This is a genomic window from Microbacterium sp. FW305-3-2-15-F-LB2 (genome assembly GCF_058787255.1).
Window position 1 is genome coordinate 1 of record NZ_JBYSZO010000001.1, and the last position, 223,568, is coordinate 223,568.

General features: G+C 68.9%; 215 protein-coding genes, 3 tRNA genes and 2 pseudogenes (1 of these 220 running past the window's edge). 102 read left to right on the plus strand and 118 right to left on the minus strand.

Annotated features, from left to right (window positions below; genetic code table 11):
• The 10 genes and pseudogenes from dnaA to AC3WLZ_RS00050 all read left to right on the plus strand — a co-directional run.
• On the plus strand, positions 1–1,425 hold a 1,425-nt coding region (gene dnaA / locus AC3WLZ_RS00005), incomplete at its 5' end, for a chromosomal replication initiator protein DnaA (protein ID WP_492468536.1).
• A 359-nt stretch (positions 1,426–1,784) separates the two neighbouring features.
• Positions 1,785–2,879 (plus strand): annotated as a pseudogene (gene dnaN / locus AC3WLZ_RS00010) (DNA polymerase III subunit beta); the annotation flags it as partial.
• Positions 2,880–3,074: 195 nt separating this feature from the next.
• A complete protein-coding gene (gene recF / locus AC3WLZ_RS00015; RefSeq protein ID WP_492468537.1) occupies positions 3,075–4,226 on the plus strand; it encodes a DNA replication/repair protein RecF in 1,152 nt (383 codons plus the stop codon).
• The gene (locus AC3WLZ_RS00020) at positions 4,219–4,707 is read left to right on the plus strand and encodes a DciA family protein (protein ID WP_412923104.1); all 489 of its coding nucleotides are present in this window, start codon (positions 4,219–4,221) and stop codon (positions 4,705–4,707) included. Before recF ends, AC3WLZ_RS00020 begins: the two co-directional genes overlap by 8 nt.
• Before the next feature lie 119 nt (positions 4,708–4,826).
• The gene (gyrB, locus tag AC3WLZ_RS00025) at positions 4,827–6,860 is read left to right on the plus strand and encodes a DNA topoisomerase (ATP-hydrolyzing) subunit B (RefSeq protein WP_412923105.1); all 2,034 of its coding nucleotides are present in this window, start codon (positions 4,827–4,829) and stop codon (positions 6,858–6,860) included.
• Positions 6,861–6,891: 31 nt separating this feature from the next.
• On the plus strand, positions 6,892–9,516 hold the full coding sequence (gene gyrA / locus AC3WLZ_RS00030; protein ID WP_412923106.1) for a DNA gyrase subunit A: 2,625 nt from the start codon (positions 6,892–6,894) through the stop codon (positions 9,514–9,516).
• On the plus strand, positions 9,513–9,917 hold the full coding sequence (locus tag AC3WLZ_RS00035) for a DUF3566 domain-containing protein (RefSeq protein ID WP_412923107.1): 405 nt from the start codon (positions 9,513–9,515) through the stop codon (positions 9,915–9,917). The genes gyrA and AC3WLZ_RS00035 overlap by 4 nt, the downstream gene beginning before the upstream one ends.
• Positions 9,918–9,985: 68 nt before the next feature.
• Positions 9,986–10,059 (plus strand) — tRNA-Ile (locus tag AC3WLZ_RS00040).
• Positions 10,060–10,073: 14 nt separating this feature from the next.
• Positions 10,074–10,146 (plus strand) — tRNA-Ala (locus AC3WLZ_RS00045).
• A gap of 69 nt (positions 10,147–10,215) precedes the next feature.
• Positions 10,216–10,638, plus strand: coding sequence for an NUDIX hydrolase (locus AC3WLZ_RS00050; RefSeq protein ID WP_412923108.1), 423 nt, complete (start codon positions 10,216–10,218; stop codon positions 10,636–10,638).
• 3 nt (positions 10,639–10,641) lie between these two features.
• On the opposite strand, the gene AC3WLZ_RS00055 is transcribed toward AC3WLZ_RS00050, so the two are convergent.
• A complete protein-coding gene (locus AC3WLZ_RS00055; RefSeq protein WP_492468538.1) occupies positions 10,642–11,115 on the minus strand; it encodes an aminoacyl-tRNA deacylase in 474 nt (157 codons plus the stop codon).
• Positions 11,112–11,684 carry a DNA helicase gene (locus AC3WLZ_RS00060; RefSeq protein ID WP_412923110.1) on the minus strand — a complete coding sequence of 191 codons (573 nt, stop codon included), beginning with the start codon at positions 11,682–11,684 and terminating at the stop codon, positions 11,112–11,114. The genes AC3WLZ_RS00055 and AC3WLZ_RS00060 overlap by 4 nt, the downstream gene beginning before the upstream one ends.
• A gap of 100 nt (positions 11,685–11,784) precedes the next feature.
• Between AC3WLZ_RS00060 and AC3WLZ_RS00065 the strand changes: the two genes are divergently transcribed.
• Both AC3WLZ_RS00065 and AC3WLZ_RS00070 read left to right on the plus strand, forming a co-directional pair.
• Entirely contained in the window at positions 11,785–12,342 is a 558-nt protein-coding gene (locus tag AC3WLZ_RS00065) for a peptidylprolyl isomerase (RefSeq protein ID WP_492468539.1), read from the plus strand.
• Positions 12,343–12,511: 169 nt separating this feature from the next.
• Positions 12,512–13,288: a rhomboid family intramembrane serine protease gene (locus tag AC3WLZ_RS00070; protein WP_492468540.1), complete on the plus strand. Its 777-nt coding sequence runs from the start codon at positions 12,512–12,514 to the stop codon at positions 13,286–13,288.
• 60 nt (positions 13,289–13,348) lie between these two features.
• On the opposite strand, the gene AC3WLZ_RS00075 is transcribed toward AC3WLZ_RS00070, so the two are convergent.
• The gene (locus tag AC3WLZ_RS00075) at positions 13,349–13,588 is read right to left on the minus strand and encodes a cell division protein CrgA (RefSeq protein ID WP_412923113.1); all 240 of its coding nucleotides are present in this window, start codon (positions 13,586–13,588) and stop codon (positions 13,349–13,351) included.
• 54 nt (positions 13,589–13,642) lie between these two features.
• On the opposite strand from AC3WLZ_RS00075, the gene AC3WLZ_RS00080 reads away from it, so the two are divergent.
• Genes AC3WLZ_RS00080 through AC3WLZ_RS00090 form a run of 3 tightly spaced genes read left to right on the plus strand, consistent with a single transcriptional unit; the run spans position 13,643 to position 15,209 of the window.
• Positions 13,643–14,416, plus strand: coding sequence for a class E sortase (locus AC3WLZ_RS00080; RefSeq protein WP_412923114.1), 774 nt, complete (start codon positions 13,643–13,645; stop codon positions 14,414–14,416).
• A complete protein-coding gene (locus tag AC3WLZ_RS00085; RefSeq protein WP_412923115.1) occupies positions 14,416–14,571 on the plus strand; it encodes a hypothetical protein in 156 nt (51 codons plus the stop codon). The genes AC3WLZ_RS00080 and AC3WLZ_RS00085 overlap by 1 nt, the downstream gene beginning before the upstream one ends.
• Positions 14,568–15,209, plus strand: coding sequence for an anthranilate synthase component II (locus AC3WLZ_RS00090; protein ID WP_492468542.1), 642 nt, complete (start codon positions 14,568–14,570; stop codon positions 15,207–15,209). The genes AC3WLZ_RS00085 and AC3WLZ_RS00090 overlap by 4 nt, the downstream gene beginning before the upstream one ends.
• Here the strand turns inward: AC3WLZ_RS00090 and pknB are convergent.
• The 7 genes from pknB to AC3WLZ_RS00125 are packed head-to-tail and all read right to left on the minus strand — an operon-like array spanning position 15,191 to position 24,108.
• On the minus strand, positions 15,191–16,891 hold the full coding sequence (pknB, locus tag AC3WLZ_RS00095) for a Stk1 family PASTA domain-containing Ser/Thr kinase (RefSeq protein ID WP_492468543.1): 1,701 nt from the start codon (positions 16,889–16,891) through the stop codon (positions 15,191–15,193). The two genes, AC3WLZ_RS00090 and pknB, sit on opposite strands and share 19 nt — an antisense overlap.
• A gap of 40 nt (positions 16,892–16,931) precedes the next feature.
• Positions 16,932–18,674, minus strand: coding sequence for a serine/threonine-protein kinase (locus tag AC3WLZ_RS00100; protein WP_492468544.1), 1,743 nt, complete (start codon positions 18,672–18,674; stop codon positions 16,932–16,934).
• The gene (locus AC3WLZ_RS00105) at positions 18,671–20,140 is read right to left on the minus strand and encodes a peptidoglycan D,D-transpeptidase FtsI family protein (RefSeq protein WP_412923119.1); all 1,470 of its coding nucleotides are present in this window, start codon (positions 20,138–20,140) and stop codon (positions 18,671–18,673) included. Before AC3WLZ_RS00105 ends, AC3WLZ_RS00100 begins: the two co-directional genes overlap by 4 nt.
• Positions 20,141–20,186: 46 nt before the next feature.
• Complete coding sequence (locus tag AC3WLZ_RS00110; protein ID WP_412923120.1) at positions 20,187–21,587, minus strand: FtsW/RodA/SpoVE family cell cycle protein; 1,401 nt, start codon at positions 21,585–21,587, stop codon at positions 20,187–20,189.
• Positions 21,584–22,822 carry a Stp1/IreP family PP2C-type Ser/Thr phosphatase gene (locus tag AC3WLZ_RS00115; protein ID WP_412923121.1) on the minus strand — a complete coding sequence of 413 codons (1,239 nt, stop codon included), beginning with the start codon at positions 22,820–22,822 and terminating at the stop codon, positions 21,584–21,586. The genes AC3WLZ_RS00110 and AC3WLZ_RS00115 overlap by 4 nt, the downstream gene beginning before the upstream one ends.
• A gap of 9 nt (positions 22,823–22,831) precedes the next feature.
• Entirely contained in the window at positions 22,832–23,374 is a 543-nt protein-coding gene (locus AC3WLZ_RS00120) for an FHA domain-containing protein FhaB/FipA (protein WP_492468546.1), read from the minus strand.
• Positions 23,371–24,108, minus strand: coding sequence for an FHA domain-containing protein (locus AC3WLZ_RS00125; protein WP_412923123.1), 738 nt, complete (start codon positions 24,106–24,108; stop codon positions 23,371–23,373). The genes AC3WLZ_RS00120 and AC3WLZ_RS00125 overlap by 4 nt, the downstream gene beginning before the upstream one ends.
• Positions 24,109–24,261: 153 nt before the next feature.
• On the opposite strand from AC3WLZ_RS00125, the gene AC3WLZ_RS00130 reads away from it, so the two are divergent.
• A tRNA-Leu gene (locus AC3WLZ_RS00130) sits at positions 24,262–24,345 on the plus strand.
• Positions 24,346–24,469: 124 nt separating this feature from the next.
• Here AC3WLZ_RS00130 and AC3WLZ_RS00135 read toward each other — a convergent pair.
• On the minus strand, positions 24,470–25,618 hold the full coding sequence (locus AC3WLZ_RS00135; RefSeq protein WP_492468547.1) for an MFS transporter: 1,149 nt from the start codon (positions 25,616–25,618) through the stop codon (positions 24,470–24,472).
• 22 nt (positions 25,619–25,640) lie between these two features.
• Between AC3WLZ_RS00135 and AC3WLZ_RS00140 the strand changes: the two genes are divergently transcribed.
• From AC3WLZ_RS00140 to AC3WLZ_RS00150, 3 genes are all read left to right on the plus strand, one after another.
• On the plus strand, positions 25,641–26,213 hold the full coding sequence (locus tag AC3WLZ_RS00140) for a TetR/AcrR family transcriptional regulator (RefSeq protein WP_492468548.1): 573 nt from the start codon (positions 25,641–25,643) through the stop codon (positions 26,211–26,213).
• A gap of 61 nt (positions 26,214–26,274) precedes the next feature.
• Positions 26,275–27,531 carry a sensor histidine kinase gene (locus AC3WLZ_RS00145; RefSeq protein ID WP_492468549.1) on the plus strand — a complete coding sequence of 419 codons (1,257 nt, stop codon included), beginning with the start codon at positions 26,275–26,277 and terminating at the stop codon, positions 27,529–27,531.
• Positions 27,524–28,210: a response regulator gene (locus AC3WLZ_RS00150; protein ID WP_492468550.1), complete on the plus strand. Its 687-nt coding sequence runs from the start codon at positions 27,524–27,526 to the stop codon at positions 28,208–28,210. Before AC3WLZ_RS00145 ends, AC3WLZ_RS00150 begins: the two co-directional genes overlap by 8 nt.
• A 247-nt stretch (positions 28,211–28,457) precedes the next feature.
• Here AC3WLZ_RS00150 and AC3WLZ_RS00155 read toward each other — a convergent pair whose 3' ends face one another.
• The 5 genes from AC3WLZ_RS00155 to AC3WLZ_RS00175 all read right to left on the minus strand — a co-directional run bounded on the left by AC3WLZ_RS00155 (position 28,458) and on the right by AC3WLZ_RS00175 (position 33,019).
• Complete coding sequence (locus tag AC3WLZ_RS00155) at positions 28,458–28,811, minus strand: UBP-type zinc finger domain-containing protein (RefSeq protein ID WP_492468551.1); 354 nt, start codon at positions 28,809–28,811, stop codon at positions 28,458–28,460.
• Between the two features lies 1 nt (position 28,812).
• Positions 28,813–29,088 (minus strand): hypothetical protein, encoded by a 276-nt coding sequence (locus AC3WLZ_RS00160; RefSeq protein ID WP_492468552.1) that lies wholly within the window; start codon positions 29,086–29,088, stop codon positions 28,813–28,815.
• 202 nt (positions 29,089–29,290) lie between these two features.
• Positions 29,291–30,811, minus strand: coding sequence for a sugar ABC transporter ATP-binding protein (locus AC3WLZ_RS00165; protein ID WP_492468553.1), 1,521 nt, complete (start codon positions 30,809–30,811; stop codon positions 29,291–29,293).
• The gene (locus AC3WLZ_RS00170; RefSeq protein WP_492468554.1) at positions 30,808–31,821 is read right to left on the minus strand and encodes an ABC transporter permease; all 1,014 of its coding nucleotides are present in this window, start codon (positions 31,819–31,821) and stop codon (positions 30,808–30,810) included. The genes AC3WLZ_RS00165 and AC3WLZ_RS00170 overlap by 4 nt, the downstream gene beginning before the upstream one ends.
• Before the next feature lie 70 nt (positions 31,822–31,891).
• Positions 31,892–33,019, minus strand: a complete 1,128-nt coding sequence (locus AC3WLZ_RS00175; RefSeq protein WP_492468555.1) for a sugar ABC transporter substrate-binding protein — start codon at positions 33,017–33,019, stop codon at positions 31,892–31,894.
• A 319-nt stretch (positions 33,020–33,338) separates the two neighbouring features.
• Between AC3WLZ_RS00175 and AC3WLZ_RS00180 the strand changes: the two genes are divergently transcribed.
• From AC3WLZ_RS00180 to AC3WLZ_RS00215, 8 genes are all read left to right on the plus strand, one after another.
• Entirely contained in the window at positions 33,339–35,465 is a 2,127-nt protein-coding gene (locus tag AC3WLZ_RS00180) for a hydantoinase/oxoprolinase family protein (protein ID WP_492468556.1), read from the plus strand.
• Complete coding sequence (locus tag AC3WLZ_RS00185) at positions 35,462–37,237, plus strand: hydantoinase B/oxoprolinase family protein (protein WP_492468557.1); 1,776 nt, start codon at positions 35,462–35,464, stop codon at positions 37,235–37,237. The genes AC3WLZ_RS00180 and AC3WLZ_RS00185 overlap by 4 nt, the downstream gene beginning before the upstream one ends.
• 65 nt (positions 37,238–37,302) lie before the next feature.
• Positions 37,303–39,174, plus strand: coding sequence for a hybrid sensor histidine kinase/response regulator (locus AC3WLZ_RS00190; RefSeq protein WP_492468558.1), 1,872 nt, complete (start codon positions 37,303–37,305; stop codon positions 39,172–39,174).
• On the plus strand, positions 39,171–39,809 hold the full coding sequence (locus tag AC3WLZ_RS00195) for a response regulator (RefSeq protein WP_492468559.1): 639 nt from the start codon (positions 39,171–39,173) through the stop codon (positions 39,807–39,809). The genes AC3WLZ_RS00190 and AC3WLZ_RS00195 overlap by 4 nt, the downstream gene beginning before the upstream one ends.
• Positions 39,810–39,998: 189 nt before the next feature.
• Positions 39,999–40,745 (plus strand): 3-oxoacid CoA-transferase subunit A, encoded by a 747-nt coding sequence (locus AC3WLZ_RS00200; protein WP_492468560.1) that lies wholly within the window; start codon positions 39,999–40,001, stop codon positions 40,743–40,745.
• The gene (locus AC3WLZ_RS00205; protein WP_492468561.1) at positions 40,742–41,389 is read left to right on the plus strand and encodes a 3-oxoacid CoA-transferase subunit B; all 648 of its coding nucleotides are present in this window, start codon (positions 40,742–40,744) and stop codon (positions 41,387–41,389) included. The genes AC3WLZ_RS00200 and AC3WLZ_RS00205 overlap by 4 nt, the downstream gene beginning before the upstream one ends.
• 1 nt (position 41,390) lies before the next feature.
• Complete coding sequence (locus AC3WLZ_RS00210; protein WP_492468562.1) at positions 41,391–42,566, plus strand: thiolase family protein; 1,176 nt, start codon at positions 41,391–41,393, stop codon at positions 42,564–42,566.
• 33 nt (positions 42,567–42,599) lie between these two features.
• On the plus strand, positions 42,600–43,391 hold the full coding sequence (locus AC3WLZ_RS00215) for an IclR family transcriptional regulator domain-containing protein (protein ID WP_492468563.1): 792 nt from the start codon (positions 42,600–42,602) through the stop codon (positions 43,389–43,391).
• Here AC3WLZ_RS00215 and AC3WLZ_RS00220 read toward each other — a convergent pair whose 3' ends face one another.
• Genes AC3WLZ_RS00220 through AC3WLZ_RS00235 form a run of 4 tightly spaced genes read right to left on the minus strand, consistent with a single transcriptional unit; the run spans position 43,392 to position 48,308 of the window.
• A complete protein-coding gene (locus AC3WLZ_RS00220) occupies positions 43,392–45,500 on the minus strand; it encodes a heavy metal translocating P-type ATPase (RefSeq protein WP_492468564.1) in 2,109 nt (702 codons plus the stop codon).
• Between the two features lie 20 nt (positions 45,501–45,520).
• Entirely contained in the window at positions 45,521–47,725 is a 2,205-nt protein-coding gene (locus AC3WLZ_RS00225; RefSeq protein WP_492468565.1) for a heavy metal translocating P-type ATPase, read from the minus strand.
• Positions 47,722–48,009 carry a heavy-metal-associated domain-containing protein gene (locus tag AC3WLZ_RS00230; protein WP_412923137.1) on the minus strand — a complete coding sequence of 96 codons (288 nt, stop codon included), beginning with the start codon at positions 48,007–48,009 and terminating at the stop codon, positions 47,722–47,724. The genes AC3WLZ_RS00225 and AC3WLZ_RS00230 overlap by 4 nt, the downstream gene beginning before the upstream one ends.
• Before the next feature lie 17 nt (positions 48,010–48,026).
• Positions 48,027–48,308 (minus strand): metal-sensitive transcriptional regulator, encoded by a 282-nt coding sequence (locus AC3WLZ_RS00235; protein ID WP_228162000.1) that lies wholly within the window; start codon positions 48,306–48,308, stop codon positions 48,027–48,029.
• A gap of 77 nt (positions 48,309–48,385) precedes the next feature.
• On the opposite strand from AC3WLZ_RS00235, the gene AC3WLZ_RS00240 reads away from it, so the two are divergent.
• Positions 48,386–49,390, plus strand: coding sequence for an endonuclease/exonuclease/phosphatase family protein (locus AC3WLZ_RS00240; RefSeq protein ID WP_492468566.1), 1,005 nt, complete (start codon positions 48,386–48,388; stop codon positions 49,388–49,390).
• A 10-nt stretch (positions 49,391–49,400) separates the two neighbouring features.
• Here the strand turns inward: AC3WLZ_RS00240 and AC3WLZ_RS00245 are convergent, their stop codons facing one another.
• Positions 49,401–49,829 (minus strand): hypothetical protein, encoded by a 429-nt coding sequence (locus AC3WLZ_RS00245; RefSeq protein WP_492468567.1) that lies wholly within the window; start codon positions 49,827–49,829, stop codon positions 49,401–49,403.
• A 60-nt stretch (positions 49,830–49,889) separates the two neighbouring features.
• The gene (locus AC3WLZ_RS00250) at positions 49,890–50,507 is read right to left on the minus strand and encodes a GntR family transcriptional regulator (protein WP_492468568.1); all 618 of its coding nucleotides are present in this window, start codon (positions 50,505–50,507) and stop codon (positions 49,890–49,892) included.
• 318 nt (positions 50,508–50,825) lie between these two features.
• Between AC3WLZ_RS00250 and AC3WLZ_RS00255 the strand changes: the two genes are divergently transcribed.
• Positions 50,826–51,029 carry a cold-shock protein gene (locus AC3WLZ_RS00255; RefSeq protein ID WP_412923141.1) on the plus strand — a complete coding sequence of 68 codons (204 nt, stop codon included), beginning with the start codon at positions 50,826–50,828 and terminating at the stop codon, positions 51,027–51,029.
• A gap of 9 nt (positions 51,030–51,038) precedes the next feature.
• Here AC3WLZ_RS00255 and AC3WLZ_RS00260 read toward each other — a convergent pair whose 3' ends face one another.
• Positions 51,039–53,102, minus strand: coding sequence for a bifunctional lysylphosphatidylglycerol flippase/synthetase MprF (locus tag AC3WLZ_RS00260; protein WP_412923142.1), 2,064 nt, complete (start codon positions 53,100–53,102; stop codon positions 51,039–51,041).
• 62 nt (positions 53,103–53,164) lie between these two features.
• Here AC3WLZ_RS00260 and AC3WLZ_RS00265 point away from each other — a divergent pair, with 62 nt between their 5' ends.
• A complete protein-coding gene (locus AC3WLZ_RS00265; protein WP_492468569.1) occupies positions 53,165–54,040 on the plus strand; it encodes an N-acetylglucosamine-6-phosphate deacetylase in 876 nt (291 codons plus the stop codon).
• 2 nt (positions 54,041–54,042) lie between these two features.
• Here AC3WLZ_RS00265 and AC3WLZ_RS00270 read toward each other — a convergent pair whose 3' ends face one another.
• Positions 54,043–54,306 (minus strand): hypothetical protein, encoded by a 264-nt coding sequence (locus AC3WLZ_RS00270; RefSeq protein ID WP_492468570.1) that lies wholly within the window; start codon positions 54,304–54,306, stop codon positions 54,043–54,045.
• Positions 54,307–54,332: 26 nt separating this feature from the next.
• Between AC3WLZ_RS00270 and AC3WLZ_RS00275 the strand changes: the two genes are divergently transcribed.
• On the plus strand, positions 54,333–55,058 hold the full coding sequence (locus AC3WLZ_RS00275; protein ID WP_492468571.1) for a hypothetical protein: 726 nt from the start codon (positions 54,333–54,335) through the stop codon (positions 55,056–55,058).
• A gap of 148 nt (positions 55,059–55,206) precedes the next feature.
• Here the strand turns inward: AC3WLZ_RS00275 and AC3WLZ_RS00280 are convergent, their stop codons facing one another.
• Positions 55,207–55,908 (minus strand): HAD hydrolase-like protein, encoded by a 702-nt coding sequence (locus tag AC3WLZ_RS00280; RefSeq protein WP_492468572.1) that lies wholly within the window; start codon positions 55,906–55,908, stop codon positions 55,207–55,209.
• 162 nt (positions 55,909–56,070) lie between these two features.
• Positions 56,071–56,763, minus strand: a complete 693-nt coding sequence (nucS, locus tag AC3WLZ_RS00285; protein WP_492468573.1) for an endonuclease NucS — start codon at positions 56,761–56,763, stop codon at positions 56,071–56,073.
• A 321-nt stretch (positions 56,764–57,084) separates the two neighbouring features.
• Here nucS and AC3WLZ_RS00290 point away from each other — a divergent pair, with 321 nt between their 5' ends.
• The 3 genes from AC3WLZ_RS00290 (at position 57,085) to AC3WLZ_RS00300 (ending at position 62,529) form a co-directional block, all read left to right on the plus strand.
• Positions 57,085–59,199 carry a site-specific DNA-methyltransferase gene (locus AC3WLZ_RS00290; protein WP_492468574.1) on the plus strand — a complete coding sequence of 705 codons (2,115 nt, stop codon included), beginning with the start codon at positions 57,085–57,087 and terminating at the stop codon, positions 59,197–59,199.
• Complete coding sequence (locus AC3WLZ_RS00295) at positions 59,199–61,754, plus strand: DEAD/DEAH box helicase (RefSeq protein WP_492468575.1); 2,556 nt, start codon at positions 59,199–59,201, stop codon at positions 61,752–61,754. Before AC3WLZ_RS00290 ends, AC3WLZ_RS00295 begins: the two co-directional genes overlap by 1 nt.
• A gap of 238 nt (positions 61,755–61,992) precedes the next feature.
• Positions 61,993–62,529 carry a hypothetical protein gene (locus tag AC3WLZ_RS00300; RefSeq protein ID WP_492468576.1) on the plus strand — a complete coding sequence of 179 codons (537 nt, stop codon included), beginning with the start codon at positions 61,993–61,995 and terminating at the stop codon, positions 62,527–62,529.
• Here AC3WLZ_RS00300 and istB read toward each other — a convergent pair.
• The 5 genes from istB to AC3WLZ_RS00325 form a co-directional block, all read right to left on the minus strand.
• The gene (gene istB / locus AC3WLZ_RS00305; protein ID WP_204946858.1) at positions 62,526–63,317 is read right to left on the minus strand and encodes an IS21-like element helper ATPase IstB; all 792 of its coding nucleotides are present in this window, start codon (positions 63,315–63,317) and stop codon (positions 62,526–62,528) included. The genes AC3WLZ_RS00300 and istB overlap by 4 nt on opposite strands.
• Positions 63,317–64,525 carry an IS21 family transposase gene (gene istA, locus AC3WLZ_RS00310; RefSeq protein ID WP_492468577.1) on the minus strand — a complete coding sequence of 403 codons (1,209 nt, stop codon included), beginning with the start codon at positions 64,523–64,525 and terminating at the stop codon, positions 63,317–63,319. The genes istB and istA overlap by 1 nt, the downstream gene beginning before the upstream one ends.
• Positions 64,526–64,788: 263 nt before the next feature.
• Positions 64,789–65,142, minus strand: a complete 354-nt coding sequence (locus tag AC3WLZ_RS00315) for a hypothetical protein (protein WP_492468578.1) — start codon at positions 65,140–65,142, stop codon at positions 64,789–64,791.
• Positions 65,117–65,740, minus strand: a complete 624-nt coding sequence (locus AC3WLZ_RS00320) for a hypothetical protein (RefSeq protein WP_492468579.1) — start codon at positions 65,738–65,740, stop codon at positions 65,117–65,119. The genes AC3WLZ_RS00315 and AC3WLZ_RS00320 overlap by 26 nt, the downstream gene beginning before the upstream one ends.
• A gap of 117 nt (positions 65,741–65,857) precedes the next feature.
• Positions 65,858–66,295, minus strand: a complete 438-nt coding sequence (locus AC3WLZ_RS00325; RefSeq protein ID WP_492468580.1) for a hypothetical protein — start codon at positions 66,293–66,295, stop codon at positions 65,858–65,860.
• Between the two features lie 451 nt (positions 66,296–66,746).
• On the opposite strand from AC3WLZ_RS00325, the gene AC3WLZ_RS00330 reads away from it, so the two are divergent.
• Both AC3WLZ_RS00330 and AC3WLZ_RS00335 read left to right on the plus strand, forming a co-directional pair.
• Entirely contained in the window at positions 66,747–67,100 is a 354-nt protein-coding gene (locus AC3WLZ_RS00330; RefSeq protein ID WP_492468581.1) for a histone-like nucleoid-structuring protein Lsr2, read from the plus strand.
• 18 nt (positions 67,101–67,118) lie between these two features.
• Complete coding sequence (locus tag AC3WLZ_RS00335; RefSeq protein WP_492468582.1) at positions 67,119–67,931, plus strand: GIY-YIG nuclease family protein; 813 nt, start codon at positions 67,119–67,121, stop codon at positions 67,929–67,931.
• Positions 67,932–67,997: 66 nt separating this feature from the next.
• Here AC3WLZ_RS00335 and AC3WLZ_RS00340 read toward each other — a convergent pair whose 3' ends face one another.
• Positions 67,998–68,255, minus strand: a complete 258-nt coding sequence (locus tag AC3WLZ_RS00340) for a hypothetical protein (RefSeq protein WP_492468583.1) — start codon at positions 68,253–68,255, stop codon at positions 67,998–68,000.
• Between the two features lie 273 nt (positions 68,256–68,528).
• On the opposite strand from AC3WLZ_RS00340, the gene AC3WLZ_RS00345 reads away from it, so the two are divergent.
• Entirely contained in the window at positions 68,529–68,825 is a 297-nt protein-coding gene (locus AC3WLZ_RS00345; RefSeq protein ID WP_492468584.1) for a hypothetical protein, read from the plus strand.
• 171 nt (positions 68,826–68,996) lie between these two features.
• Here the strand turns inward: AC3WLZ_RS00345 and AC3WLZ_RS00350 are convergent, their stop codons facing one another.
• The 13 genes from AC3WLZ_RS00350 to AC3WLZ_RS00410 form a co-directional block, all read right to left on the minus strand.
• On the minus strand, positions 68,997–69,608 hold the full coding sequence (locus tag AC3WLZ_RS00350) for a hypothetical protein (protein ID WP_492468585.1): 612 nt from the start codon (positions 69,606–69,608) through the stop codon (positions 68,997–68,999).
• A gap of 47 nt (positions 69,609–69,655) precedes the next feature.
• Positions 69,656–70,768, minus strand: coding sequence for a S24/S26 family peptidase (locus AC3WLZ_RS00355; protein WP_492468586.1), 1,113 nt, complete (start codon positions 70,766–70,768; stop codon positions 69,656–69,658).
• 124 nt (positions 70,769–70,892) lie between these two features.
• Complete coding sequence (locus AC3WLZ_RS00360; protein WP_492468587.1) at positions 70,893–71,489, minus strand: hypothetical protein; 597 nt, start codon at positions 71,487–71,489, stop codon at positions 70,893–70,895.
• Between the two features lie 430 nt (positions 71,490–71,919).
• Complete coding sequence (locus tag AC3WLZ_RS00365; RefSeq protein ID WP_492468588.1) at positions 71,920–72,090, minus strand: hypothetical protein; 171 nt, start codon at positions 72,088–72,090, stop codon at positions 71,920–71,922.
• Between the two features lie 77 nt (positions 72,091–72,167).
• Positions 72,168–72,866, minus strand: coding sequence for a recombinase family protein (locus AC3WLZ_RS00370; protein ID WP_492468589.1), 699 nt, complete (start codon positions 72,864–72,866; stop codon positions 72,168–72,170).
• Positions 72,867–73,074: 208 nt separating this feature from the next.
• Positions 73,075–73,287 (minus strand): hypothetical protein, encoded by a 213-nt coding sequence (locus tag AC3WLZ_RS00375; RefSeq protein ID WP_492468590.1) that lies wholly within the window; start codon positions 73,285–73,287, stop codon positions 73,075–73,077.
• A gap of 25 nt (positions 73,288–73,312) precedes the next feature.
• Positions 73,313–73,543 (minus strand): hypothetical protein, encoded by a 231-nt coding sequence (locus tag AC3WLZ_RS00380; protein WP_492468591.1) that lies wholly within the window; start codon positions 73,541–73,543, stop codon positions 73,313–73,315.
• Between the two features lie 11 nt (positions 73,544–73,554).
• The gene (locus tag AC3WLZ_RS00385) at positions 73,555–73,920 is read right to left on the minus strand and encodes a hypothetical protein (RefSeq protein ID WP_492468592.1); all 366 of its coding nucleotides are present in this window, start codon (positions 73,918–73,920) and stop codon (positions 73,555–73,557) included.
• A 256-nt stretch (positions 73,921–74,176) separates the two neighbouring features.
• Positions 74,177–74,464, minus strand: a complete 288-nt coding sequence (locus tag AC3WLZ_RS00390; protein ID WP_492468593.1) for a hypothetical protein — start codon at positions 74,462–74,464, stop codon at positions 74,177–74,179.
• Positions 74,465–74,958: 494 nt separating this feature from the next.
• Entirely contained in the window at positions 74,959–75,249 is a 291-nt protein-coding gene (locus AC3WLZ_RS00395) for a hypothetical protein (protein WP_492468594.1), read from the minus strand.
• A 402-nt stretch (positions 75,250–75,651) separates the two neighbouring features.
• Positions 75,652–75,990 carry an Lsr2 dimerization domain-containing protein gene (locus AC3WLZ_RS00400; RefSeq protein WP_492468595.1) on the minus strand — a complete coding sequence of 113 codons (339 nt, stop codon included), beginning with the start codon at positions 75,988–75,990 and terminating at the stop codon, positions 75,652–75,654.
• 100 nt (positions 75,991–76,090) lie between these two features.
• Entirely contained in the window at positions 76,091–78,142 is a 2,052-nt protein-coding gene (locus AC3WLZ_RS00405; protein WP_492468596.1) for a hypothetical protein, read from the minus strand.
• Between the two features lie 74 nt (positions 78,143–78,216).
• Positions 78,217–78,882 (minus strand): endonuclease domain-containing protein, encoded by a 666-nt coding sequence (locus AC3WLZ_RS00410; RefSeq protein WP_492468597.1) that lies wholly within the window; start codon positions 78,880–78,882, stop codon positions 78,217–78,219.
• A gap of 984 nt (positions 78,883–79,866) precedes the next feature.
• Between AC3WLZ_RS00410 and AC3WLZ_RS00415 the strand changes: the two genes are divergently transcribed.
• From AC3WLZ_RS00415 to AC3WLZ_RS00430, 4 genes are read left to right on the plus strand one after another with little or no spacing between them, the layout of a single operon-like run.
• The gene (locus AC3WLZ_RS00415) at positions 79,867–81,081 is read left to right on the plus strand and encodes a hypothetical protein (RefSeq protein WP_492468598.1); all 1,215 of its coding nucleotides are present in this window, start codon (positions 79,867–79,869) and stop codon (positions 81,079–81,081) included.
• Positions 81,074–81,343 (plus strand): hypothetical protein, encoded by a 270-nt coding sequence (locus AC3WLZ_RS00420; protein ID WP_492468599.1) that lies wholly within the window; start codon positions 81,074–81,076, stop codon positions 81,341–81,343. The genes AC3WLZ_RS00415 and AC3WLZ_RS00420 overlap by 8 nt, the downstream gene beginning before the upstream one ends.
• A complete protein-coding gene (locus AC3WLZ_RS00425) occupies positions 81,343–82,983 on the plus strand; it encodes an FtsK/SpoIIIE domain-containing protein (protein ID WP_492468601.1) in 1,641 nt (546 codons plus the stop codon). Before AC3WLZ_RS00420 ends, AC3WLZ_RS00425 begins: the two co-directional genes overlap by 1 nt.
• 11 nt (positions 82,984–82,994) lie before the next feature.
• Entirely contained in the window at positions 82,995–83,459 is a 465-nt protein-coding gene (locus AC3WLZ_RS00430) for a hypothetical protein (protein ID WP_492468602.1), read from the plus strand.
• Between the two features lie 108 nt (positions 83,460–83,567).
• Here the strand turns inward: AC3WLZ_RS00430 and AC3WLZ_RS00435 are convergent, their stop codons facing one another.
• From AC3WLZ_RS00435 to AC3WLZ_RS00455, 5 genes and pseudogenes are all read right to left on the minus strand, one after another.
• Positions 83,568–83,744, minus strand: a complete 177-nt coding sequence (locus AC3WLZ_RS00435; protein WP_492468603.1) for a hypothetical protein — start codon at positions 83,742–83,744, stop codon at positions 83,568–83,570.
• A 4-nt stretch (positions 83,745–83,748) separates the two neighbouring features.
• The gene (locus AC3WLZ_RS00440) at positions 83,749–84,084 is read right to left on the minus strand and encodes a hypothetical protein (RefSeq protein ID WP_492468604.1); all 336 of its coding nucleotides are present in this window, start codon (positions 84,082–84,084) and stop codon (positions 83,749–83,751) included.
• A gap of 124 nt (positions 84,085–84,208) precedes the next feature.
• Positions 84,209–85,882, minus strand: a complete 1,674-nt coding sequence (locus tag AC3WLZ_RS00445; RefSeq protein ID WP_492468605.1) for a recombinase family protein — start codon at positions 85,880–85,882, stop codon at positions 84,209–84,211.
• 60 nt (positions 85,883–85,942) lie between these two features.
• Positions 85,943–86,095, minus strand: a pseudogene (locus tag AC3WLZ_RS00450) (endonuclease NucS); the annotation flags it as partial.
• A 9-nt stretch (positions 86,096–86,104) separates the two neighbouring features.
• On the minus strand, positions 86,105–87,346 hold the full coding sequence (locus AC3WLZ_RS00455; protein ID WP_492468606.1) for an MFS transporter: 1,242 nt from the start codon (positions 87,344–87,346) through the stop codon (positions 86,105–86,107).
• A 78-nt stretch (positions 87,347–87,424) separates the two neighbouring features.
• Here AC3WLZ_RS00455 and AC3WLZ_RS00460 point away from each other — a divergent pair, with 78 nt between their 5' ends.
• The 7 genes from AC3WLZ_RS00460 (at position 87,425) to mnhG (ending at position 94,946) form a co-directional block, all read left to right on the plus strand.
• The gene (locus AC3WLZ_RS00460; protein WP_492468607.1) at positions 87,425–88,474 is read left to right on the plus strand and encodes a LacI family DNA-binding transcriptional regulator; all 1,050 of its coding nucleotides are present in this window, start codon (positions 87,425–87,427) and stop codon (positions 88,472–88,474) included.
• Between the two features lie 96 nt (positions 88,475–88,570).
• Entirely contained in the window at positions 88,571–91,504 is a 2,934-nt protein-coding gene (locus AC3WLZ_RS00465) for a Na+/H+ antiporter subunit A (RefSeq protein ID WP_412923149.1), read from the plus strand.
• On the plus strand, positions 91,501–92,142 hold the full coding sequence (locus AC3WLZ_RS00470) for a Na(+)/H(+) antiporter subunit C (RefSeq protein ID WP_492468608.1): 642 nt from the start codon (positions 91,501–91,503) through the stop codon (positions 92,140–92,142). Before AC3WLZ_RS00465 ends, AC3WLZ_RS00470 begins: the two co-directional genes overlap by 4 nt.
• Positions 92,139–93,695 carry a Na+/H+ antiporter subunit D gene (locus AC3WLZ_RS00475; protein WP_492468609.1) on the plus strand — a complete coding sequence of 519 codons (1,557 nt, stop codon included), beginning with the start codon at positions 92,139–92,141 and terminating at the stop codon, positions 93,693–93,695. Before AC3WLZ_RS00470 ends, AC3WLZ_RS00475 begins: the two co-directional genes overlap by 4 nt.
• Entirely contained in the window at positions 93,692–94,306 is a 615-nt protein-coding gene (locus AC3WLZ_RS00480; protein ID WP_492468610.1) for a Na+/H+ antiporter subunit E, read from the plus strand. Before AC3WLZ_RS00475 ends, AC3WLZ_RS00480 begins: the two co-directional genes overlap by 4 nt.
• On the plus strand, positions 94,303–94,569 hold the full coding sequence (locus tag AC3WLZ_RS00485; protein ID WP_412923153.1) for an MrpF/PhaF family protein: 267 nt from the start codon (positions 94,303–94,305) through the stop codon (positions 94,567–94,569). Before AC3WLZ_RS00480 ends, AC3WLZ_RS00485 begins: the two co-directional genes overlap by 4 nt.
• Before the next feature lie 2 nt (positions 94,570–94,571).
• Complete coding sequence (mnhG, locus tag AC3WLZ_RS00490; protein ID WP_412926084.1) at positions 94,572–94,946, plus strand: monovalent cation/H(+) antiporter subunit G; 375 nt, start codon at positions 94,572–94,574, stop codon at positions 94,944–94,946.
• Positions 94,947–95,118: 172 nt separating this feature from the next.
• On the opposite strand, the gene AC3WLZ_RS00495 is transcribed toward mnhG, so the two are convergent.
• From AC3WLZ_RS00495 to AC3WLZ_RS00525, 7 genes are all read right to left on the minus strand, one after another.
• On the minus strand, positions 95,119–97,083 hold the full coding sequence (locus tag AC3WLZ_RS00495) for an MDR family MFS transporter (protein WP_492470928.1): 1,965 nt from the start codon (positions 97,081–97,083) through the stop codon (positions 95,119–95,121).
• Positions 97,084–97,291: 208 nt separating this feature from the next.
• On the minus strand, positions 97,292–97,834 hold the full coding sequence (locus AC3WLZ_RS00500; RefSeq protein WP_492468611.1) for an SRPBCC family protein: 543 nt from the start codon (positions 97,832–97,834) through the stop codon (positions 97,292–97,294).
• Positions 97,835–97,916: 82 nt separating this feature from the next.
• Positions 97,917–99,812, minus strand: a complete 1,896-nt coding sequence (locus tag AC3WLZ_RS00505; protein ID WP_492468612.1) for a YhgE/Pip family protein — start codon at positions 99,810–99,812, stop codon at positions 97,917–97,919.
• Entirely contained in the window at positions 99,809–100,435 is a 627-nt protein-coding gene (locus tag AC3WLZ_RS00510) for a hypothetical protein (RefSeq protein WP_492468613.1), read from the minus strand. Before AC3WLZ_RS00510 ends, AC3WLZ_RS00505 begins: the two co-directional genes overlap by 4 nt.
• Positions 100,435–101,040: a TetR family transcriptional regulator gene (locus AC3WLZ_RS00515; protein ID WP_492468614.1), complete on the minus strand. Its 606-nt coding sequence runs from the start codon at positions 101,038–101,040 to the stop codon at positions 100,435–100,437. The genes AC3WLZ_RS00510 and AC3WLZ_RS00515 overlap by 1 nt, the downstream gene beginning before the upstream one ends.
• Before the next feature lie 54 nt (positions 101,041–101,094).
• Positions 101,095–102,537, minus strand: coding sequence for an argininosuccinate synthase (argG, locus tag AC3WLZ_RS00520; RefSeq protein WP_412923159.1), 1,443 nt, complete (start codon positions 102,535–102,537; stop codon positions 101,095–101,097).
• Between the two features lie 85 nt (positions 102,538–102,622).
• Entirely contained in the window at positions 102,623–103,315 is a 693-nt protein-coding gene (locus tag AC3WLZ_RS00525; RefSeq protein WP_412923160.1) for a Pr6Pr family membrane protein, read from the minus strand.
• Between the two features lie 119 nt (positions 103,316–103,434).
• Between AC3WLZ_RS00525 and AC3WLZ_RS00530 the strand changes: the two genes are divergently transcribed.
• Together AC3WLZ_RS00530 and AC3WLZ_RS00535 are read left to right on the plus strand one after the other, a co-directional pair.
• A complete protein-coding gene (locus tag AC3WLZ_RS00530; RefSeq protein ID WP_412923161.1) occupies positions 103,435–104,721 on the plus strand; it encodes an adenylosuccinate synthase in 1,287 nt (428 codons plus the stop codon).
• Position 104,722: 1 nt separating this feature from the next.
• A complete protein-coding gene (locus tag AC3WLZ_RS00535; protein ID WP_492468615.1) occupies positions 104,723–105,922 on the plus strand; it encodes a lactonase family protein in 1,200 nt (399 codons plus the stop codon).
• 3 nt (positions 105,923–105,925) lie between these two features.
• Here AC3WLZ_RS00535 and AC3WLZ_RS00540 read toward each other — a convergent pair whose 3' ends face one another.
• The gene (locus AC3WLZ_RS00540; protein ID WP_412923164.1) at positions 105,926–107,050 is read right to left on the minus strand and encodes an AI-2E family transporter; all 1,125 of its coding nucleotides are present in this window, start codon (positions 107,048–107,050) and stop codon (positions 105,926–105,928) included.
• A 64-nt stretch (positions 107,051–107,114) separates the two neighbouring features.
• Between AC3WLZ_RS00540 and AC3WLZ_RS00545 the strand changes: the two genes are divergently transcribed.
• The 4 genes from AC3WLZ_RS00545 to AC3WLZ_RS00560 all read left to right on the plus strand — a co-directional run bounded on the left by AC3WLZ_RS00545 (position 107,115) and on the right by AC3WLZ_RS00560 (position 111,068).
• On the plus strand, positions 107,115–107,420 hold the full coding sequence (locus AC3WLZ_RS00545; RefSeq protein WP_492468616.1) for a chorismate mutase: 306 nt from the start codon (positions 107,115–107,117) through the stop codon (positions 107,418–107,420).
• 315 nt (positions 107,421–107,735) lie between these two features.
• Positions 107,736–109,085 carry a quaternary amine ABC transporter ATP-binding protein gene (locus AC3WLZ_RS00550; RefSeq protein ID WP_492468617.1) on the plus strand — a complete coding sequence of 450 codons (1,350 nt, stop codon included), beginning with the start codon at positions 107,736–107,738 and terminating at the stop codon, positions 109,083–109,085.
• Positions 109,085–110,041, plus strand: a complete 957-nt coding sequence (locus AC3WLZ_RS00555; RefSeq protein WP_492468618.1) for an ABC transporter permease — start codon at positions 109,085–109,087, stop codon at positions 110,039–110,041. The genes AC3WLZ_RS00550 and AC3WLZ_RS00555 overlap by 1 nt, the downstream gene beginning before the upstream one ends.
• Positions 110,042–110,159: 118 nt before the next feature.
• Positions 110,160–111,068 (plus strand): glycine betaine ABC transporter substrate-binding protein, encoded by a 909-nt coding sequence (locus AC3WLZ_RS00560; protein WP_412923168.1) that lies wholly within the window; start codon positions 110,160–110,162, stop codon positions 111,066–111,068.
• A 30-nt stretch (positions 111,069–111,098) separates the two neighbouring features.
• Here AC3WLZ_RS00560 and AC3WLZ_RS00565 read toward each other — a convergent pair whose 3' ends face one another.
• Complete coding sequence (locus AC3WLZ_RS00565) at positions 111,099–111,845, minus strand: YqjF family protein (protein WP_492468619.1); 747 nt, start codon at positions 111,843–111,845, stop codon at positions 111,099–111,101.
• A 48-nt stretch (positions 111,846–111,893) separates the two neighbouring features.
• On the opposite strand from AC3WLZ_RS00565, the gene AC3WLZ_RS00570 reads away from it, so the two are divergent.
• On the plus strand, positions 111,894–112,154 hold the full coding sequence (locus tag AC3WLZ_RS00570) for a DUF3253 domain-containing protein (RefSeq protein WP_412923170.1): 261 nt from the start codon (positions 111,894–111,896) through the stop codon (positions 112,152–112,154).
• Between the two features lie 51 nt (positions 112,155–112,205).
• Here AC3WLZ_RS00570 and AC3WLZ_RS00575 read toward each other — a convergent pair whose 3' ends face one another.
• Together AC3WLZ_RS00575 and AC3WLZ_RS00580 are read right to left on the minus strand one after the other, a co-directional pair.
• On the minus strand, positions 112,206–112,925 hold the full coding sequence (locus AC3WLZ_RS00575) for a hypothetical protein (protein WP_492468620.1): 720 nt from the start codon (positions 112,923–112,925) through the stop codon (positions 112,206–112,208).
• Between the two features lie 9 nt (positions 112,926–112,934).
• Positions 112,935–113,852 carry a hypothetical protein gene (locus tag AC3WLZ_RS00580; protein ID WP_492468621.1) on the minus strand — a complete coding sequence of 306 codons (918 nt, stop codon included), beginning with the start codon at positions 113,850–113,852 and terminating at the stop codon, positions 112,935–112,937.
• Positions 113,853–114,038: 186 nt separating this feature from the next.
• On the opposite strand from AC3WLZ_RS00580, the gene AC3WLZ_RS00585 reads away from it, so the two are divergent.
• On the plus strand, positions 114,039–115,304 hold the full coding sequence (locus AC3WLZ_RS00585) for a TrkH family potassium uptake protein (RefSeq protein ID WP_492470929.1): 1,266 nt from the start codon (positions 114,039–114,041) through the stop codon (positions 115,302–115,304).
• Positions 115,297–115,992: a potassium channel family protein gene (locus tag AC3WLZ_RS00590; protein WP_412923173.1), complete on the plus strand. Its 696-nt coding sequence runs from the start codon at positions 115,297–115,299 to the stop codon at positions 115,990–115,992. Before AC3WLZ_RS00585 ends, AC3WLZ_RS00590 begins: the two co-directional genes overlap by 8 nt.
• Before the next feature lie 67 nt (positions 115,993–116,059).
• Here AC3WLZ_RS00590 and AC3WLZ_RS00595 read toward each other — a convergent pair whose 3' ends face one another.
• The 4 genes from AC3WLZ_RS00595 to AC3WLZ_RS00610 form a co-directional block, all read right to left on the minus strand.
• A complete protein-coding gene (locus AC3WLZ_RS00595; RefSeq protein ID WP_412923174.1) occupies positions 116,060–116,197 on the minus strand; it encodes a hypothetical protein in 138 nt (45 codons plus the stop codon).
• Between the two features lie 58 nt (positions 116,198–116,255).
• Positions 116,256–118,604, minus strand: coding sequence for a phosphoribosylformylglycinamidine synthase subunit PurL (purL, locus tag AC3WLZ_RS00600; protein ID WP_492468622.1), 2,349 nt, complete (start codon positions 118,602–118,604; stop codon positions 116,256–116,258).
• A 397-nt stretch (positions 118,605–119,001) separates the two neighbouring features.
• On the minus strand, positions 119,002–121,323 hold the full coding sequence (locus tag AC3WLZ_RS00605; protein ID WP_492468623.1) for an FdhF/YdeP family oxidoreductase: 2,322 nt from the start codon (positions 121,321–121,323) through the stop codon (positions 119,002–119,004).
• Positions 121,324–121,384: 61 nt separating this feature from the next.
• On the minus strand, positions 121,385–122,041 hold the full coding sequence (locus AC3WLZ_RS00610; protein WP_492468624.1) for a formate dehydrogenase accessory sulfurtransferase FdhD: 657 nt from the start codon (positions 122,039–122,041) through the stop codon (positions 121,385–121,387).
• On the opposite strand from AC3WLZ_RS00610, the gene AC3WLZ_RS00615 reads away from it, so the two are divergent.
• Positions 121,976–123,187, plus strand: a complete 1,212-nt coding sequence (locus tag AC3WLZ_RS00615; RefSeq protein ID WP_492468625.1) for an IS110 family RNA-guided transposase — start codon at positions 121,976–121,978, stop codon at positions 123,185–123,187. The two genes, AC3WLZ_RS00610 and AC3WLZ_RS00615, sit on opposite strands and share 66 nt — an antisense overlap.
• 63 nt (positions 123,188–123,250) lie before the next feature.
• Here AC3WLZ_RS00615 and AC3WLZ_RS00620 read toward each other — a convergent pair whose 3' ends face one another.
• On the minus strand, positions 123,251–123,820 hold the full coding sequence (locus AC3WLZ_RS00620; protein WP_492468626.1) for a formate dehydrogenase accessory sulfurtransferase FdhD: 570 nt from the start codon (positions 123,818–123,820) through the stop codon (positions 123,251–123,253).
• A 118-nt stretch (positions 123,821–123,938) separates the two neighbouring features.
• On the opposite strand from AC3WLZ_RS00620, the gene AC3WLZ_RS00625 reads away from it, so the two are divergent.
• The 3 genes from AC3WLZ_RS00625 (at position 123,939) to AC3WLZ_RS00635 (ending at position 125,970) form a co-directional block, all read left to right on the plus strand.
• Complete coding sequence (locus tag AC3WLZ_RS00625; RefSeq protein WP_412923179.1) at positions 123,939–124,532, plus strand: hypothetical protein; 594 nt, start codon at positions 123,939–123,941, stop codon at positions 124,530–124,532.
• Positions 124,533–124,603: 71 nt separating this feature from the next.
• Complete coding sequence (locus AC3WLZ_RS00630; RefSeq protein ID WP_412923180.1) at positions 124,604–125,356, plus strand: YcnI family copper-binding membrane protein; 753 nt, start codon at positions 124,604–124,606, stop codon at positions 125,354–125,356.
• 2 nt (positions 125,357–125,358) lie between these two features.
• The gene (locus tag AC3WLZ_RS00635; RefSeq protein ID WP_492468628.1) at positions 125,359–125,970 is read left to right on the plus strand and encodes a copper resistance CopC family protein; all 612 of its coding nucleotides are present in this window, start codon (positions 125,359–125,361) and stop codon (positions 125,968–125,970) included.
• Between the two features lie 151 nt (positions 125,971–126,121).
• Here AC3WLZ_RS00635 and AC3WLZ_RS00640 read toward each other — a convergent pair whose 3' ends face one another.
• Positions 126,122–126,610 carry a DUF1990 domain-containing protein gene (locus AC3WLZ_RS00640; protein ID WP_492468629.1) on the minus strand — a complete coding sequence of 163 codons (489 nt, stop codon included), beginning with the start codon at positions 126,608–126,610 and terminating at the stop codon, positions 126,122–126,124.
• 158 nt (positions 126,611–126,768) lie between these two features.
• On the opposite strand from AC3WLZ_RS00640, the gene AC3WLZ_RS00645 reads away from it, so the two are divergent.
• The 3 genes from AC3WLZ_RS00645 to AC3WLZ_RS00655 are packed head-to-tail and all read left to right on the plus strand — an operon-like array spanning position 126,769 to position 128,812.
• Positions 126,769–127,965 carry a molybdopterin molybdotransferase MoeA gene (locus AC3WLZ_RS00645; RefSeq protein ID WP_492468630.1) on the plus strand — a complete coding sequence of 399 codons (1,197 nt, stop codon included), beginning with the start codon at positions 126,769–126,771 and terminating at the stop codon, positions 127,963–127,965.
• Positions 127,959–128,546 carry a molybdenum cofactor guanylyltransferase gene (mobA, locus tag AC3WLZ_RS00650; protein WP_492468631.1) on the plus strand — a complete coding sequence of 196 codons (588 nt, stop codon included), beginning with the start codon at positions 127,959–127,961 and terminating at the stop codon, positions 128,544–128,546. The genes AC3WLZ_RS00645 and mobA overlap by 7 nt, the downstream gene beginning before the upstream one ends.
• Complete coding sequence (locus AC3WLZ_RS00655; protein WP_412923185.1) at positions 128,543–128,812, plus strand: DUF6457 domain-containing protein; 270 nt, start codon at positions 128,543–128,545, stop codon at positions 128,810–128,812. Before mobA ends, AC3WLZ_RS00655 begins: the two co-directional genes overlap by 4 nt.
• A gap of 115 nt (positions 128,813–128,927) precedes the next feature.
• Here AC3WLZ_RS00655 and AC3WLZ_RS00660 read toward each other — a convergent pair whose 3' ends face one another.
• Positions 128,928–130,109, minus strand: coding sequence for a citrate/2-methylcitrate synthase (locus AC3WLZ_RS00660; protein ID WP_492468632.1), 1,182 nt, complete (start codon positions 130,107–130,109; stop codon positions 128,928–128,930).
• Between the two features lie 52 nt (positions 130,110–130,161).
• Here AC3WLZ_RS00660 and AC3WLZ_RS00665 point away from each other — a divergent pair, with 52 nt between their 5' ends.
• The gene (locus tag AC3WLZ_RS00665; protein ID WP_492468633.1) at positions 130,162–131,277 is read left to right on the plus strand and encodes a citrate synthase; all 1,116 of its coding nucleotides are present in this window, start codon (positions 130,162–130,164) and stop codon (positions 131,275–131,277) included.
• A 128-nt stretch (positions 131,278–131,405) separates the two neighbouring features.
• Positions 131,406–132,602 carry an MFS transporter gene (locus AC3WLZ_RS00670; RefSeq protein ID WP_492468634.1) on the plus strand — a complete coding sequence of 399 codons (1,197 nt, stop codon included), beginning with the start codon at positions 131,406–131,408 and terminating at the stop codon, positions 132,600–132,602.
• A gap of 57 nt (positions 132,603–132,659) precedes the next feature.
• On the opposite strand, the gene AC3WLZ_RS00675 is transcribed toward AC3WLZ_RS00670, so the two are convergent.
• The gene (locus AC3WLZ_RS00675) at positions 132,660–133,535 is read right to left on the minus strand and encodes a helix-turn-helix transcriptional regulator (RefSeq protein ID WP_492468636.1); all 876 of its coding nucleotides are present in this window, start codon (positions 133,533–133,535) and stop codon (positions 132,660–132,662) included.
• Between the two features lie 72 nt (positions 133,536–133,607).
• Positions 133,608–133,982 carry a hypothetical protein gene (locus AC3WLZ_RS00680; protein ID WP_492468637.1) on the minus strand — a complete coding sequence of 125 codons (375 nt, stop codon included), beginning with the start codon at positions 133,980–133,982 and terminating at the stop codon, positions 133,608–133,610.
• 73 nt (positions 133,983–134,055) lie between these two features.
• Here AC3WLZ_RS00680 and AC3WLZ_RS00685 point away from each other — a divergent pair, with 73 nt between their 5' ends.
• Positions 134,056–134,799, plus strand: coding sequence for a DUF429 domain-containing protein (locus AC3WLZ_RS00685; protein ID WP_492468638.1), 744 nt, complete (start codon positions 134,056–134,058; stop codon positions 134,797–134,799).
• 50 nt (positions 134,800–134,849) lie between these two features.
• On the opposite strand, the gene AC3WLZ_RS00690 is transcribed toward AC3WLZ_RS00685, so the two are convergent.
• The 11 genes from AC3WLZ_RS00690 to AC3WLZ_RS00740 form a co-directional block, all read right to left on the minus strand.
• Positions 134,850–135,602, minus strand: a complete 753-nt coding sequence (locus AC3WLZ_RS00690) for an SDR family NAD(P)-dependent oxidoreductase (RefSeq protein WP_492468639.1) — start codon at positions 135,600–135,602, stop codon at positions 134,850–134,852.
• A 258-nt stretch (positions 135,603–135,860) separates the two neighbouring features.
• Positions 135,861–136,355, minus strand: a complete 495-nt coding sequence (locus tag AC3WLZ_RS00695) for a flavin reductase family protein (RefSeq protein ID WP_492468640.1) — start codon at positions 136,353–136,355, stop codon at positions 135,861–135,863.
• A gap of 25 nt (positions 136,356–136,380) precedes the next feature.
• Entirely contained in the window at positions 136,381–137,334 is a 954-nt protein-coding gene (locus AC3WLZ_RS00700; protein WP_492468641.1) for a sugar phosphate isomerase/epimerase family protein, read from the minus strand.
• The gene (locus tag AC3WLZ_RS00705; protein WP_492468642.1) at positions 137,331–137,936 is read right to left on the minus strand and encodes a nucleoside deaminase; all 606 of its coding nucleotides are present in this window, start codon (positions 137,934–137,936) and stop codon (positions 137,331–137,333) included. Before AC3WLZ_RS00705 ends, AC3WLZ_RS00700 begins: the two co-directional genes overlap by 4 nt.
• Before the next feature lie 38 nt (positions 137,937–137,974).
• Positions 137,975–139,501 (minus strand): GMC oxidoreductase, encoded by a 1,527-nt coding sequence (locus tag AC3WLZ_RS00710; protein WP_492468643.1) that lies wholly within the window; start codon positions 139,499–139,501, stop codon positions 137,975–137,977.
• A gap of 37 nt (positions 139,502–139,538) precedes the next feature.
• Positions 139,539–140,714: an ROK family protein gene (locus tag AC3WLZ_RS00715; protein WP_492468644.1), complete on the minus strand. Its 1,176-nt coding sequence runs from the start codon at positions 140,712–140,714 to the stop codon at positions 139,539–139,541.
• A 10-nt stretch (positions 140,715–140,724) separates the two neighbouring features.
• The gene (locus AC3WLZ_RS00720) at positions 140,725–141,576 is read right to left on the minus strand and encodes a carbohydrate ABC transporter permease (RefSeq protein WP_492468645.1); all 852 of its coding nucleotides are present in this window, start codon (positions 141,574–141,576) and stop codon (positions 140,725–140,727) included.
• Entirely contained in the window at positions 141,573–142,499 is a 927-nt protein-coding gene (locus AC3WLZ_RS00725) for a carbohydrate ABC transporter permease (protein ID WP_492468646.1), read from the minus strand. The genes AC3WLZ_RS00720 and AC3WLZ_RS00725 overlap by 4 nt, the downstream gene beginning before the upstream one ends.
• Before the next feature lies 1 nt (position 142,500).
• The gene (locus AC3WLZ_RS00730) at positions 142,501–143,814 is read right to left on the minus strand and encodes a sugar ABC transporter substrate-binding protein (RefSeq protein ID WP_492468647.1); all 1,314 of its coding nucleotides are present in this window, start codon (positions 143,812–143,814) and stop codon (positions 142,501–142,503) included.
• 185 nt (positions 143,815–143,999) lie between these two features.
• A complete protein-coding gene (locus AC3WLZ_RS00735; RefSeq protein WP_492468648.1) occupies positions 144,000–144,560 on the minus strand; it encodes a helix-turn-helix domain-containing protein in 561 nt (186 codons plus the stop codon).
• Entirely contained in the window at positions 144,557–145,096 is a 540-nt protein-coding gene (locus tag AC3WLZ_RS00740) for a helix-turn-helix domain-containing protein (RefSeq protein ID WP_492468649.1), read from the minus strand. The genes AC3WLZ_RS00735 and AC3WLZ_RS00740 overlap by 4 nt, the downstream gene beginning before the upstream one ends.
• Positions 145,097–145,208: 112 nt before the next feature.
• Between AC3WLZ_RS00740 and AC3WLZ_RS00745 the strand changes: the two genes are divergently transcribed.
• Complete coding sequence (locus AC3WLZ_RS00745; protein WP_492468650.1) at positions 145,209–146,576, plus strand: NtaA/DmoA family FMN-dependent monooxygenase; 1,368 nt, start codon at positions 145,209–145,211, stop codon at positions 146,574–146,576.
• 209 nt (positions 146,577–146,785) lie between these two features.
• Here AC3WLZ_RS00745 and AC3WLZ_RS00750 read toward each other — a convergent pair whose 3' ends face one another.
• Positions 146,786–147,385 carry a CGNR zinc finger domain-containing protein gene (locus AC3WLZ_RS00750; protein WP_492468651.1) on the minus strand — a complete coding sequence of 200 codons (600 nt, stop codon included), beginning with the start codon at positions 147,383–147,385 and terminating at the stop codon, positions 146,786–146,788.
• A gap of 64 nt (positions 147,386–147,449) precedes the next feature.
• Here AC3WLZ_RS00750 and AC3WLZ_RS00755 point away from each other — a divergent pair, with 64 nt between their 5' ends.
• The 3 genes from AC3WLZ_RS00755 to AC3WLZ_RS00765 are packed head-to-tail and all read left to right on the plus strand — an operon-like array spanning position 147,450 to position 150,186.
• Entirely contained in the window at positions 147,450–148,742 is a 1,293-nt protein-coding gene (locus AC3WLZ_RS00755; RefSeq protein ID WP_492468652.1) for an MFS transporter, read from the plus strand.
• A 52-nt stretch (positions 148,743–148,794) separates the two neighbouring features.
• Positions 148,795–149,190 (plus strand): ArsR/SmtB family transcription factor, encoded by a 396-nt coding sequence (locus AC3WLZ_RS00760; protein ID WP_492468653.1) that lies wholly within the window; start codon positions 148,795–148,797, stop codon positions 149,188–149,190.
• 18 nt (positions 149,191–149,208) lie between these two features.
• Positions 149,209–150,186 (plus strand): SRPBCC family protein, encoded by a 978-nt coding sequence (locus tag AC3WLZ_RS00765; protein WP_492468654.1) that lies wholly within the window; start codon positions 149,209–149,211, stop codon positions 150,184–150,186.
• A gap of 50 nt (positions 150,187–150,236) precedes the next feature.
• On the opposite strand, the gene fdhA is transcribed toward AC3WLZ_RS00765, so the two are convergent.
• The 4 genes from fdhA to AC3WLZ_RS00785 form a co-directional block, all read right to left on the minus strand.
• Complete coding sequence (gene fdhA / locus AC3WLZ_RS00770; protein WP_412923195.1) at positions 150,237–151,454, minus strand: formaldehyde dehydrogenase, glutathione-independent; 1,218 nt, start codon at positions 151,452–151,454, stop codon at positions 150,237–150,239.
• A gap of 197 nt (positions 151,455–151,651) precedes the next feature.
• Positions 151,652–152,095, minus strand: a complete 444-nt coding sequence (locus AC3WLZ_RS00775; protein WP_492468655.1) for an iron chaperone — start codon at positions 152,093–152,095, stop codon at positions 151,652–151,654.
• 138 nt (positions 152,096–152,233) lie between these two features.
• Positions 152,234–152,689, minus strand: a complete 456-nt coding sequence (gene sufU, locus AC3WLZ_RS00780) for a Fe-S cluster assembly sulfur transfer protein SufU (protein WP_412923197.1) — start codon at positions 152,687–152,689, stop codon at positions 152,234–152,236.
• The gene (locus AC3WLZ_RS00785; RefSeq protein ID WP_492468657.1) at positions 152,686–153,933 is read right to left on the minus strand and encodes an aminotransferase class V-fold PLP-dependent enzyme; all 1,248 of its coding nucleotides are present in this window, start codon (positions 153,931–153,933) and stop codon (positions 152,686–152,688) included. The genes sufU and AC3WLZ_RS00785 overlap by 4 nt, the downstream gene beginning before the upstream one ends.
• Positions 153,934–154,187: 254 nt before the next feature.
• Between AC3WLZ_RS00785 and AC3WLZ_RS00790 the strand changes: the two genes are divergently transcribed.
• Complete coding sequence (locus AC3WLZ_RS00790) at positions 154,188–154,661, plus strand: hypothetical protein (protein ID WP_412923199.1); 474 nt, start codon at positions 154,188–154,190, stop codon at positions 154,659–154,661.
• Between the two features lie 357 nt (positions 154,662–155,018).
• On the opposite strand, the gene AC3WLZ_RS00795 is transcribed toward AC3WLZ_RS00790, so the two are convergent.
• The 7 genes from AC3WLZ_RS00795 to AC3WLZ_RS00825 form a co-directional block, all read right to left on the minus strand.
• The gene (locus AC3WLZ_RS00795; RefSeq protein ID WP_492468660.1) at positions 155,019–155,690 is read right to left on the minus strand and encodes a response regulator; all 672 of its coding nucleotides are present in this window, start codon (positions 155,688–155,690) and stop codon (positions 155,019–155,021) included.
• Complete coding sequence (locus AC3WLZ_RS00800; RefSeq protein ID WP_492468661.1) at positions 155,690–158,200, minus strand: DUF4118 domain-containing protein; 2,511 nt, start codon at positions 158,198–158,200, stop codon at positions 155,690–155,692. The genes AC3WLZ_RS00795 and AC3WLZ_RS00800 overlap by 1 nt, the downstream gene beginning before the upstream one ends.
• A 452-nt stretch (positions 158,201–158,652) precedes the next feature.
• Positions 158,653–159,243: a K(+)-transporting ATPase subunit C gene (gene kdpC, locus AC3WLZ_RS00805; protein WP_492468662.1), complete on the minus strand. Its 591-nt coding sequence runs from the start codon at positions 159,241–159,243 to the stop codon at positions 158,653–158,655.
• Between the two features lie 11 nt (positions 159,244–159,254).
• Positions 159,255–161,396 (minus strand): potassium-transporting ATPase subunit KdpB, encoded by a 2,142-nt coding sequence (gene kdpB, locus AC3WLZ_RS00810; protein ID WP_492468664.1) that lies wholly within the window; start codon positions 161,394–161,396, stop codon positions 159,255–159,257.
• A 2-nt stretch (positions 161,397–161,398) separates the two neighbouring features.
• Positions 161,399–163,069: a potassium-transporting ATPase subunit KdpA gene (gene kdpA / locus AC3WLZ_RS00815; RefSeq protein ID WP_492468665.1), complete on the minus strand. Its 1,671-nt coding sequence runs from the start codon at positions 163,067–163,069 to the stop codon at positions 161,399–161,401.
• Between the two features lie 11 nt (positions 163,070–163,080).
• Positions 163,081–163,161, minus strand: a complete 81-nt coding sequence (gene kdpF, locus AC3WLZ_RS00820; RefSeq protein ID WP_412926087.1) for a K(+)-transporting ATPase subunit F — start codon at positions 163,159–163,161, stop codon at positions 163,081–163,083.
• A complete protein-coding gene (locus tag AC3WLZ_RS00825) occupies positions 163,158–163,346 on the minus strand; it encodes a hypothetical protein (protein WP_492471005.1) in 189 nt (62 codons plus the stop codon). The genes kdpF and AC3WLZ_RS00825 overlap by 4 nt, the downstream gene beginning before the upstream one ends.
• A gap of 362 nt (positions 163,347–163,708) precedes the next feature.
• Here AC3WLZ_RS00825 and AC3WLZ_RS00830 point away from each other — a divergent pair, with 362 nt between their 5' ends.
• The 4 genes from AC3WLZ_RS00830 to AC3WLZ_RS00845 all read left to right on the plus strand — a co-directional run bounded on the left by AC3WLZ_RS00830 (position 163,709) and on the right by AC3WLZ_RS00845 (position 166,038).
• Positions 163,709–164,038, plus strand: a complete 330-nt coding sequence (locus AC3WLZ_RS00830) for a PadR family transcriptional regulator (RefSeq protein ID WP_492468666.1) — start codon at positions 163,709–163,711, stop codon at positions 164,036–164,038.
• 1 nt (position 164,039) lies between these two features.
• Complete coding sequence (locus AC3WLZ_RS00835; RefSeq protein ID WP_412923207.1) at positions 164,040–164,399, plus strand: DUF1048 domain-containing protein; 360 nt, start codon at positions 164,040–164,042, stop codon at positions 164,397–164,399.
• 92 nt (positions 164,400–164,491) lie between these two features.
• Positions 164,492–165,280: an ABC transporter ATP-binding protein gene (locus tag AC3WLZ_RS00840; protein WP_492468667.1), complete on the plus strand. Its 789-nt coding sequence runs from the start codon at positions 164,492–164,494 to the stop codon at positions 165,278–165,280.
• Complete coding sequence (locus AC3WLZ_RS00845) at positions 165,277–166,038, plus strand: ABC transporter permease (protein ID WP_492468668.1); 762 nt, start codon at positions 165,277–165,279, stop codon at positions 166,036–166,038. Before AC3WLZ_RS00840 ends, AC3WLZ_RS00845 begins: the two co-directional genes overlap by 4 nt.
• Before the next feature lie 7 nt (positions 166,039–166,045).
• On the opposite strand, the gene AC3WLZ_RS00850 is transcribed toward AC3WLZ_RS00845, so the two are convergent.
• Together AC3WLZ_RS00850 and AC3WLZ_RS00855 are read right to left on the minus strand one after the other, a co-directional pair.
• Complete coding sequence (locus AC3WLZ_RS00850) at positions 166,046–166,411, minus strand: PLD nuclease N-terminal domain-containing protein (protein WP_492468669.1); 366 nt, start codon at positions 166,409–166,411, stop codon at positions 166,046–166,048.
• Between the two features lie 214 nt (positions 166,412–166,625).
• Positions 166,626–168,716, minus strand: a complete 2,091-nt coding sequence (locus tag AC3WLZ_RS00855) for an APC family permease (protein WP_492468670.1) — start codon at positions 168,714–168,716, stop codon at positions 166,626–166,628.
• A gap of 132 nt (positions 168,717–168,848) precedes the next feature.
• On the opposite strand from AC3WLZ_RS00855, the gene AC3WLZ_RS00860 reads away from it, so the two are divergent.
• From AC3WLZ_RS00860 to AC3WLZ_RS00895, 8 genes are all read left to right on the plus strand, one after another.
• Positions 168,849–169,931: a VanZ family protein gene (locus AC3WLZ_RS00860; RefSeq protein WP_492468671.1), complete on the plus strand. Its 1,083-nt coding sequence runs from the start codon at positions 168,849–168,851 to the stop codon at positions 169,929–169,931.
• 225 nt (positions 169,932–170,156) lie between these two features.
• On the plus strand, positions 170,157–171,479 hold the full coding sequence (locus AC3WLZ_RS00865; RefSeq protein ID WP_492468672.1) for an extracellular solute-binding protein: 1,323 nt from the start codon (positions 170,157–170,159) through the stop codon (positions 171,477–171,479).
• A 149-nt stretch (positions 171,480–171,628) separates the two neighbouring features.
• Positions 171,629–172,483: a carbohydrate ABC transporter permease gene (locus AC3WLZ_RS00870; RefSeq protein WP_492468673.1), complete on the plus strand. Its 855-nt coding sequence runs from the start codon at positions 171,629–171,631 to the stop codon at positions 172,481–172,483.
• The gene (locus AC3WLZ_RS00875; RefSeq protein ID WP_492468674.1) at positions 172,480–173,316 is read left to right on the plus strand and encodes a carbohydrate ABC transporter permease; all 837 of its coding nucleotides are present in this window, start codon (positions 172,480–172,482) and stop codon (positions 173,314–173,316) included. The genes AC3WLZ_RS00870 and AC3WLZ_RS00875 overlap by 4 nt, the downstream gene beginning before the upstream one ends.
• A 30-nt stretch (positions 173,317–173,346) precedes the next feature.
• On the plus strand, positions 173,347–174,729 hold the full coding sequence (locus AC3WLZ_RS00880; protein WP_492468675.1) for a NosD domain-containing protein: 1,383 nt from the start codon (positions 173,347–173,349) through the stop codon (positions 174,727–174,729).
• An 11-nt stretch (positions 174,730–174,740) separates the two neighbouring features.
• On the plus strand, positions 174,741–175,787 hold the full coding sequence (locus tag AC3WLZ_RS00885) for a LacI family DNA-binding transcriptional regulator (RefSeq protein WP_492468676.1): 1,047 nt from the start codon (positions 174,741–174,743) through the stop codon (positions 175,785–175,787).
• Positions 175,788–175,834: 47 nt separating this feature from the next.
• Positions 175,835–177,067 (plus strand): glycoside hydrolase family 32 protein, encoded by a 1,233-nt coding sequence (locus AC3WLZ_RS00890; RefSeq protein ID WP_492468678.1) that lies wholly within the window; start codon positions 175,835–175,837, stop codon positions 177,065–177,067.
• Between the two features lie 23 nt (positions 177,068–177,090).
• On the plus strand, positions 177,091–178,329 hold the full coding sequence (locus AC3WLZ_RS00895; protein WP_492468679.1) for a wax ester/triacylglycerol synthase domain-containing protein: 1,239 nt from the start codon (positions 177,091–177,093) through the stop codon (positions 178,327–178,329).
• Between the two features lie 231 nt (positions 178,330–178,560).
• Here AC3WLZ_RS00895 and ypfJ read toward each other — a convergent pair whose 3' ends face one another.
• From ypfJ to AC3WLZ_RS00910, 3 genes are read right to left on the minus strand one after another with little or no spacing between them, the layout of a single operon-like run.
• Complete coding sequence (gene ypfJ / locus AC3WLZ_RS00900; RefSeq protein WP_412923220.1) at positions 178,561–179,436, minus strand: KPN_02809 family neutral zinc metallopeptidase; 876 nt, start codon at positions 179,434–179,436, stop codon at positions 178,561–178,563.
• A gap of 55 nt (positions 179,437–179,491) precedes the next feature.
• Positions 179,492–179,995 carry a hypothetical protein gene (locus tag AC3WLZ_RS00905; RefSeq protein ID WP_492468680.1) on the minus strand — a complete coding sequence of 168 codons (504 nt, stop codon included), beginning with the start codon at positions 179,993–179,995 and terminating at the stop codon, positions 179,492–179,494.
• Between the two features lie 46 nt (positions 179,996–180,041).
• On the minus strand, positions 180,042–181,256 hold the full coding sequence (locus tag AC3WLZ_RS00910) for an amidohydrolase (protein WP_492468681.1): 1,215 nt from the start codon (positions 181,254–181,256) through the stop codon (positions 180,042–180,044).
• A gap of 178 nt (positions 181,257–181,434) precedes the next feature.
• Between AC3WLZ_RS00910 and AC3WLZ_RS00915 the strand changes: the two genes are divergently transcribed.
• Positions 181,435–182,628 (plus strand): NAD(P)/FAD-dependent oxidoreductase, encoded by a 1,194-nt coding sequence (locus tag AC3WLZ_RS00915; RefSeq protein WP_492468682.1) that lies wholly within the window; start codon positions 181,435–181,437, stop codon positions 182,626–182,628.
• A gap of 119 nt (positions 182,629–182,747) precedes the next feature.
• On the opposite strand, the gene AC3WLZ_RS00920 is transcribed toward AC3WLZ_RS00915, so the two are convergent.
• Both AC3WLZ_RS00920 and AC3WLZ_RS00925 read right to left on the minus strand, forming a co-directional pair.
• Complete coding sequence (locus AC3WLZ_RS00920) at positions 182,748–183,743, minus strand: LacI family DNA-binding transcriptional regulator (protein ID WP_492470930.1); 996 nt, start codon at positions 183,741–183,743, stop codon at positions 182,748–182,750.
• A gap of 27 nt (positions 183,744–183,770) precedes the next feature.
• Complete coding sequence (locus tag AC3WLZ_RS00925; RefSeq protein WP_492468683.1) at positions 183,771–185,450, minus strand: glycoside hydrolase family 13 protein; 1,680 nt, start codon at positions 185,448–185,450, stop codon at positions 183,771–183,773.
• 164 nt (positions 185,451–185,614) lie between these two features.
• On the opposite strand from AC3WLZ_RS00925, the gene AC3WLZ_RS00930 reads away from it, so the two are divergent.
• Positions 185,615–186,139, plus strand: coding sequence for an adenine phosphoribosyltransferase (locus tag AC3WLZ_RS00930; protein WP_412923227.1), 525 nt, complete (start codon positions 185,615–185,617; stop codon positions 186,137–186,139).
• Positions 186,140–186,708: 569 nt separating this feature from the next.
• Here the strand turns inward: AC3WLZ_RS00930 and hpxO are convergent.
• From hpxO to uraD, 3 genes are read right to left on the minus strand one after another with little or no spacing between them, the layout of a single operon-like run.
• Positions 186,709–187,893, minus strand: coding sequence for an FAD-dependent urate hydroxylase HpxO (gene hpxO / locus AC3WLZ_RS00935; RefSeq protein WP_492468684.1), 1,185 nt, complete (start codon positions 187,891–187,893; stop codon positions 186,709–186,711).
• A 9-nt stretch (positions 187,894–187,902) separates the two neighbouring features.
• The gene (uraH, locus tag AC3WLZ_RS00940) at positions 187,903–188,223 is read right to left on the minus strand and encodes a hydroxyisourate hydrolase (RefSeq protein ID WP_492468685.1); all 321 of its coding nucleotides are present in this window, start codon (positions 188,221–188,223) and stop codon (positions 187,903–187,905) included.
• On the minus strand, positions 188,220–188,747 hold the full coding sequence (gene uraD / locus AC3WLZ_RS00945) for a 2-oxo-4-hydroxy-4-carboxy-5-ureidoimidazoline decarboxylase (RefSeq protein WP_412923230.1): 528 nt from the start codon (positions 188,745–188,747) through the stop codon (positions 188,220–188,222). Before uraD ends, uraH begins: the two co-directional genes overlap by 4 nt.
• Before the next feature lie 322 nt (positions 188,748–189,069).
• Here uraD and allB point away from each other — a divergent pair, with 322 nt between their 5' ends.
• The 6 genes from allB (at position 189,070) to AC3WLZ_RS00975 (ending at position 196,254) form a co-directional block, all read left to right on the plus strand.
• A complete protein-coding gene (allB, locus tag AC3WLZ_RS00950; RefSeq protein ID WP_492468686.1) occupies positions 189,070–190,398 on the plus strand; it encodes an allantoinase AllB in 1,329 nt (442 codons plus the stop codon).
• On the plus strand, positions 190,395–191,726 hold the full coding sequence (locus tag AC3WLZ_RS00955; RefSeq protein ID WP_492468687.1) for an acetamidase/formamidase family protein: 1,332 nt from the start codon (positions 190,395–190,397) through the stop codon (positions 191,724–191,726). Before allB ends, AC3WLZ_RS00955 begins: the two co-directional genes overlap by 4 nt.
• Complete coding sequence (locus AC3WLZ_RS00960) at positions 191,723–191,911, plus strand: hypothetical protein (protein WP_492468688.1); 189 nt, start codon at positions 191,723–191,725, stop codon at positions 191,909–191,911. The genes AC3WLZ_RS00955 and AC3WLZ_RS00960 overlap by 4 nt, the downstream gene beginning before the upstream one ends.
• Positions 191,908–193,566 (plus strand): AtzH-like domain-containing protein, encoded by a 1,659-nt coding sequence (locus AC3WLZ_RS00965; protein ID WP_492468689.1) that lies wholly within the window; start codon positions 191,908–191,910, stop codon positions 193,564–193,566. Before AC3WLZ_RS00960 ends, AC3WLZ_RS00965 begins: the two co-directional genes overlap by 4 nt.
• Before the next feature lie 184 nt (positions 193,567–193,750).
• Positions 193,751–194,980, plus strand: coding sequence for a pyridoxal-phosphate-dependent aminotransferase family protein (locus AC3WLZ_RS00970; RefSeq protein ID WP_492468691.1), 1,230 nt, complete (start codon positions 193,751–193,753; stop codon positions 194,978–194,980).
• Positions 194,977–196,254, plus strand: a complete 1,278-nt coding sequence (locus AC3WLZ_RS00975) for an allantoate amidohydrolase (protein ID WP_492468692.1) — start codon at positions 194,977–194,979, stop codon at positions 196,252–196,254. Before AC3WLZ_RS00970 ends, AC3WLZ_RS00975 begins: the two co-directional genes overlap by 4 nt.
• A gap of 46 nt (positions 196,255–196,300) precedes the next feature.
• Here AC3WLZ_RS00975 and AC3WLZ_RS00980 read toward each other — a convergent pair whose 3' ends face one another.
• The gene (locus AC3WLZ_RS00980; RefSeq protein ID WP_492468693.1) at positions 196,301–197,545 is read right to left on the minus strand and encodes a hypothetical protein; all 1,245 of its coding nucleotides are present in this window, start codon (positions 197,543–197,545) and stop codon (positions 196,301–196,303) included.
• Between the two features lie 439 nt (positions 197,546–197,984).
• Here AC3WLZ_RS00980 and AC3WLZ_RS00985 point away from each other — a divergent pair, with 439 nt between their 5' ends.
• The 3 genes from AC3WLZ_RS00985 to AC3WLZ_RS00995 all read left to right on the plus strand — a co-directional run bounded on the left by AC3WLZ_RS00985 (position 197,985) and on the right by AC3WLZ_RS00995 (position 200,372).
• Positions 197,985–198,833 carry a PhzF family phenazine biosynthesis protein gene (locus AC3WLZ_RS00985; RefSeq protein ID WP_492468694.1) on the plus strand — a complete coding sequence of 283 codons (849 nt, stop codon included), beginning with the start codon at positions 197,985–197,987 and terminating at the stop codon, positions 198,831–198,833.
• A gap of 121 nt (positions 198,834–198,954) precedes the next feature.
• The gene (locus tag AC3WLZ_RS00990; RefSeq protein ID WP_492468695.1) at positions 198,955–199,545 is read left to right on the plus strand and encodes a class I SAM-dependent methyltransferase; all 591 of its coding nucleotides are present in this window, start codon (positions 198,955–198,957) and stop codon (positions 199,543–199,545) included.
• A 14-nt stretch (positions 199,546–199,559) separates the two neighbouring features.
• Positions 199,560–200,372, plus strand: a complete 813-nt coding sequence (locus AC3WLZ_RS00995; RefSeq protein WP_492468696.1) for a PIG-L family deacetylase — start codon at positions 199,560–199,562, stop codon at positions 200,370–200,372.
• Between the two features lie 29 nt (positions 200,373–200,401).
• Here AC3WLZ_RS00995 and AC3WLZ_RS01000 read toward each other — a convergent pair whose 3' ends face one another.
• Genes AC3WLZ_RS01000 through AC3WLZ_RS01010 form a run of 3 tightly spaced genes read right to left on the minus strand, consistent with a single transcriptional unit; the run spans position 200,402 to position 204,626 of the window.
• Positions 200,402–203,137, minus strand: a complete 2,736-nt coding sequence (locus AC3WLZ_RS01000) for a molybdopterin-dependent oxidoreductase (RefSeq protein WP_492468697.1) — start codon at positions 203,135–203,137, stop codon at positions 200,402–200,404.
• A gap of 37 nt (positions 203,138–203,174) precedes the next feature.
• Positions 203,175–204,008 carry an FAD binding domain-containing protein gene (locus AC3WLZ_RS01005; protein WP_492468698.1) on the minus strand — a complete coding sequence of 278 codons (834 nt, stop codon included), beginning with the start codon at positions 204,006–204,008 and terminating at the stop codon, positions 203,175–203,177.
• A gap of 3 nt (positions 204,009–204,011) precedes the next feature.
• On the minus strand, positions 204,012–204,626 hold the full coding sequence (locus tag AC3WLZ_RS01010) for a pyridoxine/pyridoxamine 5'-phosphate oxidase (protein ID WP_492470931.1): 615 nt from the start codon (positions 204,624–204,626) through the stop codon (positions 204,012–204,014).
• Positions 204,627–204,767: 141 nt separating this feature from the next.
• On the opposite strand from AC3WLZ_RS01010, the gene AC3WLZ_RS01015 reads away from it, so the two are divergent.
• The gene (locus AC3WLZ_RS01015) at positions 204,768–205,790 is read left to right on the plus strand and encodes a methylenetetrahydrofolate reductase (RefSeq protein WP_492468699.1); all 1,023 of its coding nucleotides are present in this window, start codon (positions 204,768–204,770) and stop codon (positions 205,788–205,790) included.
• A 411-nt stretch (positions 205,791–206,201) separates the two neighbouring features.
• Here the strand turns inward: AC3WLZ_RS01015 and AC3WLZ_RS01020 are convergent, their stop codons facing one another.
• The 3 genes from AC3WLZ_RS01020 to AC3WLZ_RS01030 all read right to left on the minus strand — a co-directional run bounded on the left by AC3WLZ_RS01020 (position 206,202) and on the right by AC3WLZ_RS01030 (position 208,422).
• Positions 206,202–206,966, minus strand: a complete 765-nt coding sequence (locus tag AC3WLZ_RS01020; protein WP_492468700.1) for a GNAT family N-acetyltransferase — start codon at positions 206,964–206,966, stop codon at positions 206,202–206,204.
• Positions 206,967–207,134: 168 nt separating this feature from the next.
• The gene (locus AC3WLZ_RS01025) at positions 207,135–207,839 is read right to left on the minus strand and encodes an SDR family NAD(P)-dependent oxidoreductase (RefSeq protein WP_492468701.1); all 705 of its coding nucleotides are present in this window, start codon (positions 207,837–207,839) and stop codon (positions 207,135–207,137) included.
• Between the two features lie 97 nt (positions 207,840–207,936).
• Positions 207,937–208,422 (minus strand): hypothetical protein, encoded by a 486-nt coding sequence (locus AC3WLZ_RS01030; RefSeq protein WP_492468702.1) that lies wholly within the window; start codon positions 208,420–208,422, stop codon positions 207,937–207,939.
• A 229-nt stretch (positions 208,423–208,651) separates the two neighbouring features.
• On the opposite strand from AC3WLZ_RS01030, the gene AC3WLZ_RS01035 reads away from it, so the two are divergent.
• The 4 genes from AC3WLZ_RS01035 (at position 208,652) to AC3WLZ_RS01050 (ending at position 212,269) form a co-directional block, all read left to right on the plus strand.
• The gene (locus AC3WLZ_RS01035) at positions 208,652–209,542 is read left to right on the plus strand and encodes an alpha/beta hydrolase fold domain-containing protein (protein WP_492468703.1); all 891 of its coding nucleotides are present in this window, start codon (positions 208,652–208,654) and stop codon (positions 209,540–209,542) included.
• Entirely contained in the window at positions 209,539–209,736 is a 198-nt protein-coding gene (locus tag AC3WLZ_RS01040; RefSeq protein ID WP_492468704.1) for an alpha/beta hydrolase fold domain-containing protein, read from the plus strand. Before AC3WLZ_RS01035 ends, AC3WLZ_RS01040 begins: the two co-directional genes overlap by 4 nt.
• 156 nt (positions 209,737–209,892) lie before the next feature.
• Positions 209,893–211,269 (plus strand): amidohydrolase family protein, encoded by a 1,377-nt coding sequence (locus AC3WLZ_RS01045; protein WP_492468705.1) that lies wholly within the window; start codon positions 209,893–209,895, stop codon positions 211,267–211,269.
• Between the two features lie 211 nt (positions 211,270–211,480).
• Entirely contained in the window at positions 211,481–212,269 is a 789-nt protein-coding gene (locus AC3WLZ_RS01050; protein WP_492468706.1) for an alpha/beta fold hydrolase, read from the plus strand.
• Between the two features lie 135 nt (positions 212,270–212,404).
• Here the strand turns inward: AC3WLZ_RS01050 and AC3WLZ_RS01055 are convergent, their stop codons facing one another.
• The 8 genes from AC3WLZ_RS01055 to AC3WLZ_RS01090 all read right to left on the minus strand — a co-directional run bounded on the left by AC3WLZ_RS01055 (position 212,405) and on the right by AC3WLZ_RS01090 (position 221,723).
• Positions 212,405–213,613: an MFS transporter gene (locus tag AC3WLZ_RS01055; protein WP_492468707.1), complete on the minus strand. Its 1,209-nt coding sequence runs from the start codon at positions 213,611–213,613 to the stop codon at positions 212,405–212,407.
• Between the two features lie 127 nt (positions 213,614–213,740).
• Positions 213,741–214,520 (minus strand): creatininase family protein, encoded by a 780-nt coding sequence (locus AC3WLZ_RS01060; RefSeq protein ID WP_412923251.1) that lies wholly within the window; start codon positions 214,518–214,520, stop codon positions 213,741–213,743.
• On the minus strand, positions 214,517–215,845 hold the full coding sequence (locus AC3WLZ_RS01065) for an FAD-binding oxidoreductase (protein ID WP_492468709.1): 1,329 nt from the start codon (positions 215,843–215,845) through the stop codon (positions 214,517–214,519). Before AC3WLZ_RS01065 ends, AC3WLZ_RS01060 begins: the two co-directional genes overlap by 4 nt.
• 188 nt (positions 215,846–216,033) lie before the next feature.
• Positions 216,034–217,215, minus strand: coding sequence for an ABC transporter substrate-binding protein (locus AC3WLZ_RS01070; protein WP_492468710.1), 1,182 nt, complete (start codon positions 217,213–217,215; stop codon positions 216,034–216,036).
• Positions 217,216–217,357: 142 nt separating this feature from the next.
• Positions 217,358–218,254: an ABC transporter permease gene (locus AC3WLZ_RS01075; RefSeq protein ID WP_492468711.1), complete on the minus strand. Its 897-nt coding sequence runs from the start codon at positions 218,252–218,254 to the stop codon at positions 217,358–217,360.
• Positions 218,251–219,030: an ABC transporter ATP-binding protein gene (locus AC3WLZ_RS01080; protein WP_412923255.1), complete on the minus strand. Its 780-nt coding sequence runs from the start codon at positions 219,028–219,030 to the stop codon at positions 218,251–218,253. The genes AC3WLZ_RS01075 and AC3WLZ_RS01080 overlap by 4 nt, the downstream gene beginning before the upstream one ends.
• A gap of 7 nt (positions 219,031–219,037) precedes the next feature.
• A complete protein-coding gene (locus AC3WLZ_RS01085; protein WP_492468712.1) occupies positions 219,038–220,321 on the minus strand; it encodes an amidohydrolase family protein in 1,284 nt (427 codons plus the stop codon).
• A gap of 217 nt (positions 220,322–220,538) precedes the next feature.
• Positions 220,539–221,723: a glycosyltransferase family 4 protein gene (locus AC3WLZ_RS01090; protein ID WP_492468713.1), complete on the minus strand. Its 1,185-nt coding sequence runs from the start codon at positions 221,721–221,723 to the stop codon at positions 220,539–220,541.
• Between the two features lie 244 nt (positions 221,724–221,967).
• On the opposite strand from AC3WLZ_RS01090, the gene AC3WLZ_RS01095 reads away from it, so the two are divergent.
• Both AC3WLZ_RS01095 and AC3WLZ_RS01100 read left to right on the plus strand, forming a co-directional pair.
• Complete coding sequence (locus tag AC3WLZ_RS01095) at positions 221,968–223,194, plus strand: glycosyltransferase family 4 protein (RefSeq protein ID WP_412923258.1); 1,227 nt, start codon at positions 221,968–221,970, stop codon at positions 223,192–223,194.
• On the plus strand, positions 223,191–223,568 hold the beginning of the coding sequence (locus AC3WLZ_RS01100) for a glycosyltransferase (RefSeq protein WP_412923259.1). Its footprint extends 633 nt past the window's final position; the window shows 378 of its 1,011 coding nt (coding positions 1–378); its start codon is at positions 223,191–223,193; its stop codon lies beyond the right edge, outside the window. The genes AC3WLZ_RS01095 and AC3WLZ_RS01100 overlap by 4 nt, the downstream gene beginning before the upstream one ends.

Sequence of the window (223,568 nt, forward strand, 5' to 3'; positions counted from 1 at the left end):
ATGTCACTGCACCAAGTACCGGATGTTCCCGTCTGGTCCGCCGTGCTCGACCACCTCCTCACCGACGACCGGGTCACCCCCCAGCTTCACGGGTTCCTCAACCTAGCCGTCCCGCAGGGAGTCATGGGGGGAACGCTCTACCTCGACGTGCCCAACGACCTGACCGCCGCCCAGATGAACAAGCGCATGCGGGCGCCCATCCTGGAGGCCCTCACACAGGTACAGGGAGTCGATCCCGAGGTCAGCAACTTCCGCGTCGTCGTCAACCCCGACCTGATCGAGTCGCACCGATCGGCACCGCCCGCCGAGGACCGACCCACGTCGTCGCAGACCACGAGCACCCACTCGCCGATGTCGGAACAGGCCCCTGACCCGATCGTCCCGGCATCCCGCAACGACACTCGCCTGAACCCGAAGTACACCTTCGATAACTTCGTCATCGGCCAGTCCAACCGCTTCGCGCACGCGGCGGCGGTCGCCGTCGCCGAAGCGCCCGCGAAGGCGTACAACCCGCTCTTCATCTACGGAGACTCGGGACTCGGCAAGACCCACCTCCTCCACGCGATCGGCGACTACGCCGCGAGCATGTACGCCGGCATCCGTGTCCGATACGTCTCGAGCGAAGAGTTCACGAACGACTTCATCAACTCGATCGCGAACAACCGCGGCTCCGCATTCCAGGCGCGCTACCGCGACGTCGACATCCTGCTCATCGACGACATCCAGTTCCTGCAGGGGCGCGCCGAGACGCAAGAGGCCTTCTTCCACACGTTCAACACGCTGCACGACCACGACAAGCAGGTCGTGATCACCAGCGACCTGCCGCCGAAGCAGCTCACCGGCTTCGAGGACCGCATGCGAAGCCGCTTCGAGTGGGGTCTGATCACGGACGTGCAGGCGCCCGACCTCGAGACGCGTATCGCGATCCTCCGCAAGAAGGCGCAGAGCGAACGGCTTCTCATCCCCGACGACGTGCTCGAGTACATCGCGACGGTCGTCTCGTCGAACATCCGCGAACTGGAGGGTGCGCTGATCCGCGTCTCCGCGTTCGCGAGTCTGAACCGCTCGACCCTCGACATGTCGTTGGCCCAGACCGTTCTGCGCGACATCATCGATCAAGACGACGCGAACGTCGTGTCGCCGACCGACATCATCACGGCGACGGCTCAGTACTTCAAACTCTCGGTCGACGATCTCTACGGGTCGAGCCGATCACAGGCCGTGGCGACGGCGCGTCAGATCGCCATGTATCTCTGCCGCGAACGGACGAGTCTGTCGTTGCCGAAGATCGGACAGCTGTTCGGCAACCGCGATCACACGACCGTCATGTACGCCTACAAGAAGATCAGCGACCTGATGAAGGAACGCCGGTCGATCTACAACCAGGTCTCGGAGATCACCACCCAGCTCGGCCGCATGCGCTGAGTGCCCACCTGAGGCCAGGGGTTCGTCCGCGTCTGCGGGCGGACCCTTCGCTGTTTTCGGGCCCCGACGGGGCACGAGACGTCTCTCACGGAGATGTCTTCACCCGGTTCTACACAGTGTGGAAAACCTGTGGATAACTCGGAATCTCTGCGGAGGACATGTGAACGACACGCGTACGCCTGTGGAGGGAGCGAAGAACCCACGACCACGCACTCCTGTTAACTGCCCACCCTCTCCGCAACCCGTCCACAGATCACACGCGTGTAGTTCCCTTCTGTTAACACGCATCCCTCGAGTTATCCACAGTCTCCACAGCTGTTAAGAAGATGAAGACCCATTAATGAGTTAACAGAGATCCGATGACCTTGGGGGAGCGATCGCGGGTCGACGTGTGGTCACGCAGCCGGGCACTAGCATGGGAAAGCCATACCGCCGTCAAGGGAGCGCCCGTGAAGTTTCACGTCAATCGCGATGTCTTCAGCGAAGCCGTTTCGTTCGTGGTCAAGCTCCTGCCGCAGCGCAACCCCCAGCCGATCCTTGCTGGTGTCCTGATCGAGGCCGGCGAGCAAGGGCTGACCCTCGGCGCCTTCGACTACGAGGCGTCGGCACGGACGACCATCGAAGCCACCGTCGATGAGCCGGGCACGATCCTGGTCCACGGCCGTCTGCTGTCGGATATCGCCAGCCGCCTCCCGAACGCCCCCATTCAGATCACGGTCGACGACGATGGCGGCATCCTCCTGACGTGCGGCTCCGCCCGATTCACGCTGGCATCCATGCCGGTGCAGGAGTACCCGGCCATCCCGGAGGTCACCGGCGAGTCGGGACTCGTCCCGGCCGACGACTTCGCGACCGCGATCGCCCAGGTCGCCTTCGCCGCGTCGCGCGACGACGTCACCCCTGTCCTCACCGGCGTGCAGCTCGAGGTCACCGGCACGCAGCTGAGCCTCGTCGCCACGGACCGCTACCGCGTCGCGCTGCGCGAGATCCCCTGGGACGGCGGCGCTGCGGCATCCGACGAGCCCACGGCTGCTCTCGTGCCGGCGCGCACCCTGCAGGAGGTCGGCAAGACCTTCGCGCACGGCGGAGACATTTCGATCGCGTTCTCCGGCTCGGGCGACCGCGAGATCATCGCGTTCTCCTCGGGCAACAAGACCGTGACCTCGCTGCTCATCAAGGGCAACTTCCCGCCCGTGCGCCGGCTCTTCCCCGCTCAGACCGAGCACCACAGCGTCGTCAACACGGCCGAGCTCGCCGAGGCCGTCCGTCGCGTCGCGCTGGTGCTCGACCGCTCCGCGCCGCTGCGGTTCACGTTCGGGCCGGACGGGGTGTCGATGGATGCCTCGGGCACCGAGCAGGCGCGCGCGACCGAGTCCGTCGACGCGACGCTCGTCGGCGACGAGGTGACCCTCGGTCTGAACCCGCAGTACCTGCTCGAATCCCTCGGCGCGGTCCGCAGCGAGTTCACGCGGATCACGTTCACCTCGAGCGACAACGCGAACAAGCTCAGCCCCGTGCTGATCACCCCGCAGACCTCGGTCGACAAGGGCGGCGAGGGTTCGTTCAAGTACCTGCTGCAGCCCAACCTGCTGCTTCGCTGACCGGCCGCCGACCCGTCGGATGTCTGAGCCGGCGGGTAGTCTGACCCGGTGATCGTGGAGCAGCTCGGACTAACGGACTTCCGCAATTACGCGGCCGCCGACGTCTCTCTCTCCGCGGGCGCCAACCTTTTCGTCGGCCGCAATGGTCAGGGCAAGACCAATCTCGTCGAGGCCGTCGCCTACCTCGCCACGCTCGGTTCGCACCGCGTCTCCAGCGACGCCCCGATGGTGCGTGACGGGGCGGATGCCGCGATCGTCCGCGCGCGGCTCGCGCACGGCGACCGCAGCGTCCTCCTCGAGCTGCAGCTCAACCGCCAGGGTTCCAACAAGGCGCGGGTCAACGGTGTCAATGTCCGCACCGCCGAGCTTCCCCGTTACGCACAGGTCGTCCTGTTCGCACCGGAGGATCTCCAGATCGTGCGCGGCGACCCGTCGGCGCGGCGACGCTTCGCCGATCAGCTGATCGTCCAGCGCGCCCCGCGGCTCGCGGGGGTTCTCGCCGACTACGACCGCGTGCTGCGCCAGCGGACGGCGCTGCTGAAATCGGCGCGCGCCCGCGGTGTCCGCGGTGACGCCCTCGGGACGCTCGACGTGTGGGACGACAAGCTCGTGTCGCTCGGGACAGAGGTGATCGAGGCGCGACTGGCGTTGGCATCCGATCTGTCCACGCCCGTGGCCGAGGCGTACACCGCGATCGCGGGCGCCGACCACGACCCCCGGCTGCGTTGGGCGCTGTCGGTGGTCGGTGGAGACCCCGAGGAGGGCGACGCAGCCGCCGAGACGGGAACGACGGATTCGCTCGCCGAGCAGTTCCGCTCCGCTCTCGCTGCGCGCCGGTCGATGGAGCTGGAACGCGGGCTGACGCTCGTCGGTCCGCACCGTGACGATCTCGTGCTCGAAGTGCGCGGACTCCCCGTCAAGGGATACGCCTCGCACGGCGAATCGTGGTCGGTCGCGCTCGCCCTGCGCCTGGCATCCGCTGAGCTCCTCCGGGCCGAGTCGCGCCTCGGCGATCCGGTGCTCATCCTCGACGACGTGTTCGCCGAGCTCGACGCCGGTCGTCGCACTCGTCTGGCCGAACTCGCCGCCGGCTACGAACAGGTGATCGTGACCTCCGCCGTCGAAGAAGATGTGCCCGACGGACTCCGCGCGCACGTCGTCCGGGTCGAGGCCGGCCAGATCAAGGATGCCGATGAGTGACGAGCCCGATCTCCCCGAGACGATCGCCACCTATCTGCGGCTGCGTGGCCTGGAACCGTCCCCGTATCGGAAGAAGAAGCGTCGCCGTCGCGGTGGCGACGACGACAACGCTCCATTCACCGCCGGCCGTGACCCTCGCGGACTCGGCGACGTGCTCTCGACCCTGACGAGATCAGCGGGCTGGGAACCGCAGCTGGCCCGCGAAGACCTCGTCCGCACGTGGCACGACGTCGCCGGCGCCGACACCGCCGCGCACACTCGCCCCGTGGCCCTCGACGCGGGGATGTTGACGGTGCAGGCCGACTCCACGGCGTGGGCGAAGCAGCTGCAGTTGATGCGCGCGCACATCCTGTCGGAGATCATCCGACGGTTTCCGGAAGCGGGGGTCGAGTCGATCCGCTTCATCGGGCCGGACGTCCCCTCCTGGAAATGGGGGACGAGAGCCGTTCCAGGCCGCGGTCCGCGCGATACCTACGGTTAGGCCATGGTCCGGACTGGTCCGGTGCGATTTCTCCCCTCCTAGGGGCGTACACACCGCTTTACGAGGCCTCGCGCGGTAAGATGGAGATTCCGACGAATCGATCTGGAGCTCGCGAAGTCATGACGTCCGAAAACCCCGACACCGTTTCCGAGGAACCCGAAAAGGCCAGCACGAAGGTTTCGAACGAGTACGGGGCAGACGCCATCCAGGTGCTCGAGGGGCTCGAGGCCGTTCGCAAGCGTCCCGGCATGTACATCGGCTCGACCGGTGAGCGCGGCCTGCACCACCTCGTCCAAGAGATCGTCGACAACTCCGTCGACGAGGCCCTCGCCGGCCACTGCGATCTGATCGACGTCACCATCCTTACCGACGGTGCCGTCCGCGTGATCGACAACGGCCGTGGCATCCCGGTCGATATGCACCGCACCGAGGGCAAGTCGACCGTCGAGGTCGTCCTGACCGTCCTCCACGCTGGCGGCAAGTTCGGCGGCGGCGGGTACGCGGTCTCCGGTGGTCTGCACGGCGTGGGGTCCTCTGTCGTCAACGCCCTCTCCACGCGCCTCGAGGTCGAGGTGAAGCGCCAGGGACACGCGTGGCGCCAGTCGTTCCGCGACGGCGGCGTGCCGTTGGCCCCGCTCGCGAAGGGCGAAGAGACCGAAGAGACCGGGACGTCGATCACGTTCTGGCCGGATGCCACGATCTTCGACACCGTCGATTTCGACTACGACACCCTTCGCACCCGCTTCCAGCAGATGGCGTTCCTGAACAAGGGGCTGCGCATCAGCCTGCGCGACGAGCGCCCGCAGGCCGTCGTGACCGAGGGTGAGCCGGGCGAAGAGACCACGCAGGGCCGCCACGACAGCTTCCTGTACGAGCGCGGCCTGGTCGACTACGTGGAGCACCTCAACCGCGTCCGCAAGGCCGACGTGGTCAACGAGGACATCATCGAGGTCGAGTCGGAAGACACCGATCGCAACATCGCGCTCGAGCTCGCCATGCAGTGGACGACGGCGTACACCGAGAACGTCTTCACGTTCGCGAACACCATCAACACCCACGAGGGCGGCACGCACGAGGAGGGATTCCGTGCGGCGCTGACGACGCTCGTCAACCGCTACGCGCGCGCGAACAACCTCCTGAAGGAGAAGGACGACAACCTCACCGGTGAAGACATCCGTGAGGGTCTCACCGCCGTCATCTCCGTGAAGCTCTCTGAGCCGCAGTTCGAGGGTCAGACGAAGACCAAGCTCGGCAACACCGAGGCGCGTGCCTACGTGCAGAAGGTCGTCGGCGACAAGTTGGGCGACTGGTTCGACCGCAACCCCGCGCAGGCGAAGAACGTCATCCGGAAGGCGATCGACGCCGCGACCGCGCGTCTGGCTGCCCGCAAAGCGCGCGAGACCGCACGTCGTAAAAGCGTCTTCGAGTCGGCCGCCATGCCCGACAAGCTGAAGGACTGCACGTCGAAAGACCCCTCGATCAGCGAGATCTTCCTCGTCGAGGGGGACTCGGCCGGCGGCTCGGCGGTGCAGGGACGCGACCCCCACACCCAGGCGATCCTGGCGCTGCGCGGCAAGATCCTCAACGTCGAGCGTGCGCGCCTCGACCGGGCGCTCGGCAACAAGGAAGTCCAGGCGATGATCCAGGCCTTCGGCACGGGCATCGGCGAAGACTTCGACATGGCCAAGGCGCGGTACCACAAGATCGTCCTGATGGCGGATGCCGACGTCGACGGCCAGCACATCACGACGCTGCTGCTCACGCTCCTCTTCCGCTACATGCGCGGACTCATCGAGGCGGGCTACGTCTACCTCGCGCAGCCGCCGCTGTACCGCTTGAAGTGGTCGAACCACCCGCACGAGTACGCCTACAGCGACCGCGAGCGGGATGCCCTGCTCGTCGAGGGGCAGGCCGCCGGGCGCCGCATCCCCAAGGACAACGGCATCCAGCGCTACAAGGGTCTGGGTGAGATGAACGATCACGAGCTCTGGGAGACCACGATGGATCCCGAGACCCGCACGCTCCGGCAGGTCACGATTGACGACGCGGCCGCGGCCGACGAGATCTTCTCGGTGCTCATGGGTGAGGACGTCGAGTCGCGCCGCAGCTTCATCCAGCGCAACGCAAAAGACGTCCGCTTCCTCGACATCTGAACCGGTCGACTCGATACGAAACTGAGATTCCATGGCTGACGACATCACTCCCGAGCCCGCCGACGGGCCCGCAGAGCCCCTTCACAACCACGGCAAGATCGACCAGGTCGACCTCCAGCTCGAGATGCAGCGGAGCTACCTCGACTACGCCATGAGCGTCATCGTCGGGCGCGCCCTGCCCGACGTGCGCGACGGGTTGAAGCCCGTCCACCGCCGCGTGATCTACGGCATGTACGACGGCGGCTTCCGCCCCGACAAGTCGTTCTCGAAGTGCGCCCGCGTCGTCGGCGAGGTCATGGGGCACTACCACCCGCACGGCGACGCTCCGATCTACGACGCTCTCGTGCGCCTGGTGCAGCCGTGGTCGCTGCGGTACCCGCTGGCCCTCGGCCAGGGCAACTTCGGTTCGCCCGGAAACCAGGGTGCAGCCGCGCCCCGGTACACCGAGACGAAGATGGCTCCCCTCGCGCTCGAGATGGTGCGCGACATCGAGGAAGAGACCGTCAACTTCGAGGACAACTACGACGGTCAGACGCAGGAACCGACGGTTCTTCCGGCCCGCTTCCCGAACCTGCTCGTCAACGGTTCGGTCGGTATCGCCGTCGGCATGGCGACCAACATCCCCCCGCACAACCTGCGCGAGGTGTCCGCCGGTGCTTTGTGGGCTCTGGAGAACCCGGATGCCACCCGTGAAGAACTGCTCGAAGCCCTTATGGAGCGCATCCCCGGGCCCGACTTCCCGACGCGCGCGCAGATCCTCGGCACCCGTGGCATCAAGGACGCCTACCGCACCGGCCGCGGGTCGATCACGATGCGGGCGGTCGTCAACATCGAGGAGATCCAGGGCCGCACGTGCCTCGTGATCACCGAACTGCCGTACCAGGTCAACCCCGACAACGTCGCGGTCAAGATCGGTGACCTCGCCCGCGAGGGCAAGATCACCGGGATCGCCGACATTCGCGACGAGACGTCGGGCCGTACCGGTCAGCGCCTGGTCATCGTGCTGAAGCGCGACGCGGTCGCCAAGGTCGTCCTGAACAACCTGTACAAGCACACGCAGCTGCAGGAGAACTTCGGCGCGAACATGCTCGCGATCGTCGACGGCGTGCCCCGCACGCTCTCGCTCGACGGGTTCATCAGCCTCTGGATCGATCACCAGGTCGAGGTCATCGTCCGGCGCACGCGCTACCGCCTGCGCAAGGCCGAGGAGCGCATGCACATCCTGCGCGGCTACCTCAAGGCGCTCGACGCGCTGGACGAGGTCATCGCGCTCATCCGTCGGTCTCCGACGGCCCAGGATGCCAACGAGGGCCTCCAGAAGCTCCTCGACATCGACGACATCCAGGCGCAGGCGATCCTCGACATGCAGCTGCGCCGCCTCGCGGCGCTCGAGCGGCAGAAGATCGTCGACGAGGCGCAGGAGCTCGAGGCCCGCATCGCGGACTACAACGACATCCTCGCGACCCCGGCGCGCCAGCGCACCATCATCCGTGACGAGCTCACCGCGATCGTGGACCGTTTCGGCGACGACCGCCGTACCGAGATCCTGCACGGATTCGACGGCGACGTGTCGGTCGAAGACCTCATCGCCGAAGAAGAGATGGTCGTCACCGTCACGCGCGACGGCTACATCAAGCGCACCCGCAGCGACAACTACCGCTCGCAGCACCGCGGCGGCAAGGGCGTGAAGGGCGCACAGCTCCGCGCCGATGACGTGGTCGAGCACTTCTTCGTCACCACGACCCACCACTGGCTCCTGTTCTTCACGAACAAGGGACGCGTGTACCGCTCCAAGGCGTACGAGGTTCCCGAGGCCGGCCGGGATGCCAAGGGCCAGCACGTGGCGAACCTCCTCGCGCTGCAGCCCGACGAAGAGATCGCCCAGATCCTCGACATCCGCGACTACAACGTCGCGACGTACCTCGTGCTCGCGACGCGTGCCGGACTCGTGAAGAAGACCCGTCTGACCGAGTACGACACCAACCGCCAGGGCGGCGTCATCGCGATCAAGCTCCGCGGTCAGGCGTCCGACGACGGCGACGAGGCCGAACCGGGCACCGCCGATGAGCTCGTCAGCGCCCTGCTGGTCGACGAGGGCGACGACATCCTCCTCATCAGCCGCCTGGGCATGTCGTTGCGCTTCTCCGCGACGGACAGCGCTCTGCGCCCGATGGGACGCTCGACGTCGGGCGTGAAGGGCATGGAGTTCCGTGCGGGCGACAGCCTGCTCTCGGCATCCGTCGCCAAGGACGATGAGTACGTGTTCATCGTCACCGAAGGCGGATACGCCAAGCGCACTTCGGTCACCGAATACCGGATGCAGAACCGGGGCGGGCTGGGCATCAAGGTGGCCCGTCTGACGGACGATCGCGGCGTCTTGGCCGGCGGTTTGATGGTGTCCGAGGGCGACGAGGTCCTTGTGGTTCTTGCCAGCGGCAAGGTGGTACGCTCCTCCGTGGCCGAGGTGCCTGCCAAGGGTCGCGACACGATGGGTGTCGTGTTCGCCCGCGCCGGAGGCGATGATCGCATCATCGCAATCGCCCGGAACAGCGAGCGAAACCTGACCGAGACGACGGAGACGACCCCCGATCCGGCCGCGCCCGACGCCGCCGAGACCGCCTCGTCCGAGACCCCCGAGGAAAGTACTGACGCATGAGCACGGTAGCCGACAAACTCGCCAAGAAGTCGACGCACAAGACCCCTGCGAAGCAGGTACGTCTCCGGCTCGTGTACGTCGACTTCTGGTCGGCCGTGAAGCTGTCGTTCCTGGCGGCCGTCGCCATTGCCATCGTCACGGTGGTGTCGTACTTCCTGGTGTATCTCGTGGTGAGCGCGACCGGTCTCATCGGCAAGGCCGACGAGTTCTTCGCGAGCTTCACCGACGGGAGCGCGACGCTCTCGCAGTACGTGGGTCTGCCCCAGGTGATGGCTTTCGCCGCCATCGTCGCGATCCTCAATCTCGTCGTCGTGACCGTGATGGGCGCGGTGGTCGCCGGCATCTACAACCTCGCGGTCAAGGTCACGGGCGGCCTGCTCGTAGGCTTCACCTCGAACTGACACCGATTCGGAAAAACCTCGGGATTCAGGTAAAGTCTTCGAGGTTGACCACGATGCGTCAGCAAGACGGGGCTATAGCTCAGGCGGTTAGAGCGCTTCACTGATAATGAAGAGGTCCCAGGTTCAAGTCCTGGTAGCCCCACCCGTTCCCTTCCCGGGGCCTTAGCTCAGTTGGTAGAGCGCCTGCTTTGCAAGCAGGATGTCAGGAGTTCGAATCTCCTAGGCTCCACAACATCACCCTCGCAGGCTCCTCCCGATCGCCGCGCGCGTCGTCACCGGCGCGGATACAGTGATCGCAATGGACATGCGAGTCGCCGCGTACGCCGTCATCACGGACGCCGACGATCGCGTCCTGCTCGCGCACTGGGTCGACGGTCGAAAGGCGGCATGGACGCTGCCGGGCGGCGGCCTCGAGGACGGGGAAGACCCGGAGCGCGCTGTGCGCCGCGAGGTCCGCGAGGAGACCGGCTTCCGGGTCGCTGTCGACGATCTCCTCGGCATCCATTCGCGCGTGATCCCGGCGGAGTCACGGCTATCCGAGGACGCCCAGGGTCCGCTCCACGCCCTGCGGATCGTGTACCGGGCGCACATCGTCGGTGGGCGCCTGCGCTACGAGGTCGACGGGTCGACCGACCGCGCGGCGTGGTTCACATTGCCGGCGGCGCGGCGCCTGCGGCGGGTGCAGCTCGTCGACGTCGCCTTCCGGATGGCGAAGCTGTAGCCGTCAGCCGCGGGGTGCCGTGATGTCGGCGACGGTGGCTCCGTAGGCACGGATCAGATCGTCGGCATCCACGAACAGGCTGTGCCCGTGGGCTCCGGCACCCATCGCGATGCGCCGGCCGACGATGCTCTCGTCGGCGTAGACGGGCCAGTCGTGCGTGCTCCCGATCGGGACGATGGTGCCGCGCTCGTATCCCGTCGCGGCGAGGGCGACCTCGGGCTCCGGCAGGCGCAGCTTGTTGACGCCGACGAGGGCGCGCAGCTTCGGCCACGAGATGACCTTGTCACCCGGTACGAGGGCGAACAGGAAAGTGTCGTCGGATCGCTTCACGACGAGCGTCTTGACGATGTCGTCCTGATGGATGCCGAGCAATGCGGCTGCCTCGTCGAGAGATTTGGCGGCCGGTCGTTCGCGTACATCGACAGAGAGGCCGCGCTGGAGCGCGGCCTCTCTTACTCTGCTGGTGGGGTCGCTCACGCGTCGGGAGCGCGCAGCGGGTCGTCTGCCACCCACAGCTCGTCATCGGCACGCAGCGTCTGCCATGCGGCGTACGCGACGCCGACGGCGGCGGCGACGCCGAGGAGGATGGCGATGACGCCACCGGCACCGATGCCGTCGTTCTGCTTGGGAAGCTTGGCGGCGAGGCGCTTGCTGGCCTTCTTGCCGTACTTCTCGGCACGCTTGGCGTACTTGTGCGTGTCGAGTTCGAAACCGCGACCCTTGGCCAGGCGGTCACGCGTGTCGCCCGCGGCATCCCACACCGACAATGCCCCGCCGACGACGGCACCGGCCGCCGGGACCAGCTTGTGGCTGAGGAAACGGTTGGCGTAGGAGACGCTCTTGTCGACGTACGGCGCGGCGTACTTGTCGTACCCGTCGTGAACGGTGGGAACGAGGTCTTCGCGGCTGAAGCGGCCGAGCTGGCGGCCTGCTTCGCGGGCAACCTTTCCACTCTCGCCCAGCAGCACCTGCTGAGACTCCCACACCTTTGCGGCGTGCTTCTGGAGCTTGCGCAGTTCCTTCTTGCTCTTGCGGCTGAGGCCCACGGCTTCATCCTCCCTGTCGATGGGATGTACGCCCCTCATCTTGCCAGAACGGGGCTGTCCGTCCGCCGACCCTTGCAGATAACTCTGAGAGAATGTACCCATGGCTTCCCACACCGCCGTCGCGACCCTTCACACCAACCACGGCGACATCGTCGTCAACCTGTTCGGAGACCACGCTCCCCGGACCGTCCGGAACTTCGTCGGCCTCGCCGACGGCACGCAGGAATGGACCAACCCGGCCACGGGCGCCAAGGGCGAGGGTCCTCTCTACTCGAACGTCGTGTTCCACCGCATCATCCCCGGCTTCATGATCCAGGGCGGCGACCCGCTCGGTCAGGGCGTCGGCGGCCCCGGCTACACGTTCAACGACGAGATCCACCCCGAGCTGGACTTCTCCGCTCCCTACAAGCTGGCCATGGCCAACGCCGGTCTCCGCCGGAACGCCATCACCGGACAGCCCGAGGGCACCAACGGGTCGCAGTTCTTCATCACGACCGACCCGACCCCGTGGCTGCAGGGCAAGCACACGATCTTCGGCGAGGTCGCCGACGACGCCTCGAAGAAGGTCGTCGACGCGATCAGCAAGGTTCCCACCGCCGCCGGTGACCGTCCCGTCGAGCCCGTCGTGCTCGAGTCGGTCGACGTCGTCGCCGCCTGACCTTCGGCGGCGGCGGGTGTCAACGACTGAGGAGTTCCGTCGCAACAGCGACAACTTCTGCTACCGGCATCCGGACCGGCAGAGCTTCGTGCTCTGCCAGCGGTGTCTTCGCACGGTATGTCCGGAATGTCGTACACCCGCCGCCGTCGGCGTCATCTGCCCCGAGTGCATGGCCCAACAGAGGGCCACGGAGACGCCCGCGCAGAAGAAGGCGAAGCGGCGCTGGTCGCGTTCGGCGCCGGCGGCGATCGTCGCGAGCGGTCGCCCCGTTGCGACGTTGACGATCATCGCGATCACCGGCCTCGCCTACGTCATCGGGCTCATCCCGGGCGTCGGTGGCATCATCGGCAACGCCCTGGCCTTCTACCCGCCGTACCTCGTCCCGCAGTTCGGACCGATCGAGCCCTGGCGGCTCTTCACCGCCGCTCTCGTCCACTCCGGGTTCTTCCACATCGGCCTCAACATGCTGGCGCTGTGGTTCATCGGTCGCAACCTCGAGCCGCTCCTCGGTCGGTGGCGGTTCGTGGTGCTGTACGTGCTCGGCGCCCTCGGCGGATCGGTCGCCGTCGCGCTCCTGGCCCCGACGACCGTCGTCGTGGGTGCCTCCGGCGCGATCTTCGCTCTGTTCGGCGCACTGCTGGTCATCGGGCGGCACATCGGCGCCGATATCCGCGTCATCGCGGTGCTCATCGGCATCAACTTCGCCTGGCCGTTCGTGGTGGCCTTCATCTCGTCGTTGACCACCGGCGATTTCGGCGCGGCGCTCGCCAACGTGGGCGTCTCCTGGCAAGCGCACCTGGGCGGCCTCGTCGTCGGCGCGCTCGTCGGCGTGATCTACGCGCGCACTCGGCTGACCCGCCAACGTCCCGTCCAGATCGGACTGCTCGTCCTTGTCACCGTCGGGCTTTTCGCGCTTCTCGTCATCCCCGCCGTGTTCTACTACTGAAGTTATCCACAGGCTCATCCACAGCTGGGGATGAATTACACGGGTGTAAGTCCGTCGAGATCAGCGCCAGCGCGTGGTCATCAAGAAGCCGACGAAGGCGATTCCGAAACCGATGACGAGATTCCACGCGCCGATGCCCGGCACAGGGAACTGGGAGTTGCTCAAGTAGAAGACGAGAACCCATACCAAGCCGACGAGCATGAGACCGATCATGATCGGGAGGAACCACACCGGATTGGGCGTGGAACCGTTGTCGTTGCGCTCAGCGATCGGGTCTTCGCCGTTGCCAGTACGTGCCATGCGGGTCAGTCTAACGGCCAGGTCACGATGACCCTACGGAACTAGACTCGGCAGGTGTCCACGGTCGAGCCGCCCCTCACGCGACGCGCGTCACGTCGGCGTCCGCCGCGTGGTCGCCGGGTCACGGTGCTCGCGGTCCTGGGCGATCTGCTCCTCACTGCCGGTGTCGTGGTGCTTCTCTTCGTCGGGTGGCAGCTGTGGATCGGCGATGCCATCATCGGTGCCCAGTTCAAGAGCGAAGCAGGCGCCCTGACAGACGAGTGGGCGGCCGCACCGGCGGCACCGAGCGCGTCCGCGGACCCGACGGCGCCGAGCCCCGCCGAGCCCCCCGCCCTTGCACAGCCTGGGAACGGCGAGGTTTTCGGCGTCCTTCGCATCCCGCGCCTCGGTCCCGATTACCAGTTCAAGCTCGCCGGTGGGGTCAGCGCGTCGGTCACGCTCGATCCGATCGGGATCGGGCACTACCCCGACACCGCGATGCCCGGCCAGGAGGGGAACTTCGCCATCGCCGGGCACCGTGGCAGTCACGGAGCGCCCTTCGCGGACCTGCCGTCCCTCCGCATCGGCGACGCCGTCATCGTCGAGACGCCCGACGGCTGGTACACCTACCGCTTCCGCAACCTCGAGTACGTCCGCCCCGACGGCGTGCAGGTTCTGCTCCCCGTGCCGCAGCAGCCCGAGGTCCAGGCCACCGACAAGGTGATCACGATGACCACGTGCAGCCCCCGGTACGGTTCCGCCGAGCGCGCCATCGCGTACGGAGTCTTCGAATCGTTCACCGCGCGCGCGGACGGACCGCCCGCGTCCCTGACCTCTGGAGCCGCCTGATGTACGCCGCTCTCTGGCGCGTTCTGCCCGGCCCCTGGTGGGTCCGCCTCCTCATCGTCCTCGTGCTCGCCGCGGCGGTGCTCTACGGGCTCTTCTTCTACGTCTTCCCGTGGGCGAGCGACATCCTTTATCCACAGGAGGTAACGGTCGAGTGAGCTTCCGCGTGGTCGTCGTCGACAACCGCGACAGCTTCGTCCACACCCTGGCCGGGTACCTCACCGACCTGGGTGCCCGCGTGACGACGCACGCGGCGCGAGAGCTCGACATCGAGGCCACTGTCGCCGACGCCGATGCGATCCTCATCTCGCCCGGCCCCGGCCATCCGCTCGACGCCGGCGCTTCGGTCGGGGTGGTCCATGCGGCCCACGCGGCCGGCATCCCGCTGCTCGGCGTGTGTCTCGGCCATCAGGCGCTCGCCGTCGCGTTCGGCGGGCAGGTCGTCCGGGCCCCTGAGCTCCTGCACGGGATCACCAGTCGCATCCACCACGACGGCCGGGGGATCTTCGCCGACCTCCCCGACGGCTTCGCGGCCACGCGGTACCACTCGCTCGCCGTGGACGCAGGATCCGTACCCGATGAGCTCACGGTGACCGCGACCAGCGAGTCCGGCGTCATCATGGGGCTCGCGCATCGCACGTCACCCCTCGTCGGCGTCCAGTTCCACCCGGAGAGCATCCTGACCGAACACGGCCACGCCCTCCTCGGTGCGTGGCTCGAGGATGCCGGACTTCGCGGCGCGGCGGACACGGGCCGCCGCCTGCAGCCGCGGCGGGATCAGGAACCGCTGCAGTAGGTCAGCGTGATCTCGCTGTGGATGGGGACCTCGCCGGGCGAGAGGGACTGGGTCTTCACCAGGGAAGGCGTCGCGGCCGGGCACCCGGGGTCTTCCTGCGTACGCACGGTCAGCTGCTTGTCGGTGGCTTCCAACTCGCGCTGAGCGACATCGACGGGGTAGCCCTCGTAGTTCACGATGACGACCGTGCCGCTGGCGACCACCAAGTTCACGGTGGTGCCCTTGGCGACCTCCGTCCCGGAAGCCACGCTCGCCGAGATGACGACCCCGGCGGCCAGGGCCGGGTCGGGCTTCCGCTGCACGAGGCCGAGCGAGAGGCCTGCCGATTCGAGCGCGGTGCGAGCCTCGGATTCGTTGATGCCCTCGAGGATCGGAACCTTTGCCGTGTCGGCGCCCGTCGAGACGTAGACCGTCACCTCTTGGCCCGCGGCGACCGACGTCTCGGCGCTCGGCGTCGTGCGGACGACGTTGCCCTCCGGGACCGCGGGATCAGCGATGTCGACCCGCTTGGCGGTGAGGTCTTGCTCCGTCAGCGCCTCCACGGCTTGGTCGTACGTCATGTCGACGACGCTGGGAACGGTGCGTCCGACGGAGGGCACCGTGGACGACGGCTGGATCTGAATCACCCACAGCAGCACGGAGACGAGCAGGACGGCCAGGACGGCGACACCCGCCCAGATCCAGGCCACCGGTGGTCCGGGCTGCGTACGCCGCATCGTCGTGTCCGTGCTCAGCTGGCGCAGCGAACGCGCCGTCTCAGCCGCCTGACGCGGGTTCGGTCCGTACAGTTCGTTCGACAGCGCCGACATCTGACGCTTCGTGGGCTCCTTGCCCTCGACCGTGGCATCCAAGTCTTCACGGAACCCGGCGGCGTCCTGCGGGCGCTGGAAAGGATCCTTGGCGAGAGCACGGAGCACCACGGCGTCGAGCGCACGCGGAACGGCGTCGTTGATCTCGCTCGGCGGCAGCGGTGCTTCGCTGACGTGCTGGTAGGCCACGGCCACCGGGGTCTCGCCCCGGAACGGCGGACGGCCCGTCAGGAGTTCGTACAACACGACACCGGTGGAGTACAGGTCGGCGCGGGCGTCCACCGACTCGCCCTTGGCCTGCTCCGGTGAGAAGTACGCCGCCGTCCCCACGATGGCCGTCGTCTCCGCGACGGTCGACGACGAGTCCGAGACGGCCCGTGCGATACCGAAGTCCATCACCTTGACGCGGCCGGTGTCGGTGATCATGACGTTGCCGGGCTTGATGTCGCGGTGCACGACACCGGCGCGGTGGGAGTACTCCAGCGCCTCCAGGATGCCGTCGGCGTAGCGCAGCGCGTCGTCGAGGGGGACGGGACCGGCCGCGATGACGTCTTTCAGGAGTCGTCCGTGGACGAGTTCCATCACGATGTACGGCACGGGCCGTTCGATCCCGTCCGCGCCGACCTCGACATCCTCGCCGGCGTCGAACACCCGGACGATCGTCGGGTGCGCCATGCGGGAAGCCGCCTGTGCCTCGAGACGGAACCGCGTGCGGAACGCGGCGTCGCTGGCGAGGTCGGCCTTGAGGATCTTGATCGCCACCGTGCGCCCGAGCGTCTGATCGTAGCCGCGGTAGACGCTGGCCATACCGCCGCGACCGATGAGGTCGTCGACGCGGTAGCGTCCGGAGAGGACGCGCGTCTCAGTGGTCACGGGGGAACTCCTGGCGTGGTGGGGGATCGGGATCTGCGGGTCAGCGGCTGGCGCTGGGGCTCGGTGACGGGGTGTTCTCCCCCGCGATCTGGGCCGATGCCTCGCCCGAAGGACCGGCCGTCCGGTTCGTGCCCGAGCAGCTCACCGTGTAGGTCACCTGGAGCGTCTGGCCGGGCGAGTTGCTCACCTGAAGCTGAGCGCTGCGGGAGTCCGGCGGGAACGACGACGTGGACTGCCCGTTGTCGAACGTGCCGCGCGTCGCGGTGAAGTTGTACGACGTGACGTTCCCCGTGCCCGAGGGGCAGGTGTACTGCTGCCAGGAGACCTCGACGGTGCCCCCGGCCGTGGCCTGGGCCGGCTGCAGCGTGGGGGTGGCCGGCGTCGGCAGGGGCGTCTCTTCCCCGAACACGCGCAGCGTGATGATCGTGCCCGCGGGGACGCGACCGGTGGGGGTGACCGTGTCGACCGTGCCGACCTGTTCGGGGCTGGTCGCGGCGTTGCCGGTCTCGCAGTTGGCACCGAGATTGTTGTTGCTCAGGATGGTGCTGGCCTCATCGCACGACTTGCCCGGAAGCCCGAGCGAATTGACGTCGACGAGCTGCGAGGTCTGGGACGGCGACGCCGAAGGACTGGCGCTCTGGGACGGCGTGGCCGAACTCGGACCAGCGCTGGTCGGCGCGGGCTCGGGGGCGCTCTGATTGCTGAGCACGGCGAAGAGAGTGCCGCCGAGGACGAGCAGGAGGAGCAGGATCAGGGCGACCAGCGGCCACGTCCACGGACTGCGCTTCCTCTGCGGGCGCGCATCCGACTCGGTGTGCTCCTCGGCGAGGAGCGACGTCGCGGCGGGGGCGGGAAGCAGACGCGTCGCCGCGGAGGTCTGCCCCGCGGTGAGCAGCTGCGTCGCCTCGTCGGCGACCGCGACACCCGCGGCGATCGCGGGCACGGCGCCGGCGGCGGCGGCGAGGTCGCCACGACGCAGCGCGGTCGCCGCGCGCGAGACGGCCGCGGCCGAGGCCGGACGGTCGTCGGGCTTCTTCGCGATCATCGCCATCACGAGGTTCTGCACCGGCACGGCCACCGTCGGCGGCAGCGGAGCGGGCTGCTCGTTGATCTGCGCCATCGCGATCGCGACCTGCGACTCGCCCGTGAAGGGGCGCTTGCCCGCCAGGCACTCGTACGCGACGATGCCGAGCGAGTAGATGTCGGTCGCGGGGGATGCCGGGTGGCCGGACGCCTGCTCGGGGGAGAGGTACTGCACCGTGCCCATGACCTGGCCGGTCGCGGTGAGCGGCACCTGGTCGGCGATGCGGGCGATGCCGAAGTCGGTGATCTTCACGCGACCGTCGGGCGTGATGAGGAGGTTGCCCGGCTTGATGTCGCGGTGCACGAGGCCGGCGGCGTGCGCGGCCTGCAGGGCCGCGGCCGTCTGCGCCACGATGTCGAGGGTCTTGTCGGTCGACAAGGATCCCTCGCGCTCGAGGATCGTCGAGAGCGCCTCGCCCGGGACGAGCTCCATCACGAGGAAGGCGCTGCCGTCCTCTTCGCCGTAGTCGAACACGCTCGCGATGCCCTCGTGGTTGACGAGTGCGGCGTGGCGGGCCTCGGCGCGGAAGCGCTCGAGGAACCCGGGGTCGCCCATGTACTCGTCTTTGAGGATCTTGATCGCGACGGTACGCCCGATGACGTGGTCTGTCGCTTCCCAGACCTCGCCCATTCCGCCGATCGCGATCCGCGAATCCAGCTCGTAGCGTCCTCCGAAGGTCACTCCTTGCGTCGGTCTCATTTGCCCAGCACCGCCTCCATGACCTTCTTCGCTATCGGGGCGGCGATCTCGTTGCCGCTCCCGTTCTGCCCCTGGCCGCCGCCGTTCTCCACCACAACAGCGACAGCGACCTTCGGGTCGTCCGCCGGGGCGAAACCGGTGAACCAGAGAGTGTAGGGACGAGTGTCGTTCTCTGCCGTGCCGGTCTTACCCGCCACGTCGACCCCGTCTATTCTTGCATTCGACGCCGCGCCGTCCTGGACGTTCGCCTTCATCATGGTGACCATCTGGGCCGCGACATTCGACTCCAGCGCACGACCGAATTCGCTGTTCGCGCCCTCATCGCGAACCGACAGGTCGGTTCCGATCACCCGGTCGATCATTCGCGGGTTCATCACCACGCCGTCGTTCGCGATGCCGGCCGAGACCATCGCCATCTGCAGCGGCGTCGCCCGCACCTGTCCCTGTCCGAAGCCGCTCAGCGCCGTCTGCGGTGCGTCCAGGTTCGAGGGGTAGGTCGAGGGTGTCGAGGTGAACGACGTCGACGACGGCGTCAGCGAGAACGAGGTGTTGAAGCCGTACTTCTCGGCCTCCGCGCGGATCGCGTCGTCTCCCAGCTCGACGGCCAGCTCCGCCATCGGGATGTTGCAGCTCAGGCGCAGGGCCGTGGCGATCGTCACGGTGTCGCCGCCGCCGCACGTGCCGCCTCCGGCGTTGCTGACGACGCTCGAGGACTGGGGCAGCGTGTACGACGCGACGTTCGGGAACGATGAGTCGGGCGTGTAGCGACCGGATGCCAGGGCGGCCGAGGCCACGACCAGCTTGAACGTCGAGCCGGGCGGGTTGAGGTCGCCCTCGATCGCGCGATTGATCAGGGGCTGCGACGGATCCGCGGCCAGCTGGTCGTACGCGGCGTTCACCGCATCCGGGTCGTGCGAGGCGAGCGTGTTGGTGTCGAAGCTGGGCTTGGACACCATGGCGAGGATGCGGCCCGTCGAGGGTTCGATCGCGACGACGGCGCCCTGCTGGTCGCCGAGCGCGTCCCATGCGGCGCGCTGCACGTTGGCATCCAGCGAGAGTTCGACGTTGGATCCCCGGGGCACCTGGCCCGTCACGGCGCGATCGATGCGCGAGAAGAACTGGTTCTCGTCCGAACCGCTGAGCACGGCGTTCTCAGCCGACTCGATCCGGGTCTTCGCGTCGAGCACCGGGTTCATATAGCCGGTCACCGGTGCCCACATGGCGGCATCCGTGTACTCGCGCTGCCAGCTGTAGACGTCGCCGGAGGGGACCGATGAGGCGATGGCGGTGCCGCTGGCGATGATGGACCCGCGCTGGATCTCGTACGAGTCGTAGAGCGCCCGGCGGTTGCCGGGGGTGTTCGCGAGGTTGGCGGCCTGGCCCACCTGGATGACGCTGGTGGAGACGAACAGCGCGAGGAACATCGCCAGCATGACGATGCTGAGGCGTCGGAGCTCTTTGGTCACGGTGCCTCCTCCGGGGTGCGGCTGCGGGTGGGTGCGGGCGTGTTCATCAGCCGATCACCACCCGCGGGCGGCTTCGCACGGCATCGGAGATGCGCAGCAGGAAGGCGACGATGATCCAGTTCGCGACGAGCGAGGACCCACCGGCCGCGAGGAACGGCGTGGTGAGACCGGTCAGCGGGATGACCCGTGTCACGCCGCCGACCATGATGAACACCTGCAGGGCGATCGTGAACGAGAAGCCGGTGGCCAAGAGCTTGCCGAAGTCGTCCTGACCGGCCAGTCCGACGCGGATGCCGCGGCTCGCGAACACCATGTACAGCGCGAGGATCGCGAAGAGTCCGACCAGGCCGAGCTCTTCGCCGATGCTCGGGACGATGTAGTCGCTCTGCGACAGGGGCGTGATGTACGGACGGCCCTGACCGAGACCGGTGCCGAAGAGGCCGCCGTGCGCGAGACCGAAGATGCCCTGCGTCAGCTGGTAGCTTCCGCCGTCGGCGTCGACGACGGCGGGGTTGAACGCGTCGAGCCAGTTCGTGAAGCGGCCGTTCACGTACGGGAGAACGCGGGATGCGAGGAACGCCCCGGTCGCGGCGAGGATCACACCGATCAGCACCCAGCTCGTCTTGCCCGTGGCGACGTAGAGCATCGCGACGAACATTCCGAAGATGAGCAGACCCGTACCGAGGTCGCGCTGCAGCACGATGATGCCGAGCGAGACGAGCCAGATGATGAGGAGCGGGCCCAGCTCCCGGGCGCGCGGCCACGTCATGAAGAGGAACCGCGTACCGGTGGACGTCAGGCTCTCGCGGGTGCGAACCAGGTAGCCGGCGAAGAAGATCGCGAGGGCGATCTTGGCGAGCTCGCCGGGCTGGAACGACACGAAGCCGAGCGAGACCCAGACGTCGGCGTTCTGCTCGGTCCCCAGGCCCGGGACGAACGGCAGGAGGAGCAGCAGGATGCCGATCAGCCCCGACAGGTACGTGTACCGGAACAGCACGCGGTAGTTGCGGACGAAGATCACCACGAGCAGGGCGGCGACCAGCGCGATGGCTGCCCAGGCGATCTGGCGGATGGCCGTGGCATCCCACCCGTTCAACCCCACCGCGAGGTCGATCCGGTAGATCATCGCGATGCCGATGCCCGTGAGGACGGTGGCGATGGGAAGGACGAACGGGTCGGCATCGCGAGCGCGCAGTCGCAGGACGACGTGCGTGATCAGGGCGAGGAGAGCGGGGACGCCTGCGAGCAGCAGGTAGCCCCACTCCACCGCGCCATTGACGCCGAGCTGGACCAGCACGATCGCCGAGCCGTAGACCGCGATCGCGAACAGCAGCAGACCGAGCTCGCGGTTGCGTTGCTTGGCGGGCGTGCGGATCTTCTTCAGCGCGCGCATCACCGCAGTGTCGGTGGACACCTCGCCGGTACGAGTCAGTTTCTGGTCGGTCATCCGGTGGCCTCCGGTTTCGGACGCAGACGATCCACGATCTGTTCGGCATCCGCCAGCGAACCGGCCGAGACGGTGGTCTGCACGGTCTGTCGGTCGAAGTCGGAAAGACCGGAGAGCTCGATGCCGGTGTCTTCGTAGACGGATGACAGCGAGATGGGCCCGAGGGACTGCTGAACGCCGCGGTAGATGACGACCGTGTCGGTGTCGGCGCCGACGTAGTAGCGCGTCTGGGTCCAGGCGTACCCGGCGAACAGTGCCCCCGCGATCGCGGCGAGGACGAGGATGAGCGCCGCCAGCCAGCCCAGACGGCGGCGACGGGCGCGCCGCCGGTCCTCCTCGATGAGCTCCTCGAGGAACTCGGCGGCGGGTTCGAAGTGCGTCGGTTCGTTCGCCGCCTGGCGAGCCGAATGCAGCCACGGCGACCGTGCCGCCCGGACGGGAGGGACCACGACGCCGCTGGGATTGGAGGCCGAACCGACGATCGTGGGGGTTCCGATGAACACGGGGTGTTGGCCGCCCACGTCGACGATCACGACCGTGACGTTGTCGGGCGCGCCGCCGTCGAGCGCCTGCTTGAGCAGCGCGTCCGCGGTGCGGGCGGGCGGCATGCCCTGCGCGAGCGCCTTCGCGGTGTGGGCATCGTCGACGACGCCGGAGAGGCCGTCGGAGCACAGCAGCCACCGGTCGCCGTCCTGCGTCGGCATGATGAACGTGTCGACCTCGGGGTCGGGGTCCATGTCGCCGAGGACGCGCATGAGGACCGAACGGCGCGGGTGGTACCGCGCCTCTTCGGGCGTGATGCGTCCCGAGTCGACGAGCCGCTGCACGAAGGTGTGGTCGGTGGTGATCTGGGTGAGCGTGTCGTCGCGGTACAGGTACACGCGCGAGTCGCCGATGTGGCCGATGACCGCGTAGTCGTCGACCATGATCACCGCGCTGACGGTGGTGCCCATGCCCGCGAGCTCCGGACGCCGCGCGACCGTGTCGATGAGGTCGGTCGCGGTGTCGGCCAGCGCGTCCCGCAGGGCATGCTCCGCTTCGGTGGTGCTGGGGAAGGGCCGGTCGAGTTCGGTCAGACGCGAGATCGCCAGGCTCGAGGCGACGTCACCCCCCGCGTGACCGCCCATGCCGTCGGCGACCACGAAGAGATTGGATCCGGAGTACCCGGAGTCCTGGTTGTTGGAGCGGACCTTGCCCGTGTGGGAGATGGCCGCGCTCGAGCCCTGAAAGACCATGGAGGGGGGTTACTCCCGCAACTCGAAGGTCGTCGCGCCCACCTTGATCGGCGCACCCACCTTCACCTGCACGGGGGATGCCACGCGCACCCCGGCGTGCGTGGTCCCGTTGGTGGAGTCGAGGTCTTGCAGCATCCACTGGTCGCCCCACAGGACGAGACGGGCGTGATGACTGGAGGTGTAGTCGTCACGGATGACGAGGCCCGACTCGCTGGACCGGCCGATCGTGAGGGGCTCGGTGCCGAGCGGGAGCTCCAGCCCCGCCTTCGGACCGCTCGTGATGACGATGCGGGAGACCGATGCGGTGGTCGCGAGGCCACCCGCGGCGGCCGGCGCGGGGGCTGCGGGTCGCTTGACCTGCGTCGTCACCGCGTTCGGCCCGGCGGTCGGTGCCGCGGCCGCCGGAGCGGGAGCGGATGCCGAGGGCTCGGGCAGCTTGCGCACCTTCACACCGAACAGGTCGGCGCGGAGCGAGTACACGACACCGAAGACGAAGAACCACAGCAGAACGAGGAACCCGCCCTGCAGAAGGAGAAGAGTCAGCGGACTCATGACAGGGGCCCCCGCTCCTGAGCGTCGAACAGCTGCGTCGCATCGGATGGCGCCGCTCGCCGTGCGGTCTGCGCCTGAGCGACCACACGGAAGACGATATCGGTGCGACCGATCGAGATTCTCGAGTCGGGCGGAAGCGCGGCCTCCGAGACCTTGCGGCCGTTGAGGGTCGTGCCGTTCGTGGAGCCCAGGTCGCGCACCATCGCGCGCTCGCCGTCCCACAGGATCTCGACGTGCTTGCGGCTCGTACCGGCGTCGGGGATCGTGATGTCGGCGTCGCTGCCGCGCCCGATGACCGTGCGGGCCTTGACGAGCGGGTGGCGCGTTCCGTTGATGTCGACGACGCCGCGCCACGACACCTGGCCCTCGCTGGTGCGGGACTCGACGCGCAGCGTGCCGGTCGACAGCGAGGTGTCGCGCTCGATCGAGATCGTCACGGGCCCCGCGAACGAATAGCCCTGCGTGCGCGCATGCTTCTTGACCAGCGTGTCGAGTTCGGACACGAGCGTCGAGCCGAGCGCGCTCATTCTCTCGTCGTCGGCGGGGGAGAGGCGCACCGAGAACGCGTTCGGCGCCAGGATGCGGTCACGCGTGACCACCACGGCGTTCTTGTCGAGCTCGCTCCGCAGCGCGGAGGCGATCTCCACCGGCTGGATGCCACTGCGGAAGGTCTTCGCGAACGCACCGTTGACGGCGCGTTCGAGACCCTTCTCGAAACTGTCGAGTAGTCCCACGAGACTCCTTCGGGCAGGCAGACCAGTAGCCACATCGTAGTCAGCACGCCTGGACAGGTCATGGATGCCGCCGTCGAACACGGTTCATACGGCGCGTAGGGCCGTGATATTCTCGGGAAGTTGAGTGCGCGGCATCCGTGCACGAAACGAATCGCGCGAGTGGCGGAATAGGTAGACGCGCTGGCTTCAGGTGCCAGTGCCCGCAAGGGCGTGGGGGTTCAAGTCCCCCCTCGCGCACAGAAAGATGAGGGGCTCCGGGTTTCCCGGAGCCCCTCATCTTTGTCTGCGGGGTTGGGCTCGCGCTGCTGGCGCGTCGGCCTCGCCGCTGTCCGCCGGAGGCGGCGAGCCCGCGCGGAATCGGTCATCCATGACGTCGAAAACCCCGAAGCGCCGGGAGTGCTGCGAGGGCGCAGACGAGGGCCCCGGCCCCGAACGCGGCGGCCGTTCCGCCCGCCGCCGCGAGAGCCCCCAGCACCGCAGCGCCGATGCCTTGACCGATCACCAACATGATGAACAGCACCGCGGTGCCGGAGGCCGCCCGGTCGGAGTCGATGTCGGTTGTCCAGGCGATCAGGGCGCCCGTCGCGGACGTATACGCCCAGCCGAAGACCACACTCATGAGGATCGCCCCCGCGACCGATCCCGCCGATCCGGCGAAGGCGAGCGTCGCGATGGCGCCGACGGCCGCTGTGACCGCCCATGCGCGGCGAGCGGACCACAGGGAGATCGCCCGCGCCGTGGCAACGACCGCCGCGCCACCCACCCCGAGAGCGGTCCAGGCGAGTAGGGAGACGGTGTCGTCGAGCCCCGCGTCCACGAGCAGCACCCGTCCGAACGTCCACACCGCGGCGGAGCCGACGCCGAGGAGCAGGGCGGCAAGGAGTGGGGCGCGGTGGAGAGCGAACCACGATGCCGGCGGCGGCGGCATCCGCTCGCGGCCCGAGCGGAGACGCCTCGTGAAGATGAGGACGGCAGCTCCCGCGAGAGCGCTGACCGCCGAGGCGACCCACCACGCCGTGCGCCAGTCCGGGAGCAGGGCGATCGCGAGCAGGCTGGCCGCGACCAGTCCCGGGCCGGTGCCGGAGTTGGCAATCATCTGCGCGCGGGGGTGCGTGCGAGTGCCGGGATGAGATCGCAGAACGGCGACGACGGCCGGGGACGCCAAACCGGCACCGGCGGATCCGAGGACGGTTGCGCCCGCGAAGACGCCGACTCCCGGCGCGAGAGCGACGCCGCCGGCCCCGAGAGCCGCGGTCGCTGCGGCTGCGACGATCATCACGCGCGGTACGCGCGCCGCCGCGGCGAATCCCACGAGTGCGCCGACCACGTACATCGCGGAACCGCCGGCGGCGATCATCCCTCCGACGGAAGCATCGAAACCGAGCTCGCGCTGGGCGTCGGGAAGGACCAGCCCGAAAGAAAGGCGCACGAGTCCGTACGTCGCGGCGATGAGCGCCAGGCACGCGGCGATGACGGGGGTCGGCCTAGATTTCGATAACGTACGTTTCACTTTGCGAGTCTAGGATGAGAACGTGGGGATCCGCGAGCGAACAGAGACGAAAATCCTCGATGCGGCCGAGGAACTGTTCTTCGCGCGCGGAATCGCGGCCACTCCTGTCGACGCGATTCTTGAGACCGCGCGGGTATCACCCGCGACGTTGTACCGCGGATTCGCCAGTAAGGACGCCCTGCTCGCCGCCGCGCTCCGCCGTCGGCACGCGACCTGGATCGCGGAGTGGGACGCCGCAATCGGGGCGGCGGCATCGCCCGAGGATGCGCTTCTCTCGGTCTTCGATGCCCTCGATGCTTTCCGCTCCCGTCCGGAGGGCGCACGGTGGTGCGCTTTCCTCGGAACGGCGGCGGAATACGCCGACCCACCGGCGGAGATCGCGGCCGTCCTCGATCTCGAGACGGCAACCTACCGCGAGCGGCTCACGAGCCTCGCGGATGCCGCGGGGTTGCATGAGCCGGCAGAGGTCGCCGCCCGCCTCCTTCTCATCGTGTCGGGCTACCTCGCGATGCGACTGCGGTCGCCCGAGCTGACAGCGCGCGACGCGCGCGGCATCGCGCGAACGGTGGTCGCCGAGGCCCGGCGGCGCGACTGAGGTACGACGTCGAACCGCGTCCGGATGGCGGTGCGACACCTTCGCCCGGTAGGAAGGTGCGATGGACAAGGTCGCCAGCCCCCGGGTCGTCTCGGTGATGCGCTCGCCGCTGTTCGCGGTCGTCGTGTTCGTCGCCACCGTCGTGCAGGTGTGCGCGGTGCCCGTGTTGTCGCTGCTCGGCGGCATCGGGACGTGGGACCACGCCCTTGCCCCGGTCGTCGTGATCGCCCTCACGATCGCGGTGTGCGCGGTGCAGGCGGCCTGCCTGACGCTCGTGGCATCCCGCCCCGTCTTCGCGATGCTCGCGATCATCGTCTGCTACCTGCTCGTCGCGGTGGCCCTCGGTGTGCCGAACTGGGCTCGTCCCATGTACCTCGTCATCGCCATCGCGATGTTCGCCGTCGGTAGCGCCCGGCCGATCTCGGTGGCCGCCGCTTGGGCCGCGTTCGGTGTGGTGGGTGCGAGCGTCGGCCTGGCATCGTGGGCGGCGAGCACGGGAACGCCCGCCAACATCGTGATCGGGTTCCTCCTCACCGAGGGAACGGCGCTGGCATCCACCTCGTTCGCCGGTGTCGCGCTCGGGATCCTGTGGGCTGTGCTGGATCGACGTGCAGCCCGGGAGCGGCAACGGGTCCTGGAGCTCGAGGAAGAGCAGTCGGTCGCCATCGAGCGCTCGCGGGCTGCCGAGCGCGGGCGGATCGCTCAGGAACTGCACGACGTCGCCGGGCAGCACCTCGCCGGTCTGGTCTCGCTGTGCGACGCCTCTGCTGAGCTCGCGCCGACGCATCCGCAACGCGCACTGCAGTTGATCGAGGAGGTCCGCGCCGAGGGGCGGTACGCGGCGGCCAGCCTCTACGGTGCGCTCGGAGATCTGCGTGCCGTCGACGCGGTCGCGCATGCGCCGACTCCCGACCTGCGCGACCTCGATACGCTCGCCGGGTTCTGGCGTGAGCGCGGGATGGGCGTCTCGGTCGAGACCCGCGGCGACCTCGACCTCGCGCCCGTGGTGGTGTCGGCGACGGCCTACCGCGCGGTGCAAGAGGGACTGTCCAACGCCGCGAAGCACGCGGCCGGTGCGCCCGTCGCGGTGCGGCTGGCGGTGGAGGACGAGCGGCTCCACGTGAGCGTCGAGAACGGAGCCGCGCGGAACGCCCGACCCGGCGAGGACGACCTCGGACTCGGCTGGGGCCTGGACACCCTGCGCGACAGGCTCGCTCTCGTGGACGGATCGCTGGACGCCTCCGGCGACGGCGTGGGCGGGTGGCGCCTCACGGTCGACATCCCGTTCGCCCACGCGCGGGAGACCGTGCGTGACTGACGGCGAGCCTGTCCGTGTCCTCATCGCCGACGACAACCGCACGTTCCGGCGCGGGGTGCGTCTGCGACTGGAGAACACCGACGGCATCGCGGTGGTCGGCGAAGTGGCCAACGGGAGGGATGCCGTCGCTGCCGCGCTGAGCGAGGGTCCCGACGTCGTGCTCATGGACCTCGAGATGCCCGGGATGAATGGCATCGACGCCACGCGCGCGGTGGTCGAGGCATCCGGAGGTTCGGTCCGGGTGATCGCCCTCACCAGCCACGGCGAGGATCATCTCGTGCGTCGCGCGATCGCCAGCGGCGCGAGCGGCTACCTTTTGAAGACCCACGACAGCGCGCAGCTCGTCGACGCCATCCGTGCTGCCCATCGCGGCGATGCGCTGGTGTCTTCGCGCGTGACCCGTACGCTTCTCGCCGGAGTCGTGCAGCACAGAGCGACGGAGGAGGACCGGGTCAAGCTGGCATCCCTCACCCCCTCGGAGATCCGGGTCGTGAAGCTGCTCAGCGAAGGGGTGACCTCCAATGAGCAGGTCGCCGCCGAACTCGTCGTCTCGGTCAACACCGTCCGCTCACACATCCGCGCGTCGCTGGGCAAGATCGGCGTCGACGACCGCACTCAGCTCGCGCTGTGGGGCGCGCGGATGACGGAGGATCTGGGGCGCTCGGACGGGCGGGTCTGACACCTCGTGTCGAACGGGCCGCCGCCGGGCGAGGCCCCCAATCCCGACCCCCGCCCGACTGCGATGCCCGGCCGCCCGGGCCGTGCGCGAGATCACGCGCCGAAAGCCCGGATGACCGGGACGCATCTCTCTGCGCAGAAGCTAGCGTGCGCGCAGCCGACCATGGGGCGCCCTCCGGTGCCGATCGTCGGAATATCGCGGCGACGCCCGCCACTTTTCTCGCGAGAGATCATCCGAATGGATGAGGTCAGCCGCCGAGCACTGCCCGCCAGTTGGCGGGCACGCGCCCGGCCGGCCCCGGAGTCGGCTGACTCGAGGGGTGGCTGCGCGGCGCGGCCAGGAGCGGCCCGTCGATGAACGCCTCGGTGCGGTAGTCCCAGAACCAGTCCTCGCCGGGCTCGAAGCTCTGGATGACCGGGTGTCCGCTGGCGTGGGCGTGCTTCGTGGCGTGCCGATTCAGCGAGTCGTCGCAACAGCCGATGTGACCGCACTCCGCGCACCGACGCAGGTGCAGCCACCAGGAGCCCTCCGCCTCGCACTCGACGCAGCCGGTTCCGCTCGGCGGAACCTCGGGTCGGATGGCATCCGTCTCGCTGGTCATCTCACTTCTCCGCCGTGTAGTACCCCGCGTTGCGGAGAGCGCGGCGGATGTCGAGCACCATCTGCTCGTCGATGTCCTTGTGCCGCGGCGGTGAGAGGAAGAGGACGTCGTCGCCGAGTCGCACCTTGAGCTTGCCGTCGTGCTCGTCGGTGACCTCGCCGACCTCGCGCAGCAGCGACACGATGTCGTGCCATTCGAGGTTGTGCGAAGTCGGGTGCTGCTCCAGGTGGTACAGCGTGTTGCGGTGGTTCTCGGCCAGGTCATGCGTTTCGGACATGGAACTGCTCCTCGGTTCTCCCATGGGGTGCTGCCGAACGTACCGGGAGGGCCGCGTCCGCTGATGCGACGAGCGTAGGAACCTCCATCGACCGCTGTCCGCCATGCGGGCTCGGACCGGTCGTCTGCCCCGGGTGCGAGGGTGCGATCGCGAACGTGTCGGGGTCGGCTCAACACCTGATTTCCCGCCGACAGAGTGGCCTTCAGCGCGTCCGGGTGTCGGACCCCGGAGACGAGCTCGCGATCAGCAGCCGCTGCTCACTGAGTTCCGCACGAGGAATATCCGCGACGACCTGACCATGATGCAAGACCACGACGCGGTGGCAGATCTCGACGAGTTGCTCGTGGTCGCCCGAAACGACGATCACCGTTTGTCCCTCGGACGCTGCGTCGGTGACGCGCGCGAGCAATTCGCGTGCCGCGCCGGCATCCACGCCCTGCGTCGGCTCCTCCAGGAGCAGGACCCGCGGCGACGTCTGCAACCACTTCGCGAAGACGACCTTCTGCTGGTTGCCGCCGCTGAATCCGCGGAGTGGCCGGGCGGGGTCGAGCGGATGGAGACCCACGTCCGACAGCCACCGGTTCGCGTGCGCGCGCTCCATCTTCGGGTCGAGGACACCGCGACGGCGCATCGTCGGGAGGACGGGCAGGGTGAGGTTCTCCGACGCCGAGGCCTCGACCCATCCGCCGTCGCGGAGCCGGTTGCCTGGCACGTACGCGATTCCCGCGCGGATCGCCGTCCGGGGCGATCCCGACGCGACGTCCTCGCCGTCGACACGGACGCTACCGGCGGCCGCGGTCTGTGCTCCGGCGATGATCCGCACCAGCTCGGCCTGCCCCATTCCGTCGAGCCCGGTGATCCCCACGATCTCGCCACGGCGCGCGTCGAGGTCGACGGCATCCAGGACGTCTCCGGTGAGGCCCCGCACGGACAGGCGGATCTCGTCGCCCACGGTCACGGGAGGGTGCGGGAAAAAATCGTCGAGACGGCGGCCGAGCATGTGCCCGACGATCTCGCCGCGGTCGCTGTCCGCGACCGCCCCGGTGAACACGGTTCGGCCGTCGCGCATGACCGTCAGCCGATCGCACACGGCGGCGACCTCGTTCAGCCGGTGACTGATGAAGACCACTCCTGCGCCGCGGTCGGCGACTCGACGCATGAGGGCGAGCACGCGCTCGGCCTCGGTCCGACCCAGGGCCGCCGTCGGCTCGTCCAGGACGAACAGCTGCCCCGTCACGTCCTCGCCGAGGTCGCGGAGGGCCCGCACCACGCCGAGCATGGCTCGCTCGGCCGCGGACAGCGATCGGACGGGGGCTTCGAGCGGGACGTCGAACTCGATCGAGTCCATGATCCGCCGGTAGACCTGCGCCTCTCGGCGATCGCGGACGATCCCCAAAGTGCGCGCCCCGTAGCGGGCGGTCACCCCGAGGTTCTCCTGGACCGTCATGTCCTCGACCAGTCCGAGGTCCTGGTGGATGACGGCGATGCCATGCGCGTGGGCGGAGGAGACCGGGAACGACAGCTCGCCTCCGAACAGGCGCGCCGTTCCGCCGTCGGGCGTGACGATCCCGGTCAGCGACTTCACCAGTGTCGACTTGCCGCATCCGTTCTGCCCGAGGAGGGCGTGGACCTCGCCGGCAGACACCTCCAGATCGACGCCGCGCAGCGCCTGGACCGCGCCGTAGGACTTCGTGAGCCCGCGGACCGACAGTGCTGCGGTCATGCGCGGGCCTTCCGGCGACGACCCGCGAGCTTCGACGCCGTCACCGCGACGATGAGGGCGAGACCGTAGAAGAGGTTCGTCACCCAGGTCTGTGCGCCAAGGACCTGCAGGCCCGTGATGCCGACGATCAGCAGGTAGAGGGCGACGAGGGTTCCGAGCGCGTTGAACCGGCCGATGACGATCGCCGTCGTCCCGAGGAACGCGGCGGCGAGAGGCTGGAGCATGTACTGGGCGCCGACGCCCGGGTCGACGGCTCCGAAATAGCCGAGGAACACGATCCCCGCAAGTGAAGCCAGCAGGCTCGACGCGACGTAGGCGAAAAACCGGATGCGATCGACCGGGATGCCGGACAGTCGTGCGGCGTCCGCGTTGCCGCCGATGAACACCATGTATCGCCCCAGGGGTGTGAGCTGGTAAACGAACCAGAGTGCGGCGGCGAGCAGCCACGCGTACCAGGTGACCAGGGGGATGCCGAGGAATCCCGACCGCACGGCATTGACAAGCTCTGCCGGGACTCCCGCCACGATGCTGGAACCGGTGACGAGGTAGGCGACCCCCGCGAGGGCGGAGAAAGAGCCGAGGGTGACGACGAAGGAATCGACCCCGATGCGGACGATGAGCGCGCCGTTGACGACGCCGACGACGAGGCCGAGTCCGACCGAGGCGAGGATCGCGAGGGGGACGGGGGTCCCCGCCTTGATGAGCACGATCGCGAGGGCGGCGCTGGCGACCATCGTCTGCGAGATGGACAGGTCGAAGCCTCCGGTGCGCAGCACGATCGTCGCGATGAGGGCGAGGAGCAGAATGATCGACTGCGAATTGATCATGCTCGTGATGAGCCCGAGCGAACGGAACGCGGGAATCGTGGCGACGAACGTCCCCAGGAGCAGCAGCAGGATGCCGAGGAGGGCGTATCGCTGAAGCCAGCCGCTGCGGGGGGCACGACGCGTCACCCGGGGCACGCGGGGTGCGGGATCGGTGAGCGGGGTGGTCGGGGTGGTGGTGGTCATGGCGTGTCCTCGGGAAGCGGTGGGAGAGGGGGACGGGCGCGAGGCTTTGTCGCCCCGCGCCCGTCCGGTGTCACTGACCCCAGGCCTGGGTGAAGGCGGTCTGGTAGTCGGTGTAGTTGGGCGAGACGTCGGCCGTGCTGCCGTCGCCGACGTTCTCGCGGGTGACCAGGCGGGTCGGTATCACGTAGCCGGGGTTCTCCTCGCCGAGGATCGCGCGGGCCACCTCGTCGAACGCGGCCCAGCCGATCCACCCGGGCGGGGGCATCGCGACGGTGCCGTTCTGATCGCGGCCCGAGGCGATGAGCTCGAGGCTCGCCGAGATGCCGTCGTGGGCGAGGACCTTCGCGCTGCTCCCGGCCGCGGCCACCGCCGGGGCGACATACGGCATGGCGCTGTCCCACACGGGCAGGACGTAATTCACGCCGGGGTCGACCTGGAGGGCCGTCTGCAGCTGCGTCCCTGTGTCGGTGGGGATGTTGGCGGGGTCGATGTCGAGCACCTTCACCGAGCACTTCTCGGGGCACTTCTCGGCCACCGTGTCGGCGATGCCGTTGGCGGCAAGGTCCCAGACGTGCACGGGGCTCGACTGGACCACCACGATGTCCGCGGCGCAGCCCGAGTCGGCCAGCGCGTAGTTCGCCATGAGGGCGCCGTCGGCGGTGTAGTCGGCGGTCAGGTTGCCGAAGGTCCCCGCGGCGACCGGCTCGTCGGGGTCGCCGTTGAGGGTGCTGAGCACCTTGATCCCCGCGCGCTCCGCGGCGGCGAGGTCTTCGCTCACGACAGCGGGCTGGACCGCCATCAGCACGATCCCGTCGGCCTTCTGCGCGATGGCCTGGTTGATGCCCTCGCTGTAGCGGCTGGTGGAGTTCTGGCCGTCGAACACGGTGATGTCGACGCCCGCGGCTGCACCGGCCTCTTCGACACCGGCGGACATCTCCGACGAGAACTGGTTCTGGCTGTTGGTGATGTACCAGATGCTCTTGCCGGCGAGCTTCGAGAGGTCGAGTCCGGCGGTCGGCGCCACGAGCTCGCTCGGCTCGCTCGCCGCGGCGACCGCGGCGGCGACGTCGGGCGGACAGTCGCCCGCATTGGCCGTGGTACCGGTGTCGGCGCCGGGGCTCTGGACGGCGGGCGTGCACCCGCTGAGGGCGAGTGCGGCCGCCAGGACTCCGACGGCGATGGCGTAGCTGCGTTTCATGGAAGACCTCCAGTGTTCGGGTGCGGACAGGCAGTCGTCCTCGTCCGCCTGTGAGTGGGCGGACCGCTGTGTCCGCCTCGGTTGTATGCCCGATTTCGCTCGTGAAACACACTGTTCACACACATTCCGGGGGTCCGGACGAAAATCATCCGATCGGTCGATGAAGGATCAACCCTTCGGATAGACGAACGAGCGATGTGCGCCGCGGGACCCCCGGGAGACCATGAGCCATCCCGAATCGGAGAGCGCGAGTTCCCGGCCTCGCCGATGGTGACGCCGGGTCCGACGCGGTCGCATCGACACAGACGAGGACGCACTCATGGCGTACAGAATCTCGGTGGACACCGGCGGCACGTTCACGGACGTGGTCGTCGTGGACGCCGCCGGAACCATCCACATCGGCAAGGCGCTGACGACCTACCAGCGGGCGTTCGAGGGAATCGAACAGGCCATCGCGCAGGTGGCGCGCAAGCTGGGTCTCGGCACCGGTCAGCTGCTCTCCGAGACCTCGCACTTCGCGTACGGGACGACGCGGTCGACGAACGCGATCGTCGAGGGCAAGACCGCCCGGACGGCGTTCTTCACGACGAAAGGCTTCCCCGACACCCTGCTCCTCCGCGAGGGTGGCCGCTTGGGCGGCGCCTTCTCGCCGCGCGAGTTCACGCCGCCGTACGTGCCCCGCTACCTGACGTTCGAAATCGACGAGCGCATCGACAGCGACGGGGGCGTTTTCGGTGAACTCTCCGAGCAGAGTGTGCTCGATGCCATCGAGGAGTGTCGTCGCCACGGCGTCGAAGCCGTCGGAGTGAGCCTGCTGTGGTCGACGGTGAACCCCGCGCACGAGCTGCGGGTCGGGGAGCTCCTCGCCGAGCACCTGCCGGAGATCCCGCGCACGCTGAGCCACCAGCTCAATCCCATCCTGCGTGAGTACCGTCGCGCGTCCTCCACCGTGATCGACGCCTCGCTCAAGCCCCTCATGCAGTCTTTCCTCGGCGAGCTCGCCGACGACCTCGCCGCCGCGGGCTTCGCTGGACGGCTCCTCATCTCGACGAGCTTCGGCGGTTCGTGGCCGACGGCGCGCATGAGCGACCGGCCCATTTACAGCGTCGGCTCCGGCCCGTCGATGGCGCCCATCGCGGCCCTCAACGTCGGCCGCACGACGCTCGCCGACCCCGCCCCGAACGTGCTCGTCGCCGATACCGGGGGGACGACGTTCGACGTCGGCCTCATCAGCGACGGGACGATCCATTACAGCGCCGACACGTGGCTGGGGGCCAAGTGGACGGGTCACATCACGGGCACGAAGTCCGTCGACGTCCGTTCCATCGGCTCCGGCGGCGGGTCGATCATCAGCGTGGACCCGGCCGGTCTCGTCGCCGTCGGCCCGGAAAGCGCCGGCGCCGACCCCGGCCCCGCCGCCTATGGACGCGGCGGAACCCGTCCCACGGTGACCGACGCGGCCCTGATCCTGGGCTACTTCGACCCGGTGGGCTTCATCGGTGGCGAGCTGCGCCTGGACGTCGAGGCCGCCCGCGCCGCGCTGGCCCCGATCGCCGCGCGCATCGGCGCCACGGTGGAGCAGGCCGCTCGTGGAGCGCTCATCATTGCGACGCAGAACGTCGTGTCGGCGGTCCGCGAGATGACGGTGTCGCAGGGCATCGACCCGCGCGACCTCGCCCTCGTGGCCGGCGGCGGCGCCAGCGGCGTCAATGTCATTCAGATCGCCCGGGAGCTCAGCATTCGCACGGTCGTCCTGCCCCGGACGGCCGGGGCGCTGTCAGCTGCGGGTGCGCTGAACGCCGACCTGATCTCGGACTTCACCGTCAGCGCCTTCGCATCGTCGCGCGACTTCGACTTCGAGTCCGTGGCATCCGCTCTGCGTTCCCTCGAAGCGCAGGCGCAGGACTTCATCGCGGAGGTGTCGTCCCTGAACCCGATCGGCATCCACCGGACCTTCACCGTCGACGCCCGATATCCGGGCCAGGTGTGGGAGCTGGAGACCCCGCTGCCCGAGGGCGGAGTGATCTCGGATGCCGACGTCGAGGCGCTCCGGCAGGAGTTCCATCGGCAGCATCAACGCGTCTTCCAGGTGCACGATCCCGAGCAGTCCATCGAGACGCTCGTCTGGAAGCTGCGCGTGACGGCGGAACTCGACAAGCCCGTCAGCCCGGCCCCTGCCCCGGCGGTCGGGGAGCCCCTGCCCGTGCGCCGCCGCGACGTCCTGTTCGCCTCGGCGGACGCGCCCGATACCCCCGTCTACGCGGGGGAGAACCTCGCTCCAGGCGCCGTCGTAGCCGGCCCCGCGATCATCCTCGAGCCGACCACCACCCTCGTCGTCGACCCCGGTGCCACCGTCACGGTGGCCGCCAACGGCGACTACATCATCGACACCGGAACGAACGACCAGGCCGCCGAGCTCGTCGTGGCCGAGGGAGCACACGCATGAACACCGATCCGATCCTCATGGCTGTCATCTCCAACCGTCTCGACAGCATCGTCCGCGAGATGGAGAACACTCTCCTGCGCACCGGGCGGAGCGGGGTCCTGAACATGGCCCGCGATTTCTCGTGCGCCATCACCACGGCGGACAACGAACTCTTGTCGTCCGCCGAGGGGCTGCCCTGCCATATCTTCGGCGCGCACCTGATGACCGGCGCGATGACCGAACTTCACGGCGACACCCTCGCCGACGGGGATGCGTTCCTGCACAACGACCCCTACCGCGGCAACTCGCACGCCGCCGACCACACGATCCTCGTGCCGGTGTTCTTCGAGGGCGAGCACATGTTCACCACGGTCGCCAAGGCGCACCAGGCGGACATCGGCAATTCCGAGCCGACGACCTACATGCCCTTCGCCAAGGACGTCTACCAGGAGGGTGCGCTGATCTTCCCGTGCGTGCGGATCCAGAAGGACCGCGCCGATGTCGGCGACATCATCCGCATGTGCCGGTCCCGCATCCGCGTGCCCGACCAGTGGTACGGCGACTACCTCGCGATGGTGGGAGCGGCGCGCGTGGCCGAGGCGCGGCTCAAGGAGCTGTGCGAACGCTACGGCCGCGATCTGGTCAAGGGGTACATCCGCGACTGGATGGACTACTCGGAGCAGAAGATGATCCAGGCGATCGCGGCGCTCCCCTCGGGGGAGACGGTCGGCGTCGGCCGTCACGACCCGGTCCCCGGGGTGCTTCCGGACGGCATCGAGATCACGGTCAAGATCTCGATCGACGCCGACAACGGCCGCATCGTCCTGGACCTGCGCGACAACATCGACTGCATCCCCGCGGGTGTCAACGAGTCCGAGGCCTGCACCGTGAGCAACGTCATGACGGGCGTGTTCAACTCCCTGGAACCCGGGGTCCCCGCCAACTCCGGCTCGTTCCGCCGCATCGACCTGCTGCTGCGCGACAATTGCATCGTCGGCCGACCGCAGTTCCCGCACTCCACGTCGGTGGCCACGACGAACATCGGCGACCGTCTCACCGTCACGACGCAGAAGGCGATCGCGGACGCGTGGGCGGGCTTCGGTGCGGCCGAGGGCGCGACCGGTCTCGGCCCGGGCTTCTCGGTCGTGTCGGGCGTGGACCGCCGGCACGGCGGCGAAGCTTTCGTCAACCAGGTGTTCCTCGGCTCGCAGGGCGGCCCGGCGCATCCCGAGATCGACGGATGGGTCACGTACGGCCTCGCGGTGGCGGCCGGCCTGATGTTCCGCGACAGCATCGAGTTGTCGGAGCTGAAATACCCGTTCCGCGTGGGGCAGCTTCGGATGCGGACGGACTCCGAGGGGGCGGGGCGCCGGCGCGGCGCGCCGGGAGCGACGGTGACGTTCGGCCCGCGATGGGACGACATGGAGGCGGCGTATGTGACCGACTGCGTGTCCTTCCCGCCTCGCGGCACGCAGGGCGGAGGGTCGGCAGCACCGAGCGCCTCGTTCATGGTGACCGCGGAGGGGGAGGAGCGCGTCATCCCGTCGCTCGGATCGATCACCCTCGCGCCGGGCGAGCAGATCGGCCAGCGCTCCACCGGCGGCGGCGGATACGGCGACCCCGCCGAACGCGAGCCCCAGCGGGTCCGGGACGACGTGCTCGCCGGGTTCGTTTCGCTCGAGCGCGCCCGCGACACGTACCGGGTGGCCTTCACGGCGTCCGCCGTCGGGGCCGATCTCGAGGTGGACGAGGCCGCGACGGCATCCCTGCGTCAGAGCCTTACCCTGGCATGACCCGCCACGCGCCCCCGCTCCCGGAACGCTCCGGGGGCGGGGGCGTCGTCGAGAGGAGGGGCGGAATGGATGCCGCCGACCTGTCCGCTGCGTTCGAGGTCCTGCCCACGGCGACCGCGGTCTTCGACGTCGCCGGTACCGAGCCCCGTCTGCTGGCCGCCAATGCCGAGCTCCGTCGACTGTGGGAGGGCCATGCCGCGTTCCCCGACTCGGCAGCCGGGCCCGCGCTATGGACGGCGATCCGCGTCGCCGAGCAGAGCGGCGAGGTGCGCGACGCCTTGCTCCCCGCGGGCGAGCACTCCCGTCGCTATCGGCTGCGAGCGGAGCGCGTGCCGGGACGGGCGCAGATCGTGGTCCAGATGCGCCCCGCTGACGCGCCCTGGGTCGACGAGAGCGAACTGCGCTCCCGCATCCGTCAACTGCAGGACCTCGTCGACAACTCCGCCGCGCTCATGTACGTGAAGGACCTCGACGGCAGGTATCAGATCGTCAACGACTTCTTTTCGAAGCTCTTCGGGATGCCGGTCGACGACCTCGTGGGACTCACCGATCACGACCTCTTCCCGTCGTCGAGCGCCGACGTCTACGCCGCTCACGACCGCGCCGTGCTCGAGGGCGGCCGATCGATCGAGGTCGAGGAGCCGTTCGCCACGATCGGCGGCGACACCGATCCCGACGAGGACCGCCGATGGCTGTCGATCAAGTTCCCCCTCCTGGACGACAACGGCCAGCCGTACGCGATGGGCGCGATCTCCACGGACATCACCGACCGCAAACGCGCCGAGTCCGCCGCGCGGCACGCGATGCACGAGGCGGAACGCGCGAACCGGAGCCTGAGCGAGTTCCTCTCCCGCATGAGCCACGAGCTGCGTACCCCGTTGAACGCCATCATCGGGTTCGCGCAGCTGCTGGGGGATTCGCGTCTGGAGCCGTCGACCCGCGAGGGGGTGGGACACATCCTGGATGCCGGTCAGCATCTGCTCGAGCTGGTCAACGACGTCCTCGACATCTCGTGGATCGAGGCGGGCGCTCCGGGTCTCCGATCCGAGCGCATCCCCGCGTTCGAGCCGATCCACCAGGCTCTCGAGATCATCCGGCCCCTCGCGCAGGCGCAGGACATCGAGGTCGCGAGCGACCTGCACGGCGCGATGCACTGCGCGGTGATGGGGGACCCCCGGCGGTTGCGGCAGGTGTTCCTCAACGTGCTCAGCAACGCCGTGAAGTTCAACCGCGAGCAGGGCGTGATCCGTGTCCGCATCGAGGAGCGCGGGCAACGCCTGCGCTACCTCATCACGGATACCGGCGACGGCATCAGCGACCAGGACCGTCGCCGCTTGTTCGCGCCGTTCGTCCGACTCACGGCGGCGGCGAACACTGAGGGCAGCGGGCTCGGTCTGGACCTCTCTCGCCGCCTGATCGAGGAGATGGGCGGCGAGATCGGCATCGAGCACACCGCCCCCGGCGAGGGCTCCACGTTCTTCGTCGATCTGCCCCTGGCTGAGCATCTTGAGGACGAGGAAGGGGTCCAGCCGCCGATCGACGGCCCGACGTCGGCGTTGACGGTCTCGGACGCCACTATCCTTCTCATCGAGGACACGTATGCGAACGTGCGTCTCGTCGAGACCATCGCGGCCGGGATGGACGGAGTCCGGCTCGTGACGGAGATGACCGGCGCGCACGGCATCCGTTCCGCGAAGGAGATGAGACCCGACCTCGTCCTCCTGGATCTCAACCTCGCCGACATGTCAGGAGTGGATGTGGTGAAGGCCCTGCAGCAGGACGCCACGACCGCGGACATCCCGGTCATCGTGCTCTCCGCGGACGCGACGCCGGCGCGCATCGCCCAGCTGCGGCGGGCCGGCGTGTACGAGTACCTGACGAAACCGTTCGACGTGCACCACTTCGTGCGCAGCGTGAGAGCGGCTCTGGAGCCATGAAGCCCATCCGCGTGCTGATCGCCGACGACCACCCGGTCTATCGGGACGGTCTGGCGCGCAGCTGGGATCGCGTCGCGCAGATCTCGGTCATCGGCGCCGTGGGCGACGGCAAGCAGGCGATCGAACTGATCGAGGAGGTCGTCCCCGACATCGCGATCATCGACCTGCGGCTGCCCGAGGTCGACGGCCTCGAGATCCTCGACCACATCGCCCGCATCGGTTCGCCCACCAAGCCCCTCGTGCTCACCGCATACCTCGACAGCACGACCGTGTACCGCGCGATCTCGCGCGGCGCGCGGGGGTTCCTCGAGAAGGCTGCCTCGTTCGGCGAGATCGCCGACGCCGTCCTGCGTGTTGCGGCGGGTGGCACGGTCATCGCTCCCTATGCGCAGGAGATCCTCGCGCGAGAGTTGAGGACGCGGCGCGAGGACGAGACCAAACCCGCCCTGTCATCGCGCGAGATCGACATCCTGCGACTCGCCGCGGACGGCTACCCGGCGCAACGCATCGCCAACGAACTTCACATCTCGCTGGCCACGGTCAAGACGCACCTCCAGCACATCTACGAAAAGCTCGAGGTCTCGGACCGGGCCTCGGCGGTCGCCCAGGCGCTGCGGCGCGGCGTCCTGAGCTGAGACCGTCAACTCCGGTCGCGGAGTCGGCGGGGTGAGCCGCGCTCACGACGATGGATCGCGCGCGCACGAGTTCCGTCCCGCTCGTGGCCACTTCGTCCTTCGCTGCACCTCACGTCGCCCTGGCGAACGCCACCGCCGACGGATATGATCGCTAAACGAACACGCGTTCGCTGAACGAACAGAGGAACCATGATCGACAAGACCGTGTCGGATGTCGCGGCGGCCGTGGCGGGCATCGCCGACGGCGCGACCGTGATGATCGGCGGATTCGGCCGCGCCGGGCAGCCCGTCGAACTCATCGACGCGCTCATCGCCCACGGCGCCCGCGACCTCACCGTCGTCAACAACAACGCCGGCAACGGCGACACCGGCCTCGCGGCGCTGCTGAAGGCCGGGCAGGTGCGCAAGATGATCTGCTCGTTCCCACGACAGAGCGACTCGTGGGTGTTCGACGAGCTCTACCGGGCGGGCAAAGTCGAGCTCGAACTCGTGCCGCAGGGCAACCTCGCGGAACGCATCCGCGCGGCGGGCGCCGGCATCGGGGGCTTTTTCACTCCCACCGGTTACGGGACGCAGCTGGCCGAGGGCAAGGAGACGCGGCGCATCGGCGACCGCGACTACGTGCTCGAGTACCCCATCCACGCCGATGTCGCGCTGATCAGTGCGCACCGCGCCGACCGCTGGGGCAACCTCGTCTACCGCGAGACCGCGCGCAACTTCGGGCCGATCATGGCCGCCGCGGCCACGACCACCGTCGTGCAGGTCGACGAGATGGTGCCGCTCGGCGACCTCGACCCCGAGGCCGTCATCACTCCCGGCCTGTACGTGGACCGAGTGGTCGCCGTGGGGGAGCGCCGCTGGCTGCGCGACGGCGTCTTCGTCGGGGGCGTCGACATCGAGGGGCGCCCGCTCGCCCGGAACGGAGCGGACGCGTGACCACCCGCATCTCCCGCACCGCGCTCGCCGCGCGCGTGGCATCCGACATTCCCGAAGGTGCCGCGGTGAACCTCGGCATCGGGGCCCCGACCCTCGTGGCGGACTATCTCCCCGCGGGCCTTGAGATCGTGTTGCATACCGAGAACGGAATGTTGGGAATGGGACCCGCGCCCGTCGAGGGAAGCGTCGATCCCGACCTCATCAACGCCGGCAAGCAGCCGGTCACCGCGCTCGCCGGAGCCGCGTACTTCCACCACGCCGACTCGTTCGCCATGATGCGCGGCGGACACCTGGACGTGTGCGTGCTGGGCGCCTTCCAAGTCTCGGCGGACGGCGACCTCGCGAACTGGTCGACGGGCGAGCCCGGCGCGATCCCCGCCGTCGGCGGGGCGATGGATCTCGCGATCGGCGCCAAGGACGTCTACGTCATGACCGACCTGTTGACGAAGCAGGGTGACCCCAAGCTCGTCGAGGCATGCACGTACCCGGTGACGGGCGTCGCGTGCGTCTCGCGCGTCTACACCGACCACGGCGTCTTCGACATCGCCCCCGAGGGCTTCCGTGTGCGGGAGCTATTCGGCGACAACACGCACGCCGAGATCGAGGAACTGCTTGGTCTCACGCTGATCGAGCGAGGAGCCTGACATGACCGCCAGCTACGTCTACGACGCCGTCCGCACGCCCTTCGGCCGGGCCGGTGGGGCTTTGGCATCCACCCGTCCCGACGATCTGGCCGCGCTCGTCATGAAGGCCACCGTCGAGCGGACCGGTCTCGACCCGGCCCGCATCGACGACGTCATCTTCGGGGATGCCAACCAGGCGGGTGAGGACAACCGCAACGTCGCGCGTTTCGGCGCGCTGCTCGCGGGGTTCCCCACGACGGTCACCGGCACCACCGTGAACCGGCTGTGCGCGTCGTCGCTCGAGGCCGTCATCCAGGGATCCCGGGCGATCGAGGCGGGTGACGCCGAGATCGTGCTGGCCGGCGGTGTCGAGTCGATGAGCCGCGCTCCCTACGTCGTGGAGAAGTCGCCGAAGCCGTTCCCCGCGGTCGGCAACGCGACGATGTGGAACACCGCCATCGGCTGGCGGATGACGAACACGGCCCTCCCGAAGCACTGGACGATCTCGAACGGCGAGTCGGCGGAGAAGATCGCGCGCGAGTGGGGCATCTCCCGCGACGAGCAGGATGCCTTCGCCGTGCAGTCGCATCAGCGAGCGGCATCCGCGTGGCAGGCGGGCGTCTTCGACGGCGAGATCGTGACGGTGCCGGGGGTCGCGCTCACTCGAGACGAGAGCATTCGCGCCGACACCTCGCTCGAGAAGCTTGCGGGGCTGAAGGCCCTCTTCGCGGCGGACGGCAACGGCAGCGTGACCGCCGGCAACTCCTCGCCTATTAACGACGGCGCGTCCGCCGTGCTCATCGGCGCCGACGGCGCGCTGGACGGCGAGCCGCTCGCGCGGATCGCGGGCCGCGCGGCCCACGGCGTGGACCCGGATGTCTTCCCCATCGCGCCGATCGAGGCCGCGAACAAGGCGCTTGCGCGTGCCGGGAAGACCTGGGCCGACGTCGATTTCGTTGAACTCAACGAAGCCTTCGCGTCGCAGTCGCTCGCGTGCCTCGCCGGGTGGCCCGACCTCGACCCCGAGAAGCTCAACGTCCACGGCGGCGCGCTCGCGATCGGGCACCCGCTCGGCGCCTCCGGCGGCCGCATCATCGGCCGCGCGGCGCACGAACTCGCGCGCCGCGGTTCCGGTGTCGCGGTCGTCGCGATCTGCATCGGCGTCGGCCAGGGCCTCGCGGTCGTCCTGGAGCGGTGAGGGTGTCGCTCGCCCGATCGATAGGGTGAGCCGGTGACCGACGCCGCGCCCCTTGACGACAGCGACGGCCCCGGCGAGGTCGTTCAGGCTTTCGTCCGCGGGCTGGCAGTCATCCGCGCCTTCGACGCCAACAACCCCGAGCTGACCCTCAGCGACGTCGCTCGCCGTGCAGATGTGACGCGCGCCGCCGCGGGGCGGTTCCTCCGCACGCTGCAGAGCCTCGGCTACGTGCGGAACGACGGGCGCTCGTTCGCCCTGACGCCGCGCGTGCTCGAGCTCGGCTACAGCTACCTCTCGGCCCTGTCGCTCCCCGAGGTCGCGCAACCGCACCTCGAGGCGCTGTCGCGCGCGGTCGGAGAGAGCGCGTCGGCGGCGGTACTCGACGGCACCGAGATCGTCTACGTCGCGCGCGTTCCCGTGCGCCGCATCATGTCGGTGGGGATCACGGTCGGGACGCGGTTCCCGGCCGCGGTCACGAGCATGGGACGCGTGCTGCTCGCCGTGGCATCCGTCGAGGAACGTGACCGGATCCTGGATGCCACGGACCTCTCCGCCCGGACCCCGCGCACGCTGACCGATCCCGATGCCGTCCGGCGCGAACTCGAACGCGTGCGCGCGCAGGGCTGGGCCCGGGTCGACGGCGAGCTCGAGCCCGGGCTGCAATCGCTCGCGGCTCCCGTTCATGGGCGGGAGGGTGCGGTCGTCGCCGCGATCAACCTCTCGATGACGACCGGCCGCTACCCCGAGAGCGACATCGCGGATCGGCTGGTGCCCGCGCTGCTCGCCGCCGCGCGCGGCATCGAGGCCGACCTGCGGACGCCCTGACTATCGGACCGGGGCGACGGCATCCGGCCGCAGATCGAGGCGGCGCAGGAGCTGCGCGTTGAGCGCCACCACGATCGTCGACAGCGACATCAGGATCGCGCCGACCGACATCGGCAGGACGAACCCGATCGGCGCCAGCACGCCGGCGGCGAGCGGCACGGACAGCAGGTTGTACCCCGCTGCCCACCACAGGTTCTCGCGCATCTTCCGGTAACTCGCTCGCGAGAGCTCGATGACCGAGACGACGGACCGCGGATCGTCGCTGGCGAGGACGACCCCCGCGGAGGCGATCGCGACGTCGGTTCCGGCCCCGATCGCCAGCCCGACGTCGGCTCGCGCCAGCGCCGGTGCATCGTTGACGCCGTCGCCGACCATCGCGACGCGACGACCCTCGCCCTGCAGCCTGGCGACCTCGGACTCTTTGTCTTCCGGGCGCACTCCGGCCGAGAACCTCCGGATGCCGACAGCCTCGGCCACGGCGGCGGCGACCGGTTGCGCGTCGCCGGTGATCATCACGACCTCGATCCCGCGCTCGGTCAGCGCCCGCACGGCGGTCACGGACTCGGGCCGTATCTCGTCGGCCAGGCGCAGGGCGCCCACCGTCTCGCCGTCGACGACCACGTGCAGCACGATGGACCCGTCGCCCGCCCAGTCCGCGGCGATGGGGAGCTCGGCCGCCCCCTCTTCGGCGAGAAGCGCGGGACCGCCCACGCGCACGACCCGTCCGTCCACGACCGCCCGGACGCCGACGGCCGGCGACGAGGAGAAGTCGGTGGATGCCGGGACGTCGAGGCCCCGCGCGGTGGCGGCGCGGACGATCGCGCCGGCGAGGGGGTGCTCGGAGTCGGTCTCGGCGGCGGCGGCCCACGCGAGGGCGGTATCGCGGTCGATGCCGGGCGCGGCCTCGGTGGCGGTCACCGCCGGCTCGCCGCGCGTGAGCGTCCCGGTCTTGTCGAACACCACCGTGTCGACCGTGCGCATGCTCTCCAGCGCGAGGCGATCCTTGACGAGGACGCCACCGCGTGCAGCGCGTTCGGTCGCGATCGAGACGACGAGGGGGATCGCGAGCCCCAGCGCGTGCGGGCAGGCGATGACGAGGACCGTGATCGTGCGGACGACGGCGGAGTCTGGCATCCCGACGAGCGTCCAGACCACCGCGGTGATCACGGCGGAGCCGAGGGCGAACCAGAACAGCAGCGCGGCCGCGCGGTCGGCGAGGCGTTGGGCTCGCGAGGTCGATGCCTGTGCTTCGGTCACGAGCTTCTGGATGCCGGCCAGGGCCGTGTCGTCGCCGACGGCGGTGATCTCGACCCGGATGCCGGAGTCGGTCGCGACCGTCCCCGCTACCACGGGGTCGCCCTCGCCGCGCGACACGGCGCGGGACTCGCCCGTGATCATCGACTCGTCGATCTGCGCGGACCCCTGGATGACTCGACCGTCGGCGGGGACGCGTCCGCCGGGCCGCACGACGACGACGTCACCGACGCGCAGTGCGGACGGCGGCACCGGCACGGTCGTTTCGCCCTCGACGCGTTCGGCCTCGTCGGGAAGCAATGCGGCGAGCGAATCCAGCGCCGACGTGGTCTGGGCGAGGGATCGCATCTCGATCCAGTGGCCGAGCAACATGATCACGACGAGCAGCGCGAGTTCCCACCAGAAGTCGAGATCGTGGTGCAGCAGGCCCAGGCTGGCGCCCCAGGATGCCAGGAACGCGACGGTGATCGCGAGCGCGATCAGCAGCATCATGCCCGGCGCGCGCCCGCGGATCTCGTCCACGGCGCCGGTCAGGAACGGGGCTCCGCCCCACACGTACATCACGGTCCCCAGGACCGGCGAGACCCACGGGACCCACGCGGCGACCGGAAGCGTGTAGCCGAGGAGGTCGGCGAACATCGCGGAGAAGCCGACGACGGGTACGGCGACCACGAGCATGGTCCAGAACAGGCGACGGAACCGCGCGACGTGGTCGGCGTGGCCGCCACCGTGACCGGAGTGGTCCCCGTGGCCGGTGTGGCCCGCGGGGCTCGCGTCGTGCATCGCGTGCGCGTGCTCGGTCGTCGCGGGCGGAGCCGCTGCGGGGCCGGAGCCGGAGTGATCGTGCGAGGTCATGGCATCCCTCTCTAGCGGTCTCAGACTGCGGCGGGTTCGGCGCGGAACCGCCGCAGCCGCAGGCTGTTGGTGACGACGAACACCGATGACAGCGCCATCGCCGCGGCCGCGACGACGGGATTCAGCAGGCCCGCCATCGCCACCGGGATCGCCGCGACGTTGTACGCGAAGGCCCAGAACAGGTTGCCCTTGATGGTCCCGAGCGTGCGGCGCGCGAGCCGGACGGCGTCAGCGACGACGAGCAGATCGCCCGAGACGACCGTGACGTCGCTCGCCGCGATCGCGGCATCCGTCCCGCCGCCCATCGCGATGCCGAGGTCCGCGGCGGTGAGGGCCGCGGCGTCGTTGACACCGTCGCCGACCATCGCGACGACCCGGCCCTCGGCCTGCAGCCCGCGGACGACGTCGAGCTTCTCGGACGGAGTCACCTCTGCCCGGACGTCGTCGACGCCGACCTCGGCCGCCACGCGTGCGGCGGTCGCGGCGTTGTCTCCGGTGAGCAGCACGGGGCGCAGTCCCAGCCGACGGAAGCGCGCAATGGCGTCGGCGCTCGTCGGCTTCACGGTGTCGGAGACGACGATCGCGCCGAGGTACTCCCCGTCACGGGCGACGGCGACGACCGTTCCACCCGCCGTCAGGGAATCGACCTCGGATGCCATCGCCTCCACGCTCCACTGATCACGCAGCCACGACGGCCGACCGGCGACCACGGCGGAGCCGTTCACGACACCCTGGACGCCATATCCCGCGTGCGCGACGAACGACTCGACGGCAGCCCCGACCCCGGCGGCGGCCGCGATGGCGCGGCCCACGGGGTGCTCGGAACCGCCCTCGACGGCCCCCGCGGCGGCGAGCAGCTCGGCGCGATCGACGCCCGGCGCGGGAAGCACCTCGGTCACCGCCATGCGGCCCGTCGTCACGGTGCCGGTCTTGTCGAGCACGATCGTGTCGACCCGGCGCGTCTGCTCCAGCACCTGCGGACCGCGGATCAGGATGCCGAGCTGCGAACCGCGCCCTGTCCCGACGAGCAGCGCCGTGGGGGTGGCGAGGCCCAGGGCGCACGGGCACGCGATGATGAGCGTCGCGACGGCGGCGGTGAAGGCGAGCTCGAGCGAACCGGCCGCGACGAGCCACCCGACGAACGCGGCGATCGCGAGGAGGATCACGACCGGCACGAAGATCGCGGAGACGCGGTCGGCGAGACGCTGCACTTCGGCCTTGCCGGTCTGCGCCTCTTCGACCAGGCGTCCCATGCGGGCGAGCTCGGTGTCGGCTCCGACGCGGGTGATCTCGACGACGAGGCGGCCACCGACGTTGATCGTGGCGCCGACGACGCGGGCACCGGGGCCGACCTCGACCGGCACGGATTCGCCGGTGAGCATGCTGGCATCCACCGCCGAGGTTCCGTCGACGACCAGGCCGTCGGACGGGATCTTCTCGCCCGGGCGCACCACGACGACGTCGCCGACGCCGAGGCTCGCGACCGGGACGCTGCGCTCTCGGCCGTCGTCGAGCTTCGTCGCCGATGTCGCGCCGAGGTTCAACAGGGCCTTCAGCGCGCTCGCCGAAGCCGTGCGCGCCCGCGCTTCGGCGTACCGGCCGGCGAGGAGGAACACCGTCACGAGGGCGGCGACCTCGAGGTAGATCTCGTGGGCGCCCGCGGACGGAGCGCCGAAGAGGGTGAAGGTCATCGTCATCCCGGGCATGCCCGCGCCGCCGAGGAACAGCGCGTACAGCGACCACCCGAAGGAGGCGATGACGCCGAGACTGATGAGGGTGTCCATCGTGACGGCGCCGTGGCGGGCGTTGATCGCCGCCGCGCGGTGGAACGGCCAGGCTCCCCACACCGCGACCGGAGCCGTGAGCGTGAGCGCGAGCCACTGCCAGTTCTCGAACTGCAGCGCCGGGACCATGGACAGCACCGCAACCGGCAGCGCGAGCGCCGCGCTGATGAGCAGGCGGCGCCGCAGGGCCTCGGTCTCCGGGTCGGTCACGACCTCGTCCGCGACCGGCGGCGCGGGCACCGCGGCCGCATATCCGGCGGCTTCGACGACCGCGATGAGCCCAGCGGGGTCGAGGTCGTCGCCGCGCACGCGCGCCTTCTCGGTGGCGTAGTTGACGGATGCCTCGACGCCAGGGAGCTTGTTCAGCTTGCGCTCGATCCGGGTGGCGCACGACGCGCACGTCATCCCCGTGATGTCGAGCTCGACGTCGGTGGTGCTCATGACGGGTCGGCGACCAGGGCGTAACCGGCTTCCTCGACGGCGTCGCGCACGAGGGCGGCGTCGAGGGGAGCGGAGCTGGCGATCGTGACGCGCGATACGTCGCCGACGCGCAGGTCGACGGACACGCCCTGCACCCCCGCGATCTCCGAGATCTCCTCGGTGACACTCCGCACGCAGTGCGCGCACGTCATGCCGGTCACGCCGATCTGCTGGGTCACGGCGCCTTCTGGCAGGGGGGTGGATGCCGCGGCTTCGCGGAGGCCGAGATCGATGCGTTCGTTCATGGTGTTCTCCTCGGTGGTCAGGACCGGACGAGCCGGGCGATGGCGTCGTTGGCTTCGCGGATCTTGTCGGCGGCGACCTGGCCGCCCTCCGCGCTGGCCTCGGCGACGCAGTGGCTGAGGTGGTCGGACAGGAGCGACAGCGCGACGGTTTCGAGCGCCTTCGTCGCGGCGGACACCTGCGTGAGGATGTCGATGCAGTACTTGTCCTCGTCGACCATCCGCGCGATGCCGCGCACCTGACCCTCGATGCGTCGCAGCCGCTTCTGAAGGTCGTCTTTGTGTCCGTCGTACCCGTTCATGCTGGATACCATACCCCCCTAGGGTATCTGGCGGGCCCATCCGGCGAACATTCATCGACGTCCGCTTCACTGTGGGGATGCCGACCGCATCGCGCCGCCGACTCCCTCTCGTCATCACGCTGGGCATCGGCGGACTCCTCGCGGTCCTCGCCGTCTGGCCGCAGCTCATCGGCGCGCAGCGCTGGCAGGGCGTGGCGCTCCTCATCTCCTTTCGCGGACCGCTCGCGCTCGGGTTCGCCGCGCTCGCCGTCGCCGCCGGGATCACCGCGCTCCTGCGCCGCCGGGTCGCGGTCGCCTTCGGGTTGGCGGTCGTGTTCGCGGTCGCCGCGGTCGGCAACGGCGCTGTCCTCTTGGCGCGCGGCGGGGGAGGTTCCGTCGCGCAGGGCGACCTCACGGTCGTGGTCTGGAACACGTACGGCGGCGGCGCGCCGCCCGAAGCGATCGCACGGCTCGTCCGCGAGAGCGGTGCCGACGTCGTCAGCCTGCCCGAGACCGACGCCGACGCGGCGGGGGAGGTCGTCGGCATCCTGGCTCGGGAGGGGATCCGGATGACCGCCGCGACCGTCGAAGCGGCCCCGGGCGATCGGCCCGTCCCCACCTCGCTCCTGGTCGCGAACGCGCTCGGTCCGTACGTCCTCGATCTGGATGCCGGGTCGACCCCCGGGGCGCCGAGCGGCGTGTGGCGCCCGGTCGAGGGCACCGGGCCCACGATCATCGCGGCTCACCCGCTGCCTCCGTTGCCGTTCATCGTCGACGAGTGGACCCGGGGCATCGACTGGGTCGCCGAGCAGTGCGCGGGACCCGACGTCATCCTCGCCGGCGACCTCAACTCGACGCTCGATCACCTGTCCGGACTCGGGAGAGACGGCGGGTCGGTCGGGGAGTGTCAGGATGCCGCGCAGCAGGCGGGCACGGCCGCGCAGGGCACGTGGCCGGCGAGTCTGCCCGCGGCTCTCGCGGCACCCATCGACCACGTCCTGGTCGGATCGGCGTGGGAGGTGCGCAGCTTCGAGGTCCGCACCGACTTCGACGACGCCGGCAGCGACCATCGCCCGGTGGTCGCGGTGCTGTCGCGCCGCTGACGCGGGTCACTCACTCCAGGGTCGGGGGCAGCACGTAGACGATGTCGGCCCCGTCACGCTCGTACTCGACGAAGCCCAACTGCGCGAGCGTGTCGTGCGACGGGTCGTCGTCGGCCGCGACGCACGCGTAGAGCGGGCGCTCCGCCTCGGCGAGGGTGAGGAGCCGCAACGCTTCGGTCGCCGATTCCCGTGACGTGTCCGGTGTCACGGCGAGGAGCGCTTCCCGGTCACCGTCGATGTCGAGGGTCGCGGCGAGACCGACCACGTCCTCGCCGTCGACGATCGCCCGCGCCGTCACTCCCTCACCGTCCACCCATGTGTCGAATGCGGTGCGGTCGGACACCCGTCCTCGCGGCCACGTCGAGGCGCTCGCGCGCACCGCGCGGTAGGCGGCATCCCGATCGTCGTCGGAGAGGTCGCGGAGCTCGATGCGGGTCATGAGGTCACGGTAGCGGGATCGCCCGGGATGATCGGATGCCTTGCGCCGGCCCTGACCACCTCAGTAGAGGCCGTGCAGCCGCAGCCACAGGTGGGCGGTGAGCGCGGTGTCGCGCTCACGGATGGCGTCGGCCAGGAGGAGGAACAACTCCTCGCAGTCCTCTGTGTGCGCGCACATCCAGCCGCGCAGGTTCCGCCGCACCAGGAAGGTGGTCTGCTTCAGCGTTTCGATCAGCACGATGTTCTCGGACGCGCGGGTGAAGTGGGCGAGGAGTCCGAAGCCCGCATCGACGTAGGCGGGGGAGGAGTCGGCGCGAGCGGCATCCATCAGGACGCCGAGGAGCTTGGCGCCCTCCGTGATGTCGTCGTCGGAGCACCGCAGGAGCGCCAGGTGCATTGTCATCCCGATCATGTGCACCGCGTAATCGCGCATATCCGCGACCTCCTTGTCGCTGGGCGACGTGACGCGGGTGAAACGGTGCGGTGCGATCTCGACGAGCCGGATCGCCGCGAGGCGCTGCAGCGCCTCGCGGACGGGGGTACGGGAAATGCCCATCTGGGTGGCGAGTTCGACGTCACGCAGCCGGTCGCCCGGCCTCAGGCGGCCGTCGACGATCGCCTCGCCGAGGACGGCGTACGCCTCATCGACGAGGGCGGAAGGCTGTCGCCGCTCGTCCACAGGCGGATTCTATGACGACCGGCTATCACACATCTTCGTCATATGTGAAGAATTCCCAGCTTTCGTGTCGCGCGAACCGCATTCGCGGCTGTAAAGTGATCGCCGTCACGCCTCGCGTGACATATCCGGGGGGATCCGTCGACGCCCGGGCTTCGAGCTTCTGCTCAGCCCGGGCGTCGTATGGGCTTAAGGGGAACTTTCCCTTCGTGACGCCGTACAACGTTTCTGTCACGGGTCGATGCGCGGCTCCGGTGGCACCCGTTAGCGTGGGCCCTGACCGACGCGCTCGGCGTCGGCACGAGCGGAAACGGCACGTCGATGACGCAGGGCACGGTCAAGTGGTTCAACTCGGAGAAGGGCTTCGGCTTCATCGCGCCCGATGAGGGCGGCCAGGACGTCTTCGCCCACTACAGCGCGATCCAGGCGGGCGGCTACCGCTCGCTCGAGGAGAACCAGCGCGTCGAGTTCGACATCGCGCAGGGCCCCAAGGGTCTGCAGGCGGAGAACATCCGCCCGCTCTGACCCGGGCGGTCACCGCTCGGGGCGAACGAGGTCCACGCCGGCGGCAGCGAACTGCCGGAGGGTCGCATGCGGCAGGAACGCGCGGGTCAGCGCGGCACCGATGCGCGTGAGGTCGGCCTCGTCGCGATAGAGCAGGTACATCGTCTCGTAGCGCGGGTGGAACTTCTGCTTGAACCGGTGCAGCGACGCGAACCCGTATACCGGCTCCAGCATCGAGGCCATGCGCCCCTGCAGATCGGCGATGACGCCGGCATCCGGCGGGTACTCGTGGGCGAGCGGCGCGCCGGACAGCGACATCACCTCGGCGCCCTCCGTCGAGAACTGCTGCGCGGACGAGCCGATGAGGTACTCCATCACGGGGCCGAAGCCGCCGTCGCGGCGCCGCATGAGATCCAGGGTCCAGCCGCGGACGCGCCCGTCGCCGTAGACGGGCAGCCACGACAGGAAGCCGTCGACGTCGCCGGCGGGCGAGACGGCCAGCGCGATCCGCACCTCGGGGTCCGCGGCCTCCTGAAGGGTGCCGAGGGTGAATCCCATCTCGGGGAGTCCCTTGTCGCCGACCCAGCTCTCCGAGATGGCGCGCAACTGCTGGCGCACTCCCCACGTCTCGTCGGCAAGACGCGAGAGACGGAACGTCATGCCCTCGCGTTCGGCCCGGTTCAGCGACGTGCGCACCGCACCCCAGGCCTTGCCGGTGAACTTCAGGCCCGGAAGGTCGACGATCGTGTCGTCCGCCACCACGATGCTGCGCCATCCTTCCGGGACGGCCGAGCGGGTCGCCTCCCCGGCGCTGAAGAAGCACGGCGCGAGCCCGGCGATCTCGGCGCGCTCGACGAACGCGCGGACGGTCGCTGCCCGATCCTCCTCCGGGCCGAGCGGGTCGCCGAGGACGAGAGCGACACCCGACCGGCGCTGGAAGGCGACGATCCCACGGCCGAACCGCGCGTACGACATGCCCTCCCACGTCGTCATCCACGACAGGGTCCCGCCGCCGGTCGCGCGTAGTTCCGTCTTCACGTCGTCGACGCTCGGCGCGGGCGCGTCGCCCAGGGCCGCCTTCGGACGCGCGCGGAAAGCGGCGCGCACGAGGACCAGATACACCAACGCGACGACCCAGGTCGCCGACGAGGCGAGCGTGATCGTGAGGTCGACGTCGACCGTTCCCTCGACGCCCCCGAGCCCCACGATCAGCGCGATCACCACGAGCAGCGCGAGGATCAGGGCGTTGAGGGCCCCGTAGATCGTGAGCAGCACCCAGGCCCACCGCCGACCGCGTCGGATGCCGGTCGCCACCGCGAGCACGATGACGGTGTTCACGACGACATCCACCCACGAGCCCGAGACCGGGTCCGAGCTGCCGAACGGCCCCGTCGTGGGGCTCAGGTAGGTGAGGACGTCGATCGCCCCGAGACCGCACACCACGACGAACGCGATGAGGCGCTGCTCACGCACCGACACCCGCTGCGGACGCAGCGACCGGTCGACGGCGAGCACGAGGGCGACCGCGAGAACGTGTTCGAGGTCGTTGAGCGACCCCCAGTAGAGGAAGGTCACCGCGAGCACCGCGACCAGCACGGTCCATGCGCGCAGACGCCACGGCGACGGGAGCAGCGACACCGCCGCCGCCACGCACGCGATCACCCCGGGGGAGGGACCGACGTCGAGCGCTGCAGCCTGCTCCTGGGCCCACGGCCAGGGGAGCAGCGCGGCGAGCCACAGCAGCCCCGACGCGAGGAGCACCGCGCCGAGCTGTCCACCCGCGAAGTAGGCGAGGGCGACACGCCAGCCGCGGCGGAACTCGAGGTACCCCATCCCGGCCAGCCCGACGACGATCGCCGCGTAGAGCCACGGCACCGACACGAAGAACGCCCCGGTGATCGGCGTCCACCACCGGCCGGCCTCCAGCGCCGGAAGGCCGTACGCCACGGCGTCGTGCAGCGGCGACGCCGCGAACGGCGACCACAGACCCGCGGATGCCACGCCCACGGCGAGCAGCACCAGGGCCAGTGCCACCGTGGCCGGGAGGCGGCCGACGGCGGCGATGACCCGACGGAAGGTGGTTCTCTCCCCCATGCCGCTCACGATAGGGCACTCTCCGTCGAGACCGGGGGTCGAACGCGGAGAGGAGGAGAACAATGGAGGCGATGGATCTGCACTGCCACGGAGCCCTCGGGCACTCCTTCGACGACGCCGACGCCGCCGGGGTGGCCGCCGCCGTGGCCTACCACCGGGAGCACGGCAGTGACGCCGTCATGCTCAGCCTCGTCAGTGCGCCGGTCGACCGGCTGGTCCACCGGATGACCGAACTCCGGCGGATCGTTTCCGACGTGCCGGGGGTGTTGGGCGTGCACCTCGAGGGCCCGTTCCTCGCGCCTCGCCGTCGTGGCGCCCACGACCCGTCCGCCCTCACCGACCCGACCCCGGAGGCGGTGGGCACACTGCTGGCGGCGGGGGATGGCATCCTGCGTCAGGTCACCATCGCGCCGGAGATCCCGGGCGCGCTCGCCGCGATCCGGGCCTTCGCCGACGCGGGTGTCATCGTGGCGGTCGGGCACACCGAGGCGGACTACGCCACGACCCTCGAGGCGTTCGACCACGGCGCCCGTCTGCTGACGCACGCCTTCAACGCGATGCCCGGTCTCCACCACCGCGATCCCGGGCCCGTGGGCGCGGCGCTCGAGCGTGACGACGTCGTGCTCGAGCTCATCGCCGATGGTGTGCACGTGCACCCGGCCCTCATCCGCGCGCTTTTCGCCGTCGCGCCGGGGCGCGTGGCCCTGGTGACGGACGCGATGTCCGCGACGGGTCTCGGCGACGGGACGTACACGCTCGGCGAGCTCGCCGTGGAAGTGACGGACGGGCGCCCCGTGCTGCGGGGTACCGAGACGCTGGCGGGTTCCACCCTCACGATGGATCGTGCCGTCGAGGTGTGCCTTCGCGCGGGCGTCCCCGAGGACGCGGTGCGCGAAGCCGTCAGCACGGTGCCGGCGCGCGTCCTCCGCGGGAGGTGACGTCAGTCCGTCACCGCATGCCACGCGGCGCGGGCGGATGCCAATGCCTGGAACGCGTCCTGCGCGGAGCGGGCCGCCGCCAGCTCGCGCCGCGCGACGTCGAGCCGCAGCCGGTCCTGAATGGGCGGCGCGTCCGCGAACGCCCCGGTCGCGGCGACGGCCGCTCGTGCGCACGCGAGCGTGCCGGGGAGGGCTGCGCGCGCGGCTTCCAGTCTCCGGCGGGGGCTCGGGGCGTCGCCGAGCGCGTCGTCGCGGGTCTCGCGCACGTGGGCGACGACCTCGATCGCCGTGCGTGGGCGCCGGGGAGACCTTCCGCCGCGGCGCGGAGCGCGGCACGCGCGGCGTGGAGCCGCTCGGCGGCGTCGGGCGCGCACTCACCCGGCCGGGACACCGCGATCTCGAGGCCTTCCGCGATCTCGGCCTCCGCGGCTGCCACCTCGGCCGCAGCGTTCTCTTCCGCCTGGACGAGGAAGCGGTGCGCATCCTCGACCGCTCGGAACAGGCGCTCCGCCCGGCGGAGAGCGACGGATGCCTCGAAGACCTCGGCGTCCGCCGCGTCGGGGGCGTTCAACGCCGCATCGGCCCGTACGAGCGCCGCGCGTGCTTCGCGGTCGGCGCGGTCGGCATCCGCCCACTCCCCGTCGTCGAATCGCGTTCGGGTGTCGGCCAGGAGTCGGGCGGGGTCGCCGGAGGTCCGAGCGATCTCCTCGCGGCGCGCGCGGGCCGCGGCGACGCGAGACGCGGGGCTGCCGTGCGTGCGGGTCCATTCGGACAGGCCGACGCGGGTCGTGCTCGCGGCCGTGATCCTTCGCTCGAGGTCGTCGCGGAGGCGGACGGCGTCGACGCGGCGCTGCGCGGGGAGCCGTGCCGAGGTCGCGAGCGCGGCCACCTCGGCGAAGCCGCGATCCCGGCCGCGCAGCGCAGCCGCCCGCGCACGGCGAAGCTCGGTCGGGGCTTCGTCGTCGCCGGCCGCCTCGAACGCGACGTCGAGCGCGATCGCCGCATCATCGAGCCGTGACAGTGCCTCTTCCGCAGCGGAGCGCGCCTCGGATGCCGCCGCGATGGCGCCAGGGGACCGGCGGCGCGCTCGCACGACGAGCACGATGACTCCGGCGACGAGCAGCGCCGCGAGCAGGGCGATCGACGCGGGCAGAGCCCAGGGGATGTCAGACACCGTCGGGGGCGCCGGCATCCTCGTCCGACACGAGGAGCAGGGCACGCAGCTCGTCCGCCGTGTCGACCGCCGCCTGCGCGCCGTCGGCCTCGTGCGGCCAGCTGAAGCCCCAGCGGACGAAGATCACCGGCACATCGGCATCCAGCCCTCCCTCGACGTCGTGGTGTCGATCGCCGATGAGGACGGGGCGGGAGGTGTCGTAGCCGCGCACCTCGAGGCGCCGCAGCGCTTCGCGCACGATGTCGGCCTTCGCGCTGAGCGTGCGCTCGTCGGGGCTCGCGCCGACCATGGCCTCGAGGTCGGGGGCGAGACCGAAGTGGTCCATGAGCGCCACGACCTGCACCTCGGGCTTCGAGCTCGCGGTCGACTGCGGGATGCCGGCGGCGTGCAGGTCGCGCACGATCTCGGCGACGCCGGGATACAGCTGAGCGCTGCCGGTGTAGCCCTCGTCCTTGTTCAGCGCACGGTAGAAGGTGACGGCTTCGGTCGCCTCGTCGGGGGTCATGCCGACGTTGACCTGGAACGACTCGAACATCGGTGGGCCGATCCAGCGCGACAGTTCGCCACGGGTCGGCGGCGTCCGCCCGAAGTGTTCGAGAGTGACGGTGAGACGGCGGAGGATGCCCTCGGATGCATCGACGAGGGTTCCGTCGACGTCCCAGAGGACGCACGACCAGGGGGAGCGCACGGGCATGGGCTCCACGCTACCGGGCGTGTCGGGCGTGGGCCGCGCGGGGGTGGGTGGCGGTGGCGTAACGGAGGACATTCGCCGGAGGGAGGATCCGCGAGCGGTGCGGCATCCTCCGCTCCTCGTATCTCCTCCGCTCGCCGCGTCGAGTGACGCGCGGGCCGCGGCTCAGAACAGCCGCGGAGCTCCCGACTCGATGCCTTTCATCTCGTCGTAGTCGAGGGTGAGGCACCGGATGCCGCGATCGGTCGCGAGCACGCGCGCCTGCGGCTTGATCTCCTGCGCGGCGAAGACGCCACTCACCGGCGCGAGCAGCGGGTCGCGGTTGAGCAGCTCGAGGTAGCGGGTGAGCTGCTCGACGCCGTCGATGTCGCCGCGACGCTTGACCTCGATGGCGATGGTGCCGCCGTTGTCGTCGCGCAGCAGCAAATCGACCGGGCCGATCGCGGTGGGGTACTCGCGGCGGACGAGCGTGAGGCCCTCACCGACGACCGAGACCTGCTCGGCGAGCAGACGCTGCAGGTCGGCCTCGACGCCGTCCTTGATGAGTCCCGGGTCGACGCCCAGCTCGTGCGAGGTGTCGTGGATGACCTCGTAGATCTTCACCACGAGTGCGTCCCCGGACTTCTTGTGGGTGACGCGCCACTGCTGCGTGACGCCGACGCTCGCGGCATCCTCGTCGGGTTCCTCGACCGTGAGGGTGCACGGCGGGCTCATCCAGTTGAGAGGCTGATGTTGTATGTCTCGATGGAACGCGACCGTGCCATCTGCCTTGACCATGATGAGTCGCTTTGCGAGGGGGAGATGCGTGTTCAATCGACCGGAGTAGTCGACGGAACAACGGGCAATGATGAGGCGCACACACCCATTCTCCCAAGATGCTCGTTCGGTTGCCGTCTTCGGCAGTCAAAACGTCGCTGGCGGTCGCTGGATCGAGTCTGCGCGCCTATCCCATCGAGGCCGCATCGTTGTGTCGCCTGAACTCCCTACGGTCCAGATCGCGAGCCAGCGACTCTGAGGACGTTCAGGGGGGAACTGCCACCCCGCGTGTCTCCCGACCGCCGCGCCCGAGGATGACCCGCATCGCTTCGAACCGGTGCGAATCACTAAGCTGGTGTCGGGTCCGCGCCGCGCGCAAGAGCGGTTGGCGGGCTCCTTTCTCGTTTGAGCAAAGGGGTGGAGATGTCGCGACTGTCGGATCTGTTGCGCGCTGCAAGCCAGCTCGATCCACAACTTGCGAAAGATCTCGAAGAAGAGATTCAGCCGCTCCAGAAGCGGCTTCGCTTCGGACTCAACTTCGAACGCCACGCTCCCGAGGCGGTCGAGCTAGCCGGACACAAGATCCGCAAGGGAAGCAAGGTTCGAGTTTTGCCTCCGCGCGGATCTACTGTGCGTGGTGACCAACGTCTATGGCGCGTGGAGTCCATCAGTGGGGAAAAAGCAGTCATTGTCACGCCCAACGGCGATGAAGAAGAGATCGCCACTATTGCGCTCGACGATCTGATCTTGGTTGCAGAGTTTCGTGATCGCATCTACCCAGGATTGCGGCCCGACGGCGAGGTTTGCCGCGGAGGAGCGAAGCCGTTTCACACAGTGATCAACGGCGAGAATTTCCACGTGCTCGAGCAACTGACCTTCACGCACGAAGGTTCGGTCGACGCCATCTACATCGACCCTCCCTACAACACAGGTTCGCGTGACTGGAAGTACAACAACGACTATGTCGAGGGTGACGATCTCTACCGTCACTCGAAGTGGCTGGCATTCATGGAGCGACGCCTGAGGGTTGCTAAGAGACTGTTGAAGCCAGATGACTCCGTTCTCATCGTGACTATCGACGAGAAGGAGTATCTGCGCCTTGGCCTTCTTTTGGAGCAGACCTTCCCTGAGGCAGACATCCAGATGATCACAAGTGTGATTAATCCCAAGGGTTCCGCGAGGCAAGGTCGGTTCTCTCGAACGGACGAGTACATCTACTTCGTCATGTTTGGAGACAGTTACGTTGAGCCATGGAAGACGGACATGATCCGCGACGCTCCTTCCGAAGGTGCGTCGGTCGAGGTGCGGTGGGCAGGCCTACTAAGGAACGGTGAAGGTAGTCTGCGAAGCCGCATCCCGTCGATGTTTTATCCGATCTTCCTCGACGCGACCACGGGCGCGCTTCACTCTGTTGGAGAACCACCTGCTCTTAGTACGCCGCGCGAGTCGGTGGCAGTACCAGCAGACACAGTCGCGGTGTGGCCTGTAGATGGTTCCGGTCGCGAACTGATGTGGCGTCTGAACCCCACTTCCCTGCGCCAGTATCTTGCGAATGGATTCGCTAAGTTCGGTCGACGCGATCCGGCTACCGGCCGCAGAAGCCCTTCTTACTTGCAGTCGGGTGTCCTTGCGAAGATCGAAAGTGGCGATGTTGTGGTGAACGGCTACGACGAGGACGGCGCTGCGCAGATTACCTACCGTCCAGGGAAGCGCACAGCGCAGCCGATGACCCTGTGGAACCGCACCTCGCACTCGGCTTCGGAACACGGGGCATCGTTCATCAAGGCATTCCTCCCGGGTCGGAAGTTTCCGTACCCCAAGTCCCTTTACGCAGTTGAAGACGCCTTGCGGTTTTTCCTCGCCGACAAGCCAGATGCTGTCGTGCTCGATTTCTTTGCGGGATCAGGGACTACGGCGCACGCGGTCATGCGGCTCAATCGTCAGGATGGTGGTCGCCGGCAGGCAGTTCTTGTTACCAACAACGAAGTATCAGCCGACGAGCAGCGCACGCTTCGAGCGTCCGGCCTCCGTCCAGGTGACGCAGAGTGGGAGCAGTTCGGCATCTGTGACTTCGTAACTAAGCCGCGAATCCGTGCCGCGATCACCGGCAGGACGCATGATGGCGAGCCAATCAAAGGTGAGTACAGGTTCACCGACGAGTTCCCGATGGCTGACGGCTTCGAGGAGAACGCTGCCTTCTTTACGTTGACGTATGAGTCTCCCTTTGTCATTAGCGCTCACCGCGCGTTTGCGGCCATTGCCCCCATGCTTTGGCTTCGGGCCGGAGCACGAGGCGAGCGCATCGACTCCATCGAGGGAGGTTGGGCAGTCGCTGACAGTTACGGCATTCTCCGCGACCTAGACCAAAGCTCGGAGTTCCTTGAAGCGTTGAACTCGCGAGGGGACGTTCGAATCGCCTACGTCGTTACGGATGACGAGGGTCGCTACCAACAGGTGGCCAGCGAGATTCCGCACGTTGAGACAGTTCGGCTGTACGAGGACTATCTGCGCAACTGTGAAAGCGTCGGTGACTACTGATGCGCTTTACTCTGAAGGACTACCAGTCCGACGCAGTTGGTGACACGCTTCGAGAGCTCGCTTCAGCGCGAGACTTTTACCGCAGCGCAAGTAAGCGCGTCTCTTCGGTGGCACTGACAGCGACAACCGGTGCTGGTAAGACTGTGATGGCTGCCGCCGTCATCGAGGCGCTTTTCTGGGGCAACGACGAATTCAACGTAGAGCCTGATCCTGGAGCCGTTGTCCTATGGTTCAGCGACGACCCTTCCCTTAATCAGCAGACTCGCCACCGCCTCGAACAGGCTTCAGACCGCCTCCGGAATCGGCTGGTGACGGTCGAGCATCCTTTCCGCTATCCAAAGCTTCAAGCTGGCCGCGTCTACTTCCTGAACACTTCGAAACTCTCCAAGAACAGTCTGCTCGTGCGGGGCCACGACGACTCGAACACGCTCGCTGGCATGGAATCGCATCCCGACACGGTTCCGTTCACATTCTGGGACACGCTGAGAAGCACCATCGAGGATGAAGACCTCACGCTTTACATGGTTCTCGACGAGGCTCACCGCGGCATGGGGAAGCGTCCGTCCGACACTCCAACGATTGTTAAGCGACTCATCAACGGCCATAGCGGCGTACCACCCGTGCCGATTGTGTGGGGCGTGTCTGCCACAGTTCAGCGTTTCGAGGAGGCGATGAACGCGGCGGAGGTCCAGTCCAACCGCGTGCATCTTGGGACCGTACAGGTTGATCCGGTGCGAATTCAAGAGTCAGGTCTCCTGAAAGACGACATCGTGCTTGACTTCCCCGCGGAGACGGGAGACTTCAATACGGTCCTCCTGCGCCGCGGGGTGCGAAAGGTCAAGGCGCTGTCTGATGCATGGGCGTCCTATGCCGACGAGCAGGGCGATGAGCCGATCAAGCCGCTTATGGTGCTTCAGGTGCCGAACAAGCCAGCACCCGCAGAGGTAGCGTCCGCAATCGATGTGATCCGGGAAGAGTGGCCGGAGCTTGAGTCTGATGCGATTGCGCATGTCTTCGGCGAGCACACGGCGCAGACCTTCGGACCACATAGCGTCCCCTACATCTCTCCTGAGCGTGTTCAGGATGCTTCCTACGTGCGCGTCCTTCTCGCGAAGGATGCCATCAGCACGGGATGGGACTGCCCGCGCGCGGAGGTGATGGTGTCATTCCGTCCGGCGAAGGATGAAACGCACATCACACAGCTTCTCGGACGCATGATTCGGACGCCACTAGCTCGACGGATCGAAGGCGACAACCTGCTCAACAGTGTTGAGTGCATCCTGCCTCGCTTCAATAAGGCGACGGCCAGCCTGGTGCTGGAGAAGATCATGGGCAGTGACCTCATGGACTCCGATGGCGACACGGGTCAGCGAGTCCTCATCAATCCGCAGTTGATGACCGCCAATGCGGCCATCCCCGATGAGGTCTGGGAGTCGTTCTCCTCTCTGCCCGCGGAGACTCTTCCTCGCAAGCACGCAAACCCGATCAAAAGGCTCACCTCGCTGGCCCATGCGCTCGCGGCAGATCGGCTGGTGAATGACGCTGGCAAGCTCGCTCACGAGCGGCTGCATGGCGTTCTGAACGGCCTCGCCGCTCAGTACCCGACGGATCTAGAAAAGGCGGAAGAGGACGTCCGTACAGTTGCAGGTGGGACTGTACGGGGTCAGGCCCGCCATGGTCTTCGTCGCGATGAGTCGTGGACAGAGGTAGCCGATGACCGGGCTATACAGGACGCCTATCGTGCGGGCGCCCGCACCATCACTCCTGACATCGCCCGGACGTATGTAGAGCATCTTGCCGATGACGCTGAGGACGAGGACGCTTACCGAGACGCTAACGTTCGGGTCGCGGCACTAGCGATGCTCCCGCAGACGAGGCCCGCACTGGACACGGCAGCCGACACCATCTCGCAGGAGTGGTTGTCGAAGCATCGCGTTGCGATTAAGGGTCTCTCCGAATCGCGCCAGAGCCTCTATGCAGAGATAACTGCCATGAGCACCGATCCTCAGCTCATCACCATGGCGCTACCGAAGAATCGTCAAGAAGAGACAAAACGTAGCGTTGGTGACTCCGAACAGTTGTTGGAACGCCGACCACTCCACCTTCTCTCCGACGAGGAAGGCCAGTTCCCCGTAGGCAAGCTCAACCCCGATGAGATCGCGGTGCTGGATGCCGAGACGCTGCGAGGGAATCTTCTCGGCTGGTATCGCAATCCGACTGGTGGTCGCGACTCCATGAGCATCGCCTATCAGGATCGTCACGGTGACTGGAGAACGCTTCGACCCGACTTCCTCTTCTTCGTGGACAGCGAAGAGGGCGTGCGAGCGAACATCGTTGATCCTCACGGGCACTGGCTTCCCGATTCGATTTGGAAGCTACACGGAATGGCTCGCTATGCAGAGGTCTACGGCGATAAGTTCCACCGACTCGAATCCATCTCACGAGTCGATGGCGAGCTTCGCGTCCTTGACTTCACTAGTCCTGATGTGCGCTCTCACGTCCTCGAAGAGTCGGACGCGGACTTCGCCTATCGTCGGTGGTCTGTCGCTTACTAAGGCTCGTCGCGGAAAGCCTCTGAACCGTCGTCGGCGGTCGCTGGATCGAGTTTGCGCGCCTATCCCATCGGGGCCGCATCGTTGTGTGACTTGGACCTTCGACGGTCCAGACCGCCAGCCAGCGGATCTCAAGATCAGGTGACCGTACACCGATCGCTTCTGTCGAGTCCGCCGATTAAGGTGCCCACCACGCTGGGTGTCAAGAGATGCCGTCACCGGCGCTCACCTTGGAGGAACGATGAATAGCTTGAAGAAAACTAGCGTCAGCCTCGGTATCGGCTTAGCCCTCATGGCTCTAGCTGGATGTACCGTCGCAGAAGCCGCGTCACCAGAAAGCAAGAACACGCCGCCGGTCAGTGACACACTGACAGCCACGACAACGGCCACACCGACGCCCACGCCCGTTGTCGCCGAAGATCGCGAGTTTCAGCCGACGCCGACTGAGGACACGATGCCCAAAGCCTGGTCATGGGGTGACCTGAACGGCAGTTGGTGCAGTTGGGACGGGCAGTTGTGCTTCACTGTGGAGCACGGCACCTACGAGCAGATGGGTGAGCTTTACGTCATGCAGGGGACAGGTGACTCGCTTGGATGCCTACAAGGAACGGTCACTCATCACACTTTCGAAGGCTCGCACGTCATGTACTGCCCCGCAGGCACCCCGACCGCCTTCACTCTGATCAACCCGGATGCAACATCGGCAGAAGAGTGTCGGCGGCGCGTGAATCCTGGTCACTTTCGGCGCTCGAAAAGTGAACGGTTGCGGGCAGTCTAGCTAGGTGTTTCGTCGGTGGTGGTGCGGATGCTGGGGAGGCTGTCGATGCCTCTGCCGCGGAGTCGGTAGCTGGCGCCTTTGAGGGTGAGGACGTCGGCGTGGTGAACGATGCGGTCGATCATCGCGGCGGCGACGGCCTGGTCGCCGAAGACGCCACCCCAGCTGGAGAACGGCAGGTTCGAGGTCAGGATCAGCGACGCGTGTTCGTAGCGTGACGAGACCAGCTGGAAGAAGAGGTTGGCGGCGTCTTGTTCGAACGGGAGGTAGCCGACTTCGTCGACGATGATCAGTCCGTAACGGCGAAGCCGGGTGAGCTCTCGTGGCAGGTTGCCTTGCCGGTGGGCGTCGGTGAGGCGGGTGACCCAGTCCGTCGCAGTCGCGAACAGCACCCGGTGCCCGTGGCGGGCAGCGACGATCCCGAGCGCGGTCGCGAGGTGCGTCTTCCCCGTCCCGGGAGGGCCGAGCAGGACCACGTTCTGCGCTTCGAGGAGGAACCCTCCTGAAGCGAGCGCGGCGATCTGCTGCCGAGTGGCCGGTTGCGCGTCCCAGTCGAAGTCCTCGAGCGTCTTCCGGCTCGGCAAGCCAGCGGCTTTGATCCGCAGCTCCGCGCCGGAGGCGTTGCGAGCGCTCACTTCGCGTTCGAGGACGGCGGCGAGGTAGTCCTCGAACGACCAACCGGCGTCGCGTGCTTGGTCCGCCATCCGGGCTGCGGCCTCCGTGATCCGGGGTGCCTTGAGTGCGCCGGCGAGATAGGTGATCTGCTTTGCGACGTCGGTCTTGCCGGCCATCAGTTGCTCCCCTCGACGAGCCCGAACGCGCGGTCGTAGTCCGCGAGATCCCGAGTCAGATCGTCGCCGACTGGAACAAGTCGCGGCTGCTGGAACTCGCGTCGTAGGACGGCCGCAGCTTCTCGATGCGCGGGGTCGGTGATCACCATTCCTCGCGCCCAGACACGGGTGTGGTCGGCGATGATCCGTCCATCGAGGCGGACGCGGACCCGGTCCAGGTCCGCGGTGACGTCGACGATCCTGCCGATCGCGCGCGGGTCGACGGAGTAGTCGTTCGTGTCGATGCGGACGTAGTAGTCGCGGCCGAGCCGGATCCGGTTCCGCCAGCCCAGATGCAATGGGATCGGCGGCAACGGCAACATCGCCGCCAGATCCGCAGGCAGCAGCGAGATCGGAGAGGCGGCCAGGGTGCGCACCCTCCGCTGGTTGGCGACTCCGAGCCAGTCGGTGAACTGCTCGTTGAAGTCCGCGGGCGAGGCGAATGACCGGCCCGGCATGAACGATGTCTCGAACCAACCGTTGCGGCGTTCCACGATCCCTTTCGATTCCGGATCCCGCGGCGGCAGCAGCACGAGCTTGGCCGCGAGGGTTCCCATGAACGCGTCGACTCCGTCCGCGTGACGGCGTCCTCGCCCGATGCCGGGCTCGTTGTCCCAGATCAGCCGACGCGGAACCCGGCCGAGCTGCTCGATCAGCTGCCAGGTCCCGAGCAGCAGATCCTCGGTCTTCCGAGTCGGGATCATCACTGCCGTCGTGAACCGGCAATGCGCCGGGGTGATCACCAGCACCGGCAAAAGCTTCGCTGTCCCGTCCTCGAGCGGGATCTTCTTCGGCGGGAACCACAAATCGCACTGCGCCGCGTCCCCCGCCGCCCACGTGATCCGATCCGCGGGATCGAGACGCTGCTGCTCGGGCCGCAACCGCTTCACGTTGTCACGGAACCACCGGATCGAGCCCGTCCACCCGACCCGCTCCGCGAGCACCGTCGCCGGCATCGTCGGCGTCTCCAGCAGCAACGCACGCACCCGCGACTCGAACGGTGTGAACGACGTCGGCGCCGCTGTCCGCTCATAGTGAGGCGGCGATTCCGAGTTCACCGCCTTGATGACCGTGGTCCTCGAGATCCCCAACCGCTCGGCAATATGCGCCTTCGGCACGCCCTCGCCGGCCAGCCTCCGGATCAACGCCCAGTCCTCCAAAGTGATCACTCTCCAATCGTTGAGTGTTCACTTTTCAAGCGCCGCTACTGTCCAGTTTTCGAGCGCCGTCGACAGAAGAGGCCGTCTACGGTGATGACCCTTCACGGGATCGGCTATGGCTCTACAATGCGGTCGGTCCGGCTACCTATTTCAGGCAGTGAGGAACGCCCACTCGGAAAAACAAAAAGAGGCCACGAGTATGGGTATCTCGTGGCCTCTTGTCTTGTGTTTCCCTTTACAGCTTCGGACAGTTACCTCAGTCCGTCTGAGCACTACGTCTCAGTGACTCCTTTCGGTGAAGCGAGGAAGGTGAGCGTCTTCCTCTTCCTACTTTCCTTCTCGTGGCGGTAGGTGAGGTATTGACGCTCCTCAGCCACCGCTTGTTCGAATAGTCCTCGAATCTCGTTGTCTCGTTCGATCTGGTCGATGTACTCCTTTGGGATGTCATCGGTGATCGGTACGAAGTCGGGAGCCTGCTCAAGGACAGTCGCCCAGAGGTTCTCGTATAGCCAGTCGATCTGCTTGGAGTCTCCAAGCACGTACTGGACTCCGTGTGCTGAGGTGTAGTCCCTCAGCGCCTCACTCAGTTCCTCGTGGAGGTCACGCCACCGCCGAGAGGACTTCACCGCTTTTGATGGCCTGGTTCTTGACGGCCACATCACGGCGGTGCTTCGCCTCGTCCTTCCCCTGCTGGATGAGGCGGTCGAGGTAGCCGATGGTGGACTGCTCGATCCCGTTCGCAGGCACGCCGTTACTCACGACCGTGTCGTTCTCATCCCGCATGGTCCCGGTGGTGATGGCCTGCTTCAGCTTCTCCGGTGAGAATCCTGAGGCGAAGCGCACATCATCGATGTCCTCTTCCGACTGATCGCCAGCGAGCACGAGCACGATCATGATGCGACGTGACTCGTAAGAGTCTCGGGCACGGGAGTTGAGGTCATCGATGAGTTCGGTCGCCTCCTCGATGGCCTCGACGGTCGGCTTTTCGATGATGAAGTTGGTCTCCGCGTCCTCCCATTCCGCCACCTTTCGACGACGCTCGGCACCCTTCAGAGAGCTGTAGAGGGCTCGCTGCTTGACCTTCTGCTCGGCAGCACTGACAACCGGGGTCGTGGTCCAGGTGAGCTTCGCCGGATCGTTCGGGAAGAGCTTGCGAATAGGAAGCTTGATGAGGTCGTTGATGGTGAGCTTGGACTTGCTGGTCTTGATGTTGTTGTTCGACATGATTTCTGCTTTCTGTTAGGTACTGCTTGATTTGATGGGTGCTGCTTGCGAACGGTTGTCCGCGTTAGATACGAGGCAGGCTCAGGTAAAGACCGTGCCCCGGCGCTTGATTGAGGTTCAGGCCGCGATTACTTGGGTTGCCTCCTCTAGAAGTTCGTTCAGGGCCTCTACCAGCCCGTCGCAGTACTCGGCGAGCAGATCGTGTGCCATGGCTTCCCGAAGGCGAAAGAATGCGAATGGCATGGCCTCAGTGTCAAGCTGAACGGAAAGAACTACGTCCGCGACCGAGGTTGCAAGGTCAAGCCCGACCTTGCCGTCCGCAATCAGCCGTAACCCTGCAACGCGAAGGGGCAATGCGTCTGAATTCTCCGAGCGTGTGAACGCAATGAGCGTCGTCGCGAGCTTGGCGAGCTCGCAGTAGCTATTGATGATTACGGTCCATGCGGAGTTACTCGCCGGAAGCTGGAAGATCCCTTCTCTGGCCAGCTTCCTGCTCATTGGCTCGAAAAGCTCGTCGCGCGGAACTTCAAGTTCGATGTCGAATAGTGCGTCCATGGCATTTCCTACTTTCTGTTAGGTACTGCTTGATTCGATGGGTACTGCTTGCGAACGGGTGTCCGCGTTGGACGGGACAGGCTCAGAAAAAGACCATGTCCCGAAGTTGGAAGTGATCGTCAGCGCCGAGCGGCTTGTGCTCTGCGACGTGACACGTTTATCTCCCACGATCCAGGAAGGCTCGTGGAGTTGTAAATTATTTGATAACCCTGTTTATTTATGAAAGTCCATGTCGTGGAGGGGTTTCATTCTTTCGTCCGCCCCTTCCGACATAAATTAGTTTGCCAGATGTTTAAACCCCTCGCAACCCCAAAGAGAAAACTAATTTCAGAAACCCCCTAAAAACCCCGTGATTCCGCGGATAAATTCTTTTAAGAAAGTTTTCGCAAGTGTTATCTGAGGGACTGAATGGGCCATTGAAACTGAGTTTGGAACTGAGTATCGTTGAGGTATGGCGATCAAGAATGTGAAGTTTGACGACCTCGACGGCTCGATGCTCGAACCAGGAGAGGGCGGCACAGTCGCCTTCACCTTCCAAGGGCAGGGGTACGAGCTGGAACTTTCGAAGGTGAATGAGGAGAAGATGGCTGAACTCCTTGCTCCCTACATCTCTGTTGCCCGCAGAACCGGAGCCGGAGAGAACACCGCGAGGCTTGTGGAAGCACCTGCAGCAGAGCGGCGAGCCTACGAACCGCGAGAAGCCCGTGAGTGGCTACATGCCAACGGGCATGAGATTCCCGAACGCGGACCCGTTAAAAAAGAACTCCTGAGGCTGTTCGAAGAGGCCAACGGTTACGCCGACTGAAGGTAGAGCGGCAATCTCGTGACCCTGACCCTCGAACCCTTGTTGCTCAGCGCTGGCATCGATCCCCAAACAACGCTGGCTATTCGGCACGCCTACGTGATCGAACCGGCGGGCAGTCCGCTAAAGGGCCTCAACGCGGATTCCACGGCTGAGGAGATCCTGTACTACACGAGCCGTCAGTCATCGAGCACACGTAGCTTCCCGGCTGCACCGCCCAAGACTTGGCTGGTGTTCGTTCCGGAGGGTGGTGACAGGGCAAGGCTTTGGGCTGTCGTGACGAACAAGGGGGAACTCCCCCCAGAAGGTGCGATTCGAGCTTTCGATCTTGAGGTGTCCAAAGAGATGGCCGACCTTCGAGACAGACTCGTGATCGGCTGGACAGGTGCACGAAGCTGGAAGATCAACGGGACTACCGTAGCTCGGTACCCAGTCTTAGAGATTGCAGATTCGCGACCGATACCCTTCCCCGGCTTCGACCAACTCATCCTCAGCTATGAGCGGCTGCAGGCGGTCATGCGGGAGCACCGCTACTTGACCTGGCGCACGGCTCTGTCCTCTGTGATGGGTGTGTACCTGATCACGGACACTCGCAACGGCCGTCATTACGTAGGTAAGGCTGATGGCCTTGAGAACATCTCTCAGCGCTGGCACGTCTACGCTACGAATGGGAATGGCGGGAATCGGGAGCTTATTGGCCTGGACCCTACGACCTTCAGGTTCTCTCTTCTTCGTGTTTTTGATCCATCCACTCCTACTCACGTCATCGACGCCGCAGAGAGTCACTTCAAGCTGGCATTGGATAGCCGCAGTCACGGACTGAATGCCAACTAAGTCTTAGAACTGTGCCCACATGCTCCTCTACCCCCACCACAAGGGCAGGGGTAAGGGGGTCGGCGGTCAGAACGTCTGCTCGGAGAATTCGCGAAGAACCTTGACGAGGCTGTGGGCCTTGGCGCGGGCCTCGGCCTGGCTGTTGGACAGGATCGGTGCCTTGCGGTTGGCGTCACGGATGGCCTCGTTCACGCGGTAGCGAACCACAGTGAGGATGCGGGAGAGCTCCTTGGTGTCGATGGTGAACTTCTCGTCGGCCTCGACGGTCTGAACGGCGGGCTTCTCGGCGGTCGCGGTGGCGGTAGCGGTCTTGGTGTCGGCCATGATGTTTCCTTCGTTTGTGGTGGATGAAGCGTTGTTGGATGGAACGTTATTTGGCTCCAGCGCTCTGTCAACACGCTCTCGAAAGAATCTTCAGATTCGTTTTAGCCGTCGCTTTCCGTGATCGCTGTAGACGCGATCCTGGAGTTCATGGCTGCTGGTAGGTGTGATTGTTCGTACTGCAATAGATAGGCGCGCAGACTCGAATCCAGCGCCTCCAGCGGTGCCACCAACGTCGATCACACAGGACATCAACAGCCGGTTAATGTCTGCCCTATGAGCCTTAAGCCTTACTGGGACAAGTACGACGCAACCCTCGCGCGGATCGTAAATGAGAAGCCGCAAACCATGGATGACCTCAAGGTGATCCTGGATGACTTCGAGCCGCCTTCATCGGGGATTGCCTTCTTTCCAGGGGGCGCTGACGAAAGCCTTGCCGATGCACTTCATCAAGCCGGTTGGGCTGTGGAGTTCCGTGAGGGTGACTACGTGTGGGTTGGTCGATCCGGGGCCGGCGAACTCATCACCTATGTGGAAGGCGACCTCTATCGTGGGGACGTATCAATGAGGTAGTAGCCCACACTTCGAAGCCCCCACCGCCTCGAGACTGGTGGGGGCTTCTTAGCTGTTATCAGTAGCGTTCTACTACCTTGTTTCCTTGGTCATCGGTCGTCTCTACGCGGAGGTAGGACTCGCCAGTGTTCGGGTCGATCTGCTCATCTATTGTCAATGCAGTCATAGTCATCACCTCCTCTTGAGTTTCGGGTCATCGAGACCGGCGAGCTTGAGAAGTTCGTTGGTCTCATAAAGAGTTTCAGCCTCGTCTTGAACGGCTCTCAGATGATGAGCGAACTCGTCGGTGTAAGCGCGTAGTTTCGTATCGCCGTGGTTGTCCAGATAGGCGTACATGCCACGGATGCGACTTTCCACCTCTTCACGAGGTCGGTAGAGGAGTGTCCCATCCCACGCACTGGTCATGGTTCCTCTAGCCTGACGTTCCGGGTCTCGTAGCTTCTCGGAAAGGACTTTGAATGTTGCAAAGTGCTCGCGGGCCTCTTCGTACCACTTGCTATCCACTTCACTCACAGATGACTTCTTTGCGGCCTTCAGACGCTCTTTCAGCCCCACGAGAGTGCCGTCCATCTTGAAGATGCGCCTGCGCTTGCCGGTCGATGCCTCAAAAGTTCCGTTACCGAGGGGTGTGATCTTCGTCTCTCGGTAGGTGTCCTCGGCCACCCATCTACGAAGCACTCCACCACCGGAAGCGGCGATGCCCTCCATACCGTTCCTGTGGTCGCTCCGTACACCGATCGCTTCAAGAGGACACAGTGATACACCCCCGCCCTTACGCTTCACGGCTCGGCATCGTGTCCATACACCTTTGTCGGTCTTGTGATAGCTGGTCATTTCAGTAGATCCCTGATGTCGTCAACTTCATCCATGTCAAAAGCTGTGGTTTCGTCTCTGTGCTCCTCTTCCTCAGGGTCGGGCGTCGATGCGCTCAACGGAGGAAGCTCGTTCTGGCTCGTTCTGGTCGTTACTCCGGTGGTGCCGTGGCGAGCCTGAAGGTCGCGTAAGAAGGCGTCGGTGTCATCGACCTCCTCTGCTGATTCCGGCTCGTCAAATAGGTTCTCGGGATCGTAGGCAAGTGGAGCCTCAAGAGCCTCGCGGAAGGCTCGTACCTCTTCCTCTTCCTTGGCCTTGGCCGCATCGTGATCGTGCTTGAGTTCGTCCACGACTGGTTCAATCTCGATGAGTGATCCTTCGTGGCTCTCGACCTGCTTCTTTAGAAGTTCGAGAGCTAGCTCGTCTTTTGCTCCTTCGCGGTTGCGCAGGAAGTTGATGAAGTCCGGGATAAGCCACCAGAAGAGCGCTACCGCGGTGAGAAGCGCTACGAAGCCCCACGGCGCGGAGGGAACAAGACCCAGTACCCGACTGAAGTCCTTCTCTGAGGCCGCTTCGTGCAGCTGGGCAAGCCAATCGGCGTCGGGCGCGAAGACGGAGATTGCGGTAGCCATTGGTTGATGGTGAACAGTCTCAAGGACACCCCAGAAGTCCTTACTGTCCTTACCGGCCTTCGGGGTGAATAAGTCTGCTGAATCGTTTGCATCTCCCTGGGTCTTGTACGAGCCGTCCTCGTTTACTTCTACGATGCGGTGGATGAACTTGCCGGACGGATTCTGAATGCCGACGATCTGACCGACGTTCAATTCCTCACCGTGATACTCCCTCATCACCACCAGGTCTCCTTGGTCGATGGTGCCGGTCATGGAACCGGTGAGAACGGTGCTGTAGCTGTACTTGAGGAAGATGATCTGAAAGGCAGGCACCGCCGCGAAGATTGCGACGATCAGGGTGACGATCTGCGCCACGAGAAGGATGAAGGCTCCCCATGCGAACGCTCTACGCTTCCACTTGATTTTGCGCTTCAGCTTCTTCTCTTCGTCGTGCACCTCGCTCTCGTCGGCGGTCGGCTCATCTTCGGTAGTTGGGATCGGGGTCGTTGTAGCGTTCATAGTCGAACTCCTTGTTTTGTTTGCTCAGGGTGAATATCGCTACGTACACCGATCGCTCACAAAGAAAGCCCCGCATACTTCACACGAGCGAGAAGTATGCGGGGCTTACTGGGATGTTCGAGACTTAGTCGCCTACGGTCTCCACTGCAACACCGGTCTCAGAAGCGGTCTTGATGTCAGCGTTCGGGAGAGCGAAGATGTTGCCACCAACGGTGGCAATCGACTCACCGTGAACGGCGATGTACTCCGAGAGGTCGGATGCGCCGTCGTCGCCGATACCGGAGAAGGTGAACTTTAGGTTGAAGGTGGCGTCGTTGAAGTTACCAAGATCCTCGGCGGTGAAGCCTTCCGCGGTTGCGGCTGGAGTGATGACTACGCTGTATTTGACGTTTGCGCCCGGTTCAACACGAGGTGCACCAAAACCCTTAGTCACGAAGTCACGAAGGGTGATTGCTTGGGTACCCGGGTAGTTGATCCCGTCGAAGACGACTTGAACCTTCGTGTTGTCCAGGAAGCCTTCGGAGAGCTTAGAGGTGTCGAAAGCGTCAACGGAAAGCATGACGTGACCGGGAACGTTACCGACGTTGGTTCCGGTGACGATGAACTCCTCGGCGGTCTGACCGGGGGAGACGTTCTTTACGATGACGCCTGATCCTTCATCGAACTCGATGCCTCCTCGAAGCTCGGCGGTCAGGGAGCTTCCTTCGCGAACGGTCTCCACGGTAAGGGATGCTAGACCTCCACCAACGAGGGCGGTAGAGAGGATAGCCGCAGTAGCGCCAACGATGACGATACGCTTTCGGCTTTTGGGGGTTGAATAAATGGACATTGAGATTCTCCTTGGAGTGGGTGCCCGGTGGTAGTGCGCCTCCTTGGCTCGGACGGTTTGTATATCGGCTAGGGGTTAGAAAGCAGGGTTTCGTCTGTCCCTTAGCGGTTCGCTTCTTGCTGATCGCTAAAGGTGAACGCTTGAGAGATAGATGTCGTGAGGTCATCTACCTCTGCACGTGGAGTCGGTAGGCCGTAACTACCCGAGAAGATGCCGAAGGCCACTGTGGCGATGAGGAACAACGGGACTCCTCCGATAAGCGCCCCCTTGCCGACTAGCTTGAGGCTTGGGGCAGCCATCTTGAGTGTTCTGAGGATGGTCTTCATGAGTGGTCACCAATTTCCTTTGCGTAGTGTTCGATTCGTAGATTGACCTCTTCAGTTGGTAGGTCAGAGGTAATGAGGGCTTGGTACATCCCCATCAGCCATGCGTGGCCGTGGGAGTGGTGGTCGTTGTCGTTGTCGTTGTCGCGGTCAGCGGTAGAGGTGTTCATTCCTTCTCCTAGTGAGGGGTTGTGTCGTAGAAACAGCCGGTGGGTTTCTAGATCAGTGGCATTGGTGGTGAGCGCGTTTAGCTTGCTAGCGCCTGCTGGCGGCGAACCTCGTCGGCAACGGTCGTCTTGCTGACCACTGCATGCTTGATGGCCTTCACGTAGTCAGCTTCGATCAGCTTCACCTCAGCCGGGATTGCCTTGACGCGGCGCTTGGTGAGTTCGTGGACGATGTAGCCGTACCCGTGGCCGTTGGCGGTGAGCCTCGCGATGAACTCGCAGTCCTCGGCAGTGAGTTTCTTCGGGCGACCAAGCGTTTCTCCCAGAACATCTCTCTTGAAGTGAAGCTTGGCCTTCGTGCTCTTTGAGATTCGTTCGCGGTACATCTGCGCACCGAAGGCCTCCCATGCGAGCATCATCTCGTCCATGGCGTCTGCGGGTGCGTACTGCTGATAGCGCGGGTCACCAACGATGGTGAACACGCAGCCGTGTTCTCTCAGTTCAGCGACTGCGTTTTGGAATGGCAGCCCTTGGCGAGCAAGGCGTGACCAATCGACCATATGGAGGTCGACAGGCTCCTCAGAACTTATGATGCGCTCCTTCAGCGCGAGCCACTTTGGGCCGTGAGTGAGGTTGATCTTTCCGCTGATCTTCTCGGTGTAGATGTTTTCGGGATCAACGCCCGCCTCAGTGAGCTTGTCGATCTGCTGGCCGAGGGTCTGCTCCTTACCCTCCTCCTTGTCAGTTGATACGCGGCCGTAGCCTAGTTTGATGGTCATGGTTGGTCTCCTATTAGTTGAAAAGGTCTTTGAGAATCTTGTTCGCTACACTCGGAGTCATTCGCAATGCGATTCTCTTGTCGAAGTCCGCGCGGCGGCTTTCCAGATCAGACGGCTCTTTGCGAGGGTTCCGAGCATTGATTGCGGCGAGGTCTTCAATCTGCTCATCTCTTGTGGGTTCGGACATTTCCTTTTTCCTTTATGAGGGTTAGCTGTTGTAGAAGTTTTGGATGGCCTTGAGGAAGCGGGTGTCATCCTCTTGGATGGGGTACCAGTCCTCCTGGTGATCGATGAGGTAGCGGGTGAGAGTGGCTACGAACCGGTCATAGCGGATATCCCATCGCCCGTAGCGGTAGTTGCCTTCTTCCTCGGCAAGCTCGGCGGCGGCGTTCACAAGCTTCCTGTCTCGGAAATCAGTCATGTCCTTTCTCCTTAGTCGGGTTGGTTCAGTAAGTAGATCGGTCGAATGCGGCTTCACAAGCTGATTCGGCTTCGTAGGCGAGTTGTTGGGCGGCGTCACGATCCCAGTCGGGGCTAATCTCTGCCGGGTAGTAAGTACCCATGTAGCTCTCTTCGGGCTTGTTGAACTGCTTCCAGTACCACTCAATAAAGAGGTCCTCGAAGTCAAGCTCGCTCATGAACCGTTCGATGATCTGTCGTTTGTTGTGCTCGTTCATTTCCTTTCTCCTTAGAATGCGGGGACGAGTGGGCGGGTGGGAATGCCGGTACGACCGAGCTTCGGTGCGCCGGGGTCAACGCGACGAGCCGGAACCTCAATCGGGTCGTTGGCGCACTCAAGACGGATAAAGAAGTCGTGAGCGATCTTCTTTGCCTTGGACTGAATACCGGGGATGTGGTCGTACTTGAAGGCGATGAGCTTGGTAAGGTGATCGATGAGTTCGACTGAGGTCATGCTGTCTTTGGTAGACCCTTCGGTGCTCACGGCGTACTGCGGAACCTTTGAGTAGTTTCCGTGGCGGTCGATTTGGGTCACGTACTTCTGAAGCGTGTATGCCGTGCCGCTGATGGTCACGGTCTTAGTGTTGATCTTCATGAGATTTGCTCCTTCTCTGTCGTTGTAGAGGGTTTCTAACAAGTCATTTCTCTAAGTGGTGCGAGAAACGGGTTGTTATACGGTTCTAATATCAACATTGAGCCGGTGCGGGAAACGCTCGTTTGTTGCACCCCTAGGAATCACGGCCGGACCGCGACTTCCTAGTCAGCTGCCTAGGTTCAACGAGAAAAGGCCCGTGTACTTCGGTACACGGGCCTTTCAGTGGCTAGTTCAGGACTCGATTTGGAAGGCTCCCTTAGAAGCGGCCTCCCTTGGTGTTGTTGACCTGACCGCTAATGGTGTTGCTCAGGCCCTTGTTGTCGGTGCAAGTGCTGTTGAGACTTGAACCGTTCGAGCTGTTTGCCGAAGCAATGCAGTTCGAGACGTTGGCGGCCTGACCAGCAATAGCGTTACCAATCCAGGTCACTACGAGGATTGCCACGACAGCGAACCCTGCAATGAGTAGTACCGTTTCAACGAGTGAACCGCGGTCGGCAGCATCTACGGAACCGAAGGCTCCCCTGATGTTTGAAATGAATGTCATGATTTTGTCTCCTTGGAGTCGATGCCCGGTGGTAGTGAGCCTCCTTGGCTCGGACAAACGAAATATCGCTAGGAGTCGATCTGGTCTCCCGAGGGTCAGACACGGGTCGTTGTACGGGCCGGTGCGGATAGGCGCTCAGACTCGAAGCAGTGACCGCTGGACGCAAAGAGAAAGCCCCCCGGGGAATACGGCCAAAGCTTCCCGGGGGGCGTCCTTCATTAACAGTGAGGAATATCGCCATACCGCTGAAGTGCTTCCAGTGGACGGACAAAACAATAGCCCCGACCGGGATTGAGATTGGTCGGGGCTATTGGAGATTGGTGATTTCAGAACGGTTCAAGGGGTTTGACTTCAGCATCGGCTAGAACCGCAAGGAACTCCTCTTCAATGTTTGGGAAGTCTGCGCGTAGCCTTCTGAGGACGTCTTCTCGGTATGTGTTCTCCATAGGGTCTCCTTGGTTGGAATCGGATCGGGATGGCGGAGGCGCAAGGTATCAAAGAAGCTCCCTCCACACATACGACGCAATCTCCGCTCGAAGCTCTCTGACGGGGCGAAGATCTAAAATCACGTAGTCCGTGCTTCTGTCAGATACCCGCAACGAGCCGCAGTGCGATCCGCGAGTTCCGAGGTCGCGCTTTCCTAGCTCGTCCACGCCGCTGCCATGTAGGTGAGTCTTCGTACAATAGGGACACCGGACGATCAAAAGGGCCGCGCCGTGAGGGTCGTCGGGGTTGGGACGCCGCTCGATCACGTAGGCAAGCCTGTAGTCGATGTACTTCTTCAAGATTGCTACTAATCGAGCATCCCCCAATCTGCTTTCAATTTTCATTGCGTCTCCTCTTCTAGGGTCTTACAGATGGCGCGGTCGATTGTTCCAATGCCGACTCCAAACATCTTTGCTAGTTTCGGGTAACTCAGACCTGAACGCTTTAGCTGGATAACTTCTCGTCGCTGCTCAGGTGTCAGTCGGGCAGGTCGTCCTACCGGTCTCTTGTTAGTAGACATAGTTCATCTCCTCGACCTCGAAGTCGGTATCCAAATCGTCTAGAAGATCGTCCTGGTTCTTCACTCGAGTCCAGATCGCGGGCCAGCACTTCGACTCAGGGCGGGCAAACGGTACACCGATCGCTCACGCCAACGAAAACGGCTCTCGCCGTGAAGCGAGAGCCGTTCGTAGGTGGATGGGCTAGTACTTGGTGCCGTTGGCTTCGTTGTAGGCGGCGACCACGGCCTTCGGGACAACGCCGCGGTCGGACTTCACGAGGTCACGGATCTTTGCCGGCTGCTCTTTGGCCCATGCGCGGATGTCCTTGTTGGGGATGGCCTCGCGCTTAAGGGCTGAAGCGGGGTTGTTGCCGCTGGCAGCCACCTTGATGAAGGGCTCCAGAGCGTCGTAGAACTTTTCACGGTTGTCCGCTCCGAGGTCCACGCTGTAGGTGTGCTTGCCTACTGAGAACGTGATGGTCTCCACGTCATCGGTCACGTCGTTGTCGAGGTCGTCAATCAGAACGGTGCGGGTAGCCATGAGCCGACTTTAACACTTTTCAAGTTACGAATGCGGTTCTGTCACAGCCAACTAAGAAGGGTCATGATCCGAAGACCATGACCCCTCTATGAATCAATCCTTACTCGGCCACCCCCCTGACGAAACGAATCACTAAGTTCCGCTGGTTCGAGTAGGCCGATGCACCGTCGGTCATGGTCTTGTCGAGGATGTTTTCGTCAACCGTGTTGGTTACCTTCGAGCCTGTCTCGTTCGGTGCGTAGAAGCCTGTCGGCGCGGACACGTTGTTTCCGAACCCGGCGTAGCAATCCACGTCAATCTTCTGATCGCGGTTGACGGTCGAGTAGGTGGTGCTGCGGTTGGCGTTCATACCCACCGAAGCAATCACACTCATCTTCGTGGTGGGCTGGTACTCCCACTTCACATTAAGCACCACCGGAGCGTTAGCCTCTGAGGCCCATGTGGCCGCCACATCGAAAGCTCGGTACGGTCCAGCCAGCTTCGTGGCGGTCGGACCGGAGAAGACCTGAGGACGTGCGGGGTCCGTGAAGTTGGTCTGCTCAGTAGGCTTCTGTGTTCCGGTGAAGAGTTGCTTGGAACCATCACCGTTTACGGCCCACATACTGAACTGCCCGCCACCCTTTACCGGATCAACCACCGTGCGAGGCGTGCTGCCGTTCCAGATGCTCACGGTAGTAGCAATCGGTGCGGTGCCGCTGTAGTCAAGGCCAGTGCCCTCGACCTTCGGGTAGGCGGTGTTCACGGTGATGCGGTTCTTATCGTTGTTGCGGAAGACTTCGAAATAGTTCGAGTTCGAGTCACCGAGAACAGCACCGCCGTTCGAGTAGCCATCGCCACGGTTGGAGTTGATGGAGGCATTCTTCTTAGCGCCGTTGGCGTTGGACGCACCGGAACCAGAAGGATCAGTGAGGCACTGAACGGAGCAATGCTTGTCGTAGAAGCCAACTTCGCCGGTTCGAGCAAGAGCCGCAGTTGCAACGGTGGGCACTCCGAAGATTTTCGCATCGGCACTCGTAGGGCGAGGGGCTACCGGATTCGTCTTCAAGAGGGTGGTTACCTCCTTGTCGGTGCGTGACTGAGAGATGATGTTGTAGTCGGTGCCGTAAGCAGCTAACGCGGCGTCCAACTCCTTAGGGTTGCAGTGCACTGAGACAAGTTGCCAAAAGGCTGTGGTCGGTTGAGTCCCCAGCTTCGGCACAACGTTGTGAGCGCGAGTGTCACTGACCTCACTCCAACCGGACCAGTTGTCGTAAGAACAGTTGTCAGGGTTGGCGAGCTGGGTTCCATTCGTGTTCGGTACGTAATCACAGGTGTACCGACGGGTGCGTGACTCGCTCCAGTTCTGTTCAAGAGCGACCTCTCCGTATTTAGTGGACTCCACGATGTCTAGAACTCCACCTTCAGCGAGACCGGCTTGGTTGGCTGCGTTCAAGTCCACGGTCCCGTGCGGTTCCGAGGCGTCGCGAGCAATCGCATCCTGAAGTTCCGCAAGCTTATGGAGGTAATCACCGCGACCGGACTTAGCAATCTCACGGACGAGTCGGCCGAAGTTGCTCTCTTTGGTGACCATCATCTGGTTCTGGAGATTGTTCACGCCGATGGGGTCCACCTTTTTGCCATCAGCGTCCTCCTCTAAGTTGGCGTTAGTGAGAGGCGCTTCAACGCTCGTGTTCCAAGCCAGGATGCCCTTGACGGTAGTTGCATCGGTGCGGGGACGAGTCTGAACCTCGTCCTTGGTGATTCGCTCAGTCGCGTTAATCACGCAGATGACGTAGACGCCGCGACCATTTTGAGAGGACGCAAACTGGTCGATGGGGTCGCCCTCCACAGGCGTACCTCCCCACGGGAAGGTGCCGCCGCCCGTAGACGGCTTGATGACAGCGCCAGAGTTTGAGGACAGGTAATAGATCCTCAAGAGGTTCGGACCCCTACAAAGGTCAAGCAGTCCTTGACCACCGGAAGACGACCTCACGTAGTTGTCCGCTGATCCATGGTTGGCGACCATGTATTTGGCACCCTCGAACTCTGCCCAAGTGTTGGCAACGCTCCATTTCTGGATGTCGCCCCAGCCGCCGCCGCCACCGCCGCCTGCAGTACCGCCACCACCGGAGCCGCCCTGGTAGGCGCTTGCTGCCGTGGGTGGTGTGCTCATGAGGAATACCGCAGCCAGCGCTAGCGCGGCTCCAACTCCTATGAGTGCCTTCTTGATCCTTCCTGTGTTCATAGTCATTCTCCTGAGTAGGTGACGGTGTTGCCGTCGTGGTTTATATCGTGGGTCGGCACAAGAGATAGCTCCTGAGCGAGGCGGTCAAGGGTGGGAGTCTTGCGTTCGAACTCGCCACGGCTCCACCAGGTCTGAGCGTTGGTCTTGAACAGTTCGAACTCTTGCTCAAGGCTTCGGTCAGTGGGTTCGTCGTAAGCCGCGAGGTATCGGATCGCTCCGAGGTAGTTGCTTCGAGTGAGACGGCTGTCGCAGTACATCCTCATGAGTCGCTGCTTGCTCTCGGCGGCGGTGCTGATGAGCCAATGGCACTTCTGGCAGACCCAACCGCGCACACAATCGCCGCACGATCCAGGCTTGTTGCAGCAGGCCACCGAGTGATCGAGGTTCACTCCCTGTTCGTGGAAGCAGACATGGCACCGACCCTCGTTTGTGCCGACAATCTCAAGCAGGTGATCGGGGCTGATGCTGAAGCGGTACGCCACGCCTTTGTGCTTCTCGCATAGACGAGAGTGACCGCGGGTGCGGGTCGAGCACATGGGTAGCTCACACGATCGGTCGCTGAATGGTTCTAGGGCTGCCTCGTAGTCGGTGACGTGTTCACCGCAGTAGAAGAGGTCATGCCGAGGCTGCTCGCAGTTCGGGAACAGGCAGATGTTCGGGTGGGTCATCGTTCACTCCTTGTGTGGGTACAGGAGGAATATCGACATCGACAGTCAGATGCGGCATCTGTCTCGCGGTGTCACATGGGCGCCCACCAGAGCGAGCCTCACGCCGCTTCGTGACACATCACGAGAGAACTACCGACCGTGCCTCGAGGTGCCACACAGCGAACCCCAGCGATCGTCACGCTTAGTGGGTGTCACACACGCGGACAGCTTCATGAAGTGGTCGTCGGTGTCACACGGTCACTCGGTAGACGAGAGCACCGGCACGCGAGCTTGCTTGGTGTCACATCATCGGGCACCTGACGCTTCTTGCTGAACGTGACGCACTACCGACACGCACCAGCCTCCAACCGAGGAGGGTCCAGCCCGACGAGCCGAAGCGGGACTGAAACGCTCATTCAGAAGGTGGACGGGGAAAGCTTCATTTCCCAGAAGTGCTCGAATACTGCTTACAGTGTGGAAAAAAATGACTTGTTACACAGAGCGGTCTAGAGCTCAGGAGGAGTTCTTACGGTGATGAACCGAAGTCGAAGTAAGCAACGAAATGCTGAAGAAGAAGACTGGCTGCTCGTCTATGAGAAGTGCTTGGGATAGTGGGCAGTCACTGAAGGAAGAGCTATTGGAGCGTAGAGCATCGAGAAGGGGAAGAAGGGTTATAGCGTTCCTAGCTAGCAGGGGGTTATGGCTTAGTGGAGGCTATAGAGGGGTTCAAGACGAGAGGTGATTAGATCCAGCTTTTAGAAGGCTTGCAGGTATTTCGTACAGGTTGGAGAAGAGGGGTCCAGGGGCCTCCCTTGGTCGTCGTTAGACGAAAGCAAGATTACCGCGCCCGAAGGTTCATTTTGGTCAGAATAGGTTGAAGCCGCTTCGTCCTATTGCCTCAACCTATTCAGCAAATCAGCCATACCCGGAAGCCAAGCTGAACCACTATCTGAAGCGAATAGGTTAAAGCGATATTACTTCTCGACCCACAATCGAGGAGGCAAAATGACCGACCTAATCAACCCAATGCTTGACGAAGATGACGACGATGACGACTACCCCGTCAAATCACCGACCGCATCACAGTCAGCGTTTCGCATTCAACGCCCAGGAGCCCCTGCCGCTGACAAGGCAGCAGCGCCGGTTGGCGAAAAGAAGGCCCCGCGCTTTGGTGAAAAAGGCTACCGCAAGGGCATTCCGAACCCTCACAAGGGAACCCCTCGACTGCGTGTGACTGAGGCGACCGTACCTCACCTCGTGGAGGTTGCGAAGTTCCCCGGATCGACCGTCGAGGCGGTCAGAGCCATCGCCCTGACTCAACCGACTAAGACTGGCTACGAAGGCGGGAAACTACGCACGGTCGGCGGCACTCTGAAGCAGCTTGAGAAGTTCGAAAAGCTCGGCCTAGTGGAGTCATACACTCCCGATGGGGACAACCCAGTGACCTACTGGGGTGCTACGGAGGCGGGCTGTGCGGTCGCTCAGAACTTCGGCTACCTGTCAGAACCGAACGAAGGGACTGCCAACGCCCTCGACGACTTGTCACTGGAGCGCCTGAATCACTACCGCTTCATTGGTCTAGTAGCCGCCCACTACGCCTCCCCGGAAACCGCGCTGAGGGATGAACTCAATGTTCCTCGGGTGTCTTTCAAGCAGTTAGTCAGCGAGCCGCAGCTAAGAGCCGACTTCGCAGAGACGGAATGGAGCCTCAAGGATGCGGCGAAAGAAGGTAAGCCCAGCCACTGGGGTCCGCAGCGAGAGGCGATGCTGAAGCAGGCGGTTGGCTTAGTCAACAGCGGAGTTCTTGAATGGAACGACCTGATTGAGGCATTCCCGCTCTTGCGGATCATCGGAACTCCCGGTGTCAAGGTAGGCGAGGGTCGCAAAGCAGCCAGCTACCACATACCCGATCTGGTCATCCACCTGGACGGCGACCGCACTGACCGTCGAGCTAAGAACATCGCCGGTGAGATCGAACTGTCTAAAAAGAGTTGGGACGGGTACGCCTCTCTCTTTCGTATGTGGGCCTATGAGGCTAAGCACCGCTACGTGTACGACCAGGTCGTCTACTGGACTGACCGAAACGACATCGCGAACCTCATCGTGAAGGTGGATAAGAAGGAAGGGACCGGTCTGATCGAGAGTGGCTTCCTCGCCATCAGCCCATTGAGACACCTCGACGGCGAAATCGTGAAGATTCGCAGAAGGACTCGTGATTGAGATGAACGAGCTACCGAACGACTCATGGTTCACCGAAGAACAGCTTGATGAACAGCGATCCCGAAACATTCACGCCCGCTTCCGACAGGAACTTCAGATCGACAACCCTCACTACGAACATCTCGGGTGGTGGAGGGAGGTCGGTCAAGAGCGCTACCGCGACTGGCAGAACGATACCCACCGCTGCAACTACTGCGACGACCTCTGCTTCATCACCGAACAACTCAACCGACTGTCCCCAACCCAGGAAGGAGAAAACTAATGGACACCACACTCGTAATCACCCTCGCCGTAATCGGTCTCATCGTCGTCATCGGCGGTGCGGTAGCGGTACGGCTGTACTTACCAAAGCTCATCGTGAAGAACGAGCTACGCAAGATGCTTGAGGAAGAGAGGCAGGAATATGCCATCAAGGCTGAACTGCTCGAAAGTTCGGAGGTTGTGGAGCTACTTGCCCCAGCAAACGAACATCAAGTGCCGATCGATCGAGACGGCGACAATCCAAGGAAACCTCGACAGCAAGCGGCCTGGCTGTCCCCGTACCCCGCCGCAGTGAAGGCCGCCAATAGCCGTCGTAAGGATGAGCCGAAGCGTGGCAAGAACCTCACCTTGACCCGCAAGCAGATTGCTGCCGCAGCGAGCAAGGTTTCCGTCGAAATCATGTCGGACGCTCTACAGCCCGCCAATGCTGGCCCCGAGCACTTCTTCATCACCTTCAGGCTGCAAGGAATGACGGAACAGAAGATCAGTGCCGTGCTGCCTCACGTGAAGTCTCAGCTTGGATTGCACTCGATCCTCCCAGCGAACGCCACCGATTACCGCTCCCTACGATTTGAGGCCCACACGGTTAAGCCAGTGGATCGCCTCACCAAAGAAAAACAAGGACTCAACTTCTTCGAGGCGCATCCCGCTACCGACCTTGCGTCGATTCCTCTCGCGGTGACATCCACCGGTGAGGTATGGGAATATCCGATGCACCACGGCATCATCCTTGGCGTCACCGGCTCCGGTAAGGGTTCGCCGCTCCAAGCATTGATTCGTCAGCTCGCTCCCGCTGTGAATGATGGACGCGCAAAGCTCTTTGGGATCGATCCGAAGAACATCGAACTCAAGGCGTACGGCAAATCGAGCTTGTTCGAGAGCCTGGTCCTAGGGCAGACCGAGGAGAGAGTCAGGGAGGCCATTGAACTGATTCAGGCCGTTTATGACCTCATGATGAAACGTGGTGAGGAGCTTGAAGTGGATCTTGAGAGTGGTGACCTTGCTCGGTCTCTCGACTTCACGACTGAGACGCCACTAGTTGTGTTTTTCATCGACGAGTTCCTTAGCCTCATCCTTGCCCTCTTGGATCTGGGAAAAGAAGGTAAGAGAGCAGTAACGCTACTGACCACTATCCTCGCTCAGGGACGTTCGCTTGGGTTCGCGGTTATTGTGGCGACTCAGGAGGCCGACAAGGAACTCTTCGGTCGTATGCGCGGAAACTTTGCTAACGCCATCGTGTTGCGTCAACCCTCAGATTGGTTCAACAAGCTCTTTCTGGGCGACGAATCTACGGCAAATGGCTTCGACTCCACCAAGATCGCTCCCGCGAACAAGGCAAATAAGTACGCCACCGCTGGTATTGGCTACGTGAAGGAAGAGACCGGCGACCCCGTGCGAGTTCGATTCGCTTACAGCAGCGACCGCGACGTAGCCGATTTGGTGCTCGCAAACCTTGCGGTCAGCGGCTCGCTCGCCACCAACGCCCCTGCCTCTGTTCTCACCGCGCTTGAACTTCCCACACCCGCCGAAGTGGCACCAAAAGCTTGGGTCCCAGAACAAGAGGACGACTGGGGCTTCACTGAGGTTACCGACGATGATTCAGACGACGACGGCTTCGAGCAAGCCTTACCGAAGCTATAAGGAGAAAGGAAATGATTGTTGCAAAGGGTTACTGCCCCAGATGTAAAAGTGAATGGTCACCGGAAGAAGCTGCCCGCTATGTAGAGGTGACCGGTGTAGTTACGTTGTTCGAAGCTACTCGGGGCGGCGGGGCGATCCGTTGCATGATCTGTCGCCGCCGTATCACCGCCGATGTGCTCTCAGGTCGATCCAGAAAGCCCGTGAAGCGAGAGGCCCAGATTCGGCTAGTGAACGATGAGGGGAAGCTACTCAACGTGTACTACGGAGCCACCCACGGAATCAAGAAGGAGCTGGCCGGCAAGAAGGGCAAGTTGCCAGAAGGGTTCAAGGGAAGCGGCACTGCCTTGGCTGAGAAGCTGGGCATGTCTAGTGAAGACCTAGCCGTCCACTTAGGTATGAGTATCGAGGAGCTAAGCACGGTTCGTCTCGACCTCGGAAAGAGCAAGCTTGAGAAGGCTGAACCCAACCCAACCTGAGTCAAATAGAGAAGCCCCCCGTCGAGAAGAAGCAAACAGATCGACGGGGGGCTTTAGCGTCCAAGGAGGACTACGCCAACGACAGCGCAAGAGTTATATCGGATTTGTTCAGTCGCTCACGTCATACAAGATGGGTACTCCTCCTGCCACGATCACTCGCTTCACTTCCTTGCCCTCGCGCTTAGACTCGGCGATGGTTTCGAGGAACGTCCCATGGTTTGCTGGCGAGACGAGCGCGCGCCAATCGTCGGATTGTTCCCACTGCTCGCGGTTCATGGTCGCCATGGTCTTACTCCTTCTCGGTGATGGATGACCAAAGGCCGTGACCGAAGTCCTTGGTCTCGGTCCACAGTTCGTTCAGCTTCTCGCCGGTTCGCTCACCGGTTCGGTAGGCGGGGGAAGTGGTAACGCCACCGTCTTCAGTGGTTTCCTCGGTGGGCGCTTCACCGGTTTCGTCGTGGTCACCACCCGACTGCTGCTCACCACCGAGTGGTTGCGGCTCGATGGTCACGTTGACCACAGGTGCGGGTGGTTCACGCAAGAAGGGCGTAGAAACCACGAAGATTCCGAACATTGCCAGGACCGACAGTGAACCAATGGTCACGAGCCGCTTGCGAGTGGTCATGGACTGGAACCATAACTGGCTCTTGTGGGCCTTACGACTACCGGGTTCGAGACCACGGGCAGTCATGTACTTGCGCCGATGCTAATCACCTGCGAACCGGTTCAGTCTGCGGTGGTCAGGGTTCTCAGGAAGGAGAACCGAACTTCAAGTTGCCCTGCGCCTTCCAGAACTCGTACTCATCTTCAAGCCACTTCTCATAGGCTTCTCGGTCTGAACGCGGCGGTGGCGTTGGTCGTCCATCTTCCTTCGCGTGCTCTCGGGTAGCAAAGGCCATCAACGGCTCTCGATAGGCTTCCTCCGCGGAACGGCCATTGAAGATGGGGTGTGGCTCTTTCCAACCGAGCTTCACTCTCTTCACTAGGGCTGCATGGCCTCGCTTCCCTTGCTCACCTGGACTAATCACGATGCCATCCAGTTCATCCCTTAGGGCTGCGCGGCGGCGTTCGATCGGCTGTTCAGACCATTTCAAGTAGAACTGAATGGCCTCGTTCACGTTCTTGAATATGCGTTCTCTAGGCTTGTGCATCGCATAATAGGCTTTTCGCTCAACGGCTAGTTCCTGCTGCTCGATGCGAAACTTAGCGATCTGTGAGTAGTACAACGCTCCCGGAAGCATGTTCTCTGCGTAGGCGTCCGTCATCTCTTGCATCTTGGTCGCGATGACTGCCAATCGTTGCTCGCCCGGCCACGGAGCAACCGTTTTATCGCTCTCTACGGCACCAAAGTAGTTGCGCTCCATGATGTACCGGAAGACAACATCCTGAACGTACTCCTCAAGCGCAGGGGCAGTGATCCCGAGGTGAGCCTTTCGTCCGTCAGTGCAGATGTAGAACGGATTGGCCCTTCCCGATCCGGCGTTGCTGTATAGATTTCGTCGACAACGACCACAGATGAGCAGTCCCGAGAGGACCCCCTTCGTTGCCCTGAGGTGAGGCTTGGTGTAGTTCGTCTCGATCTGCGCTAGGGCGGCTTCACGGTCTTCGATGCTGTAGATCGGTTCCCAGACAACTGGGATTGGCTTCTCGTCTACGCCCTTCATGACCTCGCCTTTGTAGGTCCGAACGCCAACGTTCTTCCACTTGAAGACCACATCCTTGACGTCGGAGTGGTTCCACTGAGTACGCTGCTCCGTCTCGCCCTTCTCCAGACCCTTCCTCCAAGCCGGAGTACCTTTCACGCCGCGCTGCTCCCACAGCCTTCCTATCTCTCTAAGTGCAGCGCCTCCCTTAATGAGTTCAACAGCTTCCCGAATGAGGGCCGCTTCATCTGGCCGGTGGGTAACTCCATCGTCTTCAAAGCCGAATGCGCGCCAAGGAGAGTGACCCACCTTGCCTTCAGAGGCTCTCTGCTGGTTCTTGGCTCGGGTGCGCTCACTGATCCGATGGGATTCGGCCGCGTCGATGACGGACTTCAGGCGAGCGGTCATGAGACCATCCGCCGTGGTGAGGTCATCGTTCCCGCTCACGCTAGTAATCACCCGAACACCAAAGGGCGGGTTCGCCAGAACTACGAGGTCCTGTAGTTCTGTGGGGCGGCGCGTCAGGCGAGAGGCGGAGTAGGCAAGGATGAACCGAAACTCCCCAGCCTTAGCCGCGGCGAGCATCTGTATGTAGCCTTCTCGGATCTTGTTAGATGGCGTGAACTCTGAAGCGCCGATGTCATCGTCCGTGAAGGTCGCAACTACCTCAAGTTGTTGCGATGCCGCGAGGTTCCGAAGAAGCCTCTCTTGCTCAGCGACACTCATTCCCTCTTTGCCGTGGTCGTCACTGACCCGTGTGTAAATCGCCGCCGTTGTCATACAGCAACCCCCGCCCCGCCGCGTTTATCGCGCCGTCAGGCCAAACATACAATAACGCTCACTCATCCAGTTCAGCGGCTTGTACGACCCGCCGTCCGAGTGCACGAGCAGCGACCCATCGCCCTTGTGCACGAGCAGACGCGTGGCCAGGGGGAGATGGGCGGTGAGTCGACCGGTGTAGTCGACGGAGCAGCGGGCGATGACGAGACGCACCCGATGAGCCTAATCGCGGCGGACGGCCTTCTCGCGCTCGTCCGTCGCGACCGGGAGAGGCTTGGCCGCCCCGGAGAAGAGCCCGGATGCCACGATCAACCCGACCACGATGAACAGCGTGTTGAGCAGCCCGATGTGATCGCCGATCCAGCCGAGGATCGGGGGACCGCAGAGGAACGCGACGTATCCGATCGTGGCCGCGGCGGCGACCCGGGAGGCGGCCTTGGCGGGATCGTCGGCGGCGGCGGACATGCCGATCGGGAAGCCGAGCGAGGCGCCGAGACCCCACAGGGCGGCGCCGATGTACACGAGCGGCCCGAACGGCGCGACGATGAAGAGCAGCAGGCCCGCGGCGGCGGTGACCGCGAGGATCCGCAGCACCCACACACGCCCGAACCGGTCGACCACGGGACCGCCGAGCAGCCGCCCGGCCGTCATCGCGACGGAGAACACCGCCAGCACGGCGGGGCCGGCCTCCTCGGCGGCGCCGTGGCCGAAGACGACGGCGGACGGCAGCCAGTCGTTCGCGCTGCCCTCCGCGAAGGCCATCCCGAGCATGATCACGCCGAGCGTGTACGTGCGCGGCTCGCGCCAGGCGGCGAGCGAGGCTCGGAGACGCTCGCGCCAGTGTGCGCGCTCCTCCGCAGGAGACGCGTCCATCGCGATCTCGCGGGGCGGCACGTTCGCGACGGCGACGAACACCACGACGGCGATCACGATCGCCATCGCGACGGAGTGCGCGACCACAGGCAGGCCCCCGCGCACCGCGAGGAAGCCGATCCCGGCGCCGATCACCGTGCCGAAGCTGAAGAACGCGTGCAGCAGCGGCATGACCGTGCGCCCCGTCGCCTTCTCGAGTGCGGCGCCCTCGACGTTCATCATCACGTCGACCGCGCCGTTACCGAATCCGAACAGCGCGAGGCCGACGAGCGCGACACCGAACAGCTGCAGGGTGTCCGCCCCGAGGCCGATGATCGCGAGGCCCACGGCGACGGTGACGAGCGACGCGAGCATGCCGCGGCGGGCGCCGAGCCGAGACATGATGGCGGGCGCGATGGTGAGCCCGATGATGGATGCCACGCCCATGCCGAGCAGCAGCAGTCCGACGCCGGAGTTCTCGATGCCGAGCGCCTCGCGGATGGCCGGGACCCGGGAGGCCCAGGTCGAGATGCTCAGGCCGCTCGCGAGGAAGATCGCGCAGATCGCGATGTACCAGCGCACGAGACGCGAACGGGTGAGCGTGGAGTCCATGCAGCAACAGTAACGAGGAACCCGCCGCCGAATCGAATCGATTCGAGACCCGGGGTGCGGCCGAGGTACGATCGGGCGGTGAGCACGCGCCGCGCGACCATCAGCGACGTCGCCCGGGAGGCGGGCGTCTCCCCGTCGACGGCATCCGTCGTGTTCAGTGGCAATACCCCGACGTCGGAGGCGACGCGGGCCCGCGTCCTCGCCGCCGCCGAGAAGCTCGGCTATACCGGTCCCGACCCCCGAGCCGCGTCCCTGCGCCGCGGTCGCTCCGGCATCGTCGGCGTGGTCTTCGACCAGCATCTCGGCACCGCCTTCCTCGACCCCGTGACGACGCACATGATGGACGGGCTCGCCGACGGCGTGTCCCGGCTCGGTGCCGCGCTCCTCCTCCTGCGCGACGACGGGGTGACCGTCAGCGAGCCGTCGCTGCACACCGCCCCGATCGACGCCGCCGTGCTCATCGGTTGCAGTCCCCGCATGGCCGACTCGCTCGAGATCGTGCGAGGGCGCGGCATCCCGGTCGTCGTCATCGAAGGAGACGCCGGTGCGGGAATCCCCCGCGTGCTGCTCGACAACGTCGAAGCGCAACGCCAAGCGGCCCAGCACCTCGCGGACCTCGGGCACACCGACGTCGTCATCGTCACGCTTCCGACCGACGTCGAGCGACGCCGGGGCTGGATCCCCGACGACGCGGTGGTGCGCGTCGACATCACCGCGGACCGACTAGCGGGTGTGCGCCAGGTGTTCCCCGACGCGCCCGCGCTCGCCGCCGCCACCAGCTCGATCGACGAGGGCGCGATCGCGGGCCGCGCGATCTTCGCCGATCCCTCCCGCCGGCCCACGGCCGTGATCGCGCAGAGCGACCTGCTGGCGGCCGGGGTGATCCGCGCGGCCGAGGAGGCGGGGCTCCAGGTACCGCGCGACGTGAGCGTGACGGGCTTCGACGGTGTGGTCGTGGACGGGCTCGCGCCTCACGTGCTGACGACCCTCGTGCAACCGGCGACGGCGAAGGGGAGAGCGGCGGGCGAGGCCGTTGCGGCGATGCTCGAGGGCTCGACGCCCGCCGGTCTCGACCTCACCTGCACGTTCCGCGCGGGCACGACGACCGCACCGCCGCGGTCGACCTGAAGCCCGCCGGGGCGGTGAGACGAATGCTCCGGGTAGAATAGATCCGACACCCCGAGAGCCCGGGCACCCGCCCGTCGACCCCGAGGAGGCCCACTCGTGCTGGCATTCCTCGGCGCCTTCGCCCTCGTCCCCATCCTCCTGCCGTTCCTGGTCGCGAAGATCGGCGCCCGCGCCTTCTATGTCGCGGCCGTCCTGCCGGCTCTCGCCTTCGCGCATGCGATCGTGCTCGCGCCCTCCGTTCTCGCGGGCGCCATTCCGTTCGAGGAATACAGCTGGATCCCCGGTCTCGGTGTGACGCTTTCGATGCGCATGGACGTCCTCGGATGGCTGCTGACCCTCGTCGTCACGGGCGTCGGAGCACTCGTCATGCTCTACTGCCGTTGGTACTTCCGCGACAAGACGACGGGCGTCGGGCAGTTCTCCGCCGTGCTGCTCGCGTTCGCGGGAGCGATGTACGGCCTCGTCCTCACTGACGACATCGTCGTGCTGATCATGCTGTGGGAGGTCACGAGCGTCCTGTCGTACCTGCTCATCGGGTACTACCACGGTCGCGCCGCCAGCCGACGCGCCGCGTTGCAGGCGCTCCTGGTGACCACGCTCGGCGGACTGGTCATGCTGATCGGCGTCGTGCTGATGGTCGTGCAGGCCGGCACCACGAGCCTGTCCGCGATCCTCGCCGACCCGCCCGTCGGGACGGTGACCGACATCGCCGTGCTCCTGCTGCTCGTCGGGGCGCTGAGCAAGTCCGCGATCTTCCCGTTCCACTTCTGGCTCCCCGGCGCCATGGCGGCTCCGACCCCGGTCAGCGCCTACTTGCACGCCGCGGCGATGGTGAAGGCGGGCATCTACCTCATCGCGCGGCTCGCCCCCGGGTTCGCCGAGACACCGTTCTGGCGCCCCACGCTCATCGCGCTGGGTGTCTTCACGATGCTGCTGGGCGGGTTCCAGGCGCTGCGCGAACGCGACCTCAAGCGCATCCTCGCCTTCGGCACGGTGAGCCAGCTCGGCTTCCTCACCGTCATGCTCGGATACGGAACACGGGATGCCGCCCTCGCGGGCATCGCGCTCGTCCTGAGCCATGCGCTGTTCAAGTCGTGCCTGTTCCTCGTCGTCGGCGTCATCGACCGCCAGCTGTCCACGCGTGACATCGGCGAGCTCTCGGGCCTCGGCCGCCAGGCGCCGGTCATGGCGACGGCGTCGTTCATCGCGATCTTCTCCATGGCCGGGGTCATCCCGACCCTGGGCTTCGTGGCGAAGGAGACCGCGCTGACGGCGCTGTGGCACGAAGCCACCGCGGGCGCGGCGTGGGGCATCGTCGCGCTGATCGGCGTGGTCGCGGGTTCGGCGTTGACGGCGGCCTACGGCATCCGGTTCCTCTGGGGTGCGTTCTGGACCAAGCGCTCCGTCGAACGCACGGAGTGGCCCGACCCGCCGATCGGATTCCTCGCCTCGCCCGTGCTGCTTTCCGCGGCCACACTGACGCTCGGATTCCTCGCGCCCCTCGTCGATGGCTGGCTCGCGCCGTACGCCGACACCGTCCCCGAGGCCACGGCGGGCGTTCCCGCCCCCGAGCACGTGTACCACCTCGCGCTGTGGCACGGTCTCGAGCCGGCGCTGTTCCTTTCGCTCGGCACCCTCGCCCTCGGCGCCGGCGTCTTCTGGCTGGTGCGCCGCACGCAGCTGCACCGCCGCGGGCGCGTTCTCCCCTTCACCGCGAACGATGCCTACAACGGTGCCCTGCGTGCCATCGACCGGACGTCCGAGTGGACGACGGCGCGGTTCCAGCGCGGATCGCTGCCCTTCTACGTCGGCACGATCTTCGTCGTCCTGGTCGTGGCCGAGGGTACGGCGCTCCTCGCTTCGGACGAATGGCGCGCGCAGCTCGACGCGTGGCAGTCGCCCGCCCAGCTCATCGCCGCCCCGGTGATGATCGCCGCCGGAATCCTCGCTGTGCGGGCACCCAAACGGTTCACCGGCGTCGCGCTCGTGTCGGTCACGGGGCTCGGCATGGTCGTGCTCTTCGCCACGAGCGGCGCGCCCGACCTGGCGCTCACGCAGGTGCTGATCGAGACGATCACCCTCGTGGTGTTCGCGCTGGTCCTGCGGCGCCTCCCCGCCCGCATGGGCGAGCACAACGCCTCCGTCGCGCCGCTCGCGCGTGCGGCGCTCGGCGTCGGCGTCGGGCTCACGATGGCGCTCGTCGCCGTCGTCGCCACCGGCGCGCGGCAGGATCAGCCCATCTCCCTCGAGTGGCCGCCGCTGGCGTACGAGATCGGCCACGGCCGCAACGTCGTCAACGTCGCGCTCGTCGACCTCCGCGGCTGGGACACCATGGGCGAGCTGTCGGTGCTCATCCTCGCGGCCACGGGCGTGGCATCCCTCGTCTTCATCACCGACCGCAGCGACAACCTGTCACGCCGCCGCTCAGGAACCGGGCGCAGCCGCGTCGGCATCGGTCGCCGACGTCCGCTCATCGAGACCGACAGCGGTGTCCGCGCGCAGCGGGCGGGCGAAGCCGATGCGCCGCGGGCATGGCTCATCTCCGGATCGAAGGTGCAGCCCGAGAACCGGTCGATCCTGATGGAGATCATCATCCGGGTGCTCTTCCACGCGATCATGATCATCTCGCTCTACCTGCTCTTTGCGGGGCACAACCTGCCCGGCGGGGGTTTCGCCGGCGGTCTCGTCGCGGGCATGGGTCTCGTGATGCGTTACATCGCGGGCGGACGTTGGGAGCTCGGTGCCGCCGCCCCCACCGACGCCGGTCGCCTGCTCGGCGCGGGCATGTCGATCGCCGTGCTGTGCGCGATCGTGCCGCTGTTCTTCGGCTTCGCGCCACTGCAGAGCTTCACGTTCGAGGGCGAGCTGCCGCTCATCGGCCACTGGGAGTTCGTCACCAGCACGATCTTCGACGTCGGCGTCTACCTCGTCGTGATCGGTCTCGTGCTCGACGTCCTCCGCAGCCTCGGCGCCGAGGTCGACCGGCAGTCGAAGGATGCCGTCGACACCGAGGCGGTGACGGTCCCGTGAGCGTCTCGTTCGTCCTCATCGTCGTGATGGCGGTGCTCTTCGCCTGCGGCGTCTACGCCATGCTCGAGCGCAGCCTCACGCGCGTCCTGATCGGGTTCCTGCTGCTGGGCAACGCGGCCAACCTGCTGCTCCTCATCGTCATGGGTCAGCCGCGGATCGCCCCGTTCTACGACGGGGGTGAGACGGAGGCCGCGGACATGTCCGACGCGCTGCCGCAAGCCCTCGCGCTCACGGCGATCGTGATCACGTTCGGCATCTCGGCATTCCTGCTGGCCCTCATCTACCGCTCGTGGCAGCTGGGTCAGGCCGACACGGTCGTCGACGACGCTGAAGACCTCGCGATCCGCTCGCGTACCGCGGCAGAGCCCGAGGATGCCATGGATGAGGAGTCCCGCTCGGACGACACCGACGTCACCACCGACTTCGTCGGCGACGCGGTGTCGCCGATCCGGGTTCTGCACGCGGGCGACCTCTCGCAGCTCATCGACGACGCCCCGGTCGATCGGGTGGCCGTGCGGCGGAACCGTCCTCAGGGAGACACGCGGCACCCCGAGGGATCCGACGACGCGGACGGCTCCGAGAGCTCCACGACGCCCTCCGGCGACACCCGCGACCCGGAAGACGGTGATCGCTCGTGAGCGCCCTGGTTCCCCTGCTCGTCGGCATCCCGCTCTTCGGGGCCGCGATCAACCTCGTCTTCGGACGCCGCAGGAAGACGCAGGTCGTGGTGTCGGTCGTGTCGCTGACGACCGTCACGGTGCTCGCCGCCGTCCTGCTCGTGGTCGTCGACACCACCGGGCCGATGGCCGTCGCGATCGCGGGGTGGGACATCCCCCTCGGCATTGTGCTGTACGTCGACGTGCTCGCCGCGCTGCTGGTGATGGTCACGAGCGTGGTGCTCTTGGCCGTCCTGCTGTTCTCGATCGGCCAGGGCGCGGCCGACAACGACCAGGACACACCGGTCTCGATCTTCTACCCGGCCTATCTGATCCTGGGCGCGGGCATCTTCAACGCGTTCATCGCGGGAGACCTGTTCAACCTCTACGTGGGCTTCGAAATCCTGCTCGTCGCCTCTTACGTCCTCATCACGCTGGGCAGCACCGAGTCCCGCATTCGCACCGGCGTCGTCTACATCGTCGTGTCGCTGGTCTCGTCGATCCTGTTCCTCGCGGCGATCGCGATGGTCTACGGCGCCCTCGGCACCGTCAACATGGTGCAGATCAGCGAGCGGATGGCCCTGCTCCCGCAGGACACGCAGACGATCCTCCACCTGTTGCTGCTGCTGGCGTTCGCGATCAAGGCGGCGGTGTTCCCGCTGTCGTTCTGGCTGCCCGACTCGTACCCCACGGCCCCGGCCCCGGTTACGGCGGTGTTCGCGGGGCTCCTGACCAAGGTCGGCGTCTATGCGATCATCCGCACTGAGACGCAATTGTTCGTCGACAACGATCTGAACTTCCTGCTCATGATGGTCGCCTTGGCGACGATGATCGTCGGGATCCTCGGCGCGGTCGCACAAGCTGAGCTCAAGCGCATCCTGTCGTTCACGCTCGTCAGCCACGTCGGGTACATGGTCTTCGGGCTCGCGATCAACACCCCGCTCGCCGTGGGGGCGACGATCTACTACATCGTCCACCACATCATCGTGCAGACCACCCTCTTCCTCGCGGTGGGCCTCATCGAGCGGCGCGCGGGGAGTACGTCGATCCTGAAGGTCAAAGGGCTCATGCGAGCGGCGCCGGTGCTGGCGGTGCTCTACTTCATCCCGGCGATCAACCTGGGTGGCCTTCCGCCGTTCTCGGGCTTCATCGGCAAGTACGCGCTGTTCGACGCGGCGGCTCAGGTGGGCACGCCCGTGATGATGGTGCTGATCGTCGGCGGCATCGTGACGTCGATCCTGACGCTCTACGCCCTCATGCGCGCGTGGAACCTGTCGTTCTGGCGGGAACAGAACGACTCGACCGAGACCCTCGAGCGCATCGCCTACCTCGGCAACGCCCCGGCTGCCGCGATCTCCACCGAGCGGCGGACGATTCCGCGCATCATGATCGCCGCGACCGCCGGGATGGTGGCGGTGACGGTCTCCCTGACGGTCTTCGCCGGCCCCCTGCTCGACGTCTGCTTGCGCGCGGGCGAGCGGATCACCGAGGGCATCACCCTCGTGCAGCTCCAAGACGAGGGGGCCGAAGAGTGAGTCCCACCCGTCGTTCTCAGGTCGGCTTCTTCCTGCACCAGCTGCCCTTCTTCATCGTCCTCGTGGCGCTGTGGATGCTGCTGTGGGGGCAGTTCACGTGGCTCGCCTTCATCACCGGACTCGCCGCCGCCGTCTTCGTCACCCGGGTGTTCCGCCTCTCCCCGGTCGACCTGTCCGGGCGGCTGAACCTCTGGTACGGCCTCGTGTTCGTCGTGACGTTCTTCGCGGCGGTGGTGCGGGGTTCGCTCGTCGTCGCGTGGCAGGTGCTCGACTTCCGTCGGGCTCCCGGAGCGGCCATCATCGCGGTCCCGCTCCGCGTGGACGACGACGTGATCATGGCGCACACCGCGGTCACGGCATCCCTCATCCCCGGCTCGCTCATCGTCGACGTCGACCGCGAAGGACGCACGCTGTTCCTCCACACCATCGGCATCCGCAGCGACGAGGATGCCGAACATCAGCGCCGCGTCGTGCTGGGCTGGGAGGCCCGCATCACACGTGCCGTCGGCTCACGCGAGCAGCTGGCCGATCTGCGCCGCCAGATCGCGGATGCCGATGACCACGCCCACCTCGGGGCCGAGACGCCCCGCGACGGACGGACTCCGCTATGACCGCTGTCATCGTCGTCATCCTGGTCGTCTTCGCCGTCGCCGCGGTGCTGGCACTGATCCGGCTCGTGATCGGGCCGTCGATCCTCGACCGCGCGGTGGCCGCCGACGTGCTGCTGACCGAGGTCATCTGCATCCTCGGCGCCGACATGGTCATCAATCACCACACCCGATCGATGCCGGCGATGCTCGTCATCGCCGCGGTCGGCGTGTTCGGCTCCATCGCGGTGGCGCGATTCGTGGCGCGGAAGGAGAACCCCCGGTGACTCTGGAGTCCATCCTCGACATCGTCGCGCTGGTCCTGGTGCTGATCGGTGCGGTGCTGTGTCTCACGGCGACCATCGGCTTGGTTCGTTGGCCCGACGTCCCCTCTCGCCTGCACGCCGCGACGAAGCCGCAGGTGCTGGGCGTGCTTCTCATCGTCATCGCCGTCGTGCTGTCGGCGCGCACGTGGGAGGCGTTGGCCTTCGGCATCCCGATCATCCTCATCCAGTTCGCTACCGCACCGCTCGCCGCGCACATGGTCGGGCGCGCCGCGTACCGCAACCGCACGATGGACGAGGCGGGCCTGTACGTCGACGACCTGCAGCACCGCACCGAGGAGGGCGGCTCGATCGCGACGCCGTCCCGTCCCGAGAGCTGACGCTCGGGCCGCCGATCCCGGCGGCCCCTGCGATAAACGCTTCCTGCACTGAGAAACGCGCGCAGACCGCGTGCTTCAGTGCAGGAAGCGTTTATGGGCGAACATCACCCGGGCTGGATGCCTCAGCGCTGGGGCGCGGCGACACCGGGCCGCCGCGCCCCGGCCGGATGCCTCAGCCCAGGGCCGCCATGGCCTCCGCCTTGCGCTCGGCGTCGGCCGACTCCTGCAGCGCCGACTTGGCGCGGAGCGGCGGGGTGCGGAAGAACAGCGTCAGGACGAAGGCGATGAGGGCCACGCCCATCGCGACCCAGTACACGCTGACCGTCGACTGGTTGAACGACACGAGCAGCGGCTTCGTCAGGCGCGGGTCGGCGCCGTTGAGGAACGACGTGTCGTCCATCGTGCTGTTGTCGAACGACGAGTCCGAGGATCCCGACATGCCGTCGATGATCTGCGGAACCGCCTGGTCGACGAAGGACTGGCGGGCCGTGGCATCCGAGAAGTCCAGCGTCACGGTGCCGTCGGTGGCGACCTTCGCGACGGGCAGCTGCTGCTGGATCGCGGCGGTCGCCTGCTGGATCGCCTGCTCCTGGGCGGCGGCGGTGGCCTGCGTCTGCGCGGCGGCGGGGATCGCGCCGGCCGCGACCTGCTGCGCAACCGCGTCCGCCGCGGCGGTCTTGGCCTGCTCGATGCCCTGCTGTGCGCCGCTCAGAGCACCGTCGGTGAGCTGCTCGACGAACGGGTCGTAGACCTTGGACATGATGCCCGCGTTGGCCGGGGCGCTGGCGACGGTCGGGTCGAGGGCGGCGTCCAGCGCATCGGTGAGCGTGGCCTGGTCGCGGAAGTTCGTCTGCAGGTTCAGCGGGACGAGCGTGAACAGCAGCGACAGCAGGACGGCGGTGCCGAGCGTTCCACCGATCTGGCGGAAGAACGTGGAGCCCGAGGTGGCCACGCCGATGTCGCGCGGACCGACGGAGTTCTGCGAGGCGATCGTGAGCGTCTGCATGAGCTGACCGAGACCGAGGCCGATCAGGAGCATCGCGCCGGCGATGATCCAGTACGACGTGTCGTACCGGATGAAGGTCAGCGTGAAGAAGCCGAGCGCCATGAAGGCCGTGCCGATGGTCGGGAAGATGCGGTAGTGCCCGGTGCGCGAGATGATCTGGCCGCTCACGATCGACGAGATCATGAGGCCCAGGATCATGGGCAGCAGCTGGAATCCGCTCTCGGTCGGGCTGGAGCCGAGCACGAGCTGCAGGTACAGCGGGAGCGTCAGCATGGCACCGAACATCGCGAAACCGACGAAGACGCCGATGATCGTCGCCATCGAGAACGTCGAGGAGCGGAAGAGCTTCAGCGGGATGAGCGCGTCGTCCTTCATGCTGCGCTCGATGAGGATGAAGGCCAGGATGCCGAGGGCGCCGATGATGTAGCAGGCGATCGAGATCGGCGAGGTCCAGCCCCACTCACGGCCCTGCTCGGCGACGAGAAGGAGCGGCACGAGGGCGATGATGACCGTCGTCGCGCCGAACCAGTCGATGCGGACGGAGCCGTGCGGGTGGCGCGGAATGTGGAGGAACCGCAACACGATCGCGAGGGCGACGAGGCCGATCGGGACGTTGATGAGGAACACCCAACGCCAGCCGGCGAGGAAGAGGATCTCGGGCGCGCCGGCGAACAGGCCGCCGACGAGCGGGCCGACGACCGACGAGATGCCGAAGACCGCGAGGAAGTAGCCCTGGTACTTGGCGCGCTCGCGGGGCGCGAGGATGTCGCCCATGATGGCGAGCGGCATCGACATCAGGCCACCGGCGCCGAGGCCCTGGATGGCGCGGAACGCCGAGAGCTCGATCATCGAGGTCGAGAAGCTCGCGGCGATCGACCCGACGATGAAGATCGCGATCGCGATGATGAACAGGGGGCGACGCCCGAAGATGTCGGAGAGCTTGCCGTAGATCGGCGTCGCGATGGTCGACACGATCAGGTAGGCGGTGGTCACCCACGCCTGCTGGCTGAGGCCGTTGAGGTCGTCACCGATCGTGCGGATCGCGGTTCCGACGACGGTCTGGTCGAGCGCGGACAGGAACATCCCCGCCATGAGCCCGAAGATGACGAACAGGATCTGTCGGTGGTTCATCACCGGGGTGCTTCGGGTGGTCGGGGTCGACACGGCAGCAGTGGTCACGGGTTCCTCGAGAAAGAGAGGGTCGAACGGGAGGGAATGCCGGGCGAAGGGGCGTGCACGGCTGGGCGGTCCGAAGCGGGTACCTCCGCGACCGAAAAGAAGTTGTGTTTTGTCAACTATACGACGCCGGAGCACTCGCGAGCGCACGTTCTCCGGACGTTCAGATGTCGGCTTCGGCCGCGTCGCTCTCGGCCTGGGGCGACGCCGCGCCCTCGGCGGGGTCGGGTGTCTCGGGCCGCGCCTCGAGCTCGCCCCGCTCGCGTTCCTCGCGTCGGCCCTCGGCGAGGAACGCCAGCCGGGTGAGGCACTCGTGGTTCCGCAGCGCCAGCAGAGGTCGCCACAGGATGCCGGGAAGCACCGCCGGGAGCCCGGACACCGGCTCCTCCGCGATCGTGACCGCGATCCCGTCGCCGTGCGGTCGGACGTCGAATCGGATGACGCCCCGACCGAGCGGGCCCGCCTTGGGGCGCAGTCGCACGCGGCGCGGCGGGCCCCACTCGATCATCTCGGTGGTGTCGTGGACCATCACGGGCCATACGCCGAGCGAGTGGTGGATGCGGGTGCCTTCTTGCGGCCACTCGGCGTCGACGTCGCGCATGCGGGCAGCCCCGACGACCCACACCGGGTACAGCCAGCCGTCGGCGAGCACCGCGAAGAGGTCGTCGGGCGTGCAGCGCATCAGGCGGGTGTTGCGGGCGGCCATGGCATCCCCTCGTCAACGGAGTTCCCTCGACCCTAGGGCGCGACCGGGGTCCCGCGCAGGATCTTGACGGGTGCGCCGCGGGTCAGCCGATGAGGCTCGGCTGCAGGTCACGGAGCGTGCGGTGATGGGTCATCCGCGTCACGCCGATGGCCGCGAGCACGACCCCGCCGACGAGCCACGCGCCGAGCACGAGCAAGTCGGGGCCGACGCGTCCCAGGTCTCCGCCGTACATCACCTGGCGCATGGCATCCACGACATATCCCATCGGCAGCACGTGGTGCAGCGCCGCGAGGGGCCCCGGGAGGGTCTGCCACGGGAACGTCCCGCCGGCCGTCACCAGCTGCAGAACCATGAGCACGAGGCCGAGGAACTGACCGACCGACCCGAGCCACACGTTCAGCGCGAGCACGATCGCCGCGTACGTCGCCGAGGCGAACAGCAGGATGCCGAGGGCCGCCCACGGGTTCGCGAAAGAGAACTGCAGCGTGACGGCGAGCACCGTGAACAGTCCCACCATCTGGACCGCGCCGAGGCCCGCCGGGGTCAGCCACCCCGCGAGCGTCACGCGGAACGGCGACCGCAGTGCCGTGACCGCGCGCTTGGACACCGGCTTCACGATGAGGAACAGGGCGTAGATGCCGATCCAGCCGGCCAGGGCGGCGAAGAAGGGTGCGAGTCCCGCGCCGTAGTTCTGCGCCTTCGTGACGGAGGTCGATCCGACGCTCACGGGGTCGGAGATCGTGTCGGCCTGCGCCTGCCGTGTCTGGTCGTCGGAGTCGGGGATCTGGTCCACCCCCGACGCCAGTCCATCGCGCAACCGCGTCGCGCCGTCCGAGAGCTGTCCGAGGCCGCTGTCGAGCTGGCTCGCCCCGTCGCGCAGCTGCGCGGCGCCGGAGGCCGCGGTGCTCGCGCCGTCGGCGAGGGCGGCGGCGCCGTCGGCCGCGCTGGACGCCCCGGATGCCACGGTGGCACTGCCGTCGGCCACCTGTCGCGCACCGTCGTCGAGCACGTTGATCTGCGTCACGGTGTCCTGCACGCGGGTGTTCGCCGCCTGCAGACGCTCACCGACCGGGTCGAGGCGCGCGAGGATCTCGTCGATCTTCTGTTGCTCCAGGCCGGCATCGGCCAGGGCCTGCGCGATGTCGGCGCGCGCTTGCGGCAGCTGGGCCGCGGCATCCCCGGCGATCGTGCCGACCTGGCGGGCGGCGGCATCGATGCGGTCGACCCCGCCCGCGACCTGCTGCGCGCCGTCGGCGACGCGCGCGGAGCCGTCGCGCAGTTGCGCGGTGCCGTCGCGCAACTGCGACGCACCGTTCGAGAGCTGGGTCGTGCCGTCGGCGAGCTGCACCGAGCCCGAGGCGAGCTGCGCGGAGCCCGTCTTGGCCGTCGCGAGGCCGTCCACGAGCTGCGTCGCCCCCGTCGTGGCATCCACGAGGCTCACCCGGATGGTGTGCAGCGCGTCGAGGAGGGTGAGCCCGGCTTCGTCGACGACCTTCTGCGCGACGGATGCCTGGATGCGCGCCACGGCCTGCGAGCCGATGGTGGACGCGAGGTAGTTGTTCGCGTCGTTCGTGCGCAGCTCGATCGCGGCCTGACGCGGAGAGTCGGTGGAGAGCGAGGCCACCGCGTCGCTGAAGTCGGCGGTCAGGGTCACGATGAAGTCGAAGTCGCCACGCTCGAGTCCCGTCGAGGCCTGGTCGGCGTCGACGCGGTGCCACTCGAACGTGTCGCTGTCGAGCAGCTGGTCGGCGGCTTCGTCGCCGAGGTTCCGCTGCTCCCCGTTGATCTGTGCGCCGCGGTCGTCGACGACCAGCGCGACCGGCACGTGCGAGAGGTTGCCGTAGGGGTCTTGATTGGCCCAGAGGTAGAGGCCGCCATACAGGATCGGCACGGCGAGGAGCGCGACCAGGGCGAGCACCGACATGCGCGTCGACGTGAGGCGGCGGAGTTCGGCCGTGATCATCTGCGGGATCTTCACTGTGCGTCCTCCTCTGCGGGCTGTTCCGCGGCTTCGAGGGTGGAGATCGCGGTGAGCGAAGCGTGCCCGGCGATCACGAGCACCGCGTACCCGCGTTCGGCGAACTCCTCGGCGATGCGCCACCAGGCGGCGGGCTCGCCGCCGTGGCGGTCGGGGGCGACGAGCACGAGGCCGTCCACGCCTTTACGGAGTGCCGCGAGCTCGAGCAGCAGCCGGATCCGTTGCGGTGGGTCGACGTTGCCGATCGGAACGGATGCCAACGACTCCAGGCCGAGGCCCTCGAGCCACCGCTGCGCCGCGAACGGTGTCGGCGCGTGCCCGGCGAACATGAGCTCTTCGGCCACCACACCGGTCACGGTGACGTTCGCCTCGGGCTCCGAGACGACGGGGGCGTCGACGAGCGCGACGCGGCGGCGGATCCGACCGGCATCCGCGCGGCCGTCGATCGTGACGGATCCGCTGTCGATCTTCATTCGACCGGATGCCACGAGGCCGAGCACCGTGGGGCGCTGCTCGGTCTCGGCGACGGCGAGAGTCGCCCGCCCGGTCTCGTAGGTGGCGGAGGTCTCGGGGAGGGCGCCCTGCGCCTTGCCCTTGGTGACCGCGTCGAGGACGACCTTCATCAAGACTCCAGATCGGGGTGCTGGGCCATGAGTTCGCGGGCCTCGGTCCACGACAGGCCGGCGATGCCGAGGACGGCCGTCACGGCGATGGCTCGGGCGGCGCGGGACTCGGCATCCACGCGGCTGACGACCATGCGGCCGGTCTCCTCGAGCAGGCGCGAGAGGGTCGGGGCGGGGAGGTCGGTGCGCAGTTCGCCGGCCTCCTGGCCGCGCCGGACGATGGTGTCGATCCGGCGGCGCAGCGGGGCGAGCGCCTCGGAGGTCTCGGGGACGTGGGCGTCGTCGAGCGCCAGGGCGGCGGCGGCCTGGACGTGGGCGGCTTCGCGCCACAGCTCGGACGCGAGGCGCGCGAGAGCCAGCCGCGAGTCGGGGTCGTCGATGGTGTCGGCGATGGCGTTGAAGCGCGCGGCGCCGGTGGCGATGACCTCGCGGACGATGGCGTTGCGGTCGTCGAAGTGGCCGTACAACGCGCGGCGCGAGAGGCCGGCGCGCGCGGCGATGGCGGCGATCGAGGCGTGGGGGTCGTGTCCGATGGCGGCGGTGGCGGCATCCACGATGCCGGCGCGGTTCTCGACGGCGTCGCGTCGACGTGCGGGGGTGCTCACGCGCACCAGTGTACGCCCTAACTTGCACTCCGGTGTGCAAGTTCCCTCAATGGTTCAGTCGGTGCCGGACTCGAACGCGGCGGACTCGCCCGCGGCATCCGTCGCCTCGGCCAAGCGCTCGCCGGCGGCGTCGAGGGGAGCGGCGGGCTCGATGATCTCGCGGGCGCCGCCGGCGGCGACGTCGCCGACGAGCTCGCCGGTCGGGCCGCCGATGAGTCCGAGCGCCGCGTACTGCTCGAGGCGAGCGCGCGAGTCGGCGATGTCGAGGTTCCGCATCGTCAGCTGGCCGATGCGGTCGACGGGGCCGAACGCGGCGTCGCCGACGCGCTCCATCGAGAGCTTCTCGGGCGAGTACGACATGCCGGATGCCACGGTGTCGAGGATCGTGTAGTCCTCGCCGCGGCGCAGCCGCAGCGTCACGGAACCCGTGATCGTGGAACCGACCCACTTCTGGATCGACTCGCGCAGCATGAGGGACTGCGGCTCGAGCCACCGGCCCTCGTACATGAGGCGGCCCAGGCGGCGGCCCTGCTCGTGGTAGGTGGCGAGGGTGTCTTCGTTCAGGATGCTGTTGACGAGGCGCTCGTACGTGATGAAGAGCAGCGCCATGCCCGGGGCCTCGTAGATGCCGCGCGACTTCGCTTCGATGATGCGGTTCTCGATCTGGTCGCTCATGCCGAGCCCGTGACGGCCGCCGATCGCGTTCGCCTCGCGGACCAGCGCCACCGGGTCGTCGAACCGGGTGCCGTTGATGGCGACGGGGCGGCCGGCCTCGAATGCGACGGTGACGTCCTCGGTCTCGATCTCGACCGCGGGGTCCCAGAAGCGCACGCCCATGATCGGCTCGACCGTCTCGAGCGACACGTCGAGGTGCTCGAGCGTCTTGGCCTCGTGGGTGGCGCCCCAGATGTTGGCATCCGTCGAGTACGCCTTCTCCGCGGAGTCGCGGTAGGGGAAGTCGTGCGCGACGAGCCACTCGCTCATCTCTTTGCGGCCGCCGAGCTCGGTGACGAAGTCGGCGTCGAGCCACGGCTTGTAGATGCGGAGGGCCGGGTTGGCGAGCAGTCCGTAGCGGTAGAACCGCTCGATGTCGTTGCCCTTGTAGGTGGAGCCGTCGCCCCAGATGTCGACGCCGTCCTCCTTCATCGCGCGGACGAGGAGCGTCCCGGTGACGGCGCGGCCGAGCGGCGTGGTGTTGAAGTAGGTGCGTCCGCCCGAGCGGATGTGGAACGCGCCGCACGCGAGGGCGACGAAGCCCTCCTCCACGAGCGCGGTCTTGCAGTCGACCAGCCGCGAGATCTCGGCGCCGTACTGCGTGGCGCGGCCGGGGATGGATTCGATGTCGTCTTCGTCGTACTGCCCGAGGTCGCCCGTGTAGGTGCAGGGAACGGCGCCCTTGTCGCGCATCCACGCGACGGCGACCGAGGTGTCGAGACCCCCCGAGAAGGCGATGCCGACGCGCTCGCCGACGGGAAGGGACTGCAGGACCTTGGACATGCCCTCGATTCTATTCGGGACGGATGCCACGCCCCGAAACACCGGAACCGGTCAGGCGAGCCGCAGGCCTAGGCCGCGGCACGCCTCAGGCCTCGCGCGACCCCCGTGCCCGCCCGAGCGCCACGGCGCCGAACGCGACGACGATGATCGTCACGGCGATGCCGATCATGTACCCGATGACACTGCCCCAGCTGCTCTCGTACGGGTTGAGGAACGGGTACGGGTACCAGTAGGGCTGCCCGGTGGTCGGGTTGGTCACGAGGTTCGCCCGCACCAGCGTGTAGACGATCCACGCGATCGGGAAGATCGCGGCCCCCAGCGCCGCCTTCCACGGCAGACGCCGGCGGCAGGGCCCGAGGAACAGGTCGAGCAGCAGGAACAGCGGTCCCCACACGTGCATGACCTCGTTCGACCAGGCCACGGTCTCGGGCTGGAGCGGAAGACCGCGGAGGAGCAGGTTGTACACGACGCCGGTGATCACCATGTACGTCGACACCCAGGCCAACGCGGCGGCCAACGCAAGCGGGTCGGGTTCGAGCCGGCGTCCGCGCGAGAGGAACCGGATACCCGCCCAGGCGAGCACGACCACGCTCGCGGTGTTCGACAGGATGGTGAAGAAGCTGAAGAAGTTCGCGATGGTCGTCGGCACGTCGCGGTGGGCGGCGGCGGCACCCGCGACGGTGGAGACGAACTGGGCGATGATGGCGGCGGCGATGAGCGCGGCCATTGCGAGGCGGAGGGCGGTCCAGCCGGTCGCCCAGCTGCGAGAGCGGATCATGCGCCCAGGGTAGTGACGCGGCAGGAGCGCCGGGTGGGGTTGTGGACAACCCCGAGGGGGTGCTGTCGGGGCGGTCGATAGGATGGGGTGTACCGCCGGATAACACGCGAGGAGCGCACATGCCCGGAATCGTGATCGTCGGCGTCCAGTGGGGCGACGAGGGCAAGGGCAAGGCCACCGACTTGCTCGGTGAGCGCACCGACTGGGTGGTGAAGTTCAACGGCGGCAACAACGCCGGGCACACCGTCGTCATCGGCGACGAGAAGTACGCGCTGCACCTGCTGCCCAGCGGCATCCTGTCGCCCGGCGTCAACCCGGTCATCGGAAACGGCGTGGTCATCGACCTCGAGGTGCTCTTCAACGAGCTCGAGGCTCTGAACGCGCGCGGTCTCGACACCAGCCGCCTGAAGATCAGCGCGAACGCGCACATCATCACGCAGTACCACCGCACGCTCGACAAGGTGACCGAGCGCTTCCTCGGCAAGCGCATGATCGGCACGACCGGTCGCGGCATCGGCCCGGCCTACGCCGACAAGATCAACCGGGTCGGCATCCGCGTGCAAGACCTGTTCGACGAGAACATCCTGCGGCAGAAGGTGGAAGGCGCCCTCGACCAGAAGAACCACCTGCTCGTGAAGGTCTTCAACCGGCGGTCGATCACGGTCGACGAGATCGTCGAAGACCTGCTCGCGTACGCCGAGCGCGTGCGCCCGATGGTCGCCGACACCTCGCTGCTGCTGAACGACGCCCTGGATGCCGGTGACGTCGTCGTCTTCGAGGGCGGTCAGGCCACGATGCTCGACGTCGACCACGGCACCTACCCGTTCGTGACCTCGTCGTCCGCGACCGCGGGCGGGGCGTCCACCGGCTCCGGTGTCGGGCCGAACCGCCTCGACCGGATCGTCGGCATCGTGAAGGCCTACACGACGCGCGTCGGCTCCGGCCCGTTCCCGACCGAGCTGTTCGACGAGAGCGGCGATTATCTGCGTTCGCGCGGGTTCGAGTTCGGCACCACCACGGGCCGTCCGCGCCGCGTCGGCTGGTACGACGCCCCGATCACGCGCTACGCCACGCGTATCAACGGCATCACCGACCTCGTGCTCACCAAGCTCGACATCCTCGGCGGACTCGAGCAGATCCCGGTGTGCGTCGCGTACGACGTGGACGGCGAGCGGTACGACGACCTGCCGGTCAACCAGACCGACTTCCACCACGCCAAGCCGATCCTCGAATACCTGCCCGGCTGGAGCGAAGACATCTCGACCGCGCGCACGTTCGACGAGCTGCCGCAGACGGCGCAGGAGTACGTACTGGCGCTCGAAGAGATGAGTGGGACGCGGATCTCGGTCATCGGCGTGGGTCCCGCGCGCGACCAGGTCATCGTCCGTCACGACCTCATCGACTGACGTGCGGTTCTGGGTCGGCGCGTACACCCCCGACGCGGGGGCGGCTGAAGGGATCGGCATCCTGCAGGCCGGCGACGCCGACTCGGCCTGGGCGTCCGGCCCCTTGGGCATGGTCGGCACCGCGGTCGCCGCGTCCGGCTCGCCGTCGTGGGTCGCGCTGCACCCGCAGCTCGATGTCCTCTACGCCGCGCACGAGTCGGACGGCACGGTGCAGGCTTATCGCCGCACCGGAGAGACCCGCCTCGCCCCGCTCGGAGCGCCGGTCCCCGCCGGAGAGGCCGTGTGCCACGTGGCGGTCGCGCCCGACGGGTCGTTCCTCGTCGCCAGTTGCTGGGGCGACGGTCGTGTCGTCCGCATCTCCCTGGATGCCGCGGGCCGACCCTCCTCGCCCGTGATCGCCGCCGCGGCGAGCGACCCGTACGGCGGTACCGATGACGCCTTCGTCGTCGAGACGCCGACCGCGGTGTCCGGCGCCGCCGTCCCCGATCTTGCGGCCGCGGCCCGCGCGCTGCGCGAGACCGCCGGCGAAGAATACGGTCACCTGATCCCCGACTACGACGCGCTCCCCGAGACCGACGCCGAGTCCGAGGAGGCCGTCGCAGGCGCTCGGGTGTCGCGCGCGCACGAGACGATCGTGCTGCCGCGAGGGCTCCTCGCGACCACCGACATGGGTCTCGACCTCGTCCGCTTCTGGCGCTCGACCGGTGCCGGGCTCCGCCTCGTGCAGGAGGTGGCGCTGCCCAAGGGCAGCGGCCCGCGCCACGGCGTATGGCATCCGTCCGGTCACCTGTACGTCGTGACAGAACTCAGCCGCGAGGTGTTCGTGCTGACCCCGGATGCCGAGGGCCGCTGGCGCATCGTCTCCGGCGAGCAGCTGCTCGGCACGCTCGAGGGCGACACCGCGGCCGAGCTCGGCACGAGCCGCGACGGCACGACGCTGTACGCGGGCGTCCGCGGCAGCGACACGATCGGCGTGCTCGCGGTCCGCGGGGCAGGCGAGGCGCTCCAGTTCACCGCGCTGGCCGAGGCCGGAACGCACTGGCCGAGGCATCACGTCGTGGTCAACGACATGCTGCTCGTGGCCGGGCAGCTCGCCGACGAGATCGTGTCGCTTCCGCTCGACCCCCGCACCGGGGTCCCGGGCCGTGTGCGCCACCGCACGGCGTCCCCCGCGCCGACGCGTCTGCTCCCGATGCGCTGACTCCTACTTCTTGGCATCCTGCCGCGGGATGATGATCTGCTTCACGATCAGCAGAACGGACGCGGTCACGGGGATGGCCACGAGCGCTCCGAGGAGGCCGAGGAGAGTGCCGCCGACGAGCGCGCCGATCACGACGAGCGAGCCGGGAACCGAGATGGTGCGGTTCATCACGCGGGGCGTGAGGACGTATGCCTCGACCTGCATGTACACGAGATACACGCCGGCGAAGATCAGCCCCGAAACCGGGTCGACGATGAGCGTCAGCACGGACGCCGTCGCCCAGAAGAGGACGGAACCGACGAGCGGGATCAGGGTGATGCCGAAGGCGAGGGCACCGAGGAGCGCGGCGAAGGGCTGGCCGAGGATCGTCAGGACGATGAAACCGAAGACGGCGTTGCACAGCGCGAGGACGACCATCCCCGCGAGGTAGCCACCGACCGATTCGGTGATCTGGCCGGTCATCTCCGAAACGGTCTCGCGGCTGCGCGCCGGAGTCAGGCGCACGAGCGAGTTCTTCATGGCAGGCAGGGATGCCAAGAAGTACAGACTCAGCACGAGCACGATGATCGCGCCCGAGATGCCGGTCGCGATGCCGACGCCCACCTGGAGCAGGCCGCCGCCGATGGCGGTGAGGTTGGCCGGGTTGGTGAAGAACTTCTGCACTTCCTGGAGGATGTTGCCGAGGCTGTCGCCGAAGTTGGTCTCGACCCACCGGACGGCGTCGCTGTTGATCAGGTCGTTGACGAACGTGGGGATGTCCGTGACGAACTGCTCCACCTGCCGGACGACCGGCGGGATCAGAAGCCACAGAGCGGCCACGAGGATGACGGCGAGGCCGCCGAACACGATGACGATCGCCCAGGCCCGCGAGACGCCTCGGCGAACGAGCCGCCGCACCAGGGGATCGAGCGCGAGCGCGATGAAGAGCGCGATCGCGATGTAGATGAGCACCGTCGACAGGCTCGACAGTGCGAGGCCCAGCAGGATCGCCGTCAGGCCGCCGAGGGTGAGGAAGAACCCCGCGGCGTAGGGCCGGGAGAAGGCCCACCACATCGGCCGATCCCGGGACGTGACCTCCCCGGCGTTCGCGCCTTCGGCGGACGGGTCGGGGCGCGTGGATCGGCTCATGCTCACACTGTAGGGCTCGCGGTCGCCCGGGGCGGGGCGCGATAGGGTCGCATCCGGAGGACCCATGACCGAGGCCGACCCCACGACGATCCTGCAGGGCTTGCGCGGAAGCATCGACAATATCGACGCCGCGCTCATCTTCCTGCTCGCCGAGCGCTTCCGCTGCACCAAGCAGGTCGGGGTGCTCAAAGCGAAGCACGGGATGCCGGCATCCGACCCCGCCCGCGAGGAGCAGCAGATCGCCCGGTTGAAGCGTCTGGCCGCCGAGGCCGACCTCGATCCGGACTTCGCCGAGAAGTGGTTCAACTTCGTCGTGGCCGAGGTCATCCGGCACCACCGGTCCGCCGCCGGTACGCCCACCGACGACTGAGCCGACACGCCCGGGCCGGCCGTCGGGTTCTCCGTCGCCGAGCGCCCGTGGCTCTTCTGTCTCGCGCCCGCGCGTGCCACGGATGTCCGCCGAACGCAAACGAACGGTCGGTTTGCCAGCCGATCCATCAGCGTGAAACGGTAGAGGAGGCCCCTCGCGGGGCCGCCCACCCGACCAGTCCGCGGTCGCCGGTGCCGACTCGGGGGAGTCGCGCCGCGAGCGTACGGTCGGCGGCCAGGACCCGGATCCGACATCCGGCGTCGGAGCGCTCGTCCCCCCGAGGAGCGCCGAGCGGCTGCCACCCGGGCGTGACCGATGCGGCCACCCGAGGCCGCACAGGTGCACACAGTGACCCATCCGCATGCCATCGCGGCGAGGAACCTCTTCAAGGTCTTCGGCCGCTCCCCTCAGACCGCCGTCGAGAAGCTCCGTGCCGGGGCCCGGCGGGACGACCTCGACGACGCCGGAACGGCGGCCGTCATCGACGCGAGCTTCAACGTCGAACCCGGCGAGATCTTCGTCATCATGGGCCTCTCCGGTTCCGGCAAGTCGACCATCATCCGCATGCTCAACGGCCTGCACGACGCCACGGCCGGCACCGTCGAGGTGCAGGGCGACGCCCTCACCGGAGTGAGCTCCGCGCGTCTGCGGACCCTCCGTCGCGAGCGCATCGCGATGGTGTTCCAGCACTTCGCCCTCCTGCCCCACCGCACGGTCGCCGCAAACGTCGCCTACCCGCTCGAGATCCGCGGCGTCGGCAAGGCCGAGCGCCTCGCGAAGGCGGACGAGATCCTGGCACTCGTGGGCCTCGAGGGCTGGGGCGACAAGCCCCCCTCGGCGCTTTCGGGGGGCATGCAGCAGCGCGTCGGCATCGCCCGCGCTCTCGCCGCCGACACCGACATCCTGCTCATGGACGAAGCCTTCAGTGCCCTGGATCCGCTCATCCGCCGCGAGATGCAGGAGCAGCTCCTCGAGCTCCAGCGGACGCTGAAGAAGACGATCGTCTTCATCACGCACGACCTCAACGAGGCGATGTTCCTCGGCGACCGCATCGCGGTCATGCGCGACGGCCGCATCGTCCAGATCGGAACGCCGGAGGACATCCTCACCGACCCCGCCAACGACTACGTCGAGCAGTTCGTGCAGGACGTCGACCGCGCCCGCGTGCTCACGGCGGCCAACGTCATGGAGCGTCCGCGCCCCCGAGTGGATGCCGCCGCCGGCCCGCGCACGGCCCTGCGCCAGATGCGCGACGCCTACATGTCGGCCGTGTACGTCACCGACCGCGACCGGAAGCTCCTCGGCATCGTCACCGACCGTGACGCCGTGAAGCTCGTCCGCGCCGGCGAGAGCTCGCTGCTCGGCAGGCTCAAGCCCGTGCCGCAGAGCGTGCGCGAGGACGAGGTACTGATGAACCTCTTCGTGCCCGCGGTCGAGTCGCCCCTCCCGCTCGCCGTGGTGGACGCCAAGGGACGCCTCACCGGCGTCATCCCGCGCGTGACGCTGCTCGCCGCGCTCGGCCCTGGACCCACCTCCACCGAGGAGATCACGGTGCTTCCACAGCCCGTGCCCTCTGCCGAGATCGACGCCGTGCTCGCCGCTGCCCCGGCTTCTGCGGGTGAGTCGCCCGACGCCGTGGCATCCGGAATCGAGGGGGTGCGCTGATGGACGGGTTCCGCATTCCTGTCGGCACGTGGGTCGACGCGGGAGTCGACTGGCTCCGCGACAATCTCTCGGGCTTGTTCGACGTCATCGCCGTGGTCGTCCGCTTCTTGGTCGGCGGCCTCAGTGACGTGCTGCTGTCCGCCCCGATCGTCGTCGTGATCGTCGTCGCGGCGCTCCTGGCCTGGCTCGTCCGCTCGTGGAAGCTGGCGGTCGGAACCGTGGTCGGGTTCGCCCTCATCCTCGCGATGGGACAGTGGGTGACCGCCATGCAGACGCTCGCGCTCGTGGTCATCGCCGCCGCCGTCGCCGTGGCGATCTCGGTGCCGCTGGGCATCTGGTCGGCACGCAACCCCACCGTGCGCGCCGTCATGAAGCCGGTGCTCGACTTCATGCAGACGATGCCGGCGTTCGTGTACCTCATCCCGGCCATCACCTTCTTCAGCATCGGGGTCGTTCCCGGTGTCGTGGCGACGGTCATCTTCGCCCTCCCTCCTGGCGTGCGTCTGACCGAGCTCGGCATCCGCGGGGTGGACTCCGAGACCGTCGAGGCCGGACACGCGTTCGGCGCGACGCCCGGGCAGATCCTCCGCGGCATCCAGTTGCCGCTCGCGATGCCCACGATCATGGCCGGCGTGAACCAGGTGATCATGCTCGCGCTGTCGATGGCGGTCGTGGCCGGCATGGTCGGAGCCGACGGTCTGGGCAAGGAGGTCGTGCAGTCGATCTCCACGGTCAACCTGCCCAAGGGCGTCGAGGCGGGGCTGAGCGTCGTCATCCTCGCGGTCTACCTCGACCGCCTCACCGCCGCCCTCGGCACACGCTCCGGCAACACGTCGTCGCTGCTCGGCATCCTCGGTCGCCGACGGACGCCCGACACTCCGGCCGGGGATGCCCACACGGAGGCCGAGCGCGCGGTCGCCTCCCCGCGTCGCGCCCCGATCACCACGGGCGCCTGACCCCCCAACCCCGCGCGTGAGGGGTCAACAAGTGTCGCTTCGGGGTCATCGAAGCGACAGAAATCGACCCCTCACGCGTCGAAGAAACGACATACGGAACCAGAAAGAGAGCAATCACATGAAGAACACGCGACACCTCACCGGCATCCTCGTCCTCGGCACCGCAGCGTCCCTCGCGCTCGCCGGCTGCGCGAGCGGCAACCAGGCCGAGGGCGGCGCCGGCGACGGCGGCGACAAGGGCACCATCACGCTCGGCTTCCTGCCGTCGTGGACCGACGGCCTCAGCACCGCGTACCTCCTCGAGGACCAGCTCGAGAAGATCGGCTACACCGTCGAGATGCAGACGCTCACCGAGGCCGGTCCGCTGTACGCCGGGCTCGCGCAGGGTGACGTCGACATCTACCCGTCGGCGTGGCCCGAACTGACCCACAAGTCCTACATGGACACGTACGGCGACTCGATCGAAGACCTCGGTTCCTACTACGACAACGCCAAGCTCACGATCGCGGTGCCCAGCTACGTCGACATCGACTCGATCGACCAGCTCAAGGGCAACGCTGCGCGCTTCGACGGCAAGATCTACGGCATCGAGCCCGGGGCGGGTCTGACGAAGCAGACGCAGGAGACGATGCTTCCCGGCTACGGCCTCGACGGCGACTTCGAGCTGGTGACCTCGTCGACTGCGGCCATGCTCACCGAACTCGACAACGCCATTTCGGCGCAGAAGGACATCGCGGTGACCCTGTGGCGCCCGTTCTGGGCCAACGACGCGTACGACGTGAAGGACCTCGCCGACCCCCAGGGCCTCATGGGCGACCCCGAGAAGCTGCACTTCCTCGGTACCGCCGGCTTCGCCGAGAAGTACCCGGATGCCGCTGAGCTCATCGCCGGCATCCAGCTCGACGACGCGCAGTACGGCTCGCTCGAAGACCTCGTCGTGAACGAATACGGCGAGGGCCGTGAGGCCGAGGCCGTCGACGCGTGGCTCGAGCAGAACCCCGAGGCGTTCTCGACGCAGCGCAGCTGACGCACCGAACCGCGAGCCCCCTCCGTCGACTCAGGCGGAGGGGGCTCTCGCGATCGCCCGGGCGGCGGTGAAGCGCGTGCGGAAGCCGGGGTGCCCTGCGGGCATCGCGAGCACGGAGTCGGGGGTGCGTCCGGCGAGCTGCGGGAAGCCGGCGTCCGCGACGAGGTCGTCGTCGAGCACCTCGAGCTCGGCGGTGACGAGCGGCCACGGCTCGTGGCTGTTCGCGGCCCAGATCGTGCGGCCGAGGTGGCGCTCGTGGAATCCCCAGCGCGCCGTGAGGAAGCGCGAGAGCGGAGTGTCGACAGGGTCGGTACCGATGCGCGCGCGCAGGCGGGTGCCGGGATGCCGGTCGGTGTGCCGGCGCGACCGGTACTCGATGAGCGGCCCGTCGGTGCGCACCCCCGCACGTGCCCAGCGGTACGGCAGTCCGAACAGCGCCCGGGCCGCCAGCACCGGCGCGAGATGCTCGGCCTCGAGCGTGCGGAAGACGACCCCTCGACGCCCGGCGCCGTCGGCCGCGTACGTGCGGACGTTGATCTCGGTGAACGTGCCGACGAACGGTACGGGCGGCAACGGCAGGAAGCGGAACTCGCTCAGCACGAACGGCACCAGCCCCACCCACGCCGAGCCGTCGTGCACGTCCGGGCGCGTCCCGGCGGGCAGCATCGGCGCGACCTCGTCCGGGTCGACGCGCCAGTGCACGAAGACGGCGCGGTTCCACCGCTGCTCGATGACGGCGCGGCCGGGGAGGGCGGGGGCGTGGCGTTCGACAGGCACGCGCCGATTCTCGCCCCTGATGCCGTCTCGCGGAGGGACACTGGACACATGCCCCCGTCATCTGCTGCGGATCCCCGGCTCGTGGCATCCATCCGCTCGTTGCTCGCGCAGCGGGCGGACGGCGCGACGATCTGCCCGTCGGAGGCGGCCCGTGAGGTGGGCGGCGACGAGTGGCGCGACCTGATGCAACCGGCGCGGGATGCCGCGCGCGAGCTCGTCGACGCCGGCGAGGTCGAGGTCACGCAGCGCGGCGAGATCGTCGACGTGACGACCGCGCGGGGGCCGGTGCGCATCCGCCGCGCGCGCTGAGGCGGCGTCGCGTCGAGGTTCGCGGATCGGCGTCCGCGACGAACGGTGGCGTCAGACGGCGGGTTCGGGCGGCGTCGGTGAGGCGGGACGCGGCAGTTCGAGCGCGACCTTCTTCTCGAGGTTCTCGACGGCCTCGTCGCTCAGCCAGATGAGTCCGTCGAGCTCCTGCCGGACGCGGCGGTAGGCGACCTGCCGCTCGTTTGGAGTCGCCGCCTGGTCGACCGCGACGCCGAGCAACTGCTGAGCGGTCTCGAGGCGCTTGCGCTCCTCGGGGGTGAACGCCGCCGCCTTCACACGCCGTGCGTCGCGCTCGGCCACCTCGAACGCGACTTCGTAGTCGGTCACGGCGTCGCGGTACTCGGCGAGACGCTCGCGCGTCGGCTTCTCACCCGCGGCGGGGCGGAGGTTGTCGGCGACCTTCTTCGCGCGCAGGAATGCGGCGGTGAGGGGTTGCCGGCCGTCGCTCATCGCGGGGTAGGAGATGAGCTTCGAGACGTCGAGTTCGTAGTCGAGCCAACGATGCGTGATGTCGTCGTGTCGCGCCTGCGCTCGGGCCAGGTCGTCGCCCACTGCAGGGGCTTGGACGACCGGGGAGGGCACGGATGCCGCGACACCGCTCTGCACCCGCATCAGTTCGAGCTGCTCGCGGTGGCGGCGTCGGGCCGAGAGCTCGCGCTGCTTGCTGACGGTGCCGATCGCACCCATCGTCATGCCGAACAGCGGGAACACGAGCCACCAGTAGTGCCCGGCGAACTGCAGGAATTCGTTCACGTCGCCACGCTACGCGTCCGGGTCGTTCTTGCGCGCACGCTTGGTGTGGCGCTCGTTCCACGACTTGGATGCCGCCTTCCCCATGTTCTCCATCGACCAGGCCAGAGCCCGTTGCGCCTGCTCGGCCCAGTCCGACGCCATCCGGCCCCACGCGTCGGCGGGATCCACCGGGGGACCGTCGTCTCGCCCACGGCGCGCGGCGCGTTCGGCCCGCTCGAACGCGTGGGTCAGCGCGCGGACGGCGTCGCGGTAGGCGAGGAAGTCGGCCGGTTCGAGCCGCGAGGTCGTCGACGCCGGGCGCAGCCACTGCGCTCGCTCGTGAGCGCGGAGGAACTCCGCCAGGAGCGGCGACTTCGGATCGCTCATCACCGGGAAGTCGATCGCGAGCGCCGGGTCGGTCTCGTACGCCATCCAGCGCACGAGCACCGCGTCGTGCTCGGCGAACAGCCGCTCGACGGGCAGCGGAGCACTGCCGGCGCGGATCGCGGGCAGCATCGCCTTCGCCGCGCGTACGGCGGCGCGACGCGCCCGGATCTCGGCCGAGGCCGCCCGAAGTTCGCGTTGCGCCGCGGTGAGGCGTGCCCGCGCCGAGGAGACCGCGTCGGAGGAGACTCGGGATGCCGCGCGCTCGGCCTGGGCGCGCATGACCTCGGCATCCGCGATCTTCACCTCGGCCCGGCCGCGGGTGACGGCGTGGCGTGACCTCTGTAGATCGAGAAGGGCCGCGTCGAACTCGAGGCGTCGGGCGGCGGACTTGCTGAGCGGTCGATTCGCCCACGCCCGCGCGGAGCGATCGGTCGTGGAGCCACCCGCGGGGAGAGCGCGGCGGCGCGTGCTGCGCACGCCGATCCAGCCGACGGTGCCGGCACCGGCTGCAGCGGGGCCTATCCACCACCAGTCGGCGATCAGCGCCAGGAGCGGTTCCACGCCCTCATGCTACGACGGTGTGCCGACAAGCGCCTGAGTCGTCCGGTCGGCCGCCGAGCGGGGGTGTGAGATCGTTGCTCGGTGAGATTCCGGCGATCCGCGGGGCGCGGCAGCGTGGGCGCCGGCGTGCTCTGGCGACTCACGCCCGGGCGGGCCATCGTCCTCGCGTTCGGCGGTGTCCTGGCCATGGGCACGGGTCTGCTGAGCCTTCCCGTCTCGACTCAGGGGCGCGGGGCGACCTTCATGGAGGCCCTGTTCACCGCCACCAGCGCGCTGTGCGTCACGGGGCACATCATCGTCGACACGGCGACCTTCTGGTCGCCGTTCGGTCAGGTCGTGATCATGGTGCTCATCCAGATCGGCGGCTTCGGCGTCATGTCCCTCGCGACCCTCCTCGGGTTGCTCGTGGCGCGGCGGCTCGGCCTGCGTACGCGCCTGACGGCCGTGAGCGAGACGCACACCGTCGCGGTGGGCGATGTGCGTCGGGTCCTCCTCGGCGTCGCCACCATCACCGTGATCGCTGAGGTCCTGGTGGCGATCCTGCTCGCGGGACGATTCGGACTCGGGTACGGCGAGCCCTTCGGTCGAGCGCTCTGGCTCGGCGCGTTCCACGCCGTGTCCTCCTTCAACAACGCGGGCTTCGCCCTCTTCAGCGACAACCTGATGTCGTTCGCGACCGACCCGTGGATCTGCCTGCCAATCTGCGCCGCGATCATCCTCGGTGGTCTGGGGTTCCCGGTGATCATGGAGCTGCGTCGGCGGATCCGCTTCCCGCGTCGGTGGACCCTGAACACCGTGACGGTCGTCACCGGCACCATCGTCCTGCTCGTGGCCGGGGCGGTCGCCCTCACGGCGCTCGAGTGGTCGAACCCCGCGACTCTCGGGCCCATGGACCCGGCCGGGCGCGTTCTCGCCGGGTTCACGATGTCCGTGATGCCGCGCACCGCGGGGTTCAACTCGATCGACGTGTCGCAGATGCACGGGGCGAGCTGGTACGTGACCGACATCCTCATGTTCATCGGTGGCGGTCCCGCGGGCACGGCGGGCGGCCTGAAGATCACGACGTTCGCCGTCCTCCTGTTCATCATCGTGGCCGAGCTGCGAGGGGACACCGCTGTCAACATGTTCGGCAAACGCCTCCCGCGGTCGACTCACCGCGAGGCGCTCACCGTGGCGCTGCTGTCGCTGGCGCTCGTCGTCGGCTCGACCCTCGCCATCATGGTGATCAGCCCGTTCGGTCTCGACCGCGTCCTCTTCGAAGTGATCTCCGCGTTCGCCACCGTGGGCCTGTCGACGGGGATCACCGCGGACCTTCCGACCGCCGCCCAGCTCATCCTCATCGTCCTGATGTTCATCGGCCGGCTCGGCCCCGTCCTGCTCGGCACCGCCCTCGCGTTGACCCGAGAGAAGCGCATGTACGAACTCCCGAAGGAGCGTCCGATCATTGGATAACGCAGCCCCCTTCTTCCGTCGCCGCCGCACACGTGAGAACGCATCCTCCATAGCGGTCATCGGTCTCGGGCGCTTCGGCGGAGCGCTCGCGATCGAGCTGGCCCGCTCGGGCACCGAAGTGCTCGGCATCGACACCGACGAGGACATCGTTCAGGCGATGAACGGCGTGCTCACCCACGTCGTGCGCGCGGACTCCACGAAGCAGGCAGCCCTCGAGCAGCTGGGTGTTCTGGACTTCGACCGGGTCGTGGTGGGCATCGGCACCGACATCCAGGCCAGCATTCTGACGACGTCTCTGCTCAAGCGGATGGGCGTGCGGTCGATCTGGGCGAAGGCCATCAGCGAGCAGCACGGACTGATCCTCGAGCAGCTCGGTATCGAGCACGTCGTCTATCCCGAGGCGGACATGGGCCGACGGGTGGCGCACCTCGTCCGCGGCGCGATGCTTGACTATGTCGAGTTCGACAAAGACCTCGTGGTCGCGAAGACCGTCGCACCCCGGGAACTGGAGGGGATGACCCTTCAGCAGGCCGGTGTGCGTCGTCGCCACGGTGTGACGATCGTGAAGATCAAGGGCGCCGATGGGGAATGGCGTCCCGCCGGCGCCGATTCGGTGGTGTCGGCCGGTGATCTGCTCATCGTCATCGGCCCGGTCGAGCAGACGGAGCGGTTCGCCGCCCTCCTCTGACCCGGGTGACACCTCGGCGGCCGGCCGCCGAGGTGTCGCGTCGTGACCGGCGGGGCCGTCAGACGCGTCAGCCGAACAGCAGCGTCAGGACCGTCGCGCCGCCACCCGTCAGGATCAGGGCGCCGATCACCACCCACGCGGTGATCTTGACGCGGCGCTGACGGCGGGCGTCGAAGCCCGCCATGTCGTCGTCGTGCTCGGTCATCGGCGACTCCTTTCGTGTGGCGGGTTCGTACGGACCCCGGCCCGATGGGCCGGACGGCTCAGGCGGCGGGCTCGGTGACCGTCGGGCCGAAGACGCCGGGGAGCGTCTCGGTCGACAGGCGGCGCAGCTCCGACACGGGAACCGTGAACACGTCCTGGATCTCCAGCGTCGCCTCCGCACCCGGCTCGACGTCGGTCACGCCGATGCGCAGCACCGGGTAGCCGCGGCCGTTGCACAGGCCCCGGAACTTCACGTCCTCCTCGCGCGGCACGCTCACGAGCACGCGGCCGGTCGACTCGCTGAACAGGGCGGCCGTGGCATCCACGCCGTCACGCTCCATGAGCTCGGTGAGCCAGACGCGCGCGCCGACGCCGAAGCGCATGACGCCCTCGGCGAGGGCCTGGGCGAGTCCGCCCGACGACAGGTCGTGCGCGCTGGAGACGAGCGACTGCGAACCCGCGGCCTGCAGCAGCTCGGCGAGCTTGCGCTCCTGCGCGAGGTCGACCTTCGGCGGACGGCCGCCGAGGTGGTCGTGGATGGTGCCGGCCCACTGCGAACCATCGAGCTCGTCGGCCGTGACGCCCAGGAGATACAGGTTCTCGCCGGCATCCTGCCAGCCGCTCGGGATGCGCGCGGCGACGTCGTCGATGATGCCCATGACGCCCACCACGGGGGTCGGGTGGATCGGCTGGTCACCGGTCTGGTTGTAGAACGACACGTTGCCGCCGGTGACCGGGATGCCGAGTTCGAGGCATCCGTCGGAGAGGCCCTCGACGGCCTGGCTGAACTGCCACATGACCTCGGGGTTCTCGGGGCTGCCGAAGTTGAGGCAGTCGGTGACGGCGGTGGGAACCGCGCCGGTGACGGCGACGTTGCGGTACGCCTCGGCGAGCGCGAGCTTCGCGCCGGTGTAGGGGTCGAGCTGGCAGTAGCGGCCGTTGCAGTCGGTGGCGATCGCGAAGCCGAGACCGGTCTCTTCGTCGACGCGGATCATGCCGGCGTCGTCGGGGAAGCTCAGCGCCGTGTTGCCGAGCACGTAGTAGTCGTACTGGTTCGTGATCCACGACGTGTCGGCGAGGTTGGGGCTCGCGACGAGGGTCGTGAACTGCTCGCGAAGGGCGTCGTTGTCGGCGGCGCGGGGGAGCTTCGCGGCCGAGTCGGCCTGCAGCGCGTCGATCCACGTGGGGTACGCGACGGGACGCTCGTACACGGGGCCGTCGACGGCGACGGTCGAGGGGTCGACGTCGACGATGCGCTCGCCGTACCAGTCGATGACGAGGCGGCCGTCGCCGGTGACCTCGCCGAGCACGCTCGTCTCGACGTCCCACTTGCCGACGACCGCGAGGAACGCGTCGAGCTTCTCGGGAGCCACGATCGCCATCATGCGCTCCTGGCTCTCGCTCATGAGGATCTCTTCGGGCGTGAGCGACGGGTCGCGCAGCAGCACCTTCGACAGCTCGACCTTCATGCCGCTGTTGCCGTTGGCCGCGAGCTCGCTCGTGGCGCACGAGATGCCCGCGGCACCGAGGTCCTGGATGGCTTCGACGAGGTCGTCGCGGTAGAGCTCGAGGCAGCACTCGATGAGCACCTTCTCGGCGAACGGGTCGCCCACCTGCACCGCGGGGCGCTTGGTGGGTCCGCCGTCGGCGAAGGTGTCGGATGCCAGGATGCTCGCGCCGCCGATGCCGTCGCCGCCCGTGCGGGCACCGAACAGCACGACCTTGTTGCCCGCGCCGGACGCGTTCGCGAGCTTGAGGTCTTCGTGGCGGAGGACGCCCACGGCGAGGGCGTTGACGAGCGGGTTGCCCTGGTAGACGGAGTCGAACACCGTCTCGCCGCCGATGTTCGGCAGGCCCAGGCAGTTGCCGTAGAACGAGATGCCGCTGGTGACGCCGTGCACCACGCGCGGGGTGTCGGGGTGGTCGATCGCGCCGAACCGGAGCTGATCCATGACGGCGACGGGGCGCGCGCCCATCGAGATGATGTCCCGGACGATGCCGCCGACGCCGGTGGCCGCGCCCTGGAAGGGCTCGATGTAGCTCGGGTGGTTGTGCGACTCGACCTTGAAGGTGACCGCCCAGCCGTCGCCCACGTCGACGACGCCGGCGTTCTGGCCCATGCCCACCATGAGGCGGGTCTTCATCTCGTCGCTGACCTTCTGGCCGAACTGGCGCAGGTAGATCTTGCTCGACTTGTAGGAGCAGTGCTCGCTCCACATGACCGAGTACATCGCCAGCTCGCCGCTGGTGGGGCGGCGGCCGAGGATCTCGCGGATGCGGGCGTACTCGTCGTCCTTGAGGCCGAGGGCGCCGTAGGGCTGGTCCTTCTCGGGCGTGGCGATCGCGTTCTCGACCGTATCGGCGAGGGCCGTGCGGTGGGCGGGTGCAGCGGGGTTCGGGGTGGTCACGCGGCTGAGCTCCAAGAATCGCGGGGGCCGGACGGGATCAGTCTAGTTGGGCGGTCCGTGCAGGCTGCCGCGGCTCCGCGATCCGCACACCCTCAGTCCGTTTGGCGGCATCCGGGCTGAGGGTGTGCGAATCGCTGAGATTGCGCGCGACGGCGGTGTGTGGCAGTGGTGCGGGTCACGGAGGTTGTGCGGGGGTGGCGCGGGTCGTCTCGATCGTGGATGCCAGGGGCCGGGCGCGCGCTCGGTCAGCGATTCGCGCAACCTCAGTCCCTCAGCCGAGGCCCGGGCTGAGTTTGTGCGAATCGCTGAGGTTGTGCCGTGCGCACCGAGGCCGGCGGTCGGGCTGCGCAGCCGGTTGCGGCTGCACGCGAACAGCGCGTGCAGCCGCGGCATCCGGTCAGGCCGTCTTCGCCACTCGCACGCGCAGGCTCTTCATCAGCGGCTGGTCGCTCTGGCGGCTGTAGTCGTCGGGGCCGAGGAGCACGTTCATCTCGGGGAAGTACCCCGCGGCGCTGCCGCGCGGGGTGTCGTACTCGAGCGCCCGGAACGCGGTGATGCTGCGCACCGAACCGTCGCGTGAGGTCGCCACGATGTCGACGAGGTCGCCCTCGGCGATGCCGCGCTCCTTCATGTCCTTGCGGTTCATGAAGATGAGCTCGCGGATGTTCCGGACGCCGCGGTACCGGTCGTCGGCCGAGTAGATCGTGGTGTTCCACTGGTCGTGCGAGCGCATGGTCTGGAGGACCAGGACGTCGGAGTCGGCGGGGATGACGTCGGGGAGCTCCGCCGTGGAGAACTCCGCCTTGCCGGAGGGCGTGCGGAAGTCGCGCTCGCGAGCCGGCTGCGGGATGCGGAAGCCCCAGTGCTGACGCACGAGCTCGTTGAAGCCCTCGAAGCCGGGCAGCACCTTCGCCATCGTGTCGCGGATGCGGTCGTAGTCGGCGACGTACCACTCCCACGGCGTCTTCGAGTCGGGCATCGCGGCGCGGGCCATGCGCGCGATGATCGCCGGCTCGCTGAGGAGGTGCGGCGACGCGGGCTTGCGCGACCCAAGCGAGAGCATGACGGAGCTCATGGCATCCTCGGTCGAGATCGACTGCGGACCGGATTCCTGCTCGTCGCGCTCGGTGCGACCGAGGCAAGGGAGGATCAGCGCGGCCTTGCCGTGCGTGAGGTGGCTGCGGTTCAGCTTCGTGCTGACGTGGACCGTCAGCTCGCAGCGGCTCATGCCCTCGGCCGTGAGCTTCGTGTCGGGAGCGGCCCGCACGAAGTTGCCGCCCATTCCGACGAACACCTTCAGGTCGCCGCGGTGAAGGGCCGCGACGGTGTGGACGGTGTCGAGCCCGGGATCGCGGGGCGAGCGGATGCCGCACACCTCGTCGAGCTTGGCGAGCCACTCCTCCGTCGGCTTGTGGTTGATGCCGCACGTGCGGTTGCCCTGCACGTTGCTGTGGCCGCGCACGGGCGACGGACCGGTGCCCAGGCGCCCGACGTTGCCGCGCAGGAGGAGGAGGTTGACGATCTCGCGGACCGTGTCGACGCCGTGCTCGTGCTGGCTGACGCCGAGGCACCAGCTGATGACGGTGCGCTCGGACGCGAGGTACACATCGGCCGCTGCGCGGATCTCGGTCTCGGTCAGACCCGCCTGCGTGACGAGGTCGCCCCACGCCGTCGCCTCGACGAGTGCTCGGTAGGCCTCGAAGTCGTGCGTGTATCCGTCGATGAACGCGCGGTCGAGCACCGACGGGTCGCTCTCGGCGGCCTCGAAGACGACCTTGGCCATGCCGCGGATGAGGGCGAGGTCGCCGCCGGGGCGAACCTGCAGGTTCATCGTGCTCGTCGGGGTCGAGTGGAACGTCGCCATGTCGACGATCTCGTGCGGCACGATCGTGCGGGTCGCCGCCGCCTCGCGCAGAGGATTCACGTGCACGACCTGCGCCCCGCGATCGACGGCCTCCGCGAGGCTCGTGAGCATGCGCGGGGCGTTCGACGCCGCGTTGACGCCGAGGACGAAGAGGGCGTCGCAGTTCTCCCAGTCCTCGAGGTCGGCGGTGCCCTTGCCGGTGGCGAGGGATGCCGTCAGCCCGCGGCCCGAACCTTCGTGGCACATGTTCGAGCAGTCGGGGAGGTTGTTCGTCCCGAGCTCTCGCGCGAACAACTGGTACAGGAACGACGCCTCGTTGCTGAGGCGCCCGGACGTGTAGAACGCGGCCTGGTCGGGGCTGTCGAGACCCTGCAGGTGCTGTGCGATGAGGCGGAACGCGTCGTTCCACGAGATCGGGACGTAGTGGTCGGTCGCGGCGTCGTACGCCATCGGACCGACGAGTCGGCCGGCATCCTCGAGAGCGAAATCGGACCATTCGGCCAGCTCGGACACGGAGTGCTCGGCGAAGAACTCCCTGCCGACGCGCTTGTGGGTCATCTCCCACGTGACGTGCTTGATGCCGTTCTCGCAGATGTCGAGGGCGACGCCCTTGTCGTCCGGCCACGCGCACCCGGGGCAGTCGAAACCGCTCTTCGGGTGGTTCATCGTGAACATCGCCTTCGTGCCGGCGACGGGCTGGCGCTGCTCGAGCAGGACCTTGCCGACCGTGAGCGCGGCACCCCATCCGGCGGCCGGGTGCTGGTACTCGCCGGTGCTCGACCAGTCGCCTGTCACGGCGGGTCCGAGACCCCCCTGGCGCGGAGTCTCCTTCATCAGCCCGAACGCGTCACCCATGCTCACCCCTTCGATGGTTGCGGCGCCGACACGGTGGCATCCACACACCGTGCGCCTCCGGTCAGCGTACGCCCGAGGCCTCCGCCATGGCGGGGGTTGTGGACGGTGCGACGATGCGATCCGGACGTGTGTAGAGGTTCATGCTGCCCCCGCGGACGAATCCGGCGACGGTGAGTCCGGCACGCTCGGCCAACTCGATGGCGAGCGACGACGGCGCCGACACGGCGGAGAGAACGGGGATGCCGGCCATCACGGCCTTCTGCACGAGCTCGAAGCTCACGCGGCCCGACACTTGCAGCACGGTCCCACGCAGCGGCAGCCGGTCGTTCAGCAGGGCCCAACCGACGACCTTGTCGACGGCGTTGTGGCGGCCGACGTCTTCGCGCACGACGAGCAGCTCGCCCGAGGCGACGTCGAACAGCGCCCACTCGTCAAGATGGTTAGTGGCGGGATCGTCCCGCTGGTTCATCCTCACCGTCGGGAGAGGACCTTGGCAGCGTGACCTTCGAGGTCCAGCGGCAGACCTGTCCCTCCCGGCGGTGGCGGATTCCGACTGGCTAGTGGGAGTCGTGCCCCGACAGCGGGAGCACCTGAGTGAGCGTCCAGAGGGGTCCGTCACGAGGCGGGCCTCGTCTTCGAAGGAGAAGCGCTCATGCCAGACCTCAACTTGCCAGCGTGGCCGGTATTCGCCGGCATCGACTGGGGCGGTGAGAACCACCAGCTCTGCGTTGTCGCGCCCGACGGGAAGCGGCTACTTGAGACACGTGTCAGTCACGACGTCGCCGGGCTCCACCAACTCGACCTGCATCTGAACGGCTTCGGGCGGCAGGTCCCGATCGCGATCGAACGCTCCGAAGGTCTCCTCGTCGAGCACCTTCAAGCGACCGGGCATGCGGTGTTCCCCGTGTCTCCGCGGATCTCCGCGAGGGCGCGGGAGCGTTACAAGGTCGCTGCGGTCAAGGACGACCGGTTCGACGCGTTCGTACTCGCCGACACGCTCCGCTTCGACCATGCGCACTGGCGCCCGCTGTCGGTCCCGTCACCGCTGCTCGCCGAGATCAAGGCACTCACACGGGACCGGGACCGGCTCCTCGAGACGCAGCAGGCGACGGAGAGTCAGTTGCGGATGATCCTCGAGGCCTACCACCCCGCACCCGTTCGGTTGTTCTCGTCCGTCGACCGGCAGATCACGCTGTCGTTCGTAACGGACTATCCGACACCGGCGAACGCGTCCCGGGTGAAGACCACCAGGATGGCAGGGTTCCTTTCCCGACACCACTACACCGGCAGAGTCCCCGCGCAGACCCTCGCGGACCGGATGAGACAGAACCTGCTCTCCGGCTCGCCAGGAACGGTCGCGGGCAAGAGCTTCTCCGCTCTCGCATTCACCCAGGTGCTGCAGCTTCTGAACACGCAGCTCGCCGAGTACGACGACGCAATCGCCGCAGCCACCGCGGAGCACCCGGACGCCCTGATCTTCGCCAGCTTTCCCGGCATCGGCCCCGTGCTCACTGCGGTACTGCTCGCCGAGATCGGTGAAGACCGCGCAAGGTTCCCGCAACCTGAAGTGCTCCTCGCCGAAGCCGGCCTCGCCCCGGTCACCCGCTCGTCGGGCAGGTCCCGGTCGGTCAGGTCCGCTACGCCGCGAACAGCCGCCTCCGAGAAGCCACCATGTGGTGGGCGTTCAACTCCATCAAGATGTCACCCTGGGCGGCCGCCGCGTTCCGCGACGCCCGGGACCAGAAAGGCCAGCGCTACCACCGCGCCCTCCGCGGACTCGCCGCACGCTGGACCCGCATCCTCTGGCGCTGTTGGACCAACCACGAAACCTACGACCCCGCCCGCCACGGCTCAGCCGCACTGATCACCGCCGCCTGACCGCGCGCTTTCGACACCCCCGCCCGACACTCGGGGCCGAGCGGCGCCTTCAGCGCGCCCACGCAAACACACCAAGATCTGCACCCAGTTGACAGTGGGAGTCTGCCGCGTGCAGCCCGCCGGTCTTCTCGAACACCTTCTGGCCCTCGCGGAGGCGGTCGGGGAAGCCCGCGAGGTCGACCGCCTCGACCCGGATGGAGTCCTCCGACACGTCGTACGTCGACACCTTCTCCACCGCCTCGATGGATGCCGTTCCGCACACCCCGCACGAGCTGGTCGTGTAGAAGTTGCGGGCGATGTCGGGCGAGGGGAGCGTGACACCCGGGGCGAGGGTGAGATCGAGCACGTTGTAGGTGTTGCCGTCGGCGCCGCCGGTGCCCGGTCCTCCGCAGTGGATCGCGCGAGCGAACTGGTCGCCCCGGTGGATGACGCCTTCGGACACGAGGAACCCCGCCGCGAGCTCGACGTCGTGACCCGGCGTGCGCATGGTGACGGACAGCGGTGACCCGGCGACGCGGATCTCGAGCGGCTCCTCGACGGCGACGGCATCCGGTCGCTGCCGGTTCACGCCGTCGAGCGTGATGCGGGTGACGCGGCGCGACGCCGTCAGGCGGCCCACGTCAGGACCGCTCGCGCGAGGTGGGGGACATGCGTCGAGCGTACGCCCGGGGTGCGAGGCGGGGGTCGGTGTCCGACCCGTGTGATGGAATGGCAGCGCACGAATCTGGAGGACCGACATGTCGGCGAGAGCGGGGCGAGCGCGTCGCGCGGTACGCGGGGTGTCCGCTGCCGTGCTCGCCACCTTCGTCGCGACCCTCTCGCACTCCGTCGCCGCGGGCGACCTGCCCGCCGCCCTGAACGTCGTCCTGGCGCTCAGCCTCGCGGCGCCGCTGTGCATCGCCCTGGTCGGCCGCACCGCCTCGTGGTGGCGCCTGACGACCGCCATCGTCGCCAGCCAGGCGCTGTTCCACTCGCTGCTCGCCGTCGACCTCAGCGGGGGAATCGTCGCTTCCGGCCACCACGGCGGTGCCACAGCTCTCGCCGAGGTCGCGGCATCCGGTCACTCCCACGGGCTCACGGGCACCGAGTCGCCCTGGATGTGGGTCGCGCACGCGTTCGCCGCGGCCGTCACCGTCGTGGCGCTCGGCTCGGGCGAGCATGCGCTGCGCGCCGTGGCCTGGCTGCTGACCGACACGTTCCGCGCCCTCGTGCCCGTCTCGGCGCCGCGCCCCCGGGTGGCGCCCCGCGTGCGTCCGGAGGCGCCGCTGCTCACGGTCGCAATGACCGTGCTGTCGGTGATGAGGCATCGGGGTCCGCCGCTCGCGGCGTAAGACCCTCTCCTCTTCACCCTTCGCGCTTCGGCGTGCCCTCACGCCTGCGCATTTCGCAGAAAGCAGCATTCATGTCCCGTACGTTCTCGCGCGCCCTCGTGGGCGCGGCCGCCGGCCTCGCCCTCGCGCTGGGCATCCCGCTCGCGGCATCCGCACACGTCACCGTCAACCCCAACACCGCCACCCCGGGCAGCTACGCCACGGTCAACTTCCGCGTTCCGACCGAGTCGGAGACGGCCTCGACGGTGAAGATCGAAGTGACCCTCCCGACCGAGACCCCGTTCACGGCGGTCCTCGTGCAGCCGGTGCCCGGCTGGACCGCGACCGTCGAGAAGGGCGCCCTCCCGGCGCCCGTCGAGGTCGACGGCAACACCATCAGCGACGGACCGCTGAAGATCGTCTGGCAGGCCGACCCCGGCGTGGGCATCGGTCAGGACCAGTTCCAGGTCTTCTCGGCCGTCCTCGGACCCGTGCCCGACACGGGACACGTCGTTCTGCCCGCCGTGCAGACGTACTCCGACGGCGAGGTCGTGAACTGGTCGGCCACGCCCGACGAGGTCGCCGCCGACGACACGCTCGAGCCCGCTCCGGTGCTGTACATCAACGACGCACCGCCGGCCGCGGGCCACGGCGCCTCGCACGACACCGCGACCGCGGCGCCCGACGACGACCACGACGCGGCCGACGCGTCGGCGTCGGCGTCCTCCGCTTCCGACGATTCGGCCGGGGTTGCGCTGGGCCTCAGCATCGCGGCGCTCGTCATCGGCATCGGCGGCGCGGTCCTCGGCGCGCTGGCGTTCGCCCGCCGCCCGAAGAAGGCCTGACCGTGCGCGCGCTCACGGCGTCTCGGCGTCGGGCCGGCCTCCTCAGCCTCATCGTCGCCGCGGCCGCCGTGGGCGCGGCGTTCGGCGGAGCCCCGGCCGCGTCGGCCCACGACAGCCTCGTCTCGGCGACGCCGACGGCCGACGAGACGGTGTCGACGGCATCCGATGTGGTGTTGACGTTCAGCGCCAACCTCCTCGGCGCTGACGGCGGCAACGAGGTCATCGTCGTCGGGCCCGACGCCCGCCACTACGAGACCGATTGCACGGCTCTCGCGGGACCGGCGCTCACCACCCCGGTGGAGCTCGGACCCGCCGGCGAGTACCAGGTGACGTGGCGAGCCGTGTCGTCGGACGGTCACCCCGTCTCGGGCACGTACGCGTTCGCGTATGCCCCGGCACCGGGCGCGACGGCCGCCGCCGGCTCGGAAGCGTCGCCGTGCGCGAGCGTCGCGTCGCAGCAGGAAGCAGCAGGGGCCCCGGATGCCTCAACCCCCGCGGCCCCGTCGGGGTTGGTCATCGGCCTGTCGGTCGGAGGCGTCGCAGTCATCGTGGTGGGGGTCGTGGTGGCGCTGCTGCTGCGTCCACGCCGGACGGACGAGTCGGCCGACGAGTGACACGAGAGGGGAGGGGCTGCGGTCCCTCCCCTCTCGGGTGGGGCGTGGAATGCGGTTCGACCTGTGGCATGCGGCCCGGCTTGTGGCATGCGGCCCGACTCGTAACATGCGGCCCGGGCCGTGGCATCCGGTCGGTCAGTGGTTCGGGGTGTCAGCGGCTCGGCGTGTCGAGAGTCCGGAGGTAGCGCTCGGTCATGCGGCGCTGGATCAGGCGATTCGCGGGCCACGCAATCCGCGTGAACCAGCGGCCGGGACGCGAGAACGCCGTGATCGTGAAGGTCACCTCGCCCGATGGGGCGAGGGTCAGGACGAAGCGCTCCTCGCCGCTCTCCGGATGCCCGGGCAGCGAGCCGTACGCGAACCCCGCGTGGTCGTCGTCGCGCTCAGTCCAGACCACCAGACACGGGATGCCGAACGGCCCGAGCCGCATGTCGATCCGGGTGCCGACGCGCAGCGGTGTGTCCGACATCCGCACGGTTGCGCCCGCCCGTCGCTGAACGGCGCCGCACAGCAGCGCGTCCGCCGCCTGCTCGAACGCGACGCGACCTCGACCGATCACGCGCTCGGCGCGCACGTGGTGGTACCCCGGCGGAAGCGGTCCGGCCGTCGCCCCGATCTCGGAGTAGGTCAGGTCGCTCATGCCGCACACGGTACTCGCGCGGTGTCGCCGAAGGGAGGGGATTCCGTCGGGGGAGGACGTGTCAGAGCTCCCCCGTCCTCCGCTCGCGCGATTCCCTCCCGCCGCGCCGGCCCGGCTTACGCTGGGCACATGCCCCTCACCCTCCGTCGGTCGGTCGTGTGATCGACGTCGCCGAGCACCTCGCCGCCGTCCTCGAGGCGGCGCGGCCGCTCCCCGCCGAGTCCCACGACGTCGCCGCGGCGCGTGGCCGCGTGCTGCGGCATCCCGTGCATGCCGCGGTCGATGTGCCCGCGTTCGACTCCTCGGCCATGGACGGCTTCGCGCTGCGTTTCGCCGACGTCACCGCCGTGCCGGCGACCTTCCGTGTCGTCGCCGACCTTCCGGCCGGCACCGATCTCGATCCGACCCTGGATGCCGCCGATGCGGCGCGCATCATGACGGGGGCGCCCGTGCCCACCGACGCCACGGCGGTCGTCCCCTTCGAGGACACCGAGCGTGGACTCGCCGGCGGCCTCGACCCCGTCACGGTCGTCGCGGCGCCGCGCGCGCCCGGGGCGCACATCCGCCGTCGGGGGTCGGACGTGAGCGCGGGGGACCTCGTCGTCGACGCGGGCGTGCGGCTCACCGCGGCGTGGATCGGCGCGATCGCGGCATCCGGGGTCGGCACCGTGTCGGTGTCGCGCGCGGCGCGTGTGGCGGTGGTGTCCACGGGGTCGGAGCTCGTCTCTCCCGGCGCTCCGATGCGGCGCGGGCAGATCCCCGAGTCCAACAGCGTCCTGCTCGCGGGACTCGCCGAGGAGTCCGGTGCCGAGATCGTGTTGCGCACCAGCGTGCCCGACGAGGCCGACGGCCCCCGCCGGGCGATCGCCGCCGCCGAAGCGGCCGGTGCCGACGTGGTCGTGTTCTCGGGGGGCGTCAGCGCGGGAGCGTACGAGGTCGTGAAGAACACGCTCGGCGACCTGATGCGCTTCGATCGCGTGCGCATGCAGCCCGGCAAGCCTCAGGGCTTCGGGGTCACGCCCCGTGGAACGCTGCTGTTCGGCCTCCCCGGCAATCCCGTGAGCGCGGCCGTCTCGTTCGAGCTCTTCGTGCGCCCCGCGCTGCGGGCGCTGGAGGGGGATGCCGAGGTCGGCCGCACGAGCACGCGCGTCGCGCTCGCCGGAGGGTGGCGCGCCCGACCTGAGAAGACTCAGTACGTTCCGGTCTCGCTGGACCGGACGGATCCGGCCGCGTGGGTGGCGCGCCCGACCGAGCGAGGCCCGCGCGGCCTCGGCGCCGCCGACGGACTCGCCGTGCTCCCGCCCCGCGAGAGCGATGTCGCGCCGGACGAGCTCGTCACGGTCGCGCTGTGGTGAGCGTCGACGCGATCCTCCTCGCGGGCGGGCGCGGCTCGCGCGTCGATGGTGCGGTGAAGCCGCTGTTCGAGGTCGACGGCGGCACGCTGCTCGGCGCGGCGGTCGAAGCGGTCCGGACGCACGGGGCGCGGCGGATCGTCGTCGCGGCCCCCGTCCTCGATCCGACGCTCGACGTGGAGTGGGTGCGTGAGGATCCGCCCTTCGGCGGTCCGGTCGCGGGCATCGTCGCTGCTCTGGAGTCGGTGGATGCCGACGAGGTCTACGTCGTGGCCTGCGATCTCGCGCACGCCGATCGTGCGGTCGCGTTGCTGTCGGAGCCGCTGTCGGCCGGTCTCGACGGAGCGTGCCTCGACGACGGTCGACGGCAGTGGCTCGTCGGGCGGTATCGCACCGTAGCGCTCCGGGAGGCGGCATGCGCTCTGCCCGACGGCGGGCGCGACGCGTCGATGCGCGCACTGCTCGGCGGCCTGGAGGTCGGCGCGATCCGCGCGGATGCCGACGTCACCCGCGACATCGACACGTGGGACGATCTGACTGCGGCGGGCGGACGTGCTCCCGCATCCCCCGAGGAGGAGCCGTGACCGAATCCCGCACCCTGCCGCCCGAGGCGCTGAACGAGTGGAGCGCCGCCCTGGCCGAGGAGTTCGGCCTCGCGGAGGGCGACATCCCCATCGCGCTGATCCTCGACCTGGCCCGGGACGTCGCGAACGGTGTGGCGCGCCCCGCCGCTCCGCTCAGCGCCTTCGTCGCCGGACTGGCCGCCGGGCGAGCCGGGGGAACGCCCGCCGACACCGAGGCCGCGGTCGCCGCGGTGGTCGAGCTGGCGAAGGGGTGGGACCGGGGCTGACCGACCCGGGACCGTCCCGCGGAGTCGGTGGGTGACACGCCGTCGGCGGCCCGGCTTCGCGGCGTGTCCCCAGCGGACTCCGCACGGCGGTACGGAGGGGACCCCGCCGCCGCGGCTACGGCCCGATGTACTCCCCGCGCGGTCGCAGGCGCATCGCGGGCTCGGCGTACTCGGCGGCGATGTGGGCGATCCATCCGGCCGTGCGCCCGACGACGAACACCATGGCCGCGGTGTCCTCGGGGAGCCGGGCCGCTGAGGCGAGCGCCGCCAGTGCCAGGTCCACGTTCGGTGCCAGGCGGGCGCGGTCGTCGACGACCTCCCGGAGCCGGCGCACGGCATCCATCGTCCCTGCGCCGTCGGGCAGGGTGGCGAGCAGCGGGAACAGGGCGTCGGCCCGGTCGTCGATGCTGTCGTAGAGCGGATGGCCGAACCCCGGGATGCCATTGCCCTCCTGCAGCGCCTCGGCCAGGGCCCGCTCCGGCTCCAGGCCGCGGCGCACCCGGGCCAGGAGGCGCGCGGTGCGGGTGGCGGCAGAGACGTGGAGGGGCGAATCGGCGGCGCCGAGCGCCGCGCTGACCGCGGCGTATCCGTCGGCCCGTGCCGATGCCGCCACGCGCGCCGCGAAGGTCGACACGGCCAGATCGTGGTCGATGAGCAGCACGAGAGCCGCATTGACGGCCGCGACCACCGCGGCCGACGGGGCGGGGATCCACGAGCTCACCAGGGAGCGGGCGAGATCGGCATGAGGGTGCCCGCCGAGGGCGACGGGGAGCCCGGTCAGCAGGACCCACCCGACGCGATACGCCGTCGCGGGACTCGCGTCGCGCCGGAGCGGATCGTCGGCGGCGAAGCCCGTCAGTGCCGCGCGCAGTCGGTCCATCGGACCCGTCTGCAGCGGCAACGCCTGCACCATCGCCCGTGCGGAGCCGATCGCGGTGTCGGGTGCGTTGACGCGCTCGGCATCCCACAGCCACGCGACGACGTCGGCGAAGGGGCGGTCGATCAGATCGCGGGCGCGGCGGCCGCGGTAGAGGAGCTCGCCGTCCTCGATGTCGGCGACGCCCGTGCGGATGACCCCGAGCGGGAGACCGGTCGTCGGGTGCGACGGAGCGGGCGCGGCCGTGCGCCGACGCGCGGCGGCGAAGGCCTCGACCTCGAGCGCGTCGAACGTCGAACCGTGCGCGTCGCGTTCGCGCGCGAGCATCCCGCGCGAGACGTAGGCATACAGGGTCGCCGGCTTCACGGCGAGGCGTGCGGCGGCCTGAGCGGCGGTGAGGCGGGGGAGCGGGTGGGGCACATTGATCCGATCAACGTTGACGGTGAGATCGTCATGTTCGCACACTGAGCGCATGAGCGAGCTGATCGATGTGCCCCGCGGCCTGACCGGGGTCGTGGCCGCCGAAACCGCCATCGGCGACGTGGACGGCGAGGCCGGCGTCTATCACTACCGGGGAATCCCGGCGGTCGACCTCGCGCGCGAGCGCACCTTCGAAGACGTCTGGCATCTGCTGGTCGTCGGTGAGCTTCCGGATGCCACCGCCCGGGCATCCTTCCTCGCCCGGGTCGCGGAGGCCTCGGCGCATCCCGCCGTCGCCGGGGTCGTCGAGACGGTCGTGGCACACGTCGGCGACCCGCTCACCGCTCTGCGTGCGGCGTGGCCCCTGCTGGCATCCGCGCGGGGCACCCGCCCCCTATATGACCTCGACGAGGGGGCGCGGCTCGACGACGCGATCGCGTTCGCGGCCGTCGCCCCGCGGGTCATCGCCGCCGCGGCGCGCGGCACCGACGCGGGCCCGACCGGGAGCGGTCTCGCCCCGACGGGGAACGTCGTCGCCGATTACCTCACGGCGCTCACCGGCTCCCGTCCGGACGCCGCGCACGAGCGGGCCCTCACGGCGTACCTCATCGCGGCGATGGACCACGGCTTCAACGCCTCGACGTTCACCGCGCGGGTCATCGCCTCGACCGGCGCCGACATGGCGGCGTGCCTGACCGGGGCGCTCGGTGCGCTGTCGGGACCGCTCCATGGCGGAGCGCCCGCGCGGGCGCTCGAGAGCCTCGATCGCGCCGGTGAGGACCCGGAGCCGTGGATCCGTTCCGAACTCGCCGCCGGCCGTCGTCTCATGGGCTTCGGTCACGCCGTCTACCGCACGACGGACCCGCGTTCCGCGCTCCTGCGCGACGTCGCGGAGGGCTTCGGCGGTCCGCGGGTCGCGCACGCCTTGACGTTCCAGCAGGCCGCCGAGCGGCTCCTCGCCGCGCACAAGCCCGACCGGCCGCTGCACGCCAACGTCGAGTTCTACGCCGCGGTCGTGATGGAGGAGTGCGGCATCCCTCCCGAGATGTTCACGCCGACGTTCGCGCTCGCGCGGACGGTGGGCTGGACGGCGCATGTGCTCGAGCAAGCGCGGGACCCCAAGATCATCCGGCCGTCCGCGCGTTACGTGGGCCGGCCCCTGTCGTAGCGTCCGGTTGCGCGGTCTGGACGCCGACGCGTTGCGGACGACCGCGGAGGGCGGGCCCCCGGACGAACGGTGGGATGCCGCGGACGTTCGGTCGGGCGCGCCGGTCGGTCGTCCGCGAGCATCGAGGAATGACCACGACAGCACCCGTTCCCGTCTCTTCTCCGACCCAGATGAGGTACGGCGGACTCGTCGTCCTCATGTTCATGAGCTTCTTGCTCGTCACCGCCGAGTTCCTCCCGAACGGCGTGCTGACCGAGATCGCCGCGAGCCTGGGGATCACCCCGGGTCAGGCTGGTCAGACGGTCACGGTCACGGCGCTCGCGGGACTGTTCGTGGCACCGACCATCGGCATCCTGGTGCCGCGCCTCGACCGGCGACTGCTGCTGACGGCCGCGGCGGCGGCCGCCGCGGTGTCGAGCATCGTCGTCGCGGTCGCGCCCAGCCTCATCGCGATCCTGGCGGCACGGTTCCTGCTCGGGGCGGCGATCAGCACGTACTGGTCGATGTCGATCCTCGCGGCCGCGGCGCTCGCCGCTCCCGGACGCATCGGCCGGGCCGTCATGTTCACGTCGGCCGGTCTGTCGCTGGCCACCGTCGCGGGTGTGCCGCTCGGCGTGGCCCTGAGTGAGCTGCTCGATTGGCGGATCACGTTCCTCATCGTCGGCGTCGCCACGGCCGTTCTCGGCGTCGCGGTCCGCGCCGTGCTGCCCCCGGTGCCGGCGGTCACCGTGTCGAGTCTGCGCATCCTCGGCGACACGCTCCTGCGCCCCGGCAACCTCGTCGGGATGGTCGGACACGTCCTCGTCGTGCTCGGACACTTCCTCGCCTACACGTACGTGCGCCTGTCGCTGGAGCGCCTGCCCGGCATCGAGCCGGGAACCGTCGTGCTGCTCCTCGCCGCCTTCGGTGTCGGAGGGTTCGCGGGCAACATCGTGATCGGCATGATCGTGGACCGGGCCTTCGGGCGGCTGGCGGTGACCGGTCCGCTCGTCATCGCCGCCGCGATCGCGGTCGTCCTGCTGCTGCCCGGCGCCTTCGCCGCCGTGGCCGTCGCGGTGGTCGTGTGGGGCTTCTTCTTCTCGTCGTGGCTGATCATCGTCAACACGTGGGTCGGCAAGCGGATGCCGGACCGCCTCGAAGCCGGCGGCAGCCTGGTCGTCACCGGATTCCAGCTCGCGATCACGATCGCCGCGGGGGTCGGCGGCCTGCTCGTCGACACGGTCGGGATCGAGACGGTGGATGCCATCGGCATCCTGCTGCTCGTCGTCGGTGCCGTGCTGTTCGGGCTTTCGCTGCGTCGGCGGACGGCCGCCTCTGTCCGGTGAGCGCGGGAGTCGCGGGCCCGCTGGACACCGAACGAGTGTGCTCCGGGCTCGCGGCTCCTACGCCGTGACGGCGCGCGCCCGCCAGGACGACGGCGCCACCCCGGTGTGGCGGCGGAACGCGCGGCGGAAGCCCTCGTCGCTGGCGTAGCCGAGGGAGCGCGAGACCTCGGACACCGGCATCCCGGCATCCAGGAGTCTCTTGGCCTCGCGCACGCGCACCTCGGTCACGTAGCCCGCGGGCGAGCGCCCCACGGTGTCGCGGAAACGCTCGGCGAAGACGCTCCGCGACATCGCGGCGAGCGACGCGAGCTGCTCGAGCGTCCAGTCGTGGCCGGGGTCCGCGGCGATCGCGGCCGTGACGCGGGCGAGGAACGGGTCGGCGACGGGCGCGGGCCAGCCGTCCATCGACGCCCAGGCCCGCACGGCCGACAGCAGCACTGACCGGATCATCGATCGGCAGACGGCGGTGTCACCCGGTCGGTCGCACGCGGCGCCGTCGGGCACGGGGCCGAGGTGCCCGGCCAGAGCCGCGGCAGCGGGCTCGAGCCGCGCGAATCCGGTGACGAGCACGGTCGGCGGGAGGGATGCCACGACCTCGGACGGCGTGATCTCCGCCGTGACCACGATGACCTCGACGCCGGACTGCGACGACAGCACCAGACGGCGGCCTCCGAGCGACATCGCCGCATCGCCCGCGAGGAGCGTGCGTCGACCGCTGACGGAGTGGCCGCCGCCGGTCGGGGCGTCGACCTGGCAGCCCGTGCCGACCGCGAGGTCACCCGTGATCTCGCCGCGGTGGACGTACACGAACGTCGTCGATCCGGTCGGGAGCACGATGTCTCCGCCGGCGTCGAGGACGACGCGGCGGGAGCTCCCCGTGCGCACGTCGAGGGTGGCGAGGGCACGCTCGAGAGCGTCGGTCGGCGGCGTCATGCGTGAGCAAACGGCGGGCGCCGCCCGGGCATTCCTGCGGCGTGCTCCCGTGTCCTCGACCGGGGGAACGGGTCAGGTCAGGAACAGGGCGCCGCTGAAGAGGCCGATCGAGATCGACAGCAGGAACGCCGCGACACCGGCGATGAAGCCGGCGGCGGCCAGCTCGCGCGCCATGCGCGCATTCAGGCTCAGGATGCCGAGCACGAAGGACACGAGGGCGAGGGCCCAGATGCCGATCTGGATCCAGAGGAACTCATCGAGTTCGGCCACAGCGCTCACCGACACCAGGAAGATGTGCCAGCCCACCACGATCGCTCCCGTGACGATCGCGATGATCGACACCGCGCGCAGGTCACCCCGAGGCGTCGGGGGTGCCGGGGGTTCGTCGCGCGCCGGCACGTTCTGTCCCGGCTCGAGGGAGTCGGGGAGTTCGTCGTCGGCGGGCATGGGTCGATCCTCGCAGGTTCGCCGCCCCGACGGCGAGGGCTGCGACGTCGGTGGCCCCGCGTAGCCTGCCGGAATGAGAACGATCGGCGTCGACCTCGCGGCCGGTGTGCCCGGCACCGCCCTCGCCGAGATCGAGTGGTCGAGCGGCGGCGCTCGCCTGACGCGGCTCGAGGTGGGGGTCGACGACGCTGCGATCGTGGCATCCGTCGGCGCTGACTGCTGGCTGGGACTGGACTGTCCGCTGGGCTGGCCCGACGCGTTCGTCGACTTCGTGCAGGCGCACCACGCTCGCACCGTTCCGGTCGCGGGCGAGGTCGACGGGGGAGCGGAATGGCGGCGCGGCCTCGTCTACCGCCGCACCGACGTCGTGGTGCGCGACCGCATCGGGCGCTGGCCGCTGAGTGTCTCGACCGACCGGCTCGGCGTGACCGCCCTGCGGGGGGCGGGGCTGTTGCGACGTCTCGCCGAGGCGGGCTTCCCCGTCGATCGCGCGGCCGAGGGGCGGCTGTTCGAGGTCTACCCCGGCGGGACGCTGCGGATCTGGGGTTTCGACACCACGAGATATCGAGTGGATGCCACCCGCCGCGCGGCCCTGCTCGCGGTGCTGCAGCAGCGGGCGCCATGGTTCGACCTCGGCCCGTTCGCGGCGCTCGCCGTGGCATCCGCCGACGCGTTCGACGCGATGGTCGCGGCGCTCGCGACCCGGGCTGCGGCCACCGGCCGCTTCGTCCAGCCCGAGCCCGCTGACCTCGAGGTCGCGCGGCGCGAGGGGTGGGTCGCGCTGCCGGACGGGGACTTCGAGGATCTGGCCCGCTGAGGCCCGCGCGGCCCCGCCCGGTCGGGGCGTGGGCCGCGCGGCATCCGGGATCAGGCGGCGGTGTATCCGCCATCGACGACGTGGTAACTGCCGGTGACGAAGCTCGCGGCGTCGCTGGCCAGGAAGGCGACGAGATGCGCGACCTCGTCGGGCCGACCGAGGCGGCCGATCGGGTGCTTGCTCACGAGGAACTCCTTGGCCTCGTCGCCGAGGGCGTCCAGCAGCGGGGTGTCGATGAAGCCGGGGCCGACCGAGTTCACGCGGACGCCGTGCGCCGAGTACTCCAGCGCGGCGGTCTTGGTCATGCCGACCACGGCGTGCTTGGCCGCGACGTAGGCGGGCGAGGTGGCGAAGCCGACGCTGCCGAGGATCGAGGCCATGTTCACGACGGAGCCGCCGCCGTTGGCGAGGATCGAGGTGATCTGCGCCTTCATGTTGCGGAACACGGCGTTGAGGTTGATTGAGATGACCTTGTCCCACGCGTCATCGGGGTACTCGGCGGTCAGGGCGGCCGTGCCGCCGATGCCGGCGTTGTTCACGCCGATGCGCAGCGGCGCGAGGGAGTTCGCGAGCTCGATCGACGACGCGATCCACGCGACATCGGTTGCGTCGCCGACCGAGGCCTCGGCCGTGCCGCCCCCGGCGCGGATCTCCTCGACGACCGTGTTCGCGTGGTCGGCATTGAGGTCGTTCACGACCACGGCGGCACCGTTCTGGGCGAGGAGCAGGGCGGTCGAGCGTCCGATGCCGCTGCCCGCTCCCGTCACGATCGCCGAACGGTTCGCTACGTCGTACTGAGCCATGGGTGGGCTTCTTCCCGGGCGGGCGCGGTGCCGGGAGATCTTCTCGGACGGTCCGTCCTCGTCCTTCGAGCCTACGCCTGCGCGAGGGGGATGGATGCGGGTGAATGGAAATAGGGCCGGGTGCAACAACGCCCGTCGGCCCGTCGCGTGCGGCGCATCCTCAGCGATTCGCGCTGGTTCAGTGGCATCCGGGGGTCGGTGGCTGAGGTCGTGCGGATCGCTGACGGTGCGCGGGCACCCCGCCCCCGTGCCCCGCCGTCAGGCGAGCGTGGCGAACGCCGAGCGGTGCCACACGAGCGGCTGGTAGCCGAACTCGGACGACAGCCGCTCGACGCGGAGAATCGCGATGTCGTGGTCGCCCGCCGGGTACGTGTTCCAGAGGGTGCATTCCAGCCAGATCGGAGCGTCCTGGAGGAGGATCGCGCCGGTCGGGCTGGGGTGCGTCACGAGGCCGTCCAACCGTCGCGCGCGGTCCGGACCGGCCAGCTGGCGGATGCGGTCGGCGTGCCCGTCGCCGAGCACCGACACCCCGACCCGCGGCGCGCGTCGCAGGACGGGCCAGGTCGTGGAGGTGTGCTGGACGGCGAACATCACCAGCGGCGGGTCCTGCGAGACGCCGACGGTGAACGACGAGGCGATGAGCACCTCGTCGTTCCCGTCGACGTGCGCGGCGATCGCGACGACGCCGCAGGGGAAGCCCGAGAACGCCTCGCGCAGACGGCGCGGGTCGTCGTCGTGAGGTCGGAGGGGCATGGCGGCCTTTCCGGTCAGACCCGGCTCACGCCGGGAAGGTCCTGTTCATCCACTCGGCACTCACCTTGGCCGAGGCGAACGGTTCCATGCTCGCTCGGTCGACCTCGATGATGATCCAGCCCGTGAACGCCTCGGGCAGCGCGGCGAGCATGCCGTCGAGATCGAGGTGACCGAGTCCGGGCTCGAGAAACAGCCCGGCATTCGTCGCGGTCCGGTACGGCGTGGGGTTCGCGCGGGATGCCTCGGCCACCGTCATGTCGAGATCCTTCACGTGGAGGTCGACGAGGCGATCGGCGTGCCGGGCGATCATCGTCGCGGCGTCGATCCCGGCCCACTCGAGATGCCCCACGTCGAAGGAGGCGCCGAGGTCGGGGATCGCCGCCAGTGTCTGCTCGATCTCGTCTTCCGTCTCGATCCACGTGCCGACGTGGTTGTGGAGCCCCGTCCGGATGCCTTCCCGCTGCAGCACGTCCGTCGCTTCGGCGAGGAACTCGATCTGTTCGTCCAGCCGCGACTGCGAGAACCCCGCACCGACCGCGACGGCCTCGAGCATGCGGACGGCGCCGGGGCCCCACGACACCTCGGGTGCGAGGAAGACCGTGTCCAGGTCCGCGAACGCCGACTCCTCGGCCTTGCGACGGATGCCGTCGAACCAGTGCACCCGCTCGGCCGTGCCCGGCGCGAGGGCGACCCCGTGGTCGCTCGGGATCGCGATCGACGCGTAGCCGGGAGCGAGAACGAGCCCCGACTCGGCGATCATCGCCTGGAAGTCCTGGAGGGTCTGGGTCGGCAGCACCTCCATCATCACCGCGTCGAACCCGGCCTCGCGGATCTGGCGCAGGACGTCGGGGTAATCGGAGCGGAACGCCGGATCGGCGAAGCGCCACAGATCTTCGCTGTTCGGGTCGCTGGGGTCGGCCTTGACGTTGATCCACTGGATCGCGTTCAGAGCGACGCGATCGCGACGCAGCGCGTTCATGCGGCGCTCCGCGCGTTGTAGACGACGACTCCGCCGTTGTCGACGGCATCCCGGTACGAACGGAACACCTCCAGGGCTTCGTCGCGCAGCAGGGGATCGACGACCCGGATGCCGCGCTCTTCGAATTGCGCCGCCCAGTCCTCGCGCATCGGTCCTTCGTCGAAGGTGGTGATCTCCTCCAGCTCGGGACCGGAACCGGCCACGACCAGCGTGCGCACACCCGACCACAGGGTCGCGCCGTAGCACTGCACGCACGGTCGCCAATTGACGACCAGCTCGTGCTCCGGTTGACCCGCGCCGCCGAGGTCCCACGTCCCGAGCGCCCGCTGCGCGGTGCCGAGAGCCGTGACCTCCGCGTGCGCGGACGAAACACCCGAAGCCAGGACGAGGTTCACGCCCACCGACACGATGCGTCCGGTCGCGGTCTCTGCGACGAGGGCGGCGAAGGGGCCGCCGTTGCCTTCGCGCCAGTTGCGATCGGCGAGGGCGTGTACGAGACGCATGCGGTCCGCGCGATCGGGAATGGCCTCGGGGACGTCGGCGAGGGCGTCCGGCACCCAATCGGGGAGTGAGATGTCGTACGCGGTGGCGGAGAGTTTCATCGGTGATCCTTGCGGGGTCGGAAGAGCTCGAACGGTTCTCAGACGGAGACGGTGGAAAGGTGCCGCAGAGCCGCACGTGCGGCGCGGACCGCCGTCACGGCACCGGTGAGCGTGGCGTTGGCGACGACGGCGGTCGGGACGACGCCATTGCCGGCGACGTAGAGGTTGTCGAAGCCCCAGACGCGGCCGTCGGTGTCGCACACGCTCGTGCCGTCGTCCGTGGCGCCCATGCGGACCGTACCGGTCTGGTGCAGCGACGAGCCGGGGGGCAGCAGGGCCGACTCGGTCGCCGGGTCGAAGGTGCCGAACAGTTCGCACAGCTCGACGAGCGCAAGTTCGGCCTGGGCGATCGCGGCGCGATCGGCGTCGGAGTAGGAGAAGTCGATCTCGAACCGGGGCAGGCCGGTGAGATCGGTCTCGCCGTCGACGAACCGCGCGCGGTTCTCGCTGCGGCTCTCGATGGGGACGTACAGCGAGATGCCGACGCCGTAGCCGAGGGGCCTGCCGTTCTCGTCGGTGTAGGTGCTGTTCATGATCTGACCGTGGAACGGCTGAGCCGCTCCGTTCTGCGGCAGCCACAGCGAGTCGACGCAGAATTCGCCGGGCAGGGCCGTGGGGAGGTCCTCGACGGCGAGGCCGAAGCGATCGAGGTCCATCAGCACGCGCCCGGTGAGGAACGCGTGCTCGTTGAGGAAGCGACCGAGCGCCGGAGGGCGGATGCCGGAGGCGTGGAGGAGCTGCGGGGTGCGGAAGGTGTCGGCGCACACCAGGGTGACCGCGGCCTCGACGACCAGCTCCGACCCGTCGGCGAGTCGGCGCAGCCGTGCGCCCGCTGCCCGCTCCCCGTCGAGAACGATCTCCACGGCCAGGTGGCCCGCGAGCAGTGTGAACGCGTCGTCGGCGGCCCCGCCGATGGGCGGGAAGATGACGGCCGGTCCGACGCGGTGCCGACCGGTCCCGCCGGGGGCGAAGGCCATCGGCATGGGCTGCGGCTCGCGCGGAGCGGGGGTTCGGGAGCCGAAGTGCGTGGCGAGGACGTCCAGCACGATCCGCCCGGGCTCGGTGGGGCCGATCGAGGGGGACGTCGAGTGCAGCACCTCTTGCGCGACCGCGAGCTCGTCGCTGAAACGCTGCGCGTCGCCGAAGTCGAACCTCTCGTCCCCGGCGGGCCACGGGACCGCGGCCGTCCAGTGCGCACCCATGCCCCCGACGTTCCACGCGGCGGCCGCCATCGGCATGGCATCCGCGTCGTCGCCGAGCGCGCTGAGCAGGTGTAGCCGCGGCTCCAGCCCGGCAGCGTCGTCGGCGCGCGTGGGCTCGGGGGCCTCGCCGGCGTAGAAGCCCTGGATGCCGGTCGCCACGGCGGCGTTGTAGGCGGACCAGATCTCGGGCTCGGGGACGTCGTGCAGGTGCAGACCCGGCGTCGCGCCGATCGCCTCGCCGCCGTCGACCATCACGATGCGCGCGTCGGGGGACGCCGCTCGGACGAGGTGGGCGACGATGCTGCCCATGATCCCGCTGCCGACGATGAGCAGGTCGGCGGGCGCGGTCGATGCGGTGTTCACGTATGTCTCCGGTTCTGAGGGTGAGTGCGGGCGGCCATCACGCGGTGCCGCGCACGATCGTGTCGAGGACGGATGCCGAGACGGCGTCCCGCGCGACGTGCGCGGCCCCCAGGAGGACCGCATCGGCGCCGAGGGCGGTCGGGACGATCCGGATCGCGGGGTCGCCCCGCTCGCGCAGACGTTCCCGGATGAGGGGGACGAGCAGTTCGGACGCGTCCTCGAGCCCCCCGCCCAGGACGACGAGCTCGGGGGCCATCGTCCAGGCCAGGACGTCGACCAGATCCGCGAGTTCGGCGGCGAACTCGTGCGCCGTCGCGAGGGCGTCGTCGTCACCGGCCCGTGCGGCGGCGGCCAGGGCGAGAGCGGCGACACGGTCCGACGTGATCGGAGAAGTGAGCAGGGCGAGGCCCTCTTTGGCGCTCTGCTGGAGGGCGAGCACCCGGGACTCCACGAGCTCACCCGCGGCACCACGGTGACCGTGGTGGATGGCTCCGCGGAGGAGGAATCCGGCACCGGTGCGGTTGCCGTGGACGAGCCAGGCCACGTCGTCGTGCCCGGCGGCCGCCCCCGCGCGGCTCTCGGCGAAGGCGGCGAGGTTCGCGTCGTTGTCGGCCGTCACGGGGAAACCGAGAACTTCGGTCGCGGTGTCGGCGAGGGGGAAGTCTGTCCAGGCCGGGGCGTTGATGAGCCGGACCACGACGCCGGCGCGGGCGTCGATCACACCGCCGGCGGCGATCGTTCCGGCGGCGAGCACCGACGGGTCCAGGCCGGCCTGGACCCGAGCGGTCGTGGTCACCGCGGCCAGGTGCGCCAGGGCGCGATCGGGCGTGAAGTAGTCGTCGCCGAGCGTCGTCTGCGCCCGGCCCAGCACCCGGCCGTGCAGGTCGACGATCATCGCGTAGGCGGTGTGGGTGTCCAGACGCAGGGCGACGGCAACGCGGTGGTCGGCGACGTAGGTGTAGCTCTTGGCCGGCCGCCCCGCACCCCCCGACGCGGTCTCGGACTCGAGCGCCCATCCGGCCCGGCGCAGCTCGTCCAGGATCGCCTGCAGCGTCCGTCGGCTCAACCCGGTGCTGCGGCCCAGCTCCGCGAGGGAGGCCTCGCCGGCGGCGGCGAGGGCACGAAGGACCACCGCCGTGTTCATCCGGCGGACGCGTCCCTGATCGAGCCCTTCCGCCAGGGCTGCATCGGGTTCGCTGCGCGTCGCTGTCATGGGGAGCCTCTCACTTGAGCCCGGTGGCGGCGATGCCCTGCACGAAGTAGCGCTGGAGGAACAGGAACAGGGCGAGCACCGGGAGCATGACGACCACGGCTCCCGCGAGAACCAGCCCGTAGTCCGTGACGTTCTGCGCCGCACGCTGGGTTGCGGCCAGCCCGACCGGGAGCGTGTACGTCGCGGACTGCTGCGCGACGAGCAGTGGCCAGATGAAGTTGTTCCAGGATGCCAGGAACGCCATGATCGTGACCGTCGCGAGCGCCGGACCAGCGAGGGGGAGGAAGACCTGCCCGAAGATCCGGAACTCGCTCGCTCCGTCGATCCGTGCCGCCTCGATCAGCTCCTGCGGGATGCTCGCCGCATACTGCCGCACGATGAAGACCGACAGGGGCGCGACCGTGAGGGGCAGCGCGATGCCGACGAGGGTGTTCACCAGGCCGAGATTGACCGTGACGACGAATTGCGGCACGAACGTCGCCGAGAAGGGCACCATCAGCGATGCCATGACGGCGCCGAACGCGATCCGCTTCCCGCGGAACTCGAGCTTGGCCAGCGCGTACCCGGCCATGGACCCACCGATGACGTTGGCCACGACCGTGAGCGCGGCGACGATGAGGCTGTTGACGAGGAATCCGCCGAACCCGACGTCCGTGAAGAGTTTGGCGTAGTTGGCGAACGTCACCTCGCTCGGAAGCCACGCGCCCGGCGCGGACCGGAAGTCGTCGAGTCCGCGCAGGGATCCCGATACCACCCAGAAGAAGGGCAGGACGGTCAGGGCGGCCGCGACGATGAGCGCGACGTAGAGCAGAGCGACCGGCACGGCGGGGCGCCGAGTGAGGGCGGGGGTGAGGGACGTCATGTGCGGGACCTCAGCATCCGGAACTGGACGAGGCTGACCACGACGACGATGACCAGGAGCACGAAGGATGCCGCGGACGAGGTCGAGATGTTCCCGAACCCGAACTGGTCGTAGGTGTAGAGCGCGAGCGATCGCGTCGAGCCGAGGGGGCCGCCGTTGGTGAGCAGGTAGGGCTCGTCGAACACCTGCAGGTAGAACACCGTGAGCAGGACCGAGACGAGCAGCGTCGTTGGCATCAACAGGGGGAGGGTGATCGAGGCCAGGCGCCGGATCGGGCCGGCGCCGTCGAGGGAGGCGGCTTCGCGGACGTCATCCGGAACCGCCTGGAGTCCGGCGAGGAAGAGGAGCATCGCGGTGCCGAAGTTCCGCCACACCCCGAGCAGGATCACGACCGGCATCGCCAGGGACGTGTCGCCCAGCCAGTTGGGGCCGGCGAATCCGATGGCGGCGAGCACCTCGTTGACCGTCCCCTGAGAGTTGAAGGCGTACTGCCAGATCAGGGCGACGGACACGACGTTCGTGACGACGGGGGCGTAGAACAGCGCCCGGAAGACGTTCCGACCGCGGCGGATGACCGAGTCGAGCACCACGGCCAGGACGAAGCCGACGAGCATGGTCGCGGGGACGCCGACCACCACGAAGACCAGGGTGTTCAGCAACGAGCGCTGGAAGGTCGGGTCGCCGAACAGCGAGAGGTAATTCTCGAGTCCGACGAAGTCGACGCTGAACGGGTTGCGCAGGTCGGTGCTCCGCATGTCGGTGAGGCTCATCGTGAGCGAGGCGATCACCGGGATGAGGGTGAACACGAGGAACACGGCCATGAACGGCGTGAGGAACAGCCACGCCGTGACGCTGCGGGTCCGCTCGCCGCGGGCACGGCGCGCACGCGCCATGCCCGCGACGAGCGAGGGGACCGAGGCCATATCAGTCGCCGGTTCCGATGCCGTCGGCAGCGGACTGCAGCTTCTTGGCGGCTTCCTCGGCGGTCTCGGTGCCGCGGGCCACCGCCTCCAGCTCGGCGCCGATCGCGGTGGACACCTGAGACCAGGTGGTCGCGGCGGGCATGGGTTGCACGTTCTTCAGCTGCTCGAAGAACGGGTCGTACAGCGGGTTCGCGGCGATGGTGTCGTCCTCCCACGCGGCCTGCACGGCCGGCATGCTGCCGTAGGCGCTGAATTGCGCCAGCTGCGTCTTCTCGTCGGCCATCTCGCGGACGACCTTCCAGGCCGACGCGGCGTTCTTGCTGTCCTTGCTCACGACCCAGCTGCCGCCGCCGAGGTTGCCGGTGTCGTCCGCGGGGCCGGCGGGCTGCACGGCGGTGGCCACGTGCTCGGCGGTCCACCCGGGCTGCTGCGCGACGCCGTCGAGGGCCGCGATCACCCACGGGCCCGAGAACATCGCGGCGGTCTTGCCCTCGACGAAGTAGGGCTGCGAGTCGAGGAAGCCGGGGGAGTCGACGGCCGCGACACCGCTGAGGTAGGGCTCGGCGAAGTGGGTGATCGCCTCGATGCCTTCCGGGGTGTCGATCTGCCAGGACTTCCCGTCCTCGCTGAGCAGGCTCTGCCCGGCCTGCACCGCGTAGCGCTGCAGCGCCTGACCGGTGTAGGTGTCCCAGCCGACCTCGGAGCCGTACCCCTTGGTCGCGCCGCCCTTCTCGAGAGCCTGGAAGAAGGGCAGCGTCTGGTCCCACGTGGTGGGGACGGTGGCGCCGCCGGCCGCGGCCAGGTCCTTCCGGTAGATGAGCGCGTAGGTGTAGGCGTACCACGGCACCGAGTACGCCACACCGTCGTACTGACCGGCATCCCAGGTGCCCGGGAAGAAGCTCGAGGGGTCGACGAGGCCGTCCGGCACCGGCGCGAACGCTCCGCTGGCGAGGAACTGGGACTGAGCCTCGGTGTACACCTGGGCGATGTCGGGGCCCGTACCGGAGGCGATGGCCGTCTGCAGCTTCGTGTTGTACTCGTCGGAGGGGACGAGGGTGATCTGCAGATCGAGGTCGGGGTTGGCCTTCTCATAGTCGGCGAGCACATCGGCCAGTGCCGTGGCATCGCCGTCGGGCGCCCAGAGCGTCACGGCTCCGGTTGCGGGGGAGTCGTCCACGGTCGTCGTGGATGCCGTCCCCCCGGTGTCGGAGGCGCGACCGCAGCCGCTCAGGACGAGGGTCGCCGCGAGCACGGTTGCTCCGACGGCGGACATGCGGGTCATTCGGGTGGGGCGGGTGTAACCGAAGCGAGTCATGGAAGAGCTCCTGGGGTTCGGTGGCCGGATGGACGGGCGGTGCGGTGGAGCGGGGTACCGGAAGAAATGGGTTCGGGTCTGGCTATTAATGCGATAAAGTCGCAGAATTAGCGGGGAAACTTCCGCGGAACCGATGGTCACACCCCGCAATTACGCCCGCGGGATCGCAGCGTTTCTGATTTGTTTCAGTTATCTGTGGATGCCGCGACTCGCCGACCGGCCCGCGAGGTGACGACCTGAGCCCGCAGGGCCTCCGTCTCCCCGGCGGTGAACCGGTGCGGGGACGTCGCGTCGATCCACACGACATCACCGGCTTGCAGCGGAAGCGTCTGCTCTCCGACGGTGAGTTCCCCCCGTCCGGCGATGACGTAGATGAGGTCTTCTCCCGCGTGCTGGAACGCCCGCTCCTCGGCGCGCCCCGCCGGGACGGACACCTCGTAGGCCTCGAGTTGCGCATCGGTCGGCGCGGGGAGGGCGCGCAGGCGCACGCCCTCCCCGGTCTCGTCGTGACCGTCGTCCGAGCCGGCATCGTCGGCCAGGAAGCGCGCCGGGGGGAGCCCGAGCGCCTCGGCCAGCTGATAGAGCGTGGCGACGCCGGCGCGCACGCGGCCGTTCTCGATGTTGGAGAGTGTCGGCTGCGAGATCCCCGCGAGCCGGGCGAGCTGCCGCGTGGTCAGTTCGCGCTCGCGTCGCGCAGCCCGCACCGCGTCGCCGATGCGGCGGTCGAGGGGTTCGGTCGCGCTCACGCCGTCTCGTTCTCTGCGGTGGTCACCAGCAGGATGACGGCGCCGTGCGGGCCGGCCTGCATGCGGTGCGGGACCCCGCCATCGATCCACATGGCGTCGCCCGTCGTGAGCGGACGCGGCGCCTCCGACTCCCGCAGGAGGACCGCGTCCCCGTCGAGCACGCGGACGATCTCCTCGCTCGAGTGGATGCGGGGGCGAGCCTCGCGCTCGTGGGGCTCGAGCGCCAGGCGGAGGGCGCGCAGCGAGCGTCCCGGGAGAGGGGGTACCTCGGCATCCGGGCTGGAGAGTTCGTCGACGGTGGTTCGATCGATCTTCTCGGGCGACCGGAGGAGTTCCTCCGACGGGACGTCGAGCGCCGCGGCGAGGAGGGCGAGCGTGCGCAGGCTCGGGAAGATCCGGCCGTTCTCGATGTTCGACACGAACGGTTGCGACGTGCCGATGAGGCCCGAGAGGTCGCGCATGGAGAGGCGGAGCGCGCGTCGTCGCGCCCGCACCGCCGCGCCGATGGCGGTCGCCGGCCCCTGCTCGTCGCTCACTTCTCGAGGATACGGTGCGCCTCCCTCCGATGCCGGGAGTGCACAGGGGGCGTTGCAATCTGATTTGCTTCAGTTATCATCGGCGCAACGTCGTCTTCCTATCAGGAGTCCCATGAGCAAGCACCTCGTCCTCGGCGCCTTCGAGGAGTTCACGCCCAACTTCATCGGCAACGCCTGGCACCATCCCCGCGGAGACACGAGCGGCTTCGCGACCCTCGAGTTCTGGCGTGAACTCGTGACGACCGTCGAGGCGGGCGGGTTCGACTTCGTCTTCCTCGCGGAGGCCATCGGCTATCCGATGAACGACGACGGCGAGGTTCCCGAAGCGGTGATCCGTGAGGCGGTGCAGGTCCCGGTGCACGACCCCGTGGCACTCATGTCGGCGCTCGCCGCGATGGTTCCTCGGATCGGACTTGTCGTCACGGCATCCACGACCGCCCAGCGCCCCCTGCTGAACGCGCGGACCTTCGCGACCCTGGACCACCTCAGCGAGGGGCGGATGGGGTGGAACATCGTCACGAGCGACAACCAGCAGGCTCTCGTGCGCCTTCTGGGTCTGGACGGGATCACCCCGCACGACGAGCGCTACGCGCGGGCGCAGGAGTTCGTCGATCTCTCGCTGCGGCTTTGGCAGGAGGGCTGGGACGATGACGCCGTCCTCGCCGACAAAGCAACCAAGACCTGGGCGGATCCCGCCAAGGTGCACCGCATTCAGCACGACGGGCAGTACTTCCACTTCGACGGCTACTTCCCGGCGATTCCGTCCCCGCAGCGCACGCCCACGCTCTTCCAGGCCGGGACATCGCCCGCGGGAACGACCTTCGCGGCCGGCTACGCGGAGTGCGTCTTCACCCAGGATCGCGAAGCCGCTCGTGCAGCCCGGTCCGTGCGCACGCTACGCGAGAAGGCGGTCGCGGCGGGCCGCCCGGCCGACTCGATCGCGGTCATCAACGGCGCCAGCTTCGTTGTCGCCGACACGGATGCCGAGGCTCACCGCCTGCGCGGTGAGCTGAACCGCACGCCCACCCGTGAGGCCGCGGCCGCCCTGTTCCTCGGGTGGTCCGGTGTCGACCTGTCTCTCCTCGACCCGGATGCCACTCTCGACGACGTCGCGACGGAGGTCGGTCAGACGACGGTGAACCTGTGGCGGAACCCCGATGGGGTGAGCCCCACGGTCGGCGAGGTGCTCGACATGCTGCCATCGACGATCGGCGGCGTGAAGTTCACCGGGACCGCGCAGAGCATCGCTGACCAGGTCGAGGCGTTCGTTGCCGAGACCGACGTCGACGGATTCCTCGTCGAGAACTGGTACGGGGGTGCCGAGGGCTACGTCGACATCATCGAGCACGTCCTCCCCGAACTGCGCTCGCGCGGGCTGCTGCCCGAGGAGCCACGCCGCGGGACCCTGCGGGAGATGCTGACCGGTGGCGGCCCGCAGCTCCCGGACTGGCATCCGGGGAGTCGAGTCGGCCGCGGCTGAGGCGCGAAGGGGGCGCGCGTCGGATCAGAGCATCGGCGCGGGAGCGGGCGCGTGCTCCGCGAGGGTCTCCTGCGTCAAACGCCCCGGCGGGCGAGGACCCCGACCCCGTCGGCGACGTTGCGCTTGAGCGCGTCGAGCACCGTGGCGGCCTTCGCCCATGCGAGTTCCTCGGTCGGCGCGATGATGGTCCTCGTGTTGCAGCGGCCGTGTCAGTCCGTCGCGGCGCGGGAACGGGAGCGCTCGTAGAACCCGCGCACCCGGTTGCGGTTTCCGCAGTCCGCCGACACGCACCAGCGCCGGTTGTGCCGGGGTGACGTGTCGAGGAACACCCAGCCGCATTCGGCGTCGTGGCACTGCCCAAGCAGTGACAGGTCGGTGCCGGTGATCAGATCGAACGCCTGGAGAGACATGAGGCGGCGCGGCAGCGTGAGGTCGACGTCGAAGCGCCACACCCAGGCATCGCCGTCGGCCGTCAGCTCCCCGGCGGCGACCGCGGCTCGGTACTCGGCGACGACCGACGTCGGCGAGCCGCCCTCGTACAGCGCGGCGTAGAGCGCTTCGCGCAGCTCGCGCACGCGACCAACCTCGTCGTCAGCGGCTGCGGAGTCGCTGTGGGATAGCTCGGTGAGAGCGCGGTCGTCTGCGTCGGAGATCAGCCTGGCTTGCCGCGTCCACGCGAGCACGTGGGCGAAGGCAGGAAGGTCGTCCTCGAACCGCTCGGGGGACAGTCGCCACTGCACGGAGTTCACGAGATCCAGCGCAGGGTGCCCCGCGATGAACGCGAACTCCCGCGGCGCCCGGATCTCCATGCCGAGGATTCTAATGCCTCAGCAGGGCTTGTGCCATTACGATGAATCCGTCAACGTGTAATGCATGTTGGGCCGAGAGAGCATTAGGCAAACCAACGCGGCGCGCGGATGGCGTCGCGACTTCCGGTGGTTCTGGCTGTCGTCGGGCGCTACCTTCACCGCGGAGCAGGTGCGGGAGTTCGCGATCCCCCTCATTGCGATCTCTGCGCTCCAAGCTTCCGCGGTCGACCTCGGTGTGCTCGGGGCTCTCCAGTGGCTGCCGTTCCTGGTCCTCGCGCTGCCGCTCGGTGTCGTGATCGATCGGCACCGACGCCGCGGCATCCTGCTCGTCTCCGAGGCGAGCCGCGCGCTCATCGCGATCGCGCTGACGCTGCTCGTCGCCGCCGGAGCCCTGAGCCTGCCGCTCCTGTTCGTCGCCGTCGTCGCGCTGGGCGTGTTCGCGACGGTGTTCGAGGTCGGATACCAGTCGGTGATCCCGTCGCTCGTGCCGCGCGACCGGCTCGCCGCGGCGAACGCGAGGGTGCAGGCCACGGCCGCCGCCGCCGAGATCGGAGGGCCGGGACTCGCGGGCGCGATGCTGCAGGTGCTCAGCGCGGGTGCGGCACTGGCGGCCACCGCCGGCGCCTATCTGGTGTCGGCCGGCGCGCTCGCCGCGATGCGCGGCGCAGAGTCGACTCCGCCGAGGGTTCGACGCCGCTTCCTGGTCGAGCTCCGAGAGGGCGCCCGGCACGTCATCGCGGATCCGTATCTTCGTGCGAACGTCGGATTCTCGGCGCTGTACAACCCCTTCGCGCAATGGGTGACGCTGCTGTTGACGCTCTACGCCGTCACGGACCTGGGGATGTCGTCGGCCCAGGTCGGTGTGATCTTCTCCCTGGGCGCCGCGGGGGCTGTCGTGGGCGCCGCGACGGCGTCGCGCGTCGCTGCCCGCACGACGATCGGGCGCATCATGGTCGCCTGTGCGAGCGTGGAGTGCGTCGCGTTGTTGTGCACCGCTGCGGTCCCGCCCGATATCGGCGCCGGACTCGCGGTAGCGATGCTCGGCATCCTGCTCGCGCTCAATGGCGCCGGCACGGCGATGTCGAGCGTCCTGCTGATCACGATTCGGCAGATGCGAACGCCGGATGCGCTCCTCGGCCGGGTGAACGCGACCATGCGCACCGTTTCGTACGGCACGATCCCGATCGGTGCGCTGGCGGGCGGACTCGTCGGCGAGTGGCTGGGTACCCGGGCGGGCATTCTTGTCGGCGCGGTGCTCTGTCTCGGAACGGTCGCGTGGGTCATGGGGTCGCCCCTCCGTCGTATTCGCCGACTCGAGGATGTCCGACCGGTGTCGGTCGCACCTCCCGCGGCGTAGTCCGCCGCCGCACCATTGCCCCGCCGTCGGGTCAGTGCTAACGTGCAACCAAATGGTTGAACGAAACGATCGCACCAACGCCGACATCGATCGCGTGTTCCATGCGCTCGCCGATGCGACGCGGCGCGACATCGTCCGCCGGACGCTCGTGGCCGAGCAGTCGGTGTCGGCGCTCGCCGCGGGGTACGCGATGTCGTTCGCGGCGGTCTCGAAGCACATCGGCGTGCTCGTCGAGGCCGGGCTCGTCCGCAAACGCGCCGAGGGGAGGGAGCGTCTCGTGCAGGCCGATCCCGGCGCCATCGCGCGCGTGCAGCAGCTTCTGCGTTCCTACGAAGACCTCTGGCGCGGACGCATCGACCGCCTCGACGCCCTCCTCGCCGAAGACGCGGATGCCACGGCATCCGGTATCCCATCCCCGAACACGCCCGGATCCACGACCGAGAACTGAAGAACAAAGGAGTCCCTCATGCCCGTCACCTCCGTCGAGACCGACACCGAGTCGCTCACCATGACCCTCGTCGCCGACTTCCCCGTCGACCCCGAGCGGCTGTGGGCGGTGTTCACCGATCCGCGGCAGCTCGAGCGTTTCTGGGGCCCTCCCGGCTGGCCGTCGACGTTCGACGCGTTCGACTTCACCCCCGGCGGCTGGGCGAAGTACCACATGACCTCGCCGACAGGGGAGCGCGCGGGTGGCGCGTGGGAGTTCGTGTCGATCGACCCGCCACGAGGATTCGAGGTCATCGATTCGTTCGCCGACGAGAACGGCGAGCCGATCGAGGGGATGCCGTCGATGCACATGGTGTTCACATTCGAGGCGACGCCCGAGGGCTCCCGCATGACCAACGTCTCATCCTTCGCCTCGGCCGACGCGCTCGAACAGGTCGTCGCGATGGGCGCCGTCGAGGGCTCCACGCTCGCGATGAACCAGCTCGACGTCGTCCTGCAGGACCTCCGCGCCTATGCGCAGGGCAAGGGCACACAGCTCGAGGTGCTCAGCGACCAGCACGTGCGGATCACGCGTCTCATCGACGGGCCGCGCGACCTGGTGTGGCGCGCGCACACCGACCCCGACCTCATGCGGCGCTGGCTGCTCGGCCCGGACGGCTGGCGGATGACCGAGTGCGAGATCGGCGATGTCGTGGGCGCGACGTATCGCACGGCGTGGGCGCCCGAACCCGGCACCGAGGGCGAGGCTTTCGGCTTCGACGGCGAGGTTCTCCTCATCGACGCGCCCCGCCGAGTCGTGCAGACCGAGCACATGATCGGCACCGACTTCCCGTCCACGACGAACGACCTCTCGCTCTACGAGGAGGACGGCGTCACCCTGCTGACGCTGCTCATCGAGTATCCGGATGCCGCCACCCGCGACATGGTCCTCGCTACGGGCATGATCGACGGCATGGAGATCAGCTACCGGCGTCTGGAGAGCGTGCTCGTCAGCTGAAGCACGAGGGTGGCGGGCCGAGAGCCCCGGTCCGCCACCCCCGTCGTCACTCAGGCGCGGATGTACCCGTTCGGGTTCAACACGTACTTGCGCGGCGCGCCCTTGTCGAAGTCGGCGTAGCCCTGCGGAGCATCGTCGAGAGAGATCGGCGTCGCGTTGACGGCCTTCGCGATCTGCACCTTGTCGTGCAGGATCGCCTGCATCAGCTGCCGGTTGTACTTCATGACCGGGCACTGGCCCGTGGTGAACGACAGCGACTTTGCCCACCCGAGCCCCAGGCGTAGCGACAGCGAGCCGACCTTGGCCGCCTCGTCGACCCCGCCCGGGTCGCCGGTGACGTACAGACCCGGGATGCCGACCGCACCACCGGCCGCGGTCACGGTGAACAGCGAGTTGAGCACGGTCGCCGGTGCTTCGTGTCCGGCATCGGCGCCGTGACCGCGGGCCTCGAAGCCGACCGCGTCGACGGAGGCATCCACCTCGGGAACGCCGAGGATCTGTTCGATCTGCTCCCCCGGATCGCCCTGCGACACATCCACGCTCTCGAACCCGAGCGAGCGTACCTGCGCGAGGCGCTCGGGGTTCAGGTCGCCGACGAGCACGGCGGCCGCGCCCAGGAGCTGCGCGCCGACGGCGGCGGCGATGCCTACCGGCCCGGCGCCCGCGATGTACACCGTCGAGCCGGGGCGGACGCCCGCGGTGACCGCGCCGTGGAAACCCGTGGGGAAGATGTCGGACAGCATCGTCAGGTCGAGGATCTTCTCGAGCGCCTGCTCGCGGTCGGGGAAGACCAGCAGGTTCCAGTCGGCGTACGGAACGAGCACGTACTCTGCCTGACCGCCGACCCAGCCGCCCATGTCGACATAGCCGTAGGCGCTGCCGGGACGGTCCGGGTTCACGTTCAGACAGATTCCGGTCTTGCCCTCCTTGCAGTTGCGGCAGCGGCCGCACGCGATGTTGAAGGGGACCGAGACGATGTCGCCGACCTTGACGAACTCGACGTCGGGGCCGACTTCGACGACCTCACCGGTGATCTCGTGGCCGAGGACGAGCCCGGCCGGCGCGGTGGTGCGTCCGCGCACCATGTGCTGGTCGGATCCGCAGATGTTCGTGGCCACCGTGCGCAGGATCGCGCCGTGCGGCACCTTCCGCCCGACGTTGGCGGGATTGACCCCGGGGCCGTCTTTCAGCTCGAACTCCGGATAGTCGGTGTCGATGACCTCGACGACCCCGGGCTCTTTGTACGCGACTGCTCTGTTCCCTGACATCTTCGTCCTCTCCAGCCGGTGGCCCGACCGATCGTGTCGTGCAGGCAGGGTCCGTAGACCCCCGACGCGAGACGTCCCGTGCCGAGACGCCGGCGCGACGGATGCCTCCACGAAACGCCGAGGGATGGAGAGGGGCAAGACAGGTGCGGCTTCGCGCCGCGAGGCGTAGGGTGCAACCCGTCCTGAGGTGCGTCGCGTCAGGCCCCCGGCGCCGCCCGTCGCACGAGAGCCCGGATCGTCTGCTCGACCTCGGGGGTGACCTCGAGCACCGCGTACGACACGGGCCACATCGGGCCGTCGTCGAGCTGGGCGGTCTCGTCGAAGCTCACCGTGCCATAGCGGGTCTTGAACTTCGACGCCGGCTGGTAGAACACCACGACCTTGCCGTCCTTGGCGTACGCCGGGAAGCCGTAGAACGTCTTCGGGGTGAGGTGCGGTGCCTCCTCGAGCACGATGACGTGCACGCGCTCCGCGATCGCCCGGTCGGCGCCCTCGAGCTTGTCGATCGCCTCGAGACAGGCGTCGTTCTCCTTCTCGAGCTTCGCCGCGCCCTTCAGGCCCTTCATGGCCTTGAGCTCTTCGGCGCGCTGCTTCATCGCCGCGCGTTCTTCGTCGCTGAATCCTGCTCCGCTGGCCGCCATGGCATCCATCCTTCCGACGTCGTCGCTCCGCAGACTAGCGCCGCCGGCCGTCGCTCGCTCGGCGATTCGCGCTCGGTCAGTCGCTCGGGGGTGGATGCCGGTGAGGTTGTGCGGATCGCTGAAGTTGCGTGGCGCGGATCAGGCCTGGCGCAGCCCCTCTTCGAGCGCGACCCACGCGAGCATCGCGCACTTCACGCGCGCGGTGTACTTCGAGACGCCCGAGAGCGCGGCGGCGTCGGCGAACGTCTCCTCGTCGAGGGGGATCTGTCCACGCGAGCGCAGTGCCTCGCGGAACTTCCCGATCAGCGCTTCGGCGTCGGTACGCGGCATCCCGTCCTCGCCGCCGTCCTCCTCGAGCAGGGCGACGAGCATCGACGCGGACGCCTGCGAGATCGAGCAGCCCGCGCCCTCCCAGCTGACGGATGCCACGCGGTCGCCGTCGACGTCGACCCGCAGCGTGATCTCGTCGCCGCAGATCGGGTTGCGCTGATGCACCGTGGCGGAGTGCGCGCCGGGGTCGGCGAGTCCGAAGCCGCGGCGGTTCTTCGAGTGATCGAGGATCAGCTCCTGGTACAGCGACTCGAGCCCGCTCATGCCATCGCCCCCACCCCGAAGAACGCCCGGACGCCGGAGACGGCATCCAGGAAAGTGTCGACCTCTTCGATCGTGGTGTGGATCGCCGCACTCGCGCGCACCGACGCCGTCAGGCCGAAGCGGCGGTGGAGGGGCTGCGCGCAGTGGTGCCCGACGCGCACGGCGACGCCGCGACTGTCGAGGAACTGTCCGACGTCGTGCGCATGGACTCCCTCGACATCGAAGGCTTGTAGCGCGACGCGGTCGGCGGCATCCGTGTCTCCGAGCAGGCGGATGCCGTCGATGGAGCGGAGCCCCTCACGCATGCGCCGTTCGAGCGCCGCCTCGTGCGCGTGAGCGGCATCGCGGTCGAGGTCGCCGAGCCAGCGGACCGCGGCCGCGAGCGCGACGGCCTGCGACACCGGCTGCGTGCCCGCCTCGAAGCGCTGCGGCGGCGGGAGGAACTCGGCCTTGTCGAGCGTGACGGTCGTGATCATGGAACCGCCCGTGGTGAACGGCGGGAGCGCGTCGAGGACCTCGTCGCGGCCCCAGAGTCCGCCGATCGCGTACGGACCGAAGACCTTGTGGCCCGAGAACACGGCCAGGTCGACGCCGGATGCCGGGAGGTCGAGGCGCAGGTGCGGCGCCGACTGGCATGCGTCGAGCACTGTCAGCGCGCCGACGCTCTCGGCGAGGGCGACGAGCTCGGCGACCGGGTTCACGATGCCCAGGACGTTCGAGACGTGCGGGAAGGCGACGACTCTCGTGCGCTCGCCGATGAGGTCGGTCGCGGCGGTCATGTCGAGGGTGCCGTCGTCGTGCACGGGGATGTGGCGCAGGCGCGCGCCGGTGCGGGCGGCGAGCTCCTGCCACGGGATGAGGTTCGCGTGGTGCTCGGCCTCGGTGACGACGATCTCGTCGCCCTCGAGGAGACGCCCCGCGTAGCCGAGCGAGCCGGCGACGAGGTTGAGGCCGGCCGTGGCGCCGGAGGTCCAGACGAGCTGTTCGGGCGTACCGCCGACGAAGGCGGCGACGGCGGCACGGGCGTCCTCGAACAGCTCGGTCGCCTCGGCGGCGAGCGTGTGCGCACCGCGGTGCACGGCCGCGTTCGCGTGCTCGAGGAAGTCGCGCTCGGCATCCAGGGCGGCACGCGGCTTCTGGCTCGTCGCGCCGGAGTCGAGGTAGACGAGGGGTCGGCCGTCGATCTCGGTGCCGAGGATCGGGAACTCGGCCCGCACCGCGGCCACGTCGAAGGGGGTTGTCACCCCTCCAGGCTACGGCGTGGCGCGTGGGGAGGCGCTGGCGCGGCCGGGCCGTGGTCGGGGCCGGGCCCGTGCGGGTCGGGGCCGCGCTACGGTCGCCGAGACTCCATCGCGCCGACATCTCCCTTGCAGGCTGCGCGTGACTTGACGGCGCGATGAAGTCTCGCGGATCGGGAACCGTCAGGAACGGGCGCGAGGTCGTACGGAAAGCGTGAGCGCCCCGGGAGCGCGGTCGCCGGGAGCGTAGACCGGATGCCATGACCCTCACCGCCCTCCTTCCCACCCTGCGCGCGAGTATCCCCGCGCCCTTCGACGCGGCCGCGTGGCCCGCCGGTGCCACGCCAACGCTCGACGATGTCACCGTCCGCGCGGTGTCCATCGGCCGCTACGCCGACATCTGCGGCACGCCCTGCGTGTGCACCGGCCCCGCGGTGATCCCGGCGTCGGGAGGGGTGGCATCCGCGGTGCATTCGACGACGGTGGTCGTGGCGACCGTCCTGGATGCCATGCCGGGAACGCTGCGCATCGACGCGTGCGTCGCGGAACTCGACGCGGTGTGGCGCGAGGTGCGGCTGATCGGACGGGTGTCGCACGCGTACGACGAGCGATTCGCGATCGTCGACGCGCGCGGCTTGGCCGCCGGGAGCGTGATCCTTCCCGGGGACGTCCGGTCGGGGGACCGCGTCGCGTTCCCGTGCCCCGGATGCCACACCGTCGGCGAGGTCCGCTGATGCTGCTGCACTCGATCGTCTACGCGTGCCGCTGCGCCCGCGTGCAGGCGGAGTTCGGGGCCGCCGACGCCGAGGAGCCCGCGCCGAACTCCTGAGATCTGGGCCGGATTCGGGCCGGATGGCCGCGCGGTGGGGCCAGAACGACGGAATTCTCCGGAGTTGGGCACGTGCCGCGATCCGGCAGCGGCGTGGGCGGCTGGTCAGCCGTACCGGGCCGCCGTGTGCCGAACTCCTGAGTTTTCGGCTCGATTCGGACCGGATGCCGCTCGGCGCGGCCGGAACGTCGGGTTTCCCCGGAGTTGGGCGCGCGCCCCGATTCGACCGCGGCCGTGACCCGCCCCCCACCCCCGCCCGGGCCTACAGCACCAGCCGGTACCCCATGCCCTGCTCGGTCAGCAGGTGCGCGGGGGCGGAGGGCTCGGCCTCGAGCTTCTTCCGCAGCTGCGACATGTACAGGCGCAGGTATCCCGAGTCGGCGACCTGTTCGCTGGCCCAGATCTCCTTCAGCAGCGTCTGACGTGTCACGAGCGAACCGGGGTTGCGGGCGAGGAACTCAAGCATTCGCCATTCGGTCGGCGTCAGGTGCACGCGGGTGCCGGCACGCGTCACGGCCTTGGCCACGAGGTCGACCTCGACGTCGCCGAAACGCACCACCGACTCACCGCTCGCCGGAACCGTCCGCCGCCCGTGCACGCGCAGGCGCGCGAGCAGCTCGTCGATCTGGAACGGCTTGGTGACGTAGTCGTCGGCGCCGGCATCCAGCGCCTCGACCTTGTCGGCGGAACCGGTGCGCCCGGACACGACGATGATCGGCGCCGTCGTCCAGCCCCGAAGTGCCTGGATCACCTGCACGCCGTCGAGGTGCGGCATCCCGAGGTCGAGCAGCACGATGTCGGGGTGCGCCTGTGCGGCGAGTGTGATCGCGGCGGCGCCGTCGGCCGCGGCGACGACGTCGTACCCGTGCGCGGCCAGGGTGATGCGCAGCGCCCGCACGAGCTGCGGGTCGTCGTCGGCGATGAGGACCTTCATCACAGCTCCGTTCGCGACAGGGACATGGCGGACTCCACTGGCAGCGCGATCACCATCGTGAGGCCGCCGCCGGGAGTGTCCTCGGGTGTCAGCGTGCCACCCATGCCCTCGGCGAAGCCGCGCGACAGCGCGAGGCCCAGGCCGAGGCCGACGGTGTTGTCGGTGTCGCCGAGGCGCTGGAACGGCGCGAACATGTCGCTGCGGCGTTCGGGCGCGACCCCCGGCCCGTGGTCGATGACGCGGATCTCGGCCACGCCCGCGAGGCGGCTCGTGGCGACGCGGGCGCGCTGTCCGTCGGGGGTGAACCGCACGGCGTTGCTGAGGACGTTCACGAGCACGCGCTGCAGGAGCACCGGGTCGGCGCGGAGCGGCGGGAGATCCGGGTCGAGGGCGAGCTCCACCTCGTCGGGACCGAGGCCGAGTTCGTCGAGCGCCGCGAGCACGACGCCCGCCGCATCGACCGGCCCGAGCGAGACGGCGAGCACCCCCGCCTGCACGCGGCTGACGTCGAGCAGGTCGGTGACGAGCACCGACAGCGTCGCCAGGCTCTCGTCGGCGGTCTCGAGCAGTTCGCGCCGGTCCTCCTCCGACAGGTGGTCGCCCGCGGCGCGGAGGCCCCCGAGCGCCGCGACGGCGGCGGCGAGCGGCCGGCGCAGGTCGTGGCTCACCGCCGACAGCAGGGCGCTGCGCACTTGGTCGGTCTCGGCCAGGATGCCGGCTTCGGCGGCGGTCTCGGCCAGATCCGTGCGCTCCAGGGCGGCGGCGAGCTGCGCGACGATGACGTCGAGGAGGCGCCGCTCGGTGGCATCCAGGTCTCTGCCGTGGAGCTCGAGTCGGGCGCGTCCGTCGCCGATGGGGATCGTCGTCGCCCGGCCGTCGCGCACGGGCTCACCGTCGGTGGCCAGGACGGACTCGTCGGATGCCACGAGCCGCACTCCCGCCAGGCCGAACGCCTCGCGGGCGCGGCTGACGAGTGCCGGCACAGCGCTCTCGCCGCGCAGGACGCTGCCCGACACGGTCGCGAGCAGCTCCGACTCGGCGGCGGCCCGGCGAGCGGCTCGTGCCCGACGTGCGGCCTGGTCGACGACGATGCTGACGAGCATCGCGATGACGACGTACAGGACGAGGGCGATCGCGTGAATCGGGTCGGCGATCGTGATCGTGTAGACCGGCGCGATGAAGAGGAAGTCCAGGGTGAGGCCCGACAGCACGGCCGCGAACACCGCGGGCCAGATACCGCCGATGAGGGCGACGATGACGACGAGCAGCTGATACGCGAGCACGTCGGTGGTGATCGACTCGTCGGTGCCGGTCGCGATGAGCAGCCACGAGAGCAACGGTCCGCCGGCCAGAGCGGTGACGAATCCCAGAATGCGTCGCTTCGCGCTGAGCGCCGGGCCGGTGAGACGGGGGAGCGCGAAGCGTCCGCCGGCGCGTGCGTGGTTGACGATGTGCACGTCGATGTCGCCGGAGAGGCGGATGACGGTCGCGCCGATGCCGGGACCGGTCAGGGCGGCGCCGAGGCGTCCGCGCCGACTGACGCCGATGACGAGCTGTGACGCGTTGACGGACCGGGCGAAGTCGACGAGCGCGGCGGCGACGTCGTCGCCCACGACCTGGTGGTACGTGCCGCCGAGCGACTCGACGAGCGCGCGCTGCGCCGCGAGGGCGCCGGGCTCGTCGGCGCGCAGCCCGTCCTGCGTCGACACGTGCACCGCGAGCAGCTCGCCGCCGGCCGAGCGCGCGGCGATGCGGGCACCGCGGCGGAGCAACGTCTCCCCCTCGGCACCACCGGTGAGCGCGACGACGACCCGCTCGCGGGCCTGCCACGATCCCTCGATGCCTTGCTCGACGCGGTACCGCTGCAGCGCCGAGTCGACCTCATCGGCGAGCCACAGCAGGGCCAGCTCGCGCAGCGCCGTGAGGTTGCCGAGGCGGAAGTAGTTCGAGAGCGCCGCGTCGATGCGCTCGGCCGGATAGACGAACCCGGCCGAGAGGCGATCGCGCAGCGACTGCGGCGCGAGGTCGACGACCTCGATCTGATCGGCGGCGCGGACGATGGCATCCGGAACCGTCTCACGCTGAACCACGCCGGTGATCTTCTCGACGACGTCGCCGAGCGAGGCGATGTGCTGCACGTTCACGGTCGTGATGACGTCGATGCCCGCGTCGAGGAGCGTCTCCACGTCCTGCCACCGTTTCTCGTTCGTCGAGCCGGGGGCATTGGTGTGCGCGAGCTCGTCGACGAGGGCGATTCGCGGATGCCGTGCGAGCACGGCATCCAGGTCCATCTCGTCGAGGTCGACGCCGCGGTGCGCGACGTCCCGGCGCGGAACGACCTCGAGCCCGCGGGCCTGAGCGGCGGTGGCGGCGCGCCCGTGCGTCTCGACGATCGCGATGACGACGTCGTGGCCCTCTTCGCGAAGCCGGCGCCCCTCTTCGAGCATCTCGTACGTCTTGCCCACGCCCGGTGCGGCGCCGAGCAGAACGCGCAGGTGCCCGCGCTTCACGAGGCACTCCCGGGGGCGGGGGTTCCGGTCGCGCGGGCGCGGGTCGGCGTGGGGCGGTGGGTCGGTGTGGGGTGGTGGGTCGGCGTGGGGTGGTGGGTCGGTGGGGATGCGGCTTGGGTGGCGGCGAAGTGCGCGTGGGGGCGTTGGGTCGTGCGAAGTGGCGCGATGGAAGCCCGCGTGGGGCGTGGGGATGCCGCTTGGGTCGCGGCGAAGTGCGCGTGGGGGCGTTGGGTCGTGCAAAGTGGCGCGACGCAACGCAGCGCGGCGCAACGCAGCGCGACGCAACGCAGCGCGGCGCAACGCAGCGCGACGCCACGCAGCGCGACGCAACGCAGCGCGACGCAACGCGGCGCGGGGCAGCGCCACATCCCCGCGGACGCACCGAACCGCCGCCGCCCGGGGAGGGCGACGGCGGTGGCCGGGAACGGACGCATGTCAGCGATTCTCGCGCGTCATCGGGCGTCCAGTGCGCGATTGAGCTCGAGCACGTTCACGCGCGGGTCGCCGAGGAAGCCGAGGTCGCGGGGCAGGGTGTGCTCCACGACCAGCGCCTCCACGTCGGCGGCAGGGATGCCACGGGCCTCGGCGACCCGTGCGACCTGGCGCTGGGCGTTCGCGACGGAGATGTCGGGGTCGAGGCCCGAGCCGGAGGCGGTGACCGCGTCGGCCGGGATCGTGCCGGCGCCGTCGAGCAGGCGCGAGGCCTCGGCCCGGTCCGAAATCGACGCGATCAGGTCCTCGTTCTCGGGGCCGAGGTTCGACCCGCTCGACGCGGCGGAGTCGTACCCGTCGCCTGCCGACGAGGGACGCGACTGGAAGTACTGCGGCAGTGCCTGGCCGTCGGCATCCTGGAACGACTGCCCGATCAGCGACGAACCGACCACGGCGCCATCGGCGGATCGGACGAGCGATCCGTTCGCCTGCGCGGGGAGGGCGAGCTGGCCGATCCCGGTGATCAGCAGCATGTAGCCGACGCCGAGGAGGACGGTGAAGACGAGCATCGCGCGGACGGCGACACCGGCGGTACGCAGAGTGGTGCGCATGACAGGACCTTTCAGAAACCCGGGAGCAGGCTCACGACGAGGTCGATGAGCTTGATGCCGACGAAGGGGACGATGACGCCGCCGAGCCCATAGATGAGCAGATTGCGGCTGAGGATGCTCGACGCGCTCGCCGCGCGGTACTTCACGCCGCGCAGGGCGAGGGGGATGAGCACGATGATCACGATCGCGTTGAAGATGATCGCGCTGAGCACCGCCGACGCGGGCGACGACAGCTGCATCACGTTCAGCACCGCGAGCCCGGGGAACACGCCCATGAACATCGCCGGGATGATCGCGAAGTACTTCGCGATGTCGTTGGCGAGCGAGAACGTCGTGAGCGCACCGCGGGTGATGAGCAGCTGCTTGCCGATGCGCACGATGTCGATGAGCTTCGTCGGGTCGCTGTCGAGGTCGACCATGTTGCCGGCCTCCTTCGCGGCCGATGTGCCGGTGTTCATCGCGACGCCGACGTCGGCCTGCGCGAGCGCGGGGGCGTCGTTCGTGCCGTCGCCGGTCATCGCGACGAGGTTGCCGCCCTCCTGCTCGCGTCGGATGAGGGCCAGCTTGTCCTCGGGCGTGGCCTCGGCGAGGTAATCGTCGACGCCGGCTTCGGCGGCGATCGCCTTCGCCGTGAGCGGGTTGTCGCCCGTGATCATCACGGTGCGGATGCCCATGGCCCGGAGCTCCCCGAACCGCTCGCGCAGTCCGTCCTTCACGACATCCTTCAGGTGGATGACGCCGAGCACGCGTCCTTCGCCCGCGGGCGACAGGGTCGCCACGACCAGGGGCGTACCGCCGGACTGGGCGATGGCATCCGTCTCGCTCGTGAGGGTCGCCCGCAGCGCGTCGGGGACGGGCGCCCCGGATGCCGCGAGCCAGGCGACGACGGCGGATCCGGCGCCCTTGCGCACCTGCGTGCCGTCGGTGAGGTCGAGGCCGCTCATGCGGGTCTGGGCCGTGAACGGCACCGGCTCCGCACCGCGAGGCATCTCGGCGACGATTCCCTGCGCCGCGGCGAGCTCGACGACCGAGGTGCCCTCGGGCGTGGGGTCGGCCTGCGACGACAGCGACGCCGCCTCGGCGAGGGTCGGGGCACCGACGCCCGGCATCGGGACGAACGCCGACGCGCGACGGTTGCCGTACGTGATCGTTCCGGTCTTGTCGAGCAGCAGTGTCGTCACGTCGCCGGCCGCCTCGACGGCGCGGCCCGACATCGCCAGGACGTTCCGCTGGACGAGGCGGTCCATACCGGCGATGCCGATGGCGCTCAGGAGCGCGCCGATCGTCGTGGGGATCAGGCACACGAGCAGCGCCACCAGCACGGGGATCGACACGGGGGATGCCGCGTACGAGGCGATCGGGTTCAGCACCAGCACGACCACGACGAACACGATCGACAGGCTCGCCAGCAGGATGTTCAGCGCGATCTCGTTCGGCGTGCGCTGGCGCGAGGCGCCCTCGACGAGCGCGATCATCCGGTCCACGAACGTCTCGCCCGGCTTCGACGTGATCTTCACCACGATGCGGTCGCTGAGCACGCGCGTGCCGCCGGTCACGGCGCTGCGGTCGCCGCCGGACTCGCGCACCACCGGGGCCGACTCGCCCGTGATCGCCGACTCGTCGACGGTCGCGATGCCGGCCACGATGTCGCCGTCGCCGGGGATCAGCTGCCCCGCCTCGACGAGCACGACATCGCCGACGCGCAGGTCGCCCGACGGCACCTCCTCGACGGACGCGGTGGATGCCAGGGCGTCGGCCTTCGCGTCGTACGAGACGACGCGGCGGGCCGTGGTGGTCGTGCGGGTCTTGCGGAGCGTCGCCGCCTGCGCCTTTCCGCGACCTTCGGCGACCGACTCCGCGATGTTCGCGAAGAACACCGTGAGCCACAGCCAGATCGCGATGCCCCACGTGAAGCCGAAGGGCAACGAGGCGTCGCCGCCGCCGAGGAACGGCTCGGTGATCGCGATGAGGGTGTTCAGGGCCGCCCCCACCCAGACGAGGAACATCACGGGGTTGCGCCACTGCGACGCGGGATTGAGCTTCTTCGCGGCGCCCGGCAGGGCGGCCACGACCTGCGCGGTGCTGAACGCGCGGCGCGGGGCGGCCGGGGTCGGGGCCTCGGCGGGCGCCGGGGCGTGGGTGAGCGTGGACATGATCAGACGAGTCCTTCGGCCAGGGGTCCCAGGGTGAGGACCGGGAAGTAGGTGAGGGCGGTGACGATGACGGCCACGCCCGCGAGGAGACCCGCGAACTGCGGGCGGTGTGTCGGCAGGGTGCCGGCGGTGGCGGGCACGGCATCCTGTGCCGCGAGAGAACCCGCCAGGGCGAGCACGAACACGATCGGCAGGAAGCGTCCGAGGAGCATCGCCACCGCGAGGGCCGTGTTGAACCACGGGGTGTTGGCGGTGAGTCCCGCGAACGCGGAGCCGTTGTTGTTCGCCGCCGACGTGAACGCGTAGAGCACCTCGCTCAGCCCGTGGACGCCCGGGTTCCAGATCGACGTCGACTCGACGTCCTCTCGGATGCCGGGGAGCGCGAAGCTCAGCGCGGTACCGGCCAGCACGAGCGTCGGCGTGACGAGGATGTACAGGCTCGCGAGCTTGATCTCGCGCGGCCCGATCTTCTTGCCGAGGTACTCGGGGGTCCGCCCGATGAGCAGTCCGCCGACGAACACCGCGATGACCGCGAGGATCAGCATGCCGTAGAGGCCCGAGCCGACACCGCCGGGCGCGATCTCGCCCAGCATCATGTTGATCATCGGCATCATCCCGCCGAGGGCCGTGTAGCTGTCGTGCATCGAGTTGACCGCGCCCGTCGAGGTGAGGGTGCTGGTCGTGCCGAACAGCGTCGAGCCGAAGATGCCGAACCGCACCTCCTTGCCCTCCATCGCACCGCCGGCGAGCTGCGGGGCGGTCCCGGCTGCGGCGAGCTCGGCCCACGTGAGCAGAGCAGCGGATGCCACGAAGATCGCCGCCATGACGCCCAGGATCGTGTAGCCCTGGCGGTCATCGCCGACGATGCGGCCGAACGCGCGGGGGAGCGAGAACGGGATCACGAGCATCAGGAAGATCTCGAACAGGTTCGTCCACGGCGCGGGGTTCTCGAACGGGTGCGCCGAGTTGACATTGAAGAATCCGCCGCCGTTGGTGCCGAGGAGCTTGATCGCCTCCTGGGATGCCACCGGCCCACCGGGGATGGACTGGGCCGCGCCGGTGAGGGTCGTGGCATCCGTGAATCCGGTGAGGTTCTGGATGACGCCGCCGGCGAGCAGCACGACCGCCGCGACGATCGAGAACGGCAGCAGCAGGCGGTAGGTGCCGCGGACGAGATCGACCCAGAAGTTGCCGATCACGCCGCTGCGGCGGTACGCGAAGCCGCGCACCAGCGCCACCGCGATCGCGATGCCGACCGCGGCCGAGACGAAGTTCTGGACCGTCAGCGCCGCGAACTGCACCGTGTAGCCGAGCGTGGTCTCGCCCGAGTAGGACTGCCAGTTCGTGTTCGTCACGAACGAGACGGCGGTGTTGAACGACAGGGCTTCGCCGGGGGACTCGAGCCCGAGCGAGAACGGCAGCAGCGGCTGCAGGCGCATGACCGCGTACACGAAGACGACTCCGGCGGCGGAGAACAGCAGCACCGACCGCAGGTACGCCTGCCAGGTCTGCGCGCCGCGGGGGTCGACGCCGATGAGACGGTAGGTGCCGCGTTCGACGGCGAAGTCGCGCCCGCCGGTGTAGATGCGAGCGATGTAGTCGCCGAGCGGGTGGTAGGCCAGGCCCAGGGCGACGATGAGCGTGAGGCTGGTCAGGACGATGGACCAGATCATTCCGGCATCCATCAGAACTTCTCGGGGTGGAGGAGGGCGATCACGAGGTACACCACGGCGGCGACCGCGAGGACGGCGGCGAGGACGGTCATGCCGAGTCGCCCCCTCGGGTGGGTGCCTGGGTGGTGCCGGGCGCGGGTGACGCCGGGGCGCCGTGGCCGGGGGTGCGCGCGGAGGGAGCGCCGGGCTGCGGGCCCAGCTTCTCGACCCCCTGCGCGATGAGGGCGACCAGCGCGAAGAGCGCCAGGATCGCGACGAGGTAGACGACATCGAGCACGATGACTCCAGATTCGGGAGCTTCCGCGCGACTGCTGTGGCGCGGGCGCCGCGGGGCGGCACGTGTGTCGATGCAACTCCTGTGCGCGGTGGCATCCGGCGGTCCTAACGGTTTCCCTACGGCCCGCCGTCCGACGCATACGCCCTGCTCACGCAGTGTGCCCCCGCCCGTGCCCCCGCCCCGTGCCCCCCACTTCCCGCGAGACTTCATCGCGCCGACAACCCCCGCGCGGGCTGCAAGGGAGACGTCAGCGCGATGAAGTCTCGGCGGAAGCGGCCGGACAACGAGCGCAGTATTCACTCTTGCTGAGTACCGGTAGTCAGTGTTACTTTGTAGCGGTAGTCAATGTTGAGGAGTAGCGAATGGGCAGACAAGACACCGAGATGCTCAAGGGGGTGCTCGAGGGCGTCGTCCTCGCCGTGCTGGCGCGCCGGCCGGCGTACGGGTACGAGATCACCGCCGACCTCCGCGACCGGGGCTTCGCCGACCTCGCCGAAGGCACGATCTACGCGATCCTCGTCCGCATCGAGCAGCGGGGTCTCGTCGACGTCGAGAAGGTGGCATCCGAAAAGGGGCCGCCCCGCAAGGTCTTCACCCTCAACGACACCGGACGAGCGCAGCTCGCCGAATTCTGGACGACCTGGAGTCTTCTCGCCGACCGGCTCGAGCAGCTCCGCAACGAAGGGAACTGACATGGCCTGGTACGAGAAGATCATCGGCGACCTGAGCGCCAAGAAGCAGTGGCGCGAGTATCGGCGTCGCCTCGACGCCCTCCCCGCGCCCTACCGGCAGGCGGGTCGAGCGCTCGAGCGGTACGTGCTCAACCTCGGGCCGACGGATGACAGCGACGCTCTCATCCGCATGGTGACCGATCTCGCCGACCTGCTGGAGCAGGCCGCCGCGGCCGGCACCCCCATCCGCGATCTGACCGGCGAGCAGCCGGCGGCCTTCGCCGAGGAGTTCATGGCGAACTACGGCGACGGCAGCTGGATCGGACGCGAGCGCGCCCGACTCGCCCGCGCGATCGACGAGGCGGCCCGCACCCAGGGCTGACCCGACCTTTCGCACGCGTCCTCCGGAACCGGCTGGCCGGAGGCGATGGCCTCGTGCGCCCTCCGGCCGGTACCCCACGAGAGGAACAACACATGTCCATCATCGATACCGGTCCCGCGATCCGCGTGCGAGACCTCCGGAAGTCCTATGGCGACGTCGCCGTGCTCCACGGCGTCGATCTCGACGTCGAGCGCGGCACGATCGTCGCGCTGCTCGGCTCCAACGGTGCCGGGAAGACCACCGTCGTCCGCATCCTGTCGACCCTGCTCCGCGCCGACGGCGGGACGGCGGTCGTCGACGGAGCAGACGTCGCGACCCAGTCCGCGCGGGTGCGGGCCTCGATCAGCCTCACCGGGCAGTTCGCCGCCGTCGACGAGGTCCTGACCGGTCGTGAGAACCTCGCGCTCGTCGCGCGTCTGCGCCACCTCCCCGACCCCGCCGGCGCGGCGGACGACCTGCTCGCGCGGTTCTCGCTCACGGATGCCGCACGCCGGGCGGCATCCACGTACTCCGGGGGCATGCGTCGACGCCTCGACATCGCGATGAGCCTCGTCGGGGAGCCGGCGGTGGTCTTCCTCGACGAGCCGACGACGGGGCTCGACCCGGAGGGGCGGTTGGAGGTGTGGGATGCCGTGCGCTCGCTCGCCGCATCCGGCACCACCGTGCTGCTCACGACGCAGTACCTCGACGAAGCGGAGAACCTCGCGGACCGCATCGCGATCCTGCACGGCGGACGCATCATCGCCGAGGGGACTCTCGCCGAGCTGCGGGCGCTGTTCCCGCCCACCACCGTCGAGTACGTCCAGAAGCAGCCCACCCTCGAGGAGATCTTCCTCGCCATCGTCGGCTCGGCCGGCCCGCTCGACAAGGAGGAGTCATGACCACGCACGCCCTGTCCGACACCGCGGCCCTCACCGGCCGCTCCCTGCGGCACATCCTCCGCAGCCCCGACACCATCGTGACCACGGCGATCATGCCGGTCGCGATCATGCTGCTGTTCGTCTTCGTCCTGGGCGGCGCCGTCGACACGGGCGGCACCGCGTACGTGGACTTCCTGCTCCCCGGCATCCTGTTGATCACCGTGGCATCCGGCATCGCCTACACCGCGTACCGCGTCTTCCTCGACGTGCGCGGGGGCATTGTCGACCGACTCCGCTCCCTGCCGATCGCTCCGGCGAGCGTCCTGTGGGGACACGTCCTCACGTCGCTGCTGGCGAACGCGGTGTCTCTCGCTCTCGTCGTCGGGGTGGCGTTGCTCGTCGGCTTCCGGTCGGGCGCTTCGGTCGGGGCGTGGCTGGCGGTCGTCGGCATCCTGATGGCGTACACGCTCGCGCTGACGTGGGTCGCGGTGGTCGCCGGCCTCGCGGCGAAGACCATCGACGGCGCCAGCGCCTTCAGCTACCCGCTGATCTTCCTGCCGTTCGTCAGCTCGGCGTTCGCGCCCACCGACACCATGCCGGGTCCGGTGCGCTGGTTCGCCGAGAACCAGCCCGTCACCTCGCTCGTGGATGCCATCCGCGCGCTGCTCGCGCAGCAGCCCGTCGGCGCGAGCGTGTGGGTCGCGCTGGCGTGGTGCGCCGGGATTCTCGCCGTCGCATGGATCGTCGCGGTCGCCCTGTTCCGGCGGTCGGGGCGCTGAGACCGGGTTACGCGGGTGCGTCGCCCTCGAGGCGGCGGCGGCGCACCTGCTCCTCGAGGTCGGCGAGGTACATCTCCCGCTCGAGGTCGGCGATCTGCTGCTCGGTCGTCCGTGCGTCGGAGGCACGCGGTGCCGGAGCCGGCTCGGCATCCCTCTGCCAGCGCCGCGGGTCGCCGAAGCTCATCGGCTCGCCCCGCTGCTCCCACTCCCGGCCGATCGTGAACCACAGGATCGAGCCGATCAGCGGCAGCAGCACGATGAAGAACACCCACGCGAACTTCGGCAGGTGTTTGACCTGGTCGTCGCGGCGGGTGATGGCATCGATCAGCGCGAACACCATGACGGCCAGAGTGAGCACGGCGAGGATCGGCATGGCATCCACCCTGTCGCAGGTGCTCCGCACAGGGCAAGGCTCGGTGCCGCGGCCCCTCCCGAAACGCCGAGACTTCATCGCGCCGACAAGTCCCTTGCAGTCTGCAAGGGAGACGTCAGCGCGATGAAGTCTCGCGGGAAACGTGGAGCCCGGGGGCAGACGCGGCCCGGGGGCAGACGCCGCCCGCGGCATGGCCGGCGGCGCCCGGACGGGATCAGGATGCCGAGTTCCGCGGGGCCTTGTTCCGGTGCGCGGGCACCTCGGCGACGGGCTGACCACCGCGCTGCTGGCCGGGGAGCGGCCGCGAGCGGCGACCGTAGATGACCTCGGACGAGTCCAGCAGCCACGGAACCAGGGTGATCGAGACGCCGTGCACGAGCATGAGCTGCTGCGCGAGGCGGCGGGACCGCCGGTTGTGGAGGATCGACTCCCACCAGTGGCCGACGATGAATTGCGGCAGGTACACCGTCACCACCGCGGAGCCGTGCTTCTCGCGGTAGCTCTTGATGAACGTCGTGACCGGCGAGGTGTAGGTGCGGTACGGCGACTCGATGATGACGAGCGGGATGGGCATGTCGTGCGCCGCCCACTCCTTCTGGAGGCTCGTGGCATCCTCCTCCGAGATCGCCACGTGCACCGCGAGCGTCTTGTCGTGCTTGGCGGCGAGGGCGTAGTCGATCGCCTTCATGACCGGCTTCTGCAGGCGGTTCACGAGGATGATCGCCACGTCGCCCGACGAGCCGAAGTGGACGGTGTCGTCCATGCGGATCTCGTGCTCGACGTCGCGGTAGTAGCGGTTCACGCCGAGCATGAGCGTCGCGAGGATGGGGATCGCGATGAAGACGAGCCACGCGCCGTGCGTGAACTTCGTGATCGTGACGATGACGAGCACGAGCACGGTGAGCGAGGCGCCGACCGAGTTGATCCACAGGCCCGTGATCGCCGAGCGTCGTTCGTACCGCGCGCTCTGCTGGCGTGCCGCCTCGGGTGGGAGCGCACGAAGACCCGCCAGCGCCCGCCGCCAGTGGCGGACCATGCCGATCTGCCCGAGCGAGAACGAGACGAACACCCCGATGATGTACAGCTGGATCAGCGTCGTGAGGTTCGCCTGGTAGACGATCAGAACACCGATCGCCACGATGCCGAGCACCACCATGCCGTTGGAGTACACGAGGCGGTCGCCGCGGGTGTTGAGGGCCTTGGGGGCGTAGCCGTCGCGGGCGAGCACGGCGCCGAGCAGCGGGAAGCCGTTGAACGCGGTGTTGGCCGCGAGCAGCAGCACGCACGCGGTCGCGGCCTGGATGATGAAGAACGGAATGCTGCCCATGCCGAACGTGGCGGCGGCCACCTGTGCCATGAGGCTCGGCTGCGGGTTGTTCGCGCAGTCGAAGCCGATGAGGTTGCAGGGGTTCTCGGCGTAGTGGACGCCGGCGAGGAGAGCGAGCAGGGTGAGCCCGACGAACAGCGCGATCGCGATGCCGCCCATGAGGGTCAGCGTCGTCTGGGCGTTGCGGATCTTGGGTTTGCGGAACGCGGGGACGCCGTTGGACACGGCCTCCACGCCGGTGAGCGCCGAGCATCCGCTCGAGAACGCCCGTAGCACGAGCAGGATCAGCGCGGCCTGCGTCAACGATTCGGCGTGGACCGCGTACTCGGCACTGGATGCCACGGGCACGTCGCCCAGGAGCGCGCGGCCGAGGCCCACGACGATCATGATGCCCACCGACCCGATGAACAGGTACGTCGGGATCGCGAAGACCGACGACGCTTCGCGGACGCCGCGCAGGTTGACGATGACGATGAGGATGACGAACCCGACGGCGATCTCGACCCGGAACGGGTTCAACCCGGGCAGGGCCGAGATGATGTTGTCGACCCCGGATGCCACCGACACGGCGACCGTGAGCACGTAGTCGACCAGCAGCGCGGCGGCGACCACGACGCCCGGGACCTCGCCGAGGTTCTTGCTCGCGACCTCGTAGTCGCCACCGCCCGAGGGGTAGGCCTTGATGAGCTGACGGTAGCTGAGGACCACGACGACCAGCAGCACCACGACCGCCGCCGCGACCCAGGGGCTGAGCGTCAGCAGGGCCGTTCCGCCGATGAGCAGGATCATCAGCAGCTCCTGTGGCGCGTAGGCCACGGAGGAGAGTGCGTCGGAGGCGAAGATGGGGAGTGCCATCTTCTTGGGGAGGAGCTGCTCGTCGAGTTTTTCCGACGTGAGCGGCTCCCCGATAAGGATGCGCTTGGCCATCGGCGTCTGTTCGCCGGGCTCGCGACTTTCGTCAGTCACGGCGCGCGACATTACGCGCACTACGGGCCGTATGCAATCTGACGCACGGGTCGTTCACCGGGTGGTAGTCCACCGGCGAGACAGAATACGACCGATAACGGAGTGAACTCGGTGAGGCCGGTCTGTATTCCCTAGGATCTGCGGGTGCACAACATCGTCGGCTCCGGGCTGCTCGCGGTCCTCCTCGGCGGTGTGGTCGCGGTCCTCGCGTTCGTGCCGTTCGTCGCTCTCAGCTATCGGCGACGGGGCGGTCTGTCGTTCGGGCGCAGCGTGCTGTGGGCCGGTGCGGCTGTCTACTTCTGGGCGATCTGGACGTACACGCTCGTCCCCCCGCCCGACGGCGACGCCTACCGCTGTGCGGGGACGAACCTCCGGCCGTTCGAGTTCGTCGACGAGATCCGCGAGGCCGTCGCGGTTTCGGGCCGATACCTCACCGATCCGGTCGTGCTGCAGGTCGCGCTGAACGTGCTGCTGTTCCTGCCGTTGGGGTTCTTCCTCCGCGTGCTCGGCGGGCGCGGCATCGTCGTCGCCGGCCTCGTGGGACTGGCCGTGAGCGGGGTGATCGAGACGACGCAGCTCACCGGGGTGTGGGGCGTCTTCCCGTGCGCGTACCGGGTGTTCGACGTCGACGACCTCATCACCAACACGTCGGGGGCGCTCCTCGGGTCGCTCGTGGCGTTCGTCGTTCCAGGAAAGCACCGCGGCGCGGAGAAGACCCCGGATGCCGACCTCCCCCGTCCCGTCACGCGCGGGCGTCGCCTGCTCGGCATCCTGTGCGACGTGCTCGGCGTCGGTCTGCTCCAGTCGGGTGTCGCGGTGGTGCTGCAGGCGGTGCTGGTGCTGCTGTTCGACGACCCGGGGCGCACCGGGGACGTCGCGTCCGCGGCGGGGGCGGCGGTCGCGGCGGTCGTGTGGCTCCTGGTGATCCTCGTCACCGGGCGTTCCGTCGGCGATCTCGCGACGCGCGTGCGCTACACCAATGGAGTGCTGCCCGCGTGGCTCGCGCGCCTGCTGCGCTTCGTCACCGGCGCGGCCGCGTACTCGGTGCTCGAGAGCCTGCCTTCGCCGTGGTCCATCGCGTCCGTGGTGCTACTGGTCGCGACGGTGGTGCTGCTGTTCGTGTGGAAGGACGGCCGCGGCCTCACCGGCTGGATCGGCCGGCGGCGGCTCGTCGACGACCGCGCGGGCGTGGTGAGCCCGACGGTGGACGGGGTCTCTCGGCGCTGACCGGACGAGGGTCACCGGGCGCAGACGGGGCAGGAGCGCCAGGCGAGCCGAATGCTTTTGGCTCGCGCCATCTGCCGATTCCCAGCGCCAAAGTCTTTGGCCCTTTCGCGCACTTGACGCGTGCGCTGAGGGGCGGTTAGCGTCATGCCAAGACGATTTGCCAAAACGTATTGGCGGACCGTCCCACCCTCACTTTTCCCAATCACTCACGAAGGAGTCGAAGTGATGAAGCTTCGCACGCAGCAGCGCACCGGACGTGTCCGGCGCGCGTTGGGGCCGATCGCCGTCGTGGCGGCGGCCGCCGTCGTCCTCACCGGATGCGGTGCCGGAGGCGGCACCGGAGCCGCCGAGGGCGACTCGACGCTCACCGTCGTCGTGGAAGGGGGCGGCAAGGCCGAGCTGCAGCCGATCGCCGACCTCTACAAGAAGGAGAAGGGCACCGACGTCACGCTCGTCGAGTTGCCGTACGACGGTCTCTACGACCGCATCCAGTCCGAGCTGCAGGCCGGGACGCCCTCCTTCGACGTCGCCGCGCTGGATGCCATCTGGCTTCCCGCCTTCGCCCCGGGTTTGGCATCCCTCGACGACCTCTTCACCGACGAGGTCAAGAGCGACCTGTTCGACGGCCTCGTCGGCGAGTCGCAGGTCGAGGGGAAGCACGTCGGCATGCCGGTGTGGACGAACTCCGAGATCCTCTTCTATCGCACCGATCTTTTCGACGACGCCACGAACAAGGCCGACTTCCAGGCGAAGTACGGTTACCCGCTCGCCGCTCCCACGACGTGGGAGCAATACCGCGACGTCGCCGAGTTCTTCACGCGGGACACCGACGGCGACGGCACCGTCGATCTCTACGGCACCGATGTGAAGGGTGCGGTCGAGACCGAGTGGCTCGCGACCGTCTCGCAGGCCGGAGAGTCCCAGATGGTGCTCGATCCCTCCAGCGGCGACGTGACCATCGACGACGCGCAGCACAAGGCCGCGCTCGACTTCTACGTCAGCCTGCTGCCGTACGCGCCCTCCGGCGCCGCTCAGCTCGACTGGGCCGGAGCGCAGAACCTCTTCTACCAGGGCAAGCTCGCCATGATGCGGTTCTGGGGTCACGCGTACCGCCAGACGCCGGCGGACTCCCCGATCAAGGACTCCATCGCGGTCGCACCGATGATCGGCGGTCCCGGGGGAGTAGCCGGCGTCCCCGGCGCCTGGTACCTGTCGGTTCCGGCCACCGGCGCCAAGCAGGATGCCGCAAAGGACTTCATCTCCTTCGCCTACGAGCACAACGACCTCGCCGCGGACACCTCGCTGGGCCTGGTCGCCCGCAAAAGCGCGTTCGAGTCGAAGGCCGACGTAGCCGGATTCGAGAACTACGCCGCTCTCGTTCAGACGCTCGAGGCGCCAGGTTCCCGTCCCCGCCCGGCGACCGGGGAATGGCAGGAGATCGTCGACTCCGTGCTCGTGCCGATGCTCCAGAAGGCTGTCGAGCCGGGAGCCGACACCGCGAGGCTCCTCGGCGACGCGAAGACCCAGATTCAGTCGATCGTCAACTGACGATCCCCACCGGAAAGTACCTCGTGGAGACCATCGCTCCTCCCGCCCGCGATGGGGCGGCCCCGGCCGCCCCATCGCGGGACGTGCCGCCGCCCCCGCGTCGGCGCCACAGCAAGGACGCCGGAGACCGCCGCTTCGCCTTGGCCCTCATGGCTCCAGCAGCGCTCTTCCTCACCGTGTTCGTGCTGTGGCCGCTCGTCCGCTTCGTCTATGACAGCTTCTTCGAGATCTCACCGTTCGCAGGGGCAGGGCGCACGTTCGTCGGTCTCGCCAACTACGCGGCCGCCTTCGGATCCGATACGTTCCAGTCGGCGTCGGTGCGCACGGTGGTCTACACGGTCGTGGTGGTGGGGGCGGAGTTCGTCCTGGGCCTCGCCGTCGCGCTGCTGTTCACGGCGCTGGGCCGGCGATCAGCGGTGTTCCGCACGATCTTCATGTACCCGCTGATGATCGCCCCGGTCGTCGCTGGACTCCTCTGGCGATTCCTGCTCATCGACAACTTCGGCATCGTCAACGAACTGCTCACTCGCGTAGGTCTGCTCTCCGACCCGAGCCAGATCGCGTGGTTGAGCGATCCGCGGATCGCCCTGTTCTCGGTCGCAGTGCCCGACATCTGGCTGACGACGTCGTTCATCACGCTCGTCCTGTTCGCGGGGCTCCAGAACATCCCGGGCGACGTGATCGAGGCGGCGCGCATCGACGGGGCGCGCTACCCCCGCATCCTGTTCAGCATCATCCTTCCGCTGCTGCGGCCGGTGATCGCCGTGGCGCTGATCGTCCGCGGCATCGACGCGGCCCGGGCGTTCGACATCATCCTCATTCAGACCGACGGCGGGCCGCAGAACAGCACCACCACCCTCAGCCTGCTCATCTATCGCACGATGACGCGCTTCGGCGACCCGGGACTGGCGAGCGCGATGGGCACGGTCTACCTCGTGGCCATGCTCGCCGTCGCGATCGCGGCCGTCCTGCTCATCTGGCGTCCCGGAGGTACCGCGCGATGAATCCCCTCGAAACGGTCGGCCGGAGCCGCGTGGTGCTGTGGGCGCTGCTCGTCGTCGCTGTCGTCCTCTACGGCTTTCCCTTCCTCTATCTCCTGCTGACGTCGTTCAAGACTCCGCTGGACGCCATCGCGGTGCCGCCCACGGTCCTCCCCGGCGTCTGGACGCTCGAGAACTACGTCTCGGCGCTGTCCCGCGCGGGCGTTCCGGCCGCGCTGATCAACAGTGTTGTGACCGCGGTGATCTCGACAGCGCTCTCGCTGGTGCTGGCCGTGCCGGCGGCGTACGCGATCACGCGGTTCCGCACGCCGAGCGGTCGCGTGTTCATTCTGGCCGCCCTCGTGACGCGCATGGTGCCGACAATTGCCGTCGGCGCGCCGCTCATCGAAGTTATGCGGTCGCTCGGTCTCACCGACACCTCGTTCGGGCTCGCCCTTGCGCACACGACCATTTCGCTGCCGCTATCCATCTGGCTCATGGCCAGCTTCTTCGAGGCGGTGCCCGACGAGCTGGGCGAGGCGGCTGAGGTTGACGGATGCTCCCGTCTACAGGCAATGGTGCGGGTCGTCCTGCCCGTGGTGTCCGGAGGGTTGGCCGTCACGGCGATCTTCGCGTTCCTCGCCTCGTGGAACGAATTCCTCTTTGCGCTGCTGCTCACCTCGGTCCGCGCGCAGACCACACCCGTCGTCATCGCGAACTTCCAGACCCAGTTCGGCCTCGACTGGGGCGGCATGACCGCTCTCGCGACCGTGTACTCGGTCCCCGTGATCCTCCTCACGCTATTCCTCCAGCGGCACATCGTCGCCGGTCTCACGCTGGGCGCGGTCAAGGGCTGACATGGCGACCGCAGAAAAGGAAAACCCCTGATGCCTCCGCACAACAATCGCTATGACGTGACCGTCTGGCCCTTTGGGGACGCCGCCCATGACATCGGTGCCGTCATCAACGACATCCTCCGCGACGTGAAGGAGCGTCAGCGCGACAGCGACGTCGAGGACGGCGGTCGTCCCGGGGCCGTCATCCAGATCCCGCCGGGCGACTACCGGCTCCGCACGCAGGTCGTGATCGACATCAGCTTCCTGCGCATCGAGGGAGCCGGCCACGGCTTCACGTCCTCGAGCATCCGGTTCAACGTCCCTGAGACGGAGTGGCCCGATCTCCACGAGCTGTGGCCCGGCGGCAGCCGAGTCATGGTGGACCTCGACGACCCGCGCCCCGGGGACGAGGCGTCCGGAGCCGCGTTCCTCGTGGCGCGCACGGGCAGCCCGCGGATCAGCTCGGTGGAGTTCAGCGGGTTCTGCATCGACGGCCTGCACTTCACCGCACCAGGCCCTGACGACAACGTCGAGAACTCGTACGTCAATGGCAAGACCGGGATCTTCGTCCAGGATGCCAACGACTCGTTCCGGGTGAACGGCATGGGCTTCGTCTACCTCGAGAACGCCCTCACGATCTACAACGCCGATGCGCTGTCGATCCACGACAACTTCATCGCGGAGTGCGGGAGCTGCGTCGAGCTACGCGGCTGGGGGCAGGCGTCGAAGATCACCGACAACCTCATCGGCGCGGGTTTCGCGGGGCACTCGATCTACGCGGAGAACCACGGCGGGCTGCTGATCACCGCGAACAACGTCTTCCCCCGCGGAGCCAGTAGCGTCTCGCTGCACGCGGTAACCCGATCGAGCGTGACGAACAACCGGCTGCATTCGTTCTACCCGGGCATGGTGGTCCTCGCCGCCGGGAGTTCCGAGAACCTCGTGGCATCCAATCACTTCTTGCGCGACCACGAGCCTTGGACACCGTTCCTGGGGGTCGAGGGGCGATACGACGACGCGTTCGGGCTCGTCCATATCGACGGCGACGGCAACTCGATCATCGGCAACCACTTCTCGGAGGTGGTCGCCATGTCTCGGGTGCGGCCAATGGGCGCACCGCCCGTGATCATCCGGGTCGCCGCCGGGCGCGGAAACCGGGTATCTGACAACCACGCCGTGGCCTCCGACGTCGACCCCGGCTCGCAGGACTCCGCGTTCGAGGCGCAGGTCGAGGCGCTGCTGTCGACCGCCGACGCGCGGCCACTCGAAATCGTCACGGTCCGCGTCGACCCGGCATCCACGGGAAATACCGTGCTCGACTCGGGAACCGAGGACGAGGTGGACGTCGACCTGGAGATGAACGCCGTGCGCTTCACTCCGGCCGTCCGGGCACCGCACGGCACCGCGCCGGGGCAGAAGATGGTACGAACGTGAGGGGGGCGACGATGACCGAGACGCGGCGGAGCGGTAAGACGGCGGGGATCCGTGATGTCGCCGCGCGCGCCGGGGTGTCGCAGACGACCGTCTCGCACGTGCTCAACGCCACCCCGCACACCCGTGTCAACGAAGAGACCGCTGCCCGTGTCCGCGCGGCGGCCGAGGAGCTCGGCTACCGCCCCAACCGCCTGGCGCGAGGCCTGCGCACCCAGGCGTCCGAGATGATCGGGCTCCTCACCGAGGAGATCGCGACGACTCCGCACGCCGGTCGCATCATCCTCGGCGCCCAGGAAGAGGCGAGTCGCCACAACCTGACGCTGGCGATCATCAACTCCGAGTTGAATCCCGAGCCGGAGGTTCCCCCGGTCCAGGTGCAGGCGTTCCTAGACCGGCAGGTCGACGGCATCATCTACGCCACCGTCTATCACGACGAGATCGTCGTGCCCGAGAACCTTTCTGCGCGTCCGGCCGTACTCATCGGTGCACGTGACAGCACTGGCATCCTGCCCGCCGTCCTCCCTGACGAGCGGGCCGGAGCGGTCGCCGTCGTTGAGATGCTGGTCGCGCGCGGACACCGTCGCATTGCTTTCGCGGCCAGCGCCGAGGACGTCCCGGCGACGCGCGGCCGCCTCCGTGGCTACCTCGACGCGATGGCCTCGGCGGGGCTGTCGACCGCGGGACTCGTCGTCGACGGGAGCTCGGACGCCCGCGGCGGGTATAGCGCCGCCAACGCGCTTCTGGACGCCGCACCCACCGCGCTCTTCTGCTACAACGACCGCATGGCAATGGGCGCCTACCGGGCCGCTGGTGAACGCGGCCTGTCGATTCCGGGTGATCTGTCGGTGGTCGGCTTCGACGACCAGGCTCCGATCCCTGAGAGCTTGTTCCCGCCGCTGACCACCGTCGCCCTGCCGCACTACGAGATGGGGGCGTGGGCAGTAAACGCGCTGTATGCGGTCATCGACGGATCGGACGGGCGCGCGGCATCCCTTCCGCCGACTCTGCTGCCATGCCCCCTGGTCGAGCGCGAGTCGGTTGCGGCTCCCCGCGCCTGACCTCCCGCCACCCCTCCCCTCGGGGACCCTTGTCTTGAGGACCCTCCATGCGCCCTTCACTGCACTTCACCGCCCGCTCGGGCTGGATCAACGACCCCCACGGGATCACGTGGCGGGACGGCGAGTACCACGCCTTCTTCCAGTACGTCCCCGACCGGGTCGAGTGGGCCCCGAGCTGCCACTGGGGGCACGCGAGCGGGCCCGACCTGCTCTCGCTGACCGAGTGCGCGGTCGTGCTCGCGCCCAACGACGGCGATGACGGGATCTGGACCGGATGCCTCGTGGTCGACGGCGAGGACGTCCGCATCTTCTACACCGCCATCACCGAGCCTGACTTCGGCATCGGCCGCGTGCGCGTCGCGACGCCGGAGGGCGGCCTCGACGGACCGTGGGTGAAGGGCGACGTGGTCGTTACGGCGCCGCCCGACCTCGACCTCATCGCGTTCCGCGATCCGTTCATCCGGCGCGACAGCGACGGCTGGCGCATGTTCGTCGGTGCGGCGGGCCGAGACGGGACGGCCATGGCCCTGTCGTGGACCTCTCCCGACCTGCGGGGGTGGGAGTACCGGGGGATCGTGCTCGAACGCTCCACCCAGGTGACCGAGCCGGTGTGGATGGGTGCGCTGTGGGAGTGCCCGCAATTCGTCACCCTCGACGGCCGCGACGTGATGATCTCGTCGGTGTGGGACGCCGACGTGCTGCACTACGCGGGGTACGCCATCGGCGGGTTCGACGGCGATCGCTTCGACGCCGAAGCGTGGGGGCGCCTGACGTACGGCGACGGTCTGTACGCGCCGTCGCTATTCCTCGATGCCGACGGGGAACCGTGTGTGCAGTTCTGGATCCGCGGGGTCGGCGATCACGCCGCCGGGTGGGAGGGAGCGCACAGCTTTCCGTATCGCCTCGGCCGCCGGGGAGCCCTCCTTACCGCCGAGCCGCATCCCGACGTGGCACGTCACCGCGGTGCACTCGCCGCCGACGGGCGGGTGACGGGGCTCGCGGCCGACATCGAGTGGGCGGCTCCTGCGGGTCGCCTGACTGTGTCGTCGGGCGGAGCGGAACTTTTCGTCGTCGAGAGGGACGCGACAGAAGCCACGGTGCACGTGGGTGCGAGGGAGTGGGACATCCCGGTCGGCGAGGGGGTGCGGATCATCCTCGACGGGCAGGTCCTGGAGTTGTCGTCCTCTGCCGGGGTGTTCAGTGCCGTCCTCTCCCCGGCGGCCGACGACCTGTCCGTCGACGTGAGCGAGGGCCACCTGCGGGTGTATCCGCTGGGCTGAGTCGGCCCGCTACCGTTGACGCCATGGGGGAGCCCCTCTCGGTGGACGACGCGCGCATCCTCGCGCTCGAATCCGATGCGGTGCGCGGACACGCGCTCAAGCTGCTGCTTCTGGAGCCCGGCGCGGTGCTCGATCTGGATGCCGTCCGCGCGAGCGTCTTGTCTCGCCTGGGCGCGTTCCCGCGAGCACGGCAGCGCGTCGTGGGCTCGGCGTCGCCGACGTGGGAGGACGCGGAACCGGAGATCGCGGCGCACGTGCGGCGGTTCCCCGCTGCCGATCCGGCAGAACTCCGCGCGGTGGTGGGGCAGCTCATGTCCGAACCGCTCGACCGGTCGCGGCCGTTGTGGACGCTCGACCTCATCGGACCGCTGGCCGACGGTCGCGAGGCCCTCGCGATCCGCCTCCACCACGCGATGGCCGACGGGATCACGGCCGTGCGGTTCCTCGACGCCGTGGTGTTCGAGCCGCACGACGCTCCGGCGCATGCCGTCGGCATCCGGGATCCCGATGCGCGACCGTCGCGCTGGCGGGAGTTGGAACGGATGCCGCTGACTCTGGCTCGCGAACTCGGCCACCCCGGTGGGCGGTCGCCGTTCGACCGCCCGCTCACGGCGCGGCGGGCGCTCGCTTTCGCGGACGTGCCGCTCGCGGAGGCGCACGCGGTCGGGGCATCGCGTTCCGCGCACGCGACCGTGAACGACGTGCTCCTCGCCGTCGTGGGAGGCGCGGTCCGTCGGGTGCTCGAGCGCCGCGGCCACGTGCCGCACCTGAACGTCCAGGTTCCCGTGAGCCTTCACGAGGCGGGGGAGGATGCCACGACAGCCGGCAACCGCGACTCGTTCGTCGACATCGACCTCTGCCTGGCGGAGACCGATGATCTGCGCCGCCTCGATCTGCTCAGCGCCCAGACCCGCGAACGCAAGCGCGATCGCGACGCCCGGTCGCTCGACGAGCTGTTCCGCGCGGTCGGGCCGATGGGGAACGTGCTGCGCGGCCTCGCCGATGGTCCGCGCGCCTTCGCGCTGTCGGTGTCGAACGTGCCGGGGCCGCGGGTTCCCGTCGCCGTGTCGGGGCGACGCGTGACCCACGTCTACACGTCGTCCGAGCCCGCGCCCCACCACGCGCTGCGGGTCGCGGCGATCTCGAACGACCGCTGGCTCGGCGTGGGCTTCTGCGTCGACCCTGTCGCCGTTCCCGACGTGGAGGCGTTCGCCGATGCCGCGCACGACGCGTGGGAGGCGCTGCGCGGGGGAGCCGGCTGACGTCGCGCGCCCTCTGCTCGGCGCTGGCCCAACTGCGGTGACGGGCGAACCTCCGCTCAGTGCTGCCCCGACTGCCGTGACGGGCGAACCTCCGCTCAGCGCTGCCCCGACTGCCGTGACGGGGTGACCTCGTCCCACACATTGCCGTTTCGGCCGTCCTGCAGCGGCGATATGTGGGACATGCACCGCCAGAAGTGGGACGCGGCTCAGGGGGCAGAGCGCCGGCTGGCCCTACAGACTCCCCGCCGGCACCGCGAATGTGTCGCAGGCGTTCACGCCGCCGGCCCGACCCTCCTCGAACCACCGTTGTCGCTGCTCGCTCGACCCGTGGGTCCAGCTCTCTGGGTTGACGACTCCGCCGGACTCGGCCTGGATGTGGTCGTCGCCGACGGATGCCGCTGCCGCCAGGGCGTCCGAGATCTGCTGCGTCGTAGGCGGCTCGAGGTAGGGCGTCCCGTTCTCGTCTCGTTGGTCGCCGGCGTCGGCCACCCAGGCGCCCGCGAAGCAGTCGGCCTGCAGCTCGGTACGGACGCCGTTGCTCGCGGGTCCCGTGCCGTCGTTCGGGTGCTGCTCCATGACGCCGATGAGGTTCTGCACGTGGTGCCCGTACTCGTGGGCGAGGACGTACAGCTGGGCGAGCGGACCCGCGGTCGTATCGAACTGCTCGCGCAGCAGCGCGAAGAACGTCGGGTCGACGTACACGGTCTCTTCGGGCGGGCAGTAGAACGGACCGGTCGCGTTCGAGGCCGTGCCGCACTGCGTCGACGTGGAGCCGTCCACGATGATCAGCTGCGGCTCGCGGTACCCCTCGAGGGTGTTGCCCCAGAACTGGTCGATGTTCAGCGACGCGGCCGCGAGGCGGCAGTCGTCGTTGCGGTTGGCATCCTGCCCGGTCTCGCAGTTCGCGATGCGCTCGCCGCCGGTCTGGGGCGCGGCGGGTTCGCCACCGCCGCCGATGAGCCCCGTGAGGTCGGTGCCGGTGAACATCGAGATCAGCAGCACGACGATTGCGCCGAGCCCGACGGCCCCGCCGCCGACGGCGGCGACCGTGCCACCTCGGCGCTTCGCAGAGTTCCCGCCGACGCGGGCGTTGTCGTTGAACGTCACGTCCGCGACCGTAGCGCGCGGCGGGCGCGGCGGAAGGGGGCTTGAAACGCGGGCGTCAGCCGGTCGCGCCCATCGGGTGCGTCGCGATGTCGAACGTCGCGAACGGGAACGGGTACAGCAGCGAGTAGCTGCTCCAGTCGTCGACTCGGATCGTCATGATCGCCCCGTACCCCACGACGAACGTGACGAGTGTGAGCACCACGATCACCATGCGGGCATTGTTGATGATGCGCAGGGCGGCGTCGATGGTGTCGGCGCGACCCAGGATCCGCGTCAACGACATCACCACGATCAGGCCGATCGCGACGTACACGAGCGGGTTCGCGCTCAACGTCACCGAGCCGCACATCGGCGCGGTGTCGGTCGGTTGCCCGTCGGCGTCGAGGAACCCCCCGCTGCCGGTCACACCCCCCGAGCAGCTGCTCATCGAACCGCGCAGGAACACCGCGAGCATCGTCGCCGCCACGATCGCCCAGATCAGGAGCGACCGGATGCCGACGATCACCGCCGCCCCCGGGAGCAGCGTGTTCTCGTCGGTCTCGTTCCGCGTGATGGTCATGGTCGCCTCCCCACAGGTCCCCTCCACCCTCACACGGGAGCTCCGATCAGTCCAGGAACTCCCGCGCGGCGACGACGAGGTTCTCCACGCCGCGGTCGATGGTCGGCTGCATCACCGGTGCGAAGAACGGCGAGTGGTTGGTCGGGATGTCGCGCTCGACCGTGCCGCCGGCCACGGCATCCGCGTACGTCTGCGGATCCACGCCGCCCCAGAACCAGAACACGAGCGGGGCGCCCGACTCCCGCGCGAACCACGACACGTCCTCGCTGCCCGTGAACATGCCGGGGTCGACGACGCCGGCCTCGCCGAACGCCCGACGGAAGGCCGCGGTCAGGCGGGCCGTGGCATCCGGGTCGTTGATGGTGGGCGGCAGCGTGTGATCGGTCGTGATGGTGGGGGTCTGCTCGGCTCCGGATGCCTCGGCCTCGGCGCGGATGATCCGCTCGACCTTGCTCATCACCCGTGCCCGAGCGGCGTCGTCGGGGTAGCGGAGGCTCAACTCGAGCTTCGCCTCGGCGGGGATGATGTTGTTCTTCAGCCCCGCGTGGATCGAGCCGACCGTCACGACGGCGACGTCGCGCGGGTCGACCTCGCGCGAGACGACGGTCTGCAGCCGCATGACGGTCGCGGCGGCCATGACGACCGGATCGATCGTGGAGTGAGGGCGCGAGCCGTGCCCGCCGCGGCCGTGCAGCACGACCGTGAGGCCGTCCGACGCCGCCATCTGCGTGCCCGGTCGTACGCCGATCGTGCCGGCGGGGAGAGGGGTGACGTGCTGACCGAGCACGATGTCGGGGCGCGGGTACCGGTCGAGCACGCCATCGGCGATCATCGCCTGGGATCCTGCGCCGTACTCCTCGGCCGGCTGGAACACCGCGACGACGGTGCCCGACCACTCCGACGTGGTCGCGACGAGGCGTTCGAGCGCGCCGATGAGTGCGGTGACGTGCATGTCGTGCCCGCACGCGTGCATCACGGGCACGGCGTTGCCCGCCGGATCGGTGCCCCGCGCGGTGCTGGCGTAGGCCAGGCCCGTCTGTTCCTCGACCGGGAGGCCGTCCATGTCGGCGCGCAGCCACACGACGGGGCCGGGGCCGTTGTCGATCCGGGTCACGACGCCGGTGCGGCCGACGCCCTCCTCGACCTCGAGGCCCAGGTCGGCGAGGTGCCGCGCGATGACGCCCGCGGTCCGCGTCTCCTGGAACGACAGCTCGGGGTGCGCGTGCAGGTCGGTGTAGAGGCTTTCGAGGTCGACGCTCATGCTCCCGAGCCTATGCGGCGCACCCTCCGGTCTGATTGTCCAAGACACGCCGGACGTGTCCTTCGCCACGCGGCGTGTCTTGGACACTGGATGGAAGCGGGCCCGTGAGGGACTACCGGATGCCGCGGACGCCCGCAACCCGTCCCGGCGCAGCGCGCGAGGCGCAGAGGGTGGAGGCATGGCCTCGACACACTTCGACTACCTCATCGTCGGCGGCGGAATGGTCGCCGACACTGCTGCGCGCGGCATCCGCGAGCTCGATGCCGACGGGTCGATCGGCATCCTGAGCGATGACATCGACGAGCCGTACACACGTCCCGCCCTCAGCAAGAAGCTGTGGACCGACGACGAGTTCACGTGGGAGAAGGTGCCGCTGAACACCGCCGACGACACCGGCGCGGACATCCGTCTGCGTACTCCCGCAACCGCGATCCGTCCCGACGCGCATGAAGTGGATGCCGACGGCCAGACGTTCTCCTACGGCAAGCTCCTCGTCGCCACCGGCGGGCACCCCGTGCCCCTCCCGATCGAAGACGCGTCGAACGGTGAGCGCGCACTGACGTTCCGCACCGCCGCGGACTACCGGCGGCTGCGCGCGTTGGCGCACGACGTCGACCGCATCGCCGTGGTCGGCGGGGGATACATCGGCTCGGAGCTCGCGGCCGCCCTGGTGCAGAACGGCGTCGATACGGTCCTGATCCACACCGGCGCGGTGCTGGGCGACGCCGTGTTCCCGCCCGCGCTCGCGGAGCGGTTCGAGAAGCTGTTCCGCGACGCCGGGGTCGAGATCGTCGCCGGCTCGAAGGTCGAGGGCGGAGAGGTGGATGCCGACGGCGTGCGGCTCGCACTCGAGGGCGGTGACGAGGTGCGCGCCGACGCGGTCGTCAGCGGTCTCGGCATCGAGGTCGCGACCGATCTCGCCGAAGCCGCGGGACTCGCGGTGGACGACGGGGTCGTCGTCGACGCGCAGCTGCGGGCGTCGGTCGACGACGTGTGGGCCGCCGGGGATGTGGCCAGCTACCCGGACCGGCTGCTCGGACGTCGCCGCGTCGAGCACGTCGACAACGCCAACGAGATGGGCCGGGCCGCGGGGCGCAACCTCGCCGGCGCCGGGGAGCCCTACACCCACACGCCGTACTACTACTCGGCGGTGTTCGGCATCCGGTACGAGGCCGTCGGCACGCTGGACTCCTCGCTCGAGACGGTCGAGGACTGGGTCGAGCCCGACCGCGGCGTCGTCTATTACCTCGACGACGACCGGGTCGTCGGTGTGCTGCTGTGGAACGTCGAGGACGCCCGGGATGCCGCCCGCGCGGTTCTCGCCGAGGCCGACACCCTCACGCGCGACGACCTGGTGGGCCGGATCCGCTGAGAGCCGGGCGATAGCCCGAGGACACAACGAAGGAATCGGGGCGTCACCGCCGTGGAACGTCGCAGCCGCACCGGGCGGATTTCCTTCGTTGTGTCCGCGTGCGGGCGACTGGCTCGGCCTCAGCCCGGTGGCGCCGTCGACCCGCGCTCGAGCAGCGCGAACGGGAGGGTGCCGCGGCGGGTGACGGGCTCGGCGCCGTCGAGCTCGGCGAGCACGGCTTCTGCCGCCTTCTCGCCCTGGCCGCGGGCGAACTGATCCACGGTCGTGAGGCCGAACCATCGGCCGAGGTCGTTGCCGTCGACGCCGATGATCGACACGTCCTCCGGTACCCGCAACCCCGCCTCGCGGGCGGCGAGCACCGCCCCGATCGCCATTTCGTCCGACGCAGCGAAGATCGCGGTCGGGCGCTCGGCGTCGCCGAGGAGCAGCCGCGCCGCGGCGGATCCGCCCTCGATCGTGAAGTCGCCGGCGGCGAAGGCCGGCGTCGCACCGGCGGCATCCATCTCCTCGACGAAGCCTCGACGCCGCAGAGCCGGGACGGATGACACGGCGTCGGTCGTCGCGTCGGCGCCGATGTGCGCGATGCGGCGATGCCCGAGGCCGAGGAGGTGCCGCGTGGCCAGACGCCCCACGGCGAGGTCGTCGACCGTGAGTGTCGTGAGCAGCGGGGTCGGCCCCGCGATCGCCACGACGGGGATGCCCAGGCCCCGCAGCAGCGTGGACTCCGCGGCATCCAACTCGAGGGCGATCGTGATGACCCCGTCGATGCGGCGGCGGCGAAGGTGGTCGTCGAACACCCGTCGGCGTTCCGCGCGCTCGCCGCTGACGCTGTACAGGGTGATGTCGTAGCCGCGGCGCACGAGCGCGTCCGAGATGCCGGCCAGCACCGTGCTGAAGAACCACCGGTCCAGGAACGGCACGACGACGCCGATCGCGCGCGTGCGTCCGGTCGCGAGGGCCGACGCGGGTGCCGAGACGACGTATCCCAGTTCGTCCGCGGCTCGTTGCACGCGCTGCCGTGTGGCGGGCGAGACGGCTCCGCGGCCGCTGAGGGCCCGCGAGACCGTGGCCGTCGACACGCCCGCCCGGCGGGCGACCTCGTCGATGCCGACCACGGTCTCGCGGATCCCGGATGCCACGGCTCAGGCCGCGGCGATCCAGACGGTCGTGTCGGTGGGGAGCGTGGCGCCGTCGAGCGGACCGCTCGCGACGAGGACATCACCGGCGGGGAGGTCCACGGCGGAGTCGCCGAGGTTGGCGACCACGGTGATCTCTCCGTTGCGGAACGCCACGACGTCGTCGCCGTACCCCTCGAGCCACTCCAGGGTCCCCGCGCCGAGGCCCCGCGCGCGACGCTCGGCGAGCAGCGAACGGTAGAGCGACAGGGTGGATGCCGGGTCGTCACGCTGCGCGTCGCGAGCGAACTCCGCCCACTCCGCCGGTTGTGGCAACCAGGCGGCACCGGTGTCGTTGAAGCCGTAGGCGGGAGCGTCCGCGGTCCAGGGGATCGGGACGCGGCAGCCGTCGCGGCCGTAGCGCTCGCCGTTGGTGCGGAACCACGTCGGGTCCTGGCGGGCGTCGTCGGGCAGGTCGATGACCTCGGGAAGGCCCAGCTCCTCGCCCTGGTACAGGTACGACGATCCGGGCAGTGCGAGCATCAGCGAGGTCGCGGCGCGGGCGCGGCGCAGGCCCTTCACCGGGTCGGGCTGGCCCGGGGACTTCGGTCCGATGCCCGCGCCCTGCGGGTTCTCGGCCGTCAGTGCGAGCCGCGACGCGTGACGCACGACGTCGTGGTTCGACAGCACCCAGGTGCTCGGCGCGCCGACGGCACCGTACTCGTCCAGCGACTCCTCGATCACGGCGCGGAGGGCCGTGGCATCCCAGGCTGTCTCGAGGTAGTGGAAGTTGAAGGCCTGGTGCATCTCGTCAGGGCGCACCCACAGCGCGGTCTGCGCGACGGTCGGCAGCCAGGCCTCGGCGCACAGGGCGCGGTCGCCGTCGTACTCGGCGAGCACCTCGTGCCAGTCGCGCCACACCTCGTGGACGCCGGGCTGCCCCCAGTAGGGCACCTCTTCGTCGTCGCCACCCATGGACCCGCCCTCGGGGTCGGGCGTGTAATCCGGCAGGCCGTCGGCCTTGATGAGGCCGTGCGCGACGTCGACGCGGAATCCGTCGACCCCGCGGTCGAGCCAGAAGCGCAGGATGTCGCGGAACTCCGCGCGCACCTCGGGGTTGGTCCAGTCGAAGTCGGGCTGCGACTCGTCGAAGATGTGCAGGTACCACTGGCCGGGCTGCCCGTCGGCCTCGGTCACGCGCTTCCACATGCCGCCGCCGAAAACGGACTCCCAGTTGTTCGGGGGCAGCTCGCCGTTCTCGCCCTTGCCGTCGCGGAAGATGTACCGCGCGCGCTCGGGGCTGCCGGGCGCGGCCTTCAGCGCCTCCTGGAACCACACGTGCTGATCGCTGGAGTGGTTGGGCACGAGATCGACGATGACCCGGATGCCACGCTCGTGCGCACCCGCGAGCATCGCGTCGAAGTCGGCGAGCGTGCCGAAGATCGGGTCGACGTCGCGGTAGTCGGCGACGTCGTACCCCGCGTCCTTCTGCGGCGACCGCTGGAAGGGGCTGAGCCAGATGGCATCCACCCCCAGTTCGTGGAGATCGTCGAGGTGCGCGGAGACGCCGGGCAGATCGCCCAGACCGTCGCCCGAGGCGTCCGCGAACGAGCGGGGGTAGATCTGGTAGATGACAGCGGTGCGCCACCACTCGGACCCGGGGGTGGACACGAGTTCGGGGCGCGGGTCCTCCTGCGTGAAAGTCATGCGGTCCACGTTAGTGCAAGCGCTTGCAGTGGGGCGAGCTCCGGCGGCGTTCTCGCGGCGGCAGAACCATGTCCCACTTATTGCCACTTCGGCGCCCCGCATTCGGCCACCATCGGGACATGATTCGCCAGAAGTGGGACGAGGTCCGCGTCTAGGCTGGGGCGGTGCCCGACGCCTCCGCCCTCGCCCGTGCCGAATCGCTGATCGGCAGCATCCCCGACTACCCCGAGCCGGGGGTGACGTTCCGCGACATCACGCCCTTGCTGGCGGATGCCGAGGCCCTCCGCGCCACGATCGATGCGCTGCTCGAGCCCTTCGCCGGACGGTTCGACGTGGTCGCGGGCATCGAGGCGCGCGGATTCCTTCTCGCCGGCGCCGCCGCCGTCGCGGCGGGTGTCGGGCTCGTGCCCATCCGCAAGGCGGGCAAACTGCCCCGGCCGGCGGCGTCCGTCTCGTACGCGCTCGAGTACGGCACGGCCGAGATCGAGATGCACGACGACATCCCCGACGGCACGCGCGTGCTGCTGCTCGACGACGTGCTGGCCACGGGTGGCACGCTCGAGGCCGGCCGCGCCCTGGTCGCGCGCCTCGGCGGCGACGTCACCGGCACCGCGGTGCTGCTCGAGATCGACGTCCTGGGTGGCCGCGAGGTGCTCGGCGGCGACGTCCATACGGTCTTCCACGTCTGACGCCGCGCCGCGCTGTGCCGCGCCGTGCCGTGTCGAACTCCGGAGTTTCGGCATCCTGTGGCCGGTGTGACCGGCGTTCTGGCTGTGGGCGGCGGGTTTCTCCGGAGTTTGGCCCGGCCCGGAAACCTCGGGGCTCCTCGGCGCCGCGCCGGCCGACCGGCACGTTCTGCCCGGGGGAGGGCATCGGGGATGCCGACCCGCAGTGCCAAACTCCTGACTCTTGGCGGTCTGGGGCCTGTGCGTCTGTGGTCGGGGCCGTGGGTGGCAGGTTTCTCCGGAGTTCGGCCCGGCCGGAGGCCCCGGGCCCGGGGTTTCCCGCCCCACGCCGGCCGCCCGGCACATTCTGCCCGGGGCGGCTGCGGCCGCGCTGCCGTTGCAGCAGCGGGGTGCCGCGCCGCGCCGAGCCGCGCCGAACTCCTGAGTTTCGGCATTCTGTGGCCGGTGTGACCGGCGTTCTGGCCGTGGGTGGCGGGTTTCTCAGGAGTTCGGCCCGGCAAACCGCGGCGGTCGGCCACGGCGCGCGGCCGCGGACCGGCCATCGTGACAGCGGCGAACGGGGAACCGGCGCGTCAGCGCAGCACGGAAGCGCCGAGCTCCACGGGGCTGCCCTCGATGTTGCCGACGATGCCGCGGATGACGCCCGTGCCGTCCTCGCGCCGCAGGCCGTCGTACCAGGCCTGCGTCGCTTCGACGTCGAAGGCGTGCGTCTCGTGCGCGCGCTTGCGGGCGCGGAGCACGAGGTCGCCGGCCCGCTCGGTGCGGATGCGCTCGTACCGCTTCAGCGAGTCCTCGACCCCGAGCGTCGTCGTGGCGAACACGATGCCGAGCGCGAAGCTGTCCTCCAGCGCCGAGCACGCGCCCTGACCGATGTCGGGGGCGGTGTTGTGCGCGGCATCCCCGAGGATCGCCACGCGCCCCCGCACCCACGTGTCGAACGGGTCGATGTCCCAGATCTCGACGCGGTTGAGTGAGGCGTCGGGGTCGATGGCATCCAGGAGCGCCCGGACACCCGGCGCGCCCCACGAGCCGAACGCGGCCTCGAGTGCCGCCATGCGATCCTCGAGCACGCCGGAGGGCCCGGGCACATCGACGAAGAAGTAGAACCGGTCGCCCGCGACGGGCATCACGGCGCAGCGCTTGCCGTCGCCGACGTAGGTCGTCCACTGGTGCGGCGGGCCGATCCGCGGGTCGGCGGCGACAAGGCCGTTGTAGTTGACGTATCCGGAGTAGCGCCTCTCGGGGCGGATGCCGGTGGGCTCGGTGACGTAGTCCCGCACGAGCGAGCGCGCCCCGTCGGCTCCGATGAGCAGGTCGGCGGTGTCGGTCGACCCGTCGGCGAACGTCGCGGTGACGGTGGTGCCGTCGTCGGCCACCTCGACGAGTTGCATCCCGAGGTGGATGTGCTCGAGGCCGACGGCATCCATCATCAGCGCCTGCAGGTCGGCGCGGGCGACGGGGTAAGGTCGCTGCCCGGTCTGGGAGGTGACGGATGCCAGGCTGAACCGGCACATCTCGTCGCCGGTGTGGCCGTCGTAGTAGGCCATGTCATCCATTTGTCCGCCGAGCGCGGCGACCTCGGCGCCGAGGCCGAGCCAGTTGAGCACCTTCACGCCGTTCGACCACAGCGACAGCGCGGCGCCCACCGGGCGGTTCTCGCGCATGCGGTCGTAGACGACGACCTCGTGGCCGAGCTTCTGGAGCGCCAGGGCGGCGGAGGTGCCGCCGACGCCGGCTCCGATGACGATGACCTTCATGGCTTCTCCTCAGCTGCCGCGGTAGGTCGAGTATGCGAAGGGGCTCAGCAGCAGCGGCACGTGCAGGTGTCCCTCGCCGCTCACGGTGAACGCGACCGTCGCGACGGGGTGGAACGACGCGACCCCGCGTGAGCGGAAGTAGGCGCCCGTACCGAACGTCAGCGCGTAGTCGCCGTCGGCGAGGCGATCCGGGCCGAGCGCGAGGCGCCCGTCGGCGTCGGTGACGGCGGAATCGATCATGGCTCCGTCGAGGTGCGAGAGCGTCACGGAGACGCCGGCCGCGGGTGTGCCGGTCGCGGCATCCAGCACGTGGGTGGTGAGGTAGGTCACTCGGCGGGCTCCGGTTCGTCGGGGACGTCGTCGGCGAGGGTGGTCCGCAGGCGCAGCAGGGCGATCTCGGCGAGCTGCCGCGTCGCCTCGAGGGTTTCGGCGTCGGGCTCGTTGTCGAGACGTCGCTCGAGTTCGGCGCGGATTTCACCCGGGGTTCGCCCCGCGGCGCGGATGAGGAACACCCGTCCGAACCGCGCTTCGTACGCGGCGTTGCCCGCGGCGATCGCGGCGACGTCGTCGTCCGCCGCGGTGGTCATCGCGGCCTGTTCGCGACGGGATGCCGCAGCCTCGGCGTTCTCGCCCGACACCTTCGCGCCGATGCGCGGGTGGGCGTGCAGGGCGGCGGCGAGGTCTTGTGGCGACCAGGCCGCGGCGAGGTCTCCGGCGTAGGCGGCGAGGGCGTCGACGTCCGCGTAGGGGCGGCCGGCGACGACGGCGTCGACCCACCCCGGGATGTCGGCCCAGACGCGGACGACCTCCGCCGCATCGGCGGGCGAGGCCGCGTTGAAGGCGGTGAGGTGCATGCCCGCAACGCTATGCGGCGCGCGTTACGGGGCTGTGGCGGGATGTGTCCGCAATGTTGCTGTGGGGAACATTGCGGGGTGGCGCCCGCCATCCCACGCCCGCGCGCCGGGGGACCCGCCCCGGGCCAAACTCCTGAGAATTCGGGCTGGATTCCAGCGAACCGGCGTCCCTACGGCCGGTAGGCGCCGAAACTCCGGAGTTTGACCCGCGCTGCACCGGGTCCGGCTGCGGCGGGCGGACTCCTCCTCCACAGCCCGAGTGTTCGCATGAATGTTGATGACGGTTACATCGGCGAAACGCGGGGCCTTTAGCGTGATCGGCATGAGCACCAGGATCGCCGCCCGTCGCACGTACGTCGACGGGCGCTTCATCCCCGCCACGGTCGTGATCGACGAGGGCCGGATCTCCGCCGTCACCGTCTTCGACCCGGTCGCCGACACGGTCCTGCCCGACGATGCCGTGCTGCTCCCCGGCCTCGTCGACTCGCACGTCCACCTCGACGAGCCGGGACGCACCGAGTGGGAAGGCTTCGCGACCGGCACGGCCGCCGCGGCCGCCGGCGGAGTGACGACCGTCGTCGACATGCCCCTCAACAGCTCGCCGGTCACGACGACCCCCGAAGCCCTGGATGCCAAGCGCGCCGCCGCCGCGGGGAAGCTCGCCGTCGACGTGGCCTACTGGGGAGGAGCCGTCCCCGAGAACCTCGGGTCGCTGCGTGCGCTGTCGGATGCCGGCGTCGTCGGGGTGAAGTGCTTCCTCTCGCCGAGCGGCATCGACGAGTTCGGCCATCTCGACGCCGAGCAGCTCGAGGCGTGCCTCGCCGAGCTCGCCGACTTCGACGGCTTGCTGATCGTGCACGCCGAAGACCCCGCGCACCTGCACGCCGACGGTGCCCTCGGGCCGCACTACGCCGATTTCGAGGCGAGCCGTCCGCCCGAGAGCGAGCGCGCGGCGATCCTCCGCGTGATCGACGCGGCTCGCCGCACGGGGGCGCGGGCGCACATCGTGCACGTGTCCGACGGCGAGGCGCTCGACGACGTCCGTGCCGCGAAGGCCGAGGGCGTGCGCCTGACCGTCGAGACGTGTCCGCACTACCTCACGCTCGACGCCGCCGAGGTGCCCGACGGGGCCGCGGCGTTCAAGTGCTGCCCGCCGATCCGCGGCGCCGCGAACCGCGACCTGCTGTGGGCGGGGGTGGTCGACGGCACCATCGACGCGATCGTCAGCGACCACTCGCCCGCGACCGTCGAGCTCAAGTCCAACCCCGATTTCGGGCTGGCCTGGGGAGGGATCGCGGGACTGCAGACCGGCCTGTCGTCGGTGCATACCGCGGCGCGGGGGCGTGGCATCCCCCTCGAAAGCCTGCTGCCTCTCCTCACCACCGGACCCGCGCGCATCGCCGGGCTCGCGGGACTCGGCGTCATCGCTCCCGGTGCCCCCGCTCACCTCGTGGCCTTCGCCCCCGACGAGCAGTTCGTCGTGGATGCCACCGCCCTCGAATACCGCAATCCGGTGTCGCCGTGGCACGGGCAGACGCTCGCCGGCGTCGTGCGCGAGACGTGGCTGCGCGGGGAGTCGGTGTTCCGCCGCGGCGAGCCCGTGACGCTTCGCGCGGGGCGCGAGCTCGTGCACGCGGCGGTCGAAGCGTGAGCGCCGTCCCGATCCTGCAGCCCGGCGTCGGCGCCATCCCCGGCGACCACTACGTCCGGGCGACGACCGGGACCGTGCTGTGGGGGCGCCTCCCGTGCGCGACCGACGCGGCGGTGCTCGAGATCGGCTCGGGGGAGAGCGTGACATTCGACACCGTGAGCCACGAGGGCATCCTCGACGACCAGGGCAAGAATCCGCGCGCGTACTTCGCCTCGCACGGTGTGCCCGCGGAACACGTGCTCGACGATGCGATCGCGATCGCGGCATCCGTCCCGCGCGATGTGATGGCCGACGGTCCGCACGTGGTCGTCGGGCCCGTGCACGTGCGGGGAGCGCACCCCGGCGATCTGCTCAAGATCACGGTCGAAGCCCTCGCACCGCGGGTGCCGTACGGCGTGATCTCGAACCGCCACGGCAAGGGCGCGCTCGTGGGCGAACTGCCCCGCGGAGAGCACAACGTCAGCGTGTTCGCCGCGGTGGCCGAGCGTGACGGCGCGCTGTACGGAACCCTGCCCGTCGCCGACGGCGGGGAGCCGGTCGTCACGTTCCCGCTCGCGCCGTTCCTCGGCACCATGGGCGTCGCCGTCGCGGGGAGTGAACGCCCGCACTCCGTGCCGCCCGGGACACACGGCGGCAACATCGACATCAACCTGCTGGTCGAGGGGACGACGCTGTTCCTTCCCGTCCAGGTCGAGGGGGCTCTCGCGTACGTCGGCGACCCGCACTTCGCGCAGGGCGACGGCGAGGTGGCGCTCACGGCGCTCGAGGCCTCGCTGCGGGCGACCCTGCGCTTCGAGGTGATCCCCGCGGATGCCGCCCTCGCGGCGTTCGGCGAGGTCACCGGCCCGCTCGTCCGGACCCCCGAGTACCTGGTGCCGACCGGCATGGATCCCGACCTGAACGCCGCGATGCGCGCGTGCGTCCGCTCCGCGCTGTCGCTCCTCGGCGGACGGTGGGGCATGGACGAGCACCTCGCCTACGCCTACCTCAGCGCCGCGACCGACTTCGACATCTCGCAGGTCGTCGACATCGTGACCGGCGTCCACGCCCGCATCCGCGAGGCGGACTTCGCGTCCGTGCCCGCCGTGGAGCCGGTGCCGCTGGCATTCGGTGCGTCGGCCGTGGGGGAGCCCGCACCGTCGGCATCCGGTGCGGGTCCATCGGGTTCCGCCGCCGACCCGGCGGACGACGCCCCGGCAGCCGCGGGTTCCGCCGCCGACCCAGCGGACGACGCCCCGGTCGCTTCCGCCGCCGACGCGGCCGACCCACCGGACGACGTCCCATTCACCCCCGATCCTTCCGCCGGCCCCGAAGGAGACGCCCCGTGACCCCCGCTCTCGCCGCCGCCCTCGCCCGCGCCGAGGCCGCGGACGCCGCCGGTGCCGCTCCGGGAATCGTCCCGCAGCGCCCGGTTCGTGGTTCGGTGTCCACGACACTCGGATGGCTCGCGCACGCATCCGCGCGTCTTGGACACGCAACCTTCGATGACGCGCCGGAGAGGGGCCGACAGTGACGGATGCCACGATTCCGGCCGACCTGAGCGAAGCGTTCGACGCGTACGAGCGGGCGATCGTCTCGAACGACCTGGACGCGCTCGACGCGTTCTTCGCGCCGGGCGACGACACGCTGCGGGGTGACACCGCGGGGCTCCTCGTCGGTCACGACGCGATCAGTGGGTTCCGCGCGCTGCGGGGCGGCGTCCCTCCGCGCGAGATCGCCGAACTGCACTACCGCCCCCTCTCTCGCGGCGGCCGGACCCCGGCATCCCCCGCCGACGCCACTGCCCCGGAGAGCGACGCCGCCGCGAACCCCCCGGAGAGCACCGACGGCGACGTCGCCCTCCTCGTCTCGGTGTCGGCCTTCCGTGGCGGCGGGCGAGGGTTGCAGACCCAGATCTGGCAGCGCATCGACGGGCGGTGGCTCATCACCGCGGCCCACGTCACGCCCCGGACTCCCGCCCTCGACCGCACGATCTGGCGCAGTGTCGGCGACCCGTTCCTGCAGGGGGCGTGGGAGGGCCCGCTCGCGGGACTCACCGTCGCCGTGAAGGACCTCTTCGCCGTCGCCGGGTTCCGCATCGGCGCGGGCAATCCGACGTTCCTCGAGGAAGCCCGCCCCGAGAAGGCCACCGCTCCGGCCGTCGCCGACCTGCTGCGCGCGGGGGCGTCGCTGCGCGGCATCGCCCGCACCGACGAGTTCGCCTACTCGATCGCGGGCGACAACGTGCACTACGGCACCCCGCCGAACGGGGCCGTGGTCGGCGCCCTGCCCGGCGGATCGTCGAGCGGGCCGGCATCCGCCGTCGCCCTCGGCCACGCCGACATCGGCCTGGCCACCGACACCGCCGGTTCCATCCGCGTGCCCGCGTCATATCAGGGCCTGTGGGGACTGCGAACGACGCACGACCTCGTGCCCCGGCAGGGCATGCTCCCGCTCGCGCAATCCTTCGACACCGTCGGCTGGCTCACCCGCGACGGCGAGACCCTCGAGCGCGTCGCCGACTGGTGCCTCAGCTACGACGGCTCGGCATCGACCGAGAACGTCTACGGCGCTTCCGGTGACGACCTGCCCTGGCGGTTCCTCGTGCCCGAGGAGATTCTCGACTGCGTCGAGCCCGACACCCGTGCGGCCTTCTCGCGGATACTCGCCGGGCTCTCGGCATCCGACGATCCGCCGCCCTTCCGCGCGGTGCACTCGGGAGACCTGGATGCCACGTTCACGGCGTTCCGCACCGTGCAGGGCGCCGAGGCGTGGCGCAACGACGGCGAGTGGCTGAGTGCGCACCCCGGGGCCGTCGGCCCGGCGGTCGCCGAGCGCTTCCGCGTCGCGTCCGAGATCACCGCGGCCGACGAGGCCGCCGCGCGTCGCGAGCTGGAGCCCATCGCCGCGCACCTCGCCGAGCTCGTCGACGGAGCCGTGCTGATCTTCCCGACCGTGCCCGGCCCCGCGCCGCTGCGGACCGCCGACGTGGATGCCGTCCGCGCCGCCACCCTGCGGATGACCGCACCAGCCGCGGCGGCGGGCCTCCCCGCCGTGTCGGTGCCGCTGCTGACGGTCGCCGGTGCCCCGGTCGGCGTCTGCCTGGTGTCGCGCGCCGGCACCGACATCGCGCTGGTCCGCCTCGCCCGCCGGCTCGCGTCGCTGGTCGGTTCGGGAGCCGGCCGATGACCCGTCGCGCCTCCGCATCCGCGCCCAGCGCCGGGCCGTCGCCCCGGCCCGAACTCCTGAGGAACCGTCGTCATCTCGCTGCTGCCCCCGCGCCAGCGGCCGCTGCGACCGAAATCTCAGGAGTTCGGCAGTGCCGAACCGCCGCTGTCCCCCGTCCCACCCATCCCCGCACCACGGAGTCCCGATGACCCAGCTCCCCGGCCCGATCGACCCGCCCGCGCGCCTGCTGATGGGCCCCGGCCCCATTTCGGCGTATCCGAGCGTGCTGCGGGCGATGGGCGCCCCGCTCGTCGGACAGTACGACCCGTTCATGACCGCGACCATGACCGAGACGCAAGAGCTCTACCGGCGGGTCTGGGGCACCGAGAACGACGCGACGGTCCTGATCGACGGCACGAGTCGCGCCGGCATCGAGGCGGCGATGGTGTCGCTCATCCGCCCGGGCGACCGGGTGCTCGTGCCGGTCTTCGGCCGGTTCGGCCACCTGCTGAAAGAGATCGCGGAGCGCGCGCTCGCCGAGGTGCACACGATCGAGGTCCCGTGGGGAGAGGTCTTCCCCGTGTCGACGATCCGCGAGGCGATCGAGCGGGTCAAGCCGCACCTCGTCGCGTGCGTGCAGGGCGACACGTCGACCACGATGCTCCAGCCGCTCGACGAGATCGGTGAGATCTGCCGCGCGCATGGCGCCCTGTTCTACACCGACGCGACGGCCTCGCTCGGCGGCAACCCCTTCGAGATGGATGCCTGGGGCCTGGATGCCGCGACCGCGGGCCTGCAGAAGTGCCTCGGCGGACCCTCGGGCTCGGCGCCGATCAGCCTGTCGGACCGCGCCGTCGAGGTGGTGCGTTCGCGCGCGCGGGTGGAGGCGGGAATCCGGGAGGAGGGCGATGCCGAGGCATCCGACTTCATCCGCTCGAACTACTTCGACCTCGCGATGATCCTCGACTACTGGGGACCGCGTCGGCTGAACCACCACACCGAGGCGACCACGATGCTCTACGGCGCGCGGGAGTGCGCGCGCGTGCTGCTCCTCGAGGGTCGCGACGAGGTGATCGCGCGGCACCGGCTGCACGGCGACGCGATGCTCGCCGGCGTCGAGGGTCTCGGGCTCGCCGTCTTCGGCGACGTGGCGCACAAGATGACGAACGTCGTCGCGGTCGAGATCCCCGAGGTGGTCGTCGGCGACGCGGTGCGCGCCGAGCTGCTGAACGACTTCGGCATCGAGATCGGCACGTCATTCGGCCCGCTCCACGGACGCGTCTGGCGCATCGGCACGATGGGCTACAACGCGCGGAAGGATGCCGTGCTCACCACCCTCGCCGCTCTCGAGACGGTGCTGCGCCGGCATGGTGCCGCGGTCGCGGCGGGCGGGGGCGTCGAGGCCGCGCAGGACGTGTACGGGGCCGCCGGATGACGGCGCGCCTGCAGGTCGCTCCCGAGCGGATCGCGGCGGCCGCCCGGCGCGTGATGGGCCGGTGCGAAGAGCTCGCGCGGGTCACCGCGATGACCGGTGGCATCGAGCGCGTGTACCTGTCGCCCGAGCACGCACGGGTCAACCGGCTCGCCGCCGAGTGGATGCGTGAGCTCGGCATGTCCACGCGCCAGGACGCGGCCGGCAACCAGGTCGGCCGCCTCGCCCCCGCCGGCGATCGCGACGCGCCCGCGCTCCTGATGGGCTCCCACCTGGACACGGTCCCGGATGCCGGGCGCTTCGACGGCATCGTGGGTGTGCTGATGGCCCTCGAGGTGGTGCGGCTGGTCCGTCGCGTCGACGACGAGGGTGTGGCATCCAGCCCCTTCCCGTTCGCGTTGGAGGTCATCGCGTTCTCGGACGAAGAGGGGACACGGTTCGGCAAAGCGCTGCTCGGTTCGTCGGCGGTGGCCGGGCAGTGGGACCCGGCCTGGTGGGATCTGTCGGATGCCGACGGCTCGACGCTGCGGCAGGCGTTCCGCGAGTTCGGCCTCGACCCGGGCCGTGTCGGCGAGGCCGCGCGGAAGCCGGAGGAGCTCGTCGGGTATCTCGAGGCGCACATCGAGCAGGGCCCCGAGCTCGATCGCGCCGGGTTGTCGCTCGCGGCGGTGTCGTCGATCGCGTCGGCGCGTCGGTTCCAGCTCGTCGTCGAGGGTGAGGCGCGGCACGCCGGCGGCACGCCGTACGACATGCGTCGCGACGCGCTCCTCGGGGCGAGCGAGGCCGCACTCGCGGTCGAGCGCATCTGCCGCGCCGAGCACCACATCGTCGGCACGGTCGGACAGCTCGAAGCGTTCCCCGGTGCGGTGAACGTCGTGCCCGGCGAAGCGGTGTTCTCCCTCGACCTGCGCGGCGAGTTCGACGAGACCCGTGACCACGCGTGGACCGAGATCTCGGCAGAACTGGATGCCATCATGGGCCGCCGCGGGCTGCGTTGGCGGGCGCGCGAGGTGCACTCCGCTCCGGCGGTGTTCTGCGAGCCGCTGCTGCAGGACGTGGTGCGGGCGGGGATCGGTGCCGAGGCTCCGACGCTATTCAGCCGTGCCGGCCACGACGCGATGGCGATCGGTGCGATCACCGGGGTGGGGATGCTGTTCCTCCGCAACCCCGACGGCATCAGTCACCACCCCGACGAGGCCGTCTCCACGGAAGACGTCGCGGCCGGGATCCGGGCACTCGCCGAGGCGGTGCTGGCGCTGGGCGCCGAGCCGCGGTAGCGGAGCAGCGGCTGGGCCTGACGTCCGGGCCCCGAGCGAGCGGGTGTCAGCACGTGCCCCGCATGTAGGTCATGTAGTCGGTGCCGTTGCCGGTTCCGCCGACCGCCCGGAGAACCCCCGTCGCGATGACCGAATCGCCGTAGTAGAGGGTGGTGCCGTCGAGGAAGTATCCCCAGCCGCCGGCGGGGACGGCGGTGCTCGGGACGGCGGAGTACAGCCGGGTGTTCCCGTTCGTGTCGAAGTTCCGTGCCTGGCCGTTCTGCATGTAGGTCGCGTAGGTAACCGAGTTTCCGCTGCCCCCGGATGCCGAGGTGACGCCCGTGGCGACGATGTCGTTGCCGTAGTAGAGATTCGTCCCGTCGAGGAAGAGCCCCCATCCGCCGACGGGTACCGCGGTGTGGGGCACGCTCGGATAGCCGGGGTTGGCGCCGCGACTATCGCGGGAGTACGCGACCCCGTTGCTCATGTAGGTGACGTAGTCGGTCGAGTTCTCGCTGCCCCCGATGGCTCGGGTGACTCCCGTGGCGACGATGGTGTCGCCCCAGTAGAGGTTCGTGCCGTCGAGGAAGTACCCCCAGCCGCCGACGGGGACCGCGGTGCCGGGCACACTCGTGAAGTTCAGGGTGGTGCCGCGACTGTCGTGGGAATGCGCGGCGCCGTCACTGATGTACGTGACGTAGTCGACCGCGTTGCCGCTTCCGCCGACGACCCGGGTGACGCCGGTGGCGATGATGTCGTTGCCGTAGTAGAGGTTCGTGCCGTCGAGGAAGTACCCCCAGCCGCCGACCGGGATCGCGCTGCCGGGCACGCCGGGATAACGGGGGTTCTCGCCGCGACTGTCGCGCGAGTATGCCACAGCGGAGGGGGGAGCGGTCACGGTAGCGTTCGCCACCGCCGAACCCGAAGTGACGGTGAGGACTGCCGTCCCGCCCCGCGCGGGTACGGTGATCGCCGAGATGTTCACGCGTCCGTTGCTGTCGCTGAGCAGCGTCGCCGTCGTCGAGCCGTTGGCGAAGGTGAGGCCGCCGCCGAGCGAGAGCGTGACCGTGACCCCGGCCGCGGGCAGGCCTCCCACGATCACCGAGATCGAGGCGCCGGTGAGGGCCTGACACGCCGTGACCGAGTAGGTCGCTCGATCGAAGCTCAACATCAGCTCGCCGGAGGCCGCTGCGGCGGCGGGGACCGTGCTGGCGGCGGCGATGGCGGGAATCGTCCACGCGGAGCCGGTGAGGATGGTGCGGCGTGAGAGTGAGCGGCCCGCATCAGCGGGGCGGTCGCGGGCAGAGAGCATGAGGCACCTTTCCGTTTTGTTGGGGCCAGCTTTGAAGGGCGCGCCAGGTGGAGCCAGGGCCGTCGGCGCCGGCCGGTCAAGGTGAGGCCGGACATGTCGAGCAGATGACATCCGCAGCCACGTGTGAACGCGGGGGTGAAGGGGGCCGACGGGAAGCTCACCCCGTCCGCGATCCCGCGTGTAGCGGCGACCGGACCGGCGTGCGCGGCTCGTCGTGTGCTGTCGGACCAGGGGCCGAAGGCAGAGCAGAGGTGCGTGCTTCGCGATGATCGGCGACATCCGTGACCGAGACGGTCCACCGGTGCGGTGGTGTCGCGCGCGTCCGTACACCCACCGGGCGACAAACGTCAGGCGGAGGCGTCACCTCTGGGATCGCACGCGGTCCACGGATTCCCGTGTGGCCCGCGAATGCCCCGGGTTCGCGCGGAAGAATCGTCGCATGACCGAGGCTCCCGGCATCCTGCACCTGCTCGCCTTCGCCGCCGAACCGGGCGGCGGGAATCCCGCGGGAGTCGTCCTGGATGCCACGGCCCTCGACGAGTCCGACATGCGGCGGATCGCGGCCGATCTGGGGTATCCGGAGACGGCGTTCGTCGTTGCGAGGGAGGGGCGACGGCTGCGGGTGCGGTACTACTCACCCGAGGCCGAGGTGCCGTTCTGCGGCCACGCGACGATCGCGACCGCGGTCGCCCTTGCCGAGGCCGAGGGGCCGGGGGAGTTCGTGTTCGAGACCGCGGCGGGCGATGTCGAGGTCTCCACGCGCGACGATGGCGGCCGCATCGCCGCGGGCTTCACGAGCGTCGAGCCGACGGTCCGCGATCTTGACGACGCCGCGCCGCTGCTGGCGCTGCTCGGACTCGACGCAGACGACCTCGACCCGCGGATGCCGCTCGCCGAGGCCTTCGCCGGAAACTGGCATCCCATCGTCGCGGTGCGGTCGCTCGACGTCTTCGACGGCTTCGGGTTCGACCCGCTCGCGGTGCAGGCCCTCATGCGCGAGCGCGGGTGGACGGGCACGGTCACGGTCGTCCACGCCGGCGGCGAGATCGCTGACGGCGCGGTCATCGAGGCGCGCAACCTCTTCCCCGTCGGCGACATCACCGAGGATCCGGCCACGGGGTCGGCGGCCGCGGCCCTGGGCGTGTACCTGCGGGAGCGGGCGGGGCTGGACGCGCCGTTCCATGTCACCGTCCACCAGGGACGCCACATCGGCCGGCCGAGCATCCTCGAGGTCGACGTGCCTCCGGTCGGTGGCATCCATGTCCGGGGTGGCGCGACGCCGATGTGACCGGCGGCGGCAAACGCGGCCCGCTACCCGGGAGATCGCCGCAGATCCCGACGGTGCGGACGCGCGCGTGCAATCATGGGCGGACGTCCGTCCCTCGACCGCGTCGACCGCTGGAGAACGAATGTCCCCCCTCTGGAGACGACTCGTCCCCCGCAGTGTTCGCCTGCGCAGTCGGCTGCGGTGGAAGAACGGCCGGTGGCGTCTGGCGACGCCCGACCGCGTGCTGCTCGAAGACGTGATCGTGCCGGAGTTCGTCGGGCGCGCCGACGTCCGGCGCGTCCTCGACGTCGGAGTCGCCTGGTACACCCGCACGTATCCGCGGCTGTATCGCGGGATCGAATACCACACCATCGACGTCGACCCCAAGATGCAGCGGATCGCGGGACCGCACCACCGCACCCTGTCGATGACCGAACTCGCGACCGCCTACCCGGTCGACACCTTCGACCTGATCGTCTGCAACGGTGTCTTCGGGTGGGGACTCGACACCGCCGACCAAGTCGAGCGCGGACTCGCGGCGTGCGCCGACGTGCTGCGTCCGGGCGGATGGCTCGTCGTGGGCTGGAACGATATGGAGGGGCGGCGTATCCCTGATCTCGACGCGCTCGCTGCCGGGCGTTTCGACCGGGCCGTGCTCCCCGCCGCGGGCGGGGACCACCTGGTGACCGAGACGCACTACGCGCACCGCTACGACTTCTTCACCCGCCGGTGACCGCCGCGGCGCCGGTGACGGCAGGGATCTGGTCGCACTACGACGACGACCTCCTGTTCGCCGTCCCGACGCTCGATCGGGCCATTCGCCGTGGGCACCATGTGCGCAACCTGTTCCTCACCGCCTCCGATGCGGGCACCGGCCTGTCGACCTACGTCACCGGCCGCGAACGGGGCCTCCGCGCGGCCTACGATGTGATGCGCGGATCGTCGACGCCCTGGACCGACCACCAGACGGTGTTGTCCAACGGCGTCGCCGTCACCACGACCTCGCCCGACGACGACCCCCGGATCGCCCTGGCGTTCCTGCGCCTTCCCGACGGCGGCTTGACGGGCGGCGGGTGGTACGCGACCGGATACGGCACCATCCCCAAGCTCGTCGACGGGCGCGTCTCATCGCTGACCACGCTCGACACGAGACGAGAGCTCACCCTCGGTCAACTCGTCAGCACGATCGGCGCCTTCGTCGCCGAAAGCGGTGCGTCGGCGGTGCTGACGACCATGCCGGACTCGGCGGTGGGCAGCGAGGGCGACCATCCGGACCACGGCGGTGCGGGCCGACTCGTCGCCGCGGCCGTCGACGCGGGCCTCGTGGACGGCGAGGTCGTCCGCTACGCGGTGGGGTATCCGCTTCAGTCGTGGCCGGCGAACCTCGACGCCGCGGACGTCGACCGCAAACTCGACGTGTTCACCGCGTACGCCGCGCACGACGCCGTCGTGTGCCGTGATCCGGCGGGCTACGCCTCGCTCCCCGGTTTCGGCGATTGGCTTCGGCGCGAGCATCACGTCGACCACCGCGATCTCGCGCGAGTAGAACGCCCCCGCTGACGGAACGCGCAGGCTCGCGACCTGGCGCGTCACTCCCCGCCGGCGAGCCTCCACACGCGGTCGCGCGAGAACGGCAGCTCGTACCCGCGGCGGCCGAGTGCGCGGGAGACGGCGTTGCCGATCGCCGCGCCCACCGGGTTGTACGGCGATTCGCTCATCGACTTCGCACCGAACGGGCCGAGCGCATCGTCCGTCTCGGCGAAGTACACCTCGGTGTCGGGGACGTCGGCGAACTGCGGCACCCGGTAGGTGCGGAACACCGCGTTCTGCACGACGCCGTCCTCGAGCATGACCTCCTCGTACAGCGCGCCGCCGAGAGCCTGCGCGGCGCCGCCCTCGATCTGCCCGCGGCACTGCGCCGGGTTGATCACGACCCCGGCGTCGGCGGTCTGGATCGACTGCAGCACCTTCACCGTGCCCGTCGCCGGGTCGACGGCCACCCGCACGGCGTGCACGTTGAACGCGAGCGAGCGGAGGTCGCCGAACTCCGCGCCGTCGGCGGTGAGCCCGTGCTCGTCGCGCATCGTGGCGGGGGCGGCATCCACGATCCGATCCCACGGAACCAGCTCGTCACCGGCCAGAACACCGGATGCCACGATCTCGGCGGAGGCGGCGTCCCCTCCGGCGAGCTCCGCGGCGACGTCCAGGATCCGCCGCCGCAGCGCCGTGCACGCGGCGTGCAGGGCCTTGCCCGCGACCGTCGTGCCCGCCGAGGCGAAAGCGCCGGTGTCGTGGCGGACGGCGTCGGTGTCGGCGGCCCACAGTTCGAGGCGGTCGTGCGACGCGTCCAGCACCGTCGCCGCGATCTGCCGATGCACGGTCGAGGTGCCGTTTCCGAACTCGGCCGTGCCGACGCGGAGCAGGTAGGTGCCGTCCGGGCGCAGGGTGGCGGTGGTGTGCGCGATGTGCCCGCGCGGAGCCATCGTCGCGATCATCGCGGCGGCCATGCCCTCGCCGACCGCCCAGCCCGCGGGCGCCTCGACGCCGTTGCCGCGCCGCAGCGCGTCCTGCGCGAGGTCGAGGCACTGATCGAGGCCGTAGCTGCCCCAGATCAGGTCTTCCTCGTACTTGTCCTCGTCGGGGTGGAGCGGATCGCCTTCGCGTACCGCGTTGATCCGGCGCAGGTCGAAGGGGTCGATGTCCAGCTCCTCGGCGAGGGCGTCCATCGCTGACTCCACGGCGAACACGACCTGCCCCAGCCCGTAGCCGCGGAACGCGCCCGACGGCGGATTGTTCGTGTAGACCGCCGCGGCGTCGATCCACTTCGTCGGCACGCGATAGAGCGTCGTCGACTCCGCGCACGAGTGGAACAGCACCCCGATCGCGTGGTTGCCGTAGGCGCCGGTGTCGCTGAGCACGTCGAGCTTCATCGCCGTGAGGCGCCCGTCGGCATCCGCCCCCAGCGTCGTACGCACGCGCATCGGATGCCGCAGCGACGCCCGCACGAACTGGTCGGTGCGCGAGAACTCGTACGCGACGGGGCGGCCGAGCTTCAGCACCGCGAGGGCCGTGAGGTCCTCGGTGAACAGCTCCTGCTTGCCGCCGAATCCGCCGCCGACGCGGTTCGCGAAGACGCGGATACGGTCGCGCTCGAGGTCGAAGATGTGCGCGAGCTCGTTGCGGGCGAGGAACGGCACCTGGGTCGACGAGCGGATCACGAGGCGTCCCGCGTCGTCGAGCCACCCGACCGAGCCGTGCGTCTCCAGGGCGGCGTGGGTGACGCGCGCGGAGCGCCACTCGCCCGTCACGGTGACGTGGCTCGCGGCGAGGGCGGCGTCGATGTCGCCGCCGTGACCGGTGTGGAACTCGGCGACGACGTTGCGGTCGGCCGCGGTGACCCGTTCCTCCGGCGTGCGGTCGGGGTGCAGCAGCGGTGCTCCCGGCCGACGCGCCTCCTCGGGGTCGAAGACGGCGGGGAGCACGTCGTACTCGACGCGGACCGCGCGGCAGCCGGCATCCGCCGCCTCCGCCGTCTCGGCGACGACCGCGGCGACCCGTTGGCCGACGTGGCGGACGACGTCGTCGAGCATGCGCGTGTCGTCGGGGTCGTCGGTGCGGTGCTCGTGACGGCCGGTCGAGTATCGGATGTCGGGGACGTCGGCGTGGGTGAACACGGCGATGACGCCGGGAAGGGCGAGCGCGGCCGTGGTGTCGATCGAGGTGACGCGGGCGTGCGCGTGAGGCGAGGTGACGATGCGGAGCACGAGCGGCGGACCACCCGGCACGGGCTCGTCGAAGGTGAACGGCTCTTTACCCTGCACGATCCGGCGGGCCGACTCCGGGACCACCGAGGCGCCCACGCGCCCGTCCGCCGGGCCGGTCTCGCGAACCGGGCCCAGCACGGATTCACGGATCGCTTCGCGGATCGGACGGTATCCCGTGCAGCGGCACAGGTTGCCCTTCATGCGGCGGTCGAGGTCGTCGAGGTCGCTCTCGCACAGGGTCGAGGCCGTGACGCTCATGCCCGGGGTGCAGAACCCGCACTGGAACCCGAATCCGGATGCCAGAGCCTCCTGCACCGGGTGCAGCTCATCGCCCGGAGCGAGTCCGGCGGCCGTCGTGATCGAGCGTCCCTCGAGACGCATCGCCGGAACGATGCACGAGTGCGTCGGCTCGCCGTCGAGCAGGACCGAGCACGCGCCGCAGTCCCCCGCGTCGCATCCCTTCTTCACTTCGACGTGGCCGGTCTCGCGCAGCAGCGTGCGCGCGCACTGACCGGGCCGCGGGTCGGCCTCGACGGCGGACCCGTTGACCTGGAACTTCACTCGGTGTCCTCCCGCCGGCGTCCACCGGCCTGCGCCCTCACGCGGCGTCCTCGTGCGAAGCGCGGGCGAATCCCGCGCGCAGCCGCTCGGCGAGCACGACGCTCACCCCGCGCCGCCAATCGGCGCTCCCGAGCGGATCGGTGTAGAAATCGGTCGCGGATGCCACGGCATCCCGCAACTCTCCTGCCCCCGGCACGCGGGCGAACCGCAGCACACGGGGTCGGCGCACCGCCGCCGTGACGACGAACACGGACGATCCGTCCGGGTCGAGGCGTGCGGTGACGACGGCGCCGGAGCGCCCGAGCTCGGCCAGGGCGATCTTCTGCAGCCCCACGTGCGAGCTGAGCACCGCGCGCGGGATCTCGAGCGCCCGCAGCACCTCACCCGGCGCGAGCGACGTCGCAGCGTTGTCGATGACGAGGTCGGCCACCGCGATCCGGCGCTCGCCGCCGTCGGGCGTCCACACCTCGGCCGTGGCATCCAGGGTCGAGAGGAAAGCGATCATCGCCCCGGCCGCGAACGCTTGGCAGACGTTCCCGCCGACGGTGGCGGTGTTCCAGATCTTGAACGACGCCAGGAGCGCCTCGGCGGAGGGCCGCGCGAGCGCGAGCGACGTCCACTCGGCGGGCGCTTCGCGCTCGACCCACGCGAGAAGCCGGGCGATCGTGCAGGTCGCGCCGATGCGCAGACCCGTCTCGGTGATCTCGACGTCGGCCCACCCGAGGGTCGTGAGGTCGACGAAGCCGGTGGTGCGCGGCTGCGGCTCGCTCATGAGCCACGTGCCGCCGGCCATCACGACCTCGCCGGGCGCGAGCGTCAGATCCTCGCGGGTGCGCGCGGCGCGGTACGACGTGACGGTGGTGATGTCCACGCGTCAGCCCGCCAGGATCTCGCCCGACCACGTTCCGTCGGTGAGGCGGTAGTGCTGGCGCGTGCTCTGCCCGGCGGGATCGCCGCGCCAGAACGTCAGGGTGAGGGGGCGCAGGCGGAAGCCGACCCAGCGCTGCGGCGGATCCAGGACGGGGTGCGCCGCATCGAAGTCGGCCCACACCCGTCGACGCTCGTCGGCGGGGAGCTGGGCGTTGTCGAGCGTGTTCATCCAGGCCAGCAGCTGCAGGTACCGGGACCGCTGGGCGTACACCGCGGCCGCCTCGGGCGCGCTCACGCGCTCGACGATTCCGCGCACCACGAGTTGACGGCCGACCTCGGGCCACGCGACCGCCATCGCCGCGACGGGGTTCGCCGCGATCTCCGCGACCTTGGCGCTGGCGGCGTCGGTGTGGAAGTACAGGCCCGTGGCATCCCGGTCGCTCACCAGGACGTGGCGGAGCGACGGCAGGCCGTCCCGGCCGATCGTCGAGAGAGCGGCGAGCGGCCGCAGCTCGCTCTCGTGCTCGGGCAGCCACTGCGCCATGAGCGCGAGCGGGTCGTCGACGAGGGCGTCGGTCTCGTCGAGGTCGGAACCGAACGTGGTGCCTGCCGTGATCATCGCCACCTCCGGGTTGTACGTGTCACCGCCGAGCGTAGGGACCGCGCGTTTCGGTGATGTTGCCGCCATGAACATTCGCGGAAACACGCGATCCGTACACTCCGGGCGTGAGGCCGCGGAGCCTCGGAAAGGAGGCGTCCCGTGCAGGTTCTCCCCCTGATCGACGCGTGTCCGAAGCGCATGGAGTACGGTCCCTGCGGCGGGGTCGGCTTCGACGGCTCGTGCGAGATCGCCGCCGAGCACGCGTGCGCGTTCCTCCCTCGCGCGACCGTTCCGTGGACCGGCGTCGACCGGGTCTCGGCGCCGACGCCCGGCCCGCGCACCGTCGCCGCCGAACAGACCCTGGCCTCGCTCGGCACTCGCCCGTGGGTCGTGGCCGACCTGCCCGCGCGGGCGCTGAGCGTGGCATCCATCGACGCCTGCGCCGCGATCCTGGGGGGAGAGGTGGATGCCGTCCTCGCCGGCGACGCGGGTTCGGCGCGGGTCCAGTTCCCCCCGGCCTACCGCGCGTACCTGCTGCAGCGCGCGGGGCTGCGGGTGTGGACGGGGCTGAACATGCGGGACCGCAACCGCGTGGCGATCGAGGGAGAGCTGGCGGCCCTGGCGGTCGAGGGGGTGGCCGGTGTGCACTGCGTCACCGGCGACCACACCCGCACGGGGCATCGGCCCGACGCCGCACCCGTGTTCGACCTCGACTCGACCGAGGCGACGGCCCTCGCCCGCGCGGCGGGGCACGTCGTGTCGGTCGCGGCGTCGCCGTCCGCTCCGCCCGTGGAGCGTCGCGCGGCGCGCCTGCGCGAGAAGCTGCGCGCCGGCGCCGACGTCTGCTTCGTGAACCACGCCGGGGGAGCGGAACCGGTGCGGAGGTTCATCGACTCCGTGGCCGCCCCGGTGCAGTTCATTCCGTGCGTGCCGGTGGTGGTCGACCATGCCTCGGCCGACGTGCTCGAGTCGTTCACGACGCTCGTGCTCCCAGATGGGTTCCTCGAGCGCGTGCGGTCGGCGCGGGACCCGCGGGCGGAGGGCATCGCGCTGGCGGTCGCGCTCGCCGAGGAGATGCTGGCGCTCCCGGGCGTCGTCGGCGTCAATCTCTCGGGCGGTCGCGACGGCGGCGAGGAGGCCTTCGCCGAGGCCCAGGCCGAGGTGGCGCGGCGGCTGCGGTGAGGCGCGGGGGGCGTTTTGGTCGCGCCAAGTCGCGCGACCGAAGGGTGGGTGGTGCGTTTTGCCGCGACGGAAGGCGCGGGGTGGGGGGGCGTTGGTGTGTTGCGTCGTGCCAAGTGGCGCGACTGAGGTGTGGGTGGTGCGTTTTGCCGCGACCGAAGGCGCGGGGTGAGGGCGTCGGTGTGCGACGTCGTGCCAAGTGGCGCGACCGAAGCGTGGGTGGTGCGTTTTGCCGCGACCGAAGGCGCCGGGTGGGGGCGTTGGTGTGGCGTCGCGCCAAGTGGCGCGACCGAAGCGTGGGTGGTGCGTTTTGCCGCGACCGAAGGCGCGGCGCAGGGCTCGACGCGCGGGGCTCGACGCCCGGGGCGCGACGCCCGGGGCGCGACGCGCGGGGCGTCACATCGTGCCGGCGCGTCAGGCGGGCGTGCGCGCCGCGGCGAAGCGGTTGATCCGGCGGAGAGTGAACCCGAGGCGTTCGTAGGCGGCGATCGCGCCGACATTGCTCGCGGCCGCGTGCATCATGGCGCGGTCGCCGCGCTGCTGGATATGGAAGGCGACATCGAGCACGAGACGCGAGGCCAGGCCCTGCCGGCGGTGGTCCGCGTCGACGGCGACGGCGCTGATCTCGGTCCAGCCGGTCGGGTGCAGGCGCTCGCCCGCCATCGCCACCAGGCGACCTTCGCGACGGATGCCGATGTACCGGCCGAGCTCGTGAGTGCGGGGCCGGAAGGGGCCGGGCTGGTTCCGCTCGACGATCGCCATCATCTCGGCCGCGTCGTCGGCGTCGAGCTCGATCGCCTCGTCGTCGGGGCGTGTCCGCAAAGCGGGTGTTTCGACGAGCTGGACGCCCTCGCCGCCGCCGAGAAACTCCCACCCCGCGGGAAGATCGCCCTCGTACCCCGAGAGGCCGACCTCGGCACCGGCGCCGACGAGCTCGCGCATGGCATCCCACACCCCGGGGTCGTCCCATGTGCGCACGGCGACGAACGGGGCCACGTCCTCGGGGTAGCGGCGCACGAGGTCGCCACCGATCGCGAAGCGGGCGTGCGGCCCGGCGAGCGAATGCCACGCGGCGTTGTCGAGCACGGCGGCGGGATCGTGCGTCGCTGCCGTCGCGTCTTCGGCGCGGCCGGGGTCGTCGGGGGTCGAGGCGGTGGGGGCGAGGTCGGCTGAGGTCATGGCATCCATTCCGAGCGGGGTACCCGGTATGCAACGTCGGGCTGGGCGGGCCATTCCCGGTTCTCGGCGGGCCGTACTCCGGAGAAACTGCCGGATGACGGTGTGAATGCCCCTCGTTCCAGCGATGCAGCTCGTTTCTTCCGGAGTTTCGCCCGCCGCCCTCCGGCCTCAGTGCATGATCATGCCGCCGGTGACGTTGATCGCCTGGCCGGTCAGGTAACCGCCGGCAGGGGAGGCGAGGAAGTGCGTCACCCCCGCGACGTCTTCCGGGATGCCGAGACGACCCAGCGGCGACTTCGCGCTCCACGCCGCGATGTCCGCCTCGGAGCGCGTGTCGGCGCCCATGTCGGTGAGCACGTACCCCGGGCAGACGGCGTTGACGGTGACGCCGTGGCATCCCCACTCCTGCGCACCCGCGCGCGTGAGCGCCACGACCGCGGCCTTCGACGCGGCGTAGTGTCCCTCGCCGCCGCCGCCGTGCTTCGCGGCCATACTCGCGATGTTGACGATGGAGCCTGACCGCGCCTCGAGCATGACGGGCGCGACCGCTTGCATCGTGACGAGGGTCGCGCGGGCGTTGATGTCGAGGACGCGATCCCAGTCGTCCACGGTGATGTCGAGCAGCGACGCGTGCTGGAAGATGCCGGCGCAGTTCACGAGCACGTCGACGCCGCCGAGCCCCTCGATCGCTTCGCCCACCGCGCGCCGCGTGTCGAGAGGGTCGAGCAGATCGACCGGGAAGAAGGATGCCGAGCCCCCGGCGGGTGCGCGGCGGTCGAGGACGGCGACTCGTGCGCCGTCGGCGGCGAATCGCTCCACGATCGCGGCGCCGATGCCGCCGGAACCTCCTGTCACGATGACGCGTTGCGACATGGTTCTCCTCTCACACGGTGTCGAGCCCCCTCGGCGTCACCGTACGCGCCGGCCGGAACGCGCTCGCGACGCGCGTGTTTCCGCGGCGTAACGGGGCTCAGCCCGCGAGCAGTGCCCACACGGCGGCGACGTCCACCTCGAGCCGGGCGTCGGTGCCGCGCGAGCGCCACGCGTCGCGATCGAACACGAACGCCCGCATGACCTCGAGCACGTAAAGACGCTTCGCCGGCACGGCGAGCACGGCGGCCGGGTCGTCGTCGCCGGCGTCGCGGGGGAGGCGCGAGGCGATGATGTCGCGGATCGCCGAGGCCTCGGCATCCACCTCCCGCGCCGCGAACTCCAGCTGCACCCCGTCGGCGTCGGCGGGCGCGGCCGACGAGTCGAACACGACCCCGGATGCCACCCCCGACGCCGCGATCGCGCGGGCGTGCCGCGACGAGACGTCCGACTCGACGTACAGGCCGCGGGGGAGGAGCCGGTACTGCGCCGCGGCCGTCCAGGGTCCGTCGGCGTCCGCGGTACCGATCACGACGAAGTGCTGCGCGCGCAGGATCGACGCCGCGCGCCGCTCGGGAGAGGTCATGCGGCCATCGTCGGTGGTACGGGCGACGCGCGTGTTTCCGCGCCGTAACGCTTGGTGGGCGCTCGACCGGGCGAGGTCCTCGCGCCCGTACGGTGGCAGTGGCGGCGCGCCGGGCGGTTCCTTCGGGTGCGTGGTGTCCAAGACCCGCGGACCGTGTCGCGTGGCATCCGCGTGTCCTGGACACTCGAGGCCCGCATCCGCACCCGACCCCACCCACCCGAGGAGAACCGTGACCGACAGCGTGCACCCCGCGATCACCGACCCCGACGTGCGCGCGCACCTCGCGCGGCTCGCGGCCCGGGCGGGCACGATCCCCTCGGGAGCCACGGATGCCGAGGGCGACGACGCTGCGCGGATCGCCGAGCTGCGCGCGAACCCGTCGTGGGTGCGGCTGCCCGACGACGCGCACGTCGAGTCGATCGACACGGATGCCGACGGCCTCGCGCTGCGGATGTACCGGCCGCGCGCCGGGCACCGCGGAACGCTCGTGTTCGCCCACGGCGGCGGATGGGTCGCCGGCGACCTCGACAACAACGACGCCCTGTGTCGCGCGCTCGCCGCGGCCACCGGTGCCCAGGTGCTGAGCGTCGACTACCGGCTCGCGCCCGAGCATCCCTTCCCGGCCGGACTCGACGACCTCGACCGCGCCCTGCGGTTCGCCGCGGACGGGGCCGGCGGGCTCGTGCCCGACCGCGAGCTGCTGGGTGTCGCCGGGCACAGCGCGGGCGGGAACCTCGCTGCCGCGCTCGCCCTCCGCGCGCGCGAGGGCCGCGCTCCCGGCATCCGGGTGCAGGTGCTGCTCTGCCCCGTGCTCGACGCTCCCGACCCCGACCGCCCCAGCTACCGCGCCCACACCGAGAACCTGCCCCTCACCGCGAAGGGGATGCAGTGGTACTGGGGGCTGTACCTCGGCGGCGCGGGGGCGGCGGGCGGTGCGCCCTCGGCCGCCGGGGTGGTCGACGCCGCGAGTGATGGGGCGCACCCGGCCGCCACGGCGGTGACGGGGGCGCGGACCCGGTGCCCGTCGAGGCGGTACCGCTGCGCGCCGCGTCGGACCCGGTGCCCGTCGAGGCCGCGCCGCTGCGCGCCCCCGACCTCGCCGGTTCGGCTCCGGCGGTGATCGTCGCGGCGGGCGTCGACCCGCTCTCCGACGAGGCCGAGGAGTACGCCGGGCGGTTGGCGGCATCCGGAACCCCCGTCGAGTTCGTGCGCCGCGAGGGTGTGCCGCACCTGTTCCTGGTGTTCCCGTCGACGCCCGCGCGCGACGCCGTGCTCGCCGCCGTCGCGCCGGCGGTGCGCGCCGCGTTCGCCTGAGTCGCTCGAACCTCGTCCCACTTATGGTTGCCTGGGCGGCTCCCCACCGACCATAAGTGGGACATGCTCCGTCAGAAGTGGGACGAGGAAGCCCCGCAAACGCCCCGCCGCACGCTCGGAACACCGCGGAAACACGCGATTGTTACCGTCATCAACATGTCGCTTCTGGTCACGAACGCACGGCTCATCACGGTCCCCGCGGGCACCGACGACCCCGGCTACATCGAGCGCGGGTACATGCTCGTCGAGGACGGACGCATCGCCGCGATCGGCGCCGGCGACCCCGATCCGGGAGTCACCGCCGACGAGATCCTCGACGTGGACGGCAAGTTCGTCGCTCCCGGATTCGTCTCCTCGCACAGCCACCTGTTCACGAGCGGCTCCCGTGGACTCGGCGTCGATCAGACGCTCTACGGCTGGTGCACGTCGATGTTCAGCGTCCTCAACAACGCCTCTCCCGACCAGATCTACTGGGCGACGCTGCACGGTTCGCTCGACTTCCTCGCCAACGGCGTGACCACGGCGTACAACTTCACCGACCCCCTCTTGCCGTGGGAGCCCATGGTCGAGGGCAAGCGCGCCGACGGCGGCGGTGTCCTGCGCGACCACGCGTGGCACACCCGGCAGGCCGACGGATGCCACGACGCGGGCCTCCGCTTCGTCGACTCCATCGCGCTCGATGCCACCGTCGGCACCGACGACGAGATCTTCGCCCGGTTCGAGGCATCCCTGGATCACGTCCTGGCGATGAATCCCGACATCGCGCTCGGCGCCTCGATCATGGGGCAGGTGCAGTGGTCGACGCGGCCGGATGCCGCCGAGATCGAGGTCGCGGTCATGGACCGCTTCGGCGTCACCAACCAGGCGCACTTCCTCGAGACGTACGAGGCGATCGAGCACCAGCAGACGAAGTTCCAGCTGTACAAGAACGCCGGCGCGCTGCGGCCGGGCATGATGTTCGGGCACTTCATCCAGACGACGCCCGAGATCATCGCGGATGCCGCCGCCGGCGGTGCCGCGATGTCGTGGCAGCCGGCATCCAACGGGCGCCTGGCGTCGGGGATCGCCCACGTGCCCGAGATGCTCGACCTCGGTATGAAGGTCGGCATGGGCCTCGACGACCAGGCCTGCACCGACGTCGCCGACCCGTGGCAGAACATGCGGATGGGCATGTTCATGCAGCGCGCCCGCACCCACGACCCGCTGTCGATGATGCCCGAGCGCGTGCTGCGCCTGCACACCCTCGGTGGCGCCGAGATCATGGGCGTCGACGACCGAGTCGGCAGCCTCGAGGTGGGCAAGTTCGCCGACTTCGTGGTGGTCGACCCGCGGCTCCCCGACGTCGGACCGCTCTGGAACCCGGTGCGCAGCTACGTGCTCGCGTGCGGACTCCGCAACCTGAAGCAGGTGTACGTCGGCGGCGAGCTCGTGAACGAGAACGGCGTCTCGACGAACCCGCTCGCGGCCGAGGCATCCGAGGTGCTGCACACGCAGCTCCCCGCGCTGGCGGACGAGTTCGGCGTCATCCTGTAATCCTCAAGCGGCCGGCGTCGCCCCGCCCCCCCCGGGCGCCGCGTCGCGCAGCGCCCGCGCCCCGCGGGGTCCGTCCGATCCGCGAAACTTCATCGCGCCGACATCTCCCCTGCAGCCTGCGCAGCGGATGTCGGCGCAATGAAGTCTCGCGGATCGGAAGAGGGAGACGCGGCGCGACGCGAGCGGATGGAGGGCGTGCGAACCTGGGCGCATGCGCTCCACGATCGCGGGACTGGACGTCCACACCTCGCACGACGACCTCGCCGGACGCGATGTCCTCCTATGGCACCACGGCTCGCCACAGACCGGCGCGATCCTGCCTCCCGTGCGGGCAGCGGCCGACGCGCACGGACTCGCCGTGGTGTCGGTCGCGCGTCCCGCGTACGGGTACTCCGCCCGCATCCCAGGTCGCACGGTCGTCGACGTCGCCGTGGGTCTGCGACCGGTGCTCGAGGCGTTGGGTGTAGCATCCGTTGTCTCGGTGGGGGCGTCCGGTGGCGGACCGCATGCCCTCGCGTGCGCCGCAGCGATGCCCGAGCTGATCCGCCGAGTCGTGACGTTCGCGTCGCCCGCGCCGTTCGACGGAACCGACGCCTGGTTCACCGGAATGCAGGCGCCTCAGGCGCTCCGTGCGGCGACCGAGGGCGAAGACGCGCGCCGCCGGTTCGCCGAGATCGACGACTTCGATCCGGACTCGTTCGTGGATGCCGACTACGCGACGCTCCGAGGGGAGTGGGCGTCGCTCGGCGCCGACGTCGGGGAGTCGGCCGAGTTCGGCGACGACGGGCTCATCCACCACGACCTCGCGTTCGCGCGGCCGTGGGGGTTCGCGCTGGCCGAGGTCACGGCATCCGTTCTGCTCGTGCAGGGCGAGCACGATCGTGTGATCCCACCCCGTCACGCGCGGCTGCTCGCCGCGGGCCTGCCGGACGCGTCGCTGCAGCTTCACCCCGCCGACGGCCACGTGTCGGTCTTGCGTCACCTCGCCGCCGCGCTGTAGCCGGTTCGTGGTCCGTCTCCGTGGTCCCGTAGCCTGCGAGACTCCATCGCGCTGACGTCTCCCGCGCAGCCTGCAAGGGACTCGTCGGCGCGATGAAGTCTCGGCGAATCCGGCCGCACCCGGCAGGGCGCCGGCTCAGCGCCGCACCGCTCGCAGCACCCCTTCGCCCGCGGCCGCGACCACCGCGGTGCACGCCAGGGCCACGGCGATGGTGACGAGCGCGGTCGCGGGGCCCGTGGCATCCAGGGCCGATCCGGCGATCACCCCGCCGATGGGGACGCCGAGCGACATGGCCGCGGTCGGATAGGCGAGCGTCTCGGTCACGCGTCCTTCCGGCGCGCGGGCGGATGCCACGAGGATCCCCGAGATCATCACGGGCGACAGCAGCAGTCCGAGCAGCAGGATCGCGAGGAACAGCACCGGGGTCAGCCCCTGCGTGAGGGGTAGCGCGAGCGCAGCGACCGCCGCCGCGGCGGCGAACCCGATGAAGCGGGTGATCGGCGACACCCTCCACGCCCGCGCCCCGGTGATCACCGACCCCACCGCGATCGCGAGCGCCAGCGCGCTGAACGCGGGGCCGGCGAGCCACGGACGTCCGCCGACCTCGGCCCATCCGACCAGCGTGACGTCGAACGCCCCGAACACGCCGCCCAGCGCGATGCACGCGAGAGCGACGGGCACGACCCCGGCGGGGGGAAGCACGAACCGCGCGCGGCCGGTCGCGCCGGTCGCCGTCGGTTGTGTGCCGCGCTGCGATGCCAGCCACACCCCGCCGATCACGCCGAGCGTGAGCGACCCGAGCATCGCGACCGCCGGGTTGAGCGCGGCGGCCACCGCGGTGATGGCGGGCGGTCCGGAGATGAAGACCATCTGGTCGCCGATCGTCTCCAGCGCGAGGGCGTGAGTCCGCTGCGACTCCGGTGCGAGCACCGTCCACCGTGCGCGCACGGCCGAGGTCAGGTCGGGCGTTGCCGCCCCGGTCGCGAACGCGCCCACGAGCCACGTCCAGAACGGCGCATCCGTCAGCACGAGGGCGAGCAGAGCGGATGCCGCGAGCACGAGGCATCCGAGCGAGATCAGGATGACGCGGGCCTGTCCGTGCCGATCCATGCGCGACGACCACAGCGGAGCGGCCACCGCCATCCCGACGACGAGCGGCGCGACGACGATCCCCGCCGAGGCGAAGCTGCCGGTCGCCGACGAGACGAGCAGGATGATGCCGAGCGACAGCGTGGCCCGCGGGAAGCGGGCCAGGACCCCGGCGGCGACGAACGACCGCGCGCCGGGGAGGCGCAGCACCTGCGCGTACGCGCGGATGCCCGTGGCCTCGGTCGCGGCGGTCATCCGGCGGCCTCGCGTGGCGATACACAACGAAGGAAGACCGAGACCCCCGCCACGGGGCCGCCCGTCATCACGCGACGTAGCGCGAAGCGGCGGCCGGATCTCCTGCGTTGTGTCCGCAGCAGCCCGGTCACGCGGTGTAGTCGAATCGGCTGATCTCCTCGAGCGCCTCGACGACGAACGACACGCTGTCCTCGAACAGCTCGGCGCCGTGCGCGGCGTTCGCGCCCGTCGGGTCGCCGAGCACCCCGGTGGGGCCGAAGTCGTTCGAGAGCCAGCCGAAGGTGACGGGCTTGCCATTGAAGCCGATGTGCCGGAAGTCGCCGATGTGCGCGGGCACGGTCGCTTCGAATTTCGACGCGTCCACGAGCTCGGGCCGCAGGTGCATGATCATGCTCGTCTCGCCGTGCCCGGCGTGGATGCCGGTGCCGTGCTCGTCCGGGCCGCCGTCGGTGCCCGTGAATGAGGGCACGCGCGCGGCCGGCATGAAGAACGTGCGCAGGCCGAAGCGTCGGCGCAGCTCGCGGTTCGCGACGTTGAGCAGCGCGACATTGCCGCCGTGACCGTTGAGGAACACGAGCGTGCGCGCGCGCGTGGTGAGCAGGGAGCGGCCGATGTCGACGATCGTCTGCATCATCGTCTCGGGGGTGAGCCACAGCGTGCCCGGTGCCCACGAGTGCTCGTCCGACTTCGTGATCGACAGCGTCGGCAGCTGCCAGACGTCGAGGCCCTGGGCGGCGGCGCGCGCGACGGCGGCCGTCGCCGAGGCCTCGGCCACGATGGCATCCGTCGCCAGGGGCAGGTGGGGGCCGTGGTGCTCGATGGCTCCCGTCGGCAGCACGATGATCGATTTCTCGGTGAGGGCCTCGGCCGCGGCGGGACCGCTGAGCTCCGCGAGCAGGCGGCTCATCGGATCGCCCCCTTCCGTGCACCGGCGTACGCCGGGTCGAGCTTGCCGGGATTCAGCAGCCCGTTCGGGTCGGTGCTCTTGGCGAGCTCGGCGGTCTGCTCGACGTTGAAGTCGACGTTCCACTGGTGCGGGTTGTGCACGCCCACGCCGATCGCGTTGAGATCGGCGATACCGCGGTACACGTCCTCCTCACTGACGTAGGGCGCGGCGAGCATCCCGATCGGGTGGAGCTTGGTCGACTCGATGTGGAGCTTCGCGCCGGGGAACACCGCCTCGACGGCGTCCACGTCCTCCGCCAGCGGAGTGCCCGCGACCTCGAGGTGGAACACCTCGTGCGGCTGGCTCTTCTGGTACCACTCGATCGGGTGGTTGTAGCTGAGCATCGACAGGCGGATGCTGGCCTGCGGCCCCTCGCGCACGGCCTCCACGCGGCCACCCGCTCCCTCGACGATCGCCGTGACGGTGTCGATGAGCGACGCGTCGATGATGGCCCGCAGGCTCGACCGGCCCTCGGGGATCGCCTCGTCGGCGGGGAGGGCCGCCGAGATCTCGGGTCCGTCGCCCGACACCAGGCGCGGGGTGGGGTCGAGGTTGCCGATGATCTGCAGCACCGAGAGCGTGCCGGCGAAGTCGGGGAAGCTGGCCCACAGCCCGCGCCACTCGCGTAGCGGCTCGAGTCGAACGGTGGCGCGGACGATGACGCCGGCCGTGCCGTAGTTGTGCACGTACTTCTGGGCTTCGTCACCCTCGACGTGGATGATGTCGGCGCTGCCGTCGGCGTGCACGACGTCGAGCGCGGCGACGAAGCCGCGGTCGTTGGACCCGTGCTCGATGGAGCCGGTGCCGCCGGAGCCGCCGGAGAGGAAGCCGCCGAGCGTCGACTGCGCGGTCGAGGGGTACATCCACAGCGCCTGGCCGGCGGCCCACGCGGCCTGCTCCAGGAGCACCATGGGGGTCCCTGCCTCGGCGGTGATGAAGCCGTCCCCGACCTCGATGATGGCCTTGGCGCGGGTGGTGTCGACGACGAGGCCGCCCTGCATCGGGATGGCCTGGCCGTAGTTGCCGGTGCCCTTTCCTCGGACGGTGACGGGCACGCCGTGCCGTGCGGCGGCGGCGACCGCGATCGCGATCTGCTCGGCATCCGTGGGGAACGCGACGAGGTCGGCGAGGCCGAGGGGGAGCTTGGCGGCGATGATCGGAGACATCGGCGACCCGTCGACGCTGGCGCGCTCGCGCACGCGCGGTTCGGTGCTGACGGCCGCGGGGCCGAGCAGCTCGAGAAGATCGTCCTCGAGGGAGAGGACGCGGGTGGCGGTGTCGCTCATGGGGGTGTCTCCGGGTGACGCGGGTGGGTGATGTTCCGGTGTCCGATCCCCGAGACTTCATCGGACTGACGACGGTGGCGCAGGTTGCGCGGGGGTTGTCGGCGGGATGAAGTCTCGGCGAACCGAAAACCGGAAGGGGGAGAGAGGGGGCCGGCCCGGCCCGCGCGAAGCGGACCGGGCCGGATCGATCAGAACGAGATCGAGGTGTCGATGAACTCGTTCGTGTACAGGTCGGCGGGGGTGTAGCCGGACGCGGGCGGGGTGCCCAGGTCGGTGTAGACCTTGCTCGCCTTCTCGAAGAAGTCCGCGAAGCGGGCGTCGTCGAAGTTGCCGTAGGTCGAGTCGGGGCCGTCGCCGACGAGGCCGAGGTCGACCTGCGTCTTGACCGAGTAGTCCGCCACGCCCTGCGTGTAGGTCCAACCGGTGTTGTACTCCTCGACGAGCTTGAGGATCAGGTCGTTCGCGGCCTTCGGGTCCTCGTAGTACGCGACGCCGGCCTTCTGCAGGACGGGGACGAGCTTCGTGAGGCAGGGCGAGAGCTCGTCGAAGTCCGCGGCCTTGACCGACATCGAGGACTGGTAGGTCTGCCATCCCGAGTCGTGGATCAGGGCGAACTTCACCGGCTTGCCCCAGGCCGAGACCTCGTTCTGGTAGACGTACGGCTCAGCCGAGGCGAAGCCCTGCTGCATGTCCTTGCCGCCGGCGGCGACGAAGTTCGACGGGGTGCCGTCGTACGAGCCGTCGAGGATGTCGGCGCTGGCGAGCCCGGCGCTCTTGAGGTACTCGATGTACGCCGAGCCGTCGAAGAAGCGCCAGACGCCCTTGTTCGCCTCGAGCGCGGGCTTGACGTCCTCGATCGTCTTCACGTCGGGGTAGGTCTCGGGGTCCCACATCACCATGGTCGGGCTGATGTCCAGCGGCGCCATGACGGCCTTGGTGGGCGTGGTGCTCGAGAGCTGAATCGCCTCGTCGGTGCTGACGTAGCCGAGGGTGATCGCGTCGTCCTGGTACATCTGGGCCGACACGGTCTGGAAGCCGATGGCGGGGCCGCCGGCGCGGATCTCGAGGTTCACGCCGGTGTACTCGCCGTCCGACATCAGCGGGCCGGTGACGGCCTTGGTGTTGGCGTCGACCGTGTAGTCGTCCTTGATCATCTCGTAGAGGTGGCCGTGCTCGGCCTCCGGGTTCCAGTCGGTCTGGACGACGATGGTCGCGGGGCAGTCGGCCGACAGGTCGACCGAGCCGATCGTCATGTCGCTGCTGCTCGGTGCCGCCTGATCCGCGGCGCTGCCGGCGCACGAGGTGAGCGTGAGGGCGATCGCGAACGCGCCGGTGACGGCGGTACCGCGGACGAGGGTGCTGCGCTTCATGCTGTTTCGCTTTCTGTGACGGGTGGAACTCTCGGGTACGGAGGTGGTGCAGGAGGGGTCGGATGCCACGCCCGCGGGCACGCCCGAGGGCGCGGTGCCGTGGCATCCGGGGTCTGTGCGGTGCGGGTGGTGGCCGCGGGGATCAGCGCGCTGCTTCGTACCAGCGGCCGACGGCGACCTTCGACAGCCAGCCGAAGAAGGCGAAGATGACCACGCCGAGAAGGCACGCCGCGAGGATCGAGGCGAACAGCTCGGCGCTCTGCAGGCGCGACTGGTAGTTGGAGATGAGCGAGCCGATGCCCGGTTCGCCGCGGCGGAAGAAGTAGTCGCCGACGATCGCGCCGATGACCGAGAGGCCTGCCGAGGTGCGCATGCCGACGAAGATCGACGGGAGTGCGGCGGGGAGGGTGAGCTTGGTGAGCACCGTCCACTTGTTCGCCTTCTGGAGGCGGAACAGCTCCCGCTGCGACTTGTCCACCGACTGCAGGCCGAACAGGGTGTTCGAGACCATCGGGAACAGGGCGATCAGGATGCAGACGATCACGCGGGCGGTGAACTCGTACCCGAACCAGAAGCCGACCAGCGGCACGAGCGCGAGGATCGGGATGCACTGCAGGATCACCGCGTAGGCGTAGGTGCTGCGCTCGACCCAGCGGGCCAGCGACATCGCGATGGCCCAGCCGATGCCGAGGATCATGGCGACCGCGAGACCGGTCAGGGCGACACCCGTGGTGCGGAACAGCGCCACCCAGATGTCGACGCTGACCTGCGGGTTGAAGAAGCCCTTCGTGAACATCTCGTGCGGCATCGGCAGGAGGAAGCCCTTGCCGGTGGCGGTGAGGAGGCCCGCGATGAGGTACCAGACGCCCACGAGCACGGCGAGGACGCCGAGCGGCGGGCCCGCCATGATCAGCGCGCGGGCGACCGGGCCGCGACCGCGCGGCGGAGCCTTGGGCCCCGCGTCGCCCGACGGAGCGGGGGTGGATGCCGTGGGCTCGGACGTCTCGGAGACGACCGGCTCTGCAGAGGTGGTGCTCATGAGTGTCCTTCCCGGAGGGCGTGGGAGACCTCGCCGACGAGCTTGGCGAACTCGCCCGTGTAGCGGATCTCGGGGTCGCGCGGCATGTCGAAGGGGACCTCGAACGTGTCGACGAGGTGGCCGGGGCGACCGGACATCACGACGACCTTGGTGGAGAGGTAGACCGCTTCGGAGACCGAGTGGGTGATGAAGAGTCCGCCGAACTTCTGCTCGACGAAGATCTTGAGGAGCTCGTCGTTCAGGCGTTCGCGGGTGATCTCGTCGAGGGCGCCGAACGGCTCGTCGAACAGGAACAGTTCGGGGTCGAGCGTGAGCGAACGGGCGAGCGAAGCGCGCATCTTCATGCCGCCCGACATCTGCTTGGGCAGGTGCTTCTCGAAGCCGTTGAGGCCGACGAGATCGATGGCCCATTTGGCCTTCGGGGTGCGCACCCGCTTGGGCTGCCAGTTGAGCTCGGCGAGGAGTTCGACATTCGACTGCACGTCCCGCCAGGGCAGGAGCGTGGCGTCCTGGAAGACGTAGCCGATGCGGTCGGTGTTGACCGTCGCGTCTCCTTCGCTGGCGGACTCGAGCCCGGACGCGATGCGCAGCAGGGTCGACTTGCCGCAGCCGGACGGGCCGACGACGCTGACGAACTCGCCGCGCTGGACGACGAGGTCGACCCCCGAGAGGGCGGTGGTGCCGTTGGGGAACGTCATGGCGACGTTCCGGAAGTCCAGCAGCGGCGCGGCGGGGTCCGCGAGCGTGGCTGCCGGTGTGGGGGAGGCGAGGGTCACGAAACGCTCACTTTCCGGTCGGGACGAGGGTCGGAAGCGCCGGTGCGGGTGCGTCGGCGAGGGGTGTGCGGGAAGGGAGCGCCGTCTGCGTCGACACCGTCGTGCGGCTGACGACGCGCCCGCGGTACAGGACGACGCGGTCGGCGGAGGCGAAGGCGACCGCGTCGCCGAGCGAGTCGGCGCGGACGGCGACCAGGTCGGCGCGGGCACCGGGGACCGGACCCGCGAGCGGGAGGCCCATGACGTCGCGCGCACCGGTGGTGACGGCATCCACCGCGTCTTCGGGGGCGAGGTGCCCCGCGGCGACGAGGAGGGACGCGGTCTCGAGGTGGTCGCAACGGCCCACGGGGTTGAATGGGTCGCGGACGTTGTCGGCTCCCGCCGCGACGCGCACGCCGGCGGCCTTGAGTCGGCCGATCGGCGCGATTCCGCGGGGCACCGCGTGGTCGGCATCCCAGCCCTGGAGGTAGAGGTTGGTGATGGGCAGGGCGATGATGCCGATGTCGGCGGCGCGCACCTCGTCGGCCAGGGCCGTGAGGTCTTCCGTCGGCATCATGCTCAGCCGGACGCAGTGGCCCGCCGCACGCGTGCGGTGCCAGCCGGTGACGGCCCGCGCGTACGCGGCGAGCGTGTCCGCCCCGGCGAGGCTCTCGTCGGTGTGCAGGTCGAGGCCGACATCGCGGCGCCGAGCAATCGCGATGAGGCGGTCGAGGTCGGCGAGCGGGTCGTCCGCGAGGTGCGGCGCGCCGCCGACCAGGTCGATGCCCGCATCGAGGGCGGCGTCGAACACCGCGTCGGGCACGGTCGGGCCGCCGAGGGCGACGAGCTCGATGTCCATCAGGCCGCGGAGCTCTTCGCGCAGCCGCACGAGGGCGCGGGCGCCGATCAGGGCGTCGTCGCCGCGGAGCAGGTCGACGTGAGTGCGTACGGCGGTGATTCCGGATGCCAGCATGCGCAGGGCCGTGGAGCGAGCCCGGTCGAGCGTCTCGTCCTCGTCGAGCGTCAGGGCGAACGCCTGCCAGCTCTCGATCGCCCGGTCGAGATCGCCGAACGGGGGCTGGATGGCATCCCACGACTGCGACTTGTCGAGGTGCGCGTGCGGCTCCGCGCCCGCGGCCGTGACCACGTAACCGGTCAGGTCGAGGATCTCGCCCGCGGTCTCGGGAAGCGGGGTCCCCGCGGGAACCACCGCGACGACCGTGTCGCCGTCGATCGCGATGTCCACGAGCGCGCCGGAGGCCAGGCGCGCGTTGCGGATCTCGCTGATCGAAAGGGGTGGAGCGGCGGACACGAGGACCTCCGGAGAATGAGGGAAGGGATGCCGCGGCGTCGAGGCGGAGCCGTCGGGAGCGGCGGTCCAGTGTTGGTGTGACCAACATCTGGGTTGTTTCCGATGCTAGGAACCGGTCGTTTCCGCCGTATTTCCCGCTCGTGACCCTCGTGACAAACCTGCCGCGGCAGGGCGTGCCGCGGCACGCCGCCCCACGGGGAAGGAGAGATGCCGGGGCTCAGCTCGCGGCGTCGAACAGGTCGCGCGCTTCGCGGTAGATCGCCTCGATGCGATCGACGTGCTGATGGAAGTCGAGTTCGACCGCGCTCGCCGCAGCGCCGGAGGTGACCGTCTCCCGGAGGACGGGGTCGTTCGCGATGCGACGCAGAGCCTCGGCCAGCGTTGAGGGCGTGGCATCCGTCGACACGACCCCGTTGCGACCGTCGGTGACCAGTTCCCCGGCAGCCGGGGGAGTCGCGACGACGGGGCGACCGAGCAGGAGGCTCTCCGCGATGACGAGGCCGAAGGTCTCGGGCCACAACGAGGGGAAGACGAGGGCGGTCGACGAGCGGATCAAGGCGCTCTTGGCCTCGGCGTCGACCCAGCCGACGTACCGCACCCGGTCACCCACCGCCGCCTGGACGGTCGCGCGCTCGGGCCCGTCGCCCGCGATGACCAGGTCGGCATCGAGCTGCGCCTCGTTCCACGCGCGCAGCAGGAGGTCGACGCCCTTCGACTCCTGCAGCCTGCCGAGGAACACGAACAGGGGGCGCGGCGGCATCTCGATCTCGTCGGCGGACAGGGGAGGCGTCGGCCAGCCGTGCGGCACGACGCGACCGATCGCCCCGCCGGCGCCGAAGCCGAGCTCCGCGTGACGGAGCCGGGTGCGCTCGCTGGGGAAGACGATCACGGTCGCCTTGCGAGCGGAACGGGCGACGATGCGCGCCCGCAGGCGCTGGGCGACCTCGAGTCGCGGGGGCAGGACGCCATCGCGAAGAGTGGTGGATGCCGTGTCGACGAGGCAGAAGTCGTGGGCGGTGTGCACGACGGGTGCGCGGTGGGCGCGGAGCACGCTGGCGCCCACGCCCTGGAAACGGTGGACGTGCATGACGTCGCGGCCGTCCTGCACGTGACGGTAGGCCCGGGGACGTCTGACGGCATGAACGAGGTCGAGGCCGTGGAAGACCACGCGGGCGAGGGGGGAGGAGCCTCGTCGGTCGGGTGCGTACGGGCGCCAGGTCGGGCGAATCGTGACGCGGATGCCGGCGGCGGCCGCCCGGGCGATACTCTCGCCGTCCGCGACGGCCGTCACGATCTCCACATCGTGGCCGCGTTCCCACTGCTCCGCGGCGAGGGCGAAGAGGTAAGCCTCCGCCCCGCCCCAGGGGAGGGCGAACGTGCTGTGGAGATGGGTGATCTTCATGACGATCTGCCCTCCTCCCGCCCGGCCCGGATCGCTGCCGCACACACAGTACGTGCGGCCTCGAGCCCGCGAAGCGTCTTCGTCCCCGTACGCGTGCGAGCGGGCCCGGTGTTCATGCGCTCCCTCGTGATTCCGCTGCGATCACCTCACCCGGTGCCGACGGATCCGGGCGTCGACGGGGCGCTGTCGGGGCCTCGGCATGCTGATTCCCTGTGCCGGCCGCGCGGTACGCAGGGGAGGGTGCATGCGGATCGTGAGTCTGTCGCCGAGCGTGCCGTATGACGGCATCCCCCACGCGGGTGGCCAGTACCTGCTCCGCCACCTCCGGGTGCTACGGGAACTGGGGCACGCTGTGACGGTCGTGTCGTTCGATGGGCCGGAGAATCGGGCCGCGGCCGAATCGCTCGATGAGGGCATCGCCGTCGTCCTCGTGCCCGTCGATCGGCCGCGATCGGCTCGAGCGCGTCGATTCGTCGAGGTCGTCGAGCGTCAGGAGCGACGGCTCTTCCCGGTCCGCCCGGTCGCACGGCGTCGCCGCGCGCTCCGTCTCAGCGCGGCGGCGCAGACGGCACTGTCCGCCGCGGACATCGTCGAGTACCAGTGGAGCGAGAGCGGGTGGTTCGGCCTCCGCCGCCGCCCGGTGGGTGGGGCGCGCCACATCGTGGTCGCTCACGACGTCGTGTCGCAGAGCTATGAACGCTTCCTCGCCGCGGCCGGCGCGGTGTGGAGTCCTCGGGGACTCCTCGCCCGGTGGCGTCGGGCCAGCGTGGGCCGTGACGAGCGGTCTGTCTATCGCCACGCCGACGCCGTCGTCTCGTTCAGTGCGAAGGATGCCGCGTTCGTCCGCCGGATCGCCGGGTCGGCGGCGCGGGCGATCGTCGTCCGTCCACCGCTGGCCGACGGCGTCGAGGTGTCGATGCGCGAGGGGGATCCGGCTCCCACCGTGTTGTTCGTGGGCGCGTTCGACCGGTCGGTCAATTCCGAGGCGGCGCTCTGGGCCATGGCCGACATCGCCCCGCGGGTGCTCGCGGTGCAGCCCGACGCGCGCTTCGTCTTCGCCGGGGCGCGTCCGACCGCTGAGATGCGTCGAGTGGCCGCCGCGCGTCCGGAGTCGTTCGTCGTCACGGGTCGTCTGGACTCGCTCGACACGGCGTACGCCGCCGCCGACGTGGTGCTCGTGCCCCTGCGGGCCGGTGCCGGCGTGAAGTTCAAGACGGTCGAGGCGATGCTGCGCGGCATCCCGGTGGTCGCGACGGGTGTCGGCGTCGAGGGGATCGTCGACGACCGCATCCGCGCCTTCGCGGTCGCCGACGATGCCCGCGGGCTCGCCTCGGGCATCGTTCGGGCCCTCGCCGATCCGGACGCCGCGCGCCGCGAGGCCCTGCGATACCGCGACGCCGTCGCGGACGAGTTCTCCGGGAGCGCCTTCCGACGTTCCCTGGCCGCCATCTATCGAGGAGGCACACCGTGACCGGATCCCGCCCGACCGTCGCCGGCGCGACGGTCACCTACGGTGCGCGGCACGCGTCGTGCCTCGCGGTCGTCGCCCGCATGGTGGAGGAGGGTGTGGACACGGTGCTCATCGTCGACAACGGCTCCGTCCCCGCAGCCGCGGCCGCTCTGGACGCCGCCGCGGCGCAGAGCGGGGGACGGATCACGGTGAAGCGGATGCCGCGGAACGAGGGGTCGGCCCCGGCTTTCGCCGCCGCGATCGCCGGCGCGTGCGACGCGGACACGGAGTACGTGTGGCTCCTCGACGACGACAATCTGGCGCAACCGGGAGCGCTCGACCGGTTGCTCGCCGCCGACCGCGCTCTGCGAGACGAGGGGGTCGCTCTGACCGCC

Excerpts from the sequence above, each read along its gene's own strand:
- AC3WLZ_RS00020 (WP_412923104.1), top strand. The coding sequence starts at position 4,219 with ATGAGTGACGAGCCCGATCTCCCCGAGACGATCGCCACCTATCTGCGG.
- gyrB (WP_412923105.1), top strand. The coding sequence starts at position 4,827 with ATGACGTCCGAAAACCCCGACACCGTTTCCGAGGAACCCGAAAAGGCC.
- gyrA (WP_412923106.1), top strand. The coding sequence starts at position 6,892 with ATGGCTGACGACATCACTCCCGAGCCCGCCGACGGGCCCGCAGAGCCC.
- AC3WLZ_RS00035 (WP_412923107.1), top strand. The coding sequence starts at position 9,513 with ATGAGCACGGTAGCCGACAAACTCGCCAAGAAGTCGACGCACAAGACC.
- AC3WLZ_RS00050 (WP_412923108.1), top strand. The coding sequence starts at position 10,216 with ATGGACATGCGAGTCGCCGCGTACGCCGTCATCACGGACGCCGACGAT.
- AC3WLZ_RS00065 (WP_492468539.1), top strand. The coding sequence starts at position 11,785 with ATGGCTTCCCACACCGCCGTCGCGACCCTTCACACCAACCACGGCGAC.
- AC3WLZ_RS00070 (WP_492468540.1), top strand. The coding sequence starts at position 12,512 with ATGGCCCAACAGAGGGCCACGGAGACGCCCGCGCAGAAGAAGGCGAAG.
- AC3WLZ_RS00075 (WP_412923113.1), bottom strand. The coding sequence starts at position 13,588 with ATGGCACGTACTGGCAACGGCGAAGACCCGATCGCTGAGCGCAACGAC.
- AC3WLZ_RS00085 (WP_412923115.1), top strand. The coding sequence starts at position 14,416 with ATGTACGCCGCTCTCTGGCGCGTTCTGCCCGGCCCCTGGTGGGTCCGC.
- AC3WLZ_RS00100 (WP_492468544.1), bottom strand. The coding sequence starts at position 18,674 with ATGAGACCGACGCAAGGAGTGACCTTCGGAGGACGCTACGAGCTGGAT.
- AC3WLZ_RS00110 (WP_412923120.1), bottom strand. The coding sequence starts at position 21,587 with ATGACCGACCAGAAACTGACTCGTACCGGCGAGGTGTCCACCGACACT.
- AC3WLZ_RS00115 (WP_412923121.1), bottom strand. The coding sequence starts at position 22,822 with ATGGTCTTTCAGGGCTCGAGCGCGGCCATCTCCCACACGGGCAAGGTC.
- AC3WLZ_RS00120 (WP_492468546.1), bottom strand. The coding sequence starts at position 23,374 with ATGAGTCCGCTGACTCTTCTCCTTCTGCAGGGCGGGTTCCTCGTTCTG.
- AC3WLZ_RS00145 (WP_492468549.1), top strand. The coding sequence starts at position 26,275 with ATGGACAAGGTCGCCAGCCCCCGGGTCGTCTCGGTGATGCGCTCGCCG.
- AC3WLZ_RS00155 (WP_492468551.1), bottom strand. The coding sequence starts at position 28,811 with ATGACCAGCGAGACGGATGCCATCCGACCCGAGGTTCCGCCGAGCGGA.
- AC3WLZ_RS00160 (WP_492468552.1), bottom strand. The coding sequence starts at position 29,088 with ATGTCCGAAACGCATGACCTGGCCGAGAACCACCGCAACACGCTGTAC.
- AC3WLZ_RS00165 (WP_492468553.1), bottom strand. The coding sequence starts at position 30,811 with ATGACCGCAGCACTGTCGGTCCGCGGGCTCACGAAGTCCTACGGCGCG.
- AC3WLZ_RS00170 (WP_492468554.1), bottom strand. The coding sequence starts at position 31,821 with ATGACCACCACCACCCCGACCACCCCGCTCACCGATCCCGCACCCCGC.
- AC3WLZ_RS00175 (WP_492468555.1), bottom strand. The coding sequence starts at position 33,019 with ATGAAACGCAGCTACGCCATCGCCGTCGGAGTCCTGGCGGCCGCACTC.
- AC3WLZ_RS00180 (WP_492468556.1), top strand. The coding sequence starts at position 33,339 with ATGGCGTACAGAATCTCGGTGGACACCGGCGGCACGTTCACGGACGTG.
- AC3WLZ_RS00185 (WP_492468557.1), top strand. The coding sequence starts at position 35,462 with ATGAACACCGATCCGATCCTCATGGCTGTCATCTCCAACCGTCTCGAC.
- AC3WLZ_RS00190 (WP_492468558.1), top strand. The coding sequence starts at position 37,303 with ATGGATGCCGCCGACCTGTCCGCTGCGTTCGAGGTCCTGCCCACGGCG.
- AC3WLZ_RS00195 (WP_492468559.1), top strand. The coding sequence starts at position 39,171 with ATGAAGCCCATCCGCGTGCTGATCGCCGACGACCACCCGGTCTATCGG.
- AC3WLZ_RS00200 (WP_492468560.1), top strand. The coding sequence starts at position 39,999 with ATGATCGACAAGACCGTGTCGGATGTCGCGGCGGCCGTGGCGGGCATC.
- AC3WLZ_RS00210 (WP_492468562.1), top strand. The coding sequence starts at position 41,391 with ATGACCGCCAGCTACGTCTACGACGCCGTCCGCACGCCCTTCGGCCGG.
- AC3WLZ_RS00220 (WP_492468564.1), bottom strand. The coding sequence starts at position 45,500 with ATGACCTCGCACGATCACTCCGGCTCCGGCCCCGCAGCGGCTCCGCCC.
- AC3WLZ_RS00225 (WP_492468565.1), bottom strand. The coding sequence starts at position 47,725 with ATGAGCACCACCGACGTCGAGCTCGACATCACGGGGATGACGTGCGCG.
- AC3WLZ_RS00230 (WP_412923137.1), bottom strand. The coding sequence starts at position 48,009 with ATGAACGAACGCATCGATCTCGGCCTCCGCGAAGCCGCGGCATCCACC.
- AC3WLZ_RS00235 (WP_228162000.1), bottom strand. The coding sequence starts at position 48,308 with ATGAACGGGTACGACGGACACAAAGACGACCTTCAGAAGCGGCTGCGA.
- AC3WLZ_RS00240 (WP_492468566.1), top strand. The coding sequence starts at position 48,386 with ATGCCGACCGCATCGCGCCGCCGACTCCCTCTCGTCATCACGCTGGGC.
- AC3WLZ_RS00245 (WP_492468567.1), bottom strand. The coding sequence starts at position 49,829 with ATGACCCGCATCGAGCTCCGCGACCTCTCCGACGACGATCGGGATGCC.
- AC3WLZ_RS00255 (WP_412923141.1), top strand. The coding sequence starts at position 50,826 with ATGACGCAGGGCACGGTCAAGTGGTTCAACTCGGAGAAGGGCTTCGGC.
- AC3WLZ_RS00260 (WP_412923142.1), bottom strand. The coding sequence starts at position 53,102 with ATGGGGGAGAGAACCACCTTCCGTCGGGTCATCGCCGCCGTCGGCCGC.
- AC3WLZ_RS00265 (WP_492468569.1), top strand. The coding sequence starts at position 53,165 with ATGGAGGCGATGGATCTGCACTGCCACGGAGCCCTCGGGCACTCCTTC.
- AC3WLZ_RS00280 (WP_492468572.1), bottom strand. The coding sequence starts at position 55,908 with ATGCCCGTGCGCTCCCCCTGGTCGTGCGTCCTCTGGGACGTCGACGGA.
- AC3WLZ_RS00290 (WP_492468574.1), top strand. The coding sequence starts at position 57,085 with ATGTCGCGACTGTCGGATCTGTTGCGCGCTGCAAGCCAGCTCGATCCA.
- AC3WLZ_RS00295 (WP_492468575.1), top strand. The coding sequence starts at position 59,199 with ATGCGCTTTACTCTGAAGGACTACCAGTCCGACGCAGTTGGTGACACG.
- AC3WLZ_RS00300 (WP_492468576.1), top strand. The coding sequence starts at position 61,993 with ATGAATAGCTTGAAGAAAACTAGCGTCAGCCTCGGTATCGGCTTAGCC.
- istB (WP_204946858.1), bottom strand. The coding sequence starts at position 63,317 with ATGGCCGGCAAGACCGACGTCGCAAAGCAGATCACCTATCTCGCCGGC.
- AC3WLZ_RS00320 (WP_492468579.1), bottom strand. The coding sequence starts at position 65,740 with ATGTCGAACAACAACATCAAGACCAGCAAGTCCAAGCTCACCATCAAC.
- AC3WLZ_RS00325 (WP_492468580.1), bottom strand. The coding sequence starts at position 66,295 with ATGGACGCACTATTCGACATCGAACTTGAAGTTCCGCGCGACGAGCTT.
- AC3WLZ_RS00330 (WP_492468581.1), top strand. The coding sequence starts at position 66,747 with ATGGCGATCAAGAATGTGAAGTTTGACGACCTCGACGGCTCGATGCTC.
- AC3WLZ_RS00340 (WP_492468583.1), bottom strand. The coding sequence starts at position 68,255 with ATGGCCGACACCAAGACCGCTACCGCCACCGCGACCGCCGAGAAGCCC.
- AC3WLZ_RS00345 (WP_492468584.1), top strand. The coding sequence starts at position 68,529 with ATGAGCCTTAAGCCTTACTGGGACAAGTACGACGCAACCCTCGCGCGG.
- AC3WLZ_RS00355 (WP_492468586.1), bottom strand. The coding sequence starts at position 70,768 with ATGAACGCTACAACGACCCCGATCCCAACTACCGAAGATGAGCCGACC.
- AC3WLZ_RS00365 (WP_492468588.1), bottom strand. The coding sequence starts at position 72,090 with ATGAACACCTCTACCGCTGACCGCGACAACGACAACGACAACGACCAC.
- AC3WLZ_RS00370 (WP_492468589.1), bottom strand. The coding sequence starts at position 72,866 with ATGACCATCAAACTAGGCTACGGCCGCGTATCAACTGACAAGGAGGAG.
- AC3WLZ_RS00375 (WP_492468590.1), bottom strand. The coding sequence starts at position 73,287 with ATGACTGATTTCCGAGACAGGAAGCTTGTGAACGCCGCCGCCGAGCTT.
- AC3WLZ_RS00380 (WP_492468591.1), bottom strand. The coding sequence starts at position 73,543 with ATGAACGAGCACAACAAACGACAGATCATCGAACGGTTCATGAGCGAG.
- AC3WLZ_RS00385 (WP_492468592.1), bottom strand. The coding sequence starts at position 73,920 with ATGAAGATCAACACTAAGACCGTGACCATCAGCGGCACGGCATACACG.
- AC3WLZ_RS00390 (WP_492468593.1), bottom strand. The coding sequence starts at position 74,464 with ATGACATTCATTTCAAACATCAGGGGAGCCTTCGGTTCCGTAGATGCT.
- AC3WLZ_RS00400 (WP_492468595.1), bottom strand. The coding sequence starts at position 75,990 with ATGGCTACCCGCACCGTTCTGATTGACGACCTCGACAACGACGTGACC.
- AC3WLZ_RS00405 (WP_492468596.1), bottom strand. The coding sequence starts at position 78,142 with ATGAGCACACCACCCACGGCAGCAAGCGCCTACCAGGGCGGCTCCGGT.
- AC3WLZ_RS00410 (WP_492468597.1), bottom strand. The coding sequence starts at position 78,882 with ATGACCCACCCGAACATCTGCCTGTTCCCGAACTGCGAGCAGCCTCGG.
- AC3WLZ_RS00415 (WP_492468598.1), top strand. The coding sequence starts at position 79,867 with ATGACCGACCTAATCAACCCAATGCTTGACGAAGATGACGACGATGAC.
- AC3WLZ_RS00425 (WP_492468601.1), top strand. The coding sequence starts at position 81,343 with ATGGACACCACACTCGTAATCACCCTCGCCGTAATCGGTCTCATCGTC.
- AC3WLZ_RS00430 (WP_492468602.1), top strand. The coding sequence starts at position 82,995 with ATGATTGTTGCAAAGGGTTACTGCCCCAGATGTAAAAGTGAATGGTCA.
- AC3WLZ_RS00435 (WP_492468603.1), bottom strand. The coding sequence starts at position 83,744 with ATGGCGACCATGAACCGCGAGCAGTGGGAACAATCCGACGATTGGCGC.
- AC3WLZ_RS00440 (WP_492468604.1), bottom strand. The coding sequence starts at position 84,084 with ATGACCACTCGCAAGCGGCTCGTGACCATTGGTTCACTGTCGGTCCTG.
- AC3WLZ_RS00445 (WP_492468605.1), bottom strand. The coding sequence starts at position 85,882 with ATGACAACGGCGGCGATTTACACACGGGTCAGTGACGACCACGGCAAA.
- AC3WLZ_RS00455 (WP_492468606.1), bottom strand. The coding sequence starts at position 87,346 with ATGGACTCCACGCTCACCCGTTCGCGTCTCGTGCGCTGGTACATCGCG.
- AC3WLZ_RS00485 (WP_412923153.1), top strand. The coding sequence starts at position 94,303 with ATGACCGCTGTCATCGTCGTCATCCTGGTCGTCTTCGCCGTCGCCGCG.
- AC3WLZ_RS00495 (WP_492470928.1), bottom strand. The coding sequence starts at position 97,083 with ATGAACCACCGACAGATCCTGTTCGTCATCTTCGGGCTCATGGCGGGG.
- AC3WLZ_RS00500 (WP_492468611.1), bottom strand. The coding sequence starts at position 97,834 with ATGGCCGCCCGCAACACCCGCCTGATGCGCTGCACGCCCGACGACCTC.
- AC3WLZ_RS00510 (WP_492468613.1), bottom strand. The coding sequence starts at position 100,435 with ATGAAGGTCGTCCTCGACGCGGTCACCAAGGGCAAGGCGCAGGGCGCC.
- argG (WP_412923159.1), bottom strand. The coding sequence starts at position 102,537 with ATGTCCAAGGTCCTGCAGTCCCTTCCCGTCGGCGAGCGCGTCGGCATC.
- AC3WLZ_RS00525 (WP_412923160.1), bottom strand. The coding sequence starts at position 103,315 with ATGATCCGCTCTCGCAGCTGGGCGACCGGCTGGACCGCCCTCCGCCTC.
- AC3WLZ_RS00530 (WP_412923161.1), top strand. The coding sequence starts at position 103,435 with ATGCCCGGAATCGTGATCGTCGGCGTCCAGTGGGGCGACGAGGGCAAG.
- AC3WLZ_RS00540 (WP_412923164.1), bottom strand. The coding sequence starts at position 107,050 with ATGAGCCGATCCACGCGCCCCGACCCGTCCGCCGAAGGCGCGAACGCC.
- AC3WLZ_RS00545 (WP_492468616.1), top strand. The coding sequence starts at position 107,115 with ATGACCGAGGCCGACCCCACGACGATCCTGCAGGGCTTGCGCGGAAGC.
- AC3WLZ_RS00550 (WP_492468617.1), top strand. The coding sequence starts at position 107,736 with ATGCGGCCACCCGAGGCCGCACAGGTGCACACAGTGACCCATCCGCAT.
- AC3WLZ_RS00555 (WP_492468618.1), top strand. The coding sequence starts at position 109,085 with ATGGACGGGTTCCGCATTCCTGTCGGCACGTGGGTCGACGCGGGAGTC.
- AC3WLZ_RS00560 (WP_412923168.1), top strand. The coding sequence starts at position 110,160 with ATGAAGAACACGCGACACCTCACCGGCATCCTCGTCCTCGGCACCGCA.
- AC3WLZ_RS00570 (WP_412923170.1), top strand. The coding sequence starts at position 111,894 with ATGCCCCCGTCATCTGCTGCGGATCCCCGGCTCGTGGCATCCATCCGC.
- AC3WLZ_RS00585 (WP_492470929.1), top strand. The coding sequence starts at position 114,039 with ATGGGCACGGGTCTGCTGAGCCTTCCCGTCTCGACTCAGGGGCGCGGG.
- AC3WLZ_RS00595 (WP_412923174.1), bottom strand. The coding sequence starts at position 116,197 with ATGACCGAGCACGACGACGACATGGCGGGCTTCGACGCCCGCCGTCAG.
- AC3WLZ_RS00605 (WP_492468623.1), bottom strand. The coding sequence starts at position 121,323 with ATGGGTGACGCGTTCGGGCTGATGAAGGAGACTCCGCGCCAGGGGGGT.
- AC3WLZ_RS00615 (WP_492468625.1), top strand. The coding sequence starts at position 121,976 with ATGCCAGACCTCAACTTGCCAGCGTGGCCGGTATTCGCCGGCATCGAC.
- AC3WLZ_RS00625 (WP_412923179.1), top strand. The coding sequence starts at position 123,939 with ATGTCGGCGAGAGCGGGGCGAGCGCGTCGCGCGGTACGCGGGGTGTCC.
- AC3WLZ_RS00630 (WP_412923180.1), top strand. The coding sequence starts at position 124,604 with ATGTCCCGTACGTTCTCGCGCGCCCTCGTGGGCGCGGCCGCCGGCCTC.
- AC3WLZ_RS00640 (WP_492468629.1), bottom strand. The coding sequence starts at position 126,610 with ATGAGCGACCTGACCTACTCCGAGATCGGGGCGACGGCCGGACCGCTT.
- AC3WLZ_RS00665 (WP_492468633.1), top strand. The coding sequence starts at position 130,162 with ATGAGCGAGCTGATCGATGTGCCCCGCGGCCTGACCGGGGTCGTGGCC.
- AC3WLZ_RS00670 (WP_492468634.1), top strand. The coding sequence starts at position 131,406 with ATGACCACGACAGCACCCGTTCCCGTCTCTTCTCCGACCCAGATGAGG.
- AC3WLZ_RS00675 (WP_492468636.1), bottom strand. The coding sequence starts at position 133,535 with ATGACGCCGCCGACCGACGCTCTCGAGCGTGCCCTCGCCACCCTCGAC.
- AC3WLZ_RS00680 (WP_492468637.1), bottom strand. The coding sequence starts at position 133,982 with ATGCCCGCCGACGACGAACTCCCCGACTCCCTCGAGCCGGGACAGAAC.
- AC3WLZ_RS00685 (WP_492468638.1), top strand. The coding sequence starts at position 134,056 with ATGAGAACGATCGGCGTCGACCTCGCGGCCGGTGTGCCCGGCACCGCC.
- AC3WLZ_RS00690 (WP_492468639.1), bottom strand. The coding sequence starts at position 135,602 with ATGGCTCAGTACGACGTAGCGAACCGTTCGGCGATCGTGACGGGAGCG.
- AC3WLZ_RS00695 (WP_492468640.1), bottom strand. The coding sequence starts at position 136,355 with ATGCCCCTCCGACCTCACGACGACGACCCGCGCCGTCTGCGCGAGGCG.
- AC3WLZ_RS00700 (WP_492468641.1), bottom strand. The coding sequence starts at position 137,334 with ATGAACGCGCTGCGTCGCGATCGCGTCGCTCTGAACGCGATCCAGTGG.
- AC3WLZ_RS00705 (WP_492468642.1), bottom strand. The coding sequence starts at position 137,936 with ATGAAACTCTCCGCCACCGCGTACGACATCTCACTCCCCGATTGGGTG.
- AC3WLZ_RS00715 (WP_492468644.1), bottom strand. The coding sequence starts at position 140,714 with ATGACAGCGACGCGCAGCGAACCCGATGCAGCCCTGGCGGAAGGGCTC.
- AC3WLZ_RS00720 (WP_492468645.1), bottom strand. The coding sequence starts at position 141,576 with ATGACGTCCCTCACCCCCGCCCTCACTCGGCGCCCCGCCGTGCCGGTC.
- AC3WLZ_RS00725 (WP_492468646.1), bottom strand. The coding sequence starts at position 142,499 with ATGGCCTCGGTCCCCTCGCTCGTCGCGGGCATGGCGCGTGCGCGCCGT.
- AC3WLZ_RS00730 (WP_492468647.1), bottom strand. The coding sequence starts at position 143,814 with ATGACTCGCTTCGGTTACACCCGCCCCACCCGAATGACCCGCATGTCC.
- AC3WLZ_RS00745 (WP_492468650.1), top strand. The coding sequence starts at position 145,209 with ATGAGCAAGCACCTCGTCCTCGGCGCCTTCGAGGAGTTCACGCCCAAC.
- AC3WLZ_RS00750 (WP_492468651.1), bottom strand. The coding sequence starts at position 147,385 with ATGGAGATCCGGGCGCCGCGGGAGTTCGCGTTCATCGCGGGGCACCCT.
- AC3WLZ_RS00755 (WP_492468652.1), top strand. The coding sequence starts at position 147,450 with ATGTTGGGCCGAGAGAGCATTAGGCAAACCAACGCGGCGCGCGGATGG.
- AC3WLZ_RS00760 (WP_492468653.1), top strand. The coding sequence starts at position 148,795 with ATGGTTGAACGAAACGATCGCACCAACGCCGACATCGATCGCGTGTTC.
- AC3WLZ_RS00765 (WP_492468654.1), top strand. The coding sequence starts at position 149,209 with ATGCCCGTCACCTCCGTCGAGACCGACACCGAGTCGCTCACCATGACC.
- fdhA (WP_412923195.1), bottom strand. The coding sequence starts at position 151,454 with ATGTCAGGGAACAGAGCAGTCGCGTACAAAGAGCCCGGGGTCGTCGAG.
- AC3WLZ_RS00775 (WP_492468655.1), bottom strand. The coding sequence starts at position 152,095 with ATGGCGGCCAGCGGAGCAGGATTCAGCGACGAAGAACGCGCGGCGATG.
- sufU (WP_412923197.1), bottom strand. The coding sequence starts at position 152,689 with ATGAGCGGGCTCGAGTCGCTGTACCAGGAGCTGATCCTCGATCACTCG.
- AC3WLZ_RS00790 (WP_412923199.1), top strand. The coding sequence starts at position 154,188 with ATGACCCTCACCGCCCTCCTTCCCACCCTGCGCGCGAGTATCCCCGCG.
- AC3WLZ_RS00795 (WP_492468660.1), bottom strand. The coding sequence starts at position 155,690 with ATGAAGGTCCTCATCGCCGACGACGACCCGCAGCTCGTGCGGGCGCTG.
- kdpC (WP_492468662.1), bottom strand. The coding sequence starts at position 159,243 with ATGCGCACCACTCTGCGTACCGCCGGTGTCGCCGTCCGCGCGATGCTC.
- kdpB (WP_492468664.1), bottom strand. The coding sequence starts at position 161,396 with ATGTCCACGCTCACCCACGCCCCGGCGCCCGCCGAGGCCCCGACCCCG.
- kdpA (WP_492468665.1), bottom strand. The coding sequence starts at position 163,069 with ATGATCTGGTCCATCGTCCTGACCAGCCTCACGCTCATCGTCGCCCTG.
- kdpF (WP_412926087.1), bottom strand. The coding sequence starts at position 163,161 with ATGACCGTCCTCGCCGCCGTCCTCGCGGTCGCCGCCGTGGTGTACCTC.
- AC3WLZ_RS00830 (WP_492468666.1), top strand. The coding sequence starts at position 163,709 with ATGGGCAGACAAGACACCGAGATGCTCAAGGGGGTGCTCGAGGGCGTC.
- AC3WLZ_RS00835 (WP_412923207.1), top strand. The coding sequence starts at position 164,040 with ATGGCCTGGTACGAGAAGATCATCGGCGACCTGAGCGCCAAGAAGCAG.
- AC3WLZ_RS00840 (WP_492468667.1), top strand. The coding sequence starts at position 164,492 with ATGTCCATCATCGATACCGGTCCCGCGATCCGCGTGCGAGACCTCCGG.
- AC3WLZ_RS00845 (WP_492468668.1), top strand. The coding sequence starts at position 165,277 with ATGACCACGCACGCCCTGTCCGACACCGCGGCCCTCACCGGCCGCTCC.
- AC3WLZ_RS00850 (WP_492468669.1), bottom strand. The coding sequence starts at position 166,411 with ATGCCGATCCTCGCCGTGCTCACTCTGGCCGTCATGGTGTTCGCGCTG.
- AC3WLZ_RS00855 (WP_492468670.1), bottom strand. The coding sequence starts at position 168,716 with ATGTCGCGCGCCGTGACTGACGAAAGTCGCGAGCCCGGCGAACAGACG.
- AC3WLZ_RS00865 (WP_492468672.1), top strand. The coding sequence starts at position 170,157 with ATGAAGCTTCGCACGCAGCAGCGCACCGGACGTGTCCGGCGCGCGTTG.
- AC3WLZ_RS00870 (WP_492468673.1), top strand. The coding sequence starts at position 171,629 with ATGGCTCCAGCAGCGCTCTTCCTCACCGTGTTCGTGCTGTGGCCGCTC.
- AC3WLZ_RS00875 (WP_492468674.1), top strand. The coding sequence starts at position 172,480 with ATGAATCCCCTCGAAACGGTCGGCCGGAGCCGCGTGGTGCTGTGGGCG.
- AC3WLZ_RS00880 (WP_492468675.1), top strand. The coding sequence starts at position 173,347 with ATGCCTCCGCACAACAATCGCTATGACGTGACCGTCTGGCCCTTTGGG.
- AC3WLZ_RS00885 (WP_492468676.1), top strand. The coding sequence starts at position 174,741 with ATGACCGAGACGCGGCGGAGCGGTAAGACGGCGGGGATCCGTGATGTC.
- AC3WLZ_RS00890 (WP_492468678.1), top strand. The coding sequence starts at position 175,835 with ATGCGCCCTTCACTGCACTTCACCGCCCGCTCGGGCTGGATCAACGAC.
- AC3WLZ_RS00895 (WP_492468679.1), top strand. The coding sequence starts at position 177,091 with ATGGGGGAGCCCCTCTCGGTGGACGACGCGCGCATCCTCGCGCTCGAA.
- AC3WLZ_RS00905 (WP_492468680.1), bottom strand. The coding sequence starts at position 179,995 with ATGACCATCACGCGGAACGAGACCGACGAGAACACGCTGCTCCCGGGG.
- AC3WLZ_RS00910 (WP_492468681.1), bottom strand. The coding sequence starts at position 181,256 with ATGAGCGTCGACCTCGAAAGCCTCTACACCGACCTGCACGCGCACCCC.
- AC3WLZ_RS00915 (WP_492468682.1), top strand. The coding sequence starts at position 181,435 with ATGGCCTCGACACACTTCGACTACCTCATCGTCGGCGGCGGAATGGTC.
- AC3WLZ_RS00925 (WP_492468683.1), bottom strand. The coding sequence starts at position 185,450 with ATGACTTTCACGCAGGAGGACCCGCGCCCCGAACTCGTGTCCACCCCC.
- hpxO (WP_492468684.1), bottom strand. The coding sequence starts at position 187,893 with ATGAAGGTCATCGTCATCGGAGCCGGCGTCGGCGGCACCTCCGCCGCC.
- uraD (WP_412923230.1), bottom strand. The coding sequence starts at position 188,747 with ATGCACCTCACCGCCTTCAACGCGGCCTCGCCCGCCGATGCGGCGGAG.
- allB (WP_492468686.1), top strand. The coding sequence starts at position 189,070 with ATGAGCACCAGGATCGCCGCCCGTCGCACGTACGTCGACGGGCGCTTC.
- AC3WLZ_RS00970 (WP_492468691.1), top strand. The coding sequence starts at position 193,751 with ATGACCCAGCTCCCCGGCCCGATCGACCCGCCCGCGCGCCTGCTGATG.
- AC3WLZ_RS00975 (WP_492468692.1), top strand. The coding sequence starts at position 194,977 with ATGACGGCGCGCCTGCAGGTCGCTCCCGAGCGGATCGCGGCGGCCGCC.
- AC3WLZ_RS00980 (WP_492468693.1), bottom strand. The coding sequence starts at position 197,545 with ATGCTCTCTGCCCGCGACCGCCCCGCTGATGCGGGCCGCTCACTCTCA.
- AC3WLZ_RS00985 (WP_492468694.1), top strand. The coding sequence starts at position 197,985 with ATGACCGAGGCTCCCGGCATCCTGCACCTGCTCGCCTTCGCCGCCGAA.
- AC3WLZ_RS00990 (WP_492468695.1), top strand. The coding sequence starts at position 198,955 with ATGTCCCCCCTCTGGAGACGACTCGTCCCCCGCAGTGTTCGCCTGCGC.
- AC3WLZ_RS01010 (WP_492470931.1), bottom strand. The coding sequence starts at position 204,626 with ATGATCACGGCAGGCACCACGTTCGGTTCCGACCTCGACGAGACCGAC.
- AC3WLZ_RS01020 (WP_492468700.1), bottom strand. The coding sequence starts at position 206,966 with ATGACCTCAGCCGACCTCGCCCCCACCGCCTCGACCCCCGACGACCCC.
- AC3WLZ_RS01025 (WP_492468701.1), bottom strand. The coding sequence starts at position 207,839 with ATGTCGCAACGCGTCATCGTGACAGGAGGTTCCGGCGGCATCGGCGCC.
- AC3WLZ_RS01030 (WP_492468702.1), bottom strand. The coding sequence starts at position 208,422 with ATGACCTCTCCCGAGCGGCGCGCGGCGTCGATCCTGCGCGCGCAGCAC.
- AC3WLZ_RS01045 (WP_492468705.1), top strand. The coding sequence starts at position 209,893 with ATGTCGCTTCTGGTCACGAACGCACGGCTCATCACGGTCCCCGCGGGC.
- AC3WLZ_RS01050 (WP_492468706.1), top strand. The coding sequence starts at position 211,481 with ATGCGCTCCACGATCGCGGGACTGGACGTCCACACCTCGCACGACGAC.
- AC3WLZ_RS01055 (WP_492468707.1), bottom strand. The coding sequence starts at position 213,613 with ATGACCGCCGCGACCGAGGCCACGGGCATCCGCGCGTACGCGCAGGTG.
- AC3WLZ_RS01060 (WP_412923251.1), bottom strand. The coding sequence starts at position 214,520 with ATGAGCCGCCTGCTCGCGGAGCTCAGCGGTCCCGCCGCGGCCGAGGCC.
- AC3WLZ_RS01065 (WP_492468709.1), bottom strand. The coding sequence starts at position 215,845 with ATGAGCGACACCGCCACCCGCGTCCTCTCCCTCGAGGACGATCTTCTC.
- AC3WLZ_RS01070 (WP_492468710.1), bottom strand. The coding sequence starts at position 217,215 with ATGAAGCGCAGCACCCTCGTCCGCGGTACCGCCGTCACCGGCGCGTTC.
- AC3WLZ_RS01075 (WP_492468711.1), bottom strand. The coding sequence starts at position 218,254 with ATGAGCACCACCTCTGCAGAGCCGGTCGTCTCCGAGACGTCCGAGCCC.
- AC3WLZ_RS01090 (WP_492468713.1), bottom strand. The coding sequence starts at position 221,723 with ATGAAGATCACCCATCTCCACAGCACGTTCGCCCTCCCCTGGGGCGGG.
- AC3WLZ_RS01095 (WP_412923258.1), top strand. The coding sequence starts at position 221,968 with ATGCGGATCGTGAGTCTGTCGCCGAGCGTGCCGTATGACGGCATCCCC.